The organism is Aromatoleum toluolicum (assembly GCF_012911005.2).
GTDB classification, from domain to species: domain Bacteria; phylum Pseudomonadota; class Gammaproteobacteria; order Burkholderiales; family Rhodocyclaceae; genus Aromatoleum; species Aromatoleum toluolicum.
The window spans coordinates 1-163,752 of sequence record NZ_WTVS01000003.1 but is presented as its reverse complement, the minus strand read 5'-3'; the positions used below and the strand labels follow the sequence as shown (position 1 = coordinate 163,752).

The window sequence follows — 163,752 nt, the reverse complement described above, 5'->3', positions numbered from 1 at the left end:
CCCCCGCCCCGCGCGGCGAAGGGGCTGTCGGTCGCGAGGTCGTGCGCGACATCGTCGGCGCGGAAGATCAGCGCCATGATCAGGCCGATTCCGATGCCGAAGATCAGCGACAGCACGAAACGCGCGATGGCAAGATCCGGCCCGATGATGCCGCCGGTGTAGACCAGCGCGAGGATGTTCGCCGCGGGCGCGAAGAACAGGAAGGTGATCGCCGGACCCAACCCGGCGCCCTTCTTGTAGATGCCGGCGAAGAGCGGGACGATGGTGCAGGAACATACCGCCAGCAGGGATCCCGCCGCCGCCGCGGCCGGATAGGACACCGCCTTGCTGGAGTTGCGCCCGAGGAAGCGCGTGACCGTTTCCTTGGGAATCAGCGCCGCCATCGCCCCGGCGATGAAGAAGGCCGGCAGCAGGCACAACAGCACGTGCGCCGCGAGATACGCAGCCAGGTTTCCGAGCCCGCCGTAGAACACGGGCAGAATCCAGGATGAAACGGTGTCCATGGCATTGCTCCTCGGCCCGGCGACAGCGCCCCACGCAAGGCGCGCGCACCGGCACCGTTCGCGCGGGTGGATTCTTGCGCCCGCCCGCGCTCGCACGCGTCAGCCATCGACGAATCGCCAACGGCTCCTATATCAGTTATCGCTGATTATCCTCCGAAAACCGCCGCGCCGATGCCAAGGACCTAACGGACGCCGCACCCGCGATGCCGAACGGTTGGCCCCGCGACGGTTTCAGGCGTGCCCGATATCGAGTTTCTTCATCTTTTCCCACAGGTTCTTGCGGCTGATGCCGAGCAGGTCGGCGGTGCGCCCGATGTGCCCGTCGCAGGATTCGAGCGCACCGCGGATGTAGCGGCATTCGCATTCGCGCAGGTAATCGCCCAGCGGCGCCTGCACGTCGCCGGCCGTCGGCGCGACTTCAGCGTCGGGAAACAGCGCGGCGGGCGTGATCCATTCGGCCGGGCTCATGATGCAGGCGCGCTCGACCGCATGCTTGAGCTCGCGCACGTTGCCGGGCCAGGGGTAGGCCAGCGCGGCCTCCTCGGCTGCGGGGACCAGGTGGCGGCGCGGCTCGCCGCTCTGGCGCGCGATGTCGGAGAGAAAACGCCGGATCAGCCACGGGATGTCCTCGCGCCGCTCGCGCAGCGGCGGCACCCGGATCTGCACGACATTGACGCGATAGAAGAGGTCCTCGCGGAACGTGCCCTCGGCGACCATCGCCTTGAGGTCGCGGTGCGTCGCGCACACGAGCAGCAGGTCCACCGGAATCGGGCGCTCACCGCCGACGCGCACGACCTGCCGCTCCTGCACCGCGCGCAGCAGCCTCACCTGCATCGCCAGCGTCATCTCGCCGATCTCGTCGAGGAACAGCGTGCCGCCGTGGGCCTGCTCGAACACGCCGGCCCGGCTGCGCGCGGCGCCGGTGAAGGCGCCCTTCTCGTGGCCGAAGAGTTCCGGCTCGAGCAGCGTTTCGGGCACCGCGCCACAGTTCAACGCGACGAAGGGGCGACGCGCGGCGTCGGGCAGGCAGGCATGCAGACGCTGCGCGACGCGTTCCTTGCCGACGCCCGATTCGCCGACGATGAGGACCGTGCTGGCGGCCCGCGCGAGCCGCGGCAGCATCGCCTCGATGCGCTGCATCGCGGCCGACACGCCCAGCGGCTCGAGCCCGGGAGCGCCCTCGTCCTGCGCCCGCACGGCGGACGCGATCTCCAGCACCCGGGCGACCAGTGCGTCGAGGTCGAAGGGCTTGGTGACGTAATCGCAGGCACCGCGCTTGATCAGCGCGACGGCCTGGTCGACGGTGCCGTAGCCGGTGATGAATACGAAGGGCGGGGCCTGCGGCAATGCGCCGGCCGCCCAGTCGAAGATCGCTTCGCCGGTGGTATCGCCCAGGCGCATGTCGCTGATGACGACATCGAAGGCCTGTTCGCGCAGGCTGCGCATCGCCTCGGCGCCGCTGGTACACCAATGCGCGTCGAAGCCCTCGAGGCGGAAGCGCTCGCACAGCGATTCACCCATGATCGGATCGTCCTCGACAAGGCACACGCGCACGGCGGCATTCATGATGCGGACTCCAGTTCGACGGCCATGCCCAGCGGCAGATCGACCGCAAACACCGTGAGGCCCGGCTCGCTCTGCACCGAGATGTGCCCCCCGAGCCCGGTGACGATCTGGTAGGTGATCCACAGGCCGAGGCCGTGCTTGCCATTGCCGTCGCCGACGAAGGGCTCGAACAGGTAGGGCAGGCGCGACTCCTCGATGTAGCGGCCGTCATTGCGTACCGCCATCGTCATGCCGTCGGCCGACAGGCCGATGTCGCATGCGACGGTGCCTCCCGCCTCGACCGCCTGCAGCGCGTTGAGCACGAGGTTGATCAGCACCTGCCGCACCAGCGTCGCCGGCAGCGGGATCTCGTCCGGCAGTTCGCAGTTCCATTGCAGCCGCGCGGACTTCTTCGCCGCCTCGGGCTTGAGCAGGATATGCACGTCCTCGATGTCCTGCGGTGCCAGCGGATGACTCGGCGCCTTGGCCTCGACCAGCAGTGCCGACACCGTGTCGCGGATCTGCAACAACCCGCGTTCGAGCAGCGACATCGTGCGCGCGGCGAGTTCGGGGTCGCTCGCACCGTGCTTGCGGTAGGTGCCGATCGCGTTGAGCATCCCGCCGAGCGGATTGTTGATTTCGTGCGCGATGCCGCCGGTGAGCCGGCCGATCGCCGCGAGCCGCTCCGAGAACAGCATCTCGCGTTCGAGTCCCTCCTTCTCGCGCAACTCGTCGAACATCCGCTCCACGGCCCGCCCGACCTGCCCCAGCTCGTCCTTCGAATCCTCGAACTGCAGCGCTCCGGGCGGAGGAATCGTCGCGCCGACCTTCCCGATGCAATCGGCCAGATGCACCAGCGGCTCCGCCATGCGGCGCCCCCAGAACCACGACACGGGCAGGATCAGCAGCAGCACGAACAGCGTCACCAGCGTCGCGCTGAGCCACATGCCGGCGAAGCGCGACTGCATGAAGGTGCTGGTGTGCTCGAGGATCATGTGGCCGAGGCGCACCCCGTCGGCGTCGATCGGCGTGATCACGTACAGCTTGTCGGCGATCTCCACGCTGTGCGACCCAGTGCCGGCAGCGCCGTCGATCCGGCTGGCGATCTCGCGCGCCGCCTCGCCGCGCTCGTGCAGCGGCGCGAGGATGGGGTAGCGCGCCGGATCGGTCGACACGTAGATGCGCAGGCGCGGGTCGACGAGCGTGATCGCGCTGGCCTGCTCGCCGCCGCCGGGCGAGGTCGCCGCGCGCACGATCTCGAAGGCGCGCCACAGGTCGTCGTGCAGCATCGGGGCAACCAAGGTCTGGCTCAGCACCGCCGACCAGCGCGCCGAGCCGTCGAGCATGTCGCGGCGCAGGTCCCGGTATTCGCGCAGCAGCAGTGAAGCCGTGAGCACCGTCGCGGTGACCAGCACCAGCACCGTCGCGCGCAGCGGAATCTTGTAGCGGAAGCTGATGTCGCGGAAGTGCAGCAAGCGTCCTCCTAGGCGTTGGGCTGGCTGATGGCGCGCAGCATGCGCTCGATGTCGGCGTAAAGCGCCGGCGTGCCGAGGGCGAAGCGGTCGAGGTTGAGCTGGCGCAGGAAACCCGCCCCAACGCCGTCGTCGTGCATCGCCAGGAGGATCTCCTGCATGCGCCGGAACAGCGCGGGCGGGGCCACGGGCCCCGCGACGAAAGGCGGAAAGCCGAACGTCGGCGAGCGGTCGGCAACGCGCGTGCGCCCGGTCAGCTCCGGGTGCGTGCGCGCGAGCGTGTCCCACACGTAACCATCGACTGCCCCGCCGTGCGCGACCTCCAGCGCCACCGCCTCGACCACCTTCTTGTGCGCATAGGTGAAGAAAGTGCGGCGGAAGAAGTTCGCCGGCGAGGTATTCGCGCGGTTGAGCTGATAGTGCGGATAAAGATAGCCCGAGTTCGAATCCGGATCGGAGAACGCGAACACGCGGTCGCGCAGCTCGGTGATCTTCGTCGTGGCCGTGTCCCGCTCAGGCACGATCAGATAGGAACGGTACAGCGGCTGCCCCTGATGCACGGGCACCGCCAGCAGCCGCATCCAGCGTTGCTCGCGCACATAGGGATACCCGCACAGCCACGCGAAGTGCAGCTTCTCCTGCCGCATCAGCTCGACGATCTCGCGGTAGCTGCCCCGCTGGATGAATTCGACCGGTCGGCCCAGCGCCTGCGCGAGGTAGTCCCGCCATGCGCCGAGAAAGCCCACCTGGTCATCGAGGAACACGGGGGTCATGCCGATCCGCACGGCATCGCCGCCGGTCTCCGCGAACGCCCGGGCGCCGCAACCGGCAATCGCGAGGCCGCACAGCCCGAACAGGGCCTGCCGCCGGTTCATCGCTCGCCCGCTCCCGAGACCAGCATCCCTCCCCCTTCCCGTTCGCTGATGGAAGAACGGGTCTCCTGCCTACGCAAGAACCGCACCGCGGTCGGCCACCGACGGCCTGCGCAGGTCGTGCCGGGATCCCGTTACCAAATCGTAACAAAACCCTGCCGACAACTGCAGTTTAGGTTACCGAACCGTAACCCGCGACGCTCCTGCTTCCGACCAACAACAAATCTTTCCTTATTTTTCCGACACTTGAATCGAATGGCCCGGCTCTTGCGGTACTAGCTCGACCAATCCGGAAGGCGACCATGAATCAGGATCTCCGCCATCTCGCCCGCGACGCTGCCCCCGCAGGACCGGAGGGCGGTTTTCGGCGCCTGCACGCGCTCGGACTCGTCGGCCTGCGCCGTGCGGCGTGCATCGCGGGAACCCTGCCCGCGACCGCGTGCACGCGCTGCGAAGCGGCCTGCCCTCACGGCTGCATCGCACTCGGTGAGGACATTCCGCTGCTCGACCCGGCCGCGTGCAGCGGCTGTGGCCTCTGCGCCGCCGCTTGCCCGACGGGAGCCCTGGCGGTCGATGGGGTAGCGCTGCCGGCGACGGTGCCCGCCCAAGGACTGGTGCTGAGCTGCGAGCGCAGCCGGGCGACGACCGACGCCCCCCTGCACCGCGTGGCCTGCCTCGGAGGGCTCGCCGTCAACGACTGGCTGCGACTCGCGATCGCCGCCGGGGATGCACCGATCCGGCTGGTCGACGACGGCGCCTGCGCAGCGTGCGGCAATGCACGCTCGCATGAAGCACCGTGGCGCGCACCCCTGGAGGTTGCGCGCCGTGCGCTGTCCGAAGCCGGCCTGCGGCCGGAACACCTTCCCGCGGCGGTCAGCCCGGATGCGTTACCGAACGGTAACCACCGGGATTCCGCGATCGGCGAGTTGCCCATCGAAAGCCGGCGCCGCTTCTTTGCGGGCCTCTCGCGTTCGCTCGCCGCAGCCGTCACCCGGACAGCGACGGGCGAGTCCCTGCCGACCGACGTTCCCGTCGCCCGGAGGGGCCGCGGCGGCATCGCCGCCCAGCGTGGCGACGAGACGCGCCTGTTGCTCGAACACATCGCTCGTCGCACCGGTCGGTCCCATCCTCAGTCGGCGCTGCTGCCTGCACTCACGGCGAGCGCCGCCTGCCGGGCACACGGCGCGTGTTCGCGCGCCTGTCCGACGGGCGCCCTGCACCTTGAAACGGAATCCGACGATGGGCACGCCCGCCTGCAGTTCGACGCCTGGCTGTGCGTCGATTGCGGCGCTTGCGCGCGGATCTGTCCATCCCATGCACTTGAACACGAAGGGCACGCTTGGCGCCCCTTCGCGGGCGCGCCGACCGTACTCGCGACGATCGAACAAAGCGAGTGCACGCGCTGCGGCGCCCTGTTCGCCGCGCACGACGAAGAAGCGCTGTGCGAGCGCTGCCGCAAGACGGAGAACCTCGCACGCGCGGGCTTTGCCCTGTTCAGCCGCCAACAAAGAGACACGCCGGCCGCGCCGGAAGGGCCCTGAGCCCTGAAGCAATCAATGACGAATGCCACTTCAAGAGGGTCGATCGAGGAGTCAGGAAAATGGAAATACTCAAGAAGCTCATTTCGCGGCGCCGCTTCCTGCAGGTCAGCGGCGCGGGGACAGCGGCCGGCGCGGCAGCGGTGGGCAGCGGCGGACTCGGCATCGGGCAGTTGTCGACGCTGAAGGAGGCGACGGCAGCCACCGTCGACAGCAACACCGTGGTGAACAAGAGCATCTGCGCACAATGCCCGGCACGCTGCGGCATCGACGTCTACACCACCAACGGCAAGGTGCACGCGATCTACGGCAATGCCGGCCATCCGATCGCCAATGGCAAGGGCTGCCCGAAAATGCACCTAGGCACCTACATCCTGTACGACCCGGATCGCTTCAAGGGGCCGATGAAGCGCACGAACCCGAAGAAGGGACGCGACGAGGATCCGAAGTTCGTGCCGATCTCCTGGGACGAGGCGCTGCAGACCGTCGCCGACCGCATGAACGCGCTGCGCGACAAGGGTGAATCGCACCGTTTCGGCCTGTTCTTCGGCCGCGGCTGGGGCGCCACCGACGTGGGCATGACGCTGGTCCCGATGGCTGCGCTCTACGGCTCGCCCAACATCGGCATCGGCCATTCATCGATGTGCTCGGACGGCTCGGTGCTTGCGAAGCAATGCACCGACGGCAACGCGTCATACAGTTCCTACGACTACCGCAATGCCAACTACCTGCTGATGTTCGGTGCGAACTTCCTCGAGTCCTTCCGTCCGTACAACAACAACCTGCAGGTATGGGGCTACATCCGCGGCGAGAAGGCGCCGACGACGCGCGTGACCGCCGTCGACGTACACATGAACCAGACGCTGTCCGCATCGGACCGCGCGCTCATCATCAAGCCGGGCACCGACGGCGCGCTGGCGCTGGCAATCGCGCACGTGATCCTCACCGAAGGCCTGTGGGACCGGAATTTCGTCGGCAACTTCACGGACGGCCAGAACCACTTCAAGGCAGGCGAAGCGGTCGAAGCGCCCTTCGATGAGAAATGGACAATGGGCCTCACCGAGTGGTGGAACGTCGAACTCAAGGACCGCACGCCCAAGTGGGCCGAAGGCGTCACGACGATCCCCGCCGACCTCATCGTCAAGACCGCGCGTGAATTCGCGACGACGCGCCCGGCCATCGCGCTGTTCGAGCGCGGCGCGCACAACCACAGCAACGGCGTGCTCAACGGCATGGCGATCCACTCGCTGAACGCACTGGTCGGCTCGCTCTTCGCCGAGGGCGGCCTCGCCTACCAGATGGGCCCCGCCTACGGCCCGGCGCCCGCGAACCCGGACGACCACCTCGACGACTACGCGAAGAACGGCCCGCACAAGACCATGCCGCGCATCGACCTGAAAGGGCACGAGGACGGCTACATGTTCGCGAAGAACATGCTGCAGGAAGTGCCGAAGAACCATCTCGCGGGCAAGCCGTACAAGATGGATACGGTCATGTTCTACATGACGAACCCCATCTTCTCGTCGCCCGACGCGACCGCCTGGGAAAAGATGCTCGCCGAGGTCTTCGTCATCGACACTTCGCCCTTCCCGGGCGAGACGGCGATGATGGCCGACCTGATCCTGCCCGACTCGACCTACCTCGAACGCTGGCAGGACGCACCGACCTACCCCTTCCAGGGCTGGCCGCTCGCGCAGATCCGCACTCCCGCGATCAAGCCGCTGTACGACACCCAGACCTTCGGCAACACGCTGATCGAGATCGGCAAACGTCTCAAGGGCCCCGCCAGCGAGTACTACGCCAAGCTTGAAAACGTCGAGAACATCCTGCGCCATCTGGCCAAGGGCTTCGAGGCCACGCCCGGCGACAACGGCGTGAACAGCTTCGAATCCTGGGTCGAGAAAGGCGTCTGGTACAAGAAGCCCTACCACTGGCGGCAGGTGCGCGGCGAGTTCTTCGAGTGGGACGGTCAGGGCTGGAACAAGCCGATGAGCGCCGAGGACGTGAAGAAGAAGCTGCTGAAGACCGATTCCGGCAAGTTCGAGTTCAAGTCTTCCTACCTCGACCACAAGCGCGACTGGGTAATCGCCAAGACCGGCCGCGATCCGGCGAAATTCAATTTCCCGCACTGGGAGGAGCCGAAATACACCGGTAGCGGCGACCTGCACTTCGTGACGCCGAAGAACGCGATGCACGCCGAAGGTCGCAGCGCGAACATCCCCAACGCGATCGCGCTGATGCAACCGACCGCGGGCGGACGCCGACAGGTGTACGCCGAGGTTCATCCCTCGGTCGCGAAGGCCAAGGGCTTCAAGGACGGCGACCGCATCCGCATCAAGTCGACGCTCGGCGAAGTCATGGCGATCGCCCGCGTCACCGAGCTCACCCGCCCCGACACGATCGTGCTGCCCTTCGAGCACGGTCACTGGGCACACGGACGCTGGGCGAAGGAGCGTGGCTCGCACGTGGATTCGATCATCGACAACCAGTCCGACCGCATTTCGGGCATGGCCAATTACTACACCGGCAAGGTGTCGGTCGAGAAGGCTTGAGGAGGCTCGCAAAATGGCTAAATGGGGAATGGTCATAGACCTGGAAAAGTGCACCGGCTGCCAGGCCTGCAGCACCGCCTGCCAGATGGAGAACAACCGCCTGCCGGGCGAAAACTACCAGGACGTCCTGTACTACACGGAAGGCAGGCAGCCGACGCCGACGCTGAAGTGGTTCCCGCGCCCGTGCATGCACTGCGAGGAACCCTCGTGCATGCACGTATGCCCGACCAAGGCGACGTACAAGACCGAGGACGGCGTCGTGCTGATCGATTGGGACAAGTGCATCGGCTGCAAGTACTGCATGATCGCCTGCCCGTACGGCGTGCGCTTCTACACCGACGAGAAGCCGCTGATAGAGCCGAACATCAAGCAGGTGTTCAAGGGCGACGGCGACCTGTCGTGGAACCCCCCGTACAAGGGACCGCAGCAGGATCCGAAACACGGCGTCGGCATCCAGCCGAACGGCGTCGTGTCGAAGTGCAACTTCTGCTACCACAAGATCAGCAAGGCCCCGAAAGGCACGCCGGATCTCGACGAGAGCAATCCCGAGCTCGTCGAATACGTGCCCGCCTGCGTGCGCACCTGCGCGCCCAAGGCCCGCTACTTCGGCGACCTGGACAACCCGAACTCTCAGGTCAGCCGGCTGATTTCCGACAAGCAGGGCACGCGTCTGCTCGACCACACCGGCAACAAGCCGCAGGTGTATTACGTCAGCGGCGGCGGCGCGGCCAGCGGCGCGGTTCCGGGCACCCGTTCGAACAAGAAGGCTTGAGGAGGACACCATGGCAACACAAACTCAAGGTAGCGGCGGCGCGGTGAGCGCGGTGCTGATGGCCGGCCTCGCGGGCCTGGTCGTCAGCCTCGGCATCGCCTTCTTCAACCTGCTGTCGGGCGGACACAGCGCCTTCAACACCGGCAGCGACGGCGTCTCATGGGGGCTGCCGGTGGTCAACTACGTGTTCTTCGCGCTGACCTCGACCGGCCTCACGCTGGTCGCCTCGGTCGCGATGACCTTCGGCAACAAGGCCTGGTACCCCATCGCCAAGCGCTGCGTATGGCTGTCCCTGGTCACGCTGGTGGCGGGGTTCGCATCGCTGGCGCTGGAACTGGGGCATCCGTTCCGCATGCTGTGGGCGATCCCGCTGAACGCGCAGCTCGTCTCGCCGCTGAACTGGATGGGGATCTTCTATGCGGTGTTCCTCGTGCTCGGCATCCTGAAGTTCCTGCGCATCCACAACGGTGACTGGAACAGCAGCACGAGCAAGCAGATCGGGCTCGCGGCACTGGTCACCGAACTGCTCGCGGGCGGCATGCTCGGCATGGCCTTCGGCGCGATGGCGATGCGGCCGATGTGGTACGGCAACCTCGTGCCGCTGTACTTCATCCTCACCGCGGCTTGTACCGGCGCGGCCTTCGCGGTGCTGGTCACCTGCCTGAGCTACGACAGCGAGGAGACGATGCCGGCCCAGGTACGCACGCTGATGCGGGGGCCGCTGCCGACCGCGTTCGCGGGGCTGCTCGGCATCACGATCCTCGTGATCGGCTACCGCACCGTGATCGGCCTGTGGAGCAACGCCGACGGCCTGCAGGTGTGGGACGCGATCGTCGCCTCGCCGTGGTACTGGATCGAAGCCGCACTGCTGATCGGCGCCTTCTTCCTGCTGCTGCAACGCAAGGCCCTGGCACTGGCCTCGGTTATGGTGATCGGCGGCTTCTTCATCGACCGCTACGACTTCGTCATCGGCGGGCAACTCGCGCCGCTGTTCAAGGGCAGCTGGGTGCCGGACCTGATCGCCTACACGCCTTCGACAACGGAATGGATGCTGACGCTGCTGGCGTTCTCGATCGCATTCCTTGGCTGGGCGTTGGGCGAGAAGCTGCTGAAGCTCGACGCCGCGCCGCAGGACTGAGCGCCTCTCCCGGCGGACCGGTTTGCCCCCGGTCCGCTCCCTGGCCGGGAGGATTCTTCCCACCCCCGGCCACCTTCCGGAAGCCCGCATGATGGACGCACGCAACATCGAATCCCTGACCGAGCGCGGCGAGTTCTACTTGTGCCTCGCGCGCGCCTTCCTGACGCCCCGCGAGCCGGAAGTCTTCACCGCACTGCGCGACGCCCTCGCCGACGACCTGGAGGAACTCGGGGCATCGCTCGGCTACGCCTGCGCCGATGCCGTGGCGCACTACCGCGCAGCGATCGCCGCGATTCCCGACCACGTCACACTGCTGCAGCGGTACAGCACCCTCTTCCTGGTCCCGCCGCGAACCATCCAGATCAACACCGGCAGCTACCTGGACGGCGCGATCAACGGCGGCTCGGTCTCGGCACTGGAAGACACCTACCGGCGCTGCGGCGTCGAACGCGGCGATGACTTCCACGACCTGTCGGACCATGTCGCGGTGCAGCTCGAATTCGTGGCCCTGCTCTACCTGAACAGCGCCGAAGCGCTCGCCACCGGCGCCCCGCCGCCCGCTGTCCGGCCCGAACATTTTCTCGACCAGTTTGCCGCACGCTGGCTCCCGCCATTCCTGCGCGATCTCGAAAACGACGCCAGTACCCCCGGCGCCGGGCCGAATCCTTGGCTGCCGCTCGCCCACATCTTCGCGACAGCGGTCGCCCATGACGCCGTCGCCGAGGAACTCCCGGCTTCGGTGCAGCGCGCGCAGCGGGCCATCGGCAAGGCACGCCACGAACGGGCCGAACGCGGCATCACCGCCGACGACATGGAGTTCATCGCGCGCAAGCTGCGCGAGAAAGGATTATCGACCGAACACCTGGCGATCCCGCCGCAACTGCGCGACGAGGCGCGCGGCTACTCGCGCGGCACACCGCCCGGGCCGCGCAAGGGATCGCGTTACGCATGAGTCTGGCCGCAGGATGCACGCAAGCGGCCGACGCACCCTGCACGTCCCGTCCTCACCTCGGCAGCGAGGGTGCCGGTGGTCGCCCATCGTCGGGCAAGACATCCAGGTCGCCGAAATTGTCGAACACGCCGACGATTCGATCGCCGGGATCGTAGGCGATCGCCACCTGGCGCCACACGCGCCGAAAGTCATCCGGCGAGGGCTTGGACAAGTCCGTGGCCCCGGTCGCCTCGTACAGTTCGAAAAGCCCGGCGGATATGATGTTGAGAAAGATGTACGCCCCCGCGTCCGACCGGCTGGGCGGCACACCGGCGTCGTAGCGATAGACCCGATAGCGGATGTTCGCGGGCGTCGTCCATTCGCGCAGCGGCGGACCGAGCAGCTCTTCGGCCACACTGCGCATGACGCCCGGTGTGATGGCACTGATGTCCTTCCCCCCCTCGCCACGCAGGGCCGCCGCGGTCGTACAGCCATGGAGAGGCGGAAGGGCGAGCACGAACAGGGCCATCGCGCCCGCCCGCAACGCCCTAGCGATCGATCGCCTCATCGACGTTCTCCGATGGATGCATGCACTTGTCGATCGCCTTGTCGGGCTCGCTGTAGATCGCACCCGCGAGTTCGTCCTTGCGCACCAGGCGGCCGTCGGGAGCGAATTCGAAGCAAAGATAATGCGGCGCGCTGACTGGCAGCGCCGCCGCGGCGCCGGGGCCGCCGAAGATCAGATAGCCATAGGCAACGGTCCACTCGTACATCAGAAAGCGATCGCCATCGAGCCGGTAGTGCGGTTCGCCGAGCGTCAGCACGACATCCGCGCGACGGGACACCCCCACCGCAAGCGAAGCGAAGGCGTCCCGGTCGGGGACGACCCCGAGCGCATGCGGCGGCACCAGAATGGGCAGACAGGCAGCAACGAGTCCAGCTACCAGAATGCGTGCTGCGGGCCGGAGGATGAAGCTAGCGACATCCATTCTTCACCAGACTGTGGCGTTCCAGCACGTCATGGCTGTCGAAGACGAGGACATAGGCATCGCACCTGAACCGTTTGTCCCGCCGCAAGTGGATTCGCCCCTGTTCATCGAGCTGAACGTGATAGATCAGCAGTGCACCGCTCTCGAAGCTTGATTGCGCGGGCCCGAAGCGATCCAGCACCTCCTTCTTGCGGGTTTTGCCCTCCACGATGAAGCCCTCCTGCTTGACGATCTCCGCGGAGGGGACGACGCGTGCCGTCTCGCACCCCAAGAGAAAGACGCAGGCCGGCAGGAATATCAGCGACGCGAAGAAGACACTGCGCATGAAAGCTCTCGAAACAGCCCGCCGCATCCATCAAGGCCCGAACACGCACCTCCCGAACGGATAACCTTCCCGCGGCTGGCAGACGATATCAGGATGCTGGACACAATCCGCGGTCGTGCGGCACAAGGATCCGCCACCGAAGCTGCACGTCGTCTCCAGGCGGTATGACTTGCGCGCGCCCTTCTCGGGTCCGGAGTCCTCGATCTCGATCGAACCGCGGTAAAGATCGCTCCCGTGCTTCTGCATCCAGGAAACATCGGCCTCGAAACTATGGGCATTCAGGTGGTATGCGTGCCCCGCTTCGAAGTCGTGCTCCATCGCGCACACGTCTGTCTTGCCGCCACCGCCGCCGAAGTAGCGCTCGATGCCGAACTCGACCCAATGGCGCCCGGATGGCAACTTGGTGGTCAGGTTTGCCAGTTGGGACAGTTTCGGGCGACGACCATCGACCGCGGAGATGTGGCACTCCTCGATCCAGACGAAGTAGTAGCGCCAGAAGCAGGTGATCGTGGCGACCTCCGCGTCCGGAAGTCGCGGCCCCGGGTAGGCGACGAAAGTGGCGCATCCGGCGCAGAGCGAAGCGGTCAGCATCGCGCCGGCGCCGAACGCCCCTGCTCTCGGCCGCACGGCGACTCCGCACATCACTCAGGATCGGCCACCCGCCTCGCGCTCGGCCTCGAACAGCAGGCTCGCGAGCGAATCCAGCCCCTCCTGCTGCGCAGCCTCGGAGATCTCCTCCAGGCTCGCGCCGCCGTCTATCATCCGCGCGGTCGCGCTGTCGGCTGGTAGCTGCTGGCGAAACTCGCGCAGCCGTTCAGCCACCACGTCGATCACCGATCCCTGCGGCGTCGGATCTCCGGCAGCGTCAAGCTGCTCCTCGCAGGCCTCGAACAGCGCGCCCGCCAGCGCATGCAATCCCTCCTCGGTCGCACAGGCGGAAATCTCCTCCGGCCCTGCGCCCCGATCGATCGCCGCAGCAGTCTTGCCGCCGGCCGGCAGCGTGCTCCTGAAACTTGCCAGAATCTGTCTGATCGCGTCCATGTCGCTCTCCCGGTGATATCCGCCGCTTTCAATCTAGATGACCGGCACCTCATGTGAAAGGAATATGCACCGCAGCCTCGCGGAGCGCCTTCCGGGTATGATCGGTTTGCTGCGGTCCTGCGCTGGCCGCAACTCAGCCCGCGGCTCTTCCTCGGCACAGCGGCCATCCTGTAGATCGCGCTGTACGCTGATTTCTGCCTCGGAAGCATTGGTCGGCGCATTACCGGTCGAGCACGACAGCCACCTCGGCGGCGCGCTGCAATTCTCCTTCTGCAACACCCCAAGGTGCTGATGCTGCTAGTCGGCATGTGCGCGACAAGATCGAACAGTGGCTGGGCGGTTGATGAACTGAACGGCCGGTGGCACAACACCGTCTACGGCGTGAACCGTGCTCCCGCCCTGCGTCGACAACGGCCACGCGCACTTCGACGCGGATTCGCACCGCTCAGGAGGTCCGGATGTTCCCAACTGCAATCCTTGCGCTTGATGTTTCGGAAGCCCGGCGTGCCTTGCTCGACTGCATGCCTCAGTTAATGGCGTGGGGCGTTAATCGGATCATCCTGACGCACATCATCCATGTCGGTCGCATGCCGGAGCCAAAATGGGGGCAGCATGACTACCTCGAACAGGATTTTCAGGAAGTCGCAGGACACTTGCGCGAACGGTGTCCTGGCATCACGGTAGAGGTCGTCGTCGGCGAGGCTCACGACCCTGCCGACGAGTTGCTCTCGATAGCACGAGACCGCGCGGCAGACCTGATCGTGATCGGCTCCCGCAGCCACTCGATGACCCGTTCGCTGTTCCTTGGCAGCTTCGCACGCGACGTTGTTCGAAAAACCGATCTGCCGCTGCTCGTTCTCTCGCTTGTTCCGACCTTCTCTCCCGAGGCGGGCTTCCGATCGCCGTGCGAAGACATGCTCAGGAAGGTTCTGCTCGCGACGGACTTGTCCCGCCATGCGAGCGCTGCGGAACGTGCTGCAGAAAAGCTGGCGCAGACTGGTGCGGTTATCGACTGCCTCCATGTCATCGAGCCACAGATGCGGCTTGCCATGCCGCGATGGCCCGCAATGGCCCGCGCGGGGTTGAGCGAACTGCTCGACAGCCTGCAGCGAGCAGGAAGTCGTGACGGCCAGACCTTGATCGCGGATGGTGAAACCGCCGCGGTGATTGCCCGTATGGCGGCAGAAGGCGATCATTCACTGATCCTTCTTGGCAAACACGGGCAAAACTGGATTGAGGGTCGCCTCATCGGGAGTACTGCGACCCGTGTGAGCGAGACGGCTTTGCGTCCCATACTGATCGCCCCCTGACCCGCAAGAACGAGCACGACCCCAGCGGCCTACGGCCTCTGCTCACTGACGAGTATCAAGCCCACACACTGCACCAGTGCGCGAATGTCGGCGAGCAAATGCATGACGTCCTCCTGCGGCTCCGAGGTCACTTTGAAGTGCACCCAGAAGGGGCCTTCTGGCGCGCGCCCTTGACGGTAACCCGCCATGCAACCCTGCCCGGCGCGGTGGTGGTCAGGGCATCGCGCTCGCGCCGGAAATGCTTTGCGCGGGACTATCGTCGCTGCGCTGCGGCACTGCCCGCCGCGCCCGCCTCATACCACCCCTTGCTCGCATTGACCACGCGCACGACCAAGAGCATCACCGGCACCTCGATCAGCACGCCGACCACGGTCGCCAGCGCCGCGCCGGACTCGAAGCCGAACAGGCTGATCGCCGCGGCAACGGCGAGTTCGAAGAAGTTCGACGCGCCGATCAGCGCCGAGGGGCAGGCGACGCTGTGTTTCTCCCCCACCGCGCGGTTGAGCAGGTAGGCGAGCGAGGAATTGAAGAACACCTGGATCAGGATCGGCACCGCCAGCAGCGCGATCACCAGCGGCTGCGCGAGGATCGCCTCGCCCTGGAAGGCGAACAGCAGCACCAGCGTCACGAGCAGCGCACTGATCGACCACGGGCCGATGCGCTCCATCGCCGCGTCGAACACCGCCTGCCCGCGCGCCAGCAGCGCCTTGCGCGCCACCTGCGCGAGCGCGACGGGAATCACGATGTAGAGCACGACCGACGTGAACAGCGTGTCCCACGGCACGGTGATCGCCGAGATGCCCAGCAGCACGGCAACAATGGGCGCGAATGCGACCACCATGATCGCGTCGTTAAGTGCGACCTGCGACAGCGTAAAGATCGGGTCGCCGTTGGTCAGCCGGCTCCACACGAACACCATCGCCGTGCACGGCGCCGCGGCGAGCAGGATCAGGCCCGCGACGTAGCTGTCGATCTGCTCGGCGGGCAGCCAGGGCGCGAACAGGTGGCGGATGAAGAACCACCCCAGCAGCGCCATCGAGAACGGCTTCACCAGCCAGTTCACGACCAGCGTCACGCCGATGCCGCGCATGTGGCCGCGGATCTCGTGCAGCGCGCCGAAATCCACCTTCATCAGCATCGGGATGATCATCACCCAGATCAGCACCCCGACCGGCAGGTTCACCTGCGCGACCTCCATCCGCCCGATGGCCTGGAACAGCGCCGGCGCCATCTGGCCGAACGCGATGCCGGCGACGATGCACAGGAACACCCAGACGGTGAGATAACGCTCGAAGACGCTCATCGGCGCCACCGCGGCGCGCTTCGCGGTCACTTCACACTGAACCGACATCGATTCCTTCCTTACTGGTTTGACCGTTCGCGCCGCCTGCGGCGAGCGCCAGCAGGCGCGCTACGCCCACCGGCTCATCCGCCTGCACCGGCACCAGCGCGACGCGCCTGGCGTGGCGCTCGCGCACGATCTCGATCTGCGGCCACTCCTGCGCGGCGCGCCGGTGCAGCACGGGTGCGTCGGTTCGCGCAGCGGCGAGGCTGTTGTTGATGACCCAGGCCCACGGCTCGATCCCGGCGCGGCGCAGGTCGGCCTGCAGGCTGGCAGCTTCGAGCACCGGCGTGGTCTCGGCGAGCGTCACGATCAGCACCTTGGTCTGCTGCGGGTCCTGCAGCTGCATCATCGGCGTCGTGAAGTGCGTGATGCCGCTCTTGTCCATGTGGCGCGCGATCTCCTTGTGATACGCACCGGTGGCATCGAGCAGCAGCAGCGTGTGGCCCGTCGGGGCCGTATCCATCACGACGAACCTGTTCCCCGCTTCGCGGATCACGCGCGAGAAGGCCTGGAAGACGGCGATCTCCTCCGTGCAGGGCGAACGCAGGTCCTCTTCGAGCATCGCGCGGCCGTGCGCATCCAGGTCCTTGCCGCTCGTCTCCAGCACATGCCGGCGATAGCGCTCCGTCTCGACCTGCGGGTCGATGCGGCTGACGGTGAGGTTCCCGAGCGAACCCTCGAGCGTCTCCGCGAGGTGCGCCGCAGGATCGGAGGTCGTCAGATGTACCGGAAAGCCGCGGTGCGCGAGTTCGACCGCGATCGCGGCGGCGAGCGTCGTCTTTCCGACTCCGCCCTTCCCCATCAGCATCACGAGCCCATGGCCGTCCGCGGCGATGCCGTCGACAAGGCCCGCGAGATTCGGCAAACCGTGCACCGCCGGCGCCCGCTCGTCATCCGGCGAGTCGCAGGGCTGCGCACCGGCCGTTCCGAGCAAACTACGAAGAGCCGCCAGCCCGACGAGGTTGAAGGGCATCAACGGCACGTAGTCGGTCGGCAGCCCGCGCAGCGGCTCGGGCAGCGCGGCGAGCGCATCCCGCTCGCGACGCAGCACCGCCGCGGCCAGTCCGTCCGCGCGCGCCGCGTCGTCGTCGGACAGGACGCCATTGATGACCAGGAACTGGCGGCTGAGTCCGATGGCAGCCAGCTCGGCATGAGTGCGCGCCACTTCGCGCAGCGTCGAGGCCTGGGCGCGTGCGACCAGCACCAGCCGTGTGCGCGCGGCGTCCGCGAGCGCCGCGACGGCGGCCGAATACTGCTCGCGCTGCTTCTGCAGCCCGGCCAGCGGGCCGAGGCAGGACGCCCCTTCGGCGTTGTTCGCGAGAAATCCCGACCACGCGGCAGGCAGCTGCAGCAAGCGGATCGTGTGGCCGGTCGGCGCGGTATCGAACACCACATGCTCGAAACCGTCCGTGAGCTGCGAATCGGTCAGCAACCCGGTGAATTCGTCGAACGCGGCAATCTCCGTCGTGCAGGCGCCCGAAAGCTGCTCCTCGATGCCGCGCACCACGTCGTCCGGCAGCACGCCGCGCACCGGGCCGACGATGCGGTCGCGGTAGGCCTGCGCGGCGGCCTGCGGATCGATTTCCAGCGCGAAAAGCCCCGCCACCGCCTCGATCGGCGTCACGCGGTTGCCGATCTCCTGCTCGAACACCTGCGCCACGTTCGAGGCCGGATCGGTGCTCACCAGCAGCACCTTGCGGCCGAGTCCGGCGAGACGGATTGCAGTGGCGCAGGCAAGCGAAGTCTTGCCGACCCCGCCCTTGCCGGTGAAGAACAGGTAGCGCGGCGGCTGGTCGAGGAAGCGCATCGCCGTCCCGCTCAGCAGCAGCGGCCGCCGCTGCAGCACCCGCCGGCAGACGTCCCGGCCGGCTCGGCCTTCACGCCGGCCCAGCGGGCGAGCTCGTCGCGCGTCGGATAACGCCCCGCCAGCGCGAACTCCCCGTCGATCAGGATCAGCGGCAGCGACTCGGCGCCCGAACGCTCGAGGAAGCCCTTCACCACCGCGTTCTGCACAAATGCCAGCGGCTGCTGCGCGAGGTTGAAGCGCTCGAGCGCAACACCCTGCTGCTTCGCCCACTCGACGTCGGCGGCGAAGGTGACGAGTTGCTGGTCGACATCTACGCCGCACACGCCGGAGCTGCAGCACAGGGCAGGATCGAAGATCTGGATCGATTTCATGAGGATGGTCCCGGTAGAGGAAGAGAAGAGGGAGAATTCAGGCAGACAGCTCGCCGATGCGGTCGACCGCCACCTGGAACGCAGCGGGATCGCGCCGGGCGAGATCGCCGGGCAAGGTGAGGAATGCCTCGATACGCGCGCGCAAAACGCGGTAGGCATGGACGAACGCCGCGTCGATCTCCGCATCGCTACCGCTCGCCTTCGCCGGATCGTCGACGCCCCAATGGGTGCGCGGCACCTTGCCTAGCACCACCGGGCAGGTCTCGCCGGCGGCGCTGCCGCACACCGTGACGATCAGGTCGGGCACCCGCGGCAGATCGCTCCACGACTTGCTGTACAGCCCTTCGGTCGCGAAGCCTTCGCGCGCCAGCAGCGCCAGCGAGCGCGGATGCACATAACCCGCCGGCTGGCTCCCGGCGCTCATCGCCCTCATGCCCGCTGGGGCCAAGGCGTTGAAGGTCGCCTCGGCAAGGATCGACCGGCACGAGTTGCCGGTACACAGGAACAACACATTCATGCTTTCGATTCCCGCACAGGGTTGGAAGAGCCACAGCCGGGGAAACGTCCGGAGAGAAGGTCCCCATCCCGGCACCCGCCGGCCACCCCGCTGCAGCAGTTTTCGGTGAGGAAGCCGACGACCTCGGTCATCAGCACGAGATTCGCCCGATAGCGCAGGAATCGCCCCTCCTGCTCCACGCGCAGGAGTCCCGCCTGCGTCATCGTGCGCAGATGGAAAGACAGGCTGCTCGGTGCGATGTCGAGCGCGGAGGCGATGTCTCCGGCAACGATGCCCGCCGGCTCCGCCTTCACGAGCAGCCGGAAGACGCCGAGCCGCACGCCCGAGGAGAGGCACTCGAAGACGCCCACGGCCGCTTTTTCGTCCATTGCTTCAACATTTCCAAATTTGTTGAAATATCGTAACGAAACGCGACCGCGTGCGTCAACGCCGTCACGGCGCAGCGGGTCAGAACGGCACGACGCTCTCGAAAGTCATCGCGATGCGCCGCTCCGGATGAATGAAGGCGATCGCGGCCGCATGCAGGTGCAGTCGCGCGTGCAGTTGCGCGCTCCGTGCCGGCGCATACAGCACGTCGCCAAGAATCGGATGCCCCAGCGACATCAGGTGCACCCGCAGCTGGTGGGTGCGCCCGGTCACCGGCTCCAGTTCGACCCGCGACATCGCACCCTCGCCCTCGCCACGGCGCTCGATGACCCGGTACCGTGTCAGCGCCCGCCGCCCGTGCTCGCGGTCGACCCTCTGGCGCGGATTGGCGTCCGGATCGGCCGCCAGCGGCAGATCGATCTCCCCGCGGTCGCCCGCGACGAGGCCGTGCACGACCGCAACGTAACGTTTGCCGACCGTGCGCTGCGCGAACGCATGATTCATCCGCCGCAACATTTCCGGCCCGCGTGCGAGCAGGATCAGTCCCGATGTGGCCATGTCCAGACGATGCACGAGGAGCGCGTCGGGGAACTGCGCCTGTACGCGCAGCTCGAGACAATCCTGCCGCTCCTCGCCGCGCGCAGGCTGCGACAGGAGACCGGACGGCTTGTCGGCGACGACGATGGCGTCGTCCGCATGGACGATGGCAGGAGCAAGATGCGGCACGGTTGCGGTAGCGCTCGGCGATGGCAGGGAACGGGAAAAATGACCGGGAAAGCAGAGGCGCCCACCATGCCGGACATCGTCCGACCGAGGCCCGCCATCCGCCACCGGACCGCGCCTTTTAGCAGGATTCCCGCCCCCCGGCAAACCCGGGCGCGCATCCGGCGACTTTGACGGCAAAATGGCCGTCCTCACACCACATCGAACCGCCATGTCCCGACTGCCCCGACGCATCGTCTGCCTCAGCACCGAAACCGTGGAAGTCCTCTACGCCCTCGGCGAGCAGGACCGCATCGTCGGCATTTCCGGCTACACGGTCATCCCGCCGCAAGCCCGCAAGGACAAGCCGAAAGTCTTCGCCTTCAGCACCGGCGACCTCGACCGCATCCTCGCCGTCGAACCCGACCTGGTGCTGTGCTTCTGCGACCTTCAGGCCGATATCGCCCGCGATCTCGTCAAGGCCGGCGTCGCCGTGCATGTCTTCAACCAGCGCAGCGTCGAAGACATCCTCGCGATGATCGAAACGGTCGGTCGCCTCGTCGGCGCCGAGCCCCGCGCGCACGCGCTGGTCGGCGAGCTGGAGCAGCTGATCGACGCGACGCGTGCCGCCGCCGCGCGGCTTCCGCGGCGTCCGCGCGTCTATTTCGAGGAATGGGATGAGCCGGCGATCTCCGGCATCCGCTGGGTGTCCGAGCTGATCGGGATCGCCGGCGGCGAAGACATCTTCGCCGAACTCGCCAGCCGCCCGTCGGCAAAGGACCGCTGCCTCGCCGACCCGCTCGAAGCCGCGCGCCGGCAACCGGACATCGTCATCGGCTCTTGGTGCGGCAAGCGCTTCCGGCCGGAGAAGGTCGCCGCGCGGTCGGGATGGCAGGACGTGCCCGCCGTACGCAACGGGCAGATCCACGAGATCAAGTCCGCGATCATCCTCGCGCCGGGCCCGGTCGCGATCCGCGAGGGGCTGCCCGCCCTCGCCCGCCTGTTCGCGGATTGGGCCAGCGGCCTGAAGGAGTAGGCGCGGCCACGCCGCGGCGGCCCTTCAGACCGGCCGTGCCGCAATGCGCCCGATCACGCCGAGGAAGGTATTGAGCACTGGCGCAGGCGGCCGGTCTGCACACGCGACCGCGAGCGACAGGTACGCCCCCTCGTCGCCGATCGCCAGGTAGCGCACGCGCGGCAGCTGCACGCACTCCAGCGGCGCCGGCAGCACCGCAACGCCGAGCCCGGATGCGACCAGCCCGATCTGCGTCGTCGCCTCGCGCGCGCGCTGCACGATGCGCGCCTCGAAGCCCGCCTTGCGGCACAGGTCATCGACGATCGCCGGCAATCCGGTGCCGACATCCGGCGGATAGGCAATGAAACCCTCGTCGCGAAATTCCGCGAGCGAGACGTCCGCGCGGTGCGCCAACGGGTGCGCGGCATTGACGACGAGCCTCAGGGCGTCGCGCCCGATCTCGCGCGTGACGATCCCGGCGGGCACATCCAGGCCGCGGTAGCGCACGAAGCCCACGTCGATCTCGCCGCGCTGCAGCGCCTCGAACTGCGCCCCGGAGAACATCTCGCGCAACGACAGCGCCACCTGCGGGAAGTCGCGCCGATAGGTGTGCAGCACGTCCGAAAGGGTCGTCGTATAGGGCAGCGAGGACGTGAACCCGACCCGCAATTCCCCCAGCTCCCCCTTCCCGGCACGGCGGGCATCCTCGGTCGCGACCTGAGAGCGCGCGAGGATCTCGCGCGAATGCTCGAGGAAGCGCCGCCCGGCCTCGGTCAGCGCGACACGCCGTTTGTTGCGCTCGAACAGCGACGTGCCGATCTCGTCCTCGAGATCGCGAATCTGCATCGACAGGGGCGGCTGACCGATATGCAGGCGCGCGGCCGCCCGCGTGAAATTGAGCTCCTCGGCGACCGCGACGAAGTAGCGAAGGTGACGCAGTTCCATTCATATATTCCACAGATAACCAGAGCCATTCAAATATATTGGACGTATGCATTGGTCGCAACCTAGGATTCACTGACGCCGCAGCGCAGCACAGCACAGCACTATCGCCTCAGGAATCCGTACCGGACGACCATGCAAGACCCAGCCCCCGCCACTACCCCCGCCCCGATCGAAGCCGGCACTCCGGCCTTCCGCCGCGCCAACCTCGCGATGTTCATCGGCGGCTTCGCGACCTTCGCGCTGCTGTACGCGACGCAACCCGTCCTCCCCCGCCTTGCCGCCGACTTCGGCGTCGCGCCGACCACCGCGAGCCTGTCCGTGTCGCTGGGCACTGCCGCGCTGGCGCTGATGCTCCTGCCCGCGAGCGTCCTGTCCGACCGCTATGGCCGCCAGCGCCTGATGAAGGCGTCCCTCGCACTCGCGACCGTGATCGCGCTTGCGACCGCCTTCGCGGCGGACTTCAACCAGTTGCTTGTCCTGCGGATGCTGATGGGAGCGGTCCTCGCGGGCCTGCCGGCCTCGGCGATGGCGTGGCTCGGCGAGGAAATCGCACCGAGCGCGCAGGGCCGCGCGATGGGCCTCTACATCGCCGGCAATGCCCTCGGGGGCATGAGCGGGCGCTTCCTAGTCGCCGGCCTCACGGACTGGAGCTCGTGGCGCATCGCCGCGGCGGCGCTCGGCGTGCTCGGGCTCGTCGCGACCCTCGTCTTCTGGCGCTGCCTGCCGCCATCGCACCACTTCCGCGCACGGTCCGCCCTGCCCGCGCGGGTGCTCGGCGACATCGCCATCCTGCTTGCCGACAGCGGACTGCGCCGGCTCTTCGCGGTCGCCTTTCTGATGATGGGCGTCTTCACCAGCCTCTACAACTACCTCGGCTTCCGTCTCCACGCGGCGCCCTTCTCGCTCGGCCAGACCGCCATCGGCGCGGTGTTCCTGCTGTACATGGTCGGCACGCTGTCGTCGGCGTGGACCGGGCGTCTGGTCGACCGTATCGGCCGCCGCGCCCTGCTGTGGATCATGATCGTCGTCTGCGGCGCGGGCCTCGCGATCGCCCTCACCGACCACCTCGCAGCCATCGTCGCGGGCGTCGCCGTCTTCACCTTCGGGTATTTCGGCGCCCACACCACAGCGAGCGGCTGGGTCGGGCGCCGGTCCGGCGAACGGCGCGCCCTCGCGACTGCGCTCTACCTGTGCAGCTATTACCTCGGCGCGAGCCTCATCGGCACACTCTCCGGCCTGGCGTGGGAATTCGCCGCGTGGCCCGGCGTGACCGCCGCCCTGAGCCTGTGCGCTGCACTCGCGCTCCTGTGCGCCTGGCAGTTGCGCAGGCTTCTACCCGTCGGCCAGCCTCCAGTCCTCACTCCGGCCGGCTGACGCCACGCCGACAACTTCGCTGCGCAGGCCGGGCCGGACGTCGTCCGGCGCTCCACGGCCCTCATGCGCTGCGCCGCAGGATGTGCAGCACCTCGCGCTGGGGCTCATCGACCAGCTCGGCCAGCGAAACCTTGTCGAGCACCTGCATGAAGGCCTCCAGCGCGCGGCCGAGCACGCCCTTCAGCCTGCAGTCGGGTGTCAGCAGACACTGGCTGCCGGTGCCGAAGCATTCGACCAGCGCCATCCCGCGCTCCATGCTGCGCACCACCGCACCAACATTCACGGCCTCCGGTGCATGCGCGAGCCGCAAGCCGCCGCCCTTGCCCCGCAGCCCTTCGACGAACCCGTCGCGCACGAGGTGGTTCGCGATCTTCATCAGATGGCTGCGCGAGATGCTGAAACGTTCGGACACCTCCGCGATCGTCACGAGGCGATCTTCGTTGACCGCGAGGTAGATCAACACGCGCAAGGCGTAATCGGTGTGCTGGGTCAGATGCATGGCAGTTCCCGGGGCGGCCGTCGGGCGGCGGCGTGAATCCCATTATACGGAACGCGGGTTAAAGATTCGTCCACGTTGACTCTTTTTAAAGATTCATTTTATATTCTTCTTAACCCGCGGCACCCGGTTGGACCCGTCTGCCGCCCGCCATGTCTCGTTCCCGGAGTACAGCGATGCGCCCCACCCGCCTCACCGCCCGACAGACCCTCACGCTCGGCCGCGCCACCATGATCCTTTCCGGTCTCGGCATGCTCGGCGCCGCCCTCGTGGCCTATCCCTTCGCCGAACGCTTCGGCATGGGCGTGCAGATCACCGGCCACCTGGTGCTGCCGGTGTCCGCGGCGTTCTTCAAGATCGGATACGTCGTGCGTCTCGCGTCGCACCACGCACTCGGGAACATGTCTGCCGGTTGAACGGGGCGCATCCGCTCGCCGGGAGTGAATACGCGGGTCTGCACGCCGCATCCCAACACACGGCCCGACCGGCACAAGGAGGACTACGATGCTCGCACTCGACGCAAAGCACGGCACCGCGCGGCTGCTCTCCAGGCGGCGCTGGACGCCCAAGCTCCTCTCCTTTCGCCTCGCACGCGACCCGTCGTTCCGCTTCGTTCCCGGCCAGTTCGCGCGTCTCGGTCTGCGCAAACCGAACGGCAGCCCGGTTTGGCGCGCGTACTCGATCGCCTCCGCACCTTGGGACGACCATCTGGAGTTCTACTCGATCATCGTCCCGGGCGGGGAATTCACAACCCTGCTCGATTCGCTCGAGCCCGACGACGAAATAATGATCGAGCGCACGGCCTACGGCTTCCTCAACACCAACCGCTTCGCCGACGGTCGCGACCTGTGGATGCTCGCGACCGGCACCGGCCTCGCCCCCTTCCTGTCGATCCTTCAGGACGAGGACACCTGGCGGCGCTTCGAACGCCTCGTCCTCGTGCATGGCGTGCGTGAATCCGCCGAACTCGCTTACCGCGAGGAAATCGATGCGCTGCGATGCCATCCGCTGTGGGCCGACGTCGGCGATCGCCTCGCCTATCAGTCCGTCCTCAGCCGCGACCGCTCGGCTGAGGCCCTCGCGGGACGCATCCCGGCACTTCTGGACGACGGCACCATAGAAGCGCATGTGGGCCTGCGCATCAGCCCCGAACACTCACGCCTGATGGTATGCGGCAGTCCCGACATGGTGCGCGACACGCATCGCGCACTGATCGCAAAAGGCTGCCGGCTGAGCCGGCTCGCGGCCCCCGCACAGATCGCGGTCGAGAACGGCTGGTAAAGGGCGTCAGGAAAGGCCCCTGGGACGAGTGCCGCGACGGGCACCCGGAAAAAGACTCAGCGCCGCTCGACCCAGAACAGTAGCCCGGCGGCCGCCACGACGAAGAGCAAACTTGGCGTCGACGCCGCGAGCACCGGCGGCCAACTGTTGATCACGCCCAGGTTCGAGAACAGGCCGTTCAACAGGTGGAAACCCACCCCCAGCATCACGCCGAGGAAGACCTTCACGCTCACCCCGCCCATGCGTTCGTGGCTCATTGCGAACGGCAGCGCCAGCGCCATCATCACCAGTGCCGCAAACGGATAGATCAGCTTCTTCCACAGCGCGATCTCGTAGCGGTCGGAGTTCTGCTGGTTCTCGCGCAGGTGGTTCACATAGGCTACCAGCGTCGCCACCGACATCCGTTCCGGCAGCACCATCAGCACGCTCAGCACTTCCGGTGTCAGCTCCGACTTCCAGTCCATTTCCGCCAGATCCACGACCTCGGTGCGATCGCCGAGGAAGCGCGTCTGGCGGATGCCGTTCAGGCGCCAGCCGTTCTCGTCGGCCAGGTAGCGGCCGGCTGCAGCCTCGGTCACCGAGCGCAACGCATGGTGCTCGTCGAACTCGAAGATCCTCACCTTCTCCATGCTGCGGTCCGGCTGCAGCGTCCGCACGTTCACGAAGCGCGGGCCATCCTTCACCCACAGGCCCGACCTGAGCTGGCTCGAAACCGTCGAATTGGTCGCAGTCAGGCGCCACTGCTGCGCGGCCCGCTCGGCCGGCGGCGCCACGTACTCGCCGAAGACGAACGTCGCGACGACGAAGATCGTCCCGATCCCCGCGAGCACACGCAACATCTTAGCCGTCGACATTCCCGACGCGCGCATCACGGTGATTTCGGAATGACGCGCGAGCGTCGTGAGCGAATACAGCGTGCCGATCAGTACCGCGATCGGCAGAAGTTCATACACCCGCCCCGGCAGGATCATCGCCACATACAGCAGGGCGTGATGCAGCTCGTACCCCCCCTTGCCGACGGAATCGAGCTCGTTGAGGAAGTCGAAGAACGCGAACAGCCCGAGGAAGGCGAGCAGCACCGTGAAGGTCGCCCCGACAACTTCGCGGGCGACATAGCGTCCCAGCACCGTCATCATGCGCGCGCCCTCCAGAACGGCGACACCGCGAGGCGCCGGTAGAACATCAGCGCAAGCACGACGAGCACCACCACGTGCGGCAGCCACACGGCGAGCTCGAAGCGCAGCCGCCCCTGCCCGACCCAGGACTGGAAGATACTGATCGCGTTGCTGTAGACGAGATAGGTCAGGATCGCGAAGAGCAGGTTGTTCGCCCGCCCGGCGCGCGGATTCACGAAGGACAGCGGGATCGCCATCAGCGCCAGCAACAGCGCGGCAACGGGCACGCCGATGCGTCCGAGCAGCTCGCCGAGATTGCGATCCGTGGGCGACGCGAGGAGCTCCGCGGTCGGGATCACGCGCGTGCGCGACGACTGGCCGGCCACCTTGCGCTCCTCGATCAACACCGAGTACCGCTCGAATTCCATCACGCGATATTCGGGCGTGCCCGGCTGGCCCTCGTAACGCCGCCCCTTCTCGAGCACGACGAAGCGGTCGCCGTTCGCATCGGTGTGCAACGAGCCCTCGGCCGACACGATGACGCTCAGGCGGCCGTTCTGTTCCGAACTCACGAACACGTTGCGCACCTTGCCGTTCTCTCCCGCCCCCATCTCGACGAAGAAGACGCGCTGCGACGCGGCCGACTCGCGGAACACCCCTGGCGCGACGCGTGACGCATCGTCACGCGAGTCGAGCCGTGCCTGGAACTCGGCGTTCTTCTGGTGTGCCCACGGCGACAGGAACAGGGTCGCCGCCGCGATCGCGATCACCACCGGCAGCGCAAAACGCAGCACCGGCCGGATGAAGCCCGTCAGCGGCACGCCCGACGCGAACCACACGACCATCTCCGAATCGCGGTACGAGCGCGACAACGGCATCAGCACCGAGATGAACACGGTCAGCGACAGCACGATGGGCAGCTCGGTCAGTGCGCCGAAGCCGATCAGCGCAAGCACGGCATCGGGAGGTACGCGGCCGCCGGCCGCCTGCCCGAGCAGACGCACCAGCACGACGGTGATGACGATCGCAAACAGGGCGACGAATACACCGGCAGCCGACTGGGAGAATTCACGCCGGAGGGCGCGGCTGAAAATCATCGCGCGAAGCCTGGATCTCGTTGGAGTGCGGGGTTTTTGACGCGTTTGCCGCGAACGGGCCATAATCGGCGGCAATCGGAACGACGCGTCTAATAAAGGAACAGGGCATGGAATTTACCATAAAGACCGGAGCCCCGGAAAAGCTCAAGACCGGCAGCCTGGTCGTCGGAGCATTTGCCGGCGGTACGCTCACCGACGCCGCAGCCGCCCTCGACAAGGCGGCCAAAGGCAAGCTCGCCGCGCTGATCGCCCGCGGCGACCTCGACGAAAAGGCCGGTTCGCTGCTCGCCCTGCATGATCTTCCGGGCTGCACCGCCGAACGCGTGCTCGTCGTCAGCCTCGGCAAGCAGGAAGAACTCGGCGACCGTGCGTGGCGCGACGCGGTCGGCGCCGTCGCCAAGGCCCTCGCAGCCTCGCCCTCCCACGACGCCGCCGTGTGCCTCGCCGACGTCGAGCTTCCCGGACGCGACGCCGAATGGGCGCTGCAGCAGCTCGCACGCACGCTGGCCGACGGCACCTATCGCTACGACACCACCAAATCGAAGAAGAAGGACGACAAGCCGCGCGGGGCGCGCAAGGTCGTGCTGGCCACGCGCAACAAGATCTCCGCCGCCATGGAGGCCGCCGTCAAACGCGGCCAGGCGATCGCCGAAGGCATGGCGCTGGCGAAAGATCTCGGCAACCTGCCGGGCAACTACTGCACGCCGACCCACCTCGCCGAGACCGCCATCGAACTCGGCAAGCAGTTCAAGCTCAAGGTCGAGGTGCTCGAACGCGAGGACATGGAAAAGCTCGGCATGGGCTCCCTGCTGTCGGTCGCGCACGGCTCGCACCAGCCGCCCAAGTTCATCGTGCTGCACTACAAGGGCGGCAAGGCCAAGGACAAGCCCGTCGTGCTCGTCGGCAAGGGCATCACCTTCGACACCGGCGGCATCTCGCTCAAGCCCGGCGCCGAGATGGACGAGATGAAGTTCGACATGTGCGGCGCCGCGAGCGTGCTCGGCACCTTCAGGGCGCTGGCGCGCATGGCGCTGCCGATCAACGTCGTCGGCATCGTCCCGAGCACCGAGAACATGCCCGGCGGCGGCGCGACCAAGCCCGGCGACGTCGTCACCTCGATGAGCGGCCAGACCATCGAGATCCTCAACACCGACGCCGAAGGCCGCCTGATCCTGTGCGACGCCCTGACCTACGCCGAGCGCTTCAAGCCCGCCTGCGTCGTGGACATCGCCACCCTCACCGGCGCCTGCGTCGTCGCGCTGGGCAAGATCCCCAGCGGCCTGCTCGCCAACGACGACGAGCTCGCGCGCGAGCTCACCGACTGCGGCACGGTTTCCGGCGACCGCGTGTGGCAACTGCCCCTGTGGGACGAATACCAGGAACTGCTCAAGAGCAATTTCGCCGACATGGCCAATATCGGCGGGCGCTACGGCGGCACGATCACCGCGGCCTGCTTCCTCGCGCGCTTCACCAAGGCGTACAAATGGGCGCACCTCGACATCGCCGGCACGGCCTGGCTGTCGGGCGACGCCAAGGGCGCGACCGGCCGCCCCGTTCCGCTGCTCGCCGAGTTCCTGATCGCGCGCAGCCAGGCTGCCGGGGCCTGAGCCGGGAAACGGCCGCCATGCCTCCACGCGTGCAGTTCTACCATAACGCCGAGAACCCGCTGTCGCTCGCCTGCGAGCTCGCCGCGCGGGCCTACGGCAGCGGCCGCAAGGTCGCCTTGCGCACGCAGGATGCGACGGCCGCCCGCCAGCTCGACCAGCTGCTGTGGAGCTTCGAGCAGCAGGCCTTCGTGCCGCACGTGATGGTGGGCTCTCCCCTCGCGGCCGAAACGCCGGTCGTCATCGGCCACGCGGAAGCACCGAACGAGTGGCCGCACGCCGAGATCCTTTTCAACCTCGCCGACGACGTGCCGCCCGGCCACGAGCGCTTTCGCATGGTGATCGAGATCATCGGCCAGAACGAAGCGCAGAAGCTCCCCGCTCGGGCGCGCTGGATGCAGTACAAGCAGGAGGACCTGCCCCTGCAGGCCTTCGACGCGATCCGCAGGGAGCCCCTATGAACACCTGGCCGCTGCCGCCACGGCTCGACCCCGACGACGACCTCAAGGCCGCCGACCTCCTCCTCGACAAGGCCGACGCCCTGCTCAAGCGGCACCGGGGCCCGGAGCCGCAGCCGCCGGCCCCGGAAGAGGTGATCTCGCTGGACGACGAGGATCTTCCCGTCCTGACCGAAGTCGTCGCGCCGGAAGACCTGCCCGCCGAGCTCGCTTCGCCCCGGCCGCCGCAGGCGAAACGCTCGGCCAGCGAACTCGCCGAGCAGCTCATCAGCCTCGACACCGAAGTCTCGCGCGCCGTCGAAGCCTGGTTCCACGCCGAACTGCCGCAGATCGTCGCGCGCGAACTCGACCGGCTGGGCGCCAACATTCGCGAACAAGCCCTCGCCCATCTGCGCGCAAGCCTGCTGCCGGAGCTGTCCGCGCACATCTCGCGCCATCTCGAAAAGAACACCGACGTCCTCCCGCCGGACCAGTCCTGAGGGGCCGCACCGGCCGGCAAATGCTGCGGCGGCAAGGCAGGCGGCCTCGATCCGCTATAATCCGCCCTTTGCCTTCAAGCCCCTGAGCACACCATGGAACTGGCCAAGAGTTTTGAGCCCGCGGACATCGAAGCCCGCTGGTATCCGGAATGGGAGTCGCGCGGTCACTTCGACGCCGGACTGGACAAGTCCAACCCCGACGCCTTCTGCATCCTGCTGCCGCCGCCGAACGTCACCGGCACGCTGCACATGGGTCACGGCTTCAACCAGACCATCATGGATGCGCTCACCCGCTACCACCGCATGCGCGGCTTCAACACGCTGTGGCAGCCGGGCACCGACCACGCCGGCATCGCGACGCAGATCGTCGTCGAACGCCAGCTCGACGCCAAGGGCATCTCGCGCCACGACCTCGGCCGCGAGAAGTTCCTCGAGAAGGTGTGGGAATGGAAGGAATACTCCGGCGGCACGATCACGCGCCAGATGCGCCGCATGGGCACCTCGCCCGACTGGAAGCGCGAGCGCTTCACGATGGACGCCGGCCTGTCGAAGATCGTCACCGAGACCTTCGTGCGCCTCTACAACGAAGGCCTGATCTACCGCAGCAAGCGCCTCGTCAACTGGGACCCCAAGCTCGGCACCGCGGTGTCCGACCTCGAAGTGGTGTCCGAAGAGGAAGACGGCTTCCTGTGGCACATCACCTACCCCTTCTCGGACGGCCCGATCGAAGGCCTGCCCGGCCTCACCGTCGCGACCACCCGCCCCGAAACCATGCTCGGCGACGTCGCCGTGATGGTGCACCCCGAGGACGAGCGCTACGCGCAGCTGATCGGCAAGACCATCACGCTGCCGCTGTGCGACCGCGAGATCCCGATCATTGCCGACGAATACGTCGACCGCGAATTCGGCACCGGCTGCGTCAAGGTCACGCCCGCGCACGACTTCAACGACTACGCGGTCGGCCTGCGCCACAAGCTGCCGATGATCAGCATCCTGCGGCTCGACGCCCACGTCAGCGACGACGCGCCCGAGAAGTACCGCGGCCTCGATCGCTTCGTCGCGCGCGAACAGATCGTGCAGGACCTCGAAGCCCTCGGCCTCCTCGCCGCGGTCAAGCCGCACAAACTCATGGTGCCGCGCGGCGACCGCACCAGCGCCGTCATCGAACCGATGCTCACCGACCAGTGGTTCGTCGCCATGAGCAAACCCGGCGCGGACGGCAAGAGCATCACCGGGAAGGCGCTCGAATGCGTCGCCTCCGGCGAAATCCGCTTTTACCCCGAGAACTGGGTTAACACCTACAACCAATGGCTCAACAACATCCAGGACTGGTGCATCTCCCGCCAGCTGTGGTGGGGCCACCAGATCCCCGCCTGGTACGCCGACGTCGAGGGTGACTTGCGCGTGTGGGTCGCGCACAGCGAAGACGAAGCGAAGGCGCTCGCCGCGAAGGACGGCTACACCGGCAGGCTGCGCCGCGACGAGGACGTGCTCGATACCTGGTACTCCTCCGCCCTGTGGCCGTTCTCGACGCTCGACTGGACGCCGGAGTGGCCGGCCAAGTCGAACGACGCGCTCGACCTCTACCTGCCGTCTTCGGTCCTCGTCACCGGCTTCGACATCATTTTCTTCTGGGTCGCCCGCATGGTCATGATGACCAAGCACATCACGGGCAGGATCCCGTTCCGCGACGTCTACGTGCACGGCCTGATCCGCGACGCCGAAGGCCAGAAGATGTCGAAGTCGAAAGGCAACGTGCTCGACCCGATCGACCTCATCGACGGCATCTCCGTCGAGGAACTCGTCAAGAAGCGCACCTTCGGCCTGATGAACCCGAAGCAGGCGCAGAGCATCGAGAAGAAGACGCGCAAGGAATTCCCGGAAGGCATCGCCGCCTTCGGCACCGACGCACTGCGCTTCACCTTCGCGTCGCTCGCCACGCCGGGCCGCGACATCAAGTTCGACCTGTCGCGCTGCGAGGGCTACCGCAACTTCTGCAACAAGCTGTGGAACGCCACGCGCTTCGTGCTGATGAACTGCGAAGGCCAGGACTGCGGCATCGACGCCACCTCCGGCAGCGCTGCCTGCAACGCCGAGAAGCTCGATTTCTCCTTTGCGGACCGCTGGATCGTGTCGCGCCTGCAGCGCACCGAAGCCGACGTCGCACAGCACTTCAAGGACTACCGTTTCGACCTCGTCGCCAAGGCGGTGTACGAGTTCGTCTGGGACGAGTACTGCGACTGGTACCTGGAACTCGCCAAGGTGCAGATCCAGAACGGCAGCGAAGCCCAACAACGTGCCACCCGCCGCACCCTGCTGCGCGTGCTGGAAACGGTGCTGCGCCTCGCCCACCCGCTGATCCCCTTCATCACCGAGGAGCTGTGGCAGACCGTCGCCCCGCTCGCCGGCCGCAAGGACGCCGACAGCGTCATGCTGGCGCGCTACCCGGAAGCCGACTTCGGCCGCATCGACGAGGCCGCCGAGGCGAAGATCACGGAGCTGAAGGCCATCGTCGGCACCTGCCGCAACCTGCGCAGCGAGATGGGGATCTCGCCCGCCCAGCGCATGCCGCTGGTCGCCGCGGGCGACGCCGCCGCGCTCGAGATCTACGCCCCCTACCTCGCCGGCCTCGCGCGCCTGTCGGGCGTCGAGATCGTCGAGGACATCGGCGCCGACGAACTCGCGCCGGTGTCGGTGTCCGGCGCCTTCAAGCTGATGCTGCGCGTCGAGATCGACATCGCCGCCGAGCGCGAGCGCGTCGCGAAGGAGATCGCCCGCCTCGAGGGCGAAATCGGCAAGGCCAATGGCAAGCTCGGCAACGCCAGCTTCGTCGAACGCGCCCCCGCCGCTGTCGTGCAGCAGGAACGCGACCGCCTCGACGGCTTCGTCGCGACGCTCGAAAAACTGCGGCCGCAGCTCGAAAAGCTCAATCGCGGCTGAGCGGCATCACGCCGAAAGCAAAGGGGGCCGCCCGATCACCGGGCAGCCCCCTTGTTTCTTGTGTCCGCACCCTGCCATGCAGGGGAGCGCAGCCTGATCCCTACTTGCGCTTCAGGTAGAACTCGAACGCCTTGTCCGCAGTTTCACCCTGCTGCAGCAGATCGTTCCCGGTCTGCCGGGCGAAGGCCTGGAAGTCCTTCACCGAACCGGGATCGGTCGCCAGCACCCGCAGCACTTGGCCGGCGCTCATCTCGGCGAGCGCCTTCTTGGCCCGCAGAATCGGCAACGGGCAGGTCAGCCCGCGCGCATCGACTTCCTTTTGAAACTCCATTACGCGTAACCCTCACTGACAGTTAGCGCAATTCTACTCCATAGCCATAACCGCGCCCGCAGCCGGTAGCGGAACTGTCGTGGCTATCATTCCGTACGGCCGTTCTTGCGTTCCTCGCGGCGGCGTTCGCGTTCCTGCTCCTTGAGTTCGCGCAGGCGCGCATCGACCGCCGACAGCTCGTAGAAATTACCGTCCCCCGCCCGGCGCGCCAGCTCCAGCTGCTCGATCGCGGCCGGAACGGCGCCGCGCAGCACATACACCTCGGCCTGTGCGCGGTGCTGGGCCGCACGGTGCCCCTGCTCGGCTTCCGAGCGTGCCAGGAGGGCCCACAGGCGCGGATCCTCCTTGCGGTTCTGCACCGCCGCCCGCGCCATTGCGCCCGCATCGCGCGCACGCCCGGCCTGGATCATCGCATCCATCAGCGCGTACCGCGCCGCCTGGCTATCGGGAAAGCGCTTCTGCGCCGCTTCGAGGATCTGCACCGCACCCGAAGCGTCGCGCTGCGCGAGCCGCAACTCCGCCGCCAGCATATCCACAAAGGACGACTGCGGGGCCTCGCGCCGCAAGGTCTCCACCTGCTTGCCGGCATCATCGAGACGACCGGCCGCGAGCAGCGCGCGCGCGTACCCGTAGCGCTGCGCGACATCGCCGCCATTCTTCGCGACCTGTGCCTCGAATTCGCGCGCGGCATCGATCGGCGGCATCGCTCCGACGCGCAGCTTCGCGCGCACGAAGCCGAAATCGGGCGAATCGGGAACCTGCCGGTAACGCAATTGCGCCACGCGGTTCCCCATGTCGGAGATCCGCTCTTGGGTCAGCGGGTGGGTGCGCAGGTAGCTCGGCGCGTTGTTCTCGTAGAAGCGGCTCGAACGCTGCAGCCGCTCGAAAAAGCTGGGCATGCCGCGTACGTCGAAGCCGGCGCCTTCGAGCGATTGCAAGCCGAGTCGGTCGGCCTCGCGTTCGAAATCGCGCGTGTAGCCGAGCTGCGCCTGCAGCGCCCCGGCCTGTCCCGCCGCGATCGCCGCCTGGCTGATCTGCGAGTCGCCGCGCGCCGCAAGCACCGCGACGAGCATCGAGGCGAGCATGACCATGCTGGTCTGGCTCTGCTTGCCGAACATCTGCGCGATGTGCCGCTGCGTCACGTGAGCGACCTCATGCCCGAGCACCGAGGCCAGTTCCGACTCGGACTCCGCCGTGACGATCAGTCCGGTGTGCACGCCGATGAAGCCGCCCGGCATCGCGAAGGCGTTCAGCGTGCCGTCGCGCACGACGAAGAACTCGAACTCCAGCTGCGGCGCGGAGCTCGCCGCGACGAGCCGCCGTCCCATCCGGTTGATGTAATCCTCGACCTCGGGGTCGTCGAGATAGCTCGCTTCGCGCCAGCGGATCTCGCGCATGATCGACTCGCCGAGCTTGCGTTCGGCAAGCGGCGAGAGTTCCGAGGCCCCCACGTCGCCGAGATCCGGCAGACCGGCCGCATTCACCGGCGGCACAAGGGCGACGCACAACAGCAGGATAAGAATTCGTCTGATCATCGGGTGCTATGATACCGGCCCACCACCAACCGTTCAGCGCGGAATGTATCGTACTGTACGACACTGCGCATACCAACCATGACCGAGCCGAAAGCCTCCGCCCTCACCCACTTCGACGCCCAGGGCCAGGCCCATATGGTGGACGTCGGCAGCAAGAGCGAAACCCGCCGCGTCGCCGTCGCCCGCGGGTCGATCAGCATGAAGCCGGAGACCTTCGCGATGGTCAAGTCCGGCAGCGCGAAAAAGGGCGACGTCCTCGGCATCGCGCGCATCGCGGCGATCCAGGGATCGAAACGCACCAGCGACCTGATCCCCCTGTGCCACCCGATCCCGCTGACCCGCGTCGCCGTCGAGTTCGAACTCGACGAAGCGAACAGCCGCATCGACTGCAACGTCACCGCGGAGACGGTCGGCCGGACCGGCGTGGAGATGGAGGCACTCACCGCCGTAAACGTCGCACTGCTCACCATCTACGACATGTGCAAAGCCGTGGACCGCGGCATGCGCATGGACGGCATCCAGCTGATGGAAAAGCTCGGCGGCAAGTCGGGACACTGGGTCGCGGGACAGTAGCCCGCAGCATCAAGCCTCAGGGCAACCGCTTCCCCGCGCGGGACAGAGGCTTGCGCCCCCAGCCGCGGAACTTGCGCGCGATCACCGTCGCACCTCTTCCCGAGAACTGATCGCAAATGAAAACGGGGCGACTTGCGCCGCCCCGTTGTGAGCTACGTACGTTACAAGAACCGCTTACTGGAACTTGTAGATGTAGCGCATGCCGATGAAATTGGCCACCTGCTTCGGCTTGATCGAAACGGTGGTACCGTCCGTGGTCGTGCCGTAGGTGAAGGGCGACCCGTCCGCAAAGCTCCAGGTCCAGTCGTCGGTCTTCCAACGTTCGTGGATCAGGTCGAGTTGGACGTCGGCGTTTTTGCGCACGGCGTAGCGTGCAAACATCGAAAGGCGAGTCAGCGTGCTTTCGATGTCGGCCAAACGCCGCCCCGTCACGCCGCCGGAGGTCGGGTACGTCGCCTGCAGGCCGCCAAGCCCGGTGAGAGTTGTATCTTCGTCATACGAGCTCTCGGTACGCGTCCATTGCACGTCCGCACCAACCTGCAGCTTCGCGCTGACAGCGCCACGCAGCCCCAATCCAACCGAGTTCCCCGTATCCTCGAGCTTCGCATCCTTCAGCATCTCGAAGATCCCGGTGTTCTGCGCCCAGCGCCCCGCGAGTTGCTTGGCGCGCGTAACATCGTGGGATGCCCAGCCGGTCACCTGCCACTTGTCGGAGACCGCATAGCGCGCATCGACGGATACCAGCGTCGCACGACCGTCCTTCAGGCCGAACGGACGACCGTCCTCCCTCGCATAGTCGTCATGCGAATCCTCGACGTTGAACTGCATGCTGAAGGCCTCGACCGGCGCCCAGTCCATCGACAGCCGAACCTTGTTACGGGTCCGATCGGAGATGTGCAGCGGGTTGATCGTGTCGAAGATCTCGGGATCATGCGGTGACACGCGCGACGAACCGTCACGGATGCTGTGCAGGAACGCGACCGAACCGTTGACCGTCTCGGACATCGAACGACGAAGTTGTACGCGATAGGTCGTCTCGTCGATCTTCTCGTTGAACGGGACAAAACGCTCGCTGACGAACTTCGGCGCAGAACGGTCCTGCTCCTTGATGTCGATGCCGCCGATCAGCTTGAAACGTTGGGGCAACAGGTACGAGGCCTCGAACTTGCCAGACTTGGTCTCGTAGGAATGCGGCGTGTTGTGCACCGTCACGACGCGCGTCGTGTTGTTGCCGACCAAACCCACCAGCGGCGTGTTGTCGTCGACGTCGTAGTAACGCAGGTTCGCATTCAGCGACAGCTTGCTGGTCGGCCGCGAACTCAGACCGAGCTCGACGAGTGACGTAACGATCTCGCCATCCAGCTTGTGCGGCGCACCGACGAAGGCGTTGTTCGGAGCGGCGAGATTGCGGCTTGGCAGGGACTCGTCCTGCGTCGCGACGCTGCGTGAAACCTTCAGCGTGCCGCGCGTCGAGGGCGTGAAGGAGTAGCCGGCGTTCAGGAAGAACTGATGCGCCTCGTTGTCGAGCGGCAGTGACAGCGGCACCGGATTGGGCGAGCTGGTCGATCCCGGCTGGGCCGCGCCGTTCACCCGCCCGAAGACCATGTCGTTCTGATTGCGGTACCAGCTGCCCGCATAGCCGCCTGCAACTTGTAGTTTTTCGCCGCTGTATTCGAGCGTCACGTCGAGTTGCTGCGTGGTGCTGTCGATCGGCTCGGCGAGGAACAGGGCCTGGCTGCCCATGCCCCAGTGACGGCTGCCGTTCTTTTCCTCGTTCTTGAAGCTGAGCTTGACGTCGACATCCTTGAGCAGGTTCTTGCTGAACCCGACATGGATGAGATCGCGGTACGTGGCCAGGTCGACATCATGGAACGGCAACGCATTGGCGCCGGCGCCGCTGATGGTCATCCGTTCGGAGCCCACTCCGCGGATCCCGGAGCGGATCTCCACCGGGCTCTCGCGCGGAATACGCGAATAGTTCACGAAGCCGCCCATGTTGCCTTGCTGCTGCACTTCGACCGAGATCTTGCGGCTCTCCAGTCCGAGACTGTCGCCCTTGAACTTGAACCAGGTGCCCGTGGCGTCGTCGCGCTTGACGACGTCGGCATCGATCAGGGCGTAACCGTGGTCATCCCGCATGCCATCGAAGACGCCCTGCTGCGGCCGATCGTTCGACCAGTAGCCGGCACCCACCGAGATGGAGCTGTCCGGCTTCGTGAGCTGCTTGATGTCATCATCCTCGGCGAAGGCCGAACCGTATGCCGCAAGCATGGCCGCCGCTACTGCAGTCAGCCTGAACGTTGTATTGAAGTTTTTCATGTCATTCTCCCTCGGCCCGATCAGCGACGGAAACGCCCGGCAGTGGCGCTGTTCACAGTGCTGTTGCCGCCATGGATGTTGGTATGGCAATTCAGGCAGCCACGTCCGACGGTGCCAAGGAGCGAGGTGCTGGTGGTCCGGTCAGTCGGCAGGCCAGCGAGCTGGCTCGGGTGGCTGTCGTGGCTGTGACATTCCTGACACAGGTACGGCGCGCGGGCCTTGAGGAGATTGGCGACGTTGGTGCCGTGCGGGTTGTGGCAGATCGCGCAGTCTTCGGCAACCGGCTGGTGGTTATGCACGAACGGGCCGCGCTTTTCCATGTGGCAGGAGTAGCAGGTCTCATTCACGCTGGGCTTGGCGAGCTGCGACGGGTTGTCGCCATGCACGTTGTGGCAGGACGAGCAGCTCATCTGGCCTTCCGGCACGGGGTGGTGCGACGGACGTGCAAATTGCGCACGCTGTTCCTTGTGGCAGTTCGAGCACACTTCGGGCTGCGACTTGGCTTCGCGAACCTTGTCGTGGCTGTCGTGGATGGAGTGACAGGATGCACAGGTCACATCACGACGGGCGTGGGTGCTGTTCTGCCAGAAGATGCGGGTGCTGCCCTGGTGGCAGTTCAGACAGGAGGCGTTCTGGGCTTCAGCAGAAGAAAGATTCTTCTTGGTGAAACCGACATCCACTGGCGGCGTCGGGCCGCTGCCGCGACCGGCTTCCTTGACGTGCTTCTCGCTCTCGCCGTGGCAATTCGTACAGCCCGGGGTACGCTTGTCGGCGACGGTGCCGTGTTTCGTCTTGCCGATGCGCAGCGCTTCGGGCGAGTCGTTCTCGTCGTGACAGGTCGTACATTTTGCATCGCCCGTGAGGACGATGTCCTTGGGCACTTCCTTCTCGGCAGCGGTCGCAGTCAGCGCCGGGAACAGGCTCCCGGCGAGGACCGCGAATGCGCACAGGCGCAACGCTTTTCCTAGCGATTTCATATAAACCCCCTGATTTGCTGATGAGTGGCGCGCACCACGGCGATGCGCGCCGGATCTCTTGCCGCCTTACTGAGCGCGGATCCAGTCGATGAGATTCTTGATCTCGGCCTTGTCGGTGGTGTCGATCACCTTGTGCGTTTCTTCGGTGCCGTCCTCGAGCTTCACCTTATGTTCCTTGGTGATCTGCTCGATCATCTTCTGCTCGGCGTCTGCCTTGTCCTTGTACTTCGCCGAGATCTTCTTGTAGGACGGGCCTTTCTTGGTCTTGTCGACCGCATGGCACTTGAAACAGTCGTTGCGCTTGGCGGTGGCCTTGGCAGCGTCGGCGTCCACAGCCATTGCAGCCGGGGTCGCGAGGGCTGCCGTCAATCCGACCAGGATCATGCTCGCAAGAATTCGTGCCTTCACGCTGATTCTCCTTTCAATATATACGCATCCAAACGCCCGCGGGAGCTGAACGGACTCCCTCCAGACATTTTGCTGGTGGAATATACCCCCAAATTTTCGAAGGGTGTTCGACACGATCGTACAAAAGGACACAATTGCCTCGTTACAACACAAGGCCTTGACACGATGGCGCATATTTATTCAAGATTCTTATTTGCGCATGCACCGGTTCATTACTGGTGGCTAATTAAATGTATATGCAGCAAATCTTAATTAGTAATTTGTAATGCGGAAGGGCCGGTGTCACCTCCCGGCCAGCCGGTGAACCGGCGACGGTCGTCACTGCGGGAAGCAAGAGCGATCGGTGGACGACACCTTGCTTTCCGACAACATCCATGCGGAAGGTCTCGACGTCGTGGGGAGCGCAGCGGCAACGCCGCCGCGTCTATTCGAGGACTTGCAGACCCGAACTCAGGACGAGGGATTGCCCGGACACGCGGTCGCGGACAGTTGCGATCACCTTGTAGCGGCCGATACGGTCGTGCGGATCGAAGCTGACCTGCATGCTACCGTTGCCGAGATGGAGACGCCCCGGCACGGACTCGGCGGACCACAGGGACGTCGAGCCCCCGGGGATGCGCCCTCCGTCCGGCGCCTGGAGTGCGAGGTCGGCGACGACATCGCATCGTCCGGAAGCATCCCTCGCACATCCCTGGAAGACGAGCATGGCGGTGACGGACGACCCGCGCCGGACGGTTGCCGTGGCGGGGAGCCGCAGGGGCGTATTCGACACGCGCCACACCTTCAGGAAGTGCGTCTCGTCGGGGGTGAGGACGAGCTGGGCGCCGAAGTGCTCGGCGCCATGTGGATCGCTGCGGACAGCGCGATCGAGATGCTCGCCGGCGACCAACGCGCCGTGCGCGAGGAGCGGAAGACTTGCGGCCAAGGCCGCGGCGCAACGTCTCATGTTGGCAGCCCGAAATGATGGAGACGGAGCGCGAAATCTGCGCGGGCTGCGGATGCTGCGGGCTGGGGATTCCGCAGTGGAGCCAGGCCGGAGCGCGCTCGTGGCGCAATTATCACTCCCGCATCGAGCGGATCGGGCTGTTCTTACAACTGCACACAAGTAGGGGAATGTTGCGGGTGAACTTCCCCAAAAGTGGACCGATAGACGGGAATGTGCCCCGGTCACGAGCCCCGCGGATGTGCGGTTCCGCGCCGGAACAACGGTGATTTACAGCTTCTGGTGGGCGCCGTCGCACATCACGCCGTTGCCCGACTGCTTACAGCCGCAGAAGTAGGCGGTCTTGGTGTCCTCGGCCTTGTACTCGACCGGGGTGAAGCTGCTTCCCTGGTGGGAACCGTCGCAGAACGGTTGCTTGGCGCTCTTGCCACAGGAACACCACCAGTAGCTCTTGCCGGCCTCGATGTCGACTGCGTAGGGGGATTTCTGGGCGATATTTGCGGATTCGTTCGACATGCATCAACTCCTAATGCGGCGGATAAAAAACCACCCCGAAATTCCGGGGTGGTGAAAGTGATCCCCAGGGGGCGGGATCAATGGAGACGGAACTGCCGGATTACTGCTTGACCGCTTCGACAGCGATCTCGAGCGTGACGTCGTCGCCAACGTGGGGGGCGAACTTGCCGGCACCGAAATCGGAACGCTTGACCACGGCCGCGGCGTTCGCGCCGCAGGCTTCCTTCTTGAGCATCGGGTGCTCCATGCAGTGGAAGGAGGTGACTTCGAGCTTCACCGGCTTGGTGACGCCCTTGATGGTCAGGTTGCCGTCGACCGAGGCGAGTTTGTCGCCGTTGAAGTTCAGCTTCGTCGACTTGAAGGTGATCGTCGGGTACTTCTCGGTGTGGAAGAAGTCCTCGCCCTGGATGTGGCCGTTGAACATCTCAAAGCCGGTATCCACCGACTTGGCGTCGATCGCGACGTCGACCGAGCCGGCTTTCGCGGCGCGGTCGAGCTTGATCGTGCCGGTGGTCTTGTTGAAGCGGCTTTCCTGCTTCGAATAGCCGAAGTGGCTGTAGGCGAAGCGCGCGAAAGTGTGCGAGCCGTCGATATCGAAGGTCTCGGGGGCGGCCACGGCGGGGGCGGCGACGGAGGCGGCGAGGATGGACGCGAGTGCGAGGCGCTTGAGTTGCTTCATCATGAAACTCCTGGGTTCGGGAATGATTCGAAACGGTTCGAAAAGACGATGGTTCGGGACTATTTCGCAGCGCGGCGTTCGGCTTCGACGTGGAAGCTGACCTTGACCTCGTCGGCAACGATCGAGGTGTCGGACCAGGTGCCGTCGCCGATGGCGAACTCCAGGCGATTGAGGGTGAAACCACCGTCGAACGCAGCGGTGTTGCCGTTCTGCGTGACGGTTACCGGAGTCGTCACGTCGCGGGTCTTGCCCTTGATCGTGAGCTTGCCGGTCATTTCATAACGGTCGCCGCCGAGAGGCTTCACGGACGACGAGACGAAGGTCGCGGTGGGGAAGGTCTTGAGGTCGAACCAGGGCTTGCCGACCACTTCACTGTTCGCGTCGGCGGAGCCGGCGTCGATGCTGCCGAGGTCGAGGTCGAGGCGAACGGTCGTTTTCGCGGGCGCGGCCGGATCGAAGACGAGATTGACATTGGCCTTCTTGAAGTGGCCCTTGACCGGCACGTTCATCTGCTTGAAGACAAAATCGATACGGTTCTTGGCCGGTAGCACCTGGTCGAACGAGCCTGCTGGTTGCGCCGCATATGCTCCCGCGCCGGCCAGCGGCAGAATCAGGGACACGAGGGCGGCGGCAAGAAGTCGTTTGCTGTTCATGAGGTGTATTCCTTTGACTATCCGGTTCAGCGTTTGAGCAGGGGCACCATCCGCACCAGCGTTTCGTCGCGGTCGATGATGTGGTGTTTGAGTGCGGCGGCGATATGCAGGCCCACGAGGATCAGCAGACCGGACGTGAGGAGCTCGTGAGCAGACTTGAGCAGGTCGCCGAGCGCTTCGTCCTTGCCGACGAGATCGGGCAGCGGAACGAGGCCCAGATAGACGACGGGGAAGCCCTTGGCCGAGCTCATCATCCAGCCGGAGAGCGGCACGCCGATGATCAGCGCGTAGAGCACGACGTGGGTGATCGACGCCACTGCGCGCTGCCAGCCGGGCATGGTGTCGACCGGCGCGGGCACCGGCCGCGTCAGGCGCACGATCAGGCGGGGAATGAACAGCAGCAGCACCGTGAAGCCGATCCACTTGTGCCAGGAGATGAGCTGCAGCTTGCGCGGCGACAGGGACAGATCGGTCATGTAGTAGCCGAGCGGCAAGGCGACGAGCACGAGGATCGCGATCATCCAGTGAACGATTACCGCCGGTTTCGAATATTGGCCCGGAGCATTCATCGCGTTTCCCCCTGTTCCTGTTGTTTTCGTTTCAGCACTCAGACCGCGCGGAAAAATTCCGCGATGAGGCAGTCGATCGACTTGGGCGGGTGACCGACCAGCGCAGCAAAATCGTTGGTGGTGCGCGCCAGACGGCCCGCAGCGACGGCGGTGAACATGTTGGCCATGGCGCGGGCGAGCCAGGCGGGCGTGCCGACACCCTCGAGCACGCCGGCGTAGGCGTCCTCGCCGACCGATTCGTAGCGCAGCGTCTTCCCGGTTGCGGTGCCCACGCGTGCGGCGAGGTCGTGATAGTCGTGGGCGGTCTGGCCCGTGAGTTCGTAGATGCACTTTTCGAGCCGCGGCGCGACCGTTGCGGCGGCAATGGCCGCGGCAAGCTCGTTGCGCGACAGGTAGCTGACCCTGCCCACCCCCGCCGGCAGCTGAAGCAGGCCGCAATTCAGTGCGCCGGCGAAAGTCATCGGCAGGAAGTCGGCGTACATGCCGTTGCGCAGGATGGTGTGACCGACGCCGGATGCGACGAGCGCTGCCTCGCTGTCGGCATGAACCTGTGCGAACTCGGACGGCGACGCGGCGTCGGCGTCGAGGAAGCTGGTGTAGAGGATGTGTTCGACGCCGGCGGCTCGTGCGGCTTCGATCGCGTTGCGGTGCTGCGCGATGCGTTGGGCCTTGGGGCCGTCGGTCGACACGATCACCAGGCGCGATGCGCCGGCGAACGTCGCACGCAGGGCTTCGGGTTGGTCGAAGTTGCCACGGCGCACTTCGATGCCGCGCGCCGCAAGCGCCCCGGCCCGCTCGGGGTCGCGGACGCTGACGGCAAGCCGGCCGGCACCCGCGCCGGGAAGTCGCACGGCGAGCTGCTGCACGATCTGCAGGCCCAACTGCCCTGTTGCTCCGGTTACGAGAATCATGTGGTCGTCCTTGGCGGTGCGTCGTTAGCGTATGGGCGCACTTTATGGGATTGATTGGTTCTAAAATAGCGGAACCAAGCAAACTCTTTGTTGCGACAAGGACAACAATGGATCGCCTGCAGGCAATGGAAGTGTTTGTTCGCGTTGCGGAAGCGGGAAGCTTTACCGCGGTGGCGGACCGGCTGAATGTCGCCCGCTCGGCGATCACGCGGCAGATCGCTGCGCTCGAGGCACACCTGGGCACGAAGCTGCTCGCGCGCAGCACGCGCAGGCTGAGCCTGACCTCATCCGGTTCGGCCTACCTGGAGAAGTGCCGCGAAATCCTGGCGATGGTCGAGGCGGCAGAGGGCGACCTGGCGGGTGAGAAGCAGGCGCCGCGCGGCCAGATCCGCGCCAGCGTGCCGATGAGCTTTGGTGTGCGCCACCTGATGCCGCTCGTTGCGGACTTCATCACGACCTACCCGGAAGTCAGCGTGGACGTCGAGTTCAGCGACCGGCGCGTGAATCTGATCGAGGAAGGGATGGATTTCGCCGTGCGCATTTCGGAGCAGATCGATCCGTCGCTGGTGATCCGCCGCCTGAGCTGCAGCTCGCTGACGGTGGTCGCCTCGCCGGATTATCTGGACCGCCACGGGCGACCGCAGCATCCCGACGAGCTGCTGCAGCACCACTGCCTGACCTACACGCTGGGCTCGAGCCTCGGCTGGAGCTTCAGCGTGAACGGGGAGCAGTATTCGGTGCCGATCAAGGGGCGATTCCGCGCCAATAACGGGGATGCCCTGCTCGACGCGGCGATCCGCGGGCTGGGGATCGTGCGCGAGCCGACCTTCCTGACTTCGCAGGCGGTCCACGCCGGGCTGCTGGAGGTGCTGCTGCCGGAGTACTCGGCCACCGAGCTGCACATCTACGCGGTGTTTCCCGGCACGCGCTATGTGCCGCACCGGGTGCGCACGCTGGTCGACTATCTGGCGGAGCGCATCGGGCCGGTCCCATACTGGGACTGAACGGCTCAGAAGTTCATCCGCCACGGCAGCTCGCCCTGGATGAACAGGCGGGCTTCGTCGGATGCAGGACGGGCGAAGAAGCGCTGCACCGGGGCGTGTTCGCGCACCCGTCCGGCGCTCATGAAGACGACGTCGTCGCCGAGGCGGGTGGCCTGCCCGAGATTGTGCGTGGTCATGAGGATGCGGGTGCCGTCGGTACGGATCTCGCGGACGATGCGTTCGACTTCGGCCGTCGCGGAGGGGTCGAGGCTGGCGGTGGGTTCGTCCAGCAGCAGCAGGCGCGGCGCGGTCACCCAGGCGCGGGCCAGCGCGAGGCGCTGCTGCTCGCCGCCGGACAGCAGTCTGGCGCTCTCGGACGCGCGTGCGAGCAGGCCGACGCGATCGAGCACGCGGGCGGCGCGGTGGCGGCGCTCGATGCGCGGTACGCCGTGGGGCTTGAGCGCAAGGGCGACGTTTTCCAGCACCGAGGCGCGCAGCATCATCGGATGCTGGAACACCATCATCACGCCGAGATGGGGGCGCGCGCCGCCGCCCCAGTCGATCCGCCCGCCGGTCGGTTCGAGCAGGCCGCAGATCGTGCGCAGCAGCACGCTCTTGCCCGCGCCGTTGGGGCCGAGCACGAGCGTGATGCCCTCGCCGCCCAGCTCGAGCTCGACGCCGTCGAGGACCTTGCGGCCGTTGGGCTGGAAGCGGACGTCATGCAGGCGCAGCGGGAACATGCTCAGCCGTACCTGCGCATCGCCCACGCCCGCATCGCGAATGCGGCGGCGTTGAGGACCAGGATGACCGCGACGAGCACGATGCCCAACGCGATCGCGAGCGGCAGGTCGCCCTTGCTGGTTTCCAGCGCGATCGCGGTGGTCATGACGCGCGTCGCATGGTCGATGTTGCCGCCGACGATCATCACCGCGCCGACTTCGCTCATGGCGCGTCCGAGTCCGGCGAGGACGGCAACGAGCAGGGAATGGCGGCAGTCATACAGCAGCGTCGTGACGCTTTGCAGCCATGTGAAACGCATCGCCCTGAACTCCTCGGCATAGCGCTGCCAGGTATCCTCGATGATCTGGCGGGCGATGGCGGCCATCAGGGGGACGACCAGCAGGGTCTGCGCGGCGACCATCGCAGCGGGCGTGTAGAGCATTCCCAGCCCGCCGAGCGGGCCGGAGCGCGACAGGATCAGATAGACGACCACGCCGACAACGACGGAAGGTGCGCCCATCAGCCCGTTGATGACCACCAGCGCCGCACTCCGCCCGGGGAAGCGGCCTACGGCGAGACAGGCACCGAGGGGCAGACCGATGAGGGTGCCGAGGATCACGGCCGAAACGCTGACCTGCAGCGACAGGCTTACAATTTCGACCGCGCGGTGATCGAAGGTGGCGAGGAGAGCGAAGGCATCGGCGAAGGTCGCGGCAAGTCCGTACATTCGGCGGAGCATAGCGCAAGCGCCGCGCTTCGGCAGCCCTGCGCCGCATGCGGCTCGGGAACCGCCTCATCCGCGGCCTCATCAGCCAGGTCAACCTCCGCCTCGCTGCATCGCGCGATCGAGCAGAACGAGCAAGGCCCTGCGGTCGGATTCGGTTCCGCCGGAGAATTCGTAACGCACGCCGAGCGTCTGCAATTGAAGCAGGCCTAGCCGACGCGCGCCGCGCGCGGCAAGATGGATGTCGAGCCGGGTCGGCCCGGCGCACAGACGGAAATGATCGGGTCCGACGGCTTCCACCGTGCAGGGCGACGCCTTGCGCAGATCGCGCTCGAATTCGGCTGGCGAGGCGGTCACGTCACGCTCAAAGCGCTCCGGCACGGGGCCGCTGACAAACGCCAACGAGCGCTCTCCTGTCATGTGTGGCATGCGGTGCTCACTCTGCGGGTTCCCTCCAGCCGCGGTCGCGTGGCTGCGGTCCTCGCGGAGCCGGAACAGGAAGGCGCAGAATTCAGCCGCCGGCGATGGGCGGCCAGATGGCCAGTTCGTCGCCGTCCGCGAGCCGCCGCGAGGCGCGCTGCGCGGGCGGGACGAAGTGGCCATTGACGAGCACGAGATGCGCGCTGCGCTCGGGAACATTGAAGCGCATGATCAGCTCGGCGATGGTCGTCCCCTCGCCGACTTCCAGTTCGATGCGGTTGCCCTTGCGGTCGGACGGGAGGTGGTCGGTGAGCGAGGCGAAAAGCTTGAAGCCGATCTTCATGGGCGCATCCACTCCGGCATCAGCGCGCGAGCGCCATGGGTTGCTGCGAGCGGGCGACGTACGCTTCGACGAACTGCAGCGGGTTGGCGAGCAGCCGTTCCTTCCATGCCCCGAGCTTCACCTGCCCGTGGATCAGACCGCGCAGCGCGCCGACGTGCTGGGTGAGACCGATGGAGGTTGCGCCGATCATCACGTCGTCCTTGAACTGCAGGCTGAGGTAGCGGAAGCGTTTCTCGTCGACGTGTTCGACCCCTGCTCCGCCGGTTTCGCTCCCCTCGCCCCACCACTGGCCGAAGGACGCCGAGATCAGCCCCAGCGTGTCGAGCACGTTGATCGCAAGCACGCCGTTGAGCTTCGTGTGGCGCCCCGCCATGTTGAGCGCGGCCACACGGGCCTGGTCGGCGGCATTGGGCTGGATTGCGGCAACGAGGTGGGCACCGGTGAAGAGGTCGGGCGCCTCGGCGACGTCGCCGGCGGCGAAGATGCCCGGGACGCTGGTTTCGAGCTTGTCGTCGACGAGCACGCCCTTGGCGACATGGACGGGGGTGGAATCGAGGAAGGCGACGTTGGGCGCGACGCCGGCCGCGACGATGACGAGGTCGCAGGGCAGCACTTCGCCGGTCGACAGGGTCACATCGATGCTGCCTGCCGCCGCCCCGCGGTCGATGCGCTGCACGCCGGCGTTGGTGACGACGCGGACCCCCTTGTGCTCGACCCAGCTCTTGATCATGCCGCCGGCCTTGGGTGTCATCATGCGCGGCACCATGCGGTCGCCCATCTCGACGACGGTGAGCTTCACGCCGCGGGCGGCGAGCGCCTGCATGATGATGCAGCCGATGAAGCCGGCGCCGAGTTGCAGCACGCGCGATCCGGGCTTCGCCAGACTGGCGATCGCGCGGGCGTCGTCCAGCGTCCAGCAGGTCTGCACTTCAGGCAGGTCGACGCCGGGGATCGGCGGACGCACCGGATGCGAGCCGGTCGCGACCAGCAGGCGGTCGTAGTCCTCGAAGTGGCCGTCGTGGAACAGGATGCGGCGCTTGTCGGTATCCAGCGACACGGCGCGAGCGCGCAGTTCGCCGATGTTCAGCCTGCGGAAATGGTCGGGCGCCTTGCGCAGGTAAGTGCCCGTTTCGTCGATGTTCTCTTCCAGCAGGTAGGGAATGGCCATGCGCGAGTACGGCGGGGCGTCCTCGCTGCCGACCATCAGGATCTCGTCGGCGGGCGCGGCGCGGCGCAGCGTTTCGGCCGCTACGACGCCGGCGGGTCCGTTGCCGAGTATCACGTGTTTCATGGGTTCGTCCTCGTTTGGGCGATGAGGCACCCTTCCCGGCAGCGGGCCGCCGGGAAGGGCTCACACGCTCGACAGGCGAGCGTCAGGCGATGCTCAGAGTCCGAGTCGCGCCAGAGTTTCCGCGGTCGGCACGCCGTCGGGCGTCCAGCCGCGCACCTTGTAGTACTCGGGCAGCATCTTGTCGAGGCCGTTGACGAGTCCCTTCGCCGGGCCGGTCTTGGCCGGTTCCGTCAACAGGCGCGGCGGCAGATTGTCGTCCTTGGCGGTGAAGCCGGCCGCGTTGTTGAACTGGCGCTCGAGGTTCCAGATGCGCTCGCCGACCGCGTTGAGCTTCTCCATCGTCCATTCCTCGCCGCAGGCCGCCGCGAGTTGCGGCTGCACGTCGGCGAGCGTCCACGCGAAGGACGTGAACACGCAGATGCCGGCCGCGTCGAACACCGCGGTGGCGTCCTGGAAGGCCTTCACGAGTTCGGCCTTGCCTTCGGTGACGAGCGGGTCCGTCTTGACCGGGATGCCCAGCACTTCGGAGGCGACGGTGTAGCCGCGCAGGTGGCACGCGCCGCGGTTGGACGTCGCGTACGCGAGGCCCATGCCCTGGATGCCGCGCGAGTCGTAGGCAGGGAATTCCTGCTTCTTGACGCTCATCGACAGCTCGGGGTGGCCGTACTTCGCGCACATGCGCGCGGAGCCCTGACCGATCTCCTTGCCGAAACCTTCGCCATTGGCGGTCATCTCGGCGAGTTTCGCCAGCGCCTCAGCGGAACCGAAGGGCGTGTCGATGCCCATCTCTTCCTTCTTCAGCACACCCATCTCATAGAGCTCCATCGCCGCGCCGACGGTGGCGCCGAAGGAGATCGGGTCCATGCCCTGCTCGTTGCACAGCATGTTGGCGTACTGCAGCGCCTCGAGGTCGCCGACGCCGTTGGCCGCACCGAGCGCCCACGCCGCTTCGTATTCCAGGCCGCCCGACGCACCCCAGTACTGCGGGCTGTTCTTGACGGTGAAATGGTTCTTGTCGAGCTGCGAGATGCGCCCGCAGGCGATGGTGCAGCCGAAGCACGCGGCGTTGGTGACGAGGTGCGACTTGCCGTCGCTCGGGCGCTTCTCGTGCATCGCCTCGGCGGAAATCTTGGAGGCGTCCTCGAACTGCACGTCGCGGTGGTTGCGCGTGGGCAGTGCGCCGATCTCGTTGATGACGTTCATCAGCACCTGGGTGCCGAACTTCGGCAGGCCCTGGCCGGTGACGGCATTGTCGGCGAGCACCTTCTTCGCGTCCGCCGTGGCCTTGAGAAAGGCCGGGAAGTCCTTGATGCCCGCAACGCCCTTGGTGCCGCGGATCGCGACCGCCTTGAGGTTCTTCGAGCCCATCACGGCGCCCACGCCCGATCGGCCGGCCGCGCGGTGCAGGTCATTGATGACGACCGCGAACAGCACCTGGTTCTCGCCCGCCTTGCCGATCGAGGAGACGCGGATCAGCGGGTCCTGGTGATCGGCCTTGATCTGCTCCTCGGTGTGCCAGCAGCTGGTGCCCCACAGGTGCGAGGCGTCGCGCAGTTCCGCCTTGTCGTTCTCGATGAAGAGGTAGACGGGCTTGGGCGACCGGCCTTCGAAGATGATCATGTCCCAACCGGCGAACTTCAGCTCGGCGCCGAAGAAACCGCCCGAGTTGGAACAGGCGATCGCGCCGGTGAGCGGCCCCTTGCAGCTCACGGTATAGCGGCCGCCGGTGGAGGCCATCGTGCCGGTGAGCGGGCCGGTCGCCATGATCAGTTTGTTGTCGGGCGACAGCGGATCGACCTTGGGATCGATCTCGGAGACCAGATACTTGGCCGAGAGGCCGCGCGACCCGAGGTATTCGTTGGCCCACTCCATGTTGAGGGGCTCTTCCTTGCACGTGCCCTGGGTGAGGTTCACCCGCAGCAGCTTGCGATTCCATGCCATGGTATTCCTCTCCTCTCAGGCCGCCGATGCGGGGGTGTTGGCCTTGGCAGCCCAGGCCTGCATGCGGCCGAGTCCGGTCCAGTTGGCGTCGATGTAGGTGATCGCGCCGGTCGGGCAGGCTTTCGCGCATGCGGGATCGCCCTCGCACAGGTCGCATTTCTGGACCTTGCCGGTGACCTGGTTGTAATTCACCGTGCCGAACGGACAGGCGATCGTACATACCTTGCAGCCGACACAGGTGTCCTCGAACACCATCTTGGCGCCGGTCGTCAGGTCGAGCCGGATCGCATCGACCGGACAGGAATGCATGCACCACGCGTCCGTGCACTGGGTACAGGTGTACGGCACCTTGCGCCCTTCGTGCTCGAAGTTGAAGACCTTGATCAGCGAGTTGCTGGGATTGATGACCCCGGTGTGCTCATACGAGCAGGCCATTTCGCACTGCAGGCAGCCGGTGCACTTCGCGGGGTCAATGTGAAGGGATTTCCACATCGATGTACTCCTCCGTCGTTTGTTTCGCTTCGGGACAACGTGTCGCAGATTGCAAATATCATGCCACAAACCATGCCGCAAGCATGGTTTTCGCACTTCAGTTCAATTTGCCGAGCTTGCGGTAGAGCGTATTGCGGCTGACGCCCAACCTGCGCGCAGCGGCCGAGACGTTTCCGCCCACCTCGCGCATGACCGTGGTGATCGCTTCCAGTTCGATTTCATCCAGACTGCGCGGAGCGCCGGGTGCGGGCGCCGAGGGGGCAAGCGCAGCGGCCGCGGTCGGTACGGCGGCGGCAAAAGGCGAGGTATAGGCCGGGGCCATCGCGACCGCTGGTCGCGCGGCGGGCTCCGAATTGTCGTCCCCGCCGTCGATGCCGAAGAGCTCCTCGGGCAGATGGATCGACGCGATCTCGTCCTCGTTGTCGTCGAGCAGCGCGACGGCGACGCGGATGACGTTCTGGAGTTGGCGGACGTTGCCCGGCCAGGGGTAGCGTTCGAAGAAGTCCATGACCTCTTCGCTGATGCCGAGCGGCCCGCTCCGCCGGTCGGCCGCTTCGATCTCGAGCAGGTTCAGCACGATACGACGGACGTCGGTGCGTTCGCGCAAGGGCGGCAGGGTGACGGTGAGGCTGTTGACGCGGTAATAGAGGTCTTCGCGGAACACGCCCTGCTTCACCGCGTCGCGCAGCACGCGGTGGGTTGCGCACACGAGCGAGATATCGACCGGGATGGACTTCATCGAACCGATCGGCGTGACGCTGCGCTCCTGCAGCACGCGCAGCAGTCGCGCCTGCATGCCGAGCGGCATGTCGCCGATTTCATCGAGGAACAGCGTGCCGCCGTGGGCCTGCTGCAACTTGCCGACCGCTCCTTCGCGCCGCGCGCCGGTGAAGGAGCCGCCGACGTAGCCGAAGAGTTCCGATTCGATGAGGTTCTCGGGAATCGCCGCACAGTTGAGCGCGACGAAGGGTCCGTCGCTGCGCACGCCGCTGTTGTGGAAGGCGCGAGCGAAGAGTTCCTTGCCGACACCCGATTCGCCCTGGATCAGCAGCGGGATGTCCTTCCCCTGCACGCGGCGCGCGCGGTCGAGCGCGAGTTGCAGGCGCGCGTCGCCGGTCGCGAGGCTGTCGAGGGTGATGCGACCTTTCGAACCGTCCGAGGTTTTCGCCGGCCCCTTTGCCGACTCCGGTGCCGCTTCCTGCAATCTGGGCGCATGGACCTCGGGGCGCGTCCGCCGGTGGCCGCGCACCTGCACGAAGACGGCGTCGCCGCGCCGCATTTCGAGCAGCAGCAGATCGTCGGGCGCGTTGGCCGCGCGATCGAGCACCTGACCGAAGCCGGTGCGGAAGAGCGTGCCGAAGGACGGTGCGTCGGCGAGCCCCGCCGCAAGCCCCAGCCACTCGCGCGCGACCGGGTTGGCGCCGACGATGCGGCCGTCGGCGTCGACCGCGAGCAGCGCTTCCTGCAGGCTGCCGACGTATTCGGGGCGGGGATGGAAGGCGATGCGGATTTCCTTGGCGAACTCCGCCTCGAAGAGCCGCTTCTCGAGCAGTTGCACCGAGAGGCGCACCAGACCCAGCGTATGGCGCTGGTTGTTGCGCGAATCGCCCGAGATGTCGAGCACGCCGGCGAGACATCCCTGTGCGTTGAACACCGGCGCGGCACTGCAGGTCAAAAAGCCATTGCGTTCCAGGTAGTGTTCGGCGCCATGGATTTCGACCGGTGCACCTTCCAGGATCGCGGTGCCGATCGCATTGGTGCCGCGAAAGGTTTCATCCCACGACGCGCCCGGCTGCAGTGCGACGCGTTGCGCACGGCCGACAAAATCCGGATCGCCGAGGCAGTGCAGGATCATGCCTTTGGTGTCGGCGAGGATGACCATGCTGCCGGAGGCGCGGATCTGCTCGAACACGTGTTCCATGATCCCGCCGGCGTGCTCCAGCAGACGCGCGCTGCGGTCGCGCGCGTCGGAGAGCTGGGCGCGGCCCGCCGGGTCGATCATGTAGGCATCGAGGTGGTCGAGCCCGCCGTTGCGACAGCGCTGCCAGGAACGCAGCACAGGAGGGGCGAGCCCGGCCTCCGGCGTCTGGCCAAGCTCGAAGAAAAATCGTCGCGCGTCCGAAATGGTGTTCTCGCGGCGATCCCGCAATTGCGGCAATACGGCCATCTTCTCCTCCTCTCCTGCGCGTCACTTTGGGGACTATTTTTTTGTTTGTCCCTTGTGTCAGAAAGTAGCACCTGCACCAGCTCGAAGCAATCGTTCATCCGAACCGGCAACAACAGAGGAGCAATTTTCCTGCCAGCAGCGTTCAGGCGCCTTACCAAGGAAATACGCCGGATTCCGTGCCGCTCCGCCAACGTGGCACAGGGCTTGCGAAGGAGGGTGCAGATCCGGCACTCCGGGCGTCGTCAATCAGAGATGAGGAATCAAAAGGTGGATAAGCACAACGACAAGGAGACATTGACCCGCAAACTGCGCGCAGCGGCCCTCGCCGCGGGACTCGCGCTCGGAGCGGGACTGGCCCACGCACACGGCGACGTGACGCCGCAGGCGGTGGATGTATCGTCGCTCCCCAAGCTCGGCGAGGAATGGCGCGCGGTCAATCCGTACCGCGACAATGCGGAGGCGATCCGCATCGGCGATTCGGCCTTCAACCAGAACTGCGCGCGCTGCCACGGCCTCGGCGCGGTCTCGGGCGGCATCGCGCCGGACCTGCGCAAGCTCGACATCGCGCCCGAAACGGACGAGTATTTCCTGCAGCGCATTCGCAACGGCGTGAGCCGCAACGGCGCCGTGTATATGCCGCCATTCGAGGGCATGCTGTCGCAGGAGGCGATGTGGGCAATCAAGGCCTGGCTGGAGACCGTACGTGAAAAATGAACGACGCGCATTCCTGATCGCAGCGGGCGCCATGCTGGCAGGCGCCCTGCTCCCGGCCCACGCGGCCGCACAGCTCGAAGTGCAGCAGGCGGGCACCTTGCGGGTGGCCGTGTATGCCGACTACGCGCCGTTCTCGGCGCGCGGCAAGGGCATCGACGTGGCCATCGCGCAGTCCCTGGCCGAGCGCCTGGGGATGCGCGCGGAGATCGTCGAGTTCCCGCCCGACGAGAACATGAGCGACGACCTGCGCAACATGGTGTGGAAAGGGCACTACCTCGGCCGGCGCCCGGCCGACGTGATGCTGCATGTGCCCGTGGATGCGCAGTTCGCGGCACAGAACGACAAGGTGGCGATCTTCGGTCCCTATCACCTCGAGACGATCGCGATCGCGCGCAATCCCGAGCGTGTGCCGTCGGTGTCGGGTTCGGCCGCGGTCGCCTTCGAAGTGTTCACGCGCGAGAAGATCGGCGTCGAGCTCGACACACACGCGAGCGACTTCATGTTGCATGTGCTGAACGGGCGGCTGCGCGACAACGTCGTGCATTTCCGCAGCGTTGCCGAAGCGGCAGCCGCGATGGCCAAGGGTGAAGTGAGCGCCGTGATGGCCCCGCGCAGCCAGCTGGAGGCGGCAATGAAGGAGCACAAGCAGTTCGCGATCGACGCGCTGACCATGCCCGAGCTGCGTGTGAAGGGCTGGCCGCTCGGCATGGCCGTGAAGGCCGAAAGCAAGGAGCTGGCCGCGGCGCTGTCGGAGGCGCTGGCGGAACTGCAGCGCTCGGGTGAACTCGGGCGGATCTTCTCGGCTCACGGGGTCACGCACAGAATTCCCTGAACGGCTTTCGGGGCACTCGGCGCCCCGGAAAATTGCCGGATGTTCGACAAAACCTATGCACGGTTTTGCAGAACCTCCGGCTTCTTTTTTGCCCCCGTTGTTCCGTTTTGGAGCACCTGCTCCACGGCGTGACAGGAGCAGGTCAGGCCGGTTTGCCCCCTGCCCGCCTGAGCATCCCGCGCTGCGGATCGTAGCCGCGCACCGCGAGCGTGAAGAACACGACGAGGCAGCCGGCGACGATCGCGAGCGAGGTGGCGGCGAGCTGGCCATAGAGCGCGAAGCGGATCGCCTCGACGGCGTGGGTGAAGGGGTTCCACTGCGCGACCGCATGCACGACCGCAGCGCCCGATTCCTCGAGCTTCCACAGCGGATACAGCGCGGGCGAGACGAAGAACATCGGAAAGATCACGAAGTTCATCGTGCCGGCGAAGTTCTCGAGCTGGCGTACCTGCACCGACAGCAGCAGGCCCAGCGCGCCGAGCATCATCCCCGCGAGCACGATCACCGGCAGCGCGGTGAGCCAGCCACTCCATGGCACGTCGACGTCGAACAGCCATGCGATGAGGAGAAAGACGTAGGCCTGCAGCACCGACAGCAAGGTGCCCGCGAGGAGCTTGGCGAAGAGGAGGAAGCTGCGTGGCAGCGGTGCGGTGAGGAGCAGGCGCATCATGCCCATCTCGCGGTCGTACACCATCGCGAGCGAGGACTGCATGCCGTTGAAGAGCAGCACCATGCCCAGCAGCCCCGGCACGATGTAGACCTGATAAGGGATGTAGGTGTCGTAGGGCGGGATGATCGAGACGCCGAAGACGTTCTGGAAGCCCGCCGCGAAGACGACGAGCCACAACAGCGGCCGCACCAGCGCCGAGGCGAAGCGGCCGCCCTGGCGCACGAACTTGGCGATCTCGCGGCCGGCGATCGCCTGCAGGGCCAGCCACGCGTGGGAGAGTCTCATCAGTCGTGCCTGTCAGAACGCGCAGCGGCTGTCGCGCTGGTCGAAGCCGAGGGTGTCCATGTTGTTGGTCGGATGCAGGAAGCCTGCAATCGGGGCGCGCTCGATCACCGCGTTGTGGGTCGCGAGCAGCACGGGCTGGCGCAGCTGGTTGTCCCAGGCGCGGAAGCCGAGTCGGTTGCCCTTGAAGCCGTCGAGCGTGATCTCCTCGCCCTTGAGGTATTTCGCGACCGTGCCGAAGGGGGCGTTCTGCGTGCGCACGACCGCCTCGACGACCGCCTTCACCGCCATCCACGCAGCCCAGTCGGGGTCGGCCATCTTGCGGCCGGCGTGTTTCTCGAGGCGACTGTTCAGTTGCGGTGCGCCGTGGCGCTCCCACGCCCAGGACCACGCGGCGGCCACCAGCCCCTCCGAACCGACGACCGGGCGCGCGCGCACCGTGCGATAGGGGACGCTGCGCGCGAACTCGCCGTCACTGTCGGCAACGAAGACGACGTCGTGCTCACTGCCGGCCGTGAGCAGCGCGACGTTGCCCTGGTCGCGCTGGCGCGGGTCGTTCGAGAGCACGAAGGGGCGGCGCTCGACGAGTTTCAGGCCGAAGCGTTTGGCGGCGCGGTCGAAGGCGTCGGCGACGAGCTTGTCCTCGGGACGCGGGCCTTCGAGCATGAGCACGTTGCGCCACTTCTTCGACACCAGGTACTGCGCGAGCGCGTCCATGCGCATCGCGTCGTTGGGCAGGGTGTGCAGCAGGTTGGGTTGGCACTGCGCCTGGCGCAGCGCGTCATCGGGCGCGGAGACGTTGAAGAGCAGGAGTTCCTTGCCCCGCACGGCTTTGGCGACTTCGGCGACGACCGCGCCGGGGGCATCGAGGAGGAAGTAGCGCACCCCGTCCTTGTTGAGCTTGTCGATCGCGGCGAGAAGCGCCTTCGCGTCGGCGCCGGTGACGCGTTCGAGCGCGAATTCGGCGCCCACCGCCTGGCCGACGAAACGCGCCTCGCGCAGCGCCACTTCCGCGCCGGCGAAGGGCCGCCCGAGCGGCTGGGCGAGGCTGCGGAAGAAGAGTTTCGTCTCGTCGTAGCGCGCGTCGGTTTCGAGTTCCAGGTGGGCGATACGCACATTCGTGGCGGCAAACGCGGAGGCGGCAAGGAGCGCGGCGACGCTGCCGAGCGTGGCTCGCAGGAGACGTTTCAGGCGGGTACGCATGGGTCGGCCGCCCTCAGTCGTCGATCACGACGGTGTGCGGCACGCGCCCGACCGGCACCGAGCGCAGCACCTTGCGGGTCTTCGTATCGACGACCGAGATGTCGTCGGACAGGCCGTTGGCGACGAAGAGCAGGCTGCCGTCACGGTTGAGGCTCGCCCCCCAGGCGCGGTTGCCCACGAGGACGTAATCCTCGACCTTGCGGCTGGCGACATCGACCACCGCGATGTGATTGGCACGCCCGAGCGTCACGTACGCGGTCTTGCCGTCGCCCGTCATCGCGATGCCGACTGGCGTGACGTCGTCGGCACGGAAGCCCTTGGGGGTGAAGGCGATCGTGGCCTTGACGGCATTGGTGGCGCCGTCGAGCACGCTGACCTTGCCGCCAAGCTCGGAGGTGACCCACACCTCGGCGCCGTCCGGCGTCATCGCGAAGCGGCGCGGGCGGTTGGCGACGACGACGTTGGCGAGGATCTTGTGGGTCGCGGCGTCGATCACGTGCACCATGTTCGCAACCTCGGAGGTCGCATACACGCGCTTGCCATCGGGCGACAGGCGCACCCCTTCGGGCTCCTCGCCGACCTCGATACGCGCGACGGGCTTCTTCGTCGCGACGTCGATCACGGACACCTGCGCGCCCTCCTCGTTCGAGACGTAGAGGCGCTTGCCGTCGGGCGAGAGGTCGAACATCTCCGGGTCCTCGCCGACGGGGATGCTATGGGTGACCTTGAGCTGGGCGATGTCGATGACGTCGACGCGATTGGCCTTGCTCGCCACCACGTAGAGCTGGCTGCGATCGGGCGACAGGCGCATGTCGCGCGGGCGCTGGCCGGTGGGGATGGATTTGACGACCTGCCAGCTCTTGCTGTCGAGCACGGTCACGGCGTGGTCGTTCTCGCTGCTGACGAACACGTAGCCGGTGCCCTTGGCGCCAGCCGCGCCGGCTGCCAGCGTGAGCGCCAGTGCGGCGATGAGTCGGGTGCGGGGGATCAAGCGGGTCTCCTGTCGGGTTGGTTTTCCGGAACGGTTCTTTTTGGTTTGAAGGCGTTCAGTCGCCGCGCTCGCCGCCACCGCCGGTCATCTGCAGGAAGGCGTCGGCCAGCGTTGCGGTGCCGGCCTGATCGGCGAGTGCCTGCGGGCGGCCTTCGGCGAGGATCTGGCCGCGGTGCAGCACGACGACGCGGTCGGCGGCCTCCGCCTCGTCGACGAGATGGGTCGCCCACAGCACGGCCACCCCGCGCGCGCGCAGCGCGAGCACTTCATCGAGGAGCTGGCGGCGGGAGGCCGGGTCCAGCCCGACGGTGGCCTCGTCCATCAGCAGCACCGCGGGCTCGTGCACCAGCGCACGCGCGAGCTCGACCTTGCGGCGGTTACCGCCGGAGAGTTCGCGCACGGGGTCCCGCGCGCGCTCGGTGAGGCCGAGGCGGCCCAGCGCGTCGGCGACGCGTTCGCGCGCGTGTCGCCCGCCGAGGCCGTGCAGCGCGGCGTGGAACTTGAGGTTCGCGGCGACGCCGAGGTCGAGGTCGAGCGTGCTCTGCTGGAACACGACGCCGAGGTGGGCGAGCGCCGCGACCGGAGCCTTGCGGATGTCGTGGCCGCACACGGCGAGCCGCCCCGAGTCGGCGTTGAAGAGGCCGGTCAAGAGCTGGAACAGCGTGCTCTTGCCCGCACCGTTGGGGCCGAGCAGCGCGACGAATTCGCCACGGTCGACCTTGAGCGTGACTCCGCGCAGCGCCTCACGCGTGCCGTAGGCCTTGCGCACGTCGGCGAGCTCGAGCGCGGCGCCCGCCTGCGCCGAATCGCGGCTGCGGGGGGATGCGTCGACGGCAGTGTTCATGCGCTCATTCATCCTGGATCTCGTGCGGTTCGCTGGTGAGCCCGGCGAGGAGCTCGGGGTGCCGGGCAAGCAGCTCGGCGTGCAGCGCCTGCACCGCGGCATCGTCGGGGGCGCGCGGGCGCGCGAGCGCGAGGGGGAGTTCGAGCACGACGCGCCCGGGGGCGGCCGAGAGGAAGCAGATGCGGTCGGCGAGCGCGAGCGCTTCGCGCAGGTCGTGGGTGACGAAGAGCACTGTCGCGCCCGAGCGCTGCCACTGTTCGACCAGCATCGCACGCAGGCGGTTGGCGGTGGGCACGTCGAGCGAGACGAAGGGCTCGTCCATCAGCAGGAGCTTCGGTTCGATGACGAAGGCGCGCGCGAGGGCGACACGCCGCTGCATGCCGCCCGACAGGCGCCCGGGGTAGGCGTCGAGCACGTCGGCGAGCCCCATCGCCGTGAGGAGCTCGCGCGCACGCCGCTGCGCCGTGGGGCTCGCGTCGGTGACGAGGAGCACGTTGTCGAGCACCGTGAGCCAGGGCATCAGGCGCGGCTCCTGGAACATGAAGCCGATGTCGTGGGCGGAATCTGCGCCGGTGAGACGCACACGCCCCTCGACGTCGCGGTCGAGGCCGCCGACGACGTTGAGCAGCGTGCTCTTGCCGCAGCCCGAGGGGCCGACGACGCACACGAACTCGCCGGGGGCAGCCTCGAGGCGCAGCCCGGCGAGCGCCAGATGCGGGGCGCCGGCGCGGTCGGGGTAGGTCTTGCGGTCGATGGCGATGTCGAGCATTCAGGATCTCCAACGCGTGAGGCGTCGCTCGAGCGGGCGCAGGACGGCCGCTTCGACGACGAGCACGACGGCCGCGAACACTAGCGTGTAGGCGAGGATGCCGGCAATGTCGAAGAGCTGGAAGAACATGTTGAGCTGGAAGCCGACGCCGTTGCTGCGGCCGAGGAGCTCGACCACGAGCACGATCTTCCAGATCAGCGACAGCCCCGAGCGCGCCGCGGCCATCAGGTAGGGCACGAGCTGGGGCAGGTAGACGCGGGCGAAGGTGCGCAGCCGCGGCAGGCGGTAGGCGTGGGCGACCTGCATCAGGCGGGCGTCCACCGCACGCGCGCCTTCGCGCACGGTGACGACCACCGTGGGGATCTTGTTCAGGGCGACGGCGACGATCGCGGCGGCGTCGTTCAGCCCGAACCATACGTAGCACAGGATGATGGTGACGAGCGCGGGGATGTTGAGCCCGAGCACGAGCCAGCCGTCGAGGAGCGCATCGAGCCGGCGCCAGCGCCCCATGGCGATGCCGATCGCGGCGCCGAGGGCCATCGCCAGCCCGAACGCGACCGCGACGCGCGCGAGCGTCACGGCCAGATGCGTGGGCAGCGCGAGCGAGGCGGTCTCGGCGGCGATGCGCGCGAAGACGGTGACCGGTGGAGGCAGCGTCTGGCTGGCGAAGAGCCATGCGCCGAGTTGCCACAGCAGAAGAAAGGCGACGAGCGAGGCCGCGCGCAGCCACCCCTCGCCCTGCGGGCCGCGGCGTTTCATCGCGCGCCGCCCCGGCGCGGCCGGCAGCGGCCAGGGCGCGGAGTCATCGACACCGGCCTTCATCAGTGCGGGGCGCCCGCACGCCAGAAGGTGCCCGCCGGAAGTGCGGTGGCGCTGCCGACGAGTTCGGCGCCGCCCTCCTGCGCGAGGATCGCAAACACGCGCCGCGCGGTGCGTTCGGCCTGCGCGATGTCCTCGCCGGGGATGCCGGCGCGGAAGCCGTCGCGCAACGCGACCAGCGTCGCGTCGTCCTCGGCGCGCGTGAGCGGACGCAGCTCCTCCCACACTGCATCCGAGCTCTGCATGTGGCGGCGCGCCTGGGCGCCGGCGCGCAGGAAACCCTCGAAGGCGGCGCGGTGCTTCGCCGCCCAGTCCTCGCGGAACACCCAGCCGATCATCGGCAGTTCGCCTTCGACGCCGAGTCCCTTGAGGACCTCGTCGAGGGACAGGAGATCGCGCATGCCGGCCGCCCGCAGGCGCGCCGCGAAGTGCCAGAAGTTCATCACCGCCGGCAGTTCACCCTTCAGCATCAAGGCGTTCAACAGCGGCGGCGCGCCGAAATCCGGCTTCACGAACGTCGCGGCGTCCTCGCCCAGGGTCTTGCGCGAATACGCGCGCAGCAGCAGCCAGCTCTTGTCCAGCGCACCGCCGGCGACACCCAGGCGCTGCCCGCGCAGGTCGGCGAGCGAGCGCAGGTTCGCGTCCGGGCGCACCATGATGCCGCCCACCGCACGCGAGTACGGCACGAAGGCGAAATCCCGCCCGTCGGCGCGCTGACGTGCGACCCAGATCCAGTCATTGACGATGAGATCGACCGCCCCGCCCTGCAGCGCGACGTTCGCGGCGTCCTTCTGCGCGAGCGGCACGACCTCGATGCGCACCCCCTCGCGTTCGGCGTAGCCCATGCGCTTCATCACCTCGAGCTCCCAACTCACGGTGCCGTATTGCAGCACCCCGATGCGGATCACCGCCGGGTCGGCGGCGCGCACCGGCGCGATCAGGCAGGCAAGGAGCGCAGCTGCCGCAAGGCACGCGCGCGCAAAGGGTCGCAGCATTGATGTGTCTCCATCGTTCTTGTATCAGCGCCCGCCGGATCGAGCCGGGGACGGTCGTGCTTCCAATGCAGGATTCGATCCAGCCGGGGAACGCACCGCGAATCCGTCGCATGCGAAATCGGGTGTTCCATCACGGAACAGATGCTCCATTTCGGAACACCCGCCGAGAAGACCGCACATTGCGGGTACGTCGGGCAGATCGGAAGCCAGTTGAAGCATAGCGCAGGATCAGCCCTCATCCGCAAGAAGCGCGCTCGCCCCCCGGAGCAGCGATGCGGTGAAAAAAAACGGGCGGCCGCAGCCGCCCGTGAAGCTCTTCCGCTGTGGGCGGATGAGAGGGAGAGAAGAACACCTGTGCAACTTCGCACCCGGACGAGACCCGGGCGCGGAGTTTTCATACCGCGCTCGGAAGAACCCGAGCGCGAGGACCAGGTAACGCGCTCAGAAGAAGCCGAGCGCGAGGCCCTGGTAACGCGCTCAGAAGAACCCGAGCGCGTTGGGGCTGTAGCTCACCAGCAGGTTCTTGGTCTGCTGGTAGTGGTCGAGCATCATCTTGTGCGTCTCGCGGCCGATGCCGGACTCCTTGTAGCCGCCGAAGGTGGCATGGGCCGGGTAGGCGTGGTAGCAGTTGGTCCATACGCGCCCGGCCTTGATGGCGCGGCCCATGCGGTATGCCGTGCTGCCGTCGCGCGACCACACGCCGGCACCGAGGCCGTACGGGGTGTCGTTGGCGATCTCGAGCGCTTCGGCTTCGTCCTTGAAGGTCGTCACGGCCAGCACCGGCCCGAAGATCTCTTCCTGGAAGATGCGCATCTTGTTGTGGCCCTTGAACAGGGTCGGCTGGATGTAGTAGCCCTCGGCCAGTTCGCCACCAAGACGGGCGCGGTCGCCGCCGATCAGCAGTTCGGCGCCTTCCTGCTTGCCCACGTCCAGGTAGGACAGGATCTTGTTCATCTGGTCGGTCGAGGCCTGCGCGCCCATCATCGACGCGGTATCGAGCGGGCTACCCTGCTTGATCGCCTTGACGCGCGCCAGCACGCGCTCCATGAACTTGTCGTAGATCGACTCCTGGATCAGCGCGCGCGACGGGCAGGTGCACACTTCGCCCTGGTTGAAGGCGAACAGCACCATGCCTTCGACCGCCTTGTCGAAGAGGGCGTCGTCGGCAGCGGCGATGTCCTCGAAGAAGATGTTGGGCGACTTGCCGCCGAGTTCCAGCGTCGCCGGAATGAGGTTCGTGGCGGCGGCCTGGGCGATGACGCGGCCGGTGGCGGTGGAGCCGGTGAAGGCGATCTTGGCGATGCGCTTGCTGGTCGCCAGCGGCATGCCGGCTTCACGACCGAAGCCATTGACGACGTTGAGCACGCCCGGGGGCAGCAGGTCGGCGATGAGTTCGACCAGCACCAGGATGCTGACCGGGGTCGATTCGGCGGGCTTCAGCACCACGCAGTTGCCGGCGCCGATGGCCGGGGCGAGCTTCCATGCCGCCATCAGAATCGGGAAGTTCCACGGGATGATCTGGCCGACGACGCCGAGCGGCTCATGGAAGTGGTACGCGACGGTGTGTTCGTCGATCTCGCTGATGCCGCCTTCCTGAGCACGCAGGCAGCCGGCGAAGTAGCGGAAATGGTCGATCGTCAGCGGGATGTCGGCGTTCAGGGTTTCGCGGATCGCCTTGCCGTTATCGACGGTTTCGGCGTAGGCCAGCATTTCGAGGTTGGCTTCGAGCCGGTCGGCGATCTTGAGCAGGATGTTGGCGCGATCGGCAGCCGAGGTGCGTCCCCACTTGTCGGCAGCGGCGTGGGCAGCATCGAGGGCGAGATTGATGTCTTCCTCGGTCGAGCGGGCGACCTGGCAGAACGGCCTGCCGGAGATCGGCGTGATGTTTTCGAAATAATGGCCGCGCACCGGCGCAACCCACTTGCCGCCGATGAAGTTGTCGTAGCGGCTCTTGAACTGGACCTTGGCGCCTGCCTGGCCGGGCATCTCGTAGATCATTGAACTCGTCTCCAGAAGTGTGTTGATTGGTCGAAACGCTGTCTCGCGTCGCCATCCCTTCCGCAGGGCGCGTGCCAGCAAGCGCCACCACCTCATCCAGAGACATCTTTCATCTAGCGAACAATAACTTGCACCACACGCCGGCATAATTTCGCCACCGACTGCCCCGCCGCCCTGCCCTGCTCCGGCCTGCTCAACAAGGCAACACTTGTTCCGATGCGTGACAACGGCGCCGCACCACGCACGCCCCGCTGCCGGGAAAACCCCTTTGCCCGCGCGGTTCGACGGCGACGGAATGATTCATGCTTCATCGCTTCCCATGATGGAAGCGTCACCCCCCACATCCCGACCGGAACCGCTCATCGCATCGTGGCAGCGCAGCCGCGAGCACGGCCTTCGTCCGGACGAACCGCTCAACGACACGGCGCTCGCGCCGGGCGAACTCACCGACCGCATCGCCGCGAACAACCGGCTGCTCGCGTTCTCGCGCCCGATGATCGAAGGCCTGTACCGCCAGATCGGCAGCCCGTCATCCACGGTACTGCTGGCCGACCGCAAAGGCATGATCCTCAGCGCGCTGGGCCACACCGACTTCCTCGACCGTGCCAGCCGCGTCGCGCTGCGACCCGGCGTCGACTGGAGCGAGGCCACGATGGGCACCAACGCGATCGGCACGGCGCTGCACTCCGGCACGGTCGTCACGGTGCAGGGCGACGAACACTACCTCGCGCGCAACCGCATCCTCACCTGCGTCGCCACGCCCATCCTCGCACCCACCGGCGGCATGCTCGGCATCCTCGACGTATCGTCGGATGCGCGCGAAAACCTCACACACGCCGAGGCGCTGCTACGTACGACGGCCGAACTGATCGAGCACCGCCTGCTGGAAACGCTGGACGACGGCTTCCTCACACTGCACTTCCACACGCGCCGCGATGCGCTCGCGGACCCCCTGCACGCGCTCGTCGTGTTCGACGAAGGCGGCCGGCTCGTCGCGAGCAATCGCAAAGCGCGCGGGATGCTCGGTCTGGACGCGGCGCATCCCGCGACGATCTATGAAGCCTGCTTCACGACGCCCTGGAACAGGCTGGTCGGCTGGGCAGCGCAGGCGCCCGACGCGCCCTTCCCGCTCTACGACTTGAAAGGCCGCACGCTCATCGCCCGCGCCAACCTGCGTTCGCGACGCCACGCCGACACGGCACCGCGCGCCGCGACGGCCCGCTACGACGATTCCCGTCTGGGCGCGATCGGCCGCGGCGACGGGCGCATCGCGCGCATCGTCGATACGCTGCGCAATTGCGCCGCCGAGAACACGCCGCTGCTGATCGAAGGCGAGATGGGGACCGGCAAGGCGCATCTCGTGCGCGCATTCCATGAAGACCACAAAGCAACCGCGGATGCACCGCTGATCGGCATCGACTGCACGGCCCTGCCCGCGGGCGAGGCCGCGGAGGCGGAGCTGGACCGCGCCTGGGTGCAGGCGGCCAACGGCATCCTCTTCCTCGTGGAGATCGACGCACTACCCACGACGCTGCAGGCACGACTCTTCGACGCCCACGACGGCAGCCGCGCCCGCGTGATCGGTGCGGCACGGCGTCCGCTCGCCGAACTGCGCCGTGAGGGACGACTCGACCTGCGCAATTTCGACGCGGCCGGCGGCCGGATCATCAGCCTGCCGCCGCTGCGCGAGCGCGACGATTTCGACGAGCTCGTGCGCCATGTCGTGCGCGAGGTCGCCGGCGGGCGACCGGTCTACGTGTGCCCCGAGGCGCTTGCGCTGCTGCACCGCCACCGCTGGCCGGGCAACCTGCGCGAGCTGCGCAACCAGCTGCGCCTGATGCTCGCCCTGATGGGAGACGAGGCCAGCCAGCTGTGCCCCGAGGATATCCCCCCGGAGCTGTTCGAGAACGCCGCCTGACCTTGCGCGGGATCAGGCCGGCTGGGCCGCCTCGTTGCGGGCGCGGACGAGCGGCAGCAACTGGATCGCCATCACGCACGCGAAGATCAGCCCGCCGCCCAGCAACTGCATCGGCGTGAGCACTTCGCCGACGAAGATGCGCGCCGCAATCGCCGCGAACAGCGTCTCGCAGCTCAGCAGGATCGCCGCGTCGGCCGCCAGCGTGTGGCGCTGCGCGACCACCTGCAGCGTAAACCCCAGCCCCACCGAGAGGATGCCGGCATAGGCGATCGACGGCAGCGCGCGCTCCAGCGCATCGACGCCGACGACCTCCAGCGAGAACCCGCTGACCATGCCCAGCGCGCCGCACATCAGGAACTGCAGGCATGCGATGGTGATCGGGGCGCCGTGGCGCGCGGCCACCCGCCCGACCATCATCACGTGCGCGGCCCAGAACAGCGCGCTCGCGATCACCCACAGATCGCCCGTCGACAGCGCCGAGAGGCTGCCGCCGCCGAGCAGGAAGGTGCCCCCGAGGCAGCCGGCGCTTGCCGGCCACACCGACCAGTGCAGGCGTTCGCGCAACAGCAGCGCGCTCGCAACGGGCACCAGCGGCACGTACAGTGCGGTGAGGAAGCCGGCGTTGCTGACGGTGGTGCCGGCGATGCCGATCTGCTGGAATGCCGCGCCGAGGAAGAGCACCACGCCCAGCAGCAACCCGCCCGCCAGGTCGCGCCCGTCCAGCCACACCCCGCGCCGCCCGAGGCGGCGCAGCTCACGCGCCACCAAGGGCAGGATCACCACGGCGCCGAACAGGAAACGCACGCCGGTGAAGGTGAACGGACCGACATCACGCATGCCCGCCTGCTGGGCGACGAAGGCCGTCCCCCAGATCAGTGCCGCAACCAGCAGGAGGCCATTGGCCTGCGCGCGCTTCATTCACCGACTCCCTATGCAGTCTTCGCCGACGTGGCTATCCATTTCGGCCGGCACCCGGGCGGATCCCGACGCGCACCAGGTCGACGAACGCAGCCCCGCGCACCGACAATGCACCCGGACGGGCATACCGTCCCGTGCCAACCGAGGCGCCTTTATACCCGAGCCGGGGGCGTCGCTGGGGGTGGCGCGCGGCGGATTTTGCGCAAATCGCAACTCAACTCTGCCATTTCGTCAGAGCAGTGGCATTCCGATACAAAATTAACCATTCTGTTTGAGCGACGCATCCGTCAAAGTTCGGCCCTGCGAAACGGGCACCGACCACGTGCCCGGACGCTACCCGCCCCGCATGACGAACCACACTGCGTCCTGCGGGTCGAACCGAACTCTCGCACCGCGGACTGCGGCGACCGCACAAGGGTAGACCGACACCATGACGAATCTGAACGTTAGCCTGATTGGCGTTCCCACCGACGTAGGCGCCGGCACGCGCGGCGCCAGCATGGGCCCCGAGGCCCTGCGCGTGGCCGAGATCCACGCGGCGATCGCGGCCTTCGGTGCCGACGTGCGCGACTTGGGCAACCTCGTCGGCCCGGCGAATCCGAACCTGCCGGCGGTCGACGGCTTCCGTCACCTGCAGGAGGTGGCGCAGTGGAACGAGATCCTGCACGAGGCCGTGTATGCCGAGCTGCGCGCCGGACGGCTGCCGGTGATGATGGGCGGCGACCACTGCCTCGCGATCGGGTCCGTCAGCGCCGTGGCGCGCCACTGCCGCAGCGTCGGCAAGAAGCTGTGCGTGCTGTGGTTCGACGCGCACGCCGACCTCAACACCGCGACGATGACGCCCTCCGGCAACATCCACGGCATGCCGGTCGCCTGCCTGTGCGGCCACGGCCCGGAGGTGCTGACGCGCATCGGCGGCCACATCCCGGCAATGCTCCCGGCCGAGATCCACCAGATCGGCATACGCAGCGTCGACGAGGGCGAAAAGCGCTTCCTGTGCGAACTCGGGGTCGAGGTCTTCGACATGCGCTACATCGACGAAGTCGGCATGCGCGCGGTGATGGAACAGGCGCTCGCCGGCGTGGACGAGAACACGCACCTGCACGTCAGCCTGGATGTCGACTTCCTCGATCCGACCATCGCGCCGGGCGTCGGCACCACCGTGCGCGGCGGCCCGACCTACCGCGAAGCCGAGCTGTGCATGGAGATGATCGCCGACACCGAGCAGTTCGCGTCGCTCGACATCGTCGAACTCAACCCCGCGCTCGACCACCGCAACATGACCGCCGAACTGGCCGTCGATCTCGTCGAGAGCCTGTTCGGCAAGAGCACGCTGATGCGCATGCACCGGCAGACGCGCCGCAACCGCTGAACCGCGGCAGGACGCTCCGATGCGCACGCGAAACGGAGGGGCTTGATAGCCGGCGCAATGCCACCCATCTTGGATGGAGCGGAATGCCACACCCGATGAGGTCAAGAAGGCCTTTCGCCGCCTCGCGCGCAAGTACCACCCCGACGTGTCGAAGGAGACCCAGGCCGAGGTGCCGAAGGACGAGAAGGCGGCAGTGCCGGCCATGCCCGACATGGACTACTGAGGCACAGGCCCTCCGCCCCGGTCGGGGCGGAATCGACCGCTCGAGTCTGCCGACCCCGGGACGGCTTGCCCGTCCCGGGCTCTTTTTCGTCTCTCTCCCTCCCCCAGTCGCCTCCCGGCTGTCGACAAAGTCACGCGCGCGCCACGTCTTGCACCTGAGTTGTCTCGTGCTAGAGTCCCTCGTTCAAATCCCGAATGACTCATCATGGCGCTGAATTCCCCTGTTCAGAACTCCGTGGCCGCCGGCATCGATGCTGCCGCGGACGCCGACTCCGCTGGCTCCGAGCAGACCTCCACAAGCCCCCACGCCAAGAAGTCCCCGCCGAGTCAGCGCAAGACCTTCGCGTTCCGCGACATGCACCTGCAGGTGGGTGACAGGCTGCAGATGGAATGCCCTGCGCCCCTGGGCGTCGGCAAGGTCTTCGTGCGCATTGTCGGATACGTCGAGAACACCAGCCTGATCGTCACGGCCCCCGTGCTTGGCGGCCAGCGAGTGAACCTCGTAGACGACGATGCGGTTGTCGTGCGTGCATTCTCCCGCCAGAGCGCATTTGCCTTCCGGTCGTCGGTGCTGCGCACGTGCCGCCTGCCGTTCGATTACCTTCACCTGTCTTTTCCGGAAGTCGTGCATGGCAGCGAGATCCGCAAGGCGACGCGGGTGCGCGTGCGCCTCGCGACGAAGTGTTCGGCCGCCGGCAGCGAACCGCTCGACGCGGTGATCGAGAACATCAGCTCGACGGGCGTCCGCCTCGTCTCGGCCCGCAGCCCCGGCGCGCGCGGCGAGCTCGTGCGTCTCGACTTCGATGCACGCCTGCACGAGGTCGACACCCGCCTGAGCGTCGCCGCCGAAATCGTCAGCAATGAAGAGGCCGAAGCGCCCGGAACCCAGGCCGCAGTCCGCAGCGGTCTTGAATTCCGGCATCTGCAGCCGGGCGATCGCATGGTGATCAAGGGGCTGGTCTACCAGCAGATCATCGAGAACCCGAACTGCATCGTGTGAGCGGCGATGTCCCCGGTCATTGCTTCTTGATCAGGTTCACGTCGACGAAATAGGTCGGCAGCGTAAGCAGGTCCTGAATGATGGTCGACAGCGGACCGCTGTCGTAGGCCGGGTCGCTGCCCACCCGACCGCGGACCCAGCGCAGGAAAAGCCCTGCGGTCGTCGCGATGCCGCCGGCGACGACGAGCGCGCCGGCGACGGCCACCGCGAGGCGATCGAGGCGCGCAGCGTCTCGTATGCCCGCGAAGCGATGGGTGTCCTCGACGTGCTCGCGCCTGCGCGGCGGCCTTACAATGCGCCCCGCTGCACCCAAAACAACAACACAGGATATAGCGCATGCATTCACGCAAGGCATTGCCGGCCCTCACGGTCGGCGCGATCGGCGTGGTGTTCGGCGACATCGGCACGAGTCCGCTCTACGCACTGAAGGAAATCTTCAACGGTCACCACCCCATCCCCGTCACCCCCGAAAACATCCTCGGCATCCTGTCGATGGTGTTCTGGTCGATCATGGCGCTGGTGACGCTCAAGTACGTGCTGATCATCATGCGGGCGGACAACCGCGGCGAAGGTGGCTCGCTGGCGCTGCTCGCGCTGATCGTCGACAAGGCGAAAAGCCGGCGGCTCACGTGGGTCGTGTCGATGCTGGGGGTGTTCGCGGCGGCGCTGTTCTACGGCGACAGCATGATCACGCCGGCCATCTCGGTGCTGTCGGCGGTCGAGGGCCTGGGCATCGTCGCGCCGGAGCTGCAATCGTTCGTCGTGCCCATCACGGTGGTGATCCTCACGGCACTGTTCCTGATCCAGCGCCGCGGCACCGGCGCCGTCGGCCTGTTCTTCGGCCCGATCATGGCTGGCTGGTTCGCTGTGCTGGCAGTGCTGGGCCTCAACGAAATCGTCCGCCATCCGGAAGTGCTCGCGGCCCTGAACCCGATGTACGCGCTCGCATTCATCGGCAACCACACCGGCCTCGCCTTCCTCGCCCTCGGCGCGGTCGTGCTCGCGGTGACCGGCGGCGAGGCGCTCTATACCGACATGGGTCATTTCGGCCCCTTTCCGATCCGCCTCGCATGGTTCGCCTTCGTGATGCCGGCGCTGGTGCTGAACTACTTCGGCCAAGGCGCGCTGCTGCTGAACGAGCCGGCATCGATCGAGAATCCCTTCTTCCACCTCGGACCGTCGTGGGCCATGATTCCCATGCTGATTCTCGCGACGCTCGCCACGGTGATCGCGTCGCAGGCGGTGATCTCGGGCGCGTTCTCGGTGGCGCGCCAGGCCGTGCAGATGGGCTTGCTGCCGCGCATGCTGATCGTGCACACCTCGGGCCAGGAAGAGGGGCAGATCTACGTGCCCTTTACCAACTGGACGCTCTACCTCGCCGTGGTCGCGCTGGTGCTGGGCTTCCAGAGTTCCTCGAACCTGGCCGCCGCATATGGCATCGCGGTCACCGGCACGATGATGATCGACACCGTGCTCATCGCCTTCGTGATGGTCCTGCTGTGGCGCTGGAATCTGTTGCTCGTCGCCCTCGTTGCCGGCTCGCTGCTGGCGGTCGACATCGCCTTCTTCGCCGCCAACGCGATCAAGATCCCGCAGGGCGGATGGTTCCCGATCGCGATGGGGCTCGTGTCCTTCACGGTGCTGACGACCTGGCGCCGCGGACGCGGCCTGGTGCAGGAGGAGATCGCCAGGCAGGGCCTGTCGATGAACGAATTCATGGCCATGATCGGCAGCGTGCATCGCGTGCATGGCACGGCCGTGTTCATGACCAGCTCGAAGGACGGCGTGCCCGCCGCGCTGCTGCACAATCTCAAGCATAACCAGGTGCTGCACGAACGCGTCGTCCTCGTCACCGTGCAGACCGCCGACACGCCCTACGTCAGCGAGCTCGACCGCATCTACCTGCATCACCTGAAGCAGGGCTTCATCCGCGTGATCCTGCGCTACGGCTTCATGGAAGACCCGGACATCCCGAGCGCGCTGGACCACTGCAGCCGCTTCGGCGAACCCTTCGAGATGATGGAGACGACCTTCTATCTGTCGCGCGAAACGGTGATCCCGCGCCTGAGCCGCAGCCGCATCGCACCGTGGCGCGCACGCCTGTTCGCGTTCATGACGAAGAATGCGACCAGCGCGACGGACTTCTTCCGCATCCCGAACAATCGCGTCGTCGAACTCGGCACGCAGCTCGTGATCTAGCGACCTTCCCTACGGCTCCTGCGGCCGTTCGCGGAAGTGCTCTTCCGCGAGTTGCGCCGCCACCGCCCACAGCGCCGGCGCACCGCGCTCGATGGGCGGGCGGCAGCGCGCCTCGACCTGCTCCAGCGTCACGTCGCATTCGACCCAGGTGCCGCCGTCGGTGGCGGCGTTGTGCAGCATCGGTTGGAACCGGTCGAGCGCCTTGGCGAATCTCGCGTCGTCGCTCTCGGCCGCCTCGAACTCGAACCACAGCTCGCGGAATTCGGCCGCCTGTGCTTCGGGCAGTAGGCCGAAAATGCGCTCGGCGGCCAGCCGTTCGCGCTCGGCCTGGCCCGCGTGGGTCGACGGCATGTGGAAGGGCACGTCGCCCGCGTCGATCTCGACGATGTCGTGGATCAGCAGCATCTTCACGACACGCATCACGTCGACCTCGCCGGCGGCATGCCCGGCGAGCACCAGCGCGTAGAGCGCGAGGTGCCAGGAATGCTCGGCGCTGTTCTCGCGCCGCGAGCGGTCGATCAGCGGCGACAGCCGGACGATGCTCTTGAGCCGGTCGATTTCCTTGAGGAAGGCCAGTTGCCGTTGCAGGTCGGATACGTTCACGGTGCTGCGGACTCGGTGAGGCTGCGGGGCCGGGAAGTCTACCAGAGCCCGCAGCTCCCCTTCGTCTCCGCCCTATGGATGAACATCATCGGAAAGGCTACCGAACCGGTCTCGCACCGTGACGACGGCACCATCCGGCGACGCACTCGCGTCATGTGTCGATCGGGGCGGCGCGCGGGATGTGCCCGACGCTCGGGCGTCGAGTTCGCCTGTACCGATCGGGCCGCCGCATTTGAATCGAGCCGCCAGCCGCGCGACAATGTGTTCCAAGGCTGCACATGCGGGTGAATGCCGATGGACAAACCGGATATGACCGAATGAACCGGCTCGTCGCCGACCCCGCCGCGCCGCTTGCCACAGTGATGCTGCGGCTGACGATCGCCTTCATCCTCGTGCTCGCGGGGGCCACCATGTTCCAGGACCAGTCGCTCTACTACCCTGACAAGGCGCCGCTGGAGGCGCTGGTCTCGGGGCCGCTGCGTGCATGGCCGACGCCGGATGACTTCCGCGGGCTCGTCGCCGAACCGGCCGGCCCCGTGCGCGGCACCGCGGTCGTCTTCCACGGCAACGCGGGCCACGCCGGCCACCGCGGGTATTACGCCGAGGCGCTCACACGACTCGGCCTGCGCGTGATCCTCGCGGAATATCCCGGCTACGGCCCGCGCGACGGCAAGCCCGGCGAGCGAGCACTGGTCGATGACGCCGACGCGACCGTGGCGCTGGCCCATCGCCTGTACGGGGCGCCGCTGCTCCTTGTCGGGGAATCGCTCGGCGCCGGCGTCGTCGCGGCGGTCGCCGAGCGCCAGCGCGACCGGCTCGCGAGCCTGCTGCTCATCACGCCGTGGGACAGGCTCGAAAACGTCGCCGCCTTCCACTTTCCGTGGCTGCCGGTGCGATGGCTGCTGCATGACCGCTACGACAGCGCCGCTCACCTCACATCATTCGACCGCCCGGTGCTGGTCGTCGTCGCGGAACGGGACAGCATCGTGCCCGCGCGCTTCGGCGCTGCGCTGTACGAGGGACTGACGGGCCCGAAACGCCGGATCGTCGTGCCGGCGGCCGACCACAATGACTGGGTCGAGCGCGTCGACGATCGCTGGTGGAATGCGGTCGTGGCGTTTCTGCTCGGGGAGGATCGCTGACCCCGTTGCCGGATCATCCGCCGCGCAGCGCCAGGAGGCGCCGCGCGCAGGCAGGGTGACCGACGACGGCTCGCGGCTCCCGGCCCCGCAGTGGAGGGCGGGTCGATCCGCCTGCGATCGCTTGCGAAAGTGATCGGCGGCCATCCCGGCCGCAGCCTCCCACGGCGCCTGCGCTCAGGCGCTGACGATCTGGTCGGGCCCGAAGACTTCATAGTGCACGCGTCCTGCCGGCACGCCCCACGAGAGCAGCGTGTCGCGCTGTTTCAGCATGAAGGGCAGCGGGCCGCACAGGTAGTAGTCGGCATCGGCGAGTTCGACCCGGGTGCGCACGCGTTCGAGATCGACGACGCCCTCGAAGTGGTAGTCGCGCCCGGCGACATCCGCCGCGTCCGGAGCGTCGTAGAACACGACATGCTCGACATGCGCATGCTCGGCCGCGAGCTGCTCGACGTGTCCCTTGAGCGCGTGCACGCGGCCGTTGCGCGCGCCGTGGACGAAGACCGCGCGCCGCTTCGTCTGTGCAAGCGCATTCAGCATGCTGATCATCGGCGTGAGACCGACGCCGCCGCTGATCAGCACGACGGGCGTGTTCCGCTCCTCGTCGAGATAGAAGTCGCCGTAGGGCGGCGACAGTCGGACGCGGTCGCCCGCATTCACCGCGTCGTGCAGGCGATTCGACACGACGCCCTGCGGATCCTGGCCCTCGCGTTTGACGGAGATGCGGAAATAGCCGGTGTTGGGCGCTTCGGACAGGCTGTACTGGCGGATCTGCTCGTGGCCGAGCTCGGGGATGTACAGCACGAGGCTGACGAACTGCCCCGGCACGAAGGGCGGCAGCGCGCCGCCGTCGGCCGGGCGGAGGTAGAAGGAGGTTATGAGCTCGCTCTCGCGTTCCTTGCGCTCGACAACGAATTCGCGCCAGCCATCCCAGCCGCCGGGGGCCGCGGCCGCCGCGCGATAGAGTTCCGCTTCGGCAGCGATCAACACGTCGGCGAGCTCGCCATAGGCCTCGGCCCAGGCGGCGACGATCTCGTCGGTCGCCGCAGCGCCGAGGACTTCGCGGATCGACGCGAGCAGGTGGCGGCCGACGATCGGATAATGCTCGGCGCGGATGCCGATGCTCGCGTGCTTGTGTGCGATGCGCGACGCGACCGGCGCCAGTGCCGCGGGGTTCTCGATATTCTGCGCGTAGGCGAGCACGGCCTGCGCGAGCGCCTGTTGCTGCCGACCGCCGGCCTGGTTACCGAGATTGAAGATGTTCTTCAGCTCCGGCTCGTGCGCGAATAGTCGATCATAGAAGTGCGTCGTCAGCGGGAGGCCGTGAGCCTGCAGCGCGGGAACGGTTGCGTGGACGAGTTCGACGGTACGTCTTGAAGCCATCGGGGGGTCATTCCTATAAGAGTCATATTATTTGCATCTTTGCGGCCGCGAGCGTACACGCATGTCCGGGCGACTGCAAGGGCGTGACGCGGTCGAATGGGACATCCACGCCGAACCGCCAGGCGGCGCGAGAAACCGTTAGCGTGCGCCGTGCCGCGACAGGACGGCGCACGCAAGGCGGGCGAACACGGCGAGCGCCCCCCTGCCGCCCGATGCGCTCAGCGCATGATGCCGAGGATCTCCCGCGCTTCGTCCGGCGTTGCCACCGGCCGCTCCATCTCCCCTGCGATCCGGGCGACGCGCGCGACGAGCTGGGCGTTGCTGGTCGCGAGTTCGCCCTTGCGGTACCACACGTTGTCCTCGAAGCCGACGCGCACATGCCCGCCGAGCGCGATCGCCATCGCGGCGAGCGGCAGTTGCGCGGCGCCGATGCCGGCAACCGTCCAGGTTGCCTCCGGAGGCAGTTGCGAGCGCAGGAACATCAACGACTCGGGGGTGCCGGCCATCGCGCCGGGCACCCCGAGCACGAGGTCGACATGCACCGGCCCGTCGACGACGCCCTGCTTCAGCCAGCGCTGCAGGCTGTGCAGCATGCCGGCGTCGAAGATCTCGAACTCGGGTCTTACGCGGAACTCCTTCATCGCGGCGAGGAAGGCTGCCATGTCCGCCGGATGGTTGAGGAAGACGTCGTCGCCGAAATTCACCGACCCCATCGACAGCGTCGCCATCTCGGGGCGCAGTTCGACCGGCGCGAGGCGCTCGGCGGCCGTCATGCCGACGGCACCGCCGGTCGACACCTGCACGATCACGTCGCAACGCGCCCGGATTTTCTCGATGATCTCGGCGTAGATCGCCTTGTCCTGCGTCGGCGTGCCGTCGGGACGGCGCGCGTGCACGTGCACGATGGAAGCGCCCGCCTGCGCGCATTCCTCGGCGGCGCGCGCGATCTCGTCGGGCGTGAGCGGCAGCGCGGGTTGCTGCTCGCGGGTGACTTCGGCGCCGGTCAGCGCCGCGGTGATGATGAGCTTGTCCATGACCACGCGCTCAGCGCACGTTGCGTTGGCACGCTGCCGGCACGACGCAGGTGCCGGACGCGCGGCAGACGACGATCGGCTCGGGCAGCACATCGCAGGCCGAAGGCTGGCCGGCAACGCCCGCCGGGACGATGACCTTGCGCGCCTCGAACTCCATCTTGCGCGAGGTCATGCCCATGGCCACGATGCGGCCGGTGGCCTCGATGAAGTCGCCGGCGCGCACCGGCGCGAGGAACTCGACGCTGTCGTAGGCGACGAACAGGCCCTCGTCGCCGTCGCTGCGGATCAGCAGTTCAGTGGCGACGTCGCCGAAGAGCTGCAGCATCTTCGCACCGTCGACGAGACCGCCGGCGTAATGGGCGTCGTGGGCGCTGATGCGCAGGCGGATGAGGCTGGTGATTTCATTATTCATATTGTCTCCCTTACGCCGCGTGGCGCTTGGTCCATTCGTGGATCGCGAAGGACGCGACGTCCTCGGCGTAGGATTTGGTGCCGAAACCGGCGTCGTAGCCGAGTTCCTTGGCGAGCTCGTGCGAGATGCGCGGACCGCCGACGACGAGGATCACGCGGTCGCGGATGCCTTCGGCTTCGAGCAGATCCGACAGGCGCGTCAGGTTGTCGAGGTGGATGTTCTTCTGCGTGACGACCTGCGACACGAGAATCACGTCGGCCCGCTCCTCGATCGCGCGCGCCACGAGTTCCTCGGAATCGACCTGCGCGCCCATGTTGATCGCGCGCACCTCGTGGTAGCTCTCCAGCCCCTTGTGGCCGTTGTAGCCCTTCATGTTCATGATCGCGTCGATGCCGACGGTGTGAGCGTCGGTCTCGATGCAGGCGCCGACGACAACCATCTTGCGGCCCATCTTCTCGGCGATCAGCGCGTTGATCCCGTCCTTGTCGAGCGTCTCGAACTCGGGCTTCGCGACCTTGATGCGCGAGAGGTCGACGCGGTGTTTGCACTGGCCGTACAGCACGTAGAACGAGAAGCCCTGCCCCATGTCCTCGGCATGCACGACGGAGGGTTCGTCGAGGCCCATCTCCAGCGCGAGCTGGCGCGCAGCTTCCTTCGCGTTCTCGTCGAGCGCGACCGGCAGCGTGAAGGAGAGCTGTACGCGGCCGTCGTTCATCGTGTCGCCGTAGGGCTTCACCCAGTTTTCGGCGACCGCTTCTGTGAGGTGTTTGTTCATGTTGGCGCTCATTTCAGGACTCCCGTAGGGCCGCCCCAAGGGAGGCCTGCGCCCCCTCGGGGGGCAGCGAAACAAAGTGAGCGTGGGGGCTGTTTCATGGTCAGTTCGCTCCCGCCAGCATCAGGTCCGGGAAGGGGTTGTAGTAGTCGGGCGATTTGGCGATCACGCCGTCGAGGCCCTTGCCGCCGTCCATCGTGCGCGAGATGTCGGCGAAGGTGCCGCGGCCGATTGCCGCGGGCAGGCCGATCTTCTCGATGTCGGCGAGGATCCCGACGGTCTCGCCGAGCACTTCCTGCGCACGCCGCTCGATCCTGCCGCCGGCCCTGAATTCGACTTCTTCATGCAGGTCGCGCATCGTGCCGAACACGTACTTCGCGTTCTGGATCGCGAGGAAGCGGTCCTGGATGAAGGGCGTGTGGATCGCCTCGGTCATCATGCCGAGCAGGTGGATGTTTTGCCCGGTGAGTGTGCTGACGACGTTGAACAGCGCGTCCTGTACATGCCCCTTGAAGATGTTGCCGGTCATGTGCTTGGTCGGCGGCATGTACTTCAGGCAAGCTTCCGGAAAGACCTGGCGCACGAGCTGGGCGTGCGCGACTTCCCACAGGAAGCCGTTCTCGAGGTCGGGGTTGATCTCGAAGGCATGCCCGAGGCCCATCTGGTCGGGTTTCAGGCCCGAGATGTAGGCGAACTGCTCGTTGATCAGCTGGGACGCGAGCACCGTGTGCGCCGCGTCGAACGCGTCGGCGGTCGTCAGGTAGTTGTCCTCGCCGGTGTTGATGATGATGCCGGCGTAGGCGTTGACCATGCGCGAGAAGAACTGGTCGATGAAGGTGCGCTTCATGTTGATGTCGCGGAAGATGATTCCGTACATCGAGTCGTTGAGCATCATGTCGAGACGCTCCATCGCCCCCATCGCCGCGATCTCGGGCATGCACAGGCCGGAGCAGTAGTTCGTCAGGCGGATGTAGCGGCCGATCTTGGCACCGACCTCGTCGAGCGCGGCGCGCATCAGGCGGAAGTTCTCCTGCGTCGCGTAGGTGCCGCCGAAGCCTTCGGTGGTCGCGCCATAGGGCACGTAGTCGAGCAGGCTCTGGCCGGTCGAACGGATCACCGCGACGATGTCGGCGCCCTGCTCGGCGGCGGCGCGCGCCTGGACGATGTCCTCAAAAATGTTACCGGTCGCGACGATCAGATAGAGCCACGGCGTGCGGGCCTCGCCGACCTTTTCGATCTGCTGCGCGCGGAAGGCACGCTGGGCGGCGACGTGCTCGCACATCCTCGCGGCAATCGCCTCGGCGGACTGGCGCGCGGTCTTGTCGCTCTTCGGTCGGGCGAGCACGAGCTTGCCGGCAGCGACGGCTTCAGCGATCTGCTGCGCGCCGAGGCTGTGCTCGGCCATCGCGCCCGCGACGACCGCCGCCGCGCCGTGCTGCAGCAACCCCTGCTCCTGCAGGTGGCTCACGAGACGGTTCGGCAGCGGGATCTGATTATCGTCCACACCGTCGACACCCATCAGGCGCAGCGTCGCGCGCTCGACGGTGGTGGTCGTGTACTGGCTCATGTCGTCGAACACGCGGTGCGCGATGCGGCGCGCCGACTCGCGCGCGCGGTCGATCTGGCCCTGGTCCAGATTCAATTGACTCATTGGAGAAATCCTTCCTGCATGGTGTGTTCCTCGCGCATCACGTCGGCGACGACGTGAGCGGGGAAGGCCCGGCGTGCGGCGTCGAGGAAGTCCCCGGCGTCGAAGCTGCCGCCGAGCGGCGAAAACGGGTTGAGGGTGATGCCGGCGATGCGGATGCCGCGGAAGGCGGCGAGCCGTCCGCCCATCGCGGAGAAACCCGCGACGTCGTTGGCATCGACAAAAAGCTTGGTGCCGTCGGCGACGACGACCGTGAGGCCCGGGTGGCGCGCGGCGAGCGTCTTCAGCGCGTGCCACAGCGCGCGGCCGACGGCGCCGCTGACGGCGATGGTCACGGGATCATCCAGTCCGAGCAGCGTCGGGGCGGCGTTGAGCGTCGGGATGCGCGCGTCGAACACGGTCTCTCCCGCGCGGTTCCACGCGCCGATGCCGCCGTGCGCGAAGACATGGCTGCAGCGTTCACCGAGCGCCTCATCGACCGCTGCAATGCCGAGGATCGCGAGCCGGTCGCGCGTCTTGCGGATCACGTCGGCGATGCCGCCACCGATCGCCGCGCCCGTCGCGAGCACGACGCCATCGGCGATCGCAGGCGAGGCGTGGTGGCTGCGACCGAGCGCGCCGTCGAGCAGCACCAGCGCGCAGCCGCAGCCCTTAAGGATCGCGATGACCTTGTGCTGGTCGGAGCTGCGCGACGCGCCGGCGATCTCCATCTCGCCGTGGTCGAGCGCGCGCACGATCAGGATCTCGCCCATCGGGCTGTCGATGCCGGTCGCGCCGATCTGCTTCCAGCGCACTTTCGCGCGCAGCAACGTGTCGCGTGCGGTCGCGACGAGGCTGCCGGGCCACACGAGCACCGGCGGCTTGGGGATGAAGAACACCTGGTCGCGGTCCTCGCCGTCGCGGCCGATCGACGTGATACCGACGCTCACGCCCTGCGCGTGTGCCTGCGTGAGGAGATGGTTCAGGCACACCGTCTTGCCGGTGTTCTTCGTCATCCCCATCACTGCCAGCGTCGTCATGCCGGCCGCGCGGATCTCGCGCCACAGTGCGCTCGCGTGCATGGCAGCTGCCTCAGACATACAGCGTCTCGAAGAGCCGGCGCAGCGTGGGCGATTCGCGCAGCAATTCGAGCGCGAGCACCGCGTGCCCCTTCGCGTAGCCGTTGCCGACGATCATCTCGACGTCCTTGCCGACGCCTTCGGCGCCGAGTGCGGCCGCGGTGAAGCTCGTCGCCATCGAGAAGAAGTAGATTTTCCCGCCGTCGCGCGTCGACAGGATGCTGCCCATCTCGGTGTTCGCGATGTTCACGCAGTTGATCACGACGTCGGCCATGCGCCCGCCGGTCACGTCCGCGATCGCCTCCATCATCGACACGGCGTCGGTCGCATCAGCCTGCAGTGCGTGATCGACCCAGCCGAGCTCGCTCATGCGGCGACAGTCCTTCGCGAACGGCGACACGCCGATCACGCAGCCGGTCGGCCCCGCGCGCTTCTTCGCCTCATACACGCACAGCGTGCCGGACTTGCCGCCCCCGCCGACGACGACCACCGTGTCGCCCGGACGCACCAGACGCGCCGTCTGCGCCGGTGCGCCGGCGACGTCGAGAATTGCGAGCGCGACCTTCTCGGGGATGTCGTCGGGCAGCTTCGCGTACAGGCCGGTCTCGAACAGGATCGCCTGACCGTCGATCTCGATCTGGTCCTTGTCGACGTGGATCTTGCGGATCGCGTCGATCCGCAGCGGCGTCAGCGACAGCGACACGAGCGTCGCGATCCTGTCGCCAACCTTCAGGTCGATCTTGCGCGCGAGCTGGGGCCCGATCGCCGCGACACGCCCGATCAGCATGCCGCCCGAGCCCGTCACCGGGTTGTGCATCTTGCCGCGCTGGCCGACGATGTCGCGCACGACCGCCGCGATGCGGCCAAGGTCGCCTTCGGCCTCGGTCTTGATCTGCGTGAAGCTCGCGGCGTCGATGTTGAGCGCGGAGACGTCGATCAGGATCTCGTTGTCGCAAAGCGCCATCGCGTTGTCGATCTTCCACGCGCCTTGCGGCAGCACGCCTTGCGGCTCGACGACGCGATGCGTGCCGTAAGGGGAACCATGCTTCATGCTGCTCCCCTTACGCGCGGCTTTGCGACGGGACGCGGAAGTCGAGGCCCAGGCCGGGCATCTCGACGGTATCGCCCTTGTAATTGCGGCACTTGATCGTCGTGCCCTGGCCGTCGCGGCGGATTTCCTCGGTCACGTAGGTCGGGATGATCGGCAGCTTGCCCAGCCCGCCCAGGCCATCGACGACGAAGGTCGGCACCGCCGGACCGCTGATCCAGCCGCGGATGCCCTCGTACAGTTCGAGCATGCGGTGGTAGGGCACGATGAAGTGGTGCGCGCCCTCGACCATGTCGGTCGAATAGACGTAGTACGGCCGCACACCCATCTCGATCGCCTGCATGAAGAGCTCGCGCAGCACCTCGACGTCGTCGTTCACGCCCTTCAGGCACACCGTCTGCAGCCCCATCATGATGCCGGCCTTCTGGATCAGCTTGACGCGCTCGCGCAGCAGCGGCGTGATCTCCTTCGGGTGGTTGATGTGGATGTTCACCATCTGCACGCGGTGCTTCTCGAGGATCGCGCACAGCTCGGGCGTCACGCGCGTCGGCAGCTGCACCACCATGCGCGAGCCGATACGCAGGAAGCGCACGTGCGGCGCGCGTTCGCGGATCGCGCCGAGGATGTAGTCGAGGCGCTCGTCGTCGAAGGTCAGCGGATCGCCGCCCGACAGAAGCACGTCGTCGATGTCCTTGTTGCTCGCGATGTAGTCGATCGAACGCTCGATCTCGTCCTTATGCACCGAGCCCGTCGGCTGCGACACCATGCGCTTCCTGGTGCAGAAGCGGCACAGCGTCGAGCAGGTGTTCGACACGAGGAAGAGCACGCGGCGCGGGTAGCGGTGCACGACGCTGGTGCCGGGCACGGTGTCGCCCTCCTCGCCCAGTTCGTCGAGCAGCGTCTCGAAGCCGGCCTTCTTCTCCTCGTGGTGCGAGGGGAGGTACTGCAGGCGGATCGGGCAGTTCGGATCGTGCGGGTCCATCAGCTTCGCCATGTAGGGCGTGACCGACACCGCGAACTTCTCGTACACGGTCTCGTTCACGTCCTCCATGTTGTTCAGGACGTCCTTCAGTTCGGAGTGGTGGGTGTAGCGGCGGGCGAACTGCTTCTGCCACGATTCGGACGCCGGATCGTAGGCTTCCAGTTCGGCGCGGGTCAGCAGTTGGCGGGGAGAGATGACGACTTTCTGCAGCATTTTCCTGTCCCTTCTGTTCGTCGTTATGAATGGCCGCGGGGGCCTGACGAAGACGAGTTTAGGGACGGGCCGCGCCAGCCTGAACAGGCAAAGTGCCTTTGAATATGCCCGCAAATCAGTCAAAATGACCGACATTCGTACAATCTGATTTCTACCCCGCAAGACCCATGGACGAACTCGACCGCCAGCTCATCGAGCTACTCAAAGTGAATGCCCGCCTGCCCGTCGTGAAGATCGCGCAGGCGCTCGGCTGCGCGCGCAGCACCGTGCAGTTGCGCCTTAAGGCGCTGGAAGATTCGGGAACGATCAGCGGCTACACCGTCAGCGTGTCGAAGCCGCAGTCGTCGCGCTCGATCCAGGCGATGGTGCTGATCTCGATCGAGTCGAAGAACGAGCCGGATGTCGTGCGTGCGCTGAGGAAACGTCACGAGATCACCAAGCTCTACTCGATCAGCGGCCGTTACGACCTGTGCGGGATGCTGGAAACGGAAACCACGCACGAACTGGACGCGGTCATCGACCGCGTGCGGGCGATCCGGGGCGTGGTGGATACGTTCTCGACGATTTTGCTGTCGACCAAGCTGGATCGGCCCGGCTGAGGAAGCCGGCTACAGGGGCAGGAACAGGTTAAACGGGTTGTCTACGAACTGTTCGAACCCGTATCGTTTGTAAAAGTCGACGGCGGACTCCTTCGCATTGACCACGAGGCCGATGCCGCCAACCTCGCCTGCGATGCGCGTTACCCGGTCGATGGCGTCGAAAAGCATGTACTCCCCGATTCACTTTCGCTCATGCCGTTTGGCCGTTGCCAGTCTGCCGAGTCTGAACACGGGCACCCGGGCAGGCAACCGTTTCCGGTACTGCGCCGGCAGATCGGTAGTAACCAATTCCGCCAGGCTGATCGCGTAGAAGCCAAGTACTTCCTGAGTAGCTTCATCACCAACTATGGGGATTTGGCGTCATTGTCACCACGATATTGGCCCGCAAAATCGCGAATTTCGGTCGCTCGTGACCGTATCGGGCCTTGGATTTCCCATCCTTTGCATCGGCGCCGCGCCCGAACTATAGATGAACGATAGCGCCCCGCGGAGGAAATGATGGATTCCAGGCAAGCAAGATCCCTGATCCAGTCGCTGCTCGACCTGCAGGACGCATCGCTGGCAGCCCAGGTTCTGCAGCAGAACTGCGCCCTGCTAGACGATGGCTTCATGCAGACGTTGAACGACGTGATCGACGAGCAGCAGGCGCGGCGTAATTCCTACCACGGCTTCTTCGACACGAGATGGTCCGGCTTCGTGACCGACCATGCTCTCGATCAAGTCGCCGCTGCCGATCGCACGATCCACTATCTGCGGCTATTGCAGGACCATGCAGGTCGACTTCGATTCGCCGCAGCACCCGAGATGGAAGCGGATTCGCATACGGATTTCGAGCCGTTCAGCTTCGTCTGCTCGGCGTGCGGCCGGCAGATGAACGTTATTTGCCCCGACTGCCGCGCACGCGGACTTCCCGACACCGTCGCGCTGCGCGAATCGGGACCCAAATGCTTGCACTGCGGCTCGCGATTCGATCGCGCTCAATGTGAGTGCGGCGCGGTGGCGGTGTTCGGCGAAGCGGGCGACGACGACGTCCCGTTGGACGTGGACGAGTTCATGGTTCGCCGCGACGCGATCATGAAGGAACTGTGGTCGGCGCAGGATCGCGCGGCGCCGGAGTTCGACAGCGTGGAACTTGCCGCGGCAGGCTCCGTCGCCGCAGCGGCGCTCAGATCGTTGCTTGGTGAAGCGGGGCACTTGCGGGAATCGGCCGAGATCGGGAACACGTGGCGCTATCTGGGTGACGCGTGTTTCTGCGCCGCGCGCAAGCACGACCAGGCGCTGCTGACCGAGGCGTGCAATGCGTACCGCAAGGCCGAGGAGATTCTCGCCGCGAGCGCAGACGAGCGCGCGCTGGCGAAGCTCGATTTCAATTTCGCGAATGCCGTGCGGCTGCTCGATGCAGAAGACAAGCGCAAGGCGGTCGACGAGGCGATACGCCGCTACCGCCGCGCGCTGCAGCGCTTTCGCGATCTCGGCGACGAGGACGGCGCCGAAGTCACAGAGGAGTCGCTGCGCGATATGATGATTTCGTATCAGATGGCTGACATGGCGCACACCGCGCAAACGGACAGGACGCGGATTGCCGAGCTGCGCCGGCGGCTGGAGGCGGGCATGGACGACGACGCGTTGCTTGCCGAGGCGGAGGCGGAGACCGAGCGCCTGAAAAACAGCCTACTCGACGACGAATTCCGCTCGACGCTGACGACGCTGACGACGCACGGCAGTGAAACGGGAGGGGATTGGATCGCCAACCGACTGCTTGAGTATGATCGATTGGCGGCCGAGATCCGGTCGGAGTCGAGTGACCGGTCAGACGAGATGATCGGCTCCCTTGGGGAGGTCCTCGTGGCGCTGCTGGAGCAGACTCCCGCGTCCTCGCAGAGGCGGCGCAGTTTCGAGCGGTTCGCGGCCGAGCTCGACGGCATCCGGCGGCAGCGGCCGCAGAGTCCAGTCGCGAGAGCGATGCGGGAAAGGCAGCTCAAGGAGTTGCTGCAGCGGCTGAAGGCGGTCTATCTCGAACAATGACGGCCATGCCAGGTCCACCCGGCGAATACGAAGCGCTCGGGCGCGCCGCAGTCGTACTCGAACTGCTGAAGCCATCGCGCCGCTACATGTTCGATGTCCTGACCGGCTTCGACATCGGCAAGCGGGAGCGCGCACTGCTGACCGACTGCATGGTGCAGGAAGGCAGGTTCCGCGACGAATTGAAGAAGGCCGCCGACGTCGACGCCGAAGCGCACCGCATCGAGCACGACGAGGCGCGGCCGTTCGTCGCTCGGATGCGCCGCTTTGTGCTGCGCGAGCACCTGACCTATGCGCAGCCTTTTCGCGGCTGGGGGCCCGTCGAGGAAGACTCGAACTTGGTGTTCGTCTCCGGATGCGACGAATTCTGCTCGGCGCTCGCGCCGGCCGCGGCAGAGCGCGCGCTGCGGCTCGCGATTCGGCCTTCCGGCTGGGACACCGGGCTGACGCGGTGGACGCAGCTTCGGCAGAGTGCCGCCGGTCTCTTCGACCTGACATCCGACGACGTTGCGATCCGGGCAGCGGCGTGCTACCAGCTCGGATGCGCCCTCGCGCTCGGAAAGTCGGTCGCGGTCGTCGCCCGTCCGGACGCGAAGCGGCTGTTCGACATCGACATCGAACCGTGGCAGTGGGCGCCGGAAATGGACGGCAGCGGCTTCGGCGATCTCCTCGACGCGGTCTGCTACGGGCATTACGCAACGCACGGCAGAAGCTCGGTCGCGGCGACGGTACGCGAAGTCGCGGCGAGGCTGCCTGCCGGTCACAGCGGCGGCGGTTTGTTGGCCAGCCTCGGCTCTTCGCCGCGCGTCGATCCGGTCGAGGCATTGACGCTGCTGGAACCGCTGTTGTCCGAAGCCGGCCAGGATTCAGCGCTACTGCAGCCGCTCTGGCCGGGATCTTATCCGTCTGCGGCACTCCAGCGCTGTTTCCACATCACGCCTTTCGCGCCGGAGTTCGACGCCGCGTGCCGCGCCGTCAAGGCCGCATGCAAGGGAGCCGGCGTCGAATATGACAGGGGCGACCAGTCGGGAAGACTCGATGTGATTCCCAAGATCTGGGAAAAAATCGGCCGCGCCGCGACTTCGCTGGTGGATCTCACCGGGCTCAATCCCAATGTCGTGCTCGAACTCGGCCTGGCCCATGCGCTCGGCCGGCCGACGCAACTCGTCACAAGGGGAGATCCGATGCTGTTTCCAGAGATCTCGCGCCTGCAGGTGTGCAAGTACACCACGCCGGAAGACCTCGCGGGATTGGTCGCCGAGTTCCTCAAAGCACAGGACGAAGATTCGGCGCACGGTTGAGCCGCCTTGATCCGGCAAAGGCTTTGGCATGTCTGGCAACGGCAGTAGCCCACCGGCCTCCGTGAGGGGCAAGTCCTCGCCTCAGCTGCACCACCAGTGGCCGATGTATGAGTACACCAGATTGTCTGATCAACTCCATCGGAATCCGCAATAATCCCCGGCCCCGCACCTCCAGCACCGACTGAAACAACGCAGGTGAGGCAAGCGCCCTCCTCCTTGTTCCTCGCCTCCGACCCAATGAGCATCCTCGACACCTGCACCGAAACCGACATCACGCGCTGGCTCGGCGCCCACGAGGTCGCAAAGGGGCGCGCCTATCTGGGCGCTGTCTCCGACCTCGCCCGCGATGGCGAAACCCTGCGCGCCCGCGTCCAGGGCACACGGTCGCGGCCCTATCAGGTGGTGGTGCAATTCGCGGGTGCCCCGCATCCCCGTTCCCCGCGACTCGTTTCGTATTGCTCCTGCCCGGTCGGCATCGACTGCAAACACGTCGCCGCCACCCTGCTGCGCTGGCTGACGGTGCGCGCCAGCGATCCGTCACGCCCGCGCGAACAGATCCTCGCCTGGATCGAGGCGTTCCGCGGCATCACGGCACAGCAACCGCCGGCGACGCGCAAGCCTGCGCCCACCGTGCAGCACACGCTCCTCTACCTGATCCGCTTCCACAACGGCTACCAGCAGTACGCCGTGACCTGCTTCAAGGCGCGGCTCGGTCGCAACGGCTCGGTTCGACAGGCCGAGAGCTGGCAGAACATCGAGCGGGCGCTCGACACGCCGCCGTCCTTCGTCAATGACGCGGATCTCGAGATCCTGGGCCTGCTCTGGAGCCAGCGCCTGCGCGGGCGCTTCTTCCAGGACGCGCTACCGCTCGATGGCCGCAACGCCGAACAGCTGATGACGCGCCTGGCACATTGCGGGCGTGCCTATTTCGACGAGCTCGGCGCCGCTCCGCTGAGCCTGGGCGACGCACGCCCCGGTTCGCCGCAATGGCTCAGCACCGCAGACGGACGACGCGCGCCGGAACTACGCCTGACGCCTCCGGCCGAGGTCGTGCTGCCGCTGCTGCCGCCCTGGTACGTGGACTGCAAGGCGAACGAGACCGGCCCCATCACCCTCGACGCCCCCGCCGAACATGTCGTGCGCCTGCTGTGGCTGCCGCCGCTGACGCCGGTCGAAGCGGAGATGATCAGCGCGACGCTCGCCGAACTCGCCCCTGCCCTGCCATTGCCGAGCACGCTCGGCGAGTCGCCATTGGAGCTGTCCGGCCCGCCCGTCCCGGTGCTGCGCATCGACACGCTCTACGTCTACGACGTGAACTTCCGCAGCTACCCGCGCTATGGCGCGACGCTGTTCGACTACGCGACGCTCGCGTTCCGCTACGGCCCGCTGACGATCCCGCCCGGCGACGCGCCGATGTTCCACACCCTCCCCGACGGCCGCAGTGCCCGGCTGCAGCGCGACACCAAGGCGGAATCGGCCGCCATCCGGCGCCTCGGTCAGGCCGGGCTGGGCAAGGTGGGCCTGAGGAGCGTCTCCAGCACCTACGACACCCTCCCCGGACATGCCTTCGGCCTCGCCAGCGAAGACGCCTGGGGCCCATTCACCGCCAACGAAATCCCGGCCCTGCGCGCCGAAGGCTGGGCGATCGAACTGCCGCCCGATTTCCGCCACCACGCCATCGACGTCACCGATGTGACGCTGGACGTCGACGAAACCGACGGCGGCTGGCTCGACATCTCGCCCGGCATCGAAGTCGACGGCCGCACGCTCGCCCTCGCGCCGCTGCTGGCCGAACTCTTCGGGCGCGACACGCGCTGGTTGGGCGGCGGGCTCCAACGCATCGCCGATGCGGAGGCGATCATCCTGCACCACGACGACCTCGGCCGGCTGCGCATCGCGGCCGGGCGCCTCAAGCCGCTCGTCGGTGCGCTGGTGGACCTGTTCGACCGCCCCGAAGGGGCGCTGCGCGTGTCGCGCCTGGACGCCGCGCGGCTGGCCGACCTCGACCTGCCCGGGCGCGGACGCGACGCGCTCGCCGAGCTCGCCCGCCGCCTGCACGACGCCCGCGGCATTCAGCCCGTCGCCACACCGGCGGATTTCAACGCCGTGCTGCGCCCCTACCAGCTCGAAGGGCTCGCGTGGCTGCAACACCTCGTGCGCCACGATCTGGCCGGCATCCTCGCCGACGACATGGGCCTCGGCAAGACCGCGCAGGCGCTCGCCCACCTGCTCACCGAGAAACACGCCGGACGGCTCGACCGGCCTGCGCTGGTGATCCTGCCGACCTCGCTGGTGTTCAACTGGCAGGCCGAAGCGGCGCGCTTCACCCCCGGGCTGCGCGTGCTCAACCTGCACGGCCCCGACCGTCACAGCCGTTTCGAGCAGCTCGACGGCGTCGACGTCGCGCTGACCACCTACCCCCTGCTGTGGCGCGACGCCGACGCGCTGCAGGCGCGCGAGTGGAGCCTGCTGATCCTCGACGAGGCGCAGACGGTCAAAAACGCCGCGAGCAAGGGCGCCCAGGTCATCCGCCAGCTGCGCGCGCGCCATCGCCTCGGCCTGACCGGCACGCCGCTGGAAAACCACCTCGGCGAACTGTGGGCGCAGTTCGACTTCCTGCTGCCCGGCTTCCTCGGCACCAGCAAGGACTTCACCCGCATCTGGCGCACGCCGGTCGAAAAGCGCGCCGACACCCAGCGGCGCGACCTCCTCGCCGCCCGCATCAAGCCCTTCATGCTGCGCCGGCGCAAGGAAGACGTCGCGAAGGAGCTGCCGCCCAAGACCGTGATCGTGCGCAGCATCGGCCTCGAAGGCGGGCAGCGCGACCTGTACGAGACCGTGCGCGCGGCGATGGACGACAAGATCCGCAGCGAGATCGCCGCGAAGGGCTTCGCGCGCAGCCAGATCGTGATCCTCGACGCGCTGCTGAAACTGCGCCAGGTGTGCTGCGACCCGCGCCTGCTCAAGAGCACTGCGGCCGCGGCCAGGGTCAAGGAGCGCGCCAAGCTCGACCACCTGATGGACATGCTCCCCGAGCTGATCGCGGAAGGCCGGCGCATCCTGGTGTTCTCGCAATTCACGCAGATGCTCGCGCTGATCGCCGCCGAACTCGACCGCGCCAGGATCAGCTGGGTCGGCCTGACCGGCGACACGCGCGACCGCCGCACGCCGGTCGAGGATTTCCAGCGCGGGCGCGCCTCCGTGTTCCTGATCAGCCTGAAGGCGGGCGGCGTCGGCCTCAACCTCACCGCGGCCGACACCGTGATCCACTACGACCCGTGGTGGAACCCCGCCGCCGAAAACCAGGCCACCGACCGCGCCCACCGCATCGGCCAGGACAAGCCGGTGTTCGTGTTCAAGCTGATCTGCGCCGGCAGCATCGAGGAACGCATCCTCGCACTACAGGAACGCAAAGCCGCACTCGCCGCCGGCGTCCTGTCGGAAGACGCCAACGCGCTCGCCAAGTTCGGCGCGGACGACATCGCCGCGCTGCTCGCACCCCTGCCTGCTGCCACGGCCTGACCGGGTCAGTCCCCGCTCCGTGTCTTCAGCGCAGCGCGCCCAACTCGTTCAACGACGCGCGAGCCGGCAGGGTCACAGCGCTCTGGGATTGCGGACCTGCACGCAGCCCGGCCACAGCTGGTCCTCCTGGTCGAGAACGAGTAGTTCCAGCTCCCGGAGCTTCTTCAGGTCGCGGCTGCGCGTCTTGTCGTTAAGCTTCAGGTAGAGGCTCGCATACCACGGCGTGTGCCGGAGTTCGCCAAGCGGCGCGGGGCGGCCCTGGGTCAGCAGTTGCGACACGATGGTGTACTGGCGCGCATTGATCGCCTTGCTGTCCAGCAGCTCGCGAGTCCGGCTCTGGAACAGCAGGATGCTGACGAGCCGATTGACACGATCGTGCAGCGCGTTGATCGTCAGGCGCATCCCCTCCTGGTGAAACAGCACGAAGGCCGTGTTCGGATGCGGCTGATGCTTTTCGGCCGCCTTGCGGCAGGAATTGAACAGCGTGAAGTAAGCGTCGATGTTGTCGAGGTAGTAACGCGTCAACGCGAAGGGGGCGTACTCGTAGCCCGCAGCCTGCAGCAGCGTGGCCTCGATGACCCGCCCGACACGCCCATTGCCATCCCAGAAGGGATGGATCAGTTCGTAGTAGTAATGCACCAGCGGCGCACGCACCAGCGGATGCACGCCGGCCTCGGCGAGTTGCTGGTGCCATGCCAGCAGTCCCTCCAGCAGCCGCCAGATGTCGCGCTCATACTGCGGTGGCTTGTACCGCCCGCCATGCTGCGGGCTGCCGACGTGAGTGATGCGGCCTTTCGGATTGTTGCGGATCAGCCCGGGCCGGTTGTCGGGGTGCGGGAGGTCGTGGGTGATCAGCCCGTGGATGGTGGTGATGAAATCGATCGAGAGCGCCCACGCCGGATCGAGTGCAGCCTGCCGCGCCCGGCCGTATGCCGCCTTGATGTTGAGCACACGCCGCTGCTCGATTTCCTGTACCTGCGCGGGGTCGAGATCCATCGCCGCGCGGGTCTCATCCTCGGTGAGGATGCCCCCTTCGATGGTGTTGGTCCCGTAGATGCTGCTGGCGATGACCTCGCGTTCGAGCTTGTTGGCGACCTGCGCCAAGGGGGAGTGCACAAACCGCGCATGTGCGTCCTCGACGCGCTGCATCGTCAGCCGGAGTCGTTCCGGATCGACGCCGATCTCGAACAGCACCGGCCCGAAACGGTCGGTGTCGACGCGAAGCCGGATATCGGGGATTTCATGGGCGATCATGTCCGCTGGAATGTCCGTGACTGATATGGCAGTTTATATCGCAATATCAGTTGCTTGGCGTTGTTCTCGGAAAATTGTTGTCCGAAGGAATGTCCGGTGCCATTGGCATCATGATCGAACCATCGCCGCGACGCTCACCCCTGCAGCCGGTACGCCTCGCCCTCGCGCTGCACCATGCCGAGTTCTTCCAGCGCCTCGATCACCGATTGCACGGCGGCTTTCGGCGAGCGTTTGAACTGGCTGGCGATCGCCTCGGCGGTGAGGCTCTGGCGGGCGAGCGCGGCGCGCACGGCGGCGACCTGTTCGCGCATGTTCTTGGGCCACGCGAGCTTGCCGGCGGGCGCCGCGGCGGGGGCGGTTTCGGTGTCCTCCGCTTCGCCGAGTTCGGCTTCGACCTGTTGCGGGGCGGCGGTGGCGCCGGGGTTCTGGTAGTCCGGGCGCAGCCAGCGCACCAGCCCGCGGGCTTCCTCGGCGGCGCGGCGGGCGTTGAGCTCGACGAGGCGGCGCAGCAGTTCCTCCTCGGCCTCCGCTTGCGCCTCGGGCTTATCCGGCAGCGGGGTGGTCGCGCCGGGGCGGCCGACGAGGGCGGCGGCGAGGTCGCTCCAGCCGTAGGCGTCGAACACCGCGGCGTCGAGCGCGTCGTGCAGCTCGCGCAGCACCGACACCAGGCCCTGCTCGTGGATCGCCTTGTCCTTGGCGTTCAGGGTCTCGCCGCTGCGCAGCTTTTCGAGCACGTTGTACAGGCCGGTGAGCGTCAGCGCCGGGTGCTGCGCCTGCTGGCGCTTGCGGTGGGCGTCGAGCTGCAAGGCGAGGTCGCGGATGCGGGCTTGCTGCTCGGGGAGCGCGTCGGGGAAGGGGAAGGTTTCGAAGCACGCGGATTTTATGTAGCGCGGACGATCTTCCAAGGTACTACCAGTAGCGAACGCCCATTTCGTATGTACGCGCGACGACAGAACTCCAAGTACAGCGGCATCCGTAATCGCCATATTCATCAGCGCATCATCGGGCAGAACGTCCGTACCGAGTGCTTGGAAAATTCTATGCTTTGCCGTAACTGGGGTGGCGATGTAGGAGGACAGACCGGCAACCATCGAGCGCCAGTCTCTACGCGCTTCCCCGAAGATCCACCAGTTGTCGCGATAAGCCGCTCGGCCATTGTGGTCGCGCTCAGGTTTCACCCGTTCCAGAACCCTTTGGTAGACGGCTGGAAATCGACGGCGAACATCGTCTGCCGATAAACTGAACAAATCGATTACGTAAACGGCACGCGGGTGGTCGGCGAGATCGCGACCATTGCGATATGCGCGAATGTGTTTGTCCAGTCCGTCGACTTGGCCAACGCCGAGTTGCTGTGCTTCATCGGCAGTGACGATAAAACCCGAGCCATGCAGTTTCACACCCGGGGAGCTAATTGCGAGATTGGCGCGCAATGCCTTCACTCCAGCGACATCTACTCCGGCATTCAGATTTGCAAAGAGTTTTCCTGTCCGTTCCTGGAGCGTTACATCGACGTCGTCACGATCGGTTTCTCGCTGTTCGATCACATTGAGCAGCTTTCCCTCCGTTTCTCCGCCTACGCACACCGTCATCGCAATCCGTACCGCCGCCCCGTCCGCCGCGTCGACCCACGGATGATCGGGAATCGCGAAAGCCAGTGACAGCGGGTTCTTCGCGCTGAGCTGCGCCTCGATCACGCGCCGGTTGAAGGTCTGACGGATCGAGTTGGTGGTGATGAAGCCGAAGCGTTGCGCGCCACCGGCGCGCACACGCTCGCCGGCGATGTGCCACCAGTACATGACGAAGTCCGCCGACTCCGGCACTTCCGGCCAGGTGCCGCGCACCGCGTCGACATAGCCGTCGCCAAGCGCCGCCCGCATCCGCTTGCAGCCGATGAACGGCGGATTCCCGACGATGTAATCCGCCTGCGGCCATTCCGCCTTCTTCGGATTCACGTATCTCACCTGCACCGTCTGCGCCGTCTCGTCCGGGATCGGCTCGCCGGTGATCGGGCTCGGCTTGTACGTCACGCCATCCCAGCGCGTGACCGGACGGCCCGCTTCGTCGGTGACGAGTTCCTCGCGCTCGTAGGCGATCAGCGCGTCGCGGTGCTCGATGTTGCGGAAGTCGCGCAGCACCGGTTCGGGCGGGTTCACCGAGCCGTGGGTGCGGAAGTGCCATTGCAGGTAGCCGATCCACAGCACCATCTCGGCGATCTTCGCGGCGCGCGGGTTGATCTCGAGGCCGAGGAACTGGTGCGGGTCGACGGTGACGCCTTCAAGTTCGAGCAGGCCCTGCGATTCGCCAAGGTCGTGGAGCAGGTTGAGCACTTCGCCTTCGAGGCGCTTGAGGTGTTCGAGCGTGACGTCGGCCTCGCGGTGCTTGCCCTGCTGCTCGAAGGCGAGCGCGGCGGTCTGGACTTCCTTCCATTCGCTGCGCAGCGGCTCGATGACGGTGGGGAGCACGAGGCGTTCGACGTAGGCGCGCGGGGTGTAGTGGGCGCCGAGCTTGTGGCGCTCGCGGGCGTCGAGGGCGCGTTCGAGCAGGGTGCCGAGATCGCCGGCTCGACGTAGCGCCAGTCGGCCTGCGAGGCCTTGAGCAACAGTTCGAGCTGGTCGCGGTCGAGCGGGATGGCGGTGGCGTCGCTGAACAGGCCGCCGTTGAAGCGCAGCACGTTGCCGCGCAGGATGGGCGAGAAGCCGCCGACGTTCATGTTCTGCCACAGGTGTTCGAGCATCGGCGCGAAGGTGAGCGGCGAATCCTTGAGGCTCAGCAGCAGGTCGGTGAAGCTCCTGGCCGGCAGCAGGCCGACGTCCTCGGCGAACATCGTGAACAGCGCGCGCATGAGGAAGCCGGCGACCTTCTGCGGCGGGTGGCCGGCGGCTTCGAGCGACTTGGCGAGGGTGGCGAGGCGGTCGGCGATCTCGCGCGTGACGCGCGCGGAACGGCGCGCCGGGTCGAGGCTCTGCGGGTCGAGCCAGACGCAGCGCAGGCGCTCGCGGATGTCCTCGCGGCGCAGGTCTTCGAGGCGGAGGCGGTGGCTGCGCGGGTCCGGGAACGGCGTGTAGGTGGCGCCTGAGCGGCTGAACTCGGCGTACAGCTCGATGTTGCGGTCGACGTCCACGACGAGAATGAAGGGCGGGCGGCCCTCGTCGGCGGGCAGCGCGCGGGCGTACTGGTCGGCCTGGTTGTGGGCGCGCAGCATGGCCTTGTCCCAGCCGGAGGAGTCGAGCGTCTTGCCGGTCTGCTTGGCCTCCAGCACGAAGGTGCCACGCCGGTAGAGGTCGATGAAGCCGTTGTTGCTGCTGCCGTCGGGCTGGCGCATGACGACGCGGCGCTCGAACACGTAGGCGTTGTCGCGCGTGTCGTCGCCGGCCGGTTCGGGCAGGGGCAGGTCGAGCAGCGCGCACAGCTCGGTGAGGAAGAGCTGGTAGTTGGCGCGCTCGCTGCCGCCGGCCTTCTGCCAGCGCTGGATGAAGAGGTCGACGGCGGGCGGGGGCAAGGTGGCGATCAGCGAGGCGGTCACGGCGGGGCTTCCGGGCGGCATGAAGCGGGGAAGTTAACCGCTCGGGGAATGCTGGGGGGATGATGCTTCGTGCCCTGCGATGCTATTCCTCGAGGCGCCCCTGGGCCTGCGCGTAAACGCGGTTTCCGTCCCGTCTGCCGACGGCGATCACCGTCACGAAGACGATGTCATCATCCACACGGTAAACGAGCCGGTAGCCCACACTTCTCAGCTTGATCTTGTAGCAGTCGGGCATACCCGCAAGTGCGGCCGAAGGTACGCGCGGGTTCTCGAGGCGCTCTTCCAGCTTCTTCTTGAACTGCATGCGCAGGGAGCCGTCCAGCTTCCTCCACTCCTGCAGCGCGAGTTCGTGAAAGCGCAGCCTATAGGTCATCGAGACCGACCTCGACGAATGGCCCATCGGCGCGTTCGCGCACCGTCCGGGCGTCTTCGAGGTCTTCGAGGTACGCCATCAGGCGCTCGTAGTGAGCGGCCGAAAGCAGATAGGCTTCGGGCCGATTGTGGTTCAGGACGGCCACGGGACAGTCGTCCGCCTCCCTGAGAATGCCCGCAAAGTTTCGCTTGAGCTCGGTCACGCTCACGGTCATGTTGGCGATGATCTTGTCCATCGTGAGCCTCGACATAAAAGACATCTTAATTGATGCCAAATATAGCACAACAGGCCGATGGGCCGATTAGCAGGCGCAGGGCGGGAGGAGCCGAAGGCGAATCCCGCCATGCGGCGCTGGGTATGTCGCGGGAGGCTGGATTGGCGGGATGCGCTGCGCTCCTCCCGCCCTACGGTCCGCAGCCGCGACTGGCGGCAGCCCTTATGTCGCACCCAGCGCGCGCAACGCGGCGCCGGACTGTACGCCGAGCCCGCACAAGGTCTCTGGAGACAGACGCAGGCGGTCCTCGATGAGCACGCCGGCGGCAGCGGACATGCGAAAGCCCGCGCCCTCGCCCGCCGCGATCCACCACGCTCCTGCCCCTTGCGCCGGATTGCCCTCCTCCACAGCGATTTCGTGGCTGTTGGCGACGCCGTTCAGCGTGCGCGTGTGCGCTTCCAGCACCATGCCGGCATCGAAGATGTCGACGTGGTTCTCGAAGTGGAAGCCGTCCTGTTCGAGCAGGCGCGCGAGCGCGGCGACCTCGGGGTGGATGCCGCCGACGGTGACTTGCGCCGATTCGGGCAGCAGGCTCAGGTAGACCGGATGCTTGGGCATCAGCTCGGCGATGAAGGCCTTGCGGCCCTGCGCGACGAGGCGCTCGGCGCCGCGTTGGTCGACCTTGAAGAAGTGCCGCCCGACCGCCTCCCAGAACGGCGACGTGTCGTCGGCACCGCGCACGCCGTGCATCTCGATGATGGTGCGCGGCGCAAACTCGGCAAGATGCGTGGCGATGAAGAGCTGGGCGGCCTTCGTCAGCTGTTCCGCGCCGCCCATCCCCCGCGCATCACGCCGCACGTACAAGCTGTGCAGTTCGCTGCAGCCGGTGAGGTCGTTGCACAGGTAGAGCACGTCATGGCAGCGGTAGGACTTCAGGCGCGAACTGGAATGGACGATCTTGCCGAGGCGATAGTCGTAGAACGGCTGATCCAGGCCGATGCTGCACGCGAGCTGGACGCAGCCGACCACCTCCCCGCTCGCACGGTCCTCCAGCAGCAGCAGGTAGCCGCGCTCCGCGTCGCTCGCCTCGCCGGCGAGGCTGCGCCCGACTCGCTCCAGCGTCGCGCGGCTCGCCTCGGGCGATTCCGCATGGCGCTCCAGTGCGCCGTCGGCCTCGATCACGAGCGCATGGAAGGCCGCGGCGTCGTCCGCACGCGCGACGCGCACGATGAAGCGGCCGGCGGAAGCGGGAAGGGAAGCCTGTTCATGCCGGGACACAGCACACCTCGTCGTCGTCGATCAGTTCGAGCCGGCTCGCGGCATCCGCGGTGGTGGCAAGGCGGCCGTCGGGGCGCCGCAGCGCGGGCGCGAGCACGGCGCGGAAGCGGCTCGTCTCGCCGTTCGCCAGCAGGCTCTCGGGTTCGCTGCGGCCGATGGCCTCATCCACCGCAAGCGGAAGCGTCTGGGCGACGCGGATCGAGCGCGCCAGCCCGCGCTTGAGGCAGAAGGTCGGCCCGCCGTCGAACACGTCCACGTAGCGCTCCGCCTCGAAGCCCTCGTCGATCAGCAGGCCATAGGTCGGCATGTAGCCCGCGCGGGTCTGGCCGAGCACGTTCTGCGCGCCCTCGGGCAGCAGCGGCACGTAGATCGGATGGTGCGGCATCAGCTCGGCCATGAAGCTGCGGTCCTTGCCCAGCGCCAGCCGCTCCGCCTCGCGGTAGGAGACACCGAAGAACTTGCTCCCGACCGCCGACCAGAACGGCGACTCGCCATCGTCGTCGACCATGCCCGGCAGCGGCGCGATCAGGTCCTCGGCAAACCGTCCGGGCTGCATCGCGATGAACGCCAGCGCGGCCTGCACGAGCGCGCGCTCGACGCGGGCCCGACGGCCGTCGCGTGCGACCAGCGGCGGCCGCAGCAGCGTGAAGCCGGAGAGCTCGTGGCTCAGCGTCAGCGCATACATGCGGTGGTTCACGCCCAGCTCGGGCGAGGCGTGGATGATGGTCTCGTTGCGGAACGAGTAGTCGGCGCCGGGGTACCCGGCCGCGGCGACGACCAGCATCGCGCCGACGAGTGCACCGCCGTCGGTGGCGACGAGCAGGTATTGCTCCTCGCCGGGGAAGTCGATGTCGGCCGCGAACGCGTCCTCGCTCTGCGCAATGAGGCGTTCGAGCAGCCTGGGGTCGTTCGGCAGCGAAACGTCGGGGGCGCCGGCACGCGCGGCGGTCTCGGCCAGGGCGTCCAGGTCGGAATGCTGGGCGGGTCGGATCGTCAGCATGAGGGCTCCGTGGGGGGCGCGCCGGCCGCGCGGGGATCCGTTCCCTGGCTGCCGGTGAGCGTGGCGCGCGAGCGGTCCTCGCGCGGCGTGATGCCGAAATGGGCGCGGTAGGCGGTCGCGAAGTGCGAGCCCGACGAAAAGCCGCAGGACAGGCCGATCTGCACGATGGACTGCTGCGTGCGCACGATGAGCTGGCGCGCGCGCTCGAGGCGCAGTTCCTGGTAGTAGCGCGAAGGCAGGATGTCGAGGTTCTGCTTGAACAGCCGCTCCAGCTGGCGCCGCGAGATACCGACGCATTCGGCGATCTCGTCCGAACCGAGCGGCTCCTCGAGGTTCGCCTCCATCACCAACAGCGCCTCGTTGAGCTTGGGCGGGTGCTGCGAGATGCGGCTCGAGGCCGGCACCGCCTGCTTCTCGTGGCCGGGCCGGATGCGGTCCAGTCCGAACTGGCGCGCGACGTTGTCCGCGAGCCGGGGCGAGACCTGCTGCGCGATCACGCACAGCATCATGTCGAGCGTCGCCTGGCTGCTCGACGCGGTCAGGCGGTCGGCATCGATCTCGTACAGGCTCGCGCACAGCACCAGCTCGGGATGGCGCTCGCGGTAGAGCGTCATATCCTCCCAGTGCACGGCGACGCGGCGATTGTCCAGCAAGCCCGCCGCCGCAAGCCAGCCGGTGCCGCCGCGGTTGCCGCAGAAGGCGGCGCCGACGCGCGCGATGCGCTTCAGTTGCGAGACGATGTCGGCCGCGTTGGCGTCGGGCTGATGGAGATCGGACGCGACGACGAGGGCGTCGCAGCGCACCAGCGCGGACAGCGAACCGCCGACCGACAGGCGGCCCCCGCCGGGCAGCGCGACCGGGGCGCCATCGGCCGAAACGAGATGCACGGCGTAGAAGCGCTGCCCGCCCAGCCGGTTGGCCTCGACGAAGGGATCGACGATGGCGCCCAGCGTGCCGAGCGACACCGGCGGCAGCAGCAGCACGGCGACGTCGAGCGGCTGTGCGCCGCGCTCCGCATCGACGGGCCGGTCCCAGCGCATCCTCGCCGCGCCCTGACTGCGCTCGCCCGCCGTCGCGTACGTGCGACTACTTCAGGTTGCCCGACAGGAACTGCTGCAGCCGCTCGCTCTGCGGGCGCACCAGCACTTCCTTGGGATTGCCCTGCTCCTCCACGCGCCCGCGGTGGACGAAGATCACGTGGTTGGAGACCTCGCGCGCGAAGCCCATCTCGTGCGTGACGACGAGCATGGTGCGCCCCTCTTCGGCGAGCGAGCGCATGACCTTCAGCACCTCGCCAACGAGTTCCGGGTCGAGCGCCGAGGTCGGCTCGTCGAACAGCAGCACGGACGGTTCCATCGCCAACGCGCGGGCGATCGCGACGCGCTGCTGCTGGCCGCCCGACATGTGCGCCGGATAGGCATTGCGAAGATTCCACACGCCCACGCGCTCGAGGTAGCGCTCGGCGCGCTCCAGCACCTCCGCCTTGGGGAGGCCCAGCACGTGGATCGGCGCCTCGATGACGTTCTCCAGCACGGTCATGTGGCTCCACAGGTTGAAGTGCTGGAACACCATCGACAGGCGGGTGCGGATCAGCTGCAGCTGTTTCGGGTCGGCGACGACGAGGTCGCCCTTGCGGTTGCGCGTCAGGCCCACTTCCTTGCCGCCGACGACGATGCGCCCCGAGGTGGGGTTTTCGAGGAAGTTGATGCAGCGCAGCCAGGTGCTCTTGCCGGAACCCGAGGAGCCGATGATGCTGATGACGTCGCCGGAACTCGCCGACAGCGACACGCCCTTCAGCACCTCGTTGTCGCCGTAGGACTTGTGCAAGTCCTCGACGCGGACCTGCTCGACAGTAGCGGTCTGGTTCATTGCAGTTCCTTGCGTGACGGCGGAGCGCACGTCGTTGAGCGCATCCTGGGGCGCCTCGTACAGGCCGATGGAGTTGTAGGGGTCACCGACGTTGATCCGTTCGAAAGTCGCGGCGTGGTTCATTATGCTGCCTCCTTGCGCTTCGTGGCCTTGCGTGGTGCGAGATGGACGAGCCAACGGCCTTCGGCGTACTTGAACATGCCCACCAGCAGGAAGGTGAGCACCAGGTAGACGAGACCGGCGAAGACGAAGGCCTCGAAGGGTGCGAAATGGCGCGAATACACGTTGCGCGCGGCGCCGGTAATGTCTACCAGGGTCACCGCGCTGGCGATCGCCGAGCCCTGCAGCATCAAAATCACCTCGTTGCTGTACGAAGGCAGCATGCGGCGCAGCGCCGACGGCAGCACGATGCGCTGCAGCGCCTTGAAACGGCTCATGCCCATCGCCTTGGCGGCCTCGATCTCGCCATGCGGCGTGTTGCGCATCGCGCCGGCGATGATCTCGATCGTGTAGGCGCAGGTGTTGAGGCCGAAAGCCACCAGCGCGCAGAAGAAGGGTTCGCGGAACAGCAGCCACACCGGGTGGCCCGCCTCCCACGCCGCCTGCATCCACTGCCACTGGCCGGCGCCGTAGTAGATCAGCAGCAGCTGCACGAGCATCGGCGTGCCGCGGAAGAAGTAGGTGTAGGCGGCGACCGGGCCGCTCACCCAGCGGTTCTTCGATACGCGCGCCACGGCGAGCGGCACCGCGCCGGCGAAGCCGCACAGCAGCGCGATGCCGGTGAGTTGCAGCGTCATCAGCAGGCCGCGCCAGAACTCCGGCAGGCTGCTGGTGATGACCTGAAAATCGAACAGTTCCATGATGACTCCGGCTCCGTCAGACGTTGGCTTCGCGGACGCCGACGTTGTAGCGCGCGGTGAGCCGGTTGAGGACGTAGCCCGACACCGCCGTCATCGCGAGGTACAAGGCGCAGACGGCGAGGTAGAAGGTGAAGGGCTGGTGCGTGGAGCGCCCCGCCTGGTCGGCGAGCGAGGTCATGTCCGAGAGCCCGATCATCGACACGATCGCGGTGCTCTTCAGCAGCACGAGCCAGTTGTTGCCGATGCCGGGCAGCGCATAGCGCAACATTTGCGGAAACATGATCCGCCGGAACACCTGCCAGCCGGTCATGCCGTAGGCGCGCCCCGCCTCGAGCTGGCCCGCGGACACGGAGAGGAATGCGCCGCGGAAAGTCTCGGTGAAATAGGCGCCGAAGATGAAGCCGATCGTCAGCACGCCGGCGACGAAGGGGTTGATCTCGATGAACTCCCACTCGAAGTAGTCGATGACCTCGTTGAGCAGCAGCTGGCCGCCGTAGAACACCAGCAGCATCATCACCAGGTCGGGCACGCCGCGCACGATCGTCGTGTAGAGCATGGTCCACAGGCGCAGCGGCAGGAAATCCGACAGCTTGCACGCCGCCCCCAGCAGCCCGCTGGCGACCGCGAGCACCAGCGACAGCAGCGCCACCTTCAGGGTGACCCACGCACCGCCGAGCAGGCTGGGGGAATATTCGATCAGGGCATCCATTACTCACGGACTCCGGGGAAACGGGAAAAGAAAAAGCGCCGCTTGCAGAGGCAATCCGGCGCTTGTCTTCAGGGCAATGATCAGTTGCCGTAGATGTCCATCGGGAAGTACTTCTTGCGGATCTCTTCGTACTTGCCGTTGGCGCGGATGGCCGCGAGGGCCTTGTTGAGCTGCGCGGTCAGCTCCTTGTCCTTCTTGCGCACGGCGATGCCGATGCCCTCGCCGATGACACCCTTCTCCTCGGCGTTCTTGCCGAACAGGCGGTCGCCGGCGACATCGTAGCCCTGGCCTTCGGGCTTGGTCAGGAAGCCGCCGTAGGCTTCGAGGTAGTCGGCGAACGCGGCGTCCAGACGCCCCGACTTCAGGTCGAGGTAGGCTTCATCCTGCTTGGCGTAGCGGACCAGCTCCGGGCCCTTGCCTTCCCAATACTTGGTCGCGAAGTTGTCGGAGACGGTGCCGCGCTGTACGCCGACCTTCTTGCCCTTCAGCGAGGCCATGTCGGGACGCAGCGGCGAGCCGCTCTTGGCGATCAGCGCCAGCGGCGAGGCGTAGTACTTGTCGGTGAAGTCGACCTTGGCCTTGCGCTCTTCGGTGATCGACATCGAGGCGATGATCGCGTCGAACTTGCGCGCGACCAGCGCCGGGATCATGCCGTCCCATTCCTGCTTCACCCAGGTGCACTTGGCCTTCATCTCGGCGCACAGGGCATTGCCGATATCGACGTCGAAGCCCTGCAGCGAGCCGTCGGCGGCGGTGATGTTGAACGGGGGGTAGGCACCCTCGGACGCCAGGCGGATCTCTTTCCAGTCTTTTGCGAAGGCGCCGCCCGCGGTCAGGGCGAGCATGGCGAACAGCAATGCAGTCTTTTTCATCCGGAATTCCTCATGAGTTCTTCACAGCGGTTTCGCGCCCGTGGTTCGGGACGCACGAAAGACCACGACATCATTGGGTAAAAATCAGGAAACGCCGCGCATGGTGGCAAAAAATCCCCCGCGCCTCAATGAGGGCTCTCCGCCGCTATTGCAGCGCACTAAATCCGCGCGGACAAACACGAAGCCCGCGCAAACCCTCATTGCTACAAGGCTCTCCGGTTGTCAATCAGGCCCTTCCGCAATCGGCACGCCGGGTCCGGGCGGGGCAAAGCTGATAGCAAATGTCGCAAAACTGTAATCGCCGATCGCCTTCACACTGGAAAGCCGCGGAATATCTGGGCTTTGGGCTCGAGGGGCCACGGGCACATGTTTTGCTCGCCAAGACCTGCAAGCAGCCAGTAAGCTGTTTCACGTATAAGTCCATAAATAACTCCTATAAACCAATCCTTCCCGCCCCACTCGACGATGATCGAAACCCTGGAGACACGTGTCGGTGAACTGGTCAGCGGTTCGCCGGTCGCGACCTTTGTCATCGACAGCGAGCACCACGTCCGCTACTGGAATCGCGCTTGCGAACTGATGCTCGGAATACTGGCCGACGAGATCGTCGGCACCTCGGACCAGTGGCGCCCCTTCTACCCCGAGCGGCGGCCTGTGATGGCCGACCTGGTCGCCTCGGGGTGCATCGAGATGCTCATCCCGACGTACTACCCGGACAAGTACCGGCCGTCGAAGAGCATTCCGGGCAGCTACGAGGCCGAGGATTTCTTTCCGCACCTCGGGCAGGGCGGGATGTGGCTCCACTTCACGGCGGCACCGATCCGCGACGAGCACGGGTGCGTGATCGGAGCGATCGAGACGCTGCAGGACATCACCGAACGCAAGGAAGCCGAGCGTCGCCTGCAGGAACTGCTCGACGAGCAGCGCGTGATCTTCGACAACGCGCACGTCGGCATCGCGTACATACAGGACCGCGTGATCCTGCGCTGCAACCCCCGCATGGCGGAGATCTTCGGTTATGACAGCGCGCAGGACCTCGTCGGCCGGAAGACGGCAATGCTCTACGCCTCGGCGCGGGACTGGCGGGAGAACGGCATCCGCCTCTATCACCGCCTCGAAGCCCAGGGTTTCAGCGAGGACGAGGTGCTGCTGCAGCGCCGCGACGGCCGACCGATCTGGTGTTACCGCGTCGGCCGCCCGCTCGACCCGCAGCAGCCGCACGGCGGCTCGATCTGGGTTTATTCCGACATCAACGCGCAGAAGCGCCAGCAGCACCAGCTCGAGCTCGCGAGCACCGTATTCGAGAACAGCGGCGAAGCCCTGATGATGTGCGATGCGGACAACCGCATCATCAGCGTCAACTCCGCCTTCGTGCGCATCACCGGCTACGCGCCGGCCGAGGTGATCGGCCAGTCCCCCTCCCTGCTCAAGTCGGGACGTCACGACGCGGCGTTCTACCGCCGCATGTGGGAAACGTTGCTGGTCGAGAACCGCTGGGAAGGCGAGATTTGGGATCGCCGCAAGAACGGCGAAATCTATCCGAAGCGCCTGTCGATCTCGGTCGTGCGCGACGAAGCGGGGCGCGTCGCGCATTTCGTCGGCGCCTTCTCGGACGTCACGCGACGCAAGCAGGCTGAAGAGCGGGTCCAGTTCCTCGCGCGCCACGACGCCCTCACGGGGCTGCCGAACCGCACGCTGCTGCGCGAACGCTTCGCGCAGGCCGCCGAGCACGCACGTCACACGGGGCGACATCTCGCCCTGCTGTTCCTCGACCTCGACCACTTCAAGCGCGTGAACGACTCGCTCGGCCACCCGGTGGGCGACGCGCTGCTGGTCGCCGTCGCCGATCGCCTGCGGCATGCGCTCTACGGCACCGACATGATCAGCCGCCTCGGCGGTGACGAGTTCGTGATCCTGCTCGAGCACGTCCCGTGCCCTGAGGACGTCGTCACCGTTGCCCGCAAGATCGAAGCCTGCATGGACGCACCGGTCGAGATCGACGGCCAGGTGCTGAGCGTCGGCGGCTCGATCGGCGTCGCGATCTATCCGGGTGACGGCAGCGACTTCGACACGCTGCTGCAGAAGGCCGATACCGCGATGTACCACTCCAAGGAGTGCGGACGTGGCACCTTCAGCTACTTCGACGAAAAGATGAACGCGAAGGCGGCCGAGCGCCTGGTGATGCACAGCCGTCTGCGGCAGGCGCTCGGGCGCGACGAGTTCAGCCTGGTGTACCAGCCGCAGGTCAACATGCGCACCGGCCGCATCTTCGGCGCCGAGGCGCTGCTGCGCTGGACGCCGCGCGACGGCGAGCCGGTGGGCCCAAGCCGGTTCATCCCTGTCGCGGAGGAAAGCGGCCTGATCCTGCCGATCGGCGAGTGGGTCATCCACGAAGCCTTCCGTCAGGCGCGCCGCTGGCGCGATGCGGGGCTGTCGATGCAGGTCAGCATCAACGTATCCGGATTGCAGATCTACCGCTCGGACCTCATCGCGACACTCGCTGCTGCGCAGCGGGACACCGGCGTGCCGCCGCGCATGATCGAGGTCGAACTGACCGAATCCACTCTGGTGGAAGACGTGCATGCCGCGCACGAGGTGCTCGACGCGCTGAAGCGTGCGGGCTACGGACTCGCGATCGACGATTTCGGCACCGGATACTCGAGCCTTGCGTACCTGAAACGCTTCCCGCTGAACAAGCTGAAGATCGACCGCTCCTTTGTGACCGACGTGTGCAGCAACGCGGAGGACCGCGCGATTGCGCGCGCGATCATCCAGATCGCCCGCTCGCTGAACCTGCGAGTGGTTGCAGAAGGGGTCGAGACCGTCGAGCAGGCGGCGCTGCTGCGCCGGCACGGCTGCCACGAAGGCCAGGGCTACCTGTTCGGTCGCCCGATGGCGGCGCAGGATCTGGACGGACTGCTCGAGGCCCGCGCCAGCGGCACCGGGCCCGCGCTTGCGCCCGGGTGACTACAGATATCGGCATCCCTCTCACCTATAGTGGACATACACAGGAGGCAGTCCAACAAATACAAAGGGCTTCAGGGAGTCACAATTTCAGGAGAGGCTCATGACACACAAGTCAGCCGCCCTCGCGCTTCTCGGCGCAGTGCTGATTCTGGCGCTGCCGTCCGCCGTCGCAGCAGACACCGTCAGCGACAAATCCTTCGACCGGCAGTCGCAAGCGCTCGATGAAGGGATGAAGCTGAAGGAAGACTCGGGCGTGTTCGGTCGCCCCGGCCTCAGTGGTGAAGAAGGCCCGCGCGCAAGCGCCGTCGGCGACCGCGAGATGGATCGCTACGTGCAGCGCCTGGCGCTGGAGATCCGCCTGCGCAACGCCATCATGGACCGCGATCCGAGCGGATTCCGCTGAGCGGGTCCAACGTCATCGCTATCCCTCGGCCAGCCCCAGCGTGCTCGCGAGGGCGTCGATGAACGCACGGTGTTCGTCGGGTACTTCCTCGCGCCACTCGCGGACGTAGCCGGCAATTCCGTCGGCGCTTACCGCTTCGAGGTTGAGATAGCGCAACACGACCCAGCGTGCGGAGTCGCGCTCGAAATGCGGCAGCAGCAGATTGGCGACGACCTCGTTGTCACCACGGCGATAGGGATCGGCCGACAGACGGGGAAGCGTCGACTTCAGCCATGAAGCGGCCGACGTGCCGGCCGGAAGCCGGCGATGCGGCTCGGCGACGAGATGCTCGGCATAGGAAGCCAGGCTGGGCGCGTACGCTTCCCAGCCCGGATACGGCGCATCGGTCCGCCAGCGCACCGCCATGCTGCGCAGCACGTAGAGGCCGGCCGCCTCGCACAGCGCCTCCTCGAACCACTGTGTCGTGCGACGCGTCGTGTCGTGCGCACGGTGGTCATAGTTGGACAGGATGTGACACAGCTCGTGGCCGAACTGGTAGACATACTGCGCCCAGCCACGATTGCGCGCGGACAGGTGCACGCGGTATTCGCCGTCGTGCCCCTTGTCGAACAGTGTCACCGGACTGCCCGCGGCGTAACTGACGACGACGGGGCTCACGAGTCCATGCGCCGCGCCCCCGGTGAGTTCATCCGCGACGGCGTTGAGCAGGGTTTCGACCTCGTCGCGCGCGGCGCTGCCCCAGTCCTCGCCGTCCACGCGAATCGTGAGGCCCGACAGGCCTGCGATGGGCGCAGCCCCGTCGCCAGCGCGCGCATGCGGCACCACGGCCGCCAGCGCCCACAGGGCGACCAGCGCCTGCACGAACATCCCTCGGAACGCCTGCCTCGTTCTTGCCACCTTCCCCACCCCCGGCGCCGGAAATCCCGGCGTCCGATGCTGCTGCAACTTACTCCACGTAGTGCCCGACACCAATCAGCGAGCCACCCTCGCGCCGCACGTAGGAGCGCTTCTTCTCGACGCGGTTGGTCACCGGATTGCGCCACACGTAGTCCACGGTGGCCGCATCGGCCGATTTCAGCTTCTCGATCATCTCGGCGACGATCTTGTGGCCTTCGGCGTCGGCGAGGCCGCTCGCATCAGTATCTGACAAAGCAGGATTCATGCCCATCGCCTCGAACTTGCCGCTGTCGAGGTTCACCATGAACACGTAGAGGTCGTCCTTCACGAAACCGCCGCGGCGATCGTTGAACGCGGCGGCAGCCTTGACGTGACCTTCGCTACGCGCCAGTGCGACGGCGCGTTCGAGCATCGCACGGGCGTCGTCGGCGCTCGCGCGCGGTGCCGAATAACCGACGCCCAGCACGTAACCGCCGATCTTGCGCACATAGCTGACCTTGGGCTCGACCTTGTTGGTCAGGCGGTTGAGCCACATGTAGCGCACCGTCGCTTCGGGCGTGACCCGCGTGCTGTCGATCATCTCGCGGAACAGCGGGTTGCCCGCCGCGTCGGTCGTGTTCAGCACGGTCAGGCCGACGAGCGCCTCGGGTGCAGCGCCGCTCGCCTGGTAGACGCCCTTGTCGTCGATCACGAACACGTACAGGTCCTTGCGCACGAACTGGCCGCTACGGTCGTTGAAGGCGGCGAAGGCACGGTCGGGGCCGTTCGCTTCCATGTATTTGACCGCCTGTTCGAACAGCGTACGGGCCTCGCGCGGGGTGCTGCGGTCCACGGCCGTGGCGGACTGCGTCGCGAGGGCAAGCAGGGTCGCGGCAGCGAGCGACTTCAGGGGGAGACGTTTCACGTGCGGATCCTCTCTGGCGAGATGCGGAAAATCGGAAGTTGAGACTTTGGCGAGATGGCCGGCTGAACCCGCCCGGGCGCCACACGGCAGGCCCAGGCAGGCTCAGCGGGCCACCCCGGCGAACCGGGGCGGTCGCCGGGCGGACGCGTCCGCCCGGCCCCTGCCAGCCGATCAGGATTTATGCAGCTTGAACACCCACACCGAACCGCCCTGCTCGAGGAAGTTCACGCGCTTGGCGACATCCCCGCCCCACAGCGGCACCGCGCCGCCCCAGCCCGACACCACGGCGATGTACTGCTCGCCTTTGTCTTCCCAGGTGATCGGGGGTGCGATGATCCCGGAGCCGGTCTGGAACTTCCAGACTTCCTTGCCGGAGGTCGCGTCGATCGCCTTCAGGTAGCCTTCGGGAGTGCCGTAGAACACCAGGTTGCCGCCGGTCGCGAGGACGCCGCCCCACAGCGGAGCGCTGTTCTTCACTTCCCACACGATCTTGCCGCTGACCGGATCGACCGCGCGCAGGGCGCCGATGTAATCGTCGTTGATCGGCTTGATCGTGAAGCCCGCGCCGAGGTAGGCCGCACCGCGCTTGTACGACACCGGCTCGTTCCAGATGTCCATCGCCCACTCGTTGGCCGGTACGTAGAAGTAGCCGGTCTTCGGGCTGAACGCCATGGGCATCTGGTTCTTGCCACCCAGGAAGGACGGGGCGTTCAGCACCACCTCGCCCTTCTTGCCGTCGCCGCCGCCTTCGGTGAAGGGGTTGCCCGGACGCTTCTTGTCATCGTAGAGCGGACGGCCGGTGTTCAGGTCGATGCCCTTGGCCCAGTCGATCTGCTTCACGAACGGGAAGGCGTTGAGCAGCTTGCCGTTGGTGCGGTCATTGACGAAGAAGAAGCCGTTGCGGTCCGCTTTGCCGCCCGCCTTGACCATCTTGCCGCTCTTCGGATCCTTGTACTCAAAGGACACGAATTCGTTCACGCCGTCGTAGTCCCAGCCGTCGTGCGGCGTGGTCTGGTAGTGCCACACGATCTTGCCGGTGTCGGGATCGATCGCGACGGTCGAGGACGAGTACAGGTTGTCGCCCGGACGCAGCCAGCTGTTCCACGGCGCCGGGTTGCCGGTGCCGATGAAGATCAGGTTGACGTCCGGATCATAGTAGGCCGACAGCCACGGTGCCGCGCCGCCGGTCTTCCACAGGTCGCCCGGCCAGGTGGCGTTGGTCGTGCCGCTGATGCCGTTCTCGACCTGGTTGCCGTCCTTGTCGTACTTGAAGCCCATGTGGCCTTCGACCACCGGACGCGTCCAGATCAGCTTGCCGGTCTTCGGATCGCGCGCATCCACGCGCCCGACGATGCCGAACTCGCCGCCGGAGTTGCCGGTAATGAGCATGCCCTTGACGATCTGGGGCGCGGCGGTGAAGGAATAGCCCGCCTTGTAGTCCTCGATCTTCTCCTTCCACACGACCTTGCCGGTGTCCTTGTCGAGCGCGACGAGCTGCGCGTCGAGGGTACCGAAGATCACGAGGTTGCCGTAGATCGCAGCGCCGCGGTTGATCACGTCACAGCAGGGCATGATGCCATCGGGCAGGCGGTGCTCGTACTTCCACAGCTTCTCGCCGGTCTTCACGTCAAGCGCGAAGATGCGGCTGTAGGAGGCGGTCACGAACATCTTGCCGTCATGCACCAGCGGCTGCGACTGCTGGCCGCGCTGCTTTTCGCCGCCGAACGAGAACGACCATACCGGCACGAGGTTCTTGACCGTCTGGGGGTTCACCTTCGCCAGCGGGCTGAAACGCTGCCCCTTGGTGCCGAGGCCGTGGGTAACGACCTGCGAGGTATTGCCGGTGCCATCCGCGAGGATGTCCGCGTCGGTCACCTCCTTGGCCTGCGCGCTCCCCATGCTTGCCAGGGACAGCGCGAGGACGGACACCGCGACGGACCACCCTGCGCGTTTCCGGATCTGCTCCATTTGAATCCTCCTTTTCGAATCTCGTCGTATTGTTGGAAACCGCCTCCCTGACCGGGCGACCGGATTCGGCTGCAGGGTTCGCAAAGGGCGTGCCACCGGGCCGCTGCCACCGAAAATCCTCTCCGGTTCCTGAAACATGGCCCAAGCAACGAGTTTTTCAAGGCGATATCGGTACATCTAGCGATTTTCATTGCTCTGATTGACAGCACCTGTTCCGTTTTGGAGCAACTGCGCCCCGCGGCCTGCACAGATGCGCTGATCCGCTGCGTGGCACACCCCTTGCTCGAATCGGTGCACAAACAAGGAGGGCGGCATCGACCGCCCCCGCGGAGGAGACCGATGCGCAGTTCGACCCTGATCGTGCTGGCGATGTTTTGGCTGTGCCCCGTCACCGAGGCGCCGGCCGCCCCCCCTGCTGCCGCAGCCGCCAGCGCGGATCCGCTCGAGTCGGCGCGCTGGGGTGACATGGTGAAGACCTTCTTCGCGGGCGCCAGCGTCGTATTCGATGCGCGCGTGAAAGTCGTGGCGCCACTGATCGCCGAGGATTCGCTCAACGTCCCGGTCTCCGTCGATGCGAGCGAACTGCCCGGCGTCGAGGAGGTGCTCGTCTTCGCCGACTTCAATCCCATCCTCCCGGTGCTGCGCTTCCAGCCGATGAAGGCGCGCCCCGCCCTCGCCTTCCGCCTCAAGCTGCAGCAGTCCTCGCCGGTGCGCGCGGCCGCCCGCACCGCCGACGGCGTGTGGCACGTGGGTGGCGCGTGGATCACGGCGACGGGCGGCGGGTGCACGGCGCCGTCCACCGGCTCGGGCTCGCCCGAGTGGCAGGAGCGCCTGAACCAGGTCAGCGGCAGGATCTTCCCGCGCACCGATGGCGGCGAACGCCTGCGCATGCGCGTGATCCACCCGATGGACACCGGCCTCGCCCCCGGCATCCCGGTGTTCCATGTCGAGGAACTGAGCCTCGGCGACGAATCCGGCGCCGAACTGATGCGCATCCGCGCCTACGAACCGGTTTCCGAGAACCCGCTGTTCACCATCGACCTGCCCGCCGAAGCTGCGGCCGGAACGCGCATCCATGCACGCGGCCGCGACAACAACGGCAACCGCATCGACGCGTGGGTGACGCAATGAGGACGCCCGCCCTGCCGCGCGTGCTGCTGCTCCTCGGCCTTGCACTGACGCCCGCGCTGACGTCGGCCGCCGCTACCCCCGCCGTCCCCGACGCCGCCCGCTTCGACTACCGCCTGGAGCCGCGTGAAATCGCCCCCGGCGTGCACGTCTTCGTCGGCCTGCGCGAGGACTTCACGCCCGCCAACGGCGGCAACATCGTCAATACCGGCTTCCTCGTCGGCACGGACGGCGTCGTCGTCATCGACACCGGCCCGTCGCGCCGCTACGGCGAGCAGATGCTCGCGGCGATCCGGCGCGTGACCCCGCTGCCGGTGGTGCTGACGATCAACACCCACCACCACCCGGACCACTTCCTCGGCAACCAGGCCTTCCCCGCCGCCACCCTCGCGGCGCTGCCCGAGACCCTGCGCGGCATCCAGAAGGACGGCGAGACCTTCAACGAGAACCTCTACCGCATGTCGGGCGACTGGATGAAGGGCACCGAGCGCGTGACGCCCGCCCAGGCGCTCGCACCGGGGCGGCGCAGCGTCGGCGGGCGCGACATCGAGATCGTCGCGCTCGACGGCCACACCCCGGCCGACGTCGTCGTGATCGACCATGCGACCGGCACCGTCTTCGCGGGCGACCTGCTCTTCCACGACCGCGCCGCGACGACGCCGCACGCGAACCTCACGCACTGGCTCGCCGCATTGAAACGCCTCGCAGCGATCCCCGCAAAGCTGTGGGTACCCGGCCACGGCGCCCCGTCGGCCGACGACACGCCGATCCGCCAGACGCGCGGCTACCTCGAATGGCTCGCCGCCGCGATGCGCGACGGCGCCGAGTCCGGCCTCGACATGACCGAGATGCTCGCCCGCGCCGTCCCGCCGCAGTTCCGCGGCCTCGCCGAGGTCGAGCGCGAATACCGCCGCTCGGTCGTGCACCTCTATCCGGCCGCGGAACAGGCCGTACTGGAGAAAGCCCATGCGCGCTAGATCGACCACCCTCGGCACCCGCGTCGGCCTCGTGCTCGCCGCCACGCTTGCGCTGCTCCTGCTCGTCGGCGCCGGCTGGTGGGTGCGCGAGACGCGCAAGTCGATCCACGAAGAAGTGCTCGCCGCGAGCCACGTCGCGCAGCAATGGGTCGCGGTGCTCGTCTCCGAAACCCTGCGCGACCGCGCCGACGGCCCCGAACGCCTGATGGCGCACCTGCGCGCCGTCGGGCGGCTGCGCGCGAACCATCTGGAAGTCCATGCCCCCGACGGCGCCCGCCTATACGTATCGCCCGAGTCGACCTACAAGCCCGGCCGCTTCGCCCCCGACTGGTTTGCCGAACGCATGACGCCCGCGCTGCCGGTGCGCCACTTCGACGCCGGCGACCGCCAGATCGTGCTGCGCCCCGACGCCTCGCGTGCCGTGCTCGACGCCTGGGACGACCTAACCGCCGGCCTCGGCACCGCCTTCGCGCTGCTGCTGGTCGTCGCGCTCGCCGCGCGCTTCGCGCTGCACCGCGCACTCGCGCCGCTCGCGCAGATCGACGCCGCCCTCACGCGCGGCGCCGACGGCCGCTTCGACGTGCGCCTGCCCGGCTACCGCGTCGCCGAACTCGACCGCCTCGCCGCGAGCTACAACCGCCTCGCCGACACGCTGGACGACACCCGCGCGCACAACCTGCGCCTCGAAGAGGACCAGGCCTTCGCACGCGCCGTGCAGGCCCGTCTCGAGGAGGAGCGGCGCGTGATCGCGCGCGAGCTGCATGACGAACTCGGCCAGGCCATCACCGCGGTGCGCGCGATCTCCGGCGCCATCCTGCAGCGCAGCGACGACCATCCGCAGCTGCACGGCAGCGCCCAGGCCATCCTCGCGATGACCGGCCAGATGCAGGACGGCGTGCGCACGATCCTTCAGCGCCTGCGCCCCGCCGGCGCCGACACCGGCCAGCTCGACCGCGCCGTCGCCGACTACTGCCGCCTGTGGTCCGGCCACCATCCCGACATCCGGATCGACTGCCGCACCGCCCCCGCCGGTGCGCCGACCGGCGAAGCGCTGGGCCTCACGGTGCTCCGCCTGCTGCAGGAAAGCCTGACCAATGTCGCGCGCCACTCCGGCGCCACGCACGTCGAAGTGCGGCTCGATTTCCAGCCCGGCGCCGTCGCGCTCGAAGTGCGCGACAACGGCCGCGGCCTGCCGCCCGCCCCGCGCCCGGGGCGCTACGGCCTTACCGGCATGCGCGAGCGCGTCGCCGAGCTGCACGGCGAGCTCGCATTCGACACCACCCCCGGCGGCGGCCTGCGCGTCAGCGCCCGCCTGCCGCACCCCCTTCCGACTGAAACTCCGACCGAGATTCCCACCGAGGTAAGCTTCCATGGCCAGCATTCTTGAAAACCTCCGCCTCGTCCTCGCCGATGACCACGCCATCGTCCGCATGGGCTTCCGCATGCTGCTCGAAGGCGCCGGCGCCACCATCGTTGCCGAGGCCGACAGCGGCGAGGCCGCGATCGCCGCGTTCGGCGAGCATCAGCCCGACGCCCTGGTGATGGATGTGACCATGCCCGGGCTGGGCGGCCTGTGCGCGCTGGACCGCCTGCGCGCGCACCACCCCGGCGCCCGCGTGCTGATGCTGTCGGCACACGAGGACTCACAGATCCCGATGCGCGCACTGCGCTCCGGGGCCACCGGCTACCTCTCGAAGCGCGCCCAGCCGCAGGAACTGGTGCGCGCCGTCGCCCAGGTCGCGCGCGGCCAGCGCTACGTCGACCCCGAGCTCGCGCCGCAGCTCGCGCTCGCCCAGTTCGGCGGCAGCAACGACCCCGCCGACGCGCTCACGGACAAGGAATTCGCCGTCTTCCTCGAACTCGCGAAAGGAAATTCCGTGACCCAGGTCGCCGACACCCACAAGCTCAGCCCCAGCACCGTCGGCACCCACCTCTACCACATCAAGCAGAAGCTCAACGCCGCCAATGCCGCCGAGCTGGCGCTGATCGCCGTGCGCTCCGGCCTGATCGAAGCCTGAGCGGGAAACGCCCCCGGCGTGCGACCGCATCCCGCGCAATTCCCGCACGGAGGTTTCGCACCACGGCTGGCACTTCGACTATTTGCACCTATCATTCAGTCAGGGTAACGCTCAGGGATGGCATAGACGCACACAAGGCCTGCGGCGCCAGAGGGGCGACGCCGCGACCGACGCGCTTCCGGGGAGGGCGACATGAGCCACAGGTCGGATCACATCGGCATGCCGGCCCCTCGCGACGGGCGCGGGGCCCTCTTTCCTCCCGTTGCGGATTGAATCCGTGCTGCGCGACCACCTCGACCTGCCGGTGGAGATGCTGCCGCAGCCCGACGAGACGACCTGCGGGCCGACCTGCCTGCACGCGATCTATCGCTACTGGGGGCGGGAGGAACGCCTCCGGGACGTCATCGAACGCACCAGCAAGCTCCAGCGCGGCGGCACCGTTGCCGTCTTCCTCGCCTGCGATGCGCTGCGGCAGGGCTTCGAGGCAACCATCTACACCTACAACCTGCAGGTGTTCGACCCCACGTGGTTCGCGCCGGGCGCAGACCTGAGCGACCGCCTGCTGAGCCAGCGCATGGAAAAGGTGGATGACCCGCGCGTTCAGGAAGTGACCGCGGGATACCTCGACTTCCTGAGCCTCGGCGGACGCTTGCGGCTGAAGGACCTCTCCCGCTACCTCCTGCGCGGCCTGATGCGCCGCGGGGTTCCGATCCTCACCGGCCTGAGTTCGACCTATCTGTATCGCACGCGGCGCGAATACGGCCCGCAGGACCTTCCCGACGACATCCGCGGCACCCCTGGCGGCCATTTCGTCGTCCTGTCGGGCTACGACCGCCCGCGCCGCACCGTACGCGTGTCGGACCCCTACGGACCTCACCCGTACGGGCCGTCGCGCGAATACTGGCTCGGTATCGACCGTGCCGTGGGGGCGATCCTGCTCGGCATCCTCACCCACGACGCCAACCTGCTCGTGATCCGCCCGCCGGGGGGAAAGCGCACATGACCATACTGGTCGTCGTCAGCACCCCCAAGGACTGGCCGCTGGCGATGCCCGACGTCTGCGTCGTTTCCGCCCGCGACTACCTCACCGATCCAGCGTGTGCCGGCCACGGCGTCACGCAGGTCTTCAACCTGTGCCGCTCCTACCGCTACCAGAGCCTGGGCTACTACGTATCGCTGCTGGCCGAGGCGCGCAGCCAGAAGCCCCTGCCCGGCGTCACGACGATCGAGGACCTGCAGTCGCAGAACCTCGTGCGTCTTCTCACCTCCGATCTGCACGGCCTGATCCAGGCCGCGCTCGCCCCGATCAAATCGGACACCTTCACGCTGAGCATCTATTTCGGGCGCAATCTCGCCGAACGCTACGACCCGCTCAGCCGCCAGATCTTCAACCTGCTGCAGGCCCCCTTCCTGCAGGCGAACTTCGTGCGCAAGAACGACGCATGGCACGTAAAAAGCGTTACGCCCATCGCCATCGGGGAGATCCCGCCGCCGCACCAGAGCTTCATGATCGAAGCGGCTCGCGCCTACTTCTCCGGCCGCTGGCCCCGCCCGCGACGCCGCTACCTGCCGCGCTTCACGCTGGCGATCCTGCGCGACCCGGACAACACCCAGCCCGCTTCCAACCCGGCGGCCATCCGCAAGTTCGAGAAGGCCGCACGCGCCCTGGGCCTCGCGACCGAGATCGTCGGGCGGCAGGACCTCGCACGCCTGCCGCAGTTCGACGCGCTTTTCATCCGCGACAACACCTTCATCAACCACTACACCTATCGTTTCTCGCGCCACGCGGCGGCCGAAGGCCTCGTCGTGATCGACGACCCCGTCTCGATCCTGCGCTGCAACAACAAGGTCTACCTCGCCGAACTGCTGCCGCAGCACAACATCCCGATCCCGAAGACGCTGCTCGTGCATCGCGGCAACGTGCAGGACATCGTCCCCACCCTGGGCCTGCCCTGCGTGCTCAAGCAGCCCGACAGCTGCCTGTCGATCGGCGTCGTGAAGGCCGAGACGCTCGAGGAGCTCAACGCGCAGGTCGCGCACCTGCTGGAGAAGTCCGAGCTGATCGTCGCTCAGGAATACCTGCCCACCACGTTCGACTGGCGCGTCGGCATCCTCGACCGGCGCCTGCTGTTCGTGTGCAAGTACCACATGGCACGCGGGCACTGGCAGATCATCCACCGCGACGCCGAGCACGACACCTACGAGGAGGGCCCCACGACCGCCGTTTCGCTCGATGAAGCCCCGCCGGACGTCCTGCGCACCGCCCTGCGTGCGGCCAACCTGATCGGCGACGGTTTCTACGGCGTCGACCTCAAGAAGGTCGGCGAACGCTGCTGCGTGATCGAGGTGAACGACAACCCCAATGTCGACGCCGGCAACGAGGACGGAGTGCTCAAGGACGCCCTCTATCATCATGTAATGGACGTGTTCGCGACGCGCCTCGAACACCACACGGGGCGCATGACATGACCGGCAACGCACCGCCGCTGAAGGCTTTCGCCGCGTGCGGCATCGAGCTCGAATACATGATCGTCGACCGCGACACCCTCGCGGTGCAACCGATCGCCGACCGCCTGCTGCGCGACGCCGACGGCCGCCAACTCGCCGAAGTCGCGCGCGGCGAGCTGGCGTGGTCCAACGAGCTGGTGCTGCACGTCGTGGAACTCAAGAATGTGCGACCGAGCGCGAACCTGGACGCACTGGTGCCGCGCTTCCAGGCCGAGATCGGCCGTATCGACGCCGAACTCGCCCGCTACAACGCCCGACTAATGCCCACCGCGACGCATCCTTGGATGGACCCGGCACGCGAGACCCGCGTGTGGCCGCACGACAACGCGGCGATCTACCGCAGCTTCGACCGCATCTTCGACTGCCGCCAGCACGGCTGGGCCAACCTCCAGAGCATGCACGTGAACCTGCCCTTCGCCGATGACGGGGAGTTCGCCCGCCTGCACGCGGCGGTGCGCGTGCTGCTGCCGCTGCTGCCCGCGATCGCCGCAAGCTCGCCCGTCGCCGAAGGGAAGCGCCGACGCGAGCTCGACTTCCGCATGGAGTCCTACCGCTTCCACCCGATGCGCGTGCCCTCGCTGATGGGCAGCGTGATTCCCGACAATGCGTCGAGTCGCGCCGAATACGAAACCACGGTACTCGCGCCGATGTACCGCGACATCGCCCCCCTCGACAGCGAAGGGGTGATGCAATACGAATGGCTCAACACCCGCGCCGCGATCCCTCGCTTCGACCGCAGCGCGCTGGAGATCCGCGTCATCGACGTGCAGGAATGCCCGCAGGCGGATCTCGCGATCGCCGCCGCGACGACCGCCGTTACGCAGGCCCTGTACGAAAACCGCTGGAGTCCGCTCGCCGCGCAGCACGCGATCGACACCGCGACGCTCGCGGCAATCCTGCTCGACACGATCCGCGACGCCGACCACGCCGTGATCGCCGACCCCGCCTATCTCGCGCTGTTCGGCGTCCGCGGCGGTGGCTGCGAGGCGCGCGAGCTCTGGCGCCATCTCCTCGACGCCTGCGCCGGCCATCCGCTGCTCACGCCGGCGACACGGCCCGCGCTCGACACCATCCTCGCGCGCGGCCCCCTTGCGCGTCGCATTCTCGCGGCACTGGGCGAGCCCTTCGATCGCGCGCGCCTCGCGCTCGTCTACCGCCAACTATGCGACTGCCTGGCCGCCGGCCGACTGTTCACGGGATTCGAGCGATGAACGGCGCGGGCACCGGCCATAGTTTCCTGATCACCTGCGAGCACGGCGGCAACCGCGTTCCACCGCGTTACCGCGAATTCTTCGCCGGGCGCGAGGCGCTGCTGGAGAGCCATCGCGGCTACGATCCCGGCGCACTCGCAATGGCACGCGACCTCGCGGACGAACTGCACGCGTCGCTGATCTACGCGACGACCAGCCGCCTGCTCGTGGACCTCAACCGCACGCGGGGCCACCCGGGCCTGCACTGCGAAACCATCCGTGCGCAGCCGGAAGCAACGCGGCGCGAAATCATCGACAGGTACTACCTGCCCTTCCGCACCCGCGCCGAACGGCTCGTCGCGGCCGAGGTCGACGCGGGCCGCCGCGTGATCCACGTCTCCAGCCACAGCTTCACGCCCGTTCTCGACGGCGTCGTGCGCCGGGCCGACGTCGGCCTGCTCTACGACCCCTCCCGTCCGGGCGAAACCGAACTGTGCGCCGAATGGCTCGCGTGCCTGCGCCGCCGCTCGCCCGCGCTCACGGTACGCCGCAACTACCCGTACACGGGCAAGTCCGACGGCCTCACGGCCTACCTGCGGCGCTGCTTCCCGGCCGAGCTCTACGTCGGCATCGAACTTGAACTCAACCAGCGCCTCGTCAGGCCCAGGCAGCGCGCGTGGCGCGACCTGCGAGCCGATGTCGTCGCCACGCTGCGAGAGGCCCTCGGGCGCCCCGCGCCGCGCTGACGCGGGCCGCGACAACATCCTGCAACCACCCACCTAGCGGAGGAAACATCCATGGCATTCATGCTCAAGATCCAGTGGGACATCAAGGCCGGACGCGAGGCCGATTTCCGCGCCAACCAGGCGGCGCTGTGCAAGGTGATGCTCGATCACCCCGGGGTGATCTGCTACCACGCCGATTACCCCTCATCCCACGTGAGCCAGTGGACCGAGATCTACGCGACCGACGAAGCGTTCGTGGCACATCTTGCCAATGAAAAAGGCAAGGTGCCGCTGGCGACCCTGATCGACGCCTGCGACAAGATCACCTGTCAGTGCTGGGGCAACCCGAACGCACGCTCGAAGGAGATCCTGGCGGGATTCGGGACGACGTATCACGAGACGGCGGACAACGCCTTCGTCCTGAATCCGCGGGCCGACAAGGACTCGCGGATCTGATCCGGCGCCGCCGGCGCTGCGCCGGCCTGCCCTGCGGCATCGGCGCCGTTCGGCGTCGCGTTCCTACCAGCGGCGGTCGCCACCGTCATCGCCCCGATGGTCGCGCCGGCGATCGTCATCGTCGTCGCCCCGACGGTCGTCGCGATCGCGGCGACGTTCCCGATCCGAGCGGCGCTGGTCGTCACGGTCCCAGCGTCGATCGTCGCGATCACGGTCGCCGCGCCATTCGTCCCGCCGGCCCTTGAAGCGGATTTCCCGCGGGTAGTGGCTGCGCGGCAACTCCACCCAGGGCCCCGACCGGGACCTCGAATAGCGCCAGCGGGCGTTGTCGTAATAGTAGTAATAGCCGCTATAGAAGTAATACGGCTCGACGTCGAATTCGACGAGGGCCGGCAGTGCCGGCGCGACGACCACCGCGCCGCCATGCGGGGGCGCCACGACGCATGCAGTGAGCGCGAGGGCCGCGAGCGACGCGATTGCGAGCTTTTTATACATATGTATTCTCCCGAACGGATGGGACCCCGGAGCGCCGGAGGCTTGCGTCGATGTGGCAGACCGGCAAGTCGAACAGTACACCCTAATATTATCCTCTTGCCCGGAACGATCGCACGTTTCCAAACGTCACGCCTGCCGCCGCGCGAGCAGCAGCAGGTTGCGCGGCGTGAGCGCGCGGGCGCAGAAAGTGCCCGCCTGCACGTCGAAGCCCGCCTCCTCCAGCCCCACTGCCAAGTCCATCACCAGCCACACTTCGAGTGCACGGCGGAAGGCGTGGCGGACCAGTTCGAGGCGGCGAACTTCGGCGCGGCGGCGCTCGCCGACGGCGAGCCAGTGCTCCCAGTCCGACGACGCCGGCAGGCGCACGCCTTCGCGCGCCGCCAACGCCCGGCAAAAGCCGGCGAAATCGAGTGCCAGCCACCCCGCAGGCACGGGCTTGAAGCTGCGCACGGCGTCGCCCTCGATCTCGTTGCGCAGCGCGACGAAGCCCAGCTTCCACGCCTGGTCGCGCGCCAGGCGCGCACGCACGTTGCGCGGCGCGGTGACGGTCTCGGTGACCGCCAGGCGCAGCGCACGCTCGTCGAGCACCAGCGTGGCGGCGCGGCTCAGGGGCCGGTAACCGTCCCCCGCGCCAAGGTGATAGCAGCACGGCGCGATGCGGTAGCTGTGCGCATGATCGTGCGCCGCGTGACGGACCAGCGTGCGATGCAGCTCGCCGCAGGCATGCAGCGCGACGACGGCGTGGCCGCTCACATGGCGGCGCGCGCCCTCGTCCAGCGCATCGCCGCACGTCACGCTTTGCTCCACCCCGCTCCCCTCGGCGAGCCGCTCCGCGGCCCGGCACAGCGCGGCATCGATCTCCAGCAGACGCACCGGCACGCGGTCGTGGAGCGCCAGCCGCCGCCCCAGATGCCCCTTGCCCGCACACCACTCCAGCACCGGCGCCCCGGCGGCCGGCCCGTGCGCGGCGAAGGCGTCGATCTGCGCGAGCTTGCGGCCGGGGATGAACAGGTCGGCACGCGGGTCGCGCGGCGGCAGGTCGCGCGCGCTGAGTTGCCGCACCGTGCACAGCGCTTCCAGCGTTTCGACGACGGGCAGGCGCGGAGCGAGCCACGCGCGACAGGCGTCGGGATCGACGATAAGACGCTCGAGCGTCGCCTCGTCGAGGCCGAGCACCGCTTCGGCGAGTGCCGGCTGCGCCTCGCACCAGGCAGGCCGCCGCACCTGGAACGGCGACGGCCGCCAGAACGCCTCGTGCGCGTGCAGTTCCGATTGCAGTTCGAGAAGGCGCTCGCGGTGATTCATGCGGTACGGCGGGACGTGATTGCGGAGGCGCGAGTATCGCAAACTCCGGCGCTTCGCGGGCAAGCGTGCGCGACACCCAGCGCTTGCGATTGCCACGGACACGCTCGGCGCGTAGGCTCTGCGGAACCCCGGACGCGATCCTGCGGTCATTGGCGCATGTCCGGACACCGCCGCCGGCGGGCGTTCCCGGTCATCCGAATCGCCGGAAGCCGTGCCGCAGCGCGCGCATGCGCACGGCGCGGTCTCCCCAGAATCCACCCCTCACCCGATCAAGGAGCCCATCAATGAAGCTGTATTTGAAACCCGGTGCATGCTCGCTCTCTCCCCACATCGTCCTCGAGGAGGCGGGCCTGAAGTACGACACGGAAGTCGTCGACCTGCAGAAGAAGGTCACCGCATCGGGGCAGGACTACTGGAAGATCAACCCCAAGGGCTACGTTCCCGCACTGCAGCTCGACAACGGCGACGTGATCACTGAAGGCCCCGCCATCGTCCAGTACCTCGCCGACCAGGTGCCGGGCAAGAAGCTCGCCCCGGCCAACGGCACCCTCGAGCGCTACAAGCTGCAGGCCTGGCTCACCTTCATCGGCACCGAAATCCACAAGACCTTCAGCCCCTTCTTCAACCCGGCGACGCCCGCCGAGTGGAAGGCGATGTGCCGCGCGAAGCTCGAACGCCGCTTCGGATACGTCGCCGAACAGCTCGCCGGCCAGGACTACCTGATGGGCGCCGAATTCAGCGTCGCCGACGCCTACCTGTTCACAGTGATACGCTGGGCGAAGCACATCGAACTCGAGCTGTCACAGTGGCCGGCGCTCGCCGCCTACCAGGCCCGCGTTGCCGCCCGCCCGGCGGTCGTCGCAGCGATGAAGGCCGAAGGGCTGCTGTGACAGCGTGACACCCCGCCCTCCCGGCTCCCGCCGGGAGGCATCGCCGCCACGCGGCAGGCAGGATCCGGAGGGACAGGTCATGGATGCGCAACTCAGGGACGTCGAAGTCGAGCGCCTCGCAGGCGGCAAGACCATGATGGGCGAATACGCCGGCAAGGTGCTGCTGATCGTGAACACCGCCAGCCAGTGCGGCTTCACCCCGCACTATGCCGGGCTCGAACAGCTCTACGAGAAGTACCGCGACCGCGGGCTGGTGGTGCTGGGCTTTCCGTGCAACCAGTTCGGCACGCAGGAACCGGGCAACGCCGCCGAAATCGCCGCGTTCTGCGAGACGAACTACGGCGTCAGCTTCCCGATGTTCGCCAAGATCGAGGTCAATGGCGACAACGCCCACCCGCTCTATGCATGGCTCAAGGCGCACGCGAAAGGCGTGCTCGGGACCGAAGCGATCAAGTGGAACTTCACGAAATTCCTCGTCGATCGCAGCGGCACGCATGTCGAACGCTACGCACCGATGACCCCGCCGGAAGCCATCGCCGACGACATCGAAGCGCTGCTCTGAGGGCAACGCGGAGCCACGCTTTTGTCCACAATGAACCGGCAAGATCCCGCGGGGATCGAAACGTCCACCAACAACCTGCAATTCGCCCAGCCATGAAGACATTCGACCACGGCAAGCTCGACCGCATCGTCGCCGATGCCCGGCGCACCGCCGACGCGCGCAGCGACGGCTACCGCGAACGCGCACTGAAGATCTACCCGTGGATCTGCGGCCGCTGCGCGCGCGAATTCACCGTCACCAACCTGCGCGAGCTGACGGTGCATCACCGCGACCACAACCACGACAACAACCCGCCCGACGGCAGCAACTGGGAGCTGTTGTGCATCTACTGCCACGACAACGAACACCAGCGCCAACTCGAAGCGCAGGCGGGCAGCTCGATCCAGACGGACAACGGCACGGTGTCGACGCACAACCCGTTCGCCGACCTGAAGGCCTTGCTCGCCAAGGGGAAGTGACGGCTCGCCCAGTCCCGGCGTCCCGGCCCTTGCTCAGCTGCGATCCTGGGCCTCCCAGCGCCCCAACTGGCGCGCGATCAGCATCCAACCGCCGGCGACTGGCACCGCAGCGAGGGCGATGGCGCCGACCGACAGGCCTAGCGCCGCGAGGCCGGCGTAGATCCAGCCGCTCGCGAGATCGCCGCCGCGATACACCACCGCATCGATGAAGGCCTTGGCCTTGTAGCGCTCCTCGCGGCCCACGAGCGTGAATAGCACCTCGCGCGCGGGTTTCGCGAGCGCATGGCGGCCACTGTCGTAGAGCACGCGCACGACCACCAGCACGGCCAGCGACGGCGCCGTGCCGAGCGCGACGAAGCCGACGAGCGCGACCGCGGGCAGCAGCGCCAACGTCATCCCCACGCCGAGGCGGCGCAGGATGTGGGCCGTCAGGAAGATCTGCGTCGCGATCGTCAGCACATTCACGGCGAGGTCCACGCGGGCCAGGAACACCCGCCGCAACGCCCGGTCGGTGTAGGTCTCGCCCAGCATGTGCGCCTGCACGAAGTACAGGATCGTCGACGCGAAGGTCATCAGCAGCAGCCACAGCGCAATGCGCAGCAAGGCCGGCGAACGGAACACCAGCCGCACCCCGCTCCACGCGCTGCCGCCGATGCGCGCCTCCGGTTCGCGTGCGAGCGTGGCCGGCTGGCGCTGCGCGTGGCGGTCGAGTGCGCGCGCGCACCACGACGCCACCTCCAGCGGCAGCACCGCCATCAGCAGTAACAGGAATACCGGCACATGCTGCGCCAGCGCCGCGGTCGTCGCCGAACCCGCGATGCCGCCGAGCGAGGAGCCGACCGCGATGAAGCCGAACAGGCGTTTGCCCTGTTCATGGCGGAACAGGTCGGCGACGAAGCCCCAGAACACCGTGACGACGAACAGCGCGAAAACGCTCACCCACACGTAGAACACGCGGTCTATCCAGGCGCGTGCAGACTCGGGCAGCAGATACAGCGCGGCATAGAAGACGAGCAGGTTGGCCGCGAAGAAACGGTTCGCCAGCGGCACGAACACCGCCCGCGGCCAGCGCGCCACGGCCGCCGAATACAGCGGCACCGCCAGCAGCATCACGACGAATACCGCCGTCCACAGGATCTGCAGGTTGCCGCGCTCCGCCGCGCCAATCTCGTCGCGCACCGGGCGCAGCAGGTAGTAGGAATACAGGATCGCGAAACCGTAGGCCGTCGCGAGCAGCAAGGGCAGCGTCTCGCCTTCGCGCACCGGCACCACCCGGCGGACGAGCGCCCCGAACATCGCTCAGCCGCCCGCACCGGTGCGGATGGGGCGTTCGCCACGCGGGCGCATCGCCGGCGCCCTCAGCGCGCCACGCCCAGCGCCTGCCGCAATTCGCGCGCCGTCAGCGCCCGGCCGAACACCGGCGAACCGACGTCGAAATCCTTGGCGCGCTCCAGCCCGCCGACCGGCACCGGCTCGAAGCCCGCATCCTCGACCAGCCGCGCGGCGACCGCCAGCGCGTCGCGGTCGTCCGCCGCCAGCGGTACCCCGACGCGCTCGCCGCTGCGATGCGCCTCGCTGCGCAGCGCCAGATACGGCACCGACGTGAAAGCCCGCACCAGGCGCACGCCCGGCAGGTATTCGGCCGACGCCACCCCGGTACCGCGGTCCAATGCCGGCCTCGCCATCGGCCCGTCGCGCTCGGGGCGCGGATTGCCGGTCTCCAGCACCACTTTCCGCGCCATCAGCCCCGCGAAGTCGCGCCCCACCTGCGGCAGCGCCCCGTAAGGCACCGCGATCAGCACGACATCGCCGAACTCCGCCGCCTCGCGCGGCGTTCCCACCCGCACGTGGGCGCCCAGGCGCGCCGCGAGCGGCTTCAGGTCGTCGGGATGGCGCGAGGAGATCAGCAGCTCGTAACCGGCCTTCGCCCACAGCTCCGCCAGTGCGCCGCCGATCCGCCCGGTGCCTATGATGCCGATGCGGAGACGGTCCGACGCGCCGCTCGCGACACGCGGCAACACGGCCAGCGCAGCCGCCGCCATCGCGCCGAAGATCAGCACGCGGCGGCGACGATCGGTCGCGGAACCGAATGCCGGGTTGGACAGAAAAGCGGGCTGAAAATGGGACCGGATTTGCGCAATCATCCTTGCCTCCGCAGCATGAAACCGGGCCGTACGGCCCGACGCGCCCTGCCCCGCGGCTCAGGCGCCGATCGAATCGACATGGCGCTTCCAGAACGCCGCGTCGGGGAGCGTGCCGATCGCCGCGCGCACGTTGTCCGCCATATGCTCCGGCCGCCCGGTGCCCGGAATCGCGCACGTCACCGCCGGATGGCTCAGCACGAACTTCAGCAGCACCTGCGCCCAGCTCGTCGCGCCGATCTCGGCCGCCCACGGCGGCAGCGGCCGGTCACGCAGGCGGCGCAACACCCGGCCGCCGCCGAAGGGCCGGTTGATCAGCACCGCCATGCCGCGTTCGGCCGCCAGCGGCAGGATGCGGCGTTCCGCCTCCGCTTCGTCGAGCGAATAATTGATCTGCACGAAATCGAATTGCGCCTCGCGCATCACCGCCTCGAGCTCGCCGTAGGCGCCGTTGGTGTAATGCGTGATGCCGATGTAGCGCACGCGCCCCTCGGCCTTCCAGTCGCGCAGCGTCGCCAGATGCACCCGCCAGTCCACCAGGTTATGCACCTGCATCAGATCCAGGCGCTCCACCTGCAGCAGGCGCATCGACTCCTGCATCTGGCGGATACCCTCGGCCCGGCCGCGCGTCCACACCTTGGTCGCGACGAAGGCCTTGCTGCGCGTCCCGGCCGCAGCGAGCAGCTCGCCCGTCACCGCCTCGGCCCGCCCGTACATCGGCGAGGTGTCGATCACCGACCCGCCGCCGTCGAACAAGGTCCGCAACACCTCGGGCAGGCGCGAATATTCCGCAGAGTCGCGCTGGACGTCGAACCCCACGTGCGTGCCCAGCCCGACTACGGGCAAGCGCTCCTGGGTCGAAGGAATCGGACGCGTCGGCATCGCACCTCCCGAAGACTCGCCGGCCACCTGCGCTTTCGCCCGGCCGCCGACGACAAGGGCCGCAGCCGCGCCCGCCGCAATCCGCAGGAACTGTGCTCGCGTCATTCCGCCAGCGGGAATCATCCGGAACGCCGGGCTGCACATGCACCCTCCCTCCACACACGGCCCAAGCACGGCCTCCGCAAGCTCTGACCGCGGAGATGCCCTGCGAGTGCCGCGATGCACGGGAAATTCGGCGCCGACAACGCGGACCCTGCGCGTCTGTTTCCTCTGCCTGTTGCGGCGAACGCGGTGCTCAGTACAGCCCGGTCAGGTAGAAGAAACTGATGACCACGAATACCGCCACGGTCTTGATGCAGGTGATGGCGAAGATGTCGCCGTAGGCCTGGCGATGCGTGAGGCCGGTGACCGCCAGCAGCGTGATGATCGCGCCGTTATGCGGAAGCGTATCCATGCCGCCGCTGGCCATCGAAGCGACCCGGTGCAGGACCTCCATCGGGATGCCGGCGACGTTGGCCGCAGCGATGAACTGCTCCGACATCGCTGCCAGCGCGATGCTCATGCCGCCGGTGGCCGAGCCGGTGATGCCCGCCAGCGTGGTGACCGTGATCGCCTCGTTGATCAGCGGGTTGGGGATCGCCTTCAGCGCGTCGGCGACAATCAGAAAGCCCGGCAGGATCGCGATCACGGCACCGAAACCATACTCCGAAGCCGTGTTCATCGATGCCAGCAGCGTGCCTGACACCGCCGCCTTGGTCCCTTCGGCGAACTTCGCCTTCACTGTCCGGAACGCGAACGCCAGCACGGTGAGAATGCCCACCAGCAGCGCCGCTTCCACCGCCCAAATGGCGGCGACCTTGGAGACCTCGGTGACGATCGGTTTGCCGCCCGAGGCCAGCGCGATTTCGTGGGTGCTGCCGTACAACTGCGGAATCCACGCACCGAAAACCCGGTTCAGCACTCCCACCGCGAGCAGGGGCAGGATGGCGATCCAGGGGTTGGGCAGGGCCTCGCCGGAGAAAGGCTCGGGCTCGTTGTGGTGCCCCTCGCCATAACCTTCTTTCCTCGCCGCCGCCTGCTTGCGCCGCCAGGTCAGATAGGTCAGACCCACCAGGAGGATGAAGACCGAGCCGACCACGCCGAGCCAGGGGGCCGCCCAGGCATTGGTCTTGAAGAAGGCCGAGGGGATGATGTTCTGGATCTGCGGCGTACCGGGCATCGCATCCATCGTGAAGCTGAAGGCCCCGAGGGCGATCGTTCCCGGCAGGAGCCGTTTCGGTATGCCGCTCTGCCTGAACATCTCGGCGGCGAACGGGTAGACCGCGAAAACCACCACGAACACCGACACGCCGCCGTAAGTGAGGATGGCGGAGACGAGCACGATGGAGAACATCGCCCGGTCGCGCCCGACAAGATTGATCACCGCGGAGACGATCGACTTCGAGAAGCCGGACAGCTCGATGACCTTGCCGAACACGGCGCCCAGCAGAAACACCGGGAAGTAGAGCTTGATGAAGCCGGCCATCTTTTCCATGAACACGCTGGTGAACATGGCCGGCACCAGCGACGGATCGGTGAACAGCACTGCGCCGAGGGCGGCGACAGGTGCGAAGATGATGACGCTGAAACCGCGGTACGCGACGAACATCAGAAACGCGAGCGCGGCCAGGATGACGATGAATTCGTACATTTTCGATAACCCGGTGAGGAGTGGGAGGGCGTGGTCAGTAGTTGCCGCCGGTGGCACCGCTGGATTCGATGCGCTCGCGCTCGAGATCCTTGATGAGGTGCTCGTCCTCGGCTACCACTTCCTCCAGCACGTCGCGCAAGAAAAGCACGCCGATTACCTTGCCCTGCTCCATCACCGGGAGATGACGCACCCACTCGCTGTGCATGACTGCCATGCAGCGCTCGCAGGAGTCATCGGCCGAGGCGCAGATCACGTTGCTGGTCATGATCTCGCGCGCCCGGGTTTCCCTGGCAGTGCGGCCCTTCAGTTCCACCTTCAAGGCGTAGTCGCGCTCGGTGACGATGCCGAGCAATTGCCCGTTTTCGATCACCAGCACGCCGTTGACGTCGTTGTCGGCCATCGCCTGCAACACCGCCATCACGGACTCGTCCGGACCGACCGAAACCACGCCGACCCCGACGTCCGTCACCAATTGCCGGGCCGTCTTCACGGTCTTTTCCATTCCTTGTCTCCTGCCTTGTATGTGTTATCGAACATCGCTTGCTGTCCCGTGGATGTTCGAACGGGGCGCGACCGTTTAGCGCTGGGGGAGGCTGAGCTCCTCGCGCAGCAACTCGCGCAACTTGAACTTCTGGATCTTCCCGGTCGCCGTCGAGGGCATCGTCTCGCGTACGATCAGGCGCTCGGGGATGTACTGCATGGCGACCTTCTGCGCCTTCAGGAAGTCGACCATCGACGCGAAGTCGATCGTCTGGCCCGCCTTGGGTGCGATGACGGCGCAGCAGCGCTCGCCGAGGCGATCGTCCGGGTAGGCGACGATCGCCACCTGCTCGACGGCCGGATGCCGGTACAGCAGGGACTCGATCTCGAACACCGGGATGTTCTCGCCGCCACGGATGATCACGTCCTTATTGCGGCCGCTGATGCGGATGTAGCCTTGCTCGTCCATCTTCGCGACGTCGCCCGAGTCGAGCCAGCCGTCGGCATCGACGTTGTTCCATTGCGGCCGCTTGAGGTAGCCGCCGAAGGCCGAGCAGGTGCGCACGACGAGCCGGCCGACCTCTCCGCGCGGCAGGTCGACGCCCGCGTCATCGACGATGCGGACCTCGGCGCCGTGGATCACCTTGCCGTCGGTCGTGTAGGCGCGCTCGTCGTCGTCGTCGAGGTCGATCATCGTGATCACGCCGATTTCCGTCATGCCCCAGGCGGACACGATCTTGGTGCCGAGGACCTTGCGCGCCTGCTCGACCAGCGGGCCGGGAATCGGCGCGCCGGAGCACAGGAAGCTTCTCAGCGTGGGCACCGGCAGCCCCAGCTCCTGCACGGTCTTCGTGAGGTCGGTGAGGAAGGGCGTCGAGGCCATAGTGAAGGTCGCGCCTTCCGCCCGGATCAGTTCGACCGCCTTCGCCGGCTCCCACTTGTCGAGGATCACCGAACGCCCGTGCAGCAGGATCGGCAGCATCATTCCGTACGCCGCGCCGGTCTGGTGCGCCATCGGCGAGGCCATCAGCACCACATCGTCGTGGTCCAGGCGCAGTTGCCGGGCGTACTGGACGAGGTTCGCCATCACCGTGTTGGTCGAATGCATCGCCCCCTTGGGCTCGCCGGTGGTGCCGGAGGTATACATCAGCATCGTGATGTCGTCGGGACCCGGCCGGCTGCGCGTCAGGATGTCCGCGGCGTCGGGCTCCTTCTCCCAGGCCGGCGCCGTGAGCAGCGCGTCGAAGGAGTCGGGGCCGTCGCTGTCGATGACGACGATGCGCTTCAGCGCCGGCAGGCTCGGCTGCAGCCCGCGCGCCATCGCCTCGTGGTCGAAGCCGCGGAAGGTCTTCGGCACGATCAGCACCTTCGCCTCGCCGTGGCCGAGCATGAACGACAGCTCGCGCTCGCGGAAGATCGGCATCAGGGGATTGATCACCGCGCCGATGCGCGCGCATGCCAGATACACCACCGTGAACTGCCACCAGTTCGGCAGCTGCATCGCCACCACGTCGTTGCGGCCCACACCCAGGCGCGACAGGCCGACGGCGACGCGATCGGCCAGGGCGGCCAGCTCACGGTAGGTAAAGCGCCGCACTTCGCCGTCTTCGGCGCGCATCGCGGTCAGCGCGATCTTGTCGGGGAATGTGCTGACGCACACCTCGAGTTCGTCATTGATCGTACGATCGGGCCACAGGCCCGCGGCAATGCAGGCGGCACGGCGGGGGGGTAGCAAGACTGCGTCGAAGTCCATTGCTTGTCTCCTTGTTGGTATGAAGCGAGTGCGGTCGATCCGGTGCAACATCGCGCATTGGACGACGCACACGACCCTGTTCTGGCGGATTATCGGGCTCGAATTTCCCTCGCCAAAGCAAGAAGTTGCACACGTCCTGTGCATCAATGCACAATAGTGCGCATGGACTCCCTACCTGACTGGAACGACCTAAGCGTCTTCCTCGCGGTCGCTCGCCTGGGCACGATTTCGCTCGCAGGCGAGCGGCTGGGGATCGAACACTCGACGGTCTCGCGCCGCATCGACCGGCTCGAGGCCAATCTCAGCGTAGTTCTGTTCGATCGCCGCCGCACTGGGTATCTCCTGACCGATGCCGGCCACGCGCTCATCCCGCATGCGGAAAGAATGGAGAGCGCCCTGCTCGAAGCCGTCGAGGAGAGCGCGGGCCTGGGCGTGCGGGTGAAGGGATCGGTGCGCGTCGGTACGCCGGAGGGTGTGGGCATCCACCTGATCGCACCCGGCCTGGTAAAACTGCATCGCGAGCACCCCGACCTGCATGTCCAGCTGATGCCCCAGCCGCAGTATCCGAGCCTGGTCACGCGCGAGGTCGAGATCCTCATCACCCTGGACCCGCCCGAGGTGGGGCGCTACAAGGTCGCGCGGTTGACCGATGTCGACTTTTCCATCTACTGCTCGCCCGGCTACCGCGACGCCCACCCGCCCATCCGCGAGTTGAGCGATATCGCCGAGCACGACTTCGTGGACTACATCCACGACGGCTCGCTCAGCGGCCTCTTCCGGGTCCTGGAAGAACTCACGCCACATCCCAGGCGGATATTCACCTCCACCAGCATACTTGCCCAACGCGAGGCCGCGGCGGCCGGAATGGGTCTCGTGGCGTTGTCGCCCTTCGTCGCCAATCTGTCGGACGACCTGGTCTGCGTATTCCCCGGACAGTCGCTCGTGACCCGCACCCTGTGGATCGCTGCGCCCGAAGACCTGCTGCGGATCAAACGCGTGCGCGTCGTGTGGGACTTCATCCGCGAGCTGATCGAGGAGCGCCCGGAGGACTTCCTCCGCAAGATCTGACCGCGCTGCCGGCCAGTATTGCGCTTTGCCGCACACAAATCGGGGGGAGCCCCAGGGCGTGGCGCAGCAACACGTCATGCCGCCGCCCAAAAAGACAAGGGCAGCCCGGACGTGCCGGCCTGCCCTTGATCGATCCCCTGCCGGGGCAACGCTTGCGGTAATAAGCGCCTGTTCGCACCAACCGGAGCCGGGTTTGGCTGGAGCATCCTGGCTTGTGGCCGGAAGCGTCGGTGCAGATCAGTTGTTGCCATTAGACCTCAGGCAGATGAATCTGAAAATTTCATAATTACGATACTGCAATCTGAGAAACAGATAGACTGAGACGTCCCGACTGAAACGTCCCTTCCACGCTGCCCGACATGGAACTGCGTCAGCTCCGCTACTTTCTCGCCATCGCCGAACACGGCAGCTTCTCCAAGGCCGCCGCGATGGTTTACGTCGCGCAATCGGCGCTCAGCCACCAACTGGCCCAACTGGAAGAGGAACTCGGCCGGCCGCTGTTTCACCGCCTGCCGCGCGGAGTGGAACTGACGCCCGCCGGCCGGGCATTCCACGCGCATGCGCTATCCATCCTGCGCCAGGTGGAGGATGCCCGGCAGAGCGTCACCCAAACGGAAGGCGAAGCGGCTGGCAAGGTGATCTTCGGCATACCGCACAGCGTCTCGCAAGCGCTGGCACTGCCGCTGCTCAAGGCGGTGCGCTCGGCCTTGCCGCGCGTCGAACTGGAGCTGACCGAGGAACTCACCGGCAACCTGATCCCGCAGCTGCGCACCGGCCTGATCCATCTCGCCGTCCTGTTCGACGACGGCCTCCTCGACGAATTCCGCTGCTACCCCTTGCTGGAGGAATCGCTGCTGCTGATTTCACCCGCGGCAGCGCCCGATGCGCCACGCGGTCCCATCAGTCTGCGCGAGGCGTTGCGGATGCCCCTCATCCTGCCCGCGTCGCCCCATGGGGTCCGCCCCATCGTCGACGCTGCAGCGTGGAAGGCCGGCCTCGCCGCCCCCAACGTCGTCGCCGACATCAGCTCCATCAGCATCCTGCGCACCAGCCTGCTCGCCGGCCTCGGGCACACCCTGCTGCCACCGATGCCGCTGCAGCACGAACTGGACAACGGCACGCTCCAGGCCGTCCCCATCGCACCGGAAGACCTGAGCCGCCGCGTCGTGCTCTGCGCCTCGCGGCATATCCCGGCCTCGGCGGCGACCCTGGCAGTCGCCAGGGTGCTGCACGCGCTGGTCGGCGCGCTCTGCCGGGACGGAAGCTGGCGCGAAGCCCGCCTGATTGCCACGGAGAACCCGCCCTTCACGGAGCGTTGAAACAGCTTTCGGATCGGGTCGACGACCAGCCGGATGCAGGCCAGCCGAAGCCCTTACTTCCTGGTCAGCGGATCCGGCACGGCGACCATCGCGTCTGCGTCGAAGAGTTGCAGCAGCGAGCGGGCTTCCGCTTCCGTATGGGCGTGAAGCCAGGCCTCGTGATCTTCCGGGTCAAGGACCACGACGCTGCGTTTCTCGTCCCCCGGCTTGTGGAAATGCTTCATCAGCGCATGGTCGTCCGCGTTGATCGTGAGCATCGCGAACGACCAGTGCGCCGGGCCCTGGTCGCCGAGCCTGCGCTCCCAGATCCCGGCCAGCGCGAACGGGGCCCCGTCGGCACGCTGGATCCGCCAGCGCACGGCCTTGCCGGTTGCGTAATTGGGCTCGAAGAAACTCTCCACCGGGATCAGCCCGAACTGGCGCTTGCGCCACGCATTGCGGTAACTCGGCTTCTCCGCCACCGTTTCCGTTCGGGCGTTGTAGGTCATGCGAAAAAGCTTGGTCGGATCGCCCCAGTAAGGAACGAGCCCGAACATGCCCGGAAGCCATTCCGTCGGCAGGATATTGGCGAGGAAGGGAGCGACGCCGCCGGGGAAGGTCTCCCCATAGGCGAAGTCAGGCGGCTGGACCGTGTGTCGCCCCCACGACATGCGCTCGAGCGAAGAGCTGCGGGCGGGGTTGTAATCGGCGCACATGATCACTCTCCGGCAACGGAACCTTGAGGTAACTGTGCCACAAATGTCGGAGCCGGCACCCGGATTCTCACGCTGTGAAAAGCACGGTTTTTCCACGGAGAAAACGGCGATAATGGCGGCCAATTCGTTTTGAGCGCTATTTCAGGATTCCCCAATGGAAATCAAGGTCAATTTTCTCGACAAGCTTCGTCTTGAAGCCAAGTTCGATGACTTCACGGTGGTGGCCGATCAGCCTATCCGCTATAAGGGAGATGGCTCGGCGCCTGGCCCGTTTGATTACTTTCTGGCTTCGTCGGCTTTGTGTGCGGCTTACTTTGTGAAGTTGTATTGCGAAACCCGCAATATTCCTACCGATAACATCCGCCTGTCGCAGAACAATATTGTCGACCCGGAAAACCGCTACAAGCAGATTTTCAAGATCCAGGTCGAGTTGCCGGAGGATATCTCCGCCACCGACCGTCAGGGTATCTTGCGCTCCATCGAGCGTTGCACGGTGAAGAAGGTCGTGCAAACCGGGCCTGAGTTTGTGATCGAGGAGGTGAAGAATCTGGATGCCGATGCTCAGGCCCTGCTGACGCTGAATCCGGATTCAGAAGCAAGCACCTATATTGCGGGAAAGGATCTGCCGCTGGAGAAAACCATCGCCAATATGTCGCGGGTTTTGGCGGATCTGGGCATCAAGATTGAAATTGCTTCATGGCGCAATCTGGTTCCCAACGTGTGGTCGCTGCATATCCGCGATGCGCACTCGCCGATGTGTTTTACCAACGGCAAGGGTGCCGCCAAGGAAAGCGCGCTGGCGTCGGCGTTGGGCGAATTTATCGAGCGCATGAATTGCAATCATTTTTACAACGACCAGTTCTGGGGGGAAGACATTGCCAACGCGACGTTTGTGCATTACCCGAACGAGCGTTGGTTTAAACCGGGCCGCAAGGATGCGCTGCCGGCTGGAATTCTCGACGAGTACTGCCTGCAGATCTACAACCCCGATGGCGAGTTGCGTGGATCGCATTTGTACGACACCAACTCCGGCAATGTGCAGCGCGGCATCTGTTCGCTGCCGTATGTGCGCCAGTCGGACGGCGAGGTGGTGTATTTCCCGACCAACCTGATCGACAACCTGTTTCTCAGCAATGGCATGAGTGCCGGCAATACGCTGGCTGAAGCGCAGGTGCAATGCCTGTCGGAAATCTTCGAGCGGGCGGTCAAGCGTGAAATTCTGGAAGGCGAACTCGCGCTGCCCGATGTGCCGCACGACGTGCTGGCGAAATATCCCGGCATTCTGGCCGGCATCGAGGAACTGGAAAAGCAGGGCTTTCCGGTGCTGGTGAAGGACGCGTCGCTGGGCGGGGAGTTTCCGGTGATGTGCGTCACCTTGATGAACCCGCGCACCGGCGGTGTGTTTGCATCGTTCGGGGCGCACCCCAGCCTGGAGGTGGCGCTGGAACGCAGTCTGACCGAGTTGCTGCAGGGGCGCAGTTTTGAAGGCCTTAACGACTTGCCCCGCCCCACCTTTGAAAGCAACGCCGTAACCGAGCCGAATAACTTCGTCGAACACTTCATCGATTCCAGCGGCGTGGTGTCATGGCGCTTTTTCAGCGCCAAAGCCGATTTCGATTTTGTCGAGTGGGATTTCTCCGGCCGGGGTGAAAACTCCAATGCCGAGGAAGCCGCAGCCTTGTTCGGCATTCTCGAAGACATGGGCAAGGAAGTGTATATGGCGGTGCATGACCAACTCGGCGCAACGGCCTGCCGCATCCTGGTGCCGGGTTATTCGGAAATCTATCCGGTGGAAGACCTGATCTGGGACAACACCAACAAGGCGCTGTTGTTCCGCGCCGATATCCTGAACCTGCATCGCCTGGATGATGCCAGCCTGGAAGCGCTGCTCGAACGCCTGGAACACAGTGAGCTTGATGATTACACCGACATCATCACCTTGATCGGTATCGAGTTTGACGAGAATACGGTCTGGGGGCAGCTCACGATCCTGGAACTGAAGCTGCTGATTCATCTTGCCCTGAAGCAATTTGAAGCGGCGAAGGAGCAGGTGGAGGCCTACCTGCAATACAACGAAAACACGGTCGAGCGCGGATTGTTTTATCAGGCCTTGAATGTGGTGCTGGAGGTGCTGCTGGACGACGAGCTGGACCTGGACGATTACGAGGCCAATTTCCGCCGGATGTTTGGCAACCCGCGGATGGATGCGGTGATGGGGTCGGTGGACGGCAGCGTGCGCTTCTTCGGCTTGACGCCAACGAGCATGAAACTGGAAGGGCTCGACAGGCACCAGCGCCTGATCGACAGCTACAAGAAACTGCACGTCGCGCGCGCCAACGTGGCGGCTTTATCCAGTTAGGGTTGCGAGCCAGGGATCGGAACCGGCCGCGCCGCGGCTGCCCGCCGAAGCGGGATAGCGCCAGGCGTCGGAGACGGGCGGATGCGCATCTCACCGTCCCGTCAGGCGCGAAATCGATCGCGCCAGCAGCGCCGTCGCACCATCCCACATCACCCTCGCCGATCCGAAGACAAGCGGCATCCTGCGGGCTATAAATCAATTGTCGGCCGCGCAAGCGAACGGGATGAAGGCTCACCCGGCGTCGCTCGTGCGGTCCGAGGCAAGGCCTGGTTGGCTGCATGCGGTTCGCGGCTGGCTGCCGCTCCACTGCCGACGTTGGCGTATGGAACGAGCGGAATGCCTTGTCGGGCTTGCCCTGGAAACGCAGACCCTGGAGAGTGTGATGCTGCCGCGTGCCGATGATGCCCCTCGCCGCGAACCCGTTCCGCATCGCTGGCATGTGCTGCAGATGCTGCGGTCGATGCATGCGGGACATCCCTTCATTCACCTGTGGGATCTCTCCTGCCTCACGCACCTCGAAGGTGCGCCGATGGCGGTGCATTACTTCAGTTTTCTGGAACGCAATGGCTACATCGTGCCGTGCGCGAAGGAAGGGACGCGCTCGCACTATTACACCTTGTCCGCCGACGGCATCGCGCTTTACGAGGCCGGGGAGCGGTGGTGGCGCTCGTTGCGGTGGCGGCAGAAGTACTTGGTGATCTGGCACGGTTGAGGCGGCGCGCGGCGTTGCGCACCGGCGCTCCCCGAGTGCGATCTCATGATTTTCTGTAGTGCGATTCCGCGTACTTTTTGACGCGGGACTGTGCTCGGGTCCGTAAAGTTGGTACAAACGCCACACGCGGCGCACTCCAACCGACAGGATCCGGAATCATGTTCGCTTCCACCCGCAAATCTCCAGCACTCTCCCCGCGCACGCGGCTTCGACCGCTTCCCCTGGCACTGCTCGCCTGCGTGGGGGCCTCCGCCGTGGGGGCCGCGGAGCCCGCTCCGATTCTGAACCCGGTGGTCGTCACCGGCAGCCGCGTCGAGGCCGAAAGCTTCGATCTGCCCTTCTCCGTCGATGCGGTGGATATGCAGGCGGTGCAGGCGGGCAATCTCGGCGTGAATGCGTCCGAGGCGCTCGCGGGGGTGCCGGGGCTGGTGGTGCAGAACCGCCAGAACTACGCGCAGGATCTGCAGATTTCGGTGCGCGGCTTCGGCAGCCGGGCGGCCTTCGGCGTGCGCGGAGTGAAGCTGATCGCCGACGGCATCCCGGCCAGCACGCCGGACGGACAGGGCCAGGCGGCGACCTTCAACCTCGACACGGCCGAACGCATCGAGGTCATGCGCGGGCCCTTCTCCACCGTGTATGGCAACCATGCCGGGGGCGTGATCCAGCTGTTCTCGCGCGACCCGAAGGGTGCGCCGACGCTGCGCGGCGGGGTGCTGGGCGGTTCGTGGGGCACGACCAAGGTGGACATCGGCGCCGAGGGCGAGAAGAACGGCGTGGGTTACGTCGTCGACGCGTCGCGCTTCGACACCGACGGCTACCGCGACCACAGCGCCGCGACCCGCGACCAGCTCTTCGGCAAGCTGCTGTTCCGCCCGGATCAGGACAGCAAGCTGACGCTGGTGGCGAACGCGCTGCGGCAGGACGATACTGACGATCCGCTGGGCCTGACTTGGGAAACGTTCAAGGACGATCCGCGGGACGTCGAAAGCGTGGCGGAGACGTTCAACACCCGCAAGAGCATCGACCATCGCCAGGGCGGCGCGACCTACGAACGGCGCTTCGGCGCGGGACGGCTGCACCTGTCGGCCTATGCGGGCGAACGCAGCGTGACGCAATACCAGGCGATCCCGACAGCGGTCCAGAACATCGTGACGCGGCCGCGCCATTCGGGCGGCGTCATCGACTTCGACCGCAGTTTCCACGGCCTCGGCGCGCGCTGGACGCACACGCTGACGGCAGGCCCCGGTGAGCTGACGCTGACGGGGGGCGTCGATTACGACCGCTCGGAGGATGCGCGCAAGGGCTTCGAGAACTTCCGCGGCAGCGCCATCACGCCGACCGCGGTGGGGGTAAAGGGGCGGCTGCGCAGGGACGAGACCGACACGGTGACGAGCGTCGATCCCTATGTGCAGGGCAGTTGGAAGCTCGACAAGTGGACGCTGCAGGCGGGCCTGCGCCACAGCGACGTGAAGTTCGAGGTGGACGACAAGTACATCGTGACCGGCAACCCGGACGACAGCGGCGACATCCGCTATCGCAAAACGACCCCGGCGCTGGGCATCGTCTATCACCTGAGCCCGGTGGTGAACCTGTACGCGAGCGCCGCGCGCGGCTTCGAGACGCCGACGCTGACGGAGCTCTCCTATTCCGGCACGAGTTCGACCGACGGTTTCAACTTCGGCCTGAAGCCCGCCACCAGCAGGCAGTACGAACTCGGTGCGAAGGCCTTCGTCGGGGAGAACACCCGCGTGAACGTGGCAGTGTTCGAGATCCGTACGAAGGACGAGCTGGTCGTGGACAGCGCCTTTGGCGGGCGCACGGTGTTCAAGAACGCCGGCTCGACCCTGCGCCAGGGCGTCGAGCTCGCGGCCGACACGGAGTTTTCGCGCAACTGGCGCGGGAAGCTGTCGGTGACGAGACTGCACGCGGTCTACGATGACGCGTTCCTCGCAGGCGGCCGCCCCGTCGACGACGGCAAGCGCATCCCCGGCATCCCCGCGCTGTCGGCCTATGCCGATCTGGAGTGGAAACCGCGCGCAGGCCTCGCTACCGCCGTCGAAGTCCTGCACCGGAGCAAGGTCTACGTCGAGGACACCAACACCAAGCGCACCGCACCGGGCTACACGCTGGCGAACCTGCGCCTGACCGCCGAGCAGCGTTCGGGGAACTGGACCTTCCAGGAGATGGTGCGCGTGGATAACCTGTTCGACAAGGAACACGTCGCCTCGGTGATCGTCGGCGACGGCAACGACCGCTTCTACGAACCCGGCCCGACCCGCAGCGTGTACGCGGGCATCAAGACGAGCTACCGATTCTGACCGGCCCCTTGTTCCTCCCTCGCTGCGTCCTCCTTCGCGGCGACCGCTTCCGCCCTGCCCGGCTCGTTCGGGCGGGGCTCGTTTTTTTCGTCGCGGCCCTGCTCATGGCTGGCGCCGTGGCGCGGGCCGCGGACGACATCGTCGTGCGCGAGCTGCAACCGCTCGCCTACCTGGACGCGCGCGCAGCGCTGCTCGACGCCTTCGTCGACGAAGGGCTGGCACCGCCGGCGGTGAGCCAGTTCGGCGACATGCTCGCGCGCACGGCGCACGATCTCGGACACCGCGCGGACTTCTACGCCGAGGCGGAGATCTTTTCCTTCTGCAGCGCGCAGGTGTCGGGGCGCATGATCGCCGAGGATGTGCGCAACATCGCGCAGTGCCCGATGACGGTGGCGCTGTACACGCTGCCCGGCCGGCCGCGCACGGTTTTCCTGGCCACACGCCCGCCCGCGCTGCAATCGCCCGCCGGCGAGTTCGCACGCGCCCTGCTGCGCCGCATCATCGAACGCACGATCGACAACGCCGGCCTGACGCGCTGATCTTCGCCGCCCCAACTATCGCAGCACCCGATTCGTGAGAAATTGGGTGCCCGATCGTCATTTGGTATCCGCCCGTCACCGTAATACGTTAGATTTAAAGGGATTGGTCGTTCCCCCAGCGAATCAGGTGGCGTGTGAAAGCTCCGCAGCTCAACCGGGTCGTGCTCATCGCGTACGCCGCAGTGATCGGGCTCGCGGGCTTCGGCTTCTACGAGTTGTGGTCCTTCCGCGTGGCCGCGGCGCTGCGCCTTTCCGGCGAGAGCCTGCAGGCAATGAGCAGTGGGCTCGATGCCACGGCGAAATCCGCGACCGACCACGTCGCGATCCTGCGCGTCGAGGCGGAACGTGAACTGCGTGACGAGGTCGTCTATGCGCGCAGCCCGCTGCGCGACGCGTTCACGGTGTTCCCCGAACCCGGCCTGTTCGCGACGACGCGCGTCCCGGAAGATCTGACGCCCGGCCTCGGCGCATACGTCTTCGGCCGCGGCGATCCCGCGACCTTTCCCGCACAGATGGAACGCGAGATCGAGGTCGCGCTGCACCTGATCCCGGTGTTCCAGCGCGTGCGCGAGAACGTTCCGCAGGCAGCCTGGGTGTATTACACGTCGCGCTCGGGCTTCGTCAGCATCTATCCGCTCGATGCGCAGTGGAAGTACCTGAGCTGGCGCGACGAGATGCTCACCCACCCGATCGTCGCGCGCGCCGCGCCGGAAAACAACCCCGATCGCGCGCTGCAGTGGAGCGAGGCCTACGTCGACGAAGCGGGCAAGGGCATGATGAGTTCGGTGACGGCGCCGATATACGATGAAGCGGGCCGCTTCCGCGCCATCATCGCGCTCGACATCACGCTTGCGACCCTGAACGGCTACCTTGCCGGCCCCGGCATGGAGATCGGCCGCATGTTCGTCGCCAACGAGCAGGGCCAGCTGATTGCCGATCCGGGAATCGTGAAAGCGGACGATTCGGAAGTGCGCCTCGTCGACCGCACGCTGCCACGCGAGCTCTCCGGCCACCTTCCGCAGTTCGTCGACGTCGCGACGGCCGGTTACAGCAAGCACGACGGCTGGCTGCTGGCGGGCGTGCGCCTGAATAACGCGCCCTGGACCATCTATCACGTGGTCGACCGCTCCGCGCTGGGCTGGACGACGCTGCTGCACATGCACGTCGAGATCATCGCGATGCTGCTGATCGTGCTGGCCGGCGTGCTGCTGGAACAGCGCCGCCGCGCCGCGCACAGTCTGCGCCTGTTCAAGGTGGCGGTCGATGCGAGCACGTCGGGCATCATCATCACCGACCGCTCCGCCGCGATCGAATACGCGAACCCGGCGTTCTCGCGCATCACCGGCTACCCTGCGCGCGAGGCCATCGGGCGAACGCCGGCTCTGTTCCGCTCCGGCAAGACGCCGCGCGAGCTGTATGAGGACCTGTGGAGCGTGATCCTGCGGGGCGAGAGCTGGCAGGGCGAGCTCATCAACCGCCGCAAGAGCGGCGAGCTGTACTGGAGCGACCTGCGCGTCGCGCCCATCCTCGCCGCCGGCGGCGAGCCGCAGCAGTTCGTCGGCGTGATGAACGACGTTTCGGCGGCGAAGGAGGCGATGCAGGCGCTGGTCGACAGCGAGTCGTACAACAAGACCCTGTTCGAGCATTCGCACATCGCCCAGGCGATCCTCGACCCGGGCACGCGCCGCTTCATCGACTGCAACGACGCGGCGGCGGCCCTGTGCGGCTACCCGGACCGGCAGAGCATGATCGGCCGCACGCCGCTCGACCTGGCTGCGCCGGTGCAGCCGGACGGACGTCCGTCGGGCGAGGCCGGCAACGAACAGCTCTCGCGCTGCCTGGACGCGCGTGTGAGCATGTTCGAATGGCGCAATCGTCGCCCGGACGGCGCGGAGTGGGACGCCGAGATCCGCTGCATGAGCTTCCGCCACGGCGACCGCACACTGCTGCAGCTGAGCATGCAGGACATCACCGAGCGCAAGCGCATCGAGACCCGCATGAAGCAGGCGATGGTGGTGTTCAACGCGTCGAGCCAGGGCATCATGACCGCCGACGCGAATGGCGTGATCACGGCCGTCAATCCGGCGTTCACCGCGATCACCGGGTACGCTGCCGAGGAGGTGCTCGGACGCAAACCTTCGCTGCTCGCTTCCGGGCGCCACGACGCGGCGTATTACGCCAGCATGTGGAAATCGCTGGCCGAAACGGGGCGCTGGGAATCCGAGATCTGGAACAGGCGCAAGAGCGGCGAGATCTACCCGCAGTGGCAGACGATCTCGGCCATTTACGATGACCGCGGCGTGGTCACCGGCTACATCTCGCTGTTCAACGACATCACCCACCGCAAGCAGCAGGAGGAGGCCATCTGGCGCCAGGCCAACTTCGACCTGCTGACCGGCCTGGCCAACCGCAGCCTGCTGCAGGACCGCCTCGACCAGGCGATGACGCATGCGCGGCGCAACCGCACCCACGTCGGCCTGCTGTTCCTCGACCTGGACGGCTTCAAGTGGATCAACGACACGCTGGGGCACGACACCGGCGACGAACTGCTGGTCGAGGTCGCGCGCCGCCTGACCTTCTGCGTGCGCGAGCAGGATACCGTGTCACGCTTCGGCGGCGACGAGTTCACGATCGTGGTACACGACCTCGCCGCGCCCGACGACCTGAACGCGATCGCCGAGAAGATCGTCAGCGTGCTGCGCGATCCGTTCTCGCTGTGCGGCATGCAGCACCGCATGTCGGGCAGCGTCGGCATCACCGTCTACCCGGACGACGGCGAGGACGTGCAGACGCTGTTCCGCAACGCCGACATCGCGATGTACAAGTCCAAGCAGGCCGGCAAGAACCGCTTCCAGTTCTACGCCCGCGACATGCAGAGCGACGCCCTCGCGCGCCTGAAGCTCGAGGCGGACCTGCGCACCGCGCTCGAACAGCAGGCCTTCTCGCTGCACTACCAGCCCATCGTCGATGCCGACAGCGGCGAGCTAGTCGGCGCCGAGGCGCTGATACGCTGGCTCCACCCCGAACGGGGGCCGGTGTCACCGCTGGAGTTCATCCCCGTGGCCGAGGACAGCGGCCTCATCATCGGCATCGGCGAATGGGCGCTGCGCGAGGCGGCGCGCCAGTCCCGGGCCTGGCGCGAGCAGGGACACGGGACGCTGCGACTGGCGGTGAACATGTCCGGCGTGCAGTTCCGCGAAGCCGGACTACCCGACCTGGTCGCCAGCGTGCTCGCCGAATTCGGCATGGACCGCGGCAGCCTCATGGTCGAGATCACCGAATCGGTGCTGATGGGCGGCAGCGAATCGATGGAAGCACGGATGCGCGACATCAAGGCGCTGGGCATCGGCTACGCGCTCGACGACTTCGGCACCGGCTTCTCGTCGCTGTCCTACCTCAAGCGCTTCCCCGTCGACATCGTCAAGATCGACCGCAGCTTCATCAACGACTGCCCGGACGACCGCAACGACGCGCATCTCGTCGAGGCCATCATCAACATGGCCCACAGCCTCGGGCTGCACGTCACCGCGGAAGGCGTCGAGACCGCGGAGCAGGTGAGCTTCCTGCGCGAACTCGGCTGCGACTTCCTGCAGGGCTACCTCATCGGCAGGCCACTGCCGCCCGAGGAGTTCGAAGCGATGCTGCAGAAGCACTTCCTGCTGGCCTCGGTCGACGATCTCGGCCCGGAAGAGTCGCGCCTGCTCACCGCGCTGCGCCGCGACGACCTCGACGTCGATGGCTGGCTGCGCCGGCTGCTCGGCGAACGCTCGCCCGCTCTGGCCGCGTTCATGGAACGCGAAGGCTGGAGGCGGCACGGGCTCGACCTGAAGCGGGCCATCGAGGCCCACCTCAACTGGCGCAAGCGGCTCAACGCCTACATCAGCGGGCGATCCAACGCCGAAGCGCTGGACGAGGCCGAAGCCGGCTCGGTGAGCCTGTGCGAGCTGGGCCAATGGATCGACGGCAACGAGGCCCTGCCCGCCGACCGCCTCGCGCACCTTACGCGCATGCACAAGGACTTCCACAGGCTGGCGGGGCAGATCGTCGCCGACTATAACCATGGCTATCAGGCCTCGGCGCGGCGCTCGCTCGCCGGCCTGAAGTTCCGCACGGCATCGCGCGACCTGGTGATCGCGCTGATCGATTGTTTCGACGAACGGAGCGGCCCCGGCGGCTGAGCGCCGCCCCTTTCCATCCCCCGCGAGTTTCCCCGACGACAGGAGTCGAGTCCATGCTGACAGCCACGCAGAAGAAGACCGCCGAGAGCATCGTCAATCTTTTCGAGACCGGCCAGGTGCTGGGCGACTACGGCATGGTCACGATCATCCGCGGCGACACCGGCCACCTCACCTACGGGCGCTCGCAGACGACGCTCGGCTCGGGCAACCTCGCGAAGCTGCTGCGCCAGTATTGCACCACGCCCGGCGCCGAATTCGCACCGCTGCTCGACCGCTACCTGCCGCGCTTCGACGCCGTCGACCTCGCACTGGACAAGGACGGCGCCCTGCACAACATCCTGCGCGCGGGCGCCGACGACGCGGTGATGCGCGACGTGCAGGACGCCTTCTTCGACGCGAACTACTGGCAGCCGGCGATGCGCGCGGCCGCCCGCGAGGGCATCGCCTCGCCGCTGGGCTGCGCCGTCGTGTATGACAGCTTCGTGCACGGCGCATGGAAGGCGATGCGAGACCGTTGCAACGCCGCGCACGGCAGCGTGGCCGACGCGGGCGAACGGAAATGGATCGACGCCTACGTGGCGACGCGGCGCGCCTGGCTCGCCGGCCACGCGCGCGCGGACTTGCGCCCGACGGTGTATCGCATGGATGCCTTCCAGCGCCTGATCGACCAGGACTACTGGAACCTCGAGCTGCCGCTGGTCGTACGCAACGCCGAGATCTCGCCCGCGACGCTGGCCGCCCTGCCCCACGGCTGCTTCGACGGCCCGGCGCCGGGATCGCGTCCGCTGGCGGTCGGCTCGCCGATCATGCGCGGGCTCGACGTGCGCCGCATCCAGCTCGGGCTGTCGCTGCGCGGCGTCGACATCAAGGCCGACGGCCTCTTCGGCCAGACCAGCGCGCGCTGCATCAAGGCCTGGCAGGCGAAGAACGGCCTTCCCGCCACCGGCGTCGCCGACATCGCGCAAGTCGCACGGCTGTGCTCGTTCGACGACCTGACGGTTTGACAAAGAAGGGAGCGACCTCTACACAGATAATTAAACAGAATAAGTGCGCGGCACCGCCCCGTCCCGGGAGCGGCAGCCCGCATGCCCCGACAGCAAGGTTGCGCCCGATTCCGCCCGCATCGCACCGACATGCGGCGGGCACGGGGCCGCCGCGGGAGGCGGGGATGCTCCGGACCCGAAGGAGAATCTCATGGCAAGACGCGCGCTCTGCATCGGCATCAACAACTACCCCGGCACCGACAGCGACCTCTCCGGCTGCGTCAATGACGCCAGCGACTGGGCCGCCGCCCTCACCGAACGCGGCTTCTCGGTGACCCGCCTGCTCGATTCCGCGGCGACCAAGGCGGCGATGGTGCAGGCCATCGACACCCTCGTCACGGGCGCGGCGAAGGGCGACACGATCGTGCTCACCTATTCCGGCCACGGCACCTGGCTGCCCGACACCGACGGCGACGAGCCCGACGCCCGCGACGAAGCCTTGTGCCCGTGGGACATCGGCAGCGGCAATGCGCTGCTCGACGACGAGCTGCACGACCTCTTCAGCAAGCGTGCCGGCGGCGTGCGCATCATGCTCATCTCCGACAGCTGCCACTCCGGCACCGTCACGCGCGGCGACGAAAGCGATCTCGACCCCGGCATGCCGCGCGCACGCTTCCTGCCGCCGGCGGTATGGATGAAGCGCGACGCCCTGCCCACGGACACCGTGCGCCCGGCGCGGCTGTCCGGCGGCTTCACGCGCGCCGGCGGCGACCTGCTGCTCGCGGGTTGCCTCGACACGCAGTTCAGCTGGGACACGAGTTTCAACGGCCGCCCCAACGGCGCCTTCACCTTCTATGCGCTGAAGACGCTGAAGAACCTGCCCGCGACGGCGACCTACGAGCACTGGTTCAAGGAAATCCGCAACTACCTGCCCTCCACGCGCCTGCCGCAGGATCCGCAGATCTTCGGCACCCGCACCGCACGCCGCTTCAAGGTCTTCGCGTGACGCCCGCGCGCCGGCCCTGAAGCGCCGGCGCGCCCCTTCCCCACCGCAGCAGGAGGCCCGGATGCCGGCACCGCGCAAACCGAGTGAACTCGTCTTCCACCTGCCGGGGATGCGGCGCGAGGCCGACACCCTGCCCGCCGCGCTGAAGACCGGCACGCGCGCGACCGACGCTGCGGCGCCCGATCCCTTCCTCGACGGTGTCGTCGCGGTGAAGGCGGCTTATGCCCTGACCGCGCCCGGACGCGACGCGACTGCCACGACCGACGCGCACATGCGCGAAGACAGCCTGCTCGCGCTGGAGACGGGCGACGGCACCACCGTCTTCATCCGCGCCGACAAGCTCAGGGAAGACCTCGCGCGGGTACGCCCCGACGCCGTGCGCGCCGACGGCTCGATCGACTTCGTCGCCCTGCACGACCCGGCCGCGGCCGCGCGCGGCATTCCGGACTGGCTGTGGTCGGGCGTATCGGTCCTTACGCTGGGGCACGACGCGATCGCCGACGCCGCGCGCGACAAGGCGCTTGAATGGCTGCAGGAGTGGCTTGGCGAGCGCAGCGAGGATCTCGCCGCGCCCGGTGCGTCATGGCTGGGGACCAAGGCGCTGATGTGGGCGATCGAAAGCCGCCTCGCGGGTGAACCGGGGCTCTACCAGTGGCGCGACGGCGACGGCCTCGCGGGCGCCGACCGCTGCACCGCCAACGACCCGCGCCTCGCTGCGATCGGCGACGCGCCGACGCTGCTCTTCATCCACGGCACCGCCTCGCACACGCTCGGGAGCTTCAAGGATCTGCGCGCCGGCAGCGCCGCCGCCGACTGGGAACCGCTCGCACGCCGCTTCGGCGAGCGCATCTTCGGCTTCGAACACCGCACCTTCTCGGAAAGCCCGATCGACAACGCGCTGCAGCTCGCCCGCACGCTGCCCGCCGGCGCCCGGTTGTCCGTCGTCACGCATTCGCGCGGCGGTCTCGTCGGCGACCTGCTGTGCCTCGCGGGCCTGAGCGACGACGCCATCGCCGCCTACCGCCACGCCCCGCCGCCCAACACGGACGAATCCGAGCGCGAAAAACGCCTGCGCGACCTCGTCACCGCGCGCGAGCAGGACACGCTGCGCGCGCTGCGCCAGGAGCTCGCGGACAAGAACTTCCGCATCGAACGCTACGTGCGCGTCGCCAGCCCCGCGCGCGGCACGACGCTGCTCTCGGACAACCTCGACCTGTTCCTTTCCGGGCTGCTGAGCCTGACCGCCCGCCTCGTCGGCGCCGTGACCGGCCCGGCCGGCGGCGCGGTGCTGTCGGCGTTCAGGCGCATCGTGCTGGAAATCGCCGACAAGCGCGTCGATGCGCGGCTCGTTCCCGGCATCGAGGCGATGCTCACCGACGCGCCGATGGGCTCGCTGCTCGCGACCGCGCAGCGCAAGCAGGGCATCGCGATGGCCGTCATCTCCGGCGACATCCAGGAAACCAGCGTGCTCAAGCGCCTCGGGGTGATGTTCACCGACTGGATGCTGTTCGACAATCGCGACAACGACCTGGTGGTCGACACCGACTCGATGTACGCCGGCCTCGCGATGCGCAACGAGGCGCGCTACCTCTTCGACCAGGGCGCCTCGGTCAATCACTTCAGCTACTTCGCCAACCGCCACACCCGCAGCGCGCTGCGCGACTGGCTCACGAGCAACGACCCGGCGGCCCTGCCCACGTTCAGCGCCATCGCCCGCCGCCGCGAACCCGGCGCCGCCGAGGCGCGCGATCGCGCCGCCAGCCGCGCGGCCCTGCGCGAAACGCCGCGCCCGGACAGCCGCCCGGTCGTGATCTTCCTGCCGGGCATCATGGGGTCGCACCTCGAGGTGCGCAAGGAAGAACGCAAGGCGGGCGACGGCGACCGCGTGTGGTTCGACTTCCTCGACCTCGCGACCGGCGGCCTCGCGAAGGTGGCGATGGACCGAGCCGACGTGCGCGAGGAAACCCTCTTCGACATGTTCTACGGCGACCTCGCCGAGCATCTCGAAGCGACGCACACCGTCATCCGCTTCCCCTACGACTGGCGCAAGCCGATCCACGCGCCGGATGGCGCAGCCGAACGCCTCGCCGACACCCTTCAGAAGGCGCTCAAGACGCACCCCAACCAGCCCGTGCGCCTGCTCGCGCACAGCATGGGCGGCCTCGTGTGCCGCACGATGATCGCGACCCACCCCGAGCTGTGGGCGGAGCTCGTGCGCCGCCCCGGTGGCCGCCTGGTGATGCTGGGCACGCCCAACAACGGCTCGCACCTCATGGTCGAGACCCTGCTCGGCAAGTCCGGCACGATGCGCCAACTCGCGCGCATGGACCTTGGCCACGGCATGCAGGGCGTGCTCGACATCGTCGCGGGCTTCCCCGGTGCGATGCAGCTGCTGCCACGCCCCGGTTTCGACGACGCCGGGCCGACGCTGCACGCCGACTGGCTGCGCGCGCCCGTGTGGCCGTCCGCCGCCAAGGCCAACCGCGACCGCTGGTTCGGCGACGGCATCGCCGGACAACCCAGCAATGCCACGCTCACGGCCGCCCGCAGCCTGTGGGAGGGGCCGCTCGCGACCAACGACGCGCCGCAGCCGCTCGAACGCGTGACCTACGTCTTCGGCCAGGCCGAGAACACCCCCTGCGGCACCGCGCTCGAAGGCGACCAGATCAAGATGATCGGCACCCCGCAGGGCGACGGGTCGGTGAGCTGGGCATCCGGGCGACTCGCGAACCTGCCGGCCGAGCAGCACTGGTACATGCCGGTCGACCACGGCGCGCTGACCAGCACCGAGGAATACTTCCCCGCCGTCGCGGACCTGCTGCAGACCGGCACCACGAGCCGCCTCGGCCGCCTGCCCGCCACGCGCGCCGCCGCTGCCCCGATCGCCAGCTACGACGCCCCGCCGCCCGTACTGCCAACCGAGGAGGAACTCGCCTGCAGCCTCGTCGGCACCCGTCCGCGCCGCCGCCGCCCGGTGTCGGCGATCCATCCGCTGCAGGTCTCGGTCAGCGCGATGGACCTGCGCTTCGCGCGCCAGCCCATCTTGTGCGGCCACTACCAGGGCGACGGGATCGCCGGCGCCGAGGCCGCGATCAACGACGCACTGGTCGACGGCGCCCTGCGCCAGCGCGAACGGCTCGGCGTCTATGCAGGCGAAATCGGCTCGGCGGCCATCGTGCTGCAGGCGCGCAACAGGGAAGACCGCCTGCGCGGCACCGGGCGCGGCGCCGTGATCGTCGGCCTGGGGCGATTCGGTCAGCTGTCCGCCGCCGATATCACCGAGACCGTGCGTGCCGGCGTCCTGCGCTACCTGCTCCATTCCCACGACCGCCAGGGCAGCGAGGGCGGGGGTGCCGAGGACGAGGGCGAAAACGAGCTCACGCTCGCGAGCCTGCTGATCGGCTACAACTCCACTGCCCACATCAGCGTCGACGACTCCATCGAATCCATCGTGCGCGGCGTGCTCGCCGCCAACCGCCAGTTCGCCGAGGCGATGCCGCTTACCCGGCTGCGGGTCGCGCGCCTGGAACTGATCGAATTGTTCATGGACACCGCGATCAGTGCGGCGCGCGCGGTGCGCCAGCTGCCCGCGCGCATGGCCGGCGACCTGCGCCGCCTGGAGGCGCGCATCGAAGTCGCCGAGCAGCTCAACGAGGGCCAAGGCGCCCGCCCGCGCCTGTCGGTGTTCGCCCCCTTCGGCTACTGGCCGCGCATGCTCGTCACCGCGGACGACGGCCCCGCGGACGGCACTGTGCCGGCCCCGACGGGCGGCAGCCGTGCGATCGCCGCACGGCTGAAATTCGTCTTCCTGTCCGAACGCGCGCGTGCCGAAAGCGTCCTGCACCAGCGCCAGCCCGGACTCGTCGAAGCGCTGGTTCGCAACGCGATCACCCAGGACCATTACAACGCCGACCTGTCGCGCACACTGTTCCAGCTGATGGTGCCGCTGGATTTCAAGGCGGCCGCGCGCGAGGCCGAACAACTCGTCCTCGTCGTCGACAGCTACACCGCGAACCTGCCGTGGGAGATGCTGCAGGCCGACGAGCAGCCGATGGCGCTCAACACGGCGATCGTTCGCCAGTTCGCCTCCGCCCGTTTCCGCCGCAACCCGCTCAGCATCACGCGCAAGGTCGCATGCGTGATCGCCAACCCGTCCACCCACGGCTATTACGCCCAGTTCGGCAATCCTGCGCGAACGCTGCCCGCGCCGCCGGACGACCATCTGGCCGATCTGCCCGGCGCGGCTACCGAAGGCGCGGCGATCCGCGACCTGCTCGGCGAGTGCGGCTACGACGTCAGCTATGGCGAAGGCATCGAGGCGCTCGACGTGTTCGCGCGTCTCTTCCGCCAGCCGTGCAAGGTGCTCGTCGTCGCCGCCCACGGCGTGTTCGAGGCCACGGCGCGCGACGGCACGCAGCGCACCGGCGTCGTCCTGTCCGACGGCATGCTGCTCACCGCCGCCGAGGTATCGCAGCTCGAAGTCGTGCCCGAACTCGTGTTCCTCAACTGCTGCCACCTCGGCGCGATGACGGCGGCCCCCGACACGGCGAACCGCCTCGCCTACAGCATCGCATGCGAGCTGATCGAGATCGGCGTGCGCTGCGTCGTCGCGGCCGGCTGGCAGGTGAATGACGAGGCCGCCCGCCTCTTCGCGACGAGCTTCTTCGAGAGCTTCGTGCGCGACGGGAAACCCTTCGGCCAGGCCGTGTTCGCCGCCCGCAAGAGCGCATGGGAGGAATATCCCCAGTACAACACCTGGGGCGCCTACCAGGCCTACGGCGATCCGCACTACATGCTGGAAGCCCCTGCCGACGAAGGCACGGCACGGGTTCCCACCAACATCGTCTCGCCCGTCGACCTCGTCGACACCTTCGCACGCCTGCGCGTCGACTTGTCGCACCGCGCGCGCAGCGTCGCCGACGTGGGGCGCCATATCGCCGCCATCCTCGCGCAGGTCCCGGCCGCGTGGAAGGATCTGCCCGAAGTGCAGGCTGCCATCGGCGCAACCTATGCCGAACTCGGCAGCGAAGGCTTCGAACGCGCCTGCACCGCCTATTGCCTCGCGCTCGCCGGCGAAGACCGCAGCGGACGCGTGCCCGTACGCATCATCGAACAGCTCGCCAACCTCGAAGCCCGCATGGGCGAGACGCGGGGCGATACGACCCTGATCGAATCCGCCATCGCACGCCTCGACAGCCTCATCGCGCTGGCGCAGCCGATGCCGCCCGGCACGACCCCCATGCCGTCGAACGCCGAACGCAGCGCCCTGCTCGGCAGCGCCCTCAAGCGCGAGGCGGCCGTGCTCGCCGCGCACAACGGCGACTGGCCTCGCGTGCGCGCGGCTCTGGCGCGCGCACGCGAGGCGTACGCCGGCGCCGAGGGCACGCCGGGCGATGCGGGCTTCGATCCCTACCTCATGATCAACCGCCTGCAGCTCGACTGGCTGCTCCTCGAAGCCGACGACGCCGCCGCGCGCAAGCGCGCGACCGAACAGGCGGCCATGTGCGCCGAGGCGGCGCGCGCACTGTTCGCGCGCAGCGGCGACTTCTTCGACGCGGTGAAACCGGCCGACGCCGAACTCGCCGCACGGCTCCTTGCGGGAATCGGCGCCGACGACGGCCCGAAGCTCGCCAGCCTCTACGAGCAGGCGATCGACAACGTGCCGCGCAGCGCGCGCAAGTTCGACTCCGTCGTGAAGCAGATCTGCCTGCTCGCGCGTCTGGCCGCCCTGCGCGGCCACCCCGGCGATACGATGCGCGCCCGCGTTCTGGGCGAACTCGCGCGCAGCCTCGGCCAGCAGGACTGCCCCGGACTGCCGCCGCCAGCGCGCGCCAGAAATTCCAAACGCATCAAGAAGAATCCATGACAAGGGGTTTCTCTTCAAGGGATTGTCGATATTCCCCAGTCCGGATTAAATATTCTTAATGGATATTTAGGAAGGATGCGACGGTATACCATTCCGCCCGCCTCCATCCGGACTCCATCAAAAGAATATCGAACAATGAATACTCACGACCACTGCAACTGCAAGCACGTCCCGGGCGAAAATCACTCCGGCGCCCGCCGCAACTTCCTCACCCGCGCCACGCTCGCCGCCGGCGTCGCGCTGCTCGGCACCGTAGCGGAGAGCCGCCCCGCCCTCGCCGGCGGCCACACCGACATCCTGCTGCTCACCTGCATGGACTTCCGCCTCATGGACAGCGTCGAGCAATACATGGCGGGCCGCGGCCTCACGCACAAGTACGACCACATCGTGCTCGCCGGCGCCTCGCTCGGCGCCCTGACCGACAAGTACCCCGCGTGGAACCGCACCTTCTGGGACCACCTCGCCGTCGCCATCGAGCTGCATGCCGTGCAGAAGGTCGTCGTCATGGACCACCGCGACTGCGGCGCCTACAAGGCGATCCTCGGCGAGGACCTGGCGCCGGACCCCGTGCGCGAAGCCACGGTGCACCGCGATCACCTCGAACGCCTCGCCGCCGCCATCAAGGACAAGCATCCCGGCCTCGGCGTCGAGACCCTGCTGATGGCGCTCGACGGCTCGGTCGAGGCGCTCGGCAACTTCGCCTGAGCCGCGCCGCGGCTCCCGGCCTCCTTCGGGCCCGGCGCTCGGCATGTGGACTTGAAGTCCTGCCGAGCGCCTCTATATCCGGAGACATGGGTGTCGCAGGCAAGCACCCGTCCCTGTCCGAAGGAGGATCATGATGTTCTACCGATCAGTGTTTCCCCGCGATCTGCTGTCCGAACTCGATCGTCTTCAGCGCGAGATGCAGCAGGCGTACGAGTTCTCCCCCAGCATCCGCGGCATCGCGCGCGGCGGTTTTCCGGCGATGAATGTCGGCAACACGCCGCGCTCCGTCGAGATCTACGCCTTTGCGCCCGGCATCGACCCCGCGGCGATCGACGTGCAGCTCGAAAAGGGCGTGCTGACGATCACCGGCGAGCGCGCAAGCCTGATGCCGCCCAAGGAGGCCAACGCCACGGTGCATATCGACGAGCGCTTCTCCGGGCGTTTCCGCCGCGTCGTGACCCTGCCCGACGACGCCGACCCGAACGGCGTGAGCGCGAAGTACCGCGACGGCGTGCTGCACGTCAGCGTCCAGCGCCGGCAGGCCGCCCAGCCGCGCCGCATCAGCATCGAGTGAGGAGGAACCGGACATGAGCGACAACACCAACGTCACCCGCAAACCCGAAACCCCGGCCAGCGAAATGGCCCTGCTGCCGCCCGTCGACGTCATCGAGGATGCGGGCGGGATCACCCTGTACGCCGATCTGCCGGGCGTGCCGAAGGACAAGCTGAACCTGCAGATCGAAGGCGACACGCTGACGATCGAGGGCGAGGTCAGCCTCGAAGTGCCCGAGGGCATGGAGTCGTCCCACGCCGAAGTGAACCTGCCGCGCTACCGCCGCATGTTCACGCTGTCGAAGGAACTCGATGCGAACAAGGTCGCGGCAGAATTCAACCAGGGCGCGCTGAAGCTGCGCATCCCGAAGGCCGAACACGCGCAGCCGCGCAAGATCGAAATCGCAGTGATGTAAGGCTGCACCCGCGAAGACTTCCCCCCACGAAGACTTCCCCCCGCAACGCCGGCCCGTCCCGGGCGAGCAATCGCCCGGCTCGGGCCGGCGTCATGTCTGCGCTCCTTGCTTTTTCCGCCCGCACTCACCGCAACGCATAACCGGTCATGCACCCGTCCCATGACGTCATCGGATCGGCAGCAAGCCACACGGTTCATGACGTATGACCGTGCATTTGCAATGCTTACCATCTAGCCTTACCGCATGACGTGCGCAATGTCGCCTGTCGTCCGACACGCGTCTCCATTTCCCATCACCCGACCTGGAGCAATGCAATGGAACAGATAGACACGTTCAAGCAGCTCGCCGTGACCTACGCGACCGACATCGGACTGAAGGTCGCCGCGGCGATCATCTTCTGGATCGTCGGCCGCTGGTTGATCGGACTCGCCGGACGCATGCTGCAGCAGGCGATGGAACGCCAGAAGGTCGACCCGACGCTGATGCGCTACGTCGGCAGCTTCCTCTCGGTGACTCTGAACATCGTCCTGGTCGTCGCCATCCTCGGTTACTTCGGCGTGCAGACCACCACCTTCGCCGCCCTCGTCGCCGGTATCGGCATCGCGATCGGCGCCGCCTGGGGCGGCCTGCTTGGCAACCTCGCGGCCGGCATCTTCGTCGTGGTGCTGCGCCCGTTCAAGGTCGGCGACTTCATCAGCGCCGCGGGCGTCACCGGCACCGTGAAGGAGATCGGATTGTTCGCGACGGCGATCAACACGCCCGACAACGTCATGACCCTGGTCGGCAACGGCAAGGTGTTCGGCGACACGATCCAGAATTTCACCGCCAACCCCTACCGCCGCGTCGAGCTGAAGTGCCAGCTCGCCGGCAGCGCCGACCACCTCACCGCGATGCAGTTGCTGCGCGAAAAATTGCTTGCGGTGCCGAACGTGCTCGCAGCCCCCGCGCCGGAGGTCGACATCCTCGAATTCAACCTCGTCGGCCCGGTGCTAGCGGTGCGCCCGTTCTGCCACAACGACCATTACTGGCAGGTGTATTTCGACGGCAACCGCGTGATTCGCGAAACCCTCGCCGCGGCCGGCTTCCCGGCGCCGATGCCGACACAGGTGATGATCATGCAGCAACCGGGCGTCTGAACGCCCGGGGGCGCTAGCTGAGCTTCGCGCGCAGGTAGTCGAGCAGGTTCCCCAGCGTCACGAGGCGGCCATAGTCCGCCTCGGGGATGCTCACCTTCAGCTGCTCGCTGATCCCGATCAGGAAGTTGAGCCAGTCCATCGAATCGAGGTCGACCTGCTGGCGCAGCGGGCGGTCGTCGCGCAGCTCGTCCGCCTCGACCTCGGGCGCGATGCTGCGCAGGATCGCGATCACGTTCGCGCGCAGTTCCGGATATTTCTCTCCCATCACCATCCCCTTCTTCTACCCTTATCGCTTTCGTCCTTCCCGCTCACAGCTCCTCCGGCCGCTGCAGGCGCTCGCGCAGTTCGGCGAGGAAGAGCGCCCCGCGGTGCCCGTCCGAGACGCGATGATCAGCCGCGAGACTCGCGACGACGGTCGGCATCGCGACCAGGGCGCCCACCTCGACCCACGGGCGCGGCGCGATGCGGCCGAAGCCGACGAGCGCGACCTGCGGCGGGTAGATCACGCCCATCACCGCTTCGACGCCCTGCTCGCCGAGGTTGGTCACAGTGATCGTCGGATCCGACATCTCCGAGCTGCGCAGCGAGCCCGCGCGCGTGCGCTTCACGAGATCGGCGAGCTCGCGCATCAGCTGGTCCAGCGGCTTGCTGCCGACGTCGTGCAGCGCAGGCGCGATCAGCCCGCCCTGGCGCAGCGAGATCGCGACACCGATGTGCGCGGCCTGCACCGGCTCGAAGCGGCCGTCGCGGAAGAAGCCGTTCATGTCCGGAAACTGCGCCAGTGCAGCGGCAACCGCCTTCAACTGCACGACCGCCATCAGGAGCCGCTCGGTGATCGGCCGCCCCTCGTTGGCCTGCGAGAGCCACCTCTGCGCTCGCGCCATCGGGATCGTCTCGGACAGGTAGTAGTGCGGGATCTCGCGCTTCGAGCGGCTCATCGCCGCGGCGATCGCGCGACGCATCTCCGTGTTCCGGTCCGCCTCTGCGTGCACAGCCGGCGCAGCTTCGGCGGCCTTCGGCACTCCGGGCTGCGCCGCGGCCTCGATGTCGGCGAGCGTCACGGCGCCGCCCGGGCCGGTGCCCTCGATCCGGGCGACATCCACCCCGAGCACCTCGGCACGCTTGCGTGCGGCCGGCGAGATGCGCAGGCGCGCGCCTTCAGCGACCGCGGCACCGTGTACTGCGGGAGCTCGTTCGCCCGCTTGTTTCCCCGCTCGCGCGCCCCCCTTCGGCGGCGCCTTTTCACCGGGGTCCAGCAGCGTCGCCATCACCGTGCCGACGGGAATCCGCTCCCCCGGCTCGATCAGCAGCGCATGCACGACGCCGTCCTGCCAGATCTCGACGTCGACCGCCGCCTTGGACGTATCCACGATCGCGACGACTTGCCCCTTGCACACCGCATCGCCGGGTTTCACCTTCCACTCGACGAGCTTGCCCTCGTCCATGTCGGCGCCGAGCGAGGGCAACGTGAAGTCAAACATTCAGCACCTCCCTGACCGCCGCAACGATCCTGGCCGGCTGCGGCAATGCGGCGTCCTCCATGTGCTTCGCGTAGGGGATCGGAACCTCCTCGCTGCACACGCGCACGGGCGGCGCATCGAGGTCGTAGAAGCAGTTCTCGACGATGCGCGCGATGACCTCCGCGGCGAGGCTGCCGCTGCGCCAGCCTTCGTCGACGATCACCGCGCGGTGCGTGCGGCTCACCGACTCGGAGATGGTCGCGGTATCGAGCGGACGTAGCACGCGCAGGTCGACGACCTCGACGTCGATGCCGTCGCGCGCGAGTTCGGCCGCGGCGTCGAGCGCTTTCGGCACGCTGCCGCCGTAGGTGATCAGGCTCAGCTGGCTGCCGGGCCGGCGGATCGCCGCGCGCTCGATGTCGCACGCCCAGTCCTCATTTGGCTCATCTCGCAGATCGTCCTCCATGTTGTAGAGCTGGGCATGCTCGAAGATCACGACCGGGTCGGGATCGGCGAGCGCGGGGCCCAACATCCCGCGCGCGTCGGCGATCGTCGCCGGCGCGAGCACGCGGATGCCGGGGATGTGCGCGTACCAGTTCTCCAGGCTATGGGAGTGCTGCGCCGCGAGCTGGCGTCCCGCGCCGGTCGCCATGCGGATCACCAGCGGCACCGACACCTGGCCGCCCGACATGTGGCGCAGCAGCGCCGCGCTGTTCACGATCTGGTCGAGCGCAAGCAGGCTGAAATTCACCGTCATGACCTCGACGATCGGCCGCATGCCGCCCAGCGCCGCGCCGATGCCGGCGCCGACGAAACCCAGCTCCGAGAGCGGCGTGTCGCGGATGCGCTCGGGTCCGAATTCGTCGTAGAAGCCCTTGGACACAGCGTAGGTGCCGCCGTAGCGGCCCACGTCCTCGCCCATCAGGAAGACGCGCGGGTCACTGGCGAGCGCGTCGTGCAGCGCCTGGCGCATCGCCTCGCGGTAGCTGATCCTCATCGCGTCGCTCCCCGTGTCGTGACGTCACGCAGCAAGTCCTCGACCGGCTCCCATGGCGCAGCCTCGGCGAACGCGACCGCTGCGGCGACCTCCGCCTCCGCTTCCGCGTCGAGTTCGAGAAAACCGTCCTCGGTCAGCTCGCCCGCTGCCTTCAACTGCGCCGAAAAACTGTGGATCGGCCCGCGATTCTTCCATTCCTCGACCTCGGCCTTGTCGCGGTACAGCTCGGGGTCGAACATCGAGTGCGCGCGGAAGCGGAAGGTGCGGAACTCGACGAAGAAGGGCCCGCCCTCCTCGCGCACCTGCTGCGCGGCGCGGCGCGTCGCCTCGTGCACCGCCAGCACGTCCATGCCGTCCACCTTCAGCGTCGGCACCTTGTAGCTCGCGGCCTTCACGCACAGCTCCGTTTGCGATTCCGAACGGTCCAGCGCCGTGCCCATCGCGTACAGGTTGTTCTCGCACAGGAAGAGCACCGGCAGCCGCCACAGCGCGGCGAGGTTCATGCCCTCGTGGAACGCACCCTCGGCCACCGCGCCCTCGCCGAAGAAGCACGCCGTCACGCGGCGTATGCCCTGCATCCGGTCCGCCAACGCGAGTCCGACCGCCAGCGGCAAGCCGCCGCCTACGATCGCATTGCCGCCGTAGAAGCGCCGCGCGACGTCGAAGAGGTGCATCGAGCCGCCGCGTCCGCGCGAGCAACCGGCGGCCTTGCCGAACATTTCGGCCATGATCGCGTCCATCGGCACGCCGCGCAGCAGCGCATGGCCGTGCTCGCGATAGGTCGCGACGACGTTGTCGTCCGCGTCGAGGGCGTGCATCGCGCCGGTCGCGCAGGCCTCCTCGCCAATGTAGAGGTGCAGGAAGCCGCGGATCTTCTGCGCGCCGTAGAGCTCCGCGCATTTTTCCTCCATGCGGCGGATGCGCAGCATGTCCGCGAGCAGACGGTGCGCGAACGGCCGCTCGGGCATCCCATGCCCGGCCTTCGCCTTGCGTGCGGTGGCGTTCATGCGCCGGCCTCCAGCGTCGACGTATCCCCTTCGGGCAGCCCCAGCTCGCGCGCCTTCAGCAGCCGGCGCATGATCTTGCCGCTGCGCGTGCGCGGCAGCGTCGTGGCGAAGTCGATCTCCTTCGGCGCCACGGCGGCACCGAGCTTCTTGCGCGCGTGAGCGAGGAGCTCCATGCGCAGCGCCTCGCTCGGCTCGAAGCCCTTCTTCAGCGACACGAAGGCCTTCACGACCTCGCCGACCATCTCGTCCGGCTTGCCGATCACGCCGACCTCGGCAACCGCCGGGTGCTCCATCAGCGCGCTCTCGACCTCGAAGGGGCCGATCAGGTGGCCGGACGACTTGATCACGTCGTCCTTGCGCCCGACGAACCAGAAGTAGCCGTCGGCGTCGCGCCGCGCGAGGTCGCCGGTCAGGTACCACACGCCTGAGAAGCACTTGCGGTAACGCTCCTCGTTGTTCAGGTAGCCGCGCAGCATCGACGGCCACCCGCGCAGCAGCGCGAGCTCGCCCTCGACGTCAGGCTCCTCGATGACCTCGACGACGCCGTCCTTGCCCTCGCGCACGATCGCGGCCTCGACGCCCGGCAGCGGCCGGCCCATCGAGCCCGGCTTGATGTCCAGCGCCGGCACGTTGGCGATCATGATCCCGCCCGTCTCGGTCTGCCACCAGTTGTCGTGGATCGGCAGGCCCAGCACCTCCTTGCCCCACCACACGGCTTCGGGGTTGAGCGGCTCGCCGACGCTCGCGACGAAGCGCAGCTGCGGGAACGTGAAGCGCTTCGCCAGTTCCGGGCCGGCCTTCATGAGCATGCGGATCGCGGTCGGCGCGGTGTACCAGACGCTCACCTTCTGCTCGTTCAGGATGCGGTACCAGCGCTCGGCGTCGAAGTCACCCTCGTCGACGATCGAGGTCACGCCGTGCAGCAGCGGCGCGATGATGCCGTAGGAGGTGCCGGTGACCCAGCCCGGGTCGGCGGTGCACCAGAACACGTCCTCCGGGTGCAGGTCGAGCGCGTAGAGGCCGGTCGCCCAGTGCGTCGCGACCGCGCCATGCACGTGCATCGCGCCCTTCGGCGTGCCAGTGGTTCCACTCGTGAAATGCAGCAGCGCAAGCTCGTCGGGCCGCGTCGGCACGGTCGGGAAGTCGTCCGAGGCCGCGGCCATCAGGCGCCCGAGGTTGTGCGTGCCTTCAACGTCGGTCGGGGTGCCACTCGTCTCGCCCCCCTCGCTGACGAGCAGCACGTGACGCAGCGTCGTCAGCTCGCCGCGGATCTTGGCGACCTTGCGCTGGTACAACGATTCGGTCGTCACCAGCACCGCGCCCTGGCCGAGGTTGAGGCGCGTGGCGATCGGCTCGGGCCCGAAAGCGGAGAACAGCGGCGATACCGCGCAGCCGGCGCGCAGGCCGCCGAGCACCGCGGCATAGAGTTCGGGAATGCGCCCCGCGAGCACGAACACGCGCTCGCCGCGCACGACATCGAGCCCGCGCAGCACGTTGGCGAAACGCGCCGTGAGTGCCGCGAGATCGCCGTAACTGAGGTCGCGCACCGCGCCGTTCTGGCCGAGGAAGCGGAACGCCAGATGGTCGCGCAGCCGCCCGCCGGCATGGCGCACGACCGTCTCGTAGGCGATGTTCAGCGCCCCGCCGGGCAGGCCCGCGAGCGCATCGTGCGCGATTTCCCAGTTGAAGCCGCGGCGGGTCGCCTCGTAATCGACGAGGTTCGGCCGGGTTCGAAGCTCCGCTGCCATCTTGCGGATGACCGAGGTTCGTTCCATCACTCCCTCCTCCGTTGCGTACGGATGTGCTCTTCAACCCTTGATGCAGACCAGCGGCGCGAGCCGCGCCACCTTGATCGCCAGCCCCGCCCGGTCGGCCGCCTCGACGACCGCGCCGACGTCCTTGTAGGCGAGCGGCGCCTCCTCGGCAACGCCGCGAAAACTCGGGCTGCGGATCAGGATGCCGCGCGCGGCCAGTTCGTCGACGACATTGCGGCCGTGCCAGCGGCGCAGCGCCTCGTTGCGGCTCATCGCGCGGCCTGCGCCGTGGCAGGCCGAGCCGAACGCCCGCTCCTCGGTGCCGGCGGCGCCGGCGAGGATCCACGACGCCGTGCCCATGCTGCCGCCGATCAGCACCGGCTGGCCGGCGTCGCGGTACTCGCGCGGCAGCTCGGGGTGGCCCGGTCCGAAGGCGCGCGTCGCGCCCTTGCGATGCACGAACAGCCGCCGCCGCTCGTTGCCGACGCGGTGCGTCTCTTCCTTGCAGGTGTTGTGCGACACGTCGTACAGCACCGCCAGGCGCACGTGCGGAAAGACCTCCGCGAAGGCCGCGCGCGCGAGATGCGTGAGGATCTGCCGGTTCGCCAGCGCGCAGTTGATCCCGGCGCGCATCGCGCCGAGGTAGCGCTGGCCGAGCGTCGACTTCAGGGGTGCGCAGGCGAGCTCGCGGTCCGGCAACGCGATGCCGGCGGCTGGCGCGGCGATCACCATCTCGCGCAGGTAGTCCGTGCCGATCTGGTGCCCGAGGCCGCGCGAACCGCAGTGTATGCTCACGACGACGTCGCCCCTGGCCAGTCCGTAAGCCTGCGCGGCCGCCGCATCGAACACTTCGTCGACCACCTGCACTTCGAGGTAGTGGTTGCCGGACCCGAGCGTGCCCATCTCGTCGCGCTGACGCTTCTTCGCCATGTCCGATACCGCACGCGGATCGGCACCGGCGACGCAGCCCGACTCCTCGATGTGCGCGAGGTCGGCCTCGCTGCCATAGCCGTGCTTCACCGCCCAACGCGCGCCGCCCTTGAGCATCGCGTCCATCTCCGGGCCGGACAGGCGCAGGGTGCCGGTGCTGCCGACGCCGGCCGGGATGCGCGCGTAGAGGACATCGGCGAGGCGTTGCTTGTGCGCCTCGAGGTCGGCCAGCTTGAGTCCGGTGTGCAGCGTGCGCACACCGCAGGAGATGTCGAAGCCGACGCCCCCCGCCGACACGACGCCGCCCTCGTCCGCATCGAAGGCCGCGACCCCGCCGATCGGGAAGCCATAGCCCCAGTGCGCGTCGGGCATCGCATAGGAGGCCGCGACGATGCCCGGCAGGCTCGCGACGTTCGCGACTTGTTCGGCGACCTTCTCGTCCATCGCCTCCATCAGCTCGCGCGACGCGAATATCACGCCGGGCACGCGCATGCGCCCCGCGGCGGGCAGCTCCCATTCGTACGGGCCGCGTTGGCGGAATTTCCGCAGTTCCATCGTCTGCCTCCTGCCGCTCGCGTGCCGCCGTCAAGCGCCGCGCCTGCCCGATTCGGTGCCCCCGGTTCCAGACCGGGCCCGTCGTCGCACCGCCCCGCCGGACCTCAGCGCGACCCGATCGCGCGCCCGAGCGCGGCGCGACGCTGCGCTGCGTGCGCCTGTCATGTCCAGCATAGCCAAAACCGGCCGGCATGGCTCACACATCGACCACACACTGTGCGATCCAGACGCCGTCGGTACCGCGCTCGACCCGCAGTTCGCAGAAGGATGCCCCCTTCACCTCGGCCGCCGGCTGGTGGCGGGCGACCTCCACCGGCTCGCCCCAGGCCGTCGCTGCGAGGCGGCAACCGCCCGCATCCGACTCGACTGTCAGCTCGAAGCGCGAGAACAGCATGTGGCGTGTGGCCATGTTGAACACCAGCGCGCTGAGCCAATCGACCAGCAGGAGCTCGCGATCGGGCGCCGCGCAGGCGATGCCGACCGGATCGCGCGGCGCGACGGCGGCCGGATCGCAGATCACCGCGGTCATCGCCGTCGCCGCACCGGCGAAGGCCTCGGCGAGCGTATCGCCCGTACCGCACACGCCGACGTCGGCTTCGTGCTCGAAGGTGCTCCACGCCATTCCGCTACCCTCCCGATCATGCGCCGCACCGTTCCGGGCGGGCGCCCCTGCCATGATATTTTAGTAAGTTGCGGAGAGCGGACGTTCGCGCTGCGCTAATATCGGCCGCGAATCCAGCCGCAGGCCACCGTGCGGTTTGCCGCAGACCATCAGGAGAGAGACCCATGCGCATCCGCTTCCCCTGGCATCTCCTTGCCTCAGTCGCGACCGGCCTGGTCGTCGCCGCCTGTGGCGTCGCCCCGACCGTCGAACGCGACGCCAAGGCGGAACATTTCCCCTACCAGGGCGGCGACGTGGCGGCCACGCAACGTGGCGCGGACTGCGAACTCGCGCTGCGCGGCACGCTGACGCCAGCCGCCGTATCCGCGCTGAGACTGGCGAGCGACGCGCTCGCGAAGCGTTCGTGCAGGGGCAAGACCGTGGTCCTCGATCTCGGCGATGGCAGCGTCGGCGCCGCGATCACGGTCGGCTCGATGCTGCGCAACCGCGGCTTCGACACCCGCATCGCCGCCGGCAGCACCTGCCGCACCCCGTGCCTGCTGGTGTTTTCCGCAGGGACCCAACGCGAGATCGCCCCCAGCGCGCGGCTCGGCTTCACGCAGATCCCGCCCGACGAGGACTTCGGCCGCGCGAGCTGCGAGACCGAACTCGACAATCGCCAGATGCTCAACCTGGCGCGCTACCTGCGCGCGATGCTGCCCGGCCTGACCGCCGACTACATGCTGCAGCAGATCCGCGCGACCGACTGCCGCAGCGTGCGCGAGCTGCCGGCGAGCGACGCCGTTACGGCAGGACTCGCGACCAGAGGCTAAAAAGGGGGAAGACCCGGCCCGTACGCGCCGCGACGGGCCTTGCGGTCGGAACCTCGCTATGAATCAAGGACGTCCGGCAATCGACGCGGCCGAGGTGCTCGGGATCGTGCGCGCACTCGTCAGCGAGCTGCGCCCCGGCAAGCCGCCGGAAGCCGGACTCGACAGCCACCTCGAACGCGACCTCGGACTCGACAGCCTCGCGCGCGTCGAGCTGCTTGCGCGCATCGAGCGCGCCGCGCGTGCGCGCCTGCCGGAAGACACTCTCACCACGGCCGAAACCCCGCGCCAGCTCTTTGCCGCGCTGCGCGCCGCACGGCCGGAGGCGACCAGGTCCGCGCCGGAGATCGCCGCCGCGCCCGACACCGAGCGCGTCGAGGCGCCGACCGGCGCATCCACGCTCGTCGAGGTGCTGCTCTGGCACGCGGAGCATTCGCCCGACCATGTGCATATCCGCCTGCTGCACGACGACGCCGAGGTCGGCACGCTCACGCACCTCGAGCTGCTGCAAGGGGCACAGCGCATCGCCGCCGGGCTGCAGCAGCGCGGCATCGCGCCGGGCGACGCCGTGGCCATCATGCTGCCGACCTCGCTGGACTTCTTCACGAGCTTCTTCGGCGCCCTGCTCGCGGGCGGCGTGCCGGTGCCTATGTACCCGCCCACGCGCCCGTCTCAGCTCGAGGACCACCTGCATCGCCAATCCGGAATCCTGGAGAGCTGCCGCGCGCCGGTGCTGATCACCGACGCGCAAGTGCAGCCGGTCGCCCGCCTGATCTCCACACCCTCGGGAAGCCTCCGGCACACAGTCACCGCGCGCGAGCTCTCCGCAGGCAGCGGCAGTCCCGCAGCTGCCGCGCCGCGGGCGGAAGACCTCGCGCTGCTGCAATACACATCGGGCAGCACCGGCAACCCGAAGGGCGTGATGCTCACGCACGCGAACCTGCTCGCCAACATCCACGCGTGGAGCCGCAGCGTCGCCATCACGGCGGCGGACGTCACGGTGAGCTGGCTGCCGCTGTACCACGACATGGGCCTGATCGCCGCCTGGCTGGGCAGTCTGTACAACGGCTGCCCGCTGGTGCTGATGTCCCCGCTGGATTTCCTGTCGCGTCCGGTGCGCTGGCTGCGCGCCCTGCACCGCTACCGCGGCACGCTCTCGGCCGCGCCGAACTTCGCCTACGAACTCGTCCTGAAGCATATAGAGGAACCCGAACTCGCCGGGCTGGATCTCTCGCACTGGCGCATCGCCGTGAACGGCGCCGAGCCGATAAGCCCGGACACACTGGAACACTTCGCCGCACGCCTCGCCCCCTACGGCGTGCGCCGCGAAGCAATGACCCCCGCCTACGGGCTCGCCGAGAACACGGTCGGCCTCGCGGTGCCGCCAGCCGGCCGCGGCCCGCGCATCGACCGCGTCACGCGCGAAGCCTTTTTCCGCACCGAGGCGGTCCGTGCCGCCACCGGGGACGCGAGCGCGATCCGCTTCGTCGGCTGCGGCCAACCGCTGCCCGGCCATGAAGTACGCATCGTGGGGCCGAACGACGACGACCTCCCCGACCGCCGCGTCGGCCGCATCGAGTTCCGCGGCCCCTCGGCAACCGCCGGCTACCTGCGCAATCCCGAGGAGACGCGCAAGCTGCTGCGCGGTGGTTGGCTCGATACGGGCGACCTCGGCTACCTCGCGGAGGGCGAGCTCTTCGTCACCGGTCGCGTCAAGGACATGATTATCCGCGGCGGACGCAACCTGTACCCCTACGAGCTGGAAGACGCCATCGGTGCCCTGCCCGGCGTGCGCCGCGGCTGCGTCGCGGTGTTCGGGGTTGCCGATCCCGCGACGGCAAGCGAGCGCCTCGTCGCCGTCGTCGAAACGCGCGGCGCCGACGATGCCGAACGCCACCGGCTCGAACATGCGGTCGGCAACTTGGCGGTCGACCTGCTCGGCGTCCCGCTCGACGAGGTCGTGCTCGCACCACCGCACAGCGTACTGAAGACCTCCAGCGGCAAGATCCGGCGCGCCGCGACGCGCGAGCTGTACCAGAGCGGCGTGCTCGGCCGCCAGCACAGCGTGCGCATGCAGATGCTGCGGCTCGCCGCGCTCGCCGCCAGCCGCAGAGCGACCCAGGCCGTGCAACGCACGGGCGCCGCGCTGTGGGCCGCCTGGGCGTGGACGGCGCTGGTGCTGCTCGCGATCCCCGTCTGGCTCGCCGTCGCGGGGCTGCACCGCCCTACCATCGGCTGGCACATCGGCCGCGGCGGCGCGCGCCTGCTGGCCGGCCTGATCGGCGTCCGCATCGACGTAACGGGACTGGCGAACCTTCCCGCATCCGCCCCCTGCATCGTCGTCGCGAACCACGCGAGCTACCTCGACGGCCTGATCGCCGCGGCGGCGCTGCCCCGCCCCTTCGTCTTCGTCGCCAAGCGCGAACTGCTCGAAAACACCATCGCGCGCCGCTTCCTGCAGGGCCTGGGAACGGAGTTCATCGAACGTTTCGCCGTGCAGGACAGCGCCGACGCCGCGAAACGGCTCGCCGAACGCGCACGGCTGGGCGCCGCGCTGTTCTACTTTCCCGAAGGCACCTTCGTCCGGCGGCCCGGCCTGCAGGAGTTCCGCCTCGGCGCCTTCCTCGCCGCATGCGAGGCCGATCTCCCCGTCGTGCCGGTAACGATCCGCGGCACGCGCGCGGTGCTGCCCGACGAGACCTGGCGGCCGCGCCGCGGCCCGGTCACGGTGACGATCGGCCGCCCCATCCTGCCGCAGGGCAAGGACTGGAGCGCCGCGCTCGCACTGCGCGATGCCGCCCGTCGGGACATCCTCCAGCACTGCGGCGAGCCGGACGCGACGCTCTGATCGGGCCGTTGTGGCGCACGAGCTTCGGGAGCGTGTGCACGCCGACGTCGCTTTCGAGATAGAAAGAGGCGACACACAGGTATTAGACTTCGTCGCCTACCCTCAACGACTACACACAGAGAGCCCCACCATGACCATCAAGTCGCGCGCCGCCGTCGCCTTTGGACCCAAGCAGCCTTTGCAGATCGTCGAAGTGGACGTCGAGCCGCCGAAGAAGGGCGAGGTGCTGGTGCGCATCGTCGCGACCGGCGTGTGTCACACGGACGCCTTCACGCTCTCCGGCGACGACCCCGAAGGCATCTTCCCGGCAATCCTCGGCCACGAGGGCGGCGGCATCGTCGAGGCGGTCGGCGAAGGCGTGACCTCGCTGGAAGTGGGCGACCACGTGATCCCGCTGTACACGGCCGAATGCCGCGAGTGCAAGTTCTGCAAGTCCGGCAAGACCAACCTGTGCCAGGCGGTGCGCGCCACCCAAGGCAAGGGCCTGATGCCCGACGGCACCACGCGCTTCTCCTACCAGGGCCAGCCGATCTACCACTACATGGGCACCTCGACCTTCTCCGAATACACGGTGGTGCCGGAAATCTCGCTGGCGAAGATCCCCAAGGACGCCCCGCTCGAGAAGGTGTGCCTGCTCGGCTGCGGCGTCACGACCGGCATCGGCGCCGTGCTCAACACCGCGAAGGTCGAGGAAGGCTCGACGGTCGCCATCTTCGGCCTCGGCGGCATCGGCCTCGCGGCGATCATCGGCGCGAAGATGGCGAAGGCTTCGCGCATCATCGGCGTCGACATCAACCCGGACAAGTTCGAGATCGCGAAGCAGCTCGGCGCGACCGACTTCGTCAATCCGACCGAGCACGACAAGCCGATCCAGGACGTGATCGTCGCGATGACCGACGGCGGCGTGGATTACTCCTTCGAGTGCGTTGGCAACGTCAAGCTGATGCGCGCGGCGCTCGAGTGCTGCCACAAGGGCTGGGGCGAATCGACGATCATCGGCGTCGCCGGCGCCGGCCAGGAAATCAGCACCCGGCCGTTCCAGCTCGTCACCGGCCGGGTGTGGCGCGGCAGCGCGTTCGGCGGCGTGCGCGGCCGCACGGAACTGCCGAGCTACGTGCAGAAGGCGCAGAAGGGCGAGATCCCGCTCGACACCTTCATCACGCACAACCTGCCTCTCGCGGAGATCAACCAGGCCTTCGACCTGATGCACGAAGGCAAGAGCATCCGCACGGTGATCCACTTCTGATAGCGCGAGGGAGGAGAACTGTCGTGACCCTCGAGAACCTCTCGTGCCAGAAGAGCTTCGGCGGCTGGCTCAAGCGCTACCGCCACCGTTCGCGCACGCTCGACTGCGACATGACTTTCGCGGTCTACCTGCCGCCGCAGGCCGAACTCGGCGGCAGGCTGCCGGTGCTGTACTGGCTGTCGGGGCTGACCTGCACGGACGAGAACTTCATGCAGAAGGCCGGCGCGCAACGCGTCGCGGCCGAACTGGGGCTGGTCCTCGTCGCGCCCGACACCAGCCCGCGCGGGCCCGACGTTCCGGGCGATCCCGACGGCGCGTGGGACTTCGGCCACGGTGCGGGCTTCTACGTCAACGCGACACAAGCGCCGTGGGCGCGCCACTATCGCATGCACGACTATGTCGTCGAGGAACTGCCGGCGCTTGTCGAGGCGAATTTCCCCGTGTCGGATGCGCGCGGCATCAGCGGGCATTCGATGGGCGGGCACGGCGCGCTCGTCTGCGCGCTGCGCAACCCCGGCCGCTACCGCTCGCTGTCGGCGTTCGCGCCGATCTCCAACCCGATGAACTGCCCGTGGGGCGAAAAGGCCTTCGCGCACTACCTCGGCGAGGAGCGCGCCCGCTGGCGCGAATGGGACGCGAGCGTGCTGATCGCCGACGCCGCCGAGAAGCTACCCATCCTCGTCGATCAGGGCGACCGCGACGATTTCCTCGCCACCCAGCTCAAGCCGGAAGCGCTCGAAGCTGCCGCCCGCGCCGCCGGCCACCCGCTGACGCTGCGGCTGCAGCCGGGCTACGACCACAGCTACTACTTCATCGCGAGCTTCATCGAGGATCATCTGCGCCACCATGCGGCGGCGCTCGGCGGTTAGCGGGAGTCCGAACCTAGGGCGGGAGCAGCCGAAGGCGTATCCCGCCAGCACCGCGTATTACCTGACACGAAGGTCGTTTGGCGGGATGCGCTGCGCTCCGCCCGCCCTGCGAATCACACCCCCAGGTAGCGGTGCCACACGGTGCGGTCGGCATCCAGCTCCGCCGACGTCCCCACC

At 67.2% G+C, this 163,752-nt stretch carries 148 protein-coding genes and 1 pseudogene; 60 read left to right on the top strand and 89 right to left on the bottom strand.

Annotated features, from left to right (window positions below; genetic code table 11):
* From GPA27_RS02815 to GPA27_RS02800, 4 genes are all read right to left on the bottom strand, one after another.
* A partial coding sequence (locus GPA27_RS02815) for a permease (protein ID WP_211164801.1) occupies positions 1-503 on the bottom strand: 503 nt, incomplete at its 3' end.
* Between the two features lie 231 nt (positions 504-734).
* Positions 735-2,069, bottom strand: a complete 1,335-nt coding sequence (locus GPA27_RS02810) for a sigma-54-dependent transcriptional regulator (protein WP_169137597.1) — start codon at positions 2,067-2,069, stop codon at positions 735-737.
* A complete protein-coding gene (locus GPA27_RS02805) occupies positions 2,066-3,523 on the bottom strand; it encodes a sensor histidine kinase (protein WP_211164800.1) in 1,458 nt (485 codons plus the stop codon). The genes GPA27_RS02810 and GPA27_RS02805 overlap by 4 nt, the downstream gene beginning before the upstream one ends.
* Positions 3,524-3,531: 8 nt before the next feature.
* Complete coding sequence (locus GPA27_RS02800) at positions 3,532-4,395, bottom strand: substrate-binding domain-containing protein (RefSeq protein ID WP_169137595.1); 864 nt, start codon at positions 4,393-4,395, stop codon at positions 3,532-3,534.
* Positions 4,396-4,694: 299 nt separating this feature from the next.
* Between GPA27_RS02800 and GPA27_RS02795 the strand changes: the two genes are divergently transcribed.
* From GPA27_RS02795 to GPA27_RS02775, 5 genes are all read left to right on the top strand, one after another.
* Entirely contained in the window at positions 4,695-5,933 is a 1,239-nt protein-coding gene (locus GPA27_RS02795; RefSeq protein ID WP_169137593.1) for a 4Fe-4S dicluster domain-containing protein, read from the top strand.
* A 59-nt stretch (positions 5,934-5,992) separates the two neighbouring features.
* Positions 5,993-8,482, top strand: a complete 2,490-nt coding sequence (locus GPA27_RS02790) for a molybdopterin-dependent oxidoreductase (protein ID WP_169137591.1) — start codon at positions 5,993-5,995, stop codon at positions 8,480-8,482.
* Positions 8,483-8,495: 13 nt separating this feature from the next.
* Positions 8,496-9,254, top strand: a complete 759-nt coding sequence (locus GPA27_RS02785; protein ID WP_246260913.1) for a 4Fe-4S dicluster domain-containing protein — start codon at positions 8,496-8,498, stop codon at positions 9,252-9,254.
* Positions 9,255-9,264: 10 nt separating this feature from the next.
* Positions 9,265-10,392 (top strand): NrfD/PsrC family molybdoenzyme membrane anchor subunit, encoded by a 1,128-nt coding sequence (gene nrfD / locus GPA27_RS02780; protein WP_169137589.1) that lies wholly within the window; start codon positions 9,265-9,267, stop codon positions 10,390-10,392.
* A gap of 88 nt (positions 10,393-10,480) precedes the next feature.
* Complete coding sequence (locus GPA27_RS02775; RefSeq protein WP_169137587.1) at positions 10,481-11,344, top strand: TorD/DmsD family molecular chaperone; 864 nt, start codon at positions 10,481-10,483, stop codon at positions 11,342-11,344.
* Positions 11,345-11,396: 52 nt separating this feature from the next.
* Here the strand turns inward: GPA27_RS02775 and GPA27_RS02770 are convergent, their stop codons facing one another.
* The 5 genes from GPA27_RS02770 to GPA27_RS02750 are packed head-to-tail and all read right to left on the bottom strand — an operon-like array spanning position 11,397 to position 13,678.
* Positions 11,397-11,852, bottom strand: a complete 456-nt coding sequence (locus GPA27_RS02770) for a hypothetical protein (protein WP_169137585.1) — start codon at positions 11,850-11,852, stop codon at positions 11,397-11,399.
* Positions 11,853-11,871: 19 nt separating this feature from the next.
* Positions 11,872-12,312 carry a hypothetical protein gene (locus GPA27_RS02765; protein WP_169137583.1) on the bottom strand — a complete coding sequence of 147 codons (441 nt, stop codon included), beginning with the start codon at positions 12,310-12,312 and terminating at the stop codon, positions 11,872-11,874.
* Positions 12,299-12,637, bottom strand: a complete 339-nt coding sequence (locus GPA27_RS02760; protein ID WP_169137581.1) for a hypothetical protein — start codon at positions 12,635-12,637, stop codon at positions 12,299-12,301. Before GPA27_RS02760 ends, GPA27_RS02765 begins: the two co-directional genes overlap by 14 nt.
* A 30-nt stretch (positions 12,638-12,667) precedes the next feature.
* Positions 12,668-13,264, bottom strand: a complete 597-nt coding sequence (locus tag GPA27_RS02755) for a hypothetical protein (protein WP_169137579.1) — start codon at positions 13,262-13,264, stop codon at positions 12,668-12,670.
* A gap of 18 nt (positions 13,265-13,282) precedes the next feature.
* Positions 13,283-13,678 (bottom strand): hypothetical protein, encoded by a 396-nt coding sequence (locus tag GPA27_RS02750; protein ID WP_169137577.1) that lies wholly within the window; start codon positions 13,676-13,678, stop codon positions 13,283-13,285.
* A gap of 458 nt (positions 13,679-14,136) precedes the next feature.
* On the opposite strand from GPA27_RS02750, the gene GPA27_RS02745 reads away from it, so the two are divergent.
* Positions 14,137-14,988: a universal stress protein gene (locus GPA27_RS02745; RefSeq protein ID WP_169137576.1), complete on the top strand. Its 852-nt coding sequence runs from the start codon at positions 14,137-14,139 to the stop codon at positions 14,986-14,988.
* A gap of 253 nt (positions 14,989-15,241) precedes the next feature.
* Here the strand turns inward: GPA27_RS02745 and arsB are convergent, their stop codons facing one another.
* The 6 genes from arsB to GPA27_RS02715 all read right to left on the bottom strand — a co-directional run bounded on the left by arsB (position 15,242) and on the right by GPA27_RS02715 (position 20,120).
* The gene (arsB, locus tag GPA27_RS02740; protein ID WP_169137574.1) at positions 15,242-16,339 is read right to left on the bottom strand and encodes an ACR3 family arsenite efflux transporter; all 1,098 of its coding nucleotides are present in this window, start codon (positions 16,337-16,339) and stop codon (positions 15,242-15,244) included.
* On the bottom strand, positions 16,323-18,140 hold the full coding sequence (gene arsA / locus GPA27_RS02735) for an arsenical pump-driving ATPase (protein ID WP_169137627.1): 1,818 nt from the start codon (positions 18,138-18,140) through the stop codon (positions 16,323-16,325). The genes arsB and arsA overlap by 17 nt, the downstream gene beginning before the upstream one ends.
* Positions 18,141-18,151: 11 nt before the next feature.
* Positions 18,152-18,511, bottom strand: a complete 360-nt coding sequence (gene arsD, locus GPA27_RS02730; RefSeq protein WP_169137572.1) for an arsenite efflux transporter metallochaperone ArsD — start codon at positions 18,509-18,511, stop codon at positions 18,152-18,154.
* A 37-nt stretch (positions 18,512-18,548) separates the two neighbouring features.
* Entirely contained in the window at positions 18,549-19,028 is a 480-nt protein-coding gene (locus tag GPA27_RS02725; RefSeq protein ID WP_169137570.1) for an arsenate reductase ArsC, read from the bottom strand.
* Entirely contained in the window at positions 19,025-19,396 is a 372-nt protein-coding gene (locus GPA27_RS02720; protein WP_169137568.1) for an ArsR/SmtB family transcription factor, read from the bottom strand. The genes GPA27_RS02725 and GPA27_RS02720 overlap by 4 nt, the downstream gene beginning before the upstream one ends.
* Before the next feature lie 79 nt (positions 19,397-19,475).
* Entirely contained in the window at positions 19,476-20,120 is a 645-nt protein-coding gene (locus GPA27_RS02715) for an RluA family pseudouridine synthase (RefSeq protein WP_169137566.1), read from the bottom strand.
* A 208-nt stretch (positions 20,121-20,328) separates the two neighbouring features.
* Here GPA27_RS02715 and GPA27_RS02710 point away from each other — a divergent pair, with 208 nt between their 5' ends.
* Positions 20,329-21,132, top strand: a complete 804-nt coding sequence (locus tag GPA27_RS02710) for an ABC transporter substrate-binding protein (protein ID WP_169137564.1) — start codon at positions 20,329-20,331, stop codon at positions 21,130-21,132.
* A 24-nt stretch (positions 21,133-21,156) separates the two neighbouring features.
* Here the strand turns inward: GPA27_RS02710 and GPA27_RS02705 are convergent, their stop codons facing one another.
* Positions 21,157-22,056: a LysR substrate-binding domain-containing protein gene (locus tag GPA27_RS02705; RefSeq protein ID WP_169137562.1), complete on the bottom strand. Its 900-nt coding sequence runs from the start codon at positions 22,054-22,056 to the stop codon at positions 21,157-21,159.
* 210 nt (positions 22,057-22,266) lie between these two features.
* On the opposite strand from GPA27_RS02705, the gene GPA27_RS02700 reads away from it, so the two are divergent.
* Positions 22,267-23,430, top strand: a complete 1,164-nt coding sequence (locus GPA27_RS02700; protein ID WP_169137625.1) for an MFS transporter — start codon at positions 22,267-22,269, stop codon at positions 23,428-23,430.
* Positions 23,431-23,491: 61 nt separating this feature from the next.
* On the opposite strand, the gene GPA27_RS02695 is transcribed toward GPA27_RS02700, so the two are convergent.
* Complete coding sequence (locus GPA27_RS02695; RefSeq protein WP_169137560.1) at positions 23,492-23,929, bottom strand: RrF2 family transcriptional regulator; 438 nt, start codon at positions 23,927-23,929, stop codon at positions 23,492-23,494.
* A 173-nt stretch (positions 23,930-24,102) separates the two neighbouring features.
* Between GPA27_RS02695 and GPA27_RS02690 the strand changes: the two genes are divergently transcribed.
* Positions 24,103-24,342 carry a hypothetical protein gene (locus GPA27_RS02690; protein ID WP_169137558.1) on the top strand — a complete coding sequence of 80 codons (240 nt, stop codon included), beginning with the start codon at positions 24,103-24,105 and terminating at the stop codon, positions 24,340-24,342.
* An 88-nt stretch (positions 24,343-24,430) separates the two neighbouring features.
* Positions 24,431-25,207 (top strand): ferredoxin--NADP reductase, encoded by a 777-nt coding sequence (locus GPA27_RS02685; RefSeq protein ID WP_169137556.1) that lies wholly within the window; start codon positions 24,431-24,433, stop codon positions 25,205-25,207.
* Positions 25,208-25,263: 56 nt separating this feature from the next.
* On the opposite strand, the gene lptG is transcribed toward GPA27_RS02685, so the two are convergent.
* Together lptG and lptF are read right to left on the bottom strand one after the other, a co-directional pair.
* Positions 25,264-26,343: an LPS export ABC transporter permease LptG gene (lptG, locus tag GPA27_RS02680; protein WP_169137554.1), complete on the bottom strand. Its 1,080-nt coding sequence runs from the start codon at positions 26,341-26,343 to the stop codon at positions 25,264-25,266.
* The gene (lptF, locus tag GPA27_RS02675) at positions 26,340-27,419 is read right to left on the bottom strand and encodes an LPS export ABC transporter permease LptF (RefSeq protein WP_169137552.1); all 1,080 of its coding nucleotides are present in this window, start codon (positions 27,417-27,419) and stop codon (positions 26,340-26,342) included. The genes lptG and lptF overlap by 4 nt, the downstream gene beginning before the upstream one ends.
* Before the next feature lie 107 nt (positions 27,420-27,526).
* On the opposite strand from lptF, the gene GPA27_RS02670 reads away from it, so the two are divergent.
* The 4 genes from GPA27_RS02670 to GPA27_RS02655 all read left to right on the top strand — a co-directional run bounded on the left by GPA27_RS02670 (position 27,527) and on the right by GPA27_RS02655 (position 32,900).
* A complete protein-coding gene (locus GPA27_RS02670) occupies positions 27,527-29,026 on the top strand; it encodes a leucyl aminopeptidase (RefSeq protein ID WP_169137550.1) in 1,500 nt (499 codons plus the stop codon).
* Positions 29,027-29,043: 17 nt separating this feature from the next.
* Positions 29,044-29,484, top strand: a complete 441-nt coding sequence (locus tag GPA27_RS02665; RefSeq protein ID WP_169137548.1) for a DNA polymerase III subunit chi — start codon at positions 29,044-29,046, stop codon at positions 29,482-29,484.
* The gene (locus GPA27_RS02660) at positions 29,481-29,960 is read left to right on the top strand and encodes a hypothetical protein (RefSeq protein WP_211164799.1); all 480 of its coding nucleotides are present in this window, start codon (positions 29,481-29,483) and stop codon (positions 29,958-29,960) included. Before GPA27_RS02665 ends, GPA27_RS02660 begins: the two co-directional genes overlap by 4 nt.
* Positions 29,961-30,053: 93 nt before the next feature.
* Positions 30,054-32,900 (top strand): valine--tRNA ligase, encoded by a 2,847-nt coding sequence (locus GPA27_RS02655; RefSeq protein WP_169137546.1) that lies wholly within the window; start codon positions 30,054-30,056, stop codon positions 32,898-32,900.
* A gap of 100 nt (positions 32,901-33,000) precedes the next feature.
* On the opposite strand, the gene GPA27_RS02650 is transcribed toward GPA27_RS02655, so the two are convergent.
* On the bottom strand, positions 33,001-33,231 hold the full coding sequence (locus GPA27_RS02650; protein ID WP_018990453.1) for a sulfurtransferase TusA family protein: 231 nt from the start codon (positions 33,229-33,231) through the stop codon (positions 33,001-33,003).
* A gap of 86 nt (positions 33,232-33,317) precedes the next feature.
* Complete coding sequence (locus tag GPA27_RS02645) at positions 33,318-34,766, bottom strand: beta-barrel assembly-enhancing protease (RefSeq protein WP_169137537.1); 1,449 nt, start codon at positions 34,764-34,766, stop codon at positions 33,318-33,320.
* Positions 34,767-34,844: 78 nt separating this feature from the next.
* Between GPA27_RS02645 and moaC the strand changes: the two genes are divergently transcribed.
* Complete coding sequence (moaC, locus tag GPA27_RS02640) at positions 34,845-35,339, top strand: cyclic pyranopterin monophosphate synthase MoaC (RefSeq protein WP_169137535.1); 495 nt, start codon at positions 34,845-34,847, stop codon at positions 35,337-35,339.
* Between the two features lie 174 nt (positions 35,340-35,513).
* Here the strand turns inward: moaC and GPA27_RS02635 are convergent, their stop codons facing one another.
* The 9 genes from GPA27_RS02635 to GPA27_RS02595 form a co-directional block, all read right to left on the bottom strand.
* Positions 35,514-37,658, bottom strand: a complete 2,145-nt coding sequence (locus GPA27_RS02635) for an MtrB/PioB family decaheme-associated outer membrane protein (protein WP_169137533.1) — start codon at positions 37,656-37,658, stop codon at positions 35,514-35,516.
* A gap of 20 nt (positions 37,659-37,678) precedes the next feature.
* Positions 37,679-38,635: a DmsE family decaheme c-type cytochrome gene (locus tag GPA27_RS02630; RefSeq protein ID WP_169137531.1), complete on the bottom strand. Its 957-nt coding sequence runs from the start codon at positions 38,633-38,635 to the stop codon at positions 37,679-37,681.
* 66 nt (positions 38,636-38,701) lie between these two features.
* Positions 38,702-39,043 (bottom strand): c-type cytochrome, encoded by a 342-nt coding sequence (locus GPA27_RS02625; protein WP_256222750.1) that lies wholly within the window; start codon positions 39,041-39,043, stop codon positions 38,702-38,704.
* A 424-nt stretch (positions 39,044-39,467) separates the two neighbouring features.
* On the bottom strand, positions 39,468-39,989 hold the full coding sequence (locus GPA27_RS02620) for a hypothetical protein (protein WP_169137529.1): 522 nt from the start codon (positions 39,987-39,989) through the stop codon (positions 39,468-39,470).
* Between the two features lie 267 nt (positions 39,990-40,256).
* Positions 40,257-40,502: a CDGSH iron-sulfur domain-containing protein gene (locus GPA27_RS02615; RefSeq protein WP_169137527.1), complete on the bottom strand. Its 246-nt coding sequence runs from the start codon at positions 40,500-40,502 to the stop codon at positions 40,257-40,259.
* A gap of 100 nt (positions 40,503-40,602) precedes the next feature.
* Complete coding sequence (locus GPA27_RS02610; protein WP_169137619.1) at positions 40,603-41,181, bottom strand: YceI family protein; 579 nt, start codon at positions 41,179-41,181, stop codon at positions 40,603-40,605.
* Between the two features lie 59 nt (positions 41,182-41,240).
* Positions 41,241-41,834: a YceI family protein gene (locus GPA27_RS02605; protein WP_169137525.1), complete on the bottom strand. Its 594-nt coding sequence runs from the start codon at positions 41,832-41,834 to the stop codon at positions 41,241-41,243.
* 26 nt (positions 41,835-41,860) lie between these two features.
* On the bottom strand, positions 41,861-42,403 hold the full coding sequence (locus tag GPA27_RS02600; RefSeq protein ID WP_169137523.1) for a cytochrome b: 543 nt from the start codon (positions 42,401-42,403) through the stop codon (positions 41,861-41,863).
* 38 nt (positions 42,404-42,441) lie between these two features.
* Positions 42,442-43,314: an SDR family oxidoreductase gene (locus GPA27_RS02595; protein WP_169137521.1), complete on the bottom strand. Its 873-nt coding sequence runs from the start codon at positions 43,312-43,314 to the stop codon at positions 42,442-42,444.
* A 107-nt stretch (positions 43,315-43,421) separates the two neighbouring features.
* Here GPA27_RS02595 and GPA27_RS02590 point away from each other — a divergent pair, with 107 nt between their 5' ends.
* On the top strand, positions 43,422-44,318 hold the full coding sequence (locus tag GPA27_RS02590; protein WP_169137519.1) for a LysR family transcriptional regulator: 897 nt from the start codon (positions 43,422-43,424) through the stop codon (positions 44,316-44,318).
* Positions 44,319-44,323: 5 nt separating this feature from the next.
* Here the strand turns inward: GPA27_RS02590 and GPA27_RS02585 are convergent, their stop codons facing one another.
* The 8 genes from GPA27_RS02585 to GPA27_RS02550 all read right to left on the bottom strand — a co-directional run bounded on the left by GPA27_RS02585 (position 44,324) and on the right by GPA27_RS02550 (position 52,395).
* Complete coding sequence (locus GPA27_RS02585; protein WP_211164798.1) at positions 44,324-45,037, bottom strand: ABC transporter ATP-binding protein; 714 nt, start codon at positions 45,035-45,037, stop codon at positions 44,324-44,326.
* A 2-nt stretch (positions 45,038-45,039) separates the two neighbouring features.
* Positions 45,040-45,744, bottom strand: a complete 705-nt coding sequence (locus GPA27_RS02580) for an ABC transporter permease (protein WP_169137615.1) — start codon at positions 45,742-45,744, stop codon at positions 45,040-45,042.
* Between the two features lie 90 nt (positions 45,745-45,834).
* Complete coding sequence (locus tag GPA27_RS02575; protein ID WP_169137517.1) at positions 45,835-46,143, bottom strand: hypothetical protein; 309 nt, start codon at positions 46,141-46,143, stop codon at positions 45,835-45,837.
* Between the two features lie 109 nt (positions 46,144-46,252).
* Positions 46,253-46,504, bottom strand: a complete 252-nt coding sequence (gene thiS, locus GPA27_RS02570) for a sulfur carrier protein ThiS (protein ID WP_169137515.1) — start codon at positions 46,502-46,504, stop codon at positions 46,253-46,255.
* Positions 46,505-46,523: 19 nt separating this feature from the next.
* Entirely contained in the window at positions 46,524-47,795 is a 1,272-nt protein-coding gene (locus GPA27_RS02565) for an NAD(P)/FAD-dependent oxidoreductase (RefSeq protein WP_169137513.1), read from the bottom strand.
* A gap of 93 nt (positions 47,796-47,888) precedes the next feature.
* Entirely contained in the window at positions 47,889-49,736 is a 1,848-nt protein-coding gene (locus GPA27_RS02560; protein ID WP_169137511.1) for an aldehyde ferredoxin oxidoreductase family protein, read from the bottom strand.
* 15 nt (positions 49,737-49,751) lie between these two features.
* Positions 49,752-50,228 carry a 4Fe-4S dicluster domain-containing protein gene (locus GPA27_RS02555; protein ID WP_169137509.1) on the bottom strand — a complete coding sequence of 159 codons (477 nt, stop codon included), beginning with the start codon at positions 50,226-50,228 and terminating at the stop codon, positions 49,752-49,754.
* A gap of 97 nt (positions 50,229-50,325) precedes the next feature.
* Entirely contained in the window at positions 50,326-52,395 is a 2,070-nt protein-coding gene (locus GPA27_RS02550; RefSeq protein WP_169137507.1) for a sigma-54-dependent Fis family transcriptional regulator, read from the bottom strand.
* Between the two features lie 252 nt (positions 52,396-52,647).
* Here GPA27_RS02550 and pedF point away from each other — a divergent pair, with 252 nt between their 5' ends.
* Together pedF and GPA27_RS02540 are read left to right on the top strand one after the other, a co-directional pair.
* The gene (pedF, locus tag GPA27_RS02545) at positions 52,648-53,109 is read left to right on the top strand and encodes a cytochrome c-550 PedF (RefSeq protein WP_169137497.1); all 462 of its coding nucleotides are present in this window, start codon (positions 52,648-52,650) and stop codon (positions 53,107-53,109) included.
* Positions 53,099-53,941, top strand: a complete 843-nt coding sequence (locus tag GPA27_RS02540; protein WP_169137495.1) for a substrate-binding periplasmic protein — start codon at positions 53,099-53,101, stop codon at positions 53,939-53,941. The genes pedF and GPA27_RS02540 overlap by 11 nt, the downstream gene beginning before the upstream one ends.
* Positions 53,942-54,083: 142 nt before the next feature.
* Here GPA27_RS02540 and pedC read toward each other — a convergent pair whose 3' ends face one another.
* From pedC to adh, 8 genes are all read right to left on the bottom strand, one after another.
* Positions 54,084-54,896, bottom strand: a complete 813-nt coding sequence (gene pedC, locus GPA27_RS02535) for a lanthanide ABC transporter permease protein PedC (RefSeq protein ID WP_169137493.1) — start codon at positions 54,894-54,896, stop codon at positions 54,084-54,086.
* A 12-nt stretch (positions 54,897-54,908) separates the two neighbouring features.
* Positions 54,909-56,096 (bottom strand): lanthanide ABC transporter ABC transporter substrate-binding protein PedA1, encoded by a 1,188-nt coding sequence (gene pedA1, locus GPA27_RS02530; RefSeq protein WP_169137491.1) that lies wholly within the window; start codon positions 56,094-56,096, stop codon positions 54,909-54,911.
* Positions 56,097-56,109: 13 nt separating this feature from the next.
* Entirely contained in the window at positions 56,110-57,087 is a 978-nt protein-coding gene (locus GPA27_RS02525; RefSeq protein WP_169137489.1) for a PQQ-dependent catabolism-associated beta-propeller protein, read from the bottom strand.
* A gap of 55 nt (positions 57,088-57,142) precedes the next feature.
* The gene (gene pedB / locus GPA27_RS02520; protein ID WP_169137487.1) at positions 57,143-57,931 is read right to left on the bottom strand and encodes a lanthanide ABC transporter ATP-binding protein PedB/LutE; all 789 of its coding nucleotides are present in this window, start codon (positions 57,929-57,931) and stop codon (positions 57,143-57,145) included.
* Between the two features lie 4 nt (positions 57,932-57,935).
* Positions 57,936-58,700, bottom strand: a complete 765-nt coding sequence (locus GPA27_RS02515) for an ABC transporter ATP-binding protein (protein WP_169137485.1) — start codon at positions 58,698-58,700, stop codon at positions 57,936-57,938.
* Positions 58,701-59,522, bottom strand: a complete 822-nt coding sequence (locus tag GPA27_RS02510) for an ABC transporter permease (RefSeq protein ID WP_169137483.1) — start codon at positions 59,520-59,522, stop codon at positions 58,701-58,703.
* A complete protein-coding gene (locus tag GPA27_RS02505) occupies positions 59,522-60,514 on the bottom strand; it encodes an ABC transporter substrate-binding protein (RefSeq protein ID WP_169137481.1) in 993 nt (330 codons plus the stop codon). The genes GPA27_RS02510 and GPA27_RS02505 overlap by 1 nt, the downstream gene beginning before the upstream one ends.
* 477 nt (positions 60,515-60,991) lie before the next feature.
* On the bottom strand, positions 60,992-62,512 hold the full coding sequence (adh, locus tag GPA27_RS02500) for an aldehyde dehydrogenase (protein ID WP_050414951.1): 1,521 nt from the start codon (positions 62,510-62,512) through the stop codon (positions 60,992-60,994).
* 295 nt (positions 62,513-62,807) lie between these two features.
* Between adh and GPA27_RS02495 the strand changes: the two genes are divergently transcribed.
* Positions 62,808-64,430 carry a sigma-54-dependent Fis family transcriptional regulator gene (locus GPA27_RS02495; protein ID WP_169137479.1) on the top strand — a complete coding sequence of 541 codons (1,623 nt, stop codon included), beginning with the start codon at positions 62,808-62,810 and terminating at the stop codon, positions 64,428-64,430.
* Positions 64,431-64,442: 12 nt separating this feature from the next.
* Here GPA27_RS02495 and GPA27_RS02490 read toward each other — a convergent pair whose 3' ends face one another.
* Complete coding sequence (locus tag GPA27_RS02490; RefSeq protein WP_169137477.1) at positions 64,443-65,348, bottom strand: DMT family transporter; 906 nt, start codon at positions 65,346-65,348, stop codon at positions 64,443-64,445.
* A gap of 430 nt (positions 65,349-65,778) precedes the next feature.
* Between GPA27_RS02490 and rocF the strand changes: the two genes are divergently transcribed.
* The 3 genes from rocF (at position 65,779) to GPA27_RS02475 (ending at position 67,942) form a co-directional block, all read left to right on the top strand.
* Positions 65,779-66,720: an arginase gene (rocF, locus tag GPA27_RS02485; RefSeq protein ID WP_169137475.1), complete on the top strand. Its 942-nt coding sequence runs from the start codon at positions 65,779-65,781 to the stop codon at positions 66,718-66,720.
* 73 nt (positions 66,721-66,793) lie between these two features.
* Entirely contained in the window at positions 66,794-66,943 is a 150-nt protein-coding gene (locus tag GPA27_RS29590) for a DnaJ domain-containing protein (protein WP_211164797.1), read from the top strand.
* Positions 66,944-67,147: 204 nt separating this feature from the next.
* The gene (locus GPA27_RS02475) at positions 67,148-67,942 is read left to right on the top strand and encodes a flagellar brake protein (RefSeq protein ID WP_169137473.1); all 795 of its coding nucleotides are present in this window, start codon (positions 67,148-67,150) and stop codon (positions 67,940-67,942) included.
* A 16-nt stretch (positions 67,943-67,958) separates the two neighbouring features.
* Here the strand turns inward: GPA27_RS02475 and GPA27_RS02470 are convergent, their stop codons facing one another.
* On the bottom strand, positions 67,959-68,147 hold the full coding sequence (locus GPA27_RS02470; protein ID WP_211164796.1) for a magnesium transporter: 189 nt from the start codon (positions 68,145-68,147) through the stop codon (positions 67,959-67,961).
* A 131-nt stretch (positions 68,148-68,278) separates the two neighbouring features.
* On the opposite strand from GPA27_RS02470, the gene GPA27_RS02465 reads away from it, so the two are divergent.
* On the top strand, positions 68,279-70,141 hold the full coding sequence (locus GPA27_RS02465; protein WP_169137472.1) for a potassium transporter Kup: 1,863 nt from the start codon (positions 68,279-68,281) through the stop codon (positions 70,139-70,141).
* A 9-nt stretch (positions 70,142-70,150) separates the two neighbouring features.
* Here the strand turns inward: GPA27_RS02465 and GPA27_RS02460 are convergent, their stop codons facing one another.
* Positions 70,151-70,744 carry an HD domain-containing protein gene (locus GPA27_RS02460; RefSeq protein WP_169137471.1) on the bottom strand — a complete coding sequence of 198 codons (594 nt, stop codon included), beginning with the start codon at positions 70,742-70,744 and terminating at the stop codon, positions 70,151-70,153.
* 317 nt (positions 70,745-71,061) lie between these two features.
* Between GPA27_RS02460 and GPA27_RS02455 the strand changes: the two genes are divergently transcribed.
* Positions 71,062-71,886 carry an alpha/beta hydrolase gene (locus tag GPA27_RS02455; RefSeq protein WP_211164795.1) on the top strand — a complete coding sequence of 275 codons (825 nt, stop codon included), beginning with the start codon at positions 71,062-71,064 and terminating at the stop codon, positions 71,884-71,886.
* A 174-nt stretch (positions 71,887-72,060) separates the two neighbouring features.
* Here GPA27_RS02455 and hmpA read toward each other — a convergent pair whose 3' ends face one another.
* The 8 genes from hmpA to GPA27_RS02415 form a co-directional block, all read right to left on the bottom strand.
* Complete coding sequence (gene hmpA, locus GPA27_RS02450; protein WP_169137470.1) at positions 72,061-73,266, bottom strand: NO-inducible flavohemoprotein; 1,206 nt, start codon at positions 73,264-73,266, stop codon at positions 72,061-72,063.
* A 218-nt stretch (positions 73,267-73,484) separates the two neighbouring features.
* Positions 73,485-74,300: a 3-keto-5-aminohexanoate cleavage enzyme gene (kce, locus tag GPA27_RS02445; RefSeq protein ID WP_169137468.1), complete on the bottom strand. Its 816-nt coding sequence runs from the start codon at positions 74,298-74,300 to the stop codon at positions 73,485-73,487.
* 10 nt (positions 74,301-74,310) lie between these two features.
* A complete protein-coding gene (gene kal / locus GPA27_RS02440) occupies positions 74,311-74,712 on the bottom strand; it encodes a 3-aminobutyryl-CoA ammonia lyase (RefSeq protein ID WP_169137466.1) in 402 nt (133 codons plus the stop codon).
* 10 nt (positions 74,713-74,722) lie between these two features.
* Positions 74,723-75,499 carry a lysine 5,6-aminomutase subunit beta gene (gene kamE / locus GPA27_RS02435; RefSeq protein WP_246260912.1) on the bottom strand — a complete coding sequence of 259 codons (777 nt, stop codon included), beginning with the start codon at positions 75,497-75,499 and terminating at the stop codon, positions 74,723-74,725.
* 88 nt (positions 75,500-75,587) lie between these two features.
* Entirely contained in the window at positions 75,588-77,135 is a 1,548-nt protein-coding gene (kamD, locus tag GPA27_RS02430) for a lysine 5,6-aminomutase subunit alpha (protein WP_169137464.1), read from the bottom strand.
* Entirely contained in the window at positions 77,132-78,211 is a 1,080-nt protein-coding gene (gene kamB, locus GPA27_RS02425; RefSeq protein WP_169137462.1) for a lysine 5,6-aminomutase reactivase subunit KamB, read from the bottom strand. Before kamB ends, kamD begins: the two co-directional genes overlap by 4 nt.
* Entirely contained in the window at positions 78,204-79,241 is a 1,038-nt protein-coding gene (gene kdd, locus GPA27_RS02420) for an L-erythro-3,5-diaminohexanoate dehydrogenase (RefSeq protein ID WP_169137460.1), read from the bottom strand. Before kdd ends, kamB begins: the two co-directional genes overlap by 8 nt.
* A 10-nt stretch (positions 79,242-79,251) precedes the next feature.
* Complete coding sequence (locus tag GPA27_RS02415) at positions 79,252-80,433, bottom strand: KamA family radical SAM protein (RefSeq protein WP_169137458.1); 1,182 nt, start codon at positions 80,431-80,433, stop codon at positions 79,252-79,254.
* Positions 80,434-80,600: 167 nt separating this feature from the next.
* Here GPA27_RS02415 and GPA27_RS02410 point away from each other — a divergent pair, with 167 nt between their 5' ends.
* Complete coding sequence (locus GPA27_RS02410; RefSeq protein ID WP_169137456.1) at positions 80,601-81,032, top strand: Lrp/AsnC family transcriptional regulator; 432 nt, start codon at positions 80,601-80,603, stop codon at positions 81,030-81,032.
* Between the two features lie 9 nt (positions 81,033-81,041).
* Here GPA27_RS02410 and GPA27_RS02405 read toward each other — a convergent pair whose 3' ends face one another.
* Entirely contained in the window at positions 81,042-81,200 is a 159-nt protein-coding gene (locus tag GPA27_RS02405) for a GNAT family N-acetyltransferase (protein WP_169137454.1), read from the bottom strand.
* Between the two features lie 330 nt (positions 81,201-81,530).
* Between GPA27_RS02405 and GPA27_RS02400 the strand changes: the two genes are divergently transcribed.
* The 3 genes from GPA27_RS02400 (at position 81,531) to GPA27_RS02390 (ending at position 87,877) form a co-directional block, all read left to right on the top strand.
* A complete protein-coding gene (locus GPA27_RS02400) occupies positions 81,531-83,057 on the top strand; it encodes a hypothetical protein (protein ID WP_169137452.1) in 1,527 nt (508 codons plus the stop codon).
* Positions 83,058-83,206: 149 nt separating this feature from the next.
* Positions 83,207-84,355, top strand: a complete 1,149-nt coding sequence (locus tag GPA27_RS02395; protein ID WP_169137450.1) for a hypothetical protein — start codon at positions 83,207-83,209, stop codon at positions 84,353-84,355.
* A 237-nt stretch (positions 84,356-84,592) separates the two neighbouring features.
* Entirely contained in the window at positions 84,593-87,877 is a 3,285-nt protein-coding gene (locus tag GPA27_RS02390) for a DEAD/DEAH box helicase (RefSeq protein ID WP_169137448.1), read from the top strand.
* A 72-nt stretch (positions 87,878-87,949) separates the two neighbouring features.
* Here the strand turns inward: GPA27_RS02390 and GPA27_RS02385 are convergent, their stop codons facing one another.
* From GPA27_RS02385 to aotJ, 12 genes and pseudogenes are all read right to left on the bottom strand, one after another.
* Entirely contained in the window at positions 87,950-89,131 is a 1,182-nt protein-coding gene (locus GPA27_RS02385) for a Fic family protein (protein WP_169137446.1), read from the bottom strand.
* A 134-nt stretch (positions 89,132-89,265) separates the two neighbouring features.
* The gene (locus GPA27_RS02380; protein ID WP_246260911.1) at positions 89,266-91,593 is read right to left on the bottom strand and encodes a class I SAM-dependent DNA methyltransferase; all 2,328 of its coding nucleotides are present in this window, start codon (positions 91,591-91,593) and stop codon (positions 89,266-89,268) included.
* Between the two features lie 242 nt (positions 91,594-91,835).
* Positions 91,836-92,675: pseudogene (locus tag GPA27_RS29405) on the bottom strand (type IIL restriction-modification enzyme MmeI); the annotation flags it as partial.
* 61 nt (positions 92,676-92,736) lie between these two features.
* Positions 92,737-93,027, bottom strand: coding sequence for a type II toxin-antitoxin system RelE family toxin (locus tag GPA27_RS02375; RefSeq protein WP_169137444.1), 291 nt, complete (start codon positions 93,025-93,027; stop codon positions 92,737-92,739).
* Positions 93,017-93,262 carry a type II toxin-antitoxin system Phd/YefM family antitoxin gene (locus GPA27_RS02370; protein ID WP_169137442.1) on the bottom strand — a complete coding sequence of 82 codons (246 nt, stop codon included), beginning with the start codon at positions 93,260-93,262 and terminating at the stop codon, positions 93,017-93,019. Before GPA27_RS02370 ends, GPA27_RS02375 begins: the two co-directional genes overlap by 11 nt.
* A gap of 201 nt (positions 93,263-93,463) precedes the next feature.
* A complete protein-coding gene (astA, locus tag GPA27_RS02365; RefSeq protein WP_169137440.1) occupies positions 93,464-94,519 on the bottom strand; it encodes an arginine N-succinyltransferase in 1,056 nt (351 codons plus the stop codon).
* On the bottom strand, positions 94,506-95,519 hold the full coding sequence (locus GPA27_RS02360) for an arginine N-succinyltransferase (protein WP_169137438.1): 1,014 nt from the start codon (positions 95,517-95,519) through the stop codon (positions 94,506-94,508). Before GPA27_RS02360 ends, astA begins: the two co-directional genes overlap by 14 nt.
* Positions 95,513-96,559, bottom strand: a complete 1,047-nt coding sequence (locus GPA27_RS02355) for a GlxA family transcriptional regulator (protein ID WP_169137436.1) — start codon at positions 96,557-96,559, stop codon at positions 95,513-95,515. Before GPA27_RS02355 ends, GPA27_RS02360 begins: the two co-directional genes overlap by 7 nt.
* A gap of 46 nt (positions 96,560-96,605) precedes the next feature.
* Positions 96,606-97,388, bottom strand: a complete 783-nt coding sequence (locus GPA27_RS02350) for an ABC transporter ATP-binding protein (RefSeq protein ID WP_169137609.1) — start codon at positions 97,386-97,388, stop codon at positions 96,606-96,608.
* Between the two features lie 122 nt (positions 97,389-97,510).
* Entirely contained in the window at positions 97,511-98,248 is a 738-nt protein-coding gene (locus GPA27_RS02345) for an ABC transporter permease (RefSeq protein ID WP_169137434.1), read from the bottom strand.
* Positions 98,249-98,264: 16 nt separating this feature from the next.
* Positions 98,265-98,957 (bottom strand): ABC transporter permease, encoded by a 693-nt coding sequence (locus GPA27_RS02340; RefSeq protein ID WP_169137432.1) that lies wholly within the window; start codon positions 98,955-98,957, stop codon positions 98,265-98,267.
* A gap of 80 nt (positions 98,958-99,037) precedes the next feature.
* Positions 99,038-99,829 (bottom strand): L-arginine-binding protein AotJ, encoded by a 792-nt coding sequence (gene aotJ, locus GPA27_RS02335; protein ID WP_169137430.1) that lies wholly within the window; start codon positions 99,827-99,829, stop codon positions 99,038-99,040.
* A 465-nt stretch (positions 99,830-100,294) separates the two neighbouring features.
* On the opposite strand from aotJ, the gene GPA27_RS02330 reads away from it, so the two are divergent.
* The gene (locus GPA27_RS02330) at positions 100,295-102,796 is read left to right on the top strand and encodes a sensor domain-containing protein (protein ID WP_169137428.1); all 2,502 of its coding nucleotides are present in this window, start codon (positions 100,295-100,297) and stop codon (positions 102,794-102,796) included.
* A gap of 100 nt (positions 102,797-102,896) precedes the next feature.
* The gene (locus GPA27_RS02325) at positions 102,897-103,199 is read left to right on the top strand and encodes a hypothetical protein (protein ID WP_169137426.1); all 303 of its coding nucleotides are present in this window, start codon (positions 102,897-102,899) and stop codon (positions 103,197-103,199) included.
* Between the two features lie 18 nt (positions 103,200-103,217).
* Here GPA27_RS02325 and GPA27_RS02320 read toward each other — a convergent pair whose 3' ends face one another.
* From GPA27_RS02320 to GPA27_RS02310, 3 genes are all read right to left on the bottom strand, one after another.
* Positions 103,218-104,066: a hypothetical protein gene (locus GPA27_RS02320; RefSeq protein ID WP_169137424.1), complete on the bottom strand. Its 849-nt coding sequence runs from the start codon at positions 104,064-104,066 to the stop codon at positions 103,218-103,220.
* A 79-nt stretch (positions 104,067-104,145) separates the two neighbouring features.
* Positions 104,146-105,000: a cache domain-containing protein gene (locus tag GPA27_RS02315; protein WP_256222747.1), complete on the bottom strand. Its 855-nt coding sequence runs from the start codon at positions 104,998-105,000 to the stop codon at positions 104,146-104,148.
* A 171-nt stretch (positions 105,001-105,171) separates the two neighbouring features.
* Positions 105,172-106,968, bottom strand: a complete 1,797-nt coding sequence (locus GPA27_RS02310; RefSeq protein WP_169137422.1) for a methanol/ethanol family PQQ-dependent dehydrogenase — start codon at positions 106,966-106,968, stop codon at positions 105,172-105,174.
* Between the two features lie 339 nt (positions 106,969-107,307).
* Here GPA27_RS02310 and GPA27_RS02305 point away from each other — a divergent pair, with 339 nt between their 5' ends.
* The 9 genes from GPA27_RS02305 to GPA27_RS02265 all read left to right on the top strand — a co-directional run bounded on the left by GPA27_RS02305 (position 107,308) and on the right by GPA27_RS02265 (position 115,970).
* The gene (locus GPA27_RS02305; RefSeq protein WP_169137420.1) at positions 107,308-108,099 is read left to right on the top strand and encodes a quinoprotein dehydrogenase-associated SoxYZ-like carrier; all 792 of its coding nucleotides are present in this window, start codon (positions 107,308-107,310) and stop codon (positions 108,097-108,099) included.
* Entirely contained in the window at positions 108,096-109,073 is a 978-nt protein-coding gene (locus tag GPA27_RS02300; RefSeq protein WP_169137418.1) for a quinoprotein relay system zinc metallohydrolase 1, read from the top strand. The genes GPA27_RS02305 and GPA27_RS02300 overlap by 4 nt, the downstream gene beginning before the upstream one ends.
* Positions 109,063-110,460, top strand: coding sequence for a HAMP domain-containing sensor histidine kinase (locus tag GPA27_RS02295; RefSeq protein WP_169137416.1), 1,398 nt, complete (start codon positions 109,063-109,065; stop codon positions 110,458-110,460). The genes GPA27_RS02300 and GPA27_RS02295 overlap by 11 nt, the downstream gene beginning before the upstream one ends.
* The gene (locus tag GPA27_RS02290; protein WP_076603072.1) at positions 110,444-111,091 is read left to right on the top strand and encodes a response regulator; all 648 of its coding nucleotides are present in this window, start codon (positions 110,444-110,446) and stop codon (positions 111,089-111,091) included. The genes GPA27_RS02295 and GPA27_RS02290 overlap by 17 nt, the downstream gene beginning before the upstream one ends.
* Before the next feature lie 277 nt (positions 111,092-111,368).
* Positions 111,369-112,094, top strand: coding sequence for a C39 family peptidase (locus GPA27_RS02285; protein WP_256222746.1), 726 nt, complete (start codon positions 111,369-111,371; stop codon positions 112,092-112,094).
* A complete protein-coding gene (locus GPA27_RS02280; protein WP_169137414.1) occupies positions 112,091-113,560 on the top strand; it encodes a RimK family ATP-grasp domain-containing protein in 1,470 nt (489 codons plus the stop codon). Before GPA27_RS02285 ends, GPA27_RS02280 begins: the two co-directional genes overlap by 4 nt.
* Complete coding sequence (locus GPA27_RS02275; protein ID WP_169137412.1) at positions 113,557-114,810, top strand: carboxylate-amine ligase; 1,254 nt, start codon at positions 113,557-113,559, stop codon at positions 114,808-114,810. Before GPA27_RS02280 ends, GPA27_RS02275 begins: the two co-directional genes overlap by 4 nt.
* Positions 114,807-115,535, top strand: a complete 729-nt coding sequence (locus GPA27_RS02270; RefSeq protein ID WP_169137410.1) for an N-formylglutamate amidohydrolase — start codon at positions 114,807-114,809, stop codon at positions 115,533-115,535. Before GPA27_RS02275 ends, GPA27_RS02270 begins: the two co-directional genes overlap by 4 nt.
* A 51-nt stretch (positions 115,536-115,586) precedes the next feature.
* Positions 115,587-115,970: an NIPSNAP family protein gene (locus tag GPA27_RS02265; protein WP_169137408.1), complete on the top strand. Its 384-nt coding sequence runs from the start codon at positions 115,587-115,589 to the stop codon at positions 115,968-115,970.
* A 63-nt stretch (positions 115,971-116,033) separates the two neighbouring features.
* On the opposite strand, the gene GPA27_RS02260 is transcribed toward GPA27_RS02265, so the two are convergent.
* Together GPA27_RS02260 and GPA27_RS02255 are read right to left on the bottom strand one after the other, a co-directional pair.
* On the bottom strand, positions 116,034-116,465 hold the full coding sequence (locus GPA27_RS02260; RefSeq protein ID WP_169137406.1) for a hypothetical protein: 432 nt from the start codon (positions 116,463-116,465) through the stop codon (positions 116,034-116,036).
* A gap of 126 nt (positions 116,466-116,591) precedes the next feature.
* Positions 116,592-117,770: a methyltransferase gene (locus GPA27_RS02255; protein ID WP_169137404.1), complete on the bottom strand. Its 1,179-nt coding sequence runs from the start codon at positions 117,768-117,770 to the stop codon at positions 116,592-116,594.
* Between the two features lie 284 nt (positions 117,771-118,054).
* Here GPA27_RS02255 and gstA point away from each other — a divergent pair, with 284 nt between their 5' ends.
* From gstA to GPA27_RS02240, 3 genes are all read left to right on the top strand, one after another.
* Entirely contained in the window at positions 118,055-118,660 is a 606-nt protein-coding gene (gene gstA, locus GPA27_RS02250) for a glutathione transferase GstA (RefSeq protein WP_169137402.1), read from the top strand.
* A 79-nt stretch (positions 118,661-118,739) separates the two neighbouring features.
* Entirely contained in the window at positions 118,740-119,222 is a 483-nt protein-coding gene (locus GPA27_RS02245; protein ID WP_169137400.1) for a glutathione peroxidase, read from the top strand.
* Between the two features lie 92 nt (positions 119,223-119,314).
* On the top strand, positions 119,315-119,680 hold the full coding sequence (locus GPA27_RS02240; RefSeq protein ID WP_169137398.1) for a YajD family HNH nuclease: 366 nt from the start codon (positions 119,315-119,317) through the stop codon (positions 119,678-119,680).
* A gap of 33 nt (positions 119,681-119,713) precedes the next feature.
* Here the strand turns inward: GPA27_RS02240 and GPA27_RS02235 are convergent, their stop codons facing one another.
* The 6 genes from GPA27_RS02235 to aliA all read right to left on the bottom strand — a co-directional run bounded on the left by GPA27_RS02235 (position 119,714) and on the right by aliA (position 126,626).
* Positions 119,714-120,976 carry an NTP/NDP exchange transporter gene (locus tag GPA27_RS02235; protein ID WP_169137396.1) on the bottom strand — a complete coding sequence of 421 codons (1,263 nt, stop codon included), beginning with the start codon at positions 120,974-120,976 and terminating at the stop codon, positions 119,714-119,716.
* 62 nt (positions 120,977-121,038) lie between these two features.
* Positions 121,039-121,824 (bottom strand): NADPH-dependent F420 reductase, encoded by a 786-nt coding sequence (locus tag GPA27_RS02230; protein WP_169137394.1) that lies wholly within the window; start codon positions 121,822-121,824, stop codon positions 121,039-121,041.
* Between the two features lie 57 nt (positions 121,825-121,881).
* On the bottom strand, positions 121,882-122,808 hold the full coding sequence (locus GPA27_RS02225) for an aldo/keto reductase (protein ID WP_169137392.1): 927 nt from the start codon (positions 122,806-122,808) through the stop codon (positions 121,882-121,884).
* Positions 122,809-122,998: 190 nt separating this feature from the next.
* A complete protein-coding gene (locus GPA27_RS02220) occupies positions 122,999-124,393 on the bottom strand; it encodes a GntP family permease (protein WP_169137390.1) in 1,395 nt (464 codons plus the stop codon).
* Positions 124,394-124,427: 34 nt separating this feature from the next.
* Entirely contained in the window at positions 124,428-124,895 is a 468-nt protein-coding gene (locus GPA27_RS02215; protein ID WP_169137388.1) for a CBS domain-containing protein, read from the bottom strand.
* Between the two features lie 75 nt (positions 124,896-124,970).
* A complete protein-coding gene (aliA, locus tag GPA27_RS02210) occupies positions 124,971-126,626 on the bottom strand; it encodes a cyclohexanecarboxylate-CoA ligase (RefSeq protein ID WP_169137377.1) in 1,656 nt (551 codons plus the stop codon).
* 162 nt (positions 126,627-126,788) lie between these two features.
* Here aliA and GPA27_RS02205 point away from each other — a divergent pair, with 162 nt between their 5' ends.
* Both GPA27_RS02205 and GPA27_RS02200 read left to right on the top strand, forming a co-directional pair.
* Positions 126,789-127,694 (top strand): LysR family transcriptional regulator, encoded by a 906-nt coding sequence (locus GPA27_RS02205; protein WP_169137375.1) that lies wholly within the window; start codon positions 126,789-126,791, stop codon positions 127,692-127,694.
* Between the two features lie 359 nt (positions 127,695-128,053).
* On the top strand, positions 128,054-129,013 hold the full coding sequence (locus GPA27_RS02200) for a LysR family transcriptional regulator (protein ID WP_169137373.1): 960 nt from the start codon (positions 128,054-128,056) through the stop codon (positions 129,011-129,013).
* 53 nt (positions 129,014-129,066) lie between these two features.
* Here GPA27_RS02200 and GPA27_RS02195 read toward each other — a convergent pair whose 3' ends face one another.
* Positions 129,067-129,708, bottom strand: a complete 642-nt coding sequence (locus GPA27_RS02195; protein WP_169137371.1) for an SOS response-associated peptidase — start codon at positions 129,706-129,708, stop codon at positions 129,067-129,069.
* 154 nt (positions 129,709-129,862) lie between these two features.
* Between GPA27_RS02195 and GPA27_RS02190 the strand changes: the two genes are divergently transcribed.
* From GPA27_RS02190 to GPA27_RS02135, 12 genes are all read left to right on the top strand, one after another.
* The gene (locus GPA27_RS02190; protein WP_169137369.1) at positions 129,863-132,067 is read left to right on the top strand and encodes an OsmC domain/YcaO domain-containing protein; all 2,205 of its coding nucleotides are present in this window, start codon (positions 129,863-129,865) and stop codon (positions 132,065-132,067) included.
* Positions 132,068-132,449: 382 nt separating this feature from the next.
* Positions 132,450-132,779: a hypothetical protein gene (locus GPA27_RS02185; protein ID WP_169137603.1), complete on the top strand. Its 330-nt coding sequence runs from the start codon at positions 132,450-132,452 to the stop codon at positions 132,777-132,779.
* Between the two features lie 158 nt (positions 132,780-132,937).
* Positions 132,938-135,097 (top strand): TonB-dependent receptor family protein, encoded by a 2,160-nt coding sequence (locus GPA27_RS02180; RefSeq protein ID WP_169137367.1) that lies wholly within the window; start codon positions 132,938-132,940, stop codon positions 135,095-135,097.
* Between the two features lie 104 nt (positions 135,098-135,201).
* The gene (locus GPA27_RS02175) at positions 135,202-135,636 is read left to right on the top strand and encodes a DUF302 domain-containing protein (RefSeq protein WP_211164793.1); all 435 of its coding nucleotides are present in this window, start codon (positions 135,202-135,204) and stop codon (positions 135,634-135,636) included.
* Positions 135,637-135,770: 134 nt separating this feature from the next.
* The gene (locus GPA27_RS02170; RefSeq protein ID WP_169137365.1) at positions 135,771-139,814 is read left to right on the top strand and encodes an EAL domain-containing protein; all 4,044 of its coding nucleotides are present in this window, start codon (positions 135,771-135,773) and stop codon (positions 139,812-139,814) included.
* A 53-nt stretch (positions 139,815-139,867) separates the two neighbouring features.
* On the top strand, positions 139,868-140,818 hold the full coding sequence (locus tag GPA27_RS02165; protein WP_169137363.1) for a chitosanase: 951 nt from the start codon (positions 139,868-139,870) through the stop codon (positions 140,816-140,818).
* A 190-nt stretch (positions 140,819-141,008) separates the two neighbouring features.
* Positions 141,009-141,803, top strand: a complete 795-nt coding sequence (locus GPA27_RS02160) for a caspase family protein (protein WP_169137361.1) — start codon at positions 141,009-141,011, stop codon at positions 141,801-141,803.
* A gap of 61 nt (positions 141,804-141,864) precedes the next feature.
* Complete coding sequence (locus GPA27_RS02155; RefSeq protein ID WP_169137359.1) at positions 141,865-147,669, top strand: DUF7379 domain-containing protein; 5,805 nt, start codon at positions 141,865-141,867, stop codon at positions 147,667-147,669.
* Between the two features lie 135 nt (positions 147,670-147,804).
* Complete coding sequence (locus GPA27_RS02150; protein ID WP_169137357.1) at positions 147,805-148,374, top strand: carbonic anhydrase; 570 nt, start codon at positions 147,805-147,807, stop codon at positions 148,372-148,374.
* A 133-nt stretch (positions 148,375-148,507) separates the two neighbouring features.
* Positions 148,508-148,948, top strand: a complete 441-nt coding sequence (locus tag GPA27_RS02145) for an Hsp20/alpha crystallin family protein (RefSeq protein ID WP_169137355.1) — start codon at positions 148,508-148,510, stop codon at positions 148,946-148,948.
* A gap of 13 nt (positions 148,949-148,961) precedes the next feature.
* On the top strand, positions 148,962-149,342 hold the full coding sequence (locus GPA27_RS02140; protein WP_169137353.1) for an Hsp20/alpha crystallin family protein: 381 nt from the start codon (positions 148,962-148,964) through the stop codon (positions 149,340-149,342).
* Positions 149,343-149,656: 314 nt separating this feature from the next.
* Positions 149,657-150,478 carry a mechanosensitive ion channel family protein gene (locus GPA27_RS02135; protein ID WP_169137351.1) on the top strand — a complete coding sequence of 274 codons (822 nt, stop codon included), beginning with the start codon at positions 149,657-149,659 and terminating at the stop codon, positions 150,476-150,478.
* A 13-nt stretch (positions 150,479-150,491) separates the two neighbouring features.
* On the opposite strand, the gene GPA27_RS02130 is transcribed toward GPA27_RS02135, so the two are convergent.
* The 7 genes from GPA27_RS02130 to GPA27_RS02100 form a co-directional block, all read right to left on the bottom strand.
* On the bottom strand, positions 150,492-150,743 hold the full coding sequence (locus GPA27_RS02130) for an acyl carrier protein (RefSeq protein WP_169137349.1): 252 nt from the start codon (positions 150,741-150,743) through the stop codon (positions 150,492-150,494).
* 43 nt (positions 150,744-150,786) lie between these two features.
* Entirely contained in the window at positions 150,787-151,959 is a 1,173-nt protein-coding gene (locus tag GPA27_RS02125) for a dihydrolipoamide acetyltransferase family protein (protein ID WP_169137347.1), read from the bottom strand.
* Positions 151,952-152,935, bottom strand: a complete 984-nt coding sequence (locus GPA27_RS02120) for an alpha-ketoacid dehydrogenase subunit beta (RefSeq protein ID WP_169137345.1) — start codon at positions 152,933-152,935, stop codon at positions 151,952-151,954. Before GPA27_RS02120 ends, GPA27_RS02125 begins: the two co-directional genes overlap by 8 nt.
* Entirely contained in the window at positions 152,932-153,942 is a 1,011-nt protein-coding gene (gene pdhA, locus GPA27_RS02115; RefSeq protein ID WP_246260908.1) for a pyruvate dehydrogenase (acetyl-transferring) E1 component subunit alpha, read from the bottom strand. Before pdhA ends, GPA27_RS02120 begins: the two co-directional genes overlap by 4 nt.
* On the bottom strand, positions 153,939-155,717 hold the full coding sequence (gene acsA, locus GPA27_RS02110; protein ID WP_169137343.1) for an acetate--CoA ligase: 1,779 nt from the start codon (positions 155,715-155,717) through the stop codon (positions 153,939-153,941). Before acsA ends, pdhA begins: the two co-directional genes overlap by 4 nt.
* 33 nt (positions 155,718-155,750) lie before the next feature.
* The gene (locus tag GPA27_RS02105; protein WP_169137341.1) at positions 155,751-157,181 is read right to left on the bottom strand and encodes an RtcB family protein; all 1,431 of its coding nucleotides are present in this window, start codon (positions 157,179-157,181) and stop codon (positions 155,751-155,753) included.
* Between the two features lie 196 nt (positions 157,182-157,377).
* Positions 157,378-157,803 carry an archease gene (locus GPA27_RS02100; protein ID WP_169137339.1) on the bottom strand — a complete coding sequence of 142 codons (426 nt, stop codon included), beginning with the start codon at positions 157,801-157,803 and terminating at the stop codon, positions 157,378-157,380.
* Between the two features lie 164 nt (positions 157,804-157,967).
* On the opposite strand from GPA27_RS02100, the gene GPA27_RS02095 reads away from it, so the two are divergent.
* The 4 genes from GPA27_RS02095 to fghA all read left to right on the top strand — a co-directional run bounded on the left by GPA27_RS02095 (position 157,968) and on the right by fghA (position 163,575).
* Positions 157,968-158,615 carry a COG3904 family protein gene (locus GPA27_RS02095; RefSeq protein ID WP_169137337.1) on the top strand — a complete coding sequence of 216 codons (648 nt, stop codon included), beginning with the start codon at positions 157,968-157,970 and terminating at the stop codon, positions 158,613-158,615.
* 58 nt (positions 158,616-158,673) lie between these two features.
* Positions 158,674-161,460 carry an AMP-binding protein gene (locus tag GPA27_RS02090; RefSeq protein ID WP_169137335.1) on the top strand — a complete coding sequence of 929 codons (2,787 nt, stop codon included), beginning with the start codon at positions 158,674-158,676 and terminating at the stop codon, positions 161,458-161,460.
* A 130-nt stretch (positions 161,461-161,590) separates the two neighbouring features.
* Positions 161,591-162,706 carry an S-(hydroxymethyl)glutathione dehydrogenase/class III alcohol dehydrogenase gene (locus GPA27_RS02085; RefSeq protein ID WP_169137333.1) on the top strand — a complete coding sequence of 372 codons (1,116 nt, stop codon included), beginning with the start codon at positions 161,591-161,593 and terminating at the stop codon, positions 162,704-162,706.
* Positions 162,707-162,729: 23 nt separating this feature from the next.
* On the top strand, positions 162,730-163,575 hold the full coding sequence (gene fghA / locus GPA27_RS02080) for an S-formylglutathione hydrolase (RefSeq protein ID WP_169137331.1): 846 nt from the start codon (positions 162,730-162,732) through the stop codon (positions 163,573-163,575).
* Positions 163,576-163,752 lie beyond the last annotated feature (177 nt).

Coding starts and splice junctions, on each gene's coding strand:
- GPA27_RS02795 (WP_169137593.1), top strand. CDS start 4,695: ATGAATCAGGATCTCCGCCATCTCGCCCGCGACGCTGCCCCCGCAGGA.
- GPA27_RS02635 (WP_169137533.1), bottom strand. CDS start 37,658: ATGAAAAACTTCAATACAACGTTCAGGCTGACTGCAGTAGCGGCGGCC.
- GPA27_RS02150 (WP_169137357.1), top strand. CDS start 147,805: ATGAATACTCACGACCACTGCAACTGCAAGCACGTCCCGGGCGAAAAT.
- aotJ (WP_169137430.1), bottom strand. CDS start 99,829: ATGAAAAAGACTGCATTGCTGTTCGCCATGCTCGCCCTGACCGCGGGC.
- GPA27_RS02340 (WP_169137432.1), bottom strand. CDS start 98,957: ATGGATGCCCTGATCGAATATTCCCCCAGCCTGCTCGGCGGTGCGTGG.
- GPA27_RS29590 (WP_211164797.1), top strand. CDS start 66,794: ATGGAGCGGAATGCCACACCCGATGAGGTCAAGAAGGCCTTTCGCCGC.
- pedC (WP_169137493.1), bottom strand. CDS start 54,896: ATGAGACTCTCCCACGCGTGGCTGGCCCTGCAGGCGATCGCCGGCCGC.
- GPA27_RS02580 (WP_169137615.1), bottom strand. CDS start 45,744: ATGTACGGACTTGCCGCGACCTTCGCCGATGCCTTCGCTCTCCTCGCC.
- GPA27_RS02585 (WP_211164798.1), bottom strand. CDS start 45,037: ATGTTCCCGCTGCGCCTGCATGACGTCCGCTTCCAGCCCAACGGCCGC.
- GPA27_RS02475 (WP_169137473.1), top strand. CDS start 67,148: ATGGCGCTGAATTCCCCTGTTCAGAACTCCGTGGCCGCCGGCATCGAT.
- GPA27_RS02135 (WP_169137351.1), top strand. CDS start 149,657: ATGGAACAGATAGACACGTTCAAGCAGCTCGCCGTGACCTACGCGACC.
- GPA27_RS02670 (WP_169137550.1), top strand. CDS start 27,527: ATGGAATTTACCATAAAGACCGGAGCCCCGGAAAAGCTCAAGACCGGC.
- GPA27_RS02230 (WP_169137394.1), bottom strand. CDS start 121,824: ATGATTGCGCAAATCCGGTCCCATTTTCAGCCCGCTTTTCTGTCCAAC.
- arsB (WP_169137574.1), bottom strand. CDS start 16,339: ATGTCGGTTCAGTGTGAAGTGACCGCGAAGCGCGCCGCGGTGGCGCCG.
- kamD (WP_169137464.1), bottom strand. CDS start 77,135: ATGAGTCAATTGAATCTGGACCAGGGCCAGATCGACCGCGCGCGCGAG.
- GPA27_RS02645 (WP_169137537.1), bottom strand. CDS start 34,766: ATGATCAGACGAATTCTTATCCTGCTGTTGTGCGTCGCCCTTGTGCCG.
- GPA27_RS02200 (WP_169137373.1), top strand. CDS start 128,054: ATGGAACTGCGTCAGCTCCGCTACTTTCTCGCCATCGCCGAACACGGC.
- GPA27_RS02615 (WP_169137527.1), bottom strand. CDS start 40,502: ATGTCGAACGAATCCGCAAATATCGCCCAGAAATCCCCCTACGCAGTC.
- GPA27_RS02240 (WP_169137398.1), top strand. CDS start 119,315: ATGAAGACATTCGACCACGGCAAGCTCGACCGCATCGTCGCCGATGCC.
- GPA27_RS02255 (WP_169137404.1), bottom strand. CDS start 117,770: ATGAATCACCGCGAGCGCCTTCTCGAACTGCAATCGGAACTGCACGCG.
- GPA27_RS02685 (WP_169137556.1), top strand. CDS start 24,431: ATGCTCGCACTCGACGCAAAGCACGGCACCGCGCGGCTGCTCTCCAGG.
- GPA27_RS02705 (WP_169137562.1), bottom strand. CDS start 22,056: ATGGAACTGCGTCACCTTCGCTACTTCGTCGCGGTCGCCGAGGAGCTC.
- GPA27_RS02415 (WP_169137458.1), bottom strand. CDS start 80,433: ATGCTGCAGAAAGTCGTCATCTCTCCCCGCCAACTGCTGACCCGCGCC.
- GPA27_RS02605 (WP_169137525.1), bottom strand. CDS start 41,834: ATGAACAGCAAACGACTTCTTGCCGCCGCCCTCGTGTCCCTGATTCTG.
- GPA27_RS02275 (WP_169137412.1), top strand. CDS start 113,557: ATGACCGGCAACGCACCGCCGCTGAAGGCTTTCGCCGCGTGCGGCATC.
- GPA27_RS02620 (WP_169137529.1), bottom strand. CDS start 39,989: ATGAGACGTTGCGCCGCGGCCTTGGCCGCAAGTCTTCCGCTCCTCGCG.
- GPA27_RS02320 (WP_169137424.1), bottom strand. CDS start 104,066: ATGTTCGTGCAGGCGCTGGTCGCCCTGTGGGCGCTGGCGGCCGTGGTG.
- GPA27_RS02175 (WP_211164793.1), top strand. CDS start 135,202: ATGGCTGGCGCCGTGGCGCGGGCCGCGGACGACATCGTCGTGCGCGAG.
- arsD (WP_169137572.1), bottom strand. CDS start 18,511: ATGAAATCGATCCAGATCTTCGATCCTGCCCTGTGCTGCAGCTCCGGC.
- pedA1 (WP_169137491.1), bottom strand. CDS start 56,096: ATGCGTACCCGCCTGAAACGTCTCCTGCGAGCCACGCTCGGCAGCGTC.
- GPA27_RS02160 (WP_169137361.1), top strand. CDS start 141,009: ATGGCAAGACGCGCGCTCTGCATCGGCATCAACAACTACCCCGGCACC.
- GPA27_RS02810 (WP_169137597.1), bottom strand. CDS start 2,069: ATGAATGCCGCCGTGCGCGTGTGCCTTGTCGAGGACGATCCGATCATG.
- GPA27_RS02325 (WP_169137426.1), top strand. CDS start 102,897: ATGACACACAAGTCAGCCGCCCTCGCGCTTCTCGGCGCAGTGCTGATT.
- GPA27_RS02565 (WP_169137513.1), bottom strand. CDS start 47,795: ATGAAACACGTGATACTCGGCAACGGACCCGCCGGCGTCGTAGCGGCC.
- GPA27_RS02205 (WP_169137375.1), top strand. CDS start 126,789: ATGGACTCCCTACCTGACTGGAACGACCTAAGCGTCTTCCTCGCGGTC.
- GPA27_RS02095 (WP_169137337.1), top strand. CDS start 157,968: ATGCGCATCCGCTTCCCCTGGCATCTCCTTGCCTCAGTCGCGACCGGC.
- GPA27_RS02125 (WP_169137347.1), bottom strand. CDS start 151,959: ATGTTTGACTTCACGTTGCCCTCGCTCGGCGCCGACATGGACGAGGGC.
- GPA27_RS02800 (WP_169137595.1), bottom strand. CDS start 4,395: ATGAACCGGCGGCAGGCCCTGTTCGGGCTGTGCGGCCTCGCGATTGCC.
- GPA27_RS02105 (WP_169137341.1), bottom strand. CDS start 157,181: ATGGAACTGCGGAAATTCCGCCAACGCGGCCCGTACGAATGGGAGCTG.
- GPA27_RS02140 (WP_169137353.1), top strand. CDS start 148,962: ATGAGCGACAACACCAACGTCACCCGCAAACCCGAAACCCCGGCCAGC.
- GPA27_RS02760 (WP_169137581.1), bottom strand. CDS start 12,637: ATGCGCAGTGTCTTCTTCGCGTCGCTGATATTCCTGCCGGCCTGCGTC.
- GPA27_RS02155 (WP_169137359.1), top strand. CDS start 141,865: ATGCCGGCACCGCGCAAACCGAGTGAACTCGTCTTCCACCTGCCGGGG.
- GPA27_RS02310 (WP_169137422.1), bottom strand. CDS start 106,968: ATGGAGCAGATCCGGAAACGCGCAGGGTGGTCCGTCGCGGTGTCCGTC.
- GPA27_RS02100 (WP_169137339.1), bottom strand. CDS start 157,803: ATGGCGTGGAGCACCTTCGAGCACGAAGCCGACGTCGGCGTGTGCGGT.
- GPA27_RS02665 (WP_169137548.1), top strand. CDS start 29,044: ATGCCTCCACGCGTGCAGTTCTACCATAACGCCGAGAACCCGCTGTCG.
- GPA27_RS02220 (WP_169137390.1), bottom strand. CDS start 124,393: ATGTACGAATTCATCGTCATCCTGGCCGCGCTCGCGTTTCTGATGTTC.
- gstA (WP_169137402.1), top strand. CDS start 118,055: ATGAAGCTGTATTTGAAACCCGGTGCATGCTCGCTCTCTCCCCACATC.
- GPA27_RS02165 (WP_169137363.1), top strand. CDS start 139,868: ATGCTGACAGCCACGCAGAAGAAGACCGCCGAGAGCATCGTCAATCTT.
- GPA27_RS02390 (WP_169137448.1), top strand. CDS start 84,593: ATGAGCATCCTCGACACCTGCACCGAAACCGACATCACGCGCTGGCTC.
- GPA27_RS02180 (WP_169137367.1), top strand. CDS start 132,938: ATGTTCGCTTCCACCCGCAAATCTCCAGCACTCTCCCCGCGCACGCGG.
- GPA27_RS02515 (WP_169137485.1), bottom strand. CDS start 58,700: ATGCTCGACATCGCCATCGACCGCAAGACCTACCCCGACCGCGCCGGC.
- GPA27_RS02145 (WP_169137355.1), top strand. CDS start 148,508: ATGTTCTACCGATCAGTGTTTCCCCGCGATCTGCTGTCCGAACTCGAT.
- GPA27_RS02775 (WP_169137587.1), top strand. CDS start 10,481: ATGATGGACGCACGCAACATCGAATCCCTGACCGAGCGCGGCGAGTTC.
- GPA27_RS02555 (WP_169137509.1), bottom strand. CDS start 50,228: ATGTGGAAATCCCTTCACATTGACCCCGCGAAGTGCACCGGCTGCCTG.
- GPA27_RS02785 (WP_246260913.1), top strand. CDS start 8,496: ATGGCTAAATGGGGAATGGTCATAGACCTGGAAAAGTGCACCGGCTGC.
- GPA27_RS02120 (WP_169137345.1), bottom strand. CDS start 152,935: ATGAGGATCAGCTACCGCGAGGCGATGCGCCAGGCGCTGCACGACGCG.
- GPA27_RS02650 (WP_018990453.1), bottom strand. CDS start 33,231: ATGGAGTTTCAAAAGGAAGTCGATGCGCGCGGGCTGACCTGCCCGTTG.
- pedB (WP_169137487.1), bottom strand. CDS start 57,931: ATGAACACTGCCGTCGACGCATCCCCCCGCAGCCGCGATTCGGCGCAG.
- GPA27_RS02465 (WP_169137472.1), top strand. CDS start 68,279: ATGCATTCACGCAAGGCATTGCCGGCCCTCACGGTCGGCGCGATCGGC.
- kce (WP_169137468.1), bottom strand. CDS start 74,300: ATGGACAAGCTCATCATCACCGCGGCGCTGACCGGCGCCGAAGTCACC.
- GPA27_RS02495 (WP_169137479.1), top strand. CDS start 62,808: ATGATTCATGCTTCATCGCTTCCCATGATGGAAGCGTCACCCCCCACA.
- GPA27_RS02720 (WP_169137568.1), bottom strand. CDS start 19,396: ATGGACGAAAAAGCGGCCGTGGGCGTCTTCGAGTGCCTCTCCTCGGGC.
- GPA27_RS02750 (WP_169137577.1), bottom strand. CDS start 13,678: ATGGACGCGATCAGACAGATTCTGGCAAGTTTCAGGAGCACGCTGCCG.
- moaC (WP_169137535.1), top strand. CDS start 34,845: ATGACCGAGCCGAAAGCCTCCGCCCTCACCCACTTCGACGCCCAGGGC.
- GPA27_RS02225 (WP_169137392.1), bottom strand. CDS start 122,808: ATGACGCGAGCACAGTTCCTGCGGATTGCGGCGGGCGCGGCTGCGGCC.
- GPA27_RS02745 (WP_169137576.1), top strand. CDS start 14,137: ATGTTCCCAACTGCAATCCTTGCGCTTGATGTTTCGGAAGCCCGGCGT.
- kamB (WP_169137462.1), bottom strand. CDS start 78,211: ATGTCTGAGGCAGCTGCCATGCACGCGAGCGCACTGTGGCGCGAGATC.
- GPA27_RS02395 (WP_169137450.1), top strand. CDS start 83,207: ATGGTGCAGGAAGGCAGGTTCCGCGACGAATTGAAGAAGGCCGCCGAC.
- adh (WP_050414951.1), bottom strand. CDS start 62,512: ATGATCTACGAGATGCCCGGCCAGGCAGGCGCCAAGGTCCAGTTCAAG.
- GPA27_RS02295 (WP_169137416.1), top strand. CDS start 109,063: ATGCGCGCTAGATCGACCACCCTCGGCACCCGCGTCGGCCTCGTGCTC.
- GPA27_RS02350 (WP_169137609.1), bottom strand. CDS start 97,388: ATGAACCAGACCGCTACTGTCGAGCAGGTCCGCGTCGAGGACTTGCAC.
- pedF (WP_169137497.1), top strand. CDS start 52,648: ATGAGGAATCAAAAGGTGGATAAGCACAACGACAAGGAGACATTGACC.
- rocF (WP_169137475.1), top strand. CDS start 65,779: ATGACGAATCTGAACGTTAGCCTGATTGGCGTTCCCACCGACGTAGGC.
- arsA (WP_169137627.1), bottom strand. CDS start 18,140: ATGCGCTTCCTCGACCAGCCGCCGCGCTACCTGTTCTTCACCGGCAAG.
- GPA27_RS02260 (WP_169137406.1), bottom strand. CDS start 116,465: ATGTATAAAAAGCTCGCAATCGCGTCGCTCGCGGCCCTCGCGCTCACT.
- GPA27_RS02305 (WP_169137420.1), top strand. CDS start 107,308: ATGCGCAGTTCGACCCTGATCGTGCTGGCGATGTTTTGGCTGTGCCCC.
- GPA27_RS02600 (WP_169137523.1), bottom strand. CDS start 42,403: ATGAATGCTCCGGGCCAATATTCGAAACCGGCGGTAATCGTTCACTGG.
- GPA27_RS02360 (WP_169137438.1), bottom strand. CDS start 95,519: ATGCTGACGATCCGACCCGCCCAGCATTCCGACCTGGACGCCCTGGCC.
- GPA27_RS02595 (WP_169137521.1), bottom strand. CDS start 43,314: ATGATTCTCGTAACCGGAGCAACAGGGCAGTTGGGCCTGCAGATCGTG.
- GPA27_RS02090 (WP_169137335.1), top strand. CDS start 158,674: ATGAATCAAGGACGTCCGGCAATCGACGCGGCCGAGGTGCTCGGGATC.
- thiS (WP_169137515.1), bottom strand. CDS start 46,504: ATGAAGATCGGCTTCAAGCTTTTCGCCTCGCTCACCGACCACCTCCCG.
- GPA27_RS02455 (WP_211164795.1), top strand. CDS start 71,062: ATGAACCGGCTCGTCGCCGACCCCGCCGCGCCGCTTGCCACAGTGATG.
- GPA27_RS02505 (WP_169137481.1), bottom strand. CDS start 60,514: ATGCTGCGACCCTTTGCGCGCGCGTGCCTTGCGGCAGCTGCGCTCCTT.
- GPA27_RS02400 (WP_169137452.1), top strand. CDS start 81,531: ATGGATTCCAGGCAAGCAAGATCCCTGATCCAGTCGCTGCTCGACCTG.
- GPA27_RS02265 (WP_169137408.1), top strand. CDS start 115,587: ATGGCATTCATGCTCAAGATCCAGTGGGACATCAAGGCCGGACGCGAG.
- GPA27_RS02235 (WP_169137396.1), bottom strand. CDS start 120,976: ATGTTCGGGGCGCTCGTCCGCCGGGTGGTGCCGGTGCGCGAAGGCGAG.
- GPA27_RS02770 (WP_169137585.1), bottom strand. CDS start 11,852: ATGGCCCTGTTCGTGCTCGCCCTTCCGCCTCTCCATGGCTGTACGACC.
- GPA27_RS02510 (WP_169137483.1), bottom strand. CDS start 59,522: ATGAAGGCCGGTGTCGATGACTCCGCGCCCTGGCCGCTGCCGGCCGCG.
- GPA27_RS02550 (WP_169137507.1), bottom strand. CDS start 52,395: ATGGCCGTATTGCCGCAATTGCGGGATCGCCGCGAGAACACCATTTCG.
- GPA27_RS02185 (WP_169137603.1), top strand. CDS start 132,450: ATGCTGCCGCGTGCCGATGATGCCCCTCGCCGCGAACCCGTTCCGCAT.
- kal (WP_169137466.1), bottom strand. CDS start 74,712: ATGAATAATGAAATCACCAGCCTCATCCGCCTGCGCATCAGCGCCCAC.
- GPA27_RS02790 (WP_169137591.1), top strand. CDS start 5,993: ATGGAAATACTCAAGAAGCTCATTTCGCGGCGCCGCTTCCTGCAGGTC.
- GPA27_RS02385 (WP_169137446.1), bottom strand. CDS start 89,131: ATGATCGCCCATGAAATCCCCGATATCCGGCTTCGCGTCGACACCGAC.
- GPA27_RS02245 (WP_169137400.1), top strand. CDS start 118,740: ATGGATGCGCAACTCAGGGACGTCGAAGTCGAGCGCCTCGCAGGCGGC.
- GPA27_RS02345 (WP_169137434.1), bottom strand. CDS start 98,248: ATGGAACTGTTCGATTTTCAGGTCATCACCAGCAGCCTGCCGGAGTTC.
- GPA27_RS02130 (WP_169137349.1), bottom strand. CDS start 150,743: ATGGGAGAGAAATATCCGGAACTGCGCGCGAACGTGATCGCGATCCTG.
- GPA27_RS02195 (WP_169137371.1), bottom strand. CDS start 129,708: ATGTGCGCCGATTACAACCCCGCCCGCAGCTCTTCGCTCGAGCGCATG.
- GPA27_RS02300 (WP_169137418.1), top strand. CDS start 108,096: ATGAGGACGCCCGCCCTGCCGCGCGTGCTGCTGCTCCTCGGCCTTGCA.
- GPA27_RS02690 (WP_169137558.1), top strand. CDS start 24,103: ATGCGCCCCACCCGCCTCACCGCCCGACAGACCCTCACGCTCGGCCGC.
- GPA27_RS02355 (WP_169137436.1), bottom strand. CDS start 96,559: ATGCGCTGGGACCGGCCCGTCGATGCGGAGCGCGGCGCACAGCCGCTC.
- GPA27_RS02330 (WP_169137428.1), top strand. CDS start 100,295: ATGATCGAAACCCTGGAGACACGTGTCGGTGAACTGGTCAGCGGTTCG.
- GPA27_RS02405 (WP_169137454.1), bottom strand. CDS start 81,200: ATGCTTTTCGACGCCATCGACCGGGTAACGCGCATCGCAGGCGAGGTT.
- GPA27_RS02560 (WP_169137511.1), bottom strand. CDS start 49,736: ATGGCATGGAATCGCAAGCTGCTGCGGGTGAACCTCACCCAGGGCACG.
- kamE (WP_246260912.1), bottom strand. CDS start 75,499: ATGAGCGCCAACATGAACAAACACCTCACAGAAGCGGTCGCCGAAAAC.
- GPA27_RS02610 (WP_169137619.1), bottom strand. CDS start 41,181: ATGAAGCAACTCAAGCGCCTCGCACTCGCGTCCATCCTCGCCGCCTCC.
- GPA27_RS02700 (WP_169137625.1), top strand. CDS start 22,267: ATGTTCATCGGCGGCTTCGCGACCTTCGCGCTGCTGTACGCGACGCAA.
- nrfD (WP_169137589.1), top strand. CDS start 9,265: ATGGCAACACAAACTCAAGGTAGCGGCGGCGCGGTGAGCGCGGTGCTG.
- GPA27_RS02410 (WP_169137456.1), top strand. CDS start 80,601: ATGGACGAACTCGACCGCCAGCTCATCGAGCTACTCAAAGTGAATGCC.
- GPA27_RS02660 (WP_211164799.1), top strand. CDS start 29,481: ATGAACACCTGGCCGCTGCCGCCACGGCTCGACCCCGACGACGACCTC.
- aliA (WP_169137377.1), bottom strand. CDS start 126,626: ATGGACTTCGACGCAGTCTTGCTACCCCCCCGCCGTGCCGCCTGCATT.
- GPA27_RS02590 (WP_169137519.1), top strand. CDS start 43,422: ATGGATCGCCTGCAGGCAATGGAAGTGTTTGTTCGCGTTGCGGAAGCG.
- lptF (WP_169137552.1), bottom strand. CDS start 27,419: ATGATTTTCAGCCGCGCCCTCCGGCGTGAATTCTCCCAGTCGGCTGCC.
- GPA27_RS02695 (WP_169137560.1), bottom strand. CDS start 23,929: ATGCATCTGACCCAGCACACCGATTACGCCTTGCGCGTGTTGATCTAC.
- acsA (WP_169137343.1), bottom strand. CDS start 155,717: ATGGAACGAACCTCGGTCATCCGCAAGATGGCAGCGGAGCTTCGAACC.
- GPA27_RS02370 (WP_169137442.1), bottom strand. CDS start 93,262: ATGGACAAGATCATCGCCAACATGACCGTGAGCGTGACCGAGCTCAAG.
- GPA27_RS02085 (WP_169137333.1), top strand. CDS start 161,591: ATGACCATCAAGTCGCGCGCCGCCGTCGCCTTTGGACCCAAGCAGCCT.
- GPA27_RS02725 (WP_169137570.1), bottom strand. CDS start 19,028: ATGAATGTGTTGTTCCTGTGTACCGGCAACTCGTGCCGGTCGATCCTT.
- GPA27_RS02630 (WP_169137531.1), bottom strand. CDS start 38,635: ATGAAATCGCTAGGAAAAGCGTTGCGCCTGTGCGCATTCGCGGTCCTC.
- GPA27_RS02190 (WP_169137369.1), top strand. CDS start 129,863: ATGGAAATCAAGGTCAATTTTCTCGACAAGCTTCGTCTTGAAGCCAAG.
- GPA27_RS02490 (WP_169137477.1), bottom strand. CDS start 65,348: ATGAAGCGCGCGCAGGCCAATGGCCTCCTGCTGGTTGCGGCACTGATC.
- lptG (WP_169137554.1), bottom strand. CDS start 26,343: ATGATGACGGTGCTGGGACGCTATGTCGCCCGCGAAGTTGTCGGGGCG.
- GPA27_RS02215 (WP_169137388.1), bottom strand. CDS start 124,895: ATGGAAAAGACCGTGAAGACGGCCCGGCAATTGGTGACGGACGTCGGG.
- GPA27_RS02655 (WP_169137546.1), top strand. CDS start 30,054: ATGGAACTGGCCAAGAGTTTTGAGCCCGCGGACATCGAAGCCCGCTGG.
- GPA27_RS02280 (WP_169137414.1), top strand. CDS start 112,091: ATGACCATACTGGTCGTCGTCAGCACCCCCAAGGACTGGCCGCTGGCG.
- pdhA (WP_246260908.1), bottom strand. CDS start 153,942: ATGAACGCCACCGCACGCAAGGCGAAGGCCGGGCATGGGATGCCCGAG.
- GPA27_RS02765 (WP_169137583.1), bottom strand. CDS start 12,312: ATGGATGTCGCTAGCTTCATCCTCCGGCCCGCAGCACGCATTCTGGTA.
- hmpA (WP_169137470.1), bottom strand. CDS start 73,266: ATGGCTTCAAGACGTACCGTCGAACTCGTCCACGCAACCGTTCCCGCG.
- GPA27_RS02270 (WP_169137410.1), top strand. CDS start 114,807: ATGAACGGCGCGGGCACCGGCCATAGTTTCCTGATCACCTGCGAGCAC.
- kdd (WP_169137460.1), bottom strand. CDS start 79,241: ATGAAGCATGGTTCCCCTTACGGCACGCATCGCGTCGTCGAGCCGCAA.
- GPA27_RS02375 (WP_169137444.1), bottom strand. CDS start 93,027: ATGACCTATAGGCTGCGCTTTCACGAACTCGCGCTGCAGGAGTGGAGG.
- GPA27_RS02290 (WP_076603072.1), top strand. CDS start 110,444: ATGGCCAGCATTCTTGAAAACCTCCGCCTCGTCCTCGCCGATGACCAC.
- GPA27_RS02710 (WP_169137564.1), top strand. CDS start 20,329: ATGTCCCGACTGCCCCGACGCATCGTCTGCCTCAGCACCGAAACCGTG.